Annotated in this window: 193 protein-coding genes, 1 pseudogene and 1 riboswitch (2 of these 195 running past the window's edge); of the genes and pseudogenes, 96 read left to right on the top strand and 98 right to left on the bottom strand. The window is 72.7% G+C overall.

Annotation, left to right across the window (positions count from 1 at the left end):
• Positions 1-109, top strand: partial view of a BTAD domain-containing putative transcriptional regulator gene (locus ACF06X_RS12810; protein WP_392287271.1) — the 3' portion only. It extends 1,727 nt beyond the left edge of the window; 109 of the gene's 1,836 nt are visible here — the last part of the coding sequence; its start codon lies off the left edge, out of view; its stop codon occupies positions 107-109.
• 56 nt (positions 110-165) lie between these two features.
• Here ACF06X_RS12810 and ACF06X_RS12815 read toward each other — a convergent pair whose 3' ends face one another.
• The 6 genes from ACF06X_RS12815 to ACF06X_RS12840 are packed head-to-tail and all read right to left on the bottom strand — an operon-like array spanning position 166 to position 8,400.
• A complete protein-coding gene (locus tag ACF06X_RS12815; RefSeq protein ID WP_392287272.1) occupies positions 166-2,397 on the bottom strand; it encodes a prolyl oligopeptidase family protein in 2,232 nt (743 codons plus the stop codon).
• Complete coding sequence (locus tag ACF06X_RS12820) at positions 2,394-3,845, bottom strand: MFS transporter (protein ID WP_392287273.1); 1,452 nt, start codon at positions 3,843-3,845, stop codon at positions 2,394-2,396. Before ACF06X_RS12820 ends, ACF06X_RS12815 begins: the two co-directional genes overlap by 4 nt.
• Entirely contained in the window at positions 3,842-4,858 is a 1,017-nt protein-coding gene (locus ACF06X_RS12825) for a DUF6895 family protein (RefSeq protein ID WP_392287274.1), read from the bottom strand. Before ACF06X_RS12825 ends, ACF06X_RS12820 begins: the two co-directional genes overlap by 4 nt.
• A 2-nt stretch (positions 4,859-4,860) precedes the next feature.
• Positions 4,861-6,180 (bottom strand): radical SAM protein, encoded by a 1,320-nt coding sequence (locus tag ACF06X_RS12830; RefSeq protein ID WP_392287275.1) that lies wholly within the window; start codon positions 6,178-6,180, stop codon positions 4,861-4,863.
• Complete coding sequence (locus ACF06X_RS12835) at positions 6,177-7,142, bottom strand: DUF6895 family protein (protein WP_392287276.1); 966 nt, start codon at positions 7,140-7,142, stop codon at positions 6,177-6,179. The genes ACF06X_RS12830 and ACF06X_RS12835 overlap by 4 nt, the downstream gene beginning before the upstream one ends.
• On the bottom strand, positions 7,114-8,400 hold the full coding sequence (locus ACF06X_RS12840) for a glycosyltransferase (protein WP_392287277.1): 1,287 nt from the start codon (positions 8,398-8,400) through the stop codon (positions 7,114-7,116). Before ACF06X_RS12840 ends, ACF06X_RS12835 begins: the two co-directional genes overlap by 29 nt.
• Before the next feature lie 539 nt (positions 8,401-8,939).
• Here ACF06X_RS12840 and ACF06X_RS12845 point away from each other — a divergent pair.
• The 6 genes and pseudogenes from ACF06X_RS12845 (at position 8,940) to ACF06X_RS12870 (ending at position 15,764) form a co-directional block, all read left to right on the top strand.
• The gene (locus tag ACF06X_RS12845) at positions 8,940-10,079 is read left to right on the top strand and encodes a radical SAM protein (protein WP_392287278.1); all 1,140 of its coding nucleotides are present in this window, start codon (positions 8,940-8,942) and stop codon (positions 10,077-10,079) included.
• Positions 10,076-10,738, top strand: coding sequence for a hypothetical protein (locus ACF06X_RS12850; protein WP_392287279.1), 663 nt, complete (start codon positions 10,076-10,078; stop codon positions 10,736-10,738). The genes ACF06X_RS12845 and ACF06X_RS12850 overlap by 4 nt, the downstream gene beginning before the upstream one ends.
• A gap of 95 nt (positions 10,739-10,833) precedes the next feature.
• Positions 10,834-11,013, top strand: coding sequence for an aroma-sacti cluster domain-containing protein (locus ACF06X_RS12855; RefSeq protein WP_392287693.1), 180 nt, complete (start codon positions 10,834-10,836; stop codon positions 11,011-11,013).
• Between the two features lie 39 nt (positions 11,014-11,052).
• Positions 11,053-12,228: pseudogene (locus ACF06X_RS12860) on the top strand (adenylate/guanylate cyclase domain-containing protein); the annotation flags it as partial.
• A 2,089-nt stretch (positions 12,229-14,317) separates the two neighbouring features.
• Entirely contained in the window at positions 14,318-15,151 is an 834-nt protein-coding gene (locus ACF06X_RS12865) for a S8 family serine peptidase (protein ID WP_392287280.1), read from the top strand.
• Positions 15,152-15,176: 25 nt separating this feature from the next.
• Positions 15,177-15,764: a GAF domain-containing protein gene (locus ACF06X_RS12870; protein WP_392287281.1), complete on the top strand. Its 588-nt coding sequence runs from the start codon at positions 15,177-15,179 to the stop codon at positions 15,762-15,764.
• 12 nt (positions 15,765-15,776) lie between these two features.
• Here ACF06X_RS12870 and ACF06X_RS12875 read toward each other — a convergent pair whose 3' ends face one another.
• The 5 genes from ACF06X_RS12875 to ACF06X_RS12895 all read right to left on the bottom strand — a co-directional run bounded on the left by ACF06X_RS12875 (position 15,777) and on the right by ACF06X_RS12895 (position 21,121).
• Entirely contained in the window at positions 15,777-18,023 is a 2,247-nt protein-coding gene (locus ACF06X_RS12875; protein ID WP_392287282.1) for an MMPL family transporter, read from the bottom strand.
• Positions 18,024-18,139: 116 nt separating this feature from the next.
• The gene (locus ACF06X_RS12880) at positions 18,140-18,355 is read right to left on the bottom strand and encodes a ferredoxin (RefSeq protein WP_392287283.1); all 216 of its coding nucleotides are present in this window, start codon (positions 18,353-18,355) and stop codon (positions 18,140-18,142) included.
• 4 nt (positions 18,356-18,359) lie between these two features.
• A complete protein-coding gene (locus ACF06X_RS12885) occupies positions 18,360-19,595 on the bottom strand; it encodes a cytochrome P450 (RefSeq protein WP_392287284.1) in 1,236 nt (411 codons plus the stop codon).
• A 113-nt stretch (positions 19,596-19,708) separates the two neighbouring features.
• The gene (locus ACF06X_RS12890) at positions 19,709-20,152 is read right to left on the bottom strand and encodes a hypothetical protein (RefSeq protein WP_392287285.1); all 444 of its coding nucleotides are present in this window, start codon (positions 20,150-20,152) and stop codon (positions 19,709-19,711) included.
• 63 nt (positions 20,153-20,215) lie between these two features.
• The gene (locus tag ACF06X_RS12895) at positions 20,216-21,121 is read right to left on the bottom strand and encodes a glycosyltransferase family 2 protein (protein ID WP_392287694.1); all 906 of its coding nucleotides are present in this window, start codon (positions 21,119-21,121) and stop codon (positions 20,216-20,218) included.
• A 235-nt stretch (positions 21,122-21,356) separates the two neighbouring features.
• Here ACF06X_RS12895 and ACF06X_RS12900 point away from each other — a divergent pair, with 235 nt between their 5' ends.
• Entirely contained in the window at positions 21,357-22,088 is a 732-nt protein-coding gene (locus ACF06X_RS12900) for a Rho termination factor N-terminal domain-containing protein (RefSeq protein WP_392287286.1), read from the top strand.
• A gap of 77 nt (positions 22,089-22,165) precedes the next feature.
• On the opposite strand, the gene ACF06X_RS12905 is transcribed toward ACF06X_RS12900, so the two are convergent.
• Positions 22,166-22,471: a hypothetical protein gene (locus ACF06X_RS12905; protein ID WP_392287287.1), complete on the bottom strand. Its 306-nt coding sequence runs from the start codon at positions 22,469-22,471 to the stop codon at positions 22,166-22,168.
• A 374-nt stretch (positions 22,472-22,845) separates the two neighbouring features.
• Between ACF06X_RS12905 and ACF06X_RS12910 the strand changes: the two genes are divergently transcribed.
• Complete coding sequence (locus ACF06X_RS12910) at positions 22,846-24,042, top strand: S8 family peptidase (protein ID WP_392287288.1); 1,197 nt, start codon at positions 22,846-22,848, stop codon at positions 24,040-24,042.
• Positions 24,043-24,078: 36 nt separating this feature from the next.
• Here the strand turns inward: ACF06X_RS12910 and ACF06X_RS12915 are convergent, their stop codons facing one another.
• From ACF06X_RS12915 to ACF06X_RS12940, 6 genes are read right to left on the bottom strand one after another with little or no spacing between them, the layout of a single operon-like run.
• Positions 24,079-25,047, bottom strand: a complete 969-nt coding sequence (locus ACF06X_RS12915; RefSeq protein ID WP_392287289.1) for a fumarylacetoacetate hydrolase family protein — start codon at positions 25,045-25,047, stop codon at positions 24,079-24,081.
• 42 nt (positions 25,048-25,089) lie between these two features.
• Positions 25,090-26,022 carry a VOC family protein gene (locus ACF06X_RS12920; RefSeq protein WP_392287290.1) on the bottom strand — a complete coding sequence of 311 codons (933 nt, stop codon included), beginning with the start codon at positions 26,020-26,022 and terminating at the stop codon, positions 25,090-25,092.
• A gap of 4 nt (positions 26,023-26,026) precedes the next feature.
• Positions 26,027-27,025 (bottom strand): amidohydrolase family protein, encoded by a 999-nt coding sequence (locus ACF06X_RS12925; protein ID WP_392287291.1) that lies wholly within the window; start codon positions 27,023-27,025, stop codon positions 26,027-26,029.
• Positions 27,022-28,152: an FAD-dependent oxidoreductase gene (locus tag ACF06X_RS12930; RefSeq protein ID WP_392287292.1), complete on the bottom strand. Its 1,131-nt coding sequence runs from the start codon at positions 28,150-28,152 to the stop codon at positions 27,022-27,024. The genes ACF06X_RS12925 and ACF06X_RS12930 overlap by 4 nt, the downstream gene beginning before the upstream one ends.
• A gap of 23 nt (positions 28,153-28,175) precedes the next feature.
• Positions 28,176-29,138 (bottom strand): cyclase family protein, encoded by a 963-nt coding sequence (locus ACF06X_RS12935; RefSeq protein ID WP_392287293.1) that lies wholly within the window; start codon positions 29,136-29,138, stop codon positions 28,176-28,178.
• Positions 29,135-30,148 (bottom strand): fumarylacetoacetate hydrolase family protein, encoded by a 1,014-nt coding sequence (locus ACF06X_RS12940; protein WP_392287294.1) that lies wholly within the window; start codon positions 30,146-30,148, stop codon positions 29,135-29,137. Before ACF06X_RS12940 ends, ACF06X_RS12935 begins: the two co-directional genes overlap by 4 nt.
• 126 nt (positions 30,149-30,274) lie before the next feature.
• On the opposite strand from ACF06X_RS12940, the gene ACF06X_RS12945 reads away from it, so the two are divergent.
• On the top strand, positions 30,275-31,192 hold the full coding sequence (locus tag ACF06X_RS12945; RefSeq protein ID WP_392287295.1) for a LysR family transcriptional regulator: 918 nt from the start codon (positions 30,275-30,277) through the stop codon (positions 31,190-31,192).
• Positions 31,193-31,238: 46 nt separating this feature from the next.
• On the opposite strand, the gene katG is transcribed toward ACF06X_RS12945, so the two are convergent.
• The 4 genes from katG to ACF06X_RS12965 all read right to left on the bottom strand — a co-directional run bounded on the left by katG (position 31,239) and on the right by ACF06X_RS12965 (position 40,408).
• On the bottom strand, positions 31,239-33,428 hold the full coding sequence (gene katG, locus ACF06X_RS12950; RefSeq protein WP_392287296.1) for a catalase/peroxidase HPI: 2,190 nt from the start codon (positions 33,426-33,428) through the stop codon (positions 31,239-31,241).
• A 168-nt stretch (positions 33,429-33,596) separates the two neighbouring features.
• A complete protein-coding gene (locus tag ACF06X_RS12955) occupies positions 33,597-36,314 on the bottom strand; it encodes a S8 family serine peptidase (protein ID WP_392287297.1) in 2,718 nt (905 codons plus the stop codon).
• 249 nt (positions 36,315-36,563) lie between these two features.
• The gene (locus tag ACF06X_RS12960) at positions 36,564-38,156 is read right to left on the bottom strand and encodes a DUF4139 domain-containing protein (RefSeq protein ID WP_392287298.1); all 1,593 of its coding nucleotides are present in this window, start codon (positions 38,154-38,156) and stop codon (positions 36,564-36,566) included.
• Between the two features lie 8 nt (positions 38,157-38,164).
• Entirely contained in the window at positions 38,165-40,408 is a 2,244-nt protein-coding gene (locus tag ACF06X_RS12965) for a DUF4139 domain-containing protein (protein ID WP_392287299.1), read from the bottom strand.
• A gap of 112 nt (positions 40,409-40,520) precedes the next feature.
• On the opposite strand from ACF06X_RS12965, the gene ACF06X_RS12970 reads away from it, so the two are divergent.
• From ACF06X_RS12970 to ACF06X_RS12980, 3 genes are all read left to right on the top strand, one after another.
• Complete coding sequence (locus tag ACF06X_RS12970; RefSeq protein ID WP_392287300.1) at positions 40,521-40,874, top strand: MmcQ/YjbR family DNA-binding protein; 354 nt, start codon at positions 40,521-40,523, stop codon at positions 40,872-40,874.
• 101 nt (positions 40,875-40,975) lie between these two features.
• Positions 40,976-42,454 (top strand): glutamate--cysteine ligase, encoded by a 1,479-nt coding sequence (locus ACF06X_RS12975; protein WP_392287301.1) that lies wholly within the window; start codon positions 40,976-40,978, stop codon positions 42,452-42,454.
• A 174-nt stretch (positions 42,455-42,628) separates the two neighbouring features.
• Entirely contained in the window at positions 42,629-43,726 is a 1,098-nt protein-coding gene (locus ACF06X_RS12980) for a glutamate--cysteine ligase (protein WP_392287302.1), read from the top strand.
• On the opposite strand, the gene ACF06X_RS12985 is transcribed toward ACF06X_RS12980, so the two are convergent.
• The gene (locus ACF06X_RS12985) at positions 43,701-44,417 is read right to left on the bottom strand and encodes a class F sortase (protein ID WP_392287303.1); all 717 of its coding nucleotides are present in this window, start codon (positions 44,415-44,417) and stop codon (positions 43,701-43,703) included. The genes ACF06X_RS12980 and ACF06X_RS12985 overlap by 26 nt on opposite strands.
• Complete coding sequence (locus ACF06X_RS12990; protein ID WP_392287304.1) at positions 44,414-45,067, bottom strand: DUF4142 domain-containing protein; 654 nt, start codon at positions 45,065-45,067, stop codon at positions 44,414-44,416. The genes ACF06X_RS12985 and ACF06X_RS12990 overlap by 4 nt, the downstream gene beginning before the upstream one ends.
• A gap of 337 nt (positions 45,068-45,404) precedes the next feature.
• On the opposite strand from ACF06X_RS12990, the gene ACF06X_RS12995 reads away from it, so the two are divergent.
• Positions 45,405-45,800: a hypothetical protein gene (locus ACF06X_RS12995; protein ID WP_392287305.1), complete on the top strand. Its 396-nt coding sequence runs from the start codon at positions 45,405-45,407 to the stop codon at positions 45,798-45,800.
• 10 nt (positions 45,801-45,810) lie between these two features.
• On the opposite strand, the gene ACF06X_RS13000 is transcribed toward ACF06X_RS12995, so the two are convergent.
• Positions 45,811-45,984 (bottom strand): CsbD family protein, encoded by a 174-nt coding sequence (locus ACF06X_RS13000; protein WP_392287306.1) that lies wholly within the window; start codon positions 45,982-45,984, stop codon positions 45,811-45,813.
• Between the two features lie 204 nt (positions 45,985-46,188).
• Between ACF06X_RS13000 and ACF06X_RS13005 the strand changes: the two genes are divergently transcribed.
• A complete protein-coding gene (locus ACF06X_RS13005) occupies positions 46,189-46,350 on the top strand; it encodes a DUF5670 family protein (RefSeq protein ID WP_158984609.1) in 162 nt (53 codons plus the stop codon).
• Positions 46,351-46,571: 221 nt separating this feature from the next.
• Complete coding sequence (locus ACF06X_RS13010; protein WP_392287307.1) at positions 46,572-47,006, top strand: ATP-binding protein; 435 nt, start codon at positions 46,572-46,574, stop codon at positions 47,004-47,006.
• A 72-nt stretch (positions 47,007-47,078) separates the two neighbouring features.
• Here the strand turns inward: ACF06X_RS13010 and ACF06X_RS13015 are convergent, their stop codons facing one another.
• The 4 genes from ACF06X_RS13015 to ACF06X_RS13030 form a co-directional block, all read right to left on the bottom strand.
• Complete coding sequence (locus ACF06X_RS13015; RefSeq protein WP_392287308.1) at positions 47,079-47,480, bottom strand: ChaB family protein; 402 nt, start codon at positions 47,478-47,480, stop codon at positions 47,079-47,081.
• Between the two features lie 3 nt (positions 47,481-47,483).
• On the bottom strand, positions 47,484-48,173 hold the full coding sequence (locus tag ACF06X_RS13020) for a phosphoribosyltransferase (RefSeq protein ID WP_392287309.1): 690 nt from the start codon (positions 48,171-48,173) through the stop codon (positions 47,484-47,486).
• A gap of 53 nt (positions 48,174-48,226) precedes the next feature.
• Positions 48,227-48,898 carry a dienelactone hydrolase family protein gene (locus ACF06X_RS13025; protein WP_392287695.1) on the bottom strand — a complete coding sequence of 224 codons (672 nt, stop codon included), beginning with the start codon at positions 48,896-48,898 and terminating at the stop codon, positions 48,227-48,229.
• A gap of 278 nt (positions 48,899-49,176) precedes the next feature.
• Positions 49,177-50,622 carry a glyceraldehyde-3-phosphate dehydrogenase gene (locus tag ACF06X_RS13030; RefSeq protein WP_392287310.1) on the bottom strand — a complete coding sequence of 482 codons (1,446 nt, stop codon included), beginning with the start codon at positions 50,620-50,622 and terminating at the stop codon, positions 49,177-49,179.
• A 631-nt stretch (positions 50,623-51,253) separates the two neighbouring features.
• Here ACF06X_RS13030 and ACF06X_RS13035 point away from each other — a divergent pair.
• The 4 genes from ACF06X_RS13035 (at position 51,254) to ACF06X_RS13050 (ending at position 55,672) form a co-directional block, all read left to right on the top strand.
• Positions 51,254-52,813, top strand: coding sequence for a globin domain-containing protein (locus tag ACF06X_RS13035; RefSeq protein ID WP_392287311.1), 1,560 nt, complete (start codon positions 51,254-51,256; stop codon positions 52,811-52,813).
• A gap of 50 nt (positions 52,814-52,863) precedes the next feature.
• Positions 52,864-53,628, top strand: coding sequence for a pyridoxamine 5'-phosphate oxidase family protein (locus ACF06X_RS13040; RefSeq protein WP_392287312.1), 765 nt, complete (start codon positions 52,864-52,866; stop codon positions 53,626-53,628).
• Positions 53,629-53,937: 309 nt separating this feature from the next.
• Complete coding sequence (locus tag ACF06X_RS13045) at positions 53,938-54,141, top strand: cold-shock protein (protein ID WP_142215547.1); 204 nt, start codon at positions 53,938-53,940, stop codon at positions 54,139-54,141.
• Between the two features lie 91 nt (positions 54,142-54,232).
• Positions 54,233-55,672, top strand: a complete 1,440-nt coding sequence (locus tag ACF06X_RS13050) for a DEAD/DEAH box helicase (RefSeq protein ID WP_392287313.1) — start codon at positions 54,233-54,235, stop codon at positions 55,670-55,672.
• A 33-nt stretch (positions 55,673-55,705) separates the two neighbouring features.
• On the opposite strand, the gene ACF06X_RS13055 is transcribed toward ACF06X_RS13050, so the two are convergent.
• From ACF06X_RS13055 to ACF06X_RS13065, 3 genes are all read right to left on the bottom strand, one after another.
• Entirely contained in the window at positions 55,706-56,326 is a 621-nt protein-coding gene (locus ACF06X_RS13055; RefSeq protein WP_392287314.1) for a hypothetical protein, read from the bottom strand.
• Positions 56,323-57,984 (bottom strand): serine/threonine-protein kinase, encoded by a 1,662-nt coding sequence (locus ACF06X_RS13060; RefSeq protein WP_392287315.1) that lies wholly within the window; start codon positions 57,982-57,984, stop codon positions 56,323-56,325. Before ACF06X_RS13060 ends, ACF06X_RS13055 begins: the two co-directional genes overlap by 4 nt.
• 140 nt (positions 57,985-58,124) lie before the next feature.
• Positions 58,125-59,210 (bottom strand): N-acetylmuramoyl-L-alanine amidase, encoded by a 1,086-nt coding sequence (locus ACF06X_RS13065; protein WP_392287316.1) that lies wholly within the window; start codon positions 59,208-59,210, stop codon positions 58,125-58,127.
• A gap of 452 nt (positions 59,211-59,662) precedes the next feature.
• On the opposite strand from ACF06X_RS13065, the gene ACF06X_RS13070 reads away from it, so the two are divergent.
• Positions 59,663-61,726, top strand: coding sequence for a phosphocholine-specific phospholipase C (locus ACF06X_RS13070; RefSeq protein ID WP_392287317.1), 2,064 nt, complete (start codon positions 59,663-59,665; stop codon positions 61,724-61,726).
• Positions 61,727-61,888: 162 nt separating this feature from the next.
• Here the strand turns inward: ACF06X_RS13070 and ACF06X_RS13075 are convergent, their stop codons facing one another.
• The gene (locus ACF06X_RS13075) at positions 61,889-62,692 is read right to left on the bottom strand and encodes a DeoR/GlpR family DNA-binding transcription regulator (protein ID WP_392287318.1); all 804 of its coding nucleotides are present in this window, start codon (positions 62,690-62,692) and stop codon (positions 61,889-61,891) included.
• 153 nt (positions 62,693-62,845) lie between these two features.
• Between ACF06X_RS13075 and ACF06X_RS13080 the strand changes: the two genes are divergently transcribed.
• Complete coding sequence (locus ACF06X_RS13080) at positions 62,846-63,814, top strand: SIS domain-containing protein (protein ID WP_392287319.1); 969 nt, start codon at positions 62,846-62,848, stop codon at positions 63,812-63,814.
• The gene (locus ACF06X_RS13085; RefSeq protein WP_392287320.1) at positions 63,814-64,668 is read left to right on the top strand and encodes a ketose-bisphosphate aldolase; all 855 of its coding nucleotides are present in this window, start codon (positions 63,814-63,816) and stop codon (positions 64,666-64,668) included. Before ACF06X_RS13080 ends, ACF06X_RS13085 begins: the two co-directional genes overlap by 1 nt.
• On the opposite strand, the gene ACF06X_RS13090 is transcribed toward ACF06X_RS13085, so the two are convergent.
• From ACF06X_RS13090 to ACF06X_RS13110, 5 genes are all read right to left on the bottom strand, one after another.
• On the bottom strand, positions 64,655-66,409 hold the full coding sequence (locus tag ACF06X_RS13090) for a VanW family protein (protein ID WP_392287321.1): 1,755 nt from the start codon (positions 66,407-66,409) through the stop codon (positions 64,655-64,657). The two genes, ACF06X_RS13085 and ACF06X_RS13090, sit on opposite strands and share 14 nt — an antisense overlap.
• A gap of 154 nt (positions 66,410-66,563) precedes the next feature.
• Positions 66,564-68,006, bottom strand: a complete 1,443-nt coding sequence (locus tag ACF06X_RS13095; RefSeq protein WP_392287322.1) for a GH1 family beta-glucosidase — start codon at positions 68,004-68,006, stop codon at positions 66,564-66,566.
• A 71-nt stretch (positions 68,007-68,077) separates the two neighbouring features.
• On the bottom strand, positions 68,078-68,992 hold the full coding sequence (locus ACF06X_RS13100; RefSeq protein WP_392287323.1) for a carbohydrate ABC transporter permease: 915 nt from the start codon (positions 68,990-68,992) through the stop codon (positions 68,078-68,080).
• A 4-nt stretch (positions 68,993-68,996) separates the two neighbouring features.
• Positions 68,997-69,998 carry a carbohydrate ABC transporter permease gene (locus ACF06X_RS13105; RefSeq protein WP_392287324.1) on the bottom strand — a complete coding sequence of 334 codons (1,002 nt, stop codon included), beginning with the start codon at positions 69,996-69,998 and terminating at the stop codon, positions 68,997-68,999.
• A gap of 178 nt (positions 69,999-70,176) precedes the next feature.
• Positions 70,177-71,523 (bottom strand): ABC transporter substrate-binding protein, encoded by a 1,347-nt coding sequence (locus ACF06X_RS13110; RefSeq protein WP_392287325.1) that lies wholly within the window; start codon positions 71,521-71,523, stop codon positions 70,177-70,179.
• Positions 71,524-71,729: 206 nt separating this feature from the next.
• On the opposite strand from ACF06X_RS13110, the gene ACF06X_RS13115 reads away from it, so the two are divergent.
• The 5 genes from ACF06X_RS13115 (at position 71,730) to ACF06X_RS13135 (ending at position 78,676) form a co-directional block, all read left to right on the top strand.
• Positions 71,730-72,758, top strand: coding sequence for a LacI family DNA-binding transcriptional regulator (locus ACF06X_RS13115; RefSeq protein ID WP_392287326.1), 1,029 nt, complete (start codon positions 71,730-71,732; stop codon positions 72,756-72,758).
• Between the two features lie 457 nt (positions 72,759-73,215).
• Positions 73,216-74,259 carry a phosphatase PAP2 family protein gene (locus tag ACF06X_RS13120; RefSeq protein ID WP_392287327.1) on the top strand — a complete coding sequence of 348 codons (1,044 nt, stop codon included), beginning with the start codon at positions 73,216-73,218 and terminating at the stop codon, positions 74,257-74,259.
• 45 nt (positions 74,260-74,304) lie between these two features.
• Complete coding sequence (locus tag ACF06X_RS13125) at positions 74,305-76,524, top strand: NADP-dependent isocitrate dehydrogenase (protein WP_392287328.1); 2,220 nt, start codon at positions 74,305-74,307, stop codon at positions 76,522-76,524.
• A gap of 121 nt (positions 76,525-76,645) precedes the next feature.
• Positions 76,646-76,966: a hypothetical protein gene (locus ACF06X_RS13130; RefSeq protein WP_392287329.1), complete on the top strand. Its 321-nt coding sequence runs from the start codon at positions 76,646-76,648 to the stop codon at positions 76,964-76,966.
• A 261-nt stretch (positions 76,967-77,227) separates the two neighbouring features.
• The gene (locus ACF06X_RS13135) at positions 77,228-78,676 is read left to right on the top strand and encodes a CAP domain-containing protein (RefSeq protein ID WP_392287330.1); all 1,449 of its coding nucleotides are present in this window, start codon (positions 77,228-77,230) and stop codon (positions 78,674-78,676) included.
• A gap of 27 nt (positions 78,677-78,703) precedes the next feature.
• On the opposite strand, the gene ACF06X_RS13140 is transcribed toward ACF06X_RS13135, so the two are convergent.
• From ACF06X_RS13140 to ACF06X_RS13165, 6 genes are all read right to left on the bottom strand, one after another.
• The gene (locus ACF06X_RS13140; protein WP_392287331.1) at positions 78,704-79,624 is read right to left on the bottom strand and encodes a CAP domain-containing protein; all 921 of its coding nucleotides are present in this window, start codon (positions 79,622-79,624) and stop codon (positions 78,704-78,706) included.
• A gap of 193 nt (positions 79,625-79,817) precedes the next feature.
• Positions 79,818-80,792, bottom strand: coding sequence for a universal stress protein (locus ACF06X_RS13145; RefSeq protein WP_392287332.1), 975 nt, complete (start codon positions 80,790-80,792; stop codon positions 79,818-79,820).
• A gap of 125 nt (positions 80,793-80,917) precedes the next feature.
• Entirely contained in the window at positions 80,918-82,231 is a 1,314-nt protein-coding gene (locus ACF06X_RS13150) for an acyl-CoA dehydrogenase family protein (protein ID WP_392287333.1), read from the bottom strand.
• 125 nt (positions 82,232-82,356) lie between these two features.
• Complete coding sequence (locus ACF06X_RS13155) at positions 82,357-82,815, bottom strand: RrF2 family transcriptional regulator (protein WP_392287334.1); 459 nt, start codon at positions 82,813-82,815, stop codon at positions 82,357-82,359.
• A 7-nt stretch (positions 82,816-82,822) separates the two neighbouring features.
• On the bottom strand, positions 82,823-83,308 hold the full coding sequence (locus ACF06X_RS13160) for a hypothetical protein (RefSeq protein ID WP_392287335.1): 486 nt from the start codon (positions 83,306-83,308) through the stop codon (positions 82,823-82,825).
• Between the two features lie 112 nt (positions 83,309-83,420).
• Entirely contained in the window at positions 83,421-84,458 is a 1,038-nt protein-coding gene (locus tag ACF06X_RS13165; protein ID WP_392287336.1) for an NAD-dependent epimerase/dehydratase family protein, read from the bottom strand.
• A 139-nt stretch (positions 84,459-84,597) separates the two neighbouring features.
• On the opposite strand from ACF06X_RS13165, the gene ACF06X_RS13170 reads away from it, so the two are divergent.
• The 3 genes from ACF06X_RS13170 to ACF06X_RS13180 all read left to right on the top strand — a co-directional run bounded on the left by ACF06X_RS13170 (position 84,598) and on the right by ACF06X_RS13180 (position 86,092).
• On the top strand, positions 84,598-85,032 hold the full coding sequence (locus ACF06X_RS13170) for a DUF5133 domain-containing protein (protein ID WP_392287337.1): 435 nt from the start codon (positions 84,598-84,600) through the stop codon (positions 85,030-85,032).
• Between the two features lie 186 nt (positions 85,033-85,218).
• A complete protein-coding gene (locus tag ACF06X_RS13175; RefSeq protein ID WP_392287338.1) occupies positions 85,219-85,614 on the top strand; it encodes an STAS domain-containing protein in 396 nt (131 codons plus the stop codon).
• A 22-nt stretch (positions 85,615-85,636) separates the two neighbouring features.
• Complete coding sequence (locus ACF06X_RS13180) at positions 85,637-86,092, top strand: ATP-binding protein (RefSeq protein WP_392287339.1); 456 nt, start codon at positions 85,637-85,639, stop codon at positions 86,090-86,092.
• Positions 86,093-86,211: 119 nt separating this feature from the next.
• On the opposite strand, the gene ACF06X_RS13185 is transcribed toward ACF06X_RS13180, so the two are convergent.
• Positions 86,212-87,123 carry a SigB/SigF/SigG family RNA polymerase sigma factor gene (locus ACF06X_RS13185; RefSeq protein WP_392287340.1) on the bottom strand — a complete coding sequence of 304 codons (912 nt, stop codon included), beginning with the start codon at positions 87,121-87,123 and terminating at the stop codon, positions 86,212-86,214.
• Positions 87,124-87,254: 131 nt separating this feature from the next.
• Here ACF06X_RS13185 and ACF06X_RS13190 point away from each other — a divergent pair, with 131 nt between their 5' ends.
• Both ACF06X_RS13190 and ACF06X_RS13195 read left to right on the top strand, forming a co-directional pair.
• The gene (locus ACF06X_RS13190; RefSeq protein WP_392287341.1) at positions 87,255-87,731 is read left to right on the top strand and encodes an ATP-binding protein; all 477 of its coding nucleotides are present in this window, start codon (positions 87,255-87,257) and stop codon (positions 87,729-87,731) included.
• A gap of 218 nt (positions 87,732-87,949) precedes the next feature.
• On the top strand, positions 87,950-90,931 hold the full coding sequence (locus ACF06X_RS13195) for a HAMP domain-containing protein (protein WP_392287342.1): 2,982 nt from the start codon (positions 87,950-87,952) through the stop codon (positions 90,929-90,931).
• Positions 90,932-90,964: 33 nt separating this feature from the next.
• Here ACF06X_RS13195 and ACF06X_RS13200 read toward each other — a convergent pair whose 3' ends face one another.
• The gene (locus tag ACF06X_RS13200; RefSeq protein ID WP_392287343.1) at positions 90,965-93,445 is read right to left on the bottom strand and encodes a SpoIIE family protein phosphatase; all 2,481 of its coding nucleotides are present in this window, start codon (positions 93,443-93,445) and stop codon (positions 90,965-90,967) included.
• A gap of 188 nt (positions 93,446-93,633) precedes the next feature.
• Between ACF06X_RS13200 and ACF06X_RS13205 the strand changes: the two genes are divergently transcribed.
• Positions 93,634-94,032: a DUF3040 domain-containing protein gene (locus tag ACF06X_RS13205; protein ID WP_392287344.1), complete on the top strand. Its 399-nt coding sequence runs from the start codon at positions 93,634-93,636 to the stop codon at positions 94,030-94,032.
• A gap of 28 nt (positions 94,033-94,060) precedes the next feature.
• Entirely contained in the window at positions 94,061-96,211 is a 2,151-nt protein-coding gene (gene ligA, locus ACF06X_RS13210; protein WP_392287345.1) for an NAD-dependent DNA ligase LigA, read from the top strand.
• Positions 96,212-96,233: 22 nt separating this feature from the next.
• Here ligA and ACF06X_RS13215 read toward each other — a convergent pair whose 3' ends face one another.
• Positions 96,234-97,535, bottom strand: coding sequence for a D-alanyl-D-alanine carboxypeptidase family protein (locus ACF06X_RS13215; protein WP_392287346.1), 1,302 nt, complete (start codon positions 97,533-97,535; stop codon positions 96,234-96,236).
• A gap of 530 nt (positions 97,536-98,065) precedes the next feature.
• On the opposite strand from ACF06X_RS13215, the gene ACF06X_RS13220 reads away from it, so the two are divergent.
• Positions 98,066-99,943, top strand: a complete 1,878-nt coding sequence (locus tag ACF06X_RS13220; RefSeq protein WP_392287696.1) for an NAD-binding protein — start codon at positions 98,066-98,068, stop codon at positions 99,941-99,943.
• Positions 99,944-100,149: 206 nt separating this feature from the next.
• Here ACF06X_RS13220 and ACF06X_RS13225 read toward each other — a convergent pair whose 3' ends face one another.
• The 6 genes from ACF06X_RS13225 to ACF06X_RS13250 all read right to left on the bottom strand — a co-directional run bounded on the left by ACF06X_RS13225 (position 100,150) and on the right by ACF06X_RS13250 (position 106,188).
• Entirely contained in the window at positions 100,150-100,395 is a 246-nt protein-coding gene (locus ACF06X_RS13225) for a hypothetical protein (RefSeq protein WP_392287347.1), read from the bottom strand.
• 124 nt (positions 100,396-100,519) lie between these two features.
• Positions 100,520-100,999: an NUDIX domain-containing protein gene (locus ACF06X_RS13230; protein WP_392287348.1), complete on the bottom strand. Its 480-nt coding sequence runs from the start codon at positions 100,997-100,999 to the stop codon at positions 100,520-100,522.
• Between the two features lie 23 nt (positions 101,000-101,022).
• On the bottom strand, positions 101,023-101,757 hold the full coding sequence (locus ACF06X_RS13235) for a D-Ala-D-Ala carboxypeptidase family metallohydrolase (protein ID WP_392287349.1): 735 nt from the start codon (positions 101,755-101,757) through the stop codon (positions 101,023-101,025).
• 146 nt (positions 101,758-101,903) lie between these two features.
• Positions 101,904-103,136, bottom strand: a complete 1,233-nt coding sequence (locus ACF06X_RS13240; protein ID WP_392287697.1) for an FAD-dependent oxidoreductase — start codon at positions 103,134-103,136, stop codon at positions 101,904-101,906.
• Between the two features lie 119 nt (positions 103,137-103,255).
• Entirely contained in the window at positions 103,256-104,740 is a 1,485-nt protein-coding gene (locus tag ACF06X_RS13245) for an FAD-dependent oxidoreductase (RefSeq protein WP_392287350.1), read from the bottom strand.
• Positions 104,737-106,188, bottom strand: coding sequence for an FGGY family carbohydrate kinase (locus ACF06X_RS13250; RefSeq protein ID WP_392287351.1), 1,452 nt, complete (start codon positions 106,186-106,188; stop codon positions 104,737-104,739). The genes ACF06X_RS13245 and ACF06X_RS13250 overlap by 4 nt, the downstream gene beginning before the upstream one ends.
• A 338-nt stretch (positions 106,189-106,526) precedes the next feature.
• Between ACF06X_RS13250 and ACF06X_RS13255 the strand changes: the two genes are divergently transcribed.
• Together ACF06X_RS13255 and ACF06X_RS13260 are read left to right on the top strand one after the other, a co-directional pair.
• On the top strand, positions 106,527-107,516 hold the full coding sequence (locus ACF06X_RS13255) for a hypothetical protein (protein WP_392287352.1): 990 nt from the start codon (positions 106,527-106,529) through the stop codon (positions 107,514-107,516).
• Positions 107,517-107,535: 19 nt separating this feature from the next.
• Complete coding sequence (locus tag ACF06X_RS13260; RefSeq protein WP_392287353.1) at positions 107,536-109,065, top strand: amino acid permease; 1,530 nt, start codon at positions 107,536-107,538, stop codon at positions 109,063-109,065.
• Positions 109,066-109,156: 91 nt separating this feature from the next.
• Here the strand turns inward: ACF06X_RS13260 and ACF06X_RS13265 are convergent, their stop codons facing one another.
• Positions 109,157-109,924 carry a GntR family transcriptional regulator gene (locus ACF06X_RS13265; RefSeq protein WP_392287354.1) on the bottom strand — a complete coding sequence of 256 codons (768 nt, stop codon included), beginning with the start codon at positions 109,922-109,924 and terminating at the stop codon, positions 109,157-109,159.
• A gap of 196 nt (positions 109,925-110,120) precedes the next feature.
• On the opposite strand from ACF06X_RS13265, the gene ACF06X_RS13270 reads away from it, so the two are divergent.
• Positions 110,121-111,461, top strand: coding sequence for a DUF2252 domain-containing protein (locus ACF06X_RS13270; protein WP_392287355.1), 1,341 nt, complete (start codon positions 110,121-110,123; stop codon positions 111,459-111,461).
• A gap of 134 nt (positions 111,462-111,595) precedes the next feature.
• Here ACF06X_RS13270 and ACF06X_RS13275 read toward each other — a convergent pair whose 3' ends face one another.
• Together ACF06X_RS13275 and ACF06X_RS13280 are read right to left on the bottom strand one after the other, a co-directional pair.
• Positions 111,596-113,035 carry an FAD-dependent oxidoreductase gene (locus ACF06X_RS13275; RefSeq protein ID WP_392287356.1) on the bottom strand — a complete coding sequence of 480 codons (1,440 nt, stop codon included), beginning with the start codon at positions 113,033-113,035 and terminating at the stop codon, positions 111,596-111,598.
• Between the two features lie 24 nt (positions 113,036-113,059).
• Positions 113,060-113,437: an ArsR/SmtB family transcription factor gene (locus ACF06X_RS13280; protein WP_392287357.1), complete on the bottom strand. Its 378-nt coding sequence runs from the start codon at positions 113,435-113,437 to the stop codon at positions 113,060-113,062.
• Positions 113,438-113,548: 111 nt separating this feature from the next.
• On the opposite strand from ACF06X_RS13280, the gene ACF06X_RS13285 reads away from it, so the two are divergent.
• Positions 113,549-115,444 carry a heavy metal translocating P-type ATPase gene (locus ACF06X_RS13285; RefSeq protein ID WP_392287358.1) on the top strand — a complete coding sequence of 632 codons (1,896 nt, stop codon included), beginning with the start codon at positions 113,549-113,551 and terminating at the stop codon, positions 115,442-115,444.
• A 105-nt stretch (positions 115,445-115,549) separates the two neighbouring features.
• Positions 115,550-116,011, top strand: a complete 462-nt coding sequence (locus ACF06X_RS13290) for an excalibur calcium-binding protein (protein WP_392287359.1) — start codon at positions 115,550-115,552, stop codon at positions 116,009-116,011.
• A 92-nt stretch (positions 116,012-116,103) separates the two neighbouring features.
• Here ACF06X_RS13290 and ACF06X_RS13295 read toward each other — a convergent pair whose 3' ends face one another.
• The 11 genes from ACF06X_RS13295 to ACF06X_RS13345 form a co-directional block, all read right to left on the bottom strand.
• On the bottom strand, positions 116,104-116,637 hold the full coding sequence (locus tag ACF06X_RS13295; RefSeq protein ID WP_392287360.1) for a PadR family transcriptional regulator: 534 nt from the start codon (positions 116,635-116,637) through the stop codon (positions 116,104-116,106).
• Positions 116,638-116,677: 40 nt separating this feature from the next.
• Positions 116,678-118,693, bottom strand: a complete 2,016-nt coding sequence (locus ACF06X_RS13300) for an FAD-dependent oxidoreductase (RefSeq protein ID WP_392287361.1) — start codon at positions 118,691-118,693, stop codon at positions 116,678-116,680.
• A gap of 98 nt (positions 118,694-118,791) precedes the next feature.
• The gene (locus ACF06X_RS13305; RefSeq protein ID WP_392287362.1) at positions 118,792-119,706 is read right to left on the bottom strand and encodes an ATP-binding cassette domain-containing protein; all 915 of its coding nucleotides are present in this window, start codon (positions 119,704-119,706) and stop codon (positions 118,792-118,794) included.
• Positions 119,703-120,452: a cobalt ECF transporter T component CbiQ gene (cbiQ, locus tag ACF06X_RS13310; RefSeq protein ID WP_392287363.1), complete on the bottom strand. Its 750-nt coding sequence runs from the start codon at positions 120,450-120,452 to the stop codon at positions 119,703-119,705. Before cbiQ ends, ACF06X_RS13305 begins: the two co-directional genes overlap by 4 nt.
• Before the next feature lie 6 nt (positions 120,453-120,458).
• The gene (locus tag ACF06X_RS13315) at positions 120,459-120,851 is read right to left on the bottom strand and encodes an energy-coupling factor ABC transporter substrate-binding protein (RefSeq protein ID WP_392287364.1); all 393 of its coding nucleotides are present in this window, start codon (positions 120,849-120,851) and stop codon (positions 120,459-120,461) included.
• Entirely contained in the window at positions 120,851-121,585 is a 735-nt protein-coding gene (locus ACF06X_RS13320; RefSeq protein WP_392287365.1) for an energy-coupling factor ABC transporter permease, read from the bottom strand. The genes ACF06X_RS13315 and ACF06X_RS13320 overlap by 1 nt, the downstream gene beginning before the upstream one ends.
• A gap of 28 nt (positions 121,586-121,613) precedes the next feature.
• A riboswitch (cobalamin riboswitch) is annotated at positions 121,614-121,838 on the bottom strand.
• 47 nt (positions 121,839-121,885) lie between these two features.
• Entirely contained in the window at positions 121,886-122,290 is a 405-nt protein-coding gene (gene dhaM, locus ACF06X_RS13325; RefSeq protein WP_392287366.1) for a dihydroxyacetone kinase phosphoryl donor subunit DhaM, read from the bottom strand.
• Positions 122,287-122,919 (bottom strand): dihydroxyacetone kinase subunit DhaL, encoded by a 633-nt coding sequence (dhaL, locus tag ACF06X_RS13330; RefSeq protein ID WP_392287367.1) that lies wholly within the window; start codon positions 122,917-122,919, stop codon positions 122,287-122,289. Before dhaL ends, dhaM begins: the two co-directional genes overlap by 4 nt.
• A gap of 16 nt (positions 122,920-122,935) precedes the next feature.
• On the bottom strand, positions 122,936-123,928 hold the full coding sequence (gene dhaK / locus ACF06X_RS13335; protein WP_392287368.1) for a dihydroxyacetone kinase subunit DhaK: 993 nt from the start codon (positions 123,926-123,928) through the stop codon (positions 122,936-122,938).
• A gap of 125 nt (positions 123,929-124,053) precedes the next feature.
• Positions 124,054-127,284 (bottom strand): fused isobutyryl-CoA mutase/GTPase IcmF, encoded by a 3,231-nt coding sequence (gene icmF, locus ACF06X_RS13340; RefSeq protein ID WP_392287369.1) that lies wholly within the window; start codon positions 127,282-127,284, stop codon positions 124,054-124,056.
• Positions 127,285-127,425: 141 nt separating this feature from the next.
• On the bottom strand, positions 127,426-128,190 hold the full coding sequence (locus ACF06X_RS13345) for a helical backbone metal receptor (RefSeq protein WP_392287370.1): 765 nt from the start codon (positions 128,188-128,190) through the stop codon (positions 127,426-127,428).
• Positions 128,191-128,335: 145 nt separating this feature from the next.
• Between ACF06X_RS13345 and ACF06X_RS13350 the strand changes: the two genes are divergently transcribed.
• The 7 genes from ACF06X_RS13350 to ACF06X_RS13380 all read left to right on the top strand — a co-directional run bounded on the left by ACF06X_RS13350 (position 128,336) and on the right by ACF06X_RS13380 (position 134,575).
• A complete protein-coding gene (locus ACF06X_RS13350; RefSeq protein WP_392287371.1) occupies positions 128,336-129,070 on the top strand; it encodes a 4'-phosphopantetheinyl transferase family protein in 735 nt (244 codons plus the stop codon).
• Positions 129,071-129,364: 294 nt separating this feature from the next.
• On the top strand, positions 129,365-130,537 hold the full coding sequence (locus ACF06X_RS13355) for an ATP-binding protein (protein ID WP_392287372.1): 1,173 nt from the start codon (positions 129,365-129,367) through the stop codon (positions 130,535-130,537).
• Positions 130,534-130,944, top strand: a complete 411-nt coding sequence (locus ACF06X_RS13360; RefSeq protein ID WP_158984454.1) for a roadblock/LC7 domain-containing protein — start codon at positions 130,534-130,536, stop codon at positions 130,942-130,944. The genes ACF06X_RS13355 and ACF06X_RS13360 overlap by 4 nt, the downstream gene beginning before the upstream one ends.
• Entirely contained in the window at positions 130,941-131,318 is a 378-nt protein-coding gene (locus tag ACF06X_RS13365) for a DUF742 domain-containing protein (protein ID WP_392287373.1), read from the top strand. Before ACF06X_RS13360 ends, ACF06X_RS13365 begins: the two co-directional genes overlap by 4 nt.
• Positions 131,293-131,886 (top strand): ATP/GTP-binding protein, encoded by a 594-nt coding sequence (locus tag ACF06X_RS13370; protein ID WP_392287374.1) that lies wholly within the window; start codon positions 131,293-131,295, stop codon positions 131,884-131,886. Before ACF06X_RS13365 ends, ACF06X_RS13370 begins: the two co-directional genes overlap by 26 nt.
• Positions 131,887-131,894: 8 nt before the next feature.
• A complete protein-coding gene (locus tag ACF06X_RS13375; RefSeq protein ID WP_392287375.1) occupies positions 131,895-133,247 on the top strand; it encodes a cytochrome P450 in 1,353 nt (450 codons plus the stop codon).
• A 104-nt stretch (positions 133,248-133,351) separates the two neighbouring features.
• Positions 133,352-134,575, top strand: a complete 1,224-nt coding sequence (locus tag ACF06X_RS13380) for a tryptophan dimethylallyltransferase family protein (RefSeq protein WP_392287376.1) — start codon at positions 133,352-133,354, stop codon at positions 134,573-134,575.
• A 19-nt stretch (positions 134,576-134,594) separates the two neighbouring features.
• On the opposite strand, the gene ACF06X_RS13385 is transcribed toward ACF06X_RS13380, so the two are convergent.
• Positions 134,595-135,932: a flavin-containing monooxygenase gene (locus ACF06X_RS13385; protein ID WP_392287377.1), complete on the bottom strand. Its 1,338-nt coding sequence runs from the start codon at positions 135,930-135,932 to the stop codon at positions 134,595-134,597.
• A gap of 207 nt (positions 135,933-136,139) precedes the next feature.
• Here ACF06X_RS13385 and ACF06X_RS13390 point away from each other — a divergent pair, with 207 nt between their 5' ends.
• On the top strand, positions 136,140-137,159 hold the full coding sequence (locus tag ACF06X_RS13390) for an alpha/beta hydrolase (protein ID WP_392287378.1): 1,020 nt from the start codon (positions 136,140-136,142) through the stop codon (positions 137,157-137,159).
• Positions 137,160-137,267: 108 nt separating this feature from the next.
• Here the strand turns inward: ACF06X_RS13390 and ACF06X_RS13395 are convergent, their stop codons facing one another.
• Positions 137,268-138,380, bottom strand: coding sequence for an ABC transporter substrate-binding protein (locus ACF06X_RS13395; protein WP_392287379.1), 1,113 nt, complete (start codon positions 138,378-138,380; stop codon positions 137,268-137,270).
• Between the two features lie 430 nt (positions 138,381-138,810).
• On the opposite strand from ACF06X_RS13395, the gene ACF06X_RS13400 reads away from it, so the two are divergent.
• Positions 138,811-141,156 (top strand): catalase, encoded by a 2,346-nt coding sequence (locus ACF06X_RS13400; protein WP_392287380.1) that lies wholly within the window; start codon positions 138,811-138,813, stop codon positions 141,154-141,156.
• Here the strand turns inward: ACF06X_RS13400 and ACF06X_RS13405 are convergent.
• The gene (locus tag ACF06X_RS13405; protein WP_392287381.1) at positions 141,153-141,833 is read right to left on the bottom strand and encodes a methyltransferase domain-containing protein; all 681 of its coding nucleotides are present in this window, start codon (positions 141,831-141,833) and stop codon (positions 141,153-141,155) included. The genes ACF06X_RS13400 and ACF06X_RS13405 overlap by 4 nt on opposite strands.
• Positions 141,834-142,102: 269 nt before the next feature.
• Between ACF06X_RS13405 and ACF06X_RS13410 the strand changes: the two genes are divergently transcribed.
• The 5 genes from ACF06X_RS13410 to ACF06X_RS13430 all read left to right on the top strand — a co-directional run bounded on the left by ACF06X_RS13410 (position 142,103) and on the right by ACF06X_RS13430 (position 145,402).
• Entirely contained in the window at positions 142,103-143,842 is a 1,740-nt protein-coding gene (locus tag ACF06X_RS13410; protein WP_392287382.1) for a PP2C family protein-serine/threonine phosphatase, read from the top strand.
• Between the two features lie 75 nt (positions 143,843-143,917).
• On the top strand, positions 143,918-144,325 hold the full coding sequence (locus ACF06X_RS13415; protein WP_392287383.1) for a PadR family transcriptional regulator: 408 nt from the start codon (positions 143,918-143,920) through the stop codon (positions 144,323-144,325).
• Positions 144,322-144,873, top strand: coding sequence for a hypothetical protein (locus ACF06X_RS13420; protein ID WP_392287384.1), 552 nt, complete (start codon positions 144,322-144,324; stop codon positions 144,871-144,873). Before ACF06X_RS13415 ends, ACF06X_RS13420 begins: the two co-directional genes overlap by 4 nt.
• Before the next feature lie 8 nt (positions 144,874-144,881).
• Positions 144,882-145,052, top strand: coding sequence for a hypothetical protein (locus ACF06X_RS13425; protein ID WP_392287385.1), 171 nt, complete (start codon positions 144,882-144,884; stop codon positions 145,050-145,052).
• Positions 145,053-145,102: 50 nt separating this feature from the next.
• Complete coding sequence (locus tag ACF06X_RS13430) at positions 145,103-145,402, top strand: DUF1876 domain-containing protein (RefSeq protein ID WP_392287386.1); 300 nt, start codon at positions 145,103-145,105, stop codon at positions 145,400-145,402.
• A gap of 85 nt (positions 145,403-145,487) precedes the next feature.
• On the opposite strand, the gene ACF06X_RS13435 is transcribed toward ACF06X_RS13430, so the two are convergent.
• Positions 145,488-146,135, bottom strand: coding sequence for a CBS domain-containing protein (locus ACF06X_RS13435; protein ID WP_392287387.1), 648 nt, complete (start codon positions 146,133-146,135; stop codon positions 145,488-145,490).
• A 70-nt stretch (positions 146,136-146,205) separates the two neighbouring features.
• A complete protein-coding gene (locus ACF06X_RS13440; RefSeq protein WP_392287388.1) occupies positions 146,206-147,420 on the bottom strand; it encodes a glycoside hydrolase family 64 protein in 1,215 nt (404 codons plus the stop codon).
• 138 nt (positions 147,421-147,558) lie between these two features.
• Here ACF06X_RS13440 and ACF06X_RS13445 point away from each other — a divergent pair, with 138 nt between their 5' ends.
• A complete protein-coding gene (locus ACF06X_RS13445; protein WP_392287389.1) occupies positions 147,559-148,491 on the top strand; it encodes a hypothetical protein in 933 nt (310 codons plus the stop codon).
• A gap of 164 nt (positions 148,492-148,655) precedes the next feature.
• Here ACF06X_RS13445 and ACF06X_RS13450 read toward each other — a convergent pair whose 3' ends face one another.
• The 4 genes from ACF06X_RS13450 to ACF06X_RS13465 all read right to left on the bottom strand — a co-directional run bounded on the left by ACF06X_RS13450 (position 148,656) and on the right by ACF06X_RS13465 (position 153,482).
• Positions 148,656-149,573 carry a S1 family peptidase gene (locus ACF06X_RS13450; protein WP_392287390.1) on the bottom strand — a complete coding sequence of 306 codons (918 nt, stop codon included), beginning with the start codon at positions 149,571-149,573 and terminating at the stop codon, positions 148,656-148,658.
• Between the two features lie 667 nt (positions 149,574-150,240).
• On the bottom strand, positions 150,241-151,425 hold the full coding sequence (locus ACF06X_RS13455; protein ID WP_392287391.1) for a serine hydrolase domain-containing protein: 1,185 nt from the start codon (positions 151,423-151,425) through the stop codon (positions 150,241-150,243).
• Between the two features lie 116 nt (positions 151,426-151,541).
• Complete coding sequence (locus ACF06X_RS13460; RefSeq protein WP_392287392.1) at positions 151,542-152,207, bottom strand: GntR family transcriptional regulator; 666 nt, start codon at positions 152,205-152,207, stop codon at positions 151,542-151,544.
• Between the two features lie 99 nt (positions 152,208-152,306).
• Positions 152,307-153,482: a CaiB/BaiF CoA transferase family protein gene (locus tag ACF06X_RS13465; RefSeq protein ID WP_392287393.1), complete on the bottom strand. Its 1,176-nt coding sequence runs from the start codon at positions 153,480-153,482 to the stop codon at positions 152,307-152,309.
• A gap of 138 nt (positions 153,483-153,620) precedes the next feature.
• Between ACF06X_RS13465 and ACF06X_RS13470 the strand changes: the two genes are divergently transcribed.
• Positions 153,621-154,856: an acyl-CoA dehydrogenase family protein gene (locus ACF06X_RS13470; protein ID WP_392287698.1), complete on the top strand. Its 1,236-nt coding sequence runs from the start codon at positions 153,621-153,623 to the stop codon at positions 154,854-154,856.
• Between the two features lie 6 nt (positions 154,857-154,862).
• Here ACF06X_RS13470 and ACF06X_RS13475 read toward each other — a convergent pair whose 3' ends face one another.
• On the bottom strand, positions 154,863-155,366 hold the full coding sequence (locus ACF06X_RS13475; protein WP_392287394.1) for an FBP domain-containing protein: 504 nt from the start codon (positions 155,364-155,366) through the stop codon (positions 154,863-154,865).
• A 69-nt stretch (positions 155,367-155,435) separates the two neighbouring features.
• Positions 155,436-156,707, bottom strand: coding sequence for a DUF6777 domain-containing protein (locus tag ACF06X_RS13480; protein ID WP_392287395.1), 1,272 nt, complete (start codon positions 156,705-156,707; stop codon positions 155,436-155,438).
• A gap of 93 nt (positions 156,708-156,800) precedes the next feature.
• Between ACF06X_RS13480 and ACF06X_RS13485 the strand changes: the two genes are divergently transcribed.
• Positions 156,801-158,108: a streptophobe family protein gene (locus tag ACF06X_RS13485; protein ID WP_392287396.1), complete on the top strand. Its 1,308-nt coding sequence runs from the start codon at positions 156,801-156,803 to the stop codon at positions 158,106-158,108.
• Positions 158,109-158,176: 68 nt separating this feature from the next.
• Here the strand turns inward: ACF06X_RS13485 and ACF06X_RS13490 are convergent, their stop codons facing one another.
• The 3 genes from ACF06X_RS13490 to ACF06X_RS13500 are packed head-to-tail and all read right to left on the bottom strand — an operon-like array spanning position 158,177 to position 162,510.
• Entirely contained in the window at positions 158,177-159,166 is a 990-nt protein-coding gene (locus tag ACF06X_RS13490; protein ID WP_392287397.1) for a serine/threonine-protein kinase, read from the bottom strand.
• Positions 159,166-159,900: a hypothetical protein gene (locus ACF06X_RS13495; protein WP_392287398.1), complete on the bottom strand. Its 735-nt coding sequence runs from the start codon at positions 159,898-159,900 to the stop codon at positions 159,166-159,168. The genes ACF06X_RS13490 and ACF06X_RS13495 overlap by 1 nt, the downstream gene beginning before the upstream one ends.
• Before the next feature lie 36 nt (positions 159,901-159,936).
• On the bottom strand, positions 159,937-162,510 hold the full coding sequence (locus ACF06X_RS13500) for an FHA domain-containing protein (RefSeq protein ID WP_392287399.1): 2,574 nt from the start codon (positions 162,508-162,510) through the stop codon (positions 159,937-159,939).
• 144 nt (positions 162,511-162,654) lie between these two features.
• On the opposite strand from ACF06X_RS13500, the gene ACF06X_RS13505 reads away from it, so the two are divergent.
• Complete coding sequence (locus ACF06X_RS13505) at positions 162,655-163,314, top strand: TetR/AcrR family transcriptional regulator (RefSeq protein ID WP_392287400.1); 660 nt, start codon at positions 162,655-162,657, stop codon at positions 163,312-163,314.
• Positions 163,315-163,321: 7 nt separating this feature from the next.
• Here the strand turns inward: ACF06X_RS13505 and ACF06X_RS13510 are convergent, their stop codons facing one another.
• Complete coding sequence (locus ACF06X_RS13510; protein ID WP_392287401.1) at positions 163,322-164,128, bottom strand: class II aldolase/adducin family protein; 807 nt, start codon at positions 164,126-164,128, stop codon at positions 163,322-163,324.
• A gap of 147 nt (positions 164,129-164,275) precedes the next feature.
• On the opposite strand from ACF06X_RS13510, the gene ACF06X_RS13515 reads away from it, so the two are divergent.
• Positions 164,276-164,977 (top strand): ThuA domain-containing protein, encoded by a 702-nt coding sequence (locus ACF06X_RS13515; RefSeq protein ID WP_392287402.1) that lies wholly within the window; start codon positions 164,276-164,278, stop codon positions 164,975-164,977.
• 102 nt (positions 164,978-165,079) lie between these two features.
• A complete protein-coding gene (locus ACF06X_RS13520; RefSeq protein WP_392287403.1) occupies positions 165,080-166,471 on the top strand; it encodes an NADP-dependent succinic semialdehyde dehydrogenase in 1,392 nt (463 codons plus the stop codon).
• Positions 166,472-166,577: 106 nt separating this feature from the next.
• Here the strand turns inward: ACF06X_RS13520 and ACF06X_RS13525 are convergent, their stop codons facing one another.
• The gene (locus ACF06X_RS13525; protein WP_392287404.1) at positions 166,578-167,597 is read right to left on the bottom strand and encodes a PHP domain-containing protein; all 1,020 of its coding nucleotides are present in this window, start codon (positions 167,595-167,597) and stop codon (positions 166,578-166,580) included.
• Positions 167,575-169,710, bottom strand: coding sequence for a SpoIIE family protein phosphatase (locus ACF06X_RS13530; protein ID WP_392287405.1), 2,136 nt, complete (start codon positions 169,708-169,710; stop codon positions 167,575-167,577). Before ACF06X_RS13530 ends, ACF06X_RS13525 begins: the two co-directional genes overlap by 23 nt.
• Before the next feature lie 184 nt (positions 169,711-169,894).
• On the opposite strand from ACF06X_RS13530, the gene ACF06X_RS13535 reads away from it, so the two are divergent.
• From ACF06X_RS13535 to ACF06X_RS13580, 10 genes are all read left to right on the top strand, one after another.
• Positions 169,895-170,095 carry a hypothetical protein gene (locus tag ACF06X_RS13535; RefSeq protein ID WP_158984396.1) on the top strand — a complete coding sequence of 67 codons (201 nt, stop codon included), beginning with the start codon at positions 169,895-169,897 and terminating at the stop codon, positions 170,093-170,095.
• Positions 170,096-170,357: 262 nt separating this feature from the next.
• Complete coding sequence (locus ACF06X_RS13540; protein ID WP_392287406.1) at positions 170,358-171,548, top strand: acyl-CoA dehydrogenase family protein; 1,191 nt, start codon at positions 170,358-170,360, stop codon at positions 171,546-171,548.
• Positions 171,549-171,668: 120 nt separating this feature from the next.
• Positions 171,669-172,628 (top strand): GNAT family N-acetyltransferase, encoded by a 960-nt coding sequence (locus tag ACF06X_RS13545; protein ID WP_392287407.1) that lies wholly within the window; start codon positions 171,669-171,671, stop codon positions 172,626-172,628.
• A 152-nt stretch (positions 172,629-172,780) separates the two neighbouring features.
• A complete protein-coding gene (locus ACF06X_RS13550; RefSeq protein WP_392287408.1) occupies positions 172,781-174,055 on the top strand; it encodes a hypothetical protein in 1,275 nt (424 codons plus the stop codon).
• An 80-nt stretch (positions 174,056-174,135) separates the two neighbouring features.
• Positions 174,136-174,588 (top strand): hypothetical protein, encoded by a 453-nt coding sequence (locus tag ACF06X_RS13555; RefSeq protein WP_392287409.1) that lies wholly within the window; start codon positions 174,136-174,138, stop codon positions 174,586-174,588.
• 223 nt (positions 174,589-174,811) lie between these two features.
• Positions 174,812-177,091, top strand: a complete 2,280-nt coding sequence (locus tag ACF06X_RS13560) for a tetratricopeptide repeat protein (protein WP_392287410.1) — start codon at positions 174,812-174,814, stop codon at positions 177,089-177,091.
• Positions 177,092-177,181: 90 nt separating this feature from the next.
• Entirely contained in the window at positions 177,182-178,720 is a 1,539-nt protein-coding gene (locus ACF06X_RS13565; RefSeq protein ID WP_392287411.1) for a phytoene desaturase family protein, read from the top strand.
• A gap of 178 nt (positions 178,721-178,898) precedes the next feature.
• Complete coding sequence (gene tdh / locus ACF06X_RS13570; protein WP_392287699.1) at positions 178,899-179,927, top strand: L-threonine 3-dehydrogenase; 1,029 nt, start codon at positions 178,899-178,901, stop codon at positions 179,925-179,927.
• A gap of 74 nt (positions 179,928-180,001) precedes the next feature.
• Positions 180,002-181,201, top strand: a complete 1,200-nt coding sequence (locus tag ACF06X_RS13575; protein ID WP_392287412.1) for a glycine C-acetyltransferase — start codon at positions 180,002-180,004, stop codon at positions 181,199-181,201.
• A 4-nt stretch (positions 181,202-181,205) separates the two neighbouring features.
• On the top strand, positions 181,206-182,114 hold the full coding sequence (locus ACF06X_RS13580) for a LysR family transcriptional regulator (protein ID WP_392287413.1): 909 nt from the start codon (positions 181,206-181,208) through the stop codon (positions 182,112-182,114).
• Between the two features lie 53 nt (positions 182,115-182,167).
• Here the strand turns inward: ACF06X_RS13580 and ACF06X_RS13585 are convergent, their stop codons facing one another.
• Together ACF06X_RS13585 and ACF06X_RS13590 are read right to left on the bottom strand one after the other, a co-directional pair.
• The gene (locus tag ACF06X_RS13585; protein ID WP_392287414.1) at positions 182,168-184,144 is read right to left on the bottom strand and encodes an exo-alpha-sialidase; all 1,977 of its coding nucleotides are present in this window, start codon (positions 184,142-184,144) and stop codon (positions 182,168-182,170) included.
• Between the two features lie 222 nt (positions 184,145-184,366).
• A complete protein-coding gene (locus ACF06X_RS13590; RefSeq protein ID WP_392287415.1) occupies positions 184,367-186,154 on the bottom strand; it encodes a serine hydrolase in 1,788 nt (595 codons plus the stop codon).
• Positions 186,155-186,324: 170 nt separating this feature from the next.
• On the opposite strand from ACF06X_RS13590, the gene ACF06X_RS13595 reads away from it, so the two are divergent.
• From ACF06X_RS13595 to ACF06X_RS13610, 4 genes are all read left to right on the top strand, one after another.
• Positions 186,325-187,434, top strand: a complete 1,110-nt coding sequence (locus ACF06X_RS13595) for an NAD(P)H-dependent flavin oxidoreductase (protein WP_392287416.1) — start codon at positions 186,325-186,327, stop codon at positions 187,432-187,434.
• Positions 187,431-188,987 (top strand): acyl-CoA synthetase, encoded by a 1,557-nt coding sequence (locus ACF06X_RS13600; RefSeq protein ID WP_392287417.1) that lies wholly within the window; start codon positions 187,431-187,433, stop codon positions 188,985-188,987. The genes ACF06X_RS13595 and ACF06X_RS13600 overlap by 4 nt, the downstream gene beginning before the upstream one ends.
• Positions 188,988-189,205: 218 nt before the next feature.
• Positions 189,206-190,051 carry a class I SAM-dependent methyltransferase gene (locus tag ACF06X_RS13605; protein ID WP_392287418.1) on the top strand — a complete coding sequence of 282 codons (846 nt, stop codon included), beginning with the start codon at positions 189,206-189,208 and terminating at the stop codon, positions 190,049-190,051.
• Between the two features lie 78 nt (positions 190,052-190,129).
• Entirely contained in the window at positions 190,130-191,236 is a 1,107-nt protein-coding gene (locus ACF06X_RS13610) for a calcium:proton antiporter (protein ID WP_392287419.1), read from the top strand.
• On the opposite strand, the gene ACF06X_RS13615 is transcribed toward ACF06X_RS13610, so the two are convergent.
• A complete protein-coding gene (locus ACF06X_RS13615) occupies positions 191,237-193,627 on the bottom strand; it encodes a penicillin acylase family protein (RefSeq protein WP_392287700.1) in 2,391 nt (796 codons plus the stop codon).
• Between the two features lie 167 nt (positions 193,628-193,794).
• Here ACF06X_RS13615 and ACF06X_RS13620 point away from each other — a divergent pair, with 167 nt between their 5' ends.
• Positions 193,795-195,300 (top strand): fatty acyl-CoA synthetase, encoded by a 1,506-nt coding sequence (locus tag ACF06X_RS13620; RefSeq protein WP_392287420.1) that lies wholly within the window; start codon positions 193,795-193,797, stop codon positions 195,298-195,300.
• Positions 195,301-195,326: 26 nt separating this feature from the next.
• On the opposite strand, the gene ACF06X_RS13625 is transcribed toward ACF06X_RS13620, so the two are convergent.
• Positions 195,327-195,704: a VOC family protein gene (locus ACF06X_RS13625; protein WP_392287701.1), complete on the bottom strand. Its 378-nt coding sequence runs from the start codon at positions 195,702-195,704 to the stop codon at positions 195,327-195,329.
• Between the two features lie 31 nt (positions 195,705-195,735).
• Positions 195,736-197,052, bottom strand: a complete 1,317-nt coding sequence (gene paaK, locus ACF06X_RS13630) for a phenylacetate--CoA ligase PaaK (RefSeq protein ID WP_392287421.1) — start codon at positions 197,050-197,052, stop codon at positions 195,736-195,738.
• Between the two features lie 289 nt (positions 197,053-197,341).
• Between paaK and ACF06X_RS13635 the strand changes: the two genes are divergently transcribed.
• The 6 genes from ACF06X_RS13635 (at position 197,342) to ACF06X_RS13660 (ending at position 203,967) form a co-directional block, all read left to right on the top strand.
• Positions 197,342-198,775, top strand: coding sequence for a family 2B encapsulin nanocompartment shell protein (locus ACF06X_RS13635; protein WP_392287422.1), 1,434 nt, complete (start codon positions 197,342-197,344; stop codon positions 198,773-198,775).
• Positions 198,776-198,821: 46 nt separating this feature from the next.
• On the top strand, positions 198,822-200,171 hold the full coding sequence (locus ACF06X_RS13640; RefSeq protein ID WP_392287423.1) for a family 2 encapsulin nanocompartment cargo protein terpene cyclase: 1,350 nt from the start codon (positions 198,822-198,824) through the stop codon (positions 200,169-200,171).
• 61 nt (positions 200,172-200,232) lie between these two features.
• On the top strand, positions 200,233-201,090 hold the full coding sequence (locus tag ACF06X_RS13645) for a geranyl diphosphate 2-C-methyltransferase (RefSeq protein ID WP_392287424.1): 858 nt from the start codon (positions 200,233-200,235) through the stop codon (positions 201,088-201,090).
• Between the two features lie 238 nt (positions 201,091-201,328).
• On the top strand, positions 201,329-202,552 hold the full coding sequence (locus ACF06X_RS13650) for a cytochrome P450 (protein WP_392287425.1): 1,224 nt from the start codon (positions 201,329-201,331) through the stop codon (positions 202,550-202,552).
• Between the two features lie 33 nt (positions 202,553-202,585).
• Complete coding sequence (locus ACF06X_RS13655; protein WP_392287426.1) at positions 202,586-203,128, top strand: cupin domain-containing protein; 543 nt, start codon at positions 202,586-202,588, stop codon at positions 203,126-203,128.
• A 53-nt stretch (positions 203,129-203,181) separates the two neighbouring features.
• Positions 203,182-203,967 (top strand): GNAT family N-acetyltransferase, encoded by a 786-nt coding sequence (locus ACF06X_RS13660; RefSeq protein ID WP_392287427.1) that lies wholly within the window; start codon positions 203,182-203,184, stop codon positions 203,965-203,967.
• 3 nt (positions 203,968-203,970) lie between these two features.
• On the opposite strand, the gene ACF06X_RS13665 is transcribed toward ACF06X_RS13660, so the two are convergent.
• On the bottom strand, positions 203,971-205,059 hold the full coding sequence (locus ACF06X_RS13665; protein ID WP_392287428.1) for an amidinotransferase: 1,089 nt from the start codon (positions 205,057-205,059) through the stop codon (positions 203,971-203,973).
• 130 nt (positions 205,060-205,189) lie between these two features.
• Between ACF06X_RS13665 and ACF06X_RS13670 the strand changes: the two genes are divergently transcribed.
• Genes ACF06X_RS13670 through ACF06X_RS13680 form a run of 3 tightly spaced genes read left to right on the top strand, consistent with a single transcriptional unit; the run spans position 205,190 to position 208,486 of the window.
• Complete coding sequence (locus ACF06X_RS13670) at positions 205,190-205,609, top strand: helix-turn-helix domain-containing protein (protein WP_392287429.1); 420 nt, start codon at positions 205,190-205,192, stop codon at positions 205,607-205,609.
• A gap of 10 nt (positions 205,610-205,619) precedes the next feature.
• Positions 205,620-206,036 carry a VOC family protein gene (locus ACF06X_RS13675; protein WP_392287430.1) on the top strand — a complete coding sequence of 139 codons (417 nt, stop codon included), beginning with the start codon at positions 205,620-205,622 and terminating at the stop codon, positions 206,034-206,036.
• A 56-nt stretch (positions 206,037-206,092) separates the two neighbouring features.
• Positions 206,093-208,486: an ATP-binding cassette domain-containing protein gene (locus tag ACF06X_RS13680; RefSeq protein ID WP_392287431.1), complete on the top strand. Its 2,394-nt coding sequence runs from the start codon at positions 206,093-206,095 to the stop codon at positions 208,484-208,486.
• Here the strand turns inward: ACF06X_RS13680 and ACF06X_RS13685 are convergent.
• The gene (locus tag ACF06X_RS13685) at positions 208,483-209,292 is read right to left on the bottom strand and encodes a pentapeptide repeat-containing protein (protein WP_392287432.1); all 810 of its coding nucleotides are present in this window, start codon (positions 209,290-209,292) and stop codon (positions 208,483-208,485) included. The two genes, ACF06X_RS13680 and ACF06X_RS13685, sit on opposite strands and share 4 nt — an antisense overlap.
• A 102-nt stretch (positions 209,293-209,394) precedes the next feature.
• On the opposite strand from ACF06X_RS13685, the gene ACF06X_RS13690 reads away from it, so the two are divergent.
• Positions 209,395-210,915, top strand: coding sequence for an alpha/beta fold hydrolase (locus tag ACF06X_RS13690; RefSeq protein ID WP_392287433.1), 1,521 nt, complete (start codon positions 209,395-209,397; stop codon positions 210,913-210,915).
• 5 nt (positions 210,916-210,920) lie between these two features.
• On the opposite strand, the gene ACF06X_RS13695 is transcribed toward ACF06X_RS13690, so the two are convergent.
• Entirely contained in the window at positions 210,921-212,573 is a 1,653-nt protein-coding gene (locus ACF06X_RS13695) for an acyl-CoA synthetase (RefSeq protein ID WP_392287434.1), read from the bottom strand.
• A 178-nt stretch (positions 212,574-212,751) separates the two neighbouring features.
• Between ACF06X_RS13695 and ACF06X_RS13700 the strand changes: the two genes are divergently transcribed.
• From ACF06X_RS13700 to ACF06X_RS13730, 7 genes are all read left to right on the top strand, one after another.
• Complete coding sequence (locus tag ACF06X_RS13700) at positions 212,752-213,552, top strand: crotonase/enoyl-CoA hydratase family protein (protein WP_392287435.1); 801 nt, start codon at positions 212,752-212,754, stop codon at positions 213,550-213,552.
• A gap of 70 nt (positions 213,553-213,622) precedes the next feature.
• Complete coding sequence (locus tag ACF06X_RS13705; RefSeq protein ID WP_392287436.1) at positions 213,623-214,582, top strand: Zn-ribbon domain-containing OB-fold protein; 960 nt, start codon at positions 213,623-213,625, stop codon at positions 214,580-214,582.
• Positions 214,579-215,655 (top strand): thiolase domain-containing protein, encoded by a 1,077-nt coding sequence (locus ACF06X_RS13710; protein WP_392287437.1) that lies wholly within the window; start codon positions 214,579-214,581, stop codon positions 215,653-215,655. The genes ACF06X_RS13705 and ACF06X_RS13710 overlap by 4 nt, the downstream gene beginning before the upstream one ends.
• Positions 215,645-216,811, top strand: coding sequence for a thiolase domain-containing protein (locus tag ACF06X_RS13715; protein ID WP_392287438.1), 1,167 nt, complete (start codon positions 215,645-215,647; stop codon positions 216,809-216,811). The genes ACF06X_RS13710 and ACF06X_RS13715 overlap by 11 nt, the downstream gene beginning before the upstream one ends.
• 85 nt (positions 216,812-216,896) lie before the next feature.
• Positions 216,897-217,142, top strand: coding sequence for a DUF397 domain-containing protein (locus ACF06X_RS13720; protein ID WP_229818795.1), 246 nt, complete (start codon positions 216,897-216,899; stop codon positions 217,140-217,142).
• Between the two features lie 487 nt (positions 217,143-217,629).
• Positions 217,630-218,130, top strand: coding sequence for a hypothetical protein (locus ACF06X_RS13725; RefSeq protein ID WP_030688984.1), 501 nt, complete (start codon positions 217,630-217,632; stop codon positions 218,128-218,130).
• Between the two features lie 18 nt (positions 218,131-218,148).
• On the top strand, positions 218,149-218,517 hold the full coding sequence (locus ACF06X_RS13730) for an RNA-binding S4 domain-containing protein (protein ID WP_392287439.1): 369 nt from the start codon (positions 218,149-218,151) through the stop codon (positions 218,515-218,517).
• Positions 218,518-218,573: 56 nt separating this feature from the next.
• Here ACF06X_RS13730 and ACF06X_RS13735 read toward each other — a convergent pair whose 3' ends face one another.
• The 3 genes from ACF06X_RS13735 to ACF06X_RS13745 form a co-directional block, all read right to left on the bottom strand.
• Positions 218,574-220,763 carry a germacradienol/geosmin synthase gene (locus tag ACF06X_RS13735; protein WP_392287440.1) on the bottom strand — a complete coding sequence of 730 codons (2,190 nt, stop codon included), beginning with the start codon at positions 220,761-220,763 and terminating at the stop codon, positions 218,574-218,576.
• A gap of 165 nt (positions 220,764-220,928) precedes the next feature.
• On the bottom strand, positions 220,929-222,851 hold the full coding sequence (locus ACF06X_RS13740) for an N-acetylmuramoyl-L-alanine amidase (RefSeq protein ID WP_392287702.1): 1,923 nt from the start codon (positions 222,849-222,851) through the stop codon (positions 220,929-220,931).
• Between the two features lie 339 nt (positions 222,852-223,190).
• On the bottom strand, positions 223,191-224,318 hold the full coding sequence (locus tag ACF06X_RS13745; RefSeq protein WP_392287441.1) for an aminoglycoside phosphotransferase family protein: 1,128 nt from the start codon (positions 224,316-224,318) through the stop codon (positions 223,191-223,193).
• A 234-nt stretch (positions 224,319-224,552) separates the two neighbouring features.
• Here ACF06X_RS13745 and ACF06X_RS13750 point away from each other — a divergent pair, with 234 nt between their 5' ends.
• Positions 224,553-226,043, top strand: a complete 1,491-nt coding sequence (locus tag ACF06X_RS13750) for a hypothetical protein (RefSeq protein WP_392287442.1) — start codon at positions 224,553-224,555, stop codon at positions 226,041-226,043.
• Positions 226,044-226,151: 108 nt separating this feature from the next.
• Here the strand turns inward: ACF06X_RS13750 and ACF06X_RS13755 are convergent, their stop codons facing one another.
• On the bottom strand, positions 226,152-227,624 hold the full coding sequence (locus ACF06X_RS13755; RefSeq protein ID WP_392287443.1) for a PP2C family protein-serine/threonine phosphatase: 1,473 nt from the start codon (positions 227,622-227,624) through the stop codon (positions 226,152-226,154).
• A gap of 203 nt (positions 227,625-227,827) precedes the next feature.
• Here ACF06X_RS13755 and ACF06X_RS13760 point away from each other — a divergent pair, with 203 nt between their 5' ends.
• Both ACF06X_RS13760 and ACF06X_RS13765 read left to right on the top strand, forming a co-directional pair.
• On the top strand, positions 227,828-229,297 hold the full coding sequence (locus ACF06X_RS13760; protein WP_392287444.1) for a hypothetical protein: 1,470 nt from the start codon (positions 227,828-227,830) through the stop codon (positions 229,295-229,297).
• Between the two features lie 138 nt (positions 229,298-229,435).
• On the top strand, positions 229,436-229,948 hold the full coding sequence (locus ACF06X_RS13765) for a GNAT family N-acetyltransferase (protein ID WP_392287445.1): 513 nt from the start codon (positions 229,436-229,438) through the stop codon (positions 229,946-229,948).
• A 58-nt stretch (positions 229,949-230,006) separates the two neighbouring features.
• Here ACF06X_RS13765 and ACF06X_RS13770 read toward each other — a convergent pair whose 3' ends face one another.
• Both ACF06X_RS13770 and ACF06X_RS13775 read right to left on the bottom strand, forming a co-directional pair.
• A complete protein-coding gene (locus ACF06X_RS13770) occupies positions 230,007-230,585 on the bottom strand; it encodes a YdeI family protein (protein ID WP_392287446.1) in 579 nt (192 codons plus the stop codon).
• A 70-nt stretch (positions 230,586-230,655) separates the two neighbouring features.
• A protein-coding gene (locus ACF06X_RS13775; protein ID WP_392287447.1) for an ATP-binding protein crosses the window boundary here: on the bottom strand, positions 230,656-230,686 show its end. Its footprint extends 1,262 nt past the window's final position; 31 of the gene's 1,293 nt are visible here — the last part of the coding sequence; the start codon falls outside the window, past its right edge — the gene reads right to left on this strand; it ends in the stop codon at positions 230,656-230,658.

The following is a 230,686-nucleotide window of genomic DNA, read 5'->3' on the forward strand; positions in this document are numbered from 1 at the left end:
GCCCTGCGGCGAGGTCACCGCACACGCGGCGCAGTACGAACTCCCGCACCTGGTACGGCTGTACGCGCGTGGCACCCGGCACGGCACCCCGGTGCCGGCCTCGGGCTGAGCCCCGCTCAGGGACCGGGTCCGGCCACCCCCCGTCGGGCGGCCGGACCCGGAGTTTCAAGGGGAAGGCGGAGACGGCGGAGCGGGGCGCTCCGGGGCCGGGAGGCCGACGTGGTGCGCCAGGAAGGCGAGGCACTCGGCCTGGAGCGCCACCGCGCGGGAGGCGGCGCGGTCGGCGTGGCCGACGCCGTGCTCCAGGCGCAGCAGGACCGGTCCGGCGCCGGACGAGGCGTGCTGGAGCGCGGCGCACATCTTGCGGGCGTGCAGCGGGTCGGTCCTGGTGTCGCCGTCCGCCGCCGTCAGCAGCACCGCCGGGTACGCGGTCCCGGGCGTGACGCGGTGATAGGGCGAGTAGCCGAGCAGCGTCGGCAGCCGGGCCGGGTCCTGGGCACTGCCGTACTCGGGTGTCCAGCTGGGCCCGAGGCCCGACAACTCGTAGCGGACCATGTCCAGGAGCGGGGCCATGCACACCACGGCGGCGTACTTCTCCGGCTCTTGGGTGAGGGCCGCGCCGACCAGCAGCCCGCCGTTCGAGCCGCCCATGATCGCGAGGCGGCCCGGCTCGGTCCAGCCCGCCGAGATCAGCCGGTCGGCGGCTGCGGCGAAGTCGTCGAAGGTGTTCTGCTTGTGCGCCCCGCTGCCGGCCCGGTGCCAGGCCTCACCCTCCTCGCCGCCGCCGCGCAGACCCGCCCAGGCGAACACCCCGCCCGCCCTGACCCAGGCCAGGACCTGGGCGCGGTACCGGGGCGACATCGTGCGGCCGAAGCCGCCGTACCCGGTGAGCAGCGCCGGGCGCGGCACGTCCGGGCGCCCGGAGGGGGAGATCACGAACATCCGTACCGTCGTACCGTCCCGCGACGGGAAGGCGACCTGCCGGGTGACCGCCCCACCGTCCGCCGCGCCGCCGACCGCCGCGCCGCCGACCGCCGCTCGGCCGACCGCCGCAGCGTCCAAGGCGTCCGGGCCGTCCGGGCCGTCCCGGGCATCGCGCTCCCAGCGCGTCACGCCGCCCGTCCGCGCGTCGAAGCGGAGCACCCGCGGCGGCGTGACGAAGTCGGTGTACGCGAACCAGGCCTCGTGGCTCCCCGGCGGTCCGGCCGAGAAGTCGCCGACCGCGCCGGTGCCGGGCAGCGGGAGCGTGGCCACCCGCCGGCCTTCGACCAGGTCGTGCACGGTCACCTCGGCCACCGTGTCGCGGGTCCAGGCGGCCAGGCCGAGCGGGTGCTCCAGCTCCGGTCCTGACAGGACGACGAGGTGCGTCAGCACCGCGTCCGGCCGTTCGGGGATCACCTCGCGCCAGGCGTCGGGGCCCCGGTGGAGGTCGGCCGGCCGGCACGCGACGACGCGACCGCGAGGGGCGTCGCGGTCGGTGCGCAGCCACACCGGGTCCCGTGGACCGGTGCCGGGCGCGACGTGCAGGCGGGTGGCCGCCTCCCTGCCCTCCTGGACCGGCCGCAGCAGCGGGCGGTCGAGCGGGCCCGCGGACAGGTCGGCCAGGTAGAGGTCGGTGCCGCGGCCGGTGCCGAGCGTGGCCGTCACGCCGAGCCAGCGGCCGTCGGCGGTCACGGAGACGCTGTAGAACTGGGTCTTGTCCCGCCCTTCGCCGAAGACCAGGACGTCCGCGTCCGGTGCCGTCCCGACCCGGTGCAGGTAGACCCGGCGGTGGTAGCGCTCCTCGCCGGGGTTCAGCCGAGGGTCCAGACGCCGGACGTAGTAGAACGCCTCACCCCCCGGCAGCCAGCCGATCGACGACTTCCGGACCCGGTCCACCGGCCCGTCGACGACCTTCCCGGTGGCCACGTCGATCACCTGGAGCAGCGAGTCCTCCGTGCCGTCCCGGGACACCTGACAGGCCAGCAGGTCCCCCTCCACGGACGGCTCCCACGCGTCGAGCACGGTACGTCCGGACGGGTCGAGAGCCATCGGGTCCAGCAGCACCCGTTCCGTCGTCTCCGCCCCGGCCTCCGCCGTCACGAGCACCGGATGCTCCTGCCCGGCGTCCTGCCGCAGCCAGAAGACCCTGCCGCCCCGGAGCTTGGGCGACCTGACGCGATCGACGGCGTCGAGCGCCGCCACCTCCGCCTCCCACCGCTCCAGACCGGGCCAGGCCGCCCGCTCAGTCTCGTAGAGGCTCTTCTGCTCCGCGCTCCAGCGGCGCGTCGAAGGGGAATCGGGGTCCTCCAGCCAGCGGTACGGGTCGGGGACGCGCAGCCCGTGGAGTTCCTCGACGACGTCCTGCCGCTCCGCGTGCGGGTACGGGCGCCGTGTCGGTCGCACGTCGTGGGTCACTCGATGCTCCCTCGTTGGTGGTGGGGCGGACGACGGGTGGTCGGCGCGGCCGTTCCGACACCGGCCTCATCGGCGGACTGGTCAGCGGCCTCATCGGCGGTTTCCTCGGAGGCCGTCGCGGCGGTGCTCCCCTCTGCCGTCTCCGTGTCGGGCAGGGCGATCCAGGCGAAGACGCCGGACAGCACCACGATCAGGCCGGAGGCCGCGAAGATCGTGTCGATCGGGCCGAAGCGGATGCCGCCGACCGAGCCCGCGACATCCAGCAGTACGGAGCCGGCGAGCCAGCCGGACAGGACCGCGGAGAGCATCGACGCCAGCTTCGTCACCGGGTAGAACACGGCCATCACCCGGCCCCGGTACTCCGCCGGCGCCGCCGCGAGCAGCAGCGGTGCCATCGCCGTGTTCAGCACGGTGAGCGGAACGGTGAAGACGAAGAGCAGGGCGACGCCACCGAGGAAACCGGTCTGCCGGGAGTAGGCGACCAGCAGAACGCCGCTCACCAGCAGGCTGATCCATGTGCTGCGCCGCGCCCCGAGCCACTGCACCACCCGGCCCCCGCAGAGCGCGCCGGTGATGCCGCCGACCCCCATCGCCATGCCGATGTATCCGTAGAGGTGGGCGTCCGCGTGGAGGTTGTCCGTGGTGAAGAAGACGTTGAGGGTGCTCAGCGCGCCGATGCCGAACTGGCCGATCACGGCCAGCAGAAGCAGCGCGACGAGGAACCTGCTGCGTGCGAAGAAGCGCAGACCGTCCGCGAACTCACGCCGCAGGCTCGCCGGTCGCTCTCCGCCTGGCTTCCGTGGGGTGCCCGGCCCGGCCGTGCCCGCTGTCCGGGGACGTACACCGATGGAGCGGATCGCGACGTACGACACCGCGTAGGACAGCGCGTTGAAGAGCAGCGCCCATTGCAGACCGGCGGTGAACAGCAGCGGCGCGGCGAGCGGCGGCCCGATGATCCAGGCCGTCTCACCGGTCGCCTGACCGATGCCGGCCGCCCGGGCACGGTCGGCCTCACCGGTCACGAGATCCGCGAGGATCGCGAAGCGCGCCGGGGAGAAGAACTGGCCGGCCGCGTGGAGCAGGAGCACGGTCGCGTAGACGAGGGCGAGCCAGGCACCCGCCGGGAGGGCGTCGGCCGGCAGGAAGGAGACGGCGGTCAACACGGCCACGAGCCCGCCGCGCACCACTTCGGTACGGAGCATGAGGGCGCGTTTGTCCCAGCGGTCGACGAACACGCCCGCGAGCGGTCCGATGACGAGCACGGCGGCGCTCGACGCCATCAGGACACCGCTGACCGCCATCGGTGCCCACGTCTCGTCCTTCGCCAGGACGGTGGCCACCCACAGCACGAGTGTGGTGCTGAAGACGGCGTCGCCGACGGACGAGACGGCCTGACCGAACCACAGCCGGGTGTAGTCGCGGTTGATCAGCGTCAGACGCGGGGTCACGACGGCCTCGGCGAGGAGACGGTCAGCGCCATGAGGGCGGTCACCAGGGTCGTGTGGTACGCCTTCCCGAAGAATTCCCCGGCCGTCGCCGACGGGGACGCCGTGAGCGCCGCCGACCGCCCCGGGATCGCGCCGTCGGGCCGCTGGGCCCGCAGCAGGCACTCCACGGCCGCCGCTCCCGAGGGCGTGTGCAGCGGCTCGTCCCCGAGGATGAACTGGGTGAGGACGAGTTCGGCGGCCAGGTCCCACCGGTCGTGCTCGACGCAGTGGCGCAGCATTCGGTCGACCAGGTCGCGGGCGTGCGCCAAGGCGCCACCGGCCAGTCCGGGGGCCGTCCGGCCGAAGTCGCCGAGATAGAAGCCGGTGTGGGTCAGGGCGTACGCCTCCGAGGTGGCGAGCGGCGCCGCCCCGTTCCGTGGCGTCGGGTTCTCCGCTGCCCCGTCCCGCGACGCCCCGTCCTCCGCCGCCCTGTCCCGCGACGGTGGGTCCTCGGGCCCGGCGGCGCGGAGTGCGAGGAGCGGGCTCCTCGGGAGGAGTTCGGCGTACGGCTCGATGCCGTGGCGGACGCCTGCCTTGTCCGCGTAGTAGCGGATCTCGATGCGCCGGTACGGCGACTTCCCGTGCGGCGAGAGGAAGTCGGGGGCCAGCCGTGCGACCGTGGCCCGGCACTGGGTGTCGTCGATCCCGTCGGGGGCCAGCGCGGCGTAGATCAGCCCGTACGTGGCGGCGTACCTCGGGACCTCGTCGAAGAGCCGGGGAAACTCCGGATCCTGCCAGAGCTTGTGGACGAGGGCCGTCGCCCCGGTCAGCTCCTCCGGGGCGGTCAGCCCCTCCGGTGCGGCGCCGCCCTCCGTGCGCGCCGCGCAGTGGCAGAGCAGCGCCAGTTCCAGTGCGGCCTTCGCCTTCGTGTGCGTCGCCGACCGGGCGCTCGCCGAGAACGGGTCGAAGTGGTCCAGGTTCCTGCCCAGCCAGCCGAGCGCGCCGGCCACGAGCTGCTCCAGCGGTGACGGCATGGCTACAGGCGCCCCGTCTCGTCCAAGTGGTCGAGCAGGGCCGTGTCGACGGTGTCACGGAACCGCGCGAGCGTCCGTGCGTTCTCGTCGTACCGGTAGAGGTCCTGGCAGGCGATCCAGCGGTCACCGGTGTCCTTGGCGGGCAGGTAGCCGTCGGCGACCGTACCGACCTCCCAGTCGGGTTTGCCCGCGGTCTCCCAGCAGCTGGCGAGGGTCCCGTCGGCGCTCACCACCGCGCCGTAGCGGCCGTCGGCGTGACCGCAGGTGACGCAGGTCTTCCGGGCGCCGGGGCGGTTCACGGTGAAGCCGAGGTCGAGCGCCCGGCGCTGCCACCGGGTGAAGGCGGCCGAGAGCTCGCCCGTGTGCAGCAGGCTGTTGGTGTATCCGACGCCCACGTCGCCGATCCGGGCGAAGTACAGGGTGCACCGGGCGGGGTCGAGCGAGGCCGCGAGCCGGTCGATCAGCTTGTCGACCCCGTGGAAGGTCTCCTGGGAGACGTTCACCCGCAGCGTCCACTGGAGCGGCGAGACCTCGGAGGCCTTCACGATGTTGCGGACGATCTTGTCGAAGGTGCCGCTGCCGTCCGCCCTGCCGACCCGGATCCGGTCGTGGTCGGCGCGGTCGCCGTCGAAGGTGACCTGGACGGACGTCAGCCCGCGGTCGGCGAGCCGGCGCGCCAGGGACGGGGTGAGCAGCGTCGCGTTGGAGATCATCCAGGCCGAGGTCGGCGCGATGTCCGCGGCCCGCTCAAGGAGTTCGAGACAGCCGCGCGGGTTGAGCAGGGGCTCACCGCCGAAGAGGAGGATCCTGAGCTTCTCCAGGCCGACGGCGGCCATCTGCCGCTCGGTGAAGCCGAGGACCGAGGTGATCGTCTCCGAGGTGAGGCGGGTGCGGGCGATCCGGGGCGGCCGGCTGCCGCCCGCCTCGTCCTGCGCGGTGTTCTGGAAGCAGTAACCGCAGCCCAGGTTGCAGTGGGTGCTGGTGAGGACGGTCAGCGCGTAGGCGCGGACCCGGGCGGGGGTGAACATGCCGCTCTCGCGCAGCCGTCGCTCCGCCTCGGGGCGCAGGGATCCGTCGGCGGTGACGTGCCGGCCGCCGAGGCGGGCCACGCCGCCGGGGCCGAGGAACCACCAGTTCCGCTCGCCCTTGAGGAGGCGCGCCCCGGAGGAGAGGAGATCGGCCTGATCGGAGCCCGCGGTTTGTCCGGGGCTCACCGCTTGTCCGGAGGCCGCCGCTTCTCCGGGGCTCACCGCTTGTCCGGAGGCCGCCGCTTGTCCCGGGCTCAATGCCTGGGCGGCGTTCACCGCTTGGTCGATGCTCATCGCGTCGCCTCCCGCACCGCGGATGTTCCCGCCGCGGAAAGCCCGCCGGCCCGGCCGCTTGTGATGATCAGGGTCGCCAGCGCCGTGACGAGGGTCGCCTGGTACGACTTCCGGAAGAACTCCACGGGCGTCGCGTCCGCCGCGGCCCGCCTGACGACCGACCGTCCGGGGATCGCGCCGTCGGCCGACTGGACCTCGGCGAGCATCCGGATGCCGGCCGCCCCCGAGGGGGTGCCGAGCGGATCCGCACCCAGGCAGTACTGGGCGAGTACGAGCTTCCCGACGAGGTCCCATTCGCCCAGTCCCACGCAGTGGTCCGTGAGCCGTTCCACCACGCGGAGCGCCTGCGCCCGGTCGTCCTCGGTCAGGCCGGGATCACGCAGGCCGAAGTCGCTGAGGTAGAAGACGGTGTGCGTGACCACGCACACGTCCAGGTCGGCCACGGGCAGCGTGCCGGCCCGGGCCGGCAGGCTCGCCGCGTACAGCTCCTCGTAGGAGGCGAACCGGTGGTCGGCGCCCGCCAGATCGGCGTAGAACCTGGCTTCCAGATGGACGTACGGCGACTTCCGGCGCGGCGCCAGGTAGCCGTCGGCCGTCAGCCGGGTCAGTACGGCACGGGGTGCGTCGGTGACGATCCCGGCCGGTGCCAGCGCCGCGTACATCAGCTCGAACGCCCGCGCGTACCTCGGGTCGAGGGTGAGCAGGCGCGGGAAGTCGGGCTGCTGCCAGGTCCGTTCGACCACCGTGGTCAGCTCGCCCAGGACGATGTCCTCGGGGGCGGTCCTGCCCCAGTAGCGGCAGAGCAGAGCCAGCTGCAGGAGGGCCTTGACGCGCGGGGTCACCGGCAGTTCGGCGCGGCCGGCCGGGGAGTCGAGATAGGCCGCGTGCCGTCCTATCCAGTGCCGCGCACCCGCGGACAGACTCGTCACGGCCTCATCGAGGCCGGCTGATCGCGTACTCATGGTCCTCCTTCGGGGTTGCGGCGGCGGATGTCCGGGCCACCCGCTCGACGATGTCGGCCGCGCGCGCCGCGCTGTCCAGCGCGGCCAGCCGGCCGCCGAGCGCACGGGCGCGGCTCCGCAGACCGTCGTCGCGCCACGCCGACTCCAGCAGTGCCGACGGGTCTGGGTCCGTCGTGTCGGTGGTGTCCGTGGTGTCGGCGGTGTCCGTGCGGTGGGCTGTCCTCGTGGGGTTCAGGGTGCTTGGGTGGTTCGTGGGTTTCGGGAGGCGTACGGCCACGCCGGCCCGTACGCAGGCGCCGGTGAGGAGTGGCTGCTCGGAGCCGTTGGGCGAGAGGGCGAGGGGCCGGCCGCGCAGGAGAGCCGCGAGGACCGGAGCGGAGGTTCCGTTGGCCAGTACCATCCCGGCCAGGTCGACGAGCGGGCCCATCCACGGCTTGCGGACCAGCAGGATGTCGGCGCCGGGAGCGGGCCGCGGGTCGGTGGACCTGCCCTGCTCCACGACGGCTTGGAACCGGCCACCGGTGAACGCCTCGTTCAGCCATGGCCACAGACTGCCGCCCCCGAAGAAGCGGCCGAGGTGGACATAGACGACGGGTTTGCCGGACCGCGCCAGGTGATCCCGGACCGCCGCGACCTCCGCCGGGTCGGGTGTCGGTTCCCAGGCCAGCGGGCCCACGTGCCGTACCCGCTCCGGGAGTTCCGCGCCCGGGTACTCCAGTGCCGGATCCCCGCGCAGCAGCAGGGCGTCACCCAGCAGCGGGCTGTCGCCCCACCGGGAGGCACGCCCGGCCAGGCCGGCCTCCTCCCGCACGGCGGCGTGGATCTGTCGCGAGTCGAGGGTCCGGCTCGCCCGGGTCCTGCCCAGGGGCGGCTCGTCGTCGCCGCCCGTCCGGTAGTTCCACAGATGGACCGAGAGCCCGACCACCACCACCGGAATGTCCAGTGTCTCGGCGGCGAGCAGGGCGCCGTTGCACAGGACGGAGGTGACGAGCAGATCGGCCCCCGTGTCCTCGGCCGCGCGCAGGGTCGCCCGGTACTGCGCCAGGCCGGTCTGCCCCCACCACGTGGCGGAGAACGCCCGTCGACCGCCGAAGTCCTCGGCCGTCGCCATCGGCAGTCCGGCCTCGGCCACGACGGGCGCGGCGGTCGACCGGGCCAGCACGCCGACGTGGTGGCCGCGGCGCCGCAGTTCGCGCCCGGCCGCGATCGCCGGGTAGAGGTAGCCGCCGTCGCTGAGCGGGCAGAGCAGAATCTTCACGACGTGCGCGCTCCCTCGGGTGATGGCGGGTGACGGCGGCCGCGGGCCCCCCGGCTCTTGGCACGATCTGCCGAGAACCGGGTGGCCCGCGCGGTGCTCAGAACCACTGACCTCGCGTCAGGAGAGGTCGCTGGAGTTGTTGACGACGCAGCCGGCCTCGGCCTCCTCGTCCTCGCTGTGCGCCACGACCTCGATGTCCTCGTCCTCGGTCGACTGCGGGTTCGTGTTCTCGGACATGTGAGTCCTCCTTGGTTGGCGGCGTCGCTGCGCCGGCTGAGAAGAAACGTACGGACGCCCGGTATGGGAACGCCTGGTCGCCGGTTCGACGCCGGTATACGGCGACCACACGGACGCGGCACGCCCCCGGAACCCGGCCGCGTGACCTGCCACGCCTCTGCATCGCGCCTTGCAGGGAGCGTCCGTACCCGCCCCGACCTGCGGATCTACCGATCTCCAGGCGTTCGTGAACCGGAAGTCTGCCGCTTCAGGGCACGATCCGAGCCACGCTCTGCGCGCGGCACGAGCACCGAGGAGGAGCCATGGACCTGGCCGAGCTGATCAGCCTGCGGCCCGTGCCCTGCGGCGGCCTCCTGGTGGCGCTCACCCGCCGCTGCCCCATGAGCTGCGCACACTGCTCCACCGGGTCCTCGATGGCGGTCTCCGAACGGCCCGACCCGGAGCATCTGCTGCGCTTCATCGGATCGTTCGGTTCGACCGGCGCGGAGGACCGCACGGAGGACCGCATGAAGGACCGCCCGCAGGACCGCACGAAGGCGCGCCCGGAGGTGGTCATGTTGACCGGCGGCGAACCGCTGCTCCTCCCCGAACTCGCCGCCCGCCTCGCCGGTCTCGCGCGCGCCGCGGGTTCCCGCGTGGCGCTGCTGAGCGGGATGTTCTTCGCCCGCGACGGGCGCGTCCCCGACCGGATCATGCGCGCGATCACGGCCCTCGACCACTTCTCGGCGAGCATGGACGTCCACCACGAGCGCGAGGTCCCCCGCGCGCACATGCTGCGCGCGCTCGGGACCGTACTCGACGCCGGGATCCCCGCCAGCATCCACCTCACCGGGAGCGGCCCCGACGACCCGTATCTCGCGGACGCCGTCGCCGACGTGCGCCGGGTCTTCGCCGACCGTGTCCCCATGCTGGTCAACGAGGTCCGGCCGCTCGGCCGCGCCGCGGGGATCGTCCGGGCGACACCGCCCGGACCGGACGGCGCCCAGGCGGCGCCCTGCGCCCTCGCGGCCTGGCCGGTGGTCGCCTTCGACGGGACCGTGGCGGCCTGCTGCAACCAGTGGACGGTGGACCGGCGCCCCGTCCCCCCGCACCTCCGGCTCGGACACATCGCCGACGACGACTGGCCGGACATCCGCGCGCGCTCCCTCGGCTCCCCGGTGCTGCGGATGCTGCGCGCCGTCGGCCCCCAACGGCTGCACACCCGTTACGCGACCTCACCGGCCCCGGCCGGCTACTGCGGGAGCTGTCACGCACTCGCCGACCGCCCGGACGTCCTCGCGGGCGCGGCACACGACGCCGGCGGCCGGGTCGGCGAACTCCTCGACCAGCTCAGCGCGGAGCAGCAGCTCGCCGCCGGACCCGCCGCCCTGGTACGCCGCATGGGCTGCGCCCGCTACGCCCACCTGGTCGAGTCGCCCGCAGAGGACAGGAGCCGCCGATGACCACCACCGCGTCCCTCGCGCTCAGGACCAAACTCACGCCCACCACTCCCGTCCTGAGGGCCGCGACCGCGGCCCTGTGGCGACCGGAGGGACTTCGGTGGAGGTACGTGCGCTATCTGGCCGCCATGCACCCGCTCGTACGGGCCTCGGTGCCGCTCCTGGAACGGGCCGCCGAGCGGTGCGCCGAACGGGACGACCCGGGCGCGCGGCGCCTCGCGGCGTACTACACCCGCCACGCCGAGGAAGAGCGCGACCACGACACCTGGCTGCTCGACGACCTGGCCGCGGCCGGTGCCGGGCCGGCCGCCGTGCCGCATCCCGTCGTCGTCGAACTCGCCGGGGCGCAGTACTACCGGATCGAGCACGAGCACCCGGTCACCCTGCTCGGCTACATCGCGGTCCTGGAGGGCAACGCCCCCGGGCCCCGGCTCGCAGACCGCCTCACCGAGGCCACCGGTCTCCCCGGCGGCGCGTTCCGCACCCTCCGGGAACACGCGGAGCTGGACGGCGGCCACCTCGACGACCTGCACCGGGTGCTCGACGACCTCGCGCTGACGCCGGCCCGGCAGACCGCCGTCTCCGTCAGCGCGCTGCACACGGCCAACCTGCTCACCCGGCTCTTCCTCGCCCTCGCCGCCGACCCCGGAGGACCCACGTGACCGACGACACCACTCCGTACGACACGACTGCGCACCACACCACTCCCTACGGCACCACTTCGCCGCCGCCGGGCACGCCCGCCTCCGGGCCCACCCTGGAGGCGCTCGCCGCCGCCGGGTTCGACGTCGACGCGCTCAGCGAAGAGCAGCACGAGGTGCTGCGCGCGCTCACCCGGGAGGAACTGGCCCTCCTCGTCGACATCAGGGGACGGCTCGACGCGGCGGCCCCCGAGGTGCAGGCCCATGCCGACGTGGCGGGCGGCGCCCTCTTCTGACCCCGGCCGCCCCGCCGTCCCGCGCCCCCGGAGGAACCCATGCCCTGCGCCTCGTGCCGGAGCGCACTGCCGCCCGACGCCCGGTTCTGCCCGTCCTGCGGCAGCCCCTGCGCCCCCGGGCCGGTCACGGCCAAGCCGACCGGCCGCAAGGTGGTGACCGTCCTCTTCTGCGACCTGGTGGGCTCCACCGCACTCTCCGGAGCACTCGACGCGGAGACCCTGCGCTCGGTCACCCTCCGCTGGTTCGACCTGATGCGGCTGCGGATCGAGGAGCAGGGCGGCACCGTGGAGAAGTTCATCGGAGACGCGGTGATGGCCGTCTTCGGCGTGCCGACCGTGCGGGAGGACGACGCCCGCCGGGCGATCGCCGCCGCCCTGGCCATGCGGGAGGCGCTCGCCGGGCTCAACGCCCGGCTCGAGGAGGCCGTCGGCGTACGGCTGGAGACACGCATCGGCATCAACACCGGCCAGGCCGTGACGGGTTCGGCCACCCTCCGGCAGGCGATGGTCTCCGGCGAAGTCGTCAACGTCGCCGCACGCCTGGAACAGAACGCCGCCGCCGGGGAGATCCTCATCGGACCCGACACCCTGGCGGCCGCCGGGCCGGGCATCCTGACGGCGGAGACCGGCCCGCTGCTGCTCAAGGGCAAGAGCGACCGGGTCGCCGCCCACCGTCTGCTCGGCCTGGACGAGGAGGGCGGCCCGGAGGCGCTGCGCCGCTTCGACCTCCGATTCGTCGGCCGTACGCGCGAACTCGGCCTACTCGACCAGGCGTTGGCCCGTGTGGTGCGGACCCGCGGCGCCGATCGCCTGGTGGTCGGCGGGGAGGCGGGCCAAGGCAAGACCAGGCTGGTACGCGAGTGGCTCCACCGCGCCACGACCGCGACCCCGGCGACGGTCGAGGGCCGCCCGCGCCATGGCGTCGGACGCTGCCTGGCCCGTGGCGAGCAGCCCAGCCTCGGGCCGCTCGCCGACGCCGTGGCCGACCTCCTGAACACCGGCGGCACGCCCGTAACCTCTCCGTCGCTGCCCCCGTCGCCGTCGCCGTCCCCGTCGCCTGAACTCGACCTGCTCCACCGGGGTCTGCTCCTGGACGGCACGCCCAATCCGTCGCCGGCGGACACGTGCGCCGCGCTCGCCAAGGTCCTCGCCGAGCTGTCCGAGACGCGGCCCGTCGTGCTGGTGATCGACGACTGCCACTGGGCCGCGCAGCCGCTCTTCGACCTCCTCGACCGGCTGCTGCGCGTACTCACCGACGCCGCCGTCCTGATCGTCCTGCTCACCAGGCCCCAGCTGTTCGACGTACGGCCCGGACTGGCCCTGGACGCCGTGCCGTTGGGCGGGCTCTCCGACGCCGAGGCGCAGCTCCTCGCGGCCGAGCTGACCAGGGGGACAGGAGCGCACGGCGAGCCGCTCGGCCCTCACGTCCTGGCCAGGGTGGGGGGAAACCCGCTGCACCTGGAGCAGTTGCTGCTCGCGGGCGAACCCGTCGACACGGACAGCGTCCCGCTGCCGCTCCAAGCCCTGATCGGAGCCCGGATCGACGCGCTCGACCCGCCCGAACAGCGGGCCCTGGGCCTGGCGTCCGTCCTGGGCGGCGACTTCACCGCCGACGAACTGACGGAACTCGCCGGACCCACGGCAGGGGTGGGGACCGGTTCCGAGCTGCGTTCCACGCTGCACCGGCTGGTCCGGCACCGTCTGATCAGGCCGGCGGGCGGCGCGTTCCGCTTCGCCGGAGGGCTGATCCAGGAGGTCGTCCACGCCAGCCAGTCCAAGCAGGACCGGGCCGACCGGCACGAACGGGCGGCACGAATGGAATCGGTCCGCCAGCGGGGCAGCGCGGCGGTCGGGGCCCACCTGGAACAGGCGTACCGCTACCGCGTCGAGCTGGGCGCCCAGGACGCGCACACCGACGCGCTGCGCCGGCGCGCCGCCGACGCGCTCGCCGAGGCCGGGCGGCTCGCACTGGCCCACGCCGACCCGGTGTGGGCCGCCGACCTGCTCGCCAGAGCCGTGGCGCGGTATGTGCCGGGCGAGCCGGGGAGCATGACGACACGTCGGCGGCTCGGCCAGACGCTGCTGGACCTGGGGCGCGGTACGGAAGGCAGGGCACTGCTCGAAGAGGTACTGGCCGAGGCCCCGGCCGACGACGGGGCCGTGGTGGAGGCCGCGCACGCCCGCCTCGCCCTGGCCTCCGTCGGCCGGCCCGCGGGTGTCCCGTCCTCCGGAGCGGCCGAGTCACCCGCCGAGGCCGCCGGCGCCACCCTGCCGGTCTTCGCGGCGGCCGGCGACGACCTCGGCCAGGCCAGGGCCTGCCTGCGGCTCGCCCAGGGCGCCCAGGAACAGGGCCGGCACCGGGCGGCGGAGCGGCTGCTCGCCCGCGCGCTGGACCACGCGGTACGCGCCGACGCCGAGCCGGAACGGGCCGCGGCCCTCGGCGCGATGGGGGTCTCGCTCTGGCGCGGCCCCCAGCCGGTCGCGGATGCCGTGGCCCGCTGCCGCGAACTCCTCGCCGACCAGGGTGCCGGCCGGCGGGCCGTCCGGTTGACGCTCAACTGCCCGCTGGCGGTGCTGCTGGCCCTCCACGACGACCGCGACGGGGCCCTGGCCTGCCTCGCGGAGGCGGAGCACCTCGCGAAGAGACTCGGCTACGCCGAGGCCGACGCCTTCCTGCCGATCTTCACGGCGACCGTGGCCGACCTGGCCGGTCGCCGGGAGGAGGCGCTCCTGAGCCTGGAGCGGGCCGCCGCCGCCGCGCGGGACCTCGGCGCCACGGCGCTGCTGCGCAGCGCCCTGCTGGACGCCGCCCGCATCCGGCTGGACCTCGGCGACGTACGTACCGCTCGGCGCACGCTCGCGGAACTGGACGGGGAGCGGGCGGAACCGGCCCGGGCGCGCGCCGAGTCGGCCGACCTCGACGGACTGCGCGCCCGGATGGCCGCGGCGCGCGGACAGGCCGCGACCGCCACGCGGCTGGCCGCCCGGGCCGTCGACACCGCCGCCGGCACCGACTCGCCCATCGTGCGGGGCCTCGCCGCGCTCGACCTGGCCCGCACGGCCCTCGCGTTGGGGCGCCCGGCCGACGCGACCGAGGCGGCGACGCGCGCACGCCGGTGCTTCGCGGCCAAGGGGGCGAAGGGCCATCTCCCCGCCGTACGCCAGGCAGAGGCGGCAGCCGCCGCCGCAACCGCGACCGCTCGCCCCCACACCCTGCCGCCCGGCCACGGCGGCGCAGTCGGACACATCACCGGCACCGGCACCGGCACCGGCCCCGGCCCCGGCCCGGAGAGGAGGCACCGCGATGACCACCGCGCCGCGACCGGCGCCCGGGCTCACCTGGGGTCTGCGAGGGCGGGGCCCCTCGGACGTACCCGTGGAGGCCGACGGGCCGCCGGACCCGCCCGAGGGGGGTCTCCTCGGCGGTACCGGGCGCGGGATACGCGTCTGCGTGGTCGACTCGGGAGTCGAACCGAACCACCCCATGGTGGGCCCCCTCGACCGCTCGTGGCGCGTCGTCAAGGACGACGACGGGGTCCGCGTCGAGGAGACGGACGAGGGGGACGCCTGCGGCCACGGCACCGCCTGCGCCGGGATCATCCGGCGCACCGCCCCGGAGTGTGAACTGTCCAGCGTCCGGGTGCTCGGCGAGCGGTTCTCCGGCAGTGGGGACATCCTGCTCGAAGGGATCCGGTGGGCCGTGCGCCAGCGGTTCGACGTGGTGAACCTGAGCCTGTCCACCAGCCACGACCGCTTCGTGGAGGAGCTGCGCCGGCTGGCCGACGAGGCGTACTTCCAGCGGACCGTGATCGTCGCCTCGGCGCACAACACGCACGTGGAGAGCTTCCCCTGGCGCTTCTCCTCGGTGGTCTCGGTCGGCAGCCACCAGGAGGACGACCCGGACCTCCACCTCTACAACCCCGAGCCCCCGGTGGAGTTCTTCGCCCCGGGCCAGAGAGTCCAGGTGGCGTGGCTCGGCGGCACGTCGATCCGCAGCTCCGGCAACAGCTTCGCCACCCCGTTCATCGCGGGGCTCTGCGCCCGGATCCTGTCGAGCCACCCCCGGCTGACGCCGTTCCAGCTGAAGAACGCCCTGTACCTGTCCGCAGCCAACGTCCGTGTCCACGGACGCCGGTAACGACCGGCGCCGGAAGGGAACCCCCATGGCTCAGACGACCGCCCCCGCCGTGTCCGCAGCGCCCCGGCCGGATCCGGCCCTGGCAGAGCTCCTGCAGTCGGTGGTGGACACCGCGCGCGCCATCTTCGGCGCCCAGGCGAGCTCCATCCTGCTCCTGGAGACCGCGGCGGACGAGCTCGTCTTCGAGGCGGTCTCCGGGCAGGGGCAGGAGTTCCTCGTGGGCCGGCGCTTCCCGGCGGGCCGGGGGATCGCCGGGTGGGTCGCCGCCTCGGGGGAGCCGATGGTCGTCGACGACCTGCACGACAGCGCTTCCTTCGACCGGGACATCGCCGAGTCCACCGGCTACGTCCCGAACGCGCTGATGGCGGCCCCTCTTCTCCACGGGGGCCGGGTCCTCGGCGTCCTGGAGGTGCTCGACCCGTCCCCGCAGGCCCGCTCCGGCCTGCCGGAGCTCGATCTGCTGAGCCTCTTCGCCCGCCAGGCCGCCGTCGCCCTGCACGTCCTCATCACCCACACGCCACTCCGGCCGGCCCCGGACGCCACCCCCGACGACCCGTCGCGCGCCGAACTCCTCCGGCTCCTCTCGGAGGCCCGCCGCCTCCTCGAACAGTGAGGCAGCCTTTTCTCAGTCCACGAGGTGCGGCTCACGCTCCGACTGCCCCCGCGCCGCCGAGCCGGACAGGGCCGGAGCGGGCTTCTCGCCCTCGACGTCGATGTTCGGCAGGAGCCGGTCGAGCCACCTGGGCAGCCACCAGGCGGACCTGCCGAGCAGGGCGAACAGGGCGGGCACGATCGCCATGCGGACGACGAAGGCGTCGAAGAGGACGGCGGTCGCGAGGCCGAAGCCGATCATCTTGACGAAGTCGTTGTCCTCCATGATGAAGCCGGAGAAGACGCTGGCCATGATGATTGCGGCAGCGCCGACCACCCGTCCGCCGTGGCGGAATCCGGTGACGACCGCCTCGCCGGGCCGCGCCCCGTGGACGTACGCCTCCCGCATCCGGCTCACCAGGAAGACCTCGTAGTCCATCGCCAGGCCGAACACGACACCGATCATGAAGATGGGCATGGTGCTCATCACGGGCCCCGGCTGATCGACGCCGATGATGTCCGCGAGCCAGCCCCACTGGAAGACGGCGACGACGGCGCCGAGGGCGGCGGTCACCGAGAGCAGGAAGCCGAGCGCCGCCTTGAGGGGCACGAGTACGGAGCGGAAGACCACCATCAGGAGCAGGAACGCCAGGCCGACGACCAGCCCCAGGTACGGCAGCAGCGCGTCGTCCAGGGTCTGTGAGAAGTCGATGAACATCGCGGTCTGACCGGCGACCAGGATCTCGGACGCGCCCGTCCGGGATTCGAGCCCGCCCGCCATGCCGCGCAGCGCGCGCACCAGGTCCTCGGTCCTCGTGTCGGCCGGACCGGTGTCGGGGATGACGTTGACGAGGGCGGTGTCCCCCGGCGGGTTGGCGGTGGCGGGAGAGACGGTGTCGACTCCGGGGACTCCCTCCAGAGCCGTACGGACCCGCTCCGCCGCCTTCTTCGCGTCCCCAGCCTCGACGATGACCGTCAGTGGCCCGTTGAAACCGGGTCCGAAGGAGTCCGACAGCATGTCGTACGCCTTGCGCTGGGTGGTCTGCGGAGCCATGGTGCCCTCGCCGGGCAGGCCCAGTTCGAGACCGGCCGCGGGCACGGCGACGGTGCCCAGGCTCACGACGCCGAGCAGCAGGACGGCGACGGGGTGGCGCAGCACCAGACCGGCCCAGCGGGCACCGAGGTTGGGCTTGCGGCGGGCCTCGCGCTTGGCGGCCCGGCGCTGCTGACGCTTCGACAGCGGCTTGCCGGTGTACCGCTTGCGGTCCCCGCGGGCGAGCACCCTGACGGGCGCGAAGCCGAGGAGTGCGGGCACGAACGTGATCGCGACGAGTACGGCGACGGCGACCGTGCCGGCCGCGGTCAGGCCCATCTTGGTGAGCATCGGGACGTCCACCACCGCGAGTCCCGCCAGGGCGATGATCACGGTGAGCCCGGCGAAGACGACGGCCGAACCCGCGGTGCCCACGGCCCGGGAGGCGGCCTCCGCGCGCTCCCGCCCCTCGGCGATCTCGGCGCGGTAGCGGGAGACGATGAACAGGGCGTAGTCGATGCCGACGGCGAGGCCGATCATCATCGCGAGCGTCGAGGTGGTGGACGACAGGCCGAAGGTGCTGCCGAGGGCGGTGATGCCGCTGATGCCGATGCCGACGCCGATCAAGGCCGTCAGCAGGGGCATGCCGGCGGCCACCAGGGAGCCGAAGGTGAGGAGCAGGACGACGGCGGATATCAGGATGCCGAGCTGTTCACCCGTACCGCCCATCGTCTGCTCGATCCTGACGGCGTCGCCGCCCGCCTCGACGGCGAGGCCGGTGCTCCGGGCCCGCTCCATCGCCTCGGTGAGACCGTCGTGCGCCGCGTCGGTCAGCTCGGTGGCCCGCGCCTCGTACGTGACGTAGGCGTACGTCGTCGTACCGTCGGCGCTCACGGCGTTCGCCTTGAACGGATCCGCCACGCCCGCGACTTGAGCCGTCGTGGCCAGCTCGGAGACGAGCCGCTCGACCTGCGCCCTGCGGGCGGGGGAGGTGATCTTCTCGGCGCCGGGGGCGCGGATGACGACGCGGGCGGCGGCGCCGTCCGCGCGGGCGTCCGGGAACTTCTTCTGGAGGAGGTCGAACGCCTTCTGCGACTCCGTGCCCGGCATCGAGAAGGTGTCGGCGGGCGGGGCGGCGGCGGTGGACGCGGCGAAGCCCGCGCCGACGAGGGCCAGGAGCCACAGGAGGACGACCAGGCCCCGCCGTCGGAAGGCGAAGCGGCCCAGTGAGGAGAGGAACGTAGCCACGGTGGTGGAGGTCCTGTCGGTGAGGAGGAAACGGATGGTGGGGCGAGGTGAGGTGGGGTGCGGTGAGACGAGGTGAGGTGCGGTGCGGTGGGGCGGGTGGGGCTGTGGCGGGTCCGTTACGAGGCGGTGGAGGAACCGCGCTCCGTGACGGTGATGACCGCCGCCGGGCACACGCCGGCGGCGACGCGGACTGCCGCGTGCCGCTCCTGCGGGGGCCGGGCGTTCAACAGGACGACCAGGCCCTCGTCCTCGTCCTGGTCGAAGACCGCCGGGGCGGTCAGGGCGCACATCCCGGCACCCAGGCACCGGTCGCGGTCGACGCGGATCTCCATGGGGTCAGTCCTCGTCCCAGGTGACCGGCAGCCGGTGCACGCCGTAGATGCTCATGTCCGTGCGCAGCGGCACCTCTTCGGCCGGCACGTCGAGCCGCAGGGTGGGGAACCGCCTGAGCAGCGCGGGCAGGGCCACCGTCATCTCGACGCGGGCCAGCTGCTGGCCGAGGCACTGGTGGATGCCGTGTCCGAAGCCCAAATGTCCGGTGGCGGTGCGGCGCACGTCGAGGACGTCGGGGTCGGGGAACCTCTCCGGGTCCCGGTTGGCCGCCTCCAGCGAGAGGGTGACGCTCTCGCCCGCCCTGATGAGCTGCCCCTCCACTTCGACGTCCTCAAGCGCGGACCTCACGGTGGTGTGGGCGATGGTCAGATAGCGCATCAGCTCCTCGACGGCCTGGGGAGCGAGGTCCGGGTCGGCGCGCAGGGCCTCGGCCTGGGCCGGGTTGCCGAGCAGCGCGAACGTACCGTGGGCGATCATGTTCGCGGTGGTGTCGAGCCCGGCCGCGAGCAGGAAACCGCCGAGGCCGACGAGTTCCTCGTCGGTGAGGTCGGAGTCCTGGGCGAGGTCGCCGAGCAGGTCGTCGGAGGGTGCGGCGCGCTTGGCGGCGACCAACTCGGCCATGTACTCCTCGAGTCCGACGAAGGCGGCGTACCGGTCCTCGGGTGCCACATCCTGGGACATGATCGTGTGGGCGTGGTTCTGGAAGCGCTCACGGTCGTCGTACGGCACACCGAGCAGCTCGCAGATCATCAGCGCGGGGAGCGGCCGGGCGAACGCCTCGACCAGGTCGGCGCCGGGGCCGCGGCGCTCCATGGCGTCCAGGTGCTCGGCGGTGATCTCGGCGACGCGCTCGGAGAGCCGGCGCATCCGGCGGACGGTGAACTTGCCCATGAGCAGCCGCCGGAAGCGGGTGTGCTCGGGTGCGTCCATCCCGGTCATGTCACCGACGGGGGCGGGCGGCAGCGGGCCCTCCGGGCCGCCGGGGAGGGGGTGGTGCATCAGCTCGTACCGCGAACTGAAGCGGGGGTCGCCCAGGATCGAGCGGACGGCGGAGTATCCGGTGGCCAGCCGGCCGACGTGCCCGTCGGGGTACGTCATCCGGGTCAGCGGCCTGTTCTCGCGCAGCTCCGCCAGGCCGGCGGGCGGGTCGAAGGGGCATCCGGCGGCACGTCGGGTGGGGAGCGTGACGGGCTCGGTCGTTCCGTCGGTCTCGGGTCGGGTCGACGGTTCGTGTCGCATGGTCTCCTCCGTGGAGAGTGCTGAGGGAAGTACTGAGGGAAGGTGCTGAGGGAAGGTCGGGCGTCGCGAGGACGTGAGAAGGCATGGCTGTGCCGTCCTCCTGGCTGTCGTGTCTAGTGGAGCGACCCCGCACCGCTCTGCCCGGCGAGCACCGCCCGCAGGAGCCAGGCGTTGACGGACAGACCCTCCCGCCCGGCCGCCTCCTCCATACGGGCCTTGAGGTGCGCCGGGAGTCGGAAGTTGATGCGAGCCGTACCGCCTTCGTCGCCGTCGCCGTCCGCCGCAGGTGACGCCACTGGCGCCACTGGTGCCATAGGTGGTGCCATCACCACGAACTCGGGGTCGAGCCCCCGCAGCCGTACGTCCACCGCGCCCGGTGCCAGCGCGCGGCTGATCTCGTCCGATGCCGCGGACAGCGCGTCCAGAAGGGCCAACCGGGCGGCCGACTCCAAGGAAGCCGTCAGCCGCTCGGCCAGGACACGTGCTTCGTCGCCGCCCACGTCCGCGGCGGCCGCGAGCTGATGGCGGAGCCGATCGACGTAGGGGGTCAGGTCCATGGCCTTATAGTGGCACCACTATGGCGCCATCCGCAAGCCCTTGTGGTGCCAAGCGGCGCCATCTCACGCCGGCGCGGCGTGTGCGTCCAGCCGGCGGGCCGCCGCCTCCACGGTCGCGGGGAGCGGTCGGCGCTCCCGTAGGGCTGCCGGGAGTCGCCTGAACATCTCGCGCAGCGCGGTACGGGCCTCCGGGTCGCGCCGGGCCTTCCCGGCGAGCTCTCGCGTGTGCCGGAGCGCCACGGGCAGAGGGCGGCGCAGCCAGGACGTCAGGGCGGCGTTGCGGAGCTGGACAGCCGGGCGGCCCGGCCGCACCCCGCCGGTCGGGCAGTGGACGGCGACCACGTCGGGGCAGTGGCACACGCCCCAGCCGCGGGCCGCCATGTCGTACGCGAGGAGTGTCTCCTCCCCGCCCAGGAAGAGGATCGGGTGGTATCCGCCCGCCGCGAGGAAGGCCTCCCTGCGGGCCACGGCGGCGCAGGCCAGGAACCCGAGGACCTGCGGCCCCGGGAGGTCGGCGGCGAGACCGAGAGGGGAGGCGGCGAGCGTGTCGTTCAGCGGATCGGACCCGCCGGTCGGGCCGACGTGGATCCGTGCCGCGATCAGTCCGAGTCGCTCGTGCCGGTCCAGGAGGTCCGCCGCCCGGCTGAGCGCGCCCGGTTCCCACCAGGAGTCGTCGTCGCTGAAGGCCACGTACGGAGTGCGGGCGCGGCGCACGCCCAGTGTGCGGCCCGGCGCCCCGAGATTGCGGCCCGGCGTGAGCACGGTGGCCTGAGGGTGGTGGGCGGCCACGGCTTCCGGGGTGCCGTCGGTCGACGCGTTGTCCACGACGACGACCGGTGGTTCCTCGGGGAGCGCGGCGAGCCGGTCGAGCGTCCGCAGCAGCTGTTCGCGGCGGTTGTGGGTGATCACGACGACGGTGGTACGGGCGTCAGCGCTCACGGGCGGGGCCTCCTGGGCGTCGTACGGCATCGTCGCGACCACACCGAACGCGGGACATCGCGCCAGCATAAGGAGGAGGGGAGGATGCGGCTTCGACCGCTTTCGCGTGGCGTGTTGAGCACGGGCCGGTTCCGGGTGTGTCACCCGACATCTGGCGGGTACCGCCAGCGGAGACGAGCCGGGGCGTCGAGGACGACGGCCCGCCCTGACCACCTCAGACCCACCCCCACCCCCACATCCGTACACATGAAGCCCGGGAGGCGTCATGTCATCCCTCACCAAGAAGGTCCTCGATGCCTACCCGGCGGAAGCCGGTCTTCCGCCCACCCTGCTGGCCGAAGGTGTCGACAAGCTCTACGAGTGCGCCGGCGTCTGCCTGGCGTGCGCCGACTCCGCCGCGGGCGAGAGCGACTCCGAGAAGATCGCCCACTCGGTGAAGTGCATGCGGGCCAACAACGACACGGCCGACCTGTGCACCGTCACCGCCCGGGTCCTGGCCCGCCAGACGGGCTACGACTCGCCCACGACGAAGAACCTCGTGGAGGCCACCCGCTCGGCCCTGATCGCCAGCGCGGACGCCTGCCAGGAGTTCCAGGAGACCGACTACTTCGCTCTCGCGGCCCGCGCCTGCAGGGAGACCGAGGAGATGCTCGCCGACTTGCTGCGGCAGATGGAGGAGGGCTCTTCGGCCGACTACGCGAAGGAACCCCCGAGCGCCACGACGCCGGCCGGCCGAGCGCGCACCACCAAGGGCGGCGGCGGAAGCCGGGCCGGTTCGAAGTCGACCAAGGGCTCCGCGTCCAGCAAGGCATCCGCGTCCACGAAGGGCTCCGCGTCCACCAAGGCCTCCGCGAAGACCTCGAAGTCGCCGAAGCGATCGCAGGACGACCTGAGAGCGATGCGCGTCGGCGAGCTGCGGGAGCTCGCCAAGGACCAGGGCGTCAGGGGCGCCAGCGGTCTCCGTAAGGACGAACTGCTGGAGGCGCTCCTCACCTGACAAGGCTCGTATCTACGTCTCTACGTCACCTCTGCCCCGCCCCCCGTGGGAGCGGGGCAGAGGGGCGCATCGGCGCGTCAGGGTCGCGGGTCGATCCGCTTCCAGCGCGGGCGGGCGTCGGGGCCGCGGCGGCCGGCGACCGAGGCGCAGCGCGGACAGACGCGGCGGACGCGGTCCGCGGCGGCGCCCGACTCCGGGAACGTGTCGGCCCAGGTGATGTGGGGGAACCGTCGGAGCTGCGACCGGCTGAGGGACAGCCCGCACACGGTCTGGTTCAGACCTCGCTCCCAGGCGTGCACCTCTCCGGCCGGCAGGCGACGGCCGTCCTCCTCGTCGGTCCACTGTCCGGAGGCGGCCACGGCGTACCGCTGGGGAGCCGGCACCGGTCAGCGTCCTCTCCGGCGGGAGGAGAGCCCGCCGCCGACCACGTCGAACAGGCCCTGGGCGCGGGCGGCCGTCCGCGGATCCCCGTGTGGAAGCCCGGTTCCGACACGACGCACGGGGCACCTCCCGGAGCGGCTCTGCCCTCTTCCCGCTGCCCACTTCCCACTGCCGTCGTGGGCAAACGACGTCTCGCGCGACCGAGGACTACCTACGGGTGAACCGCGGCGGAAAGCTGGGCCGGGTGGCCGCTGCGATCTTGAGGGGACGGTGGGGTCGTGCCGAAGGAACAAGGGGTTGTCGGCGGACGTGCCCGTCGCGCTCCCGGCTCCCGCCCTCGTCCGAACGCACCGACTCACCCATGGAGCAAAGTCCCATGCGCATGCCCGCGCGTATCGCCGCAGCCGCCGTCCCGATGGTCCTCGCCTCCCTCCTGGCCGCGCCCGGCGTCTCCGCCCACCAGGAGGCCTCGGCGGAGCCGGTCCCGGTCCCGGTCACCCGCACCTCCGGCGTGCCGATCCCGAACAGCTACATCGTGATGCTGAAGGAGGGCACGGACGCGTCGGCGTTCGTGTCGAGGATCCCGATGCTGGAGAAAGCCCGGTTCACGTACGGAAGCGTGCTCTCCGGGTTCGCGGCGACGCTGACCGACGCTCAGCTCGCCGTCGTACGGAAATCGCCGTCGGTGGCCGCGGTCGAGCAGAACGCGCAGGTCGCGGTCTCCGACGGCGCCCCCCGCGCCCTGGGCGCGACCGACCTGTGGGGCCTGGACCGGATCGACCAGCGGGCGCTGCCGCTCGACAAGCGGTTCACGACCGCGGGCAACGGCGCCGGCGTGAAGGCGTACGTCCTGGACACCGGCATCGACTACAAGCACAAGGAGTTCGGCGGGCGCGCCTCCTTCGGTTTCGACGCGATCGGCGACGGCCGCGACGGCGTCGACTGCCAGGGCCACGGCACCCACGTGGCGGGCACCATCGGCGGCACCACCTACGGCGTCGCCCGCAAGGCGTCCCTGGTCGGCGTCCGCGTGCTCGGCTGCGACGGCAACGGCGACTGGGCCGGGGTCATCGCCGGCCTCGACTGGATCGCCAAGAACGCCGTGAAGCCCGCCGTGATGAACTCCTCCCTCGGCGGCGAGACGTCGCCGGCCGTCGACGCGGCCGTCGACGCCCTGTACGAGACGGGCGTCCTGCCCGTCGTCGCCGCGGGCAACAGCGCCGTCGACGCCTGCGACATCTCCCCGGCCCGGGCGGCCGGAGCCCTCACCGTCGGCGCCACGAACCAGGAGGACGAGGAGACGTACTTCTCCAACTGGGGCCCCTGCCTGTCCCTCTACGCCCCCGGCCAGAACATCCTCTCCGCCAAGCTCGGCGGCGGCAGCGTCGCGCTCGACGGTACGTCGATGGCCGCCCCGCACGTCGCCGGCGCGGCCGCCCTCTACCTCGGCACGAACCCGAAGGCCTCCAGCGAAGACGTGGCCGCCTGGATCCGCAACCACTCCACCAAGGACACGATCGCCTCCATCAGCCAGTCCTCCCCGAACCGGCTGCTCCACATCGGCACCCTCTGATCCCGCCCCTTCCCCCCGGCCGGCCGCGCGGGGCGCTCACGGCCGTTCCCGGCGGCGGCGGCCGGTCGGGAGCGGGACGGGCTCCGCGCCGGGAACGACGGTGCTGGTCAGCGTGCCGATGCCCTCGACCGTGAGGGAGACGGTGTCGCCCGGCTTCAGGGGCGGCGGGCTCTGCTCGCCGCGCCGGCCCCACAGTTCGGCGAGGCACCCGCCGTTGCCGCAGGTGCCGGAGCCGAGGACGTCGCCGGGCACGACGCGGGTGCCCCGGGACGCGTAGGCGGTCATCTCCTCGAAGGTCCAGCTCATGTGGGACAGCAGGTCGTCGCCGACCCTCTCACCGTTGATCTCGGCCGCCAGGGCGAGGCGGAGAAAGCCGTCGGCGTCGCGGTACGGCTCCAGCTCGTCGGCGGTCACGAGCAAGGGGCCGAGGGTGGTGGCGGTGTCCTTGCCCTTGCAGGGGCCGAGGCCCACCTTCATCTCGGCCGACTGCAGGTCGCGCGCGGACCAGTCGTTGAGGACGGTGTAGCCGACGATGTGGTCGCGGGCCTGTTCCGGGGTGAGGTCGCGGCCCTCGCGGCCGATGACGGCGGCCACCTCGAGCTCGAAGTCGAGCGTCGTCGAACCCGGAGGCATCGGCACGTCGTCCTGGGGGCCGTAGATCGCGTGGGGGTTGGTGAAGTAGAAGGTCGGCGCCGCGTACCACTGTTCCGGGACGCCGGCGACGCCGTCGACGGAGCGGCGGACGCCCTCGACGTGCTGCTCGAAGGTCACGAAGTCCCGTACGGACGCCGGCTGAAGCGGTGGCAGGAGCCGCACCTGGGAGAGGTGGGGCCCGGGCGGGACGTCCAGCGCCGCCGCCCCGGCGGCGAGCAGGGCGGGCAGCCCGTCCGTCTCCTGGAGCAGGGTGGTGAGCGAGGTGACACCGGGCAGCGGGAAGAGCGTGCCGTCGTCCTCGACGACGGCCACCCGGCGGCGGTGCCGGTGCTCGAAGGCGGCGAAGCGCATGGTGCGGCTCCTGACATGGGGAGGAAGAGGGGGCGGCCGGTCCTAGACCGGCGGGGCGACGAAGCAGCCCCGGTCCGGGTCGTTGAAGGACTCTTTGGCGACCAGCTCGTTCATGGGGTTCGCCGTGCCCCACTGGTCGGTGACCTCGGGCTGGGAGAAGTCGTAGACGTGCGGGTGCCAGGTGTCCTCGTCGAGCTCCTCCAGCTCGGTCGTGTACTCGACGGTGTTGCCGTGCGGGTCGAGGAAGTACGTGAAGGTGTTGTCGCCCGCCATGTGCCGTCCCGGGCCCCACACCTTGCGGAACCCGGCCCGCATCACGCGCCCCGAGCCGCGCATGTACTCGTCGAGGCCGCGCATCTCGAAGGAGATGTGATGCAGGGCGGTGTGCGGGCCCTTGGCGAGGGCCATGGAGTGGTGCTGGTTGCTGATCCGCATGAAGTGCATGACCTCGCCCATGTGGGGCGAGCTGAGCGTGTCGGAGAGCCGGAAGCCGAGGTGCCGCTCGTACCAGGCGCGGGTGCGGGCCAGATCGGGCGAGTTGAGGACGACGTGCGACAGCTTGACCGGGATGGCCTCCTTCTCCTCGATCTTGCGGTGCCGGCGGACCTCGACGTCGGCGGAGACCTCGATGGTGCGGCCGTCGACGTCGAAGAAGCGGAAGCCGTAGCCGCCGCCGGGGGTGTCGACCGTACCCGGCCGGGAGATCAACTCGACGCCGCCCGCGAGGAGTTCCTCGGCGAGCGTGTCGACGTCGGTACGGTTCGCGGCGCCGTACGAGACCAGGTCGAGGCGCTTCTCCGCCGCCTTGCGCAGCCGGACGACGTACTGCTCCGGGCTGCCCTCGGCCGCGAGGAAGGAGATGCCCGAGTCCTCGGCGACCTTGGTCAGGCCCCAGACGCCGGCGTAGAAGTCGAGCTGCTTGTCGTAGTCGGGCACGGCGAGGTCGACGTGCCGCAGGTGGGTGAGCAGACGCATGAGATCACTCCTTGAAGAGCAGGGCGGAGGCGTTGCCGCCGCGTACGGCGTGGAAGTCGGCGTCGGGCAGCCCCGCCGCGCGCAGGGCTCCCACCGGGTCCTCGGTGCCCATGTCGAAGGGGAAGTCGGAGCCGAGCAGCACCCGGTCCGCCCCGGCCACGCGCACCAGCTCCCGCAGGACGGCCGGGTCGTGGACGAGGGAGTCGAAGTACAGGCGTCGGAGGTAGCTGCTGGGCGGGTGGGCGCAGCTCGCCGCCGAGTCGGTGCGGGTCCGCCAGGCGTGGTCGGAGCGGCCGATGTGGGTCGGCAGATAGCCGCCCCCGTGGGCCGCGATCAGCTTGAGGCCGGGGTGACGGTCCAGCACTCCGGAGAAGATGAGGTGCGACAGCGCGACGGCGTTCTCGGTGGGCTGGCCGACGGTGTTGGAGAGATACCAGCGGTCGAGGCGCTCGTCGAGCGTGCACCCGAACGGGTGCAGGAAGACGATCGCGCCCGTCTCCTCGGCCCGGGCCCAGAACGGCTCGTACGCCGGGTCGGAGAGTTCCCGCCCGGAGGCGTGGCTGGAGACCTCCACGCCGGACAGGCCCTGCTCCAGGGCGTGGTCGAGAGCCCCGGCGCACACCGCCGGATGCTGGAGGGGTACGAGTCCCAGTCCGCGCAGCCGGTCCGGGGCGGCCGCGCAGTGGGCGGCCGTCGCCTCGTCGGCGAGCCGGTACACCTTCTCGGCCGTCTCCTCGTCGGCCCACGAGTGGTAGTGCGAGGGGGAGGGGCTGACCAGCTGGACGTCCACGCCCTGGGCGTCCATCGCCGCCAGGCGTACGGCCGGATCGGTCAGCCTCGGCATCCGTTCGCGCACCATGGCGCCGCTGACGGCGAGGGCGGCGGGGCCGTTGCGGCGGGCGTCCAGCTCCCGCGCCCGGGCGAGTCCCGGCAGGTCCGCCACCAGCGCGTCGACCTCGGGCAGCAGGACGTGCGCGTGCACGTCCACGGTCGGGGGCGTCACGGCAGCTCCCTGAGCATCGTCATGGTGCGGGCCATCAGACCGGGCACGTCGGCGTCGCGGACACCGTCGAGCTGCCATCGGCCGATCCGCACGGACGCCTCCACGACCGGACGGACGCGGGCGATACGCCGCTCGTAGTACGCCTGGAACAGCCCGTCGCCCCACTCCTCCTCGCCGGTGAGCATCTGGGCGAGCACCCAGGCGTCCTCCAGGGACAGGGCCGCGCCCTGCGCGAGGGTCGGCGGACAGCAGTGCGCGGCGTCGCCGACGAGCACCACCCGTCCCCGGTGCCAGGACCCTTCGACCAGCATCCGGTCGAACCAGGTGTAGTTGACCTGCGCCGGGTCGGTGATGTGCGCGGTGATCTCCGGCCAGTACCCGCCGTACCCGGAGGCCAGGCGCCGCATCTCCTCGGCGTACGTCTCCGGCGGGATGGCGGCGCGGTCGCGGTTGGCCTCGACGACGTACGCGTACAGGGTGGTGTCGCTGGTGGGGCAGTAACCGGCGATGAAGGCCGGGCCGCCGTACGCGAGGTCGGTGCGGGTCACCCCGGCCGGGCGGGGGGCGGCGACCCGCCAGATGGCCATGCCGGTGGGTTCGGGCCTGGCGGTGATGCCGATGGCCGCGCGGGTGGTGGAGCCCAGACCGTCGGCGGCGATCACCAGGTCGTAGCGGCTTCGGGTGCCGTCGCTGAACCGGACGGTCACGCCGTCGGCGTCCTGCTCCAGCGACTCGGCCGTGGTGCCCAGACGCACAGTGGCACCCGACGCGCGGACGGCGTCGATGAGGATCCGCTGGAGCTGGGGGCGCCGCATGCCGACGGTGGCGGGCAGGTCGTCGCCGCCGGTGCGGATGTCGCTCTGTTCGTGCAGGACGGTGCCGTCGGGGGCCGTGATGCCCACCGACCCGAAGCCGAAACCGGACTCCTTCACGCGGTCCCACACGCCGAGCTCACGCAGGACGCGCAGGGCGTTGCCCTGGAGGGTGATGCCGGAGCCGGCGGTGGCGTTCCAGTCGTCCCTGGCCTCGATCAGGTCCACGACGACGCCGGCCCCGCGCAGCAGGACCGTCACGGCGTTGCCGGCCGCGCCTCCGCCGATCACCAGGACCGTACGGGGTGTGCTCATGGGGAACTCCTTCGTCCCGCTGGTTACTTGACGGCGATGGGGTTGACCGGGGAGCCGACGGCGCCGGTGATGGGCAGCGGCGCGGCGGTGAGCCAGAACTCGTGGACGCCGTCATCGGCGCAGTCGTCCGCCAGCGCCTCCAGGTCCCACATCTCGCCGATCAGCAGGCCGATGTGGGGGATGACGACCTGGTGCAGCGGCTGGAAGGCGTGGTCGAACTCGTTGGGCCGCACCTCGAAGCCCCAGGTGTCCGTGGCGATCGCGGCGATCTCGGTGCCGTGCAGCCAGCCGGCCGTGGTGAACGAAAGTCCGGGCGCGGGGCCGCCCGCGTACTCGCCCCAGCCCTCCCGGCGGGCCCGGGTGAGCGCTCCCGTGCGCACCAGCACGATGTCGCCCCGTCCCACGGTCACCCCGTGCGTCGCGGCGGTCCGCTCCAGGTGTTCCGCGGTGATCGCGAAACCGTCGGGCAGCTCGCCGTCGTCGCCGATCACCCGGCCCACGTCGAGCAGGACCCCACGCCCGGCGACGTACGGAGCCATGTGCTCGATCCCCGTCACCAGGTCGCCCTCGGAGGTGACGACCTTCTCCGCGGCCCGCCCGTTCCACGCCTTGCCGTGGTCGAAGATGTGGCCGAGGCCGTCCCACTGCGTGGAGCACTGCAACGGCATGGCGATCACGTCGTCGGCGCCGCCGATGCCGTGGGGAAAACCCTGGTTGCCGAGGGCCGCGTCCACCCCGGTGTCGAGCATGGTGTGGACCGGGTTGGTCCGCCGCCGCCAGCCTTTCTGCGGGCCGTTCATGTCGAAACGCTGCGACAGGGAGAAGCTCGCACCGCGCCGGACGAGCCCGGCACCCTCCAGGCGCTTGGCCTCGTCGAGGAAGTTCAGCGTGCCGAGCACGTCCTCCTCGCCCCAGCGCCCCCAGTTGGAGCACGCGCGGGCGGCCTCGGCTATCTCGCCCTCGGGGTCCGTGCGGTCCGGGCTCACGACCCCTCCGCCACACAGTCCGCCACACAGCGGGTGCGCTGCGCACCGAGACCCGTGATGGAGCCGTCCATGACGTCGCCGTCCCGCAGCAGCCGGCCCCAGTGCATGCCGTTGCCGGCCGGTGAGCCGGTCAGCAGCAGGTCGCCGGGGAGGAGACGGGCGGTCCCCGAGACGTACGACACCATGCACGCCACGTCGAAGATCATGTCCTTGGTGGACTCGTCCTGCATGACCTCGCCGTTGAGCCGCAAGGTCAGCCGCAGGTCGCCGGTGTCCCCGAGCGATTCCGCCGGCACGATCCACGGACCGAGCGGGGTGAAGCCGGGCGCGTTCTTGCCGCGCAGCCAGTCGGTCCCGATCTGCGGCATGTCCCGGCGGAAGACGGTGGACCGGTCGGTGAGGTCGTTGGCGATCGTGTATCCGGCGACGTACGACAGGGCTTCCTCGACGGACACCCGGTACGCGGGCCGGCCGATCACGGCCGCCAGCTCCAGCTCCCAGTCCGGCTTCTCGGCCCAGGCGGGGAGCACCACGTCGTCGTACGGGCCGGTGATCGCGCTCGGCAGGCCGATGAAGACGTACGGGAGGTCCTGCGCCGCCCGCCGGTCCATGATCTCGGCGGCCTCGGCGCGGGCCTCCTCCTCGGAGCGGCCGTCGGCCGGGTCCCGGTGGGCGACGTGGAGATCGATGACGTGCTGCCGGTAGTTGGCCCCCGACTGGAAGACCTGCCGCGGCTCGACGGGCGCGTGGACGCGGAAGTCCGACAGCGGCCCACGACGCTGCGGCCCGGGCTCGGCGGCCAGGGCCCGGAGTCGGGGCAGGGCCGACTCCCACCGGTCCAGCAGCCTCCGTACCGTCAGCGACTCCTCGTCCAGGGCGACTCGCAGGTCCAGGACCCGGGAGTCGGGGGTGACGAGGGCGGGAAAGGCGGGCCCGCCGGGGGCCGAGAGAGTGGCGAGAGCGAAGGGTCCGGCGAAGAGCGCGGACGCGGGTTCAGGTTCCACGGACATGTCCTCCTGATGGCGATGGGTCTAATCTGGACCCGCCCGGCGCGATCAGGGAAATCGATTCTTTGGATGGGAACCATCCACCGCACTTATGTAACCGGACTGTCTGCCGTCTCGGAAAGGGATCCCGTGAATCTGGCCGCCCTCGACCTCAACCTCGTCGTCGCCCTGCGGGCGCTCCTGGAGGAGCGCAACGTCACGCGCGCCGGACAGCGGGTCGGACTCAGCCAGCCCGCGATGAGCGCCGCCCTGGCTCGGCTGCGCCGGCACTTCGACGACGAACTGCTCTCCCGGGTCGGCAGCCAGTACGAGCTCACGGCCCTCGGCCAGGTCCTCCTCGACCGCACGGCCACCGCCTACGACGTGCTGGAACGCCTCTTCGCCAGTCAGGCCGACTTCGACCCCGCCAAGGAGACCCGCGAGTTCCGCATCATGGCCTCCGACTACGCGGTCGCCGTCTTCGGCGTCGAACTCACCCGCGTCGTCCACGCGGAGGCACCGGGGATCCGCCTGCGCTTCACGCAGACCCCGAACACGGTGGTCGACGACACGGCGACCCTGCTCAGCGCCACCGACGGCCTGCTCATGCCGCACGGCGTCATCAGCGACTTCCCCGCCACCGAGCTGTACGACGACCGCTGGGTCTTCGTCGTCGCCGACGACCACCCGAGCGTCGGCGACCGGCTCACCCGGCAGGATCTGGCCCGCCTGCCGTGGGTCACCTACCAGCGCACCTACGACTCACCGGCGGTACGGCAGCTCGGCATGCTCGGGATCGAGCCGCGCGTGGAGGTCTCCGTCGACAGCTTCCAGCTGCTGCCCCGCCTGGTCGCCGGCACCCGGCGGATCGCGCTCGTCCAGGCCCGCCTCGCCGGACTCCTCGCCCCGTCCGCCGCGGTGCGCGTCATGGAGCCCCCGTACGAAGCGGTGCCGCTGCGCGAGGCGCTGTGGTGGCATCCGGTGCACACCCACGACGCCGCGCACATCTGGTTGCGCGAGACGGCGGCGCGGGTCGGCAGGCGCCTCGCACCGCCTGACGCCGTGTGAGCGGGGGGACCGGTCGGCCGCCGGCGCGGCCGACCGGTCGCCGGGCTCAGCGGAGGTCGAACCGGTCGAGGTTCATGACCTTGTCCCACGCCCTCACGAAGTCACGCACGAACTTCTCGCCCGCGTCCTGGGACGCGTACACCTCCGAGATGGCCCGGAGCTGGGAGTTGGAACCGAAGACGAGGTCGACGGCGGTGGCCGTCCAGGTGACCTCGCCCGTCGCGCGGTTCCGGCCCTCGAACACGTTCTCGGCCGAGGGGGACGCCTTCCACTCCGTACCCATGTCGAGGAGGTTGACGAAGAAGTCGTTGGTCAGCGCCTCGGGCCGGTGGGTGAAGACACCGTGGGAGGAACCCCGGAAGCCGGTGTTCAACGCCCGCATGCCGCCGACCAGCACCGTCATCTCCGGCGCGGTCAGGGTCAACAGGTTGGCGCGGTCCAGCAGGAGGGTCTCCGGCGACAGCTTCTCGCCCGCCCGCAGGTAGTTGCGGAACCCGTCCGCCTTCGGCTCCAGCACGGCGAACGTGTCCGCGTCGGTCTGCTCCTGCGAGGCGTCCGTCCGCCCCGGCGCGAAGGGGACCGTGATGACGTGCCCGGCGTTCTTCGCCGCCTGCTCGACGGCCGCGCAGCCGCCCAGGACGATCAGATCGGCGAGGGAGATCTTCGTCCCGCCGGCCTGCGAGCCGTTGAAGTCCTGCTGGATCCGCTCGAGGGTCCGTACCGTCTCGGTCACCTCGGGCAGGTTGTTGATCTCCCAGTCCTTCTGCGGCGCCAGCCGGATCCGCGCCCCGTTGGCACCGCCGCGCTTGTCCGTGCCCCGGAAGCTCGCCGCCGCCGCCCACGCGGTGGTGACCAGCTGCGGGACGGAGAGCCCGGAGTCGAGGATCCTGCTCTTGAGGGCGGCGACGTCCTGATCGGTGACGAGGTCGTGATCGACCTCGGGGACGGGGTCCTGCCACAGCTGCGGCTCGGGAACCCACGGGCCGAGGTAGCGCGAGAGGGGCCCCATGTCACGATGGAGCAGCTTGTACCACGCCTTGGCGAACGCGAGCGCGAGCTGGTCCGGGTTCTCGTGGAACCTCTTCGTGATCGGCCCGTAGATCGGGTCCACCCTCAGCGCGAGGTCCGTCGTCAGCATCATGGGGGCGTGCCGCTTCGACGGATCGTGGGCGTCGGGCACGGTGTTCTTCGCCGCCGGATCCGTGGGAGTCCACTGCTTCGCCCCGGCGGGGCTCGTCGTCAGCTCCCACTCGTACCGGTACAGGTTGTCGAGGTAGCCGTTGTCCCACTTCGTCGGCTCAGTGGTCCACGCCCCTTCGAGCCCACTGGTGAGCGCGTCGGCGCCCTTGCCGGTGCCGTAGGTGTTCCGCCAGCCGAGGCCCTGCTGCTCGATGGGGGCGGCCTCGGGCTCCGGACCGATGTACGAGGGATCGACCGCGCCGTGACACTTTCCGAAGGTGTGGCCGCCGACGATGAGCGCGACCGTCTCCTCGTCGTTCATCGCCATCCGCCCGAACGTCTCGCGGATGTCCCGGGCCGCGGCCAACGGATCCGGATTGCCGTTGGGGCCTTCCGGGTTGACGTAGATCAGACCCATCTGCACGGCGCCGAAAGGACCGGCGAGTTCCCTTTCGCCGCTGTAGCGCTCGTCTCCGAGCCAGGTGTCCTCGGGACCCCAGAAGATCTCCTCGGGCTCCCAGATGTCCTCACGCCCGAAGCCGAACCCGAACGTCTTGAACCCCATCGACTCCATGGCGCAGTTGCCGGCGAAGACCAGGAGGTCGGCCCAGGAGATCTTCCGGCCGTACTTCTGCTTGACCGGCCAGAGCAGGCGGCGCGCCTTGTCGAGGCTGGCGTTGTCCGGCCAGCTGTTGAGGGGGGCGAAGCGCTGGGCACCGGACCCCCCGCCGCCCCGGCCGTCGGCGATGCGGTACGTTCCCGCGGCGTGCCAGCTCATGCGGATGAAGAGCGGCCCGTAATGGCCGTAGTCGGCGGGCCACCAGTCCTGGGACGCCGTCATCACCTCGAAGACGTCCCGTTTCAGCGCGTCGAGGTCGAGGGTGGCGAACTCCTTGGCGTAGTCGAAGTCCTCGCCCATCGGATTGGCCTGGGGCGAGTGCTGGTGGAGAACCTGAAGGTCCAGCTGGTTCGGCCACCAGTCCCGATTCGTCCTGGGGCGAGTCGGCGTCGGGGTCGGGGAGGGGATTGCCGGGTTCTCGCTTTCGCTGCCGGACACGTCCGTCCTTCTTCCTGTCTCGGTGATTCCGTGTGCTCGCTGCTGCATGGTCGCGCACCGAGGAGCGCGCCGCTACGAGACACACGCAGAACGGGCGAGGCCCTGGAGGAAGATCCTCCAGGGCCTCGCCTGTCACCCGCGTCCGGTCAGGGCCGGTTCGCCGGCGGGTCAGCCGATGGACCAGCCGAAACCGCCGCCCGCGGCCGGAAGACCGTTCTGGCCCGGCTGGTGCGTGGTCACCGTGCCGGTCGTGCCGGTGCGGCCCCCGGTGGCGTTGCTCCACGGCAGGTCGTACGCGGCGCCGTACGGAGCGCTGCCCGGCACACCGACGTACAGCCTGGTGGCCGTGGCGCCCAGGTGGTTGCCGACGGCGTGGCCGGCGGTCGGGGTGCCGCCGAGGCCGGAGGCGTTGCCGGCCTCGATCCAGTAGTCGTTGTCGCCGGGCAGGCCGAACGGGTAGAAGGTCTGCACCGAGCCCGCGTCCGCGGTGGTGCCGACGTCCTCACCCGGGATGCCGACCGCGAGGACGAGGGTGGTGGCGGCGCCGGGAGCGCGCGGGGCCAGGTTGGCGAGGACGACCTTCTGGCCGAACCTGTCGCCGGTCTCGGCCGCGCCCTGCACGTTCTCGACCTCGGCGTTGAGGTTGGCGGCCTGGGTCACCGCACCGGCTCCGGTGACGCGGAAGCTCTGGACGGCGCCGGCCTGCGTCACGGTGGTGGTGCCGACCGCGAGGGCCTCACCGGGGGAGCCCACCGCGAAGACGGTGTCGGTCGCGGCGGACGTGGCGGACGGACGGTACGCGACGGCCGCCACGGAGGCGCCGAACTGGTCGCCCGCCTCGGACGCGCCGGACACGAAGTCGTCGTCCTGGCTGATGCCGAGGACCGGGGCCGGGATGCCGTCGGCGCTCAGGTCGTGCTTGAGGATCTGCACACCGCCCGCGTTGGCCAGGGTGCCGATCGCCTCACCCGGCGAGCCGACGACGATGTGGTTCGCCGAGGCCGCCAGGGAGGAACCGAACTTGTCGCCCGCCTCGGCGGTACCCGACATGCCCGCCTTGTCCTGGTGGATGGCGATGTTGACGCTTCCGCGCAGGTAGTGGGCGCTGCCGGCGTCGCTGACGGTGCCCAGGTCCTCGCCGGACACGCCGATCACCAGGTACGGCTCACCGGCGGTGGTGTGACCGGCCGCGACGGCGTTGCCGAAGCGGTCGCCCGCCTCGGGGGCCGAGGCCAGGATCGAGCCCGCGCCGGTGCCCTGGACGAGGTTGAGGGGCGCCTTGCCGGTGGACAGGCCGCCGGCCGCGCCGTAGAAGATCTGGGCGGAACCGGCGTCCGTCGTGGTGCCGACGTCCTCGGCCGGGACGCCCACCAGGAGGTCGGTGTAGCCGTCCCTGTCGTGGTCGAGGGTCGCGAGGTTCTCACCGAACCGGTCGCCCGGCTCGGCGCCTTCCGACACGGCGGGGAGGTCCTGGCTGATCTCCGCGGTGCCCTTGCCGCCGCCGTGGATCACGCGGACGACACCGGCGTCGGTGTCACCGCCCACGGTCGCCTTCGGATCGCCGACGACCGTGTCCTCCACGCCGTCGCCGTTGAAGTCCGTGATCCGCGGCGCCAGGTCGAGCTGGATGCGCGGGGTGGTGGCACCCGTGTAGCCGATGCTCTTGCCGCCGGTCTCCAGGAGCTTTTCGAGCTCGGAGACGCTCGCCCTCGGGTACGCCTGCTTGAGCACCGCGAAGGCGCCCGCGACGTGGGGAGCGGCCATGGACGTGCCGTTGTACGACGCGTAACCGTTGCCGGGAATCGAGGAGATGATGTCGCTGCCGGGGGCGAACACGTCCAGCAGCGGGCCTCGGTTGGTGAAGGAGGACAGCGCGTCGGTGTCGGTGGTGCTGCCCACCGTGATGGCCGAGGATACGCAGCCGGGGGAGCCCACCGCATCGGTGTACGCGTTGTTTCCGGCGGAGATCACCGTGGCGACACCGGCGGCGCGCAGGTTGTCGACGGCCACCTTTCGGGCGTCCCCGTCGCAGGCCGTCGTGTGCTGGCCACCGCCCAGGCTCATGTTGGCCGCGACGACCGGCGTCCCGGACTGCCGCATCCGCAGCACCAAGTCCAGGGCCGCGAGCTGGGCGCTGCTGAAGGTCAGCACACACGGCGCCGCCCTGGGCGAGCAGCGCTCCGCGGAGTTGACCTTGCTGAACACCTGTATGGCGATGATGCCGGCACCGGGGGCGACACCGGACTTGGGGGCTCCGGTCACACCCTTCCCGCTGCCTGCGGCGATACCCGCCACGTGGGTTCCGTGGTCACAGACGGTGCCCATCGTCGCGCAGGGCCCGCTGTCCACGTCGGCCGAGCCGGGTCCCTCCTGCTGCTCGGTGCCGTTGGCGCACAGGCTGGTGGCGGGGTAGTCGGGGATCTCGGTGGAGAAACACGCCTCGGCGATCACCCGGTTGCCCAGGAACGGATGCTTGACGGCGACTCCGGTGTCCAGGATGGCCACCGCCGTACCCGCGCCGGTGTTGCCCGCGGCGACGGTCTTGTCCGCGCCGATCACGGACAGGCTCGAATCCAGCGCCGGGGGTACGGCCACGTCCTCGGTGACGCTGACCACACCTGGCTGCCCGGCCAGTTTCTCCAGGCCCGCCTTGTCCACGTTGAGGGTGGTGACGGGCAGTTTGGACAGAGTCCGCAGGGCCTTTCCGGCGCGGGCCGCGGCGGGCAGGTCCGCGCGGTTCCGGGTGACGACGTTGACTCTGACCGTGCCACCGTCGGAGACCTGGTCCTCAAGTGCCGGGTCGATGGGGTCGGCTGCCGCCGGGGGCGCCTTCTCGGGGCTCACCGCAGCGGCGTGGGCGGGTATCGCGCCGAGAGAAACGGCCATCACCGCCGTGATGACCGTGGACCATAGAGGCCTTTTCATTTCACTCCAACTGAAAGCGGGCACAGGGGGATGCCCGCGGGGGACTGCGGGGAAGATCGCGTCACGGTATCGAACGCCACGCCGAGGATGGGGGGTTACCCCCCTCCGACGATCACGCCCGGGCGGGGCCGGGTGACGCGCGGCGGGGTGCGGCGTGGTGCGGTACGGCGAGGGCCGGGCGGCGCGATGGAGCCGCCCCGCCCGGCGCGTTCAGAGACCGGCGACCTTGGCGCTCGCCGACAGCTCGTAGACCAGGGTCACCGTGCGGCGGCCGCCCGGCGGCAGGGCGACGTCCCAGCGGGCGATGCCTTCGGCGTCGACCACGTCGGGCGCCGGGGAGCAGGCCTCCTCGCGCAGGCGTACCTCGACCGCCGAGACCTCGGAGACCGGGATCCGCTCCCGCAGGACGATCACCCGGTCGCCGTGCTCCCCAGGGGCGGAGAACCGGGACAGGTGCAGCCGGACCGTGCGGGTGACCACGGTCCGCTGCGTGATTCCGGTGGTGTCACGGGACTCCTCGGTGTCGCGGACCACCCGATGGTCGTCGCGACTGCCGAAGGCCAGCTCGACGGGGGCGCCGGGAGCGGTGAAGTCCAGCGTGCCGCGGCCGGTGAACCCGCTGTCCCGGATGAGGTCCACGGGCCCGGCGAGCAGTGCGTGGCCGGACAGGTTGTCGAACCGGACCACCTGGGTGACCAGCGGGGACAACTCGGGTGAGCAGGCGTACTCACTGCTCGCGGCGGTGGTGAAGACGGAGAGCGGCACCCGGTGGGCGCGGCCGTCCGCGGGGACGGATACCGCCGCGGGGGAGTGGAGCACCCGGGCCTCGCCGCCGTCGTCCACCCCCGGCAGGCCGAGCACGGGAGCGGGGCCCAGATCCGCGATCTCCTCCTCGCGCAGCTCGACGTCGACCGTGCGCCGCTCCGCGGCGGAACGGTCCGTGAGCGTCAGCCGGTCCTCGGTGAGGTGTGGGGGCTCGGTGGCCCGCGCCGACCGTGCCGTCGACAACGTCAGCCGTACGTCCGACCAGTCCTCGCCGGTGCGCTGCCAGACCATCGCGTCGGTCTCCAGCGTGAGCGTGTCCCCGTCGAGCACGGCGCGGTAGGCGGGCCGCCACAGGGCACAGGGGGTGAGGTGACTCAGGCGCAGGGCGACCGGCCCGGCGACCGCGGCCTCCACCGTCAGCTCGATGTGGCCGACCAGCGCGGCGGGCTCCTCCTCGGCGAGCTCCATGGCCCGCTCGGTGTCCGCGAGTTCGGCACCGAGGGCGGCAAGGCGGGCCTCGACCGTACGGAGTTCCTCGCCGTACGTGTCACGTTCGCCGTCCACCCGGTCCAGTTCGCGGGCCCAGCGGGGCCCTTCGTACTCGCCGTGGCCGACGCCTTCGCCGATCTCCCGCAGCAGATCGGTGGCGAGGCGGCCGAGCAGGTCGAGGCGGGCGTGCAGCCGATCGCGTCGCCGTTCCAGGACGAGCCGCTCCTCTTCGAGGGTGCGCACACGGCGGCGCAGAGCGGAGTCGTCGTCGATGGCCGGCAGCGACCCGCGCGGCGTCCACTCACGGACGATCCGCACATCGAGCACCGTCGCCGGATGGGGATGCGGATGCGGATGCTGAGGCTGAGGCTCGGAGGTCAGCTCGGCATGGAGGGTGCGGTCGACGGCCAGCGCGCTGACCGGACCGAGACGCAGCCGCTGGACGCCGGCCTCCAGGTCGAGCACGACGGAGCGCTCGACGTGGGCGCGGTCCTCCAGGCAGGTGACGGCGGTGACGGGGAGGGGGATCGGCTTCAGGGCCGTGGACATGGCGGGTCTCAGCTCCTGCGGGCGCCGCCGACCAGCGCTTTGCCGGCCGGGATACGGATCTCGTAACCGCCGTCGAGTGCGGCGGTGCCCCCCGCGGGCAGCTCCACCCGCCAGACGCGGGTGCCGGGGGTGAGGCGCTCGGGCCCGGCACCGTCCGGGGGTGCCGTCCAGTCGGCCCGCTCCTCGATCCGTACGCCCGGTTCGGAGGTGACCGGAACCCGCTCCCGTACCTCGACGGTGGCGGGCCTCGCGAGCCGGTTGGCCAGCTCCACGTGGACGCGGTGGTCGAGCACGGTGGTGTTGTTGCGCAGGCCCGACATCGACTCCTTGAGATGCGTACGGCGGGTGACCCGGATGCCCTCGGCGGGCCCGAGCCCCACCCGGCGGACACCACCGGGTGCGAGCGTGGGCAGCGCGGCGGTCAGCAGGAAGTCGTCGTCGACGGTGACCTCCACCGGTCCTGCCGGCAGGGCCTGGTCGGTGGCGTTGGAGAGCACCAGCGTGGCGTACACGGTCTGCTCCACGGACGGCACGCAGAGGTACTCGGTGCGCAGGCCGACCGGGATCTCGCCGATGGTGACGGTGTGCCAGGTGCCGTCCGACGGAATGTCGGCGCGGGCGGCGGCGTCGAAGCGGTGGTCGAAGGATCCCGCCGACTCCCGGGGACGCACCGCGTGCCCGGGCAGCGGCAGCGAGGCCACCGCTTCCGCGCGGCGGCGGTACTCGGCCGTCACCGGGTCGACGGAGGAGTCGGGGAACAGCCGGCCTCTGCGACCGCCGGGCTCCTCCGGCCCGCACAGGACGAGGGCGGCGTAGTCCAGCTCGGCGCCGCTCGGCCGCGGCGGACCGGCCATGGGGGCAGCGGTTGCCGCAGGCGGCGTCGGCGCGGCCGCACCAGGAGCCCCGGGCGCGGCGGGTGCCAGGCCGGCGGGCGCCCCGGCGAAGGGTGCGCCGCCGGTACGCGGCCTGCGGGCCGATCGCGAGGGGCCGTCCCCCGCGAGGCCGGGCGTACCGCTGCCGAAGGCCTCTCCGGAAGCGTCGTGTACGCCGTCGGGCACGGAGAACGCAGGGGGCGGCGCGCCGTAGGCCTGCGGGGCCGGTGGCGGTGCCGGAACGGAGACTGGCACGGAGAACGCAGGGGGCGGCGTGCCGTAGGCCTGCGGGGCCGGTGGGGGAGGCGGTGGTGGAACGGGGCCCGGCGCGGCTCCGCCGACGGCCCCGACGGCCGAGGGTGCGGCGGGCGTGGCCGGGCGAGGGCCGGCCGAGTCGTACCCGGCGAACAGATCGGCGAGCCCCGCCGGAGGCTCGCGCCAGCCGGAAGCCGCGGCGGCGGGCTGACGGCGTCCGATCCGCATCGAGCGGAGCCTCGGCAGGTCGGTGCGGCGCCGCAGGTCCGCGGTGGCCAGGGCGATGCGCACGCCGGTCCAGTCCTCGCCGGTGCGCTGGGCGACCGAGGCGCGCAGCACCAGACGGCCGCCGCCGTCGCCCTGACGGTGGGTGAGACGGTAGGCCGGCACCCAGACGGCGCCCGGCACCCCGTACTCCAGCTCCAACTCCAGCTCCTCGCCCGGGTCATCGGGGCCGTCGAGGCTCAGTACCGCGCAGACCGTCGTCTCCACGTGCGCCGCCGGCGCGTCGGTGGAGGCGCGGCCGAGCCGGTCGGAGGCGACGTCGAGCTCGTGCTCGACGCTGAGCAGTGCCTCCTCCAGCTCGGCGAGGCGGGTGTGGAGTGCGGTCAGCCGCTCCTCGACGAAGTCGGCCAGCTCCAGCCACGCGTCGACCGGGGCGCGGCGGTGCGGGTCCTCGCGCCGGCGGGGCGGCGGCACCGGGCGCAGATCCCGGACCTCCTCGATCAGGCTCAGTTGCCGGTCCCGGCGTCCCCGCGCCGCCGCGTACGCGTCGCGCAGCCGCTCGACCTCGCGCCGCAGGTCGTCGCGGACACCTGTGCCGGTCCCGGTGCCCGTGCGGACACCTGTGCCCGTGCCCGTGCCGGTGCCTGTGCCTGTGCCCGTGCCGAGTGGCAGCGGTTCGGCCTCGACCTCCACCCGGGCCTCGATGACGCGCACCCGTGGGGCGCCGAGGACACGGGCCCGCAGCGAGCCCGGGTCAAGCGAGCGGGGCAGTCCTGTCACCCGCAGCCTGCCGTCCGGCGGCATCGTGCCCCGGGCGAGGCGGCGGCAGAGCGCGCCCTGCGAATACACCACGACCGCATCGAGGGTCGACCCCCACCGCTGTGCCGGCTCCGCCGTCATGTGCCCCCGCCCCCCGCCGTGTCCATGCCGGTCGAAGCCTACGCCCGGGCCTGCCGCGCGTCCCCGCCGAGTGCCGACTCCCGATGTCAGTGGCCCGTCGTACGGTCGGGACATGAGCACCTCCGCCGAAGTCCGCGCCCTCGCCCTCTCCTTGCCGGAGACGACCGAGAAGGAGGCGTGGTCCATGCCCACCTTCCGGGTCGCCGGGAAGATGTTCCTCACCCTGCCCGACGACGAGACGTCGATGGCCGTCCGCTGCCCCAAGGAGGAGCGCGACGAGCTGGTCCTCGCCGAGCCCGAGAAGTTCTGGGTCGCGGACCACGAGGCGTCCTTCGCGTGGGTACGGGTGCGGCTGGCCGCCCTCGACGACGCGGAGGAGCTCCGCGCGATCGTCGTCGACTCCTGGCGCCAGGCCGCTCCCCCCACCCTGCTCAGCTCCCACGCCGACCTCGTGCCCCCGGTTTAGGAGGGTCCGGGCGGTCCAGCGGCGCCTTCGGTGGTTGGGCCGCCCGTGGAGTGGGACGCTGAAGGGGAAGGTCCGTGCCGACGAGAGTTCGGGAGGGACGTATGGGACGCGACGTCCCGGCGCTGGTGTTCACCCGTGACGACCGTCGCCAGTTCCGGAACAAGATGCACACGTGCCTCGACGTGTTCGCGCGGATGCTGCGGGAGTCACGGTTCGACTTCGAGCGCCCCCAGGTCGGCCTGGAGATCGAACTGAATCTCGTGGACGACGACGCCGAGCCCGCCATGCGCGGCTCGGACGTTCTGGAGGCGATCGCGGATCCCTCCTGGTCGAGCGAGCTGGGCCGGTTCAACCTGGAGATCGACATCGGGCCGCGCCCGCTCGTCGCCGGGCGCCCCGACTCCTGGGAGCAGGAGATCCGGGACGCGCTCAACCACGCCGAGGCGCAGGCGGCCGCGATCGGCGCGCACCTGCTCATGATCGGGATACTGCCGACCCTCGAGCTGAAGGACGTCGGTCTGGCGGCGCTCTCCGAGAACCCGCGCTACCACCTGCTGAACGAGCAGATCTTCTCCGCCCGCGGGGAGGACCTGCTGATCTCGATCGACGGGGTGGAGCGGCTGCGGACCTACGCCGACACGATCACACCGGAGGCCGCCTGCACCAGCACCCAGTTCCACCTGCAGGTCGCGCCGCACGACTTCGCGGACCACTGGAACGCCGCTCAGGCCGTCGCGGGCGTGCAGGTGGCCCTTGCGGCGAACTCGCCGTTCCTCTTCGCCAAGGAGCTGTGGCGCGAGACCCGTATTCCGCTCTTCGAGCAGGCCACCGACACCCGACCGGACGAGATCAAGGTGCAGGGAGTACGGCCCCGGGTGTGGTTCGGCGAGCGGTGGATCACCTCCGTCTTCGACCTCTTCGAGGAGAACGTGCGGTACTTCCCGCCGCTTCTTCCGCTGTGCGACGACGAGGACCCGCAGCGGACGCTGGAGGACGGCGGCATCCCCGCACTGGCCGAGCTCACCCTCCACAACGGGACGATCTACCGCTGGAACCGCCCGGTCTACGCCGTCGTCGGCGGCGTACCGCATCTGCGGGTGGAGAACCGGGTGCTGCCCGCCGGGCCCACGGTGGCCGACGTGCTGTCGAACGGCGCCTTCTACTACGGACTGGTCCGCGCCCTCGTCGACGAGGACCGGCCCGTCTGGACCCGGATGTCGTTCTCGGCCGCGGAGGACAATCTGCACGCCGCCGCCCGCCACGGAATCGACGCCCAGCTGTACTGGCCCGGGATGGGCGAGGTCCCGGCGACCGAGCTGGTACTGCGGCGCCTGCTGCCGCTGGCCGACCGCGGCCTCGAACGGCTGGGCATGGACGCGGCGCGGCGGGAGCCGCTCCTCGGCATCATCGAGCAGCGGTGCGTCAGCGGCCGCAACGGCGCGGTGTGGCAGTCGGAGATGTTCCACCACATCCACGACATCGATCACGCGGACCGGCACCAGGCGCTGCGGCGGATGACCCAGCAGTACATGGACTACATGCACATGAACGCCCCGGTGCACACCTGGCCGGTCGAGTGAGCCCGGCGGCCGCCGCCCGGCACCCGGCACCCGCTGCCCGGCACCGGGCAACCGGCCGCCGCCCGGCGCGGGGGTGCCGAATGGACCAGCGTGCCGGTCCCCGCGCACCCCTTTCAGGCGAACGGCCTGTGTCCACGCTCCCCTCCCATGATCCGCACCCGGAGACTCGGCACCATGGAGCCGGTCACTGTCGGGGTGGAAGAGGAGTACCTGCTGCTCGACGCGGACACGCTGCCGGTGCCGCTGGCGGAACAGGTGCGCGCGGCCGCGGGTCTGGGACCGACCGTCGAGGAGCATGAGCTGCAGGCGGAGCTGCTGCAGGTGCAGCTGGAGGTCGCGACCCCGGTCTGCGGTGAGCTGGACGAGGTCGGCGGCCACCTTCTGCGGCTGCGGCACGCCCTCGGCGCCGCCGCCGAGGCGCACGGCTGCCGGCTCGCGGCCTGCGGGGCGCCACCGCGCAGGAGCGCGGTCACGGCGCCGGTGACTGAGAAGGCGCGCTACCGGGCGATGCGGGAGCAGGCCCCGCAACTGGTGGCCGAGCAGCTGGTGTGCGGGATGCACGTCCACACGGCCGTGCCGTCCCCGGAGGTCGGGGTGGCCGTCCTGAACCGGCTGAGGGGATGGCTGCCGGTCCTGACCGCCATAGCGGCGAACTCGCCCTTCTGGGACGGGCAGGACACCGGCTTCGCCAGCTGGCGCACCGTCGTCTTCGGGCGCTGGCCGGTGAGCGGCCCTCCTCCCGCGTTCCGGGATCTCGACGATCACCGGCGACGCGTGGCGACGCTGCTGAGCAGCGGCGTCATCTCCGACACGGGACAGCTGTACTGGCAGGCCCGCCTCTCCGAGCGCTTCCCCACGGTCGAGGTGCGCTGCACCGATGTGCAGCTCCGCGCGGACGAAGCCGTCATGTTCGCCGGCATCGTGCGCGCGCTGGTCACCACGGCGGTCCGCGACGACGAGCTGGGCACGCCGGTCCCGGACGTACCGCCCGAGTTGGCACAGGCGGCGAACTGGCAGGCGGCCAGGCACGGCCTGAACGGACATCTGATCGCTCCGACCGGTGAGCGGCGCAGCGCCGGCGACCTCGTCGCCCGCATGATGGAGCACATCACGCCCGCCCTCGACGCGGCCGGTGACACCCGCGAGGTGGCCTCGCTCGTCCACCGACTTCTCCGGGAGGGCACGCCGGCCGATCGGCAGCGTCAGGCGATGGCCGAGGGCGGCCTCACGGCGGTCGTCGACTTCGTCACCGCCGAGACCACGGCACCATGACCGACGTCGGGGTGGGGCGCGGCCGGGCGGGCGTGGCGAAGAGCACGAGGTTGCCGTCGTAGGCCGCCGCCTCGGGGTCGAACGTGCCCGTGCAGGTGACAAGAGCCAGCCGATGGGGTCCGGTCCGCGTGAAAAGGTCGCGGGGGAGGGCCTGTTGGCTGTACGTGCGGCGGGCCGCGATCACGTACCGGTACGTCCTGCCGTTCGCCGCGCGTACCTCCACCGGTGATCCCAGGGGCAGTTCGTGGAGCGTGGCGAACGCGCCGAGGCCCGACCGGCGGGTGTCGACGTGCCCGGCGAGCAGGGTCGTGCCCTCGGCGGCGCCCGCGGGCGCCCCGAGAGCCCACCAGCCGCCCGCGCGCGGGTCGTCGGGGAGGTCCAGGACGCCGTCCCTGCCGGCGCCGACGGGTACGAGGCTCGCGCGCAGGCCGTGCGGGCCGCGCAGCTCGCTCGGCGGCGAGGCGTCGGCCGCGCCGACGGCCCCACGGATGGCGGGGTGCGCCGCGGCCGGTACGACTCCGGCGTCCCCGGCGGTCGTCCGCCGGGCCGGAGCGCCGCCCATGAGCAGCGCTCCGGCCGCGAGCAGCGTGGCGCCGAAGACGACCGCCGTGCCGCCGCCGATCCGCCTCGCCGTGCTCGTACGGGTACGGCCGCGGGTACGGGTACGGGTACGGGTACGGGTACGGGTCAACGGTCCTGGTTCGTCTGGCGTCGGCCACGGATCAGCCACGCGGCGCCGAGGACCGCGAGGAGCCCGCCCCCTGCCAGGCTGGCCATGCCGGCCGCCGTGAGGGTGTCGGTGCCCTCGGCCGCGAGGTGCCCGCCGCTGCCCGCCCGTACGACGCCCGCGTCCTTGGCGGCGTGACAGACACCGCCCCGGACCATGTCCAGGTGCATGGCCACGACAGGGCGCGCGGCCTTCGCCGCGGCCTTGACCTCGGCGTTCTGGCCGGTCTTGAGCTCGGTGTCGATCAGGGCGAGCGTCTTGGTGTGCGCGGCGTCCTGGCTCTTCAGCCACGCCGTGTCGTACGCGGGTGTGCCGGCCTTGGCCCGGACCGCGGCGAGCTCCGCCTCCTGCTCGGCGGTCGGAGTGGCGGGCAGGGCGATGTCCAGCTTCGCCGCCAGCGCCTTCACGTCGGCGTCGAGCTTGCCGTGGTCGCGGACGAGAACCCCGCCCGCCTCCTTCACACAGGCGCTCGTGGCGTGCTTCTGCGCGTCCTGGCCCGCGGCGATCTCGGCCAGGTTCCCCCGGTGCGCGGACCTCACGAACACCGTGTCCTGATCACTGACCGGCGCCGCGGCCGCGTACGGCGCCGTCGACGCGGCTATCGCGATGACCATTGCGGCGACCGTTGTCAGCCGGGTAACCCTCACGACGTGCTCCCTTCCTCTCCGCCGGCCGTCCGGCCGTGCGGAACACCGAGGCGCTCCCATAGCACCTCGAAAGGGATGAATCCCCCACGCCACGCCGGACCCGCGCCGGATGGGCCGCCATTCACCCGGAAGGTGAAGGTCACTCCATGTGACATTTTCGGCGAAATCCGGATGCGGACCGTGAGGACCGCAGCGAAGCCCTTCACGGGCGGTAGGCCGTTCGGCCGCTGCCGGCCGCCGTGACGGGGCAGGTGTTCCCGCTCGGGGAAGACCAAGGAGTGCGAGTGCGAGCACAGGAGTCAGCATGACGACGAACCCCGCGACCGTCGCCCGGTTGCACGGATGGTTCCACGTGGTGACCGGGGTCTGGCCCCTGATCCACCGGCGCAGCTTCGAGCGGATCACCGGTCCAAAGGCCGATGTCTGGCTGCTGCAGACCGTCTCCGGTCTCCTCGTCGTCATCGGCGGGACCCAGATCCGTGCCGCCCGAACCGAAACGGGAACGGCGCTCGCCCGGACCCTGGGCACCGGTGCGGCCGTCACCCTCTTCCTCATCGACGTCTCGTACGCCACACCGGGTCGGATCCGCCGCGTCTACCTCCTCGACGCCGTCTTCCAGGCGCTCTGGCTGACCGCCTGGCAGCGCGCGGAACAGACCACAGAAGGGGCGGCTCCGGAATTCCGGAGCCGCCCCTTCTGATCGGGTGACCTCAGTGCTTGAAGGCGTCCTTGGCCTTCTCCTTGGCATCCCGCGCATCACCCTTGGTCTGCTCGGCCCGGCCCTCGGCCTCAAGACGCTCGTTGCCCGTCGCCCGGCCGGCGGCTTCCTTGAGCTTGCCCTTGGCCTGCTCGCCCTTGGCCGTCATCTTCTGCTCGCTCGACACGGCTGATCACTCCCTGTGCGATGGATCATTGCTGACGTGCTGACACCAGAACGCCTGACCTCGAATCGCCCTCCTAAACCGAAAGAATTGAGCATCCGAAAAACGGGGTCCCCTGTTTCCCGTGACGACGGAACGGAAAACCCGTCAATTCGAGGGAATGGGAGGGGAGGTGCGGGGTACGCGGCAGTCCGGAGGTTGATAGCAATGGTTCCCCTTCTGTTGGTTCTTCTGCTCGCGCTGATTCTCTTCGGTGCCGGTTTCGCGGTGAAGGCGCTCTGGTGGATCGCCGTGATCGTGCTCGTCCTGTGGCTGCTGGGCTTCGTGGCCCGGCCGAAGGGCGGCACAGGCCGGTGGTATCGCTGGTGACCGCCGCCTTGTCGCCGCGTGATCCGCCGACGTGGTCGCCGACGTGAGAACACGGAACGCGGGGTGTTCCCCCTCCCGAGGGGGAACACCCCGCGTTCCGTGGGTGCGTGTACGCGATGTCGTGCGGGCTGCGCGGAGCCGGGGCGGTATGGAATGTGAGAAGTGGGGAAAATTCGTAGGACGAGGCGGGACGGGGGAAGCCCCGTGAGGAAGGAGGGGCGATGACGAATGTGATCGCCAGGGACAGCGGAACGCGACGGCCCGCGCTGTCCGCGCGGGTCGACTTCGAGGGCGGGGTCGGCATGATCGCGGCCTCCCGCGACTTCACCGCGGACTTCCTCACCGCCGCACCGACAGCGAGCCGAGAGCCGCTGAGAGAGGACCGCGTCGATGTCGCCCGCCTGGTGGTCAGTGAGTTGGTGACCAATGTCGTACGACACGCTCCCGGCCCCTGTCGTCTCGAACTCGCCCTGCATCCGGACGTCCTGGAGATCCGCGTCCACGACACGCGACCGGTCCCACCCGTGGCCGGGCCCCGGGACCCGAACAGGATCGGGCAGCACGGCATGGAGATCGTGCTCGCGCTCTGCACCCGCGTCGACGTCGAGGCGACACCTCACGGCAAACGGATACGGGCGAGACTCCCCCTGTCCTGACCGGTGTCCTGACTGGCGACATGAAGGACGCGCGGCGCACGCGCCGCGCGTCCCCGTGAGGGTGAGGGCGTCTCAGGAACGGGCCTTGCGGGTCCGTGAACGGTTCTCCTTGCGGATCGCCTCCAGCAGCTCCGACCTGCTCATACGCGACCGGCCGTCGATCTCCAGCCGCTGAGCCAGGTCGTACAGATGCCGTTTGGTGGCCTGCTCGTCCACTCCCTCGCCGCTCGGAGCCGGCTGCTCCCGGGGCGTCGCGGCGCGCGCGTCCGACGGCCCCTTGCGGCCGTGTTCCTTGCGCTCCCAGTGATCGGCCACCTTCTCGTACTTGTGCTTGAGCGCGCTGAAGGCCACTCGATGCGCGCGTTCGCCCTCGCCGTACTGATCCACGGCGGAGTCGTGGGCCTTGATCCAGGTGCGCTGCGCGTCCTTGGGTGAGCGCTCCAGCGTCGAAGGAAGCTCTTCGCGTCCTGGCATGGTTCACCTCCGATCGGATGTGGGTCCGGTTCCCGGGCCGCTCCCGACGAAACCGGGGCGGCGCAGTGTGGCGATCACCTCGTTGTCGGAGACCTGGGCGAATTCCTCGTACCACTCACCCACCGACCGGAAGGAATCCGGCTGGAAGAGGCAGACGATGTCGTCGGCCTCGCGCCTCATCGTCTCCACCGCGTCGGGGGCGCTGACCGGCACGGCCAGGATCAGGCGGGCCGGGCGGCGGGAGCGCAGGTGGCGCAGGGCGGCACGCGCCGTGACACCGGTGGCGAGCCCGTCGTCGACGAGGATCACCGTCCGGCCCTCGACGTCGGGCGGTGGGCGTCCCCCGCGGTAGAGGTCTTCGCGGCGGTGCAGCTCGGCCCGCTCCCGGGCCACGTCGGAGGCGAGCTCGTCCTCGGCCAGCCCGAGCATCTGCAGGGCACGGCTGTCGAAGACCGGGGGGTCCTCGCCCGCGATCGCCCCGATCCCGAACTCCGGATGGCCCGGCGCGCCGATCTTGCGGGCCACGAGCACGTCGAGCGGCACCCCGAGGGCGCGGGCGACCTCCGCGGCGACGGGCACGCCGCCGCGCGGCAGTGCCAGCACGACCGCGTCGGTGAGGTCGGCGTCGGCCGCCCACGCGAGGAGCCGGCGGGCGAGTTCCTCACCCGCCTGCCGATGGTCGTAGAAGCGCATCAGGGGTCCTCCTTGGCAACGGACGTACGGACCGTACGGACGGACCGATGGGGTTACGGACCCGGGGGCGGCGGCTCCTCGGGGGCTCCCGGCCGCAGGAACCAGTCACGGGCCGCCGCGGCGACCGCCTCCAGGGCTCCGGGCTCCTCGAACAGGTGCGTCGCTCCCGGAACGACGTGCAACCGGTACGGGGCGGTCAGCTGTGCGGCCGCCTCACGGTTCATCTCCAGGACCTGCCTGTCCTCGCCCCCCACGATCAGGAGGACCGGCGCGCGGACCCGGCTCAGCGCGCCGGTGGCCAGATCGGGCCGGCCGCCGCGGGACACGACGGACCGGACAGCCCCCGGCCGATCGGCCGCCGCCACCAGAGCGGCGGCGGCTCCGGTGCTCGCGCCGAAGAGGCCCACGGGAAGCCGCGCCGTGGCCGGCTGTGCGCCGAGCCAGTCGATCGCCGACACCAGCCGCCGTCCGAGCAGTCCGATGTCGAAGCGGTGCTGGGCCGTCACCACGTCCACCTGCTCCTCCGACGCGGTCAGCAGATCCATCAGCAGGGTGCCGAGCCCCGCGTCCTGGAGGGCCGCGGCCACCGCTCTGTTGCGCGGGCTGTGCCGCGAGCTGCCGCTGCCGTGGGCGAAGAGCACCACTTCTCCGGCCTCCGGGGGAAGCACCAGGTCACCGGCGATCGCCGATCCGTCGGCAGGTATGGAAACCGCTTGCGAGGTCACCACCGTCATCCTCTCCTTCCCGGCAAGGCGCGGCGCGCGCGGCACGGGCGCCGGAGCGGGCAGGGCCGAGGCGTCCATCGCAGTGCGGGTATCCCTCAGGCGGCCCGGTATGCACACGAAAACGGCGGGTGGCGGGGGCGGTGACCGGATGCCTCTCGGCATCGGTCACCGCCCACCGCCACCCGCCGGACGTGGTGGACCGTCGGTCGCGATCAGACCTTGATCAGACCTTGATCAGACCTTGATCAGAGCTGGATCAGGGCTTGATCAGACGCTGATCAGACCGTCGGGACCGGGAACGTCGGGTACTCGACACCCGAGACGTGCTGGACCACGCGGATGACCTGGCAGGAGTAGCCGAACTCGTTGTCGTACCACAGGTACAGGATCGCGTTGTCGCCGTCGACCTTGGTCGCGCCGGCGTCGACGATGGACGCGTGGCGCGAGCCGACGAAGTCCATGGAGACGGCGTCGGGGGCGGTGGTGAAGTCGATCTGGCGCTTCAGCGGCGAGTGCAGCGAGACGTCGCGGAGGTGGTCGAGGACCTCCTCGCGGGTGGTCTCGCGGCCCAGGCGCAGGCTGAGGATCGCGATCGAGACGTCCGGGACGGGGACGCGGATCGAGCTGCCGGTGATCGGCGCCTTCAGGTCGGGCAGCGCCTTGGCGACGGCGGAGGCCGCACCGGTCTCCGTGATGACCATGTTGAGCGGCGCGGAGCGGCCGCGGCGGTCGGCCTTGTGGTAGTTGTCCAGCAGGTTCTGGTCGTTGGTGAACGAGTGGACGGTCTCCACGTGGCCGCGCAGCACGCCGTACTCGTCGTCCATGGCCTTCAGCGGCGGGACGATCGCGTTGGTGGTGCAGGAGGCGCAGGACAGGATCTGCTCGTCCGGCTTGATCGTGTCGTGGTTGACACCGTGCACGATGTTCGGGACGTCGCCCTTGCCCGGGGCCGTCAGGACGACCTTGTCGATGCCGGGGCGCAGGTGCTTCGAAAGCCCCTCGCGGTCACGCCACTTGCCCGTGTTGTCGATGAGGATGGCGTCCTTGATGCCGTACGCCGTGTAGTCGACCTCGGACGGGTCGTTCGCGTAGATCACCTTGATGGTGTTGCCGTTGGCGACGATCGTGCTCGTCGCCTCGTCCACGGTGATCGTGCCCTGGAACTGGCCGTGGATCGAGTCGCGGCGCAGCAGGGAGGCGCGCTTGACCAGGTCCGCCTCGCCGCCGCCGCGCACGACGATGGCGCGCAGCCGCAGTCCGTTGCCGGATCCGGCCTTCTCGATGAGGAGGCGGGCGACGAGCCGGCCGATGCGGCCGAAGCCGTAGAGGACGACGTCGCGTCCCTCACGGCGCTCGATCTTGTTGGCGCCCGTGGCGCCGGCGACGGCCTCGGCGGTGAACTCGGCGACGGACAGACCGCGGTCGTCGGTCTTGTACGTCGCGGCGAGCATGCCGATGTCGATCTGGGAGGGGCCGAGATCCAGCGTGGTCAGAGCCTGCAGGAAGGGCAGCGTCTCGGTGACCGACAGCTCTTCACCGGCTATCTGCCGGGCGAATCGGTGGGTCTTGAGGATGCTGACCACCGATTTGTTCACCAGGGAGCGGCTGTGGAGCAGCACGGTGACGTCGCGCTCCCGGTGCAGCTTCCCGACGATCGGGATCATCGACTCCGCGATCTCCTCGCGGGTCTTCCAGTTCGTGAACGAGTCCTCATTGACAGTCACAAGTTTATCTTTCGAGCTAGGCGGCGCTCATATGCTAACCCCACGCCGGAACGGTCCTTCAAAGGGCCTCCGGCATCGCGTCCAGCCCCGCCCGGCGGCGGCGTCGCCGGACCGTGGGTGCGCCGAGCGGGACGTCCGGCGGTGTGACGCTCGTCACGCTCTGCGACGCCAGTGAAAAGAGAACGTGAAGATGACGGACGAAACCTGTGAGGGGACGGGGGCGGCAGGCGGGGGTGAGCGGCTTTTTCTTCGGCCGAATCCGCACACATGGGTCTCGGGTGCTTTGTGGCATCCCTTGAACCCATCGGTAACTTCGTTCGCCGTCCTGGCCGCTGAGGTGCATAGAAGTCCGAATACCGGGAAAACGGCCGGGGCCGACCGCCCGGGGCATCCCGCTCGGAGTTCAGGCGAGGGGGGTATGGTCGAGCCCGTTCGTACCCCTGTACGCCTGTCAAATGTCCACGCCCCCAGGGTGGCAGGGGTGGCGGCGCGCCAAGTGCCGCGCATACCACGTGCTTTGGGGAGATGGGTGTGAGTTCCGAGGAATTCTGAAAGAGGAAGGCAAATAGGGGCACAGTCGGACTTCGCAGTGCGAAGGGCGACGGAAAGACGTTCGAGGCGAGGCAAACCCATGGATGCTCCGACCAGCACGTCGGCCGGCAAGAGCGGCTCCGGCGGCAGCAAGGCGAATGGGGGCTGGTTCGGTCCGAGTCCGAAAGCCGGTCCGAGTGCGAGTCCCGGCTCCGCTCCGAGCCCCGGTCCCAGTGCGCGTCCGAGCCCCGCTTCGGGCGGGAGACCCGGCCGGCCGGGCCAGGAGGACGGCCGAGCGGCGGAGGACCGGATACCCAGCCGCCCCGTGACCCCGATACGCCCGGTGGGCACCGGCGCCGACCGAGGCCGTACGGCACCCCCGTCGCCCCCGGCACCGCCGTCGTCCCCGGCGTCCGCACCCACGGCCGCGCCTGGACCCACGGCCGCGCCCGGACCCACGGCGGCGCCCGCACCCGCGGCGGCGCCCGGACCCGCGCCGGCCCCCACGCCCACGTTCGGGCCCGCACCCGAGGACACCTCCGACGCCGCGCTCATCCGCCGCACCATGGACGAGATCGAGCCCATCGCGGACAAGGTCACCTCGCACTTCTACGCGCTGCTCTTCCTCCAGCACCCCGACCTGCGCGCCCTCTTCCCGGCGGCCATGGACACCCAGCGCGACCGCCTCTTCAAGGCGCTGCTCACCGCCGCCACCCACGTGGACGACCCGGCCACCCTCACCACGTACCTCTCCCACCTCGGGCGCGGACACCGGAAGTACGGCACCCGGCCCGAGCACTATCCGGCCGTCGGCGAATGCCTCCTGGGCGCCCTCGCCCGCTACGCCCCGAAGACCTGGAGTTCTCGGACGCAGGCGGCCTGGGTCGGCGCCTACACCGCGATCTCCCAGATCATGATCGACGCCGCCGCCGAGGACGAGCTGCGCGCGCCCGCCTGGTGGGAGGCGGAGGTGGTCGCCCACGAGATGCGTACCGCCGACATCGCGGTCGTCACCGTACGGCCCGACCAGCCCTACCCCTTCCTCGCCGGCCAGTACGCCGCCCTGGAGACGCCCTGGTGGCCGCGCGTGTGGCGGAACTACTCCTTCGCCTCCGCCTCCCGCTCCGACGGACTGCTCTCCTTCCACGTCAAGGCCGTCCCGGCGGGCTGGGTCTCCAACGCGCTCGTGCACCGGGCCCGCCCGGGGGACGTGATCCGGCTCGGTCCCCCCACCGGTTCCATGACGGTGGACCACAGCACCGACAACGGGCTGCTCTGCCTGGGCGGCGGAACCGGCATCGCCCCCATCAAGGCCCTGGTCGAGGACGTGGCCCGGCACGGCCGCCGCCGGCCCGTCCAGGTCTTCTACGGCGCCCGCCGCGACCACGACCTGTACGACATCGACACCATGCTCCGCATGCAGCAGTCGCACCCCTGGCTCTCGGTGCGCCCGGTCGTCGACGAGGGCCCGGCGGGCGATCTGTGCGGGCAACTTCCCGAGGCCGTCTGCCAGTACGGCCCGTGGCACTCCTACGATGCCTACCTGTCCGGACCCGCGGCCATGATCCGCTGCGGCGTGGACACCCTGAGGGGCATCGGCATCCCCTCCCACCGCATACGGCACGACTCCATCGAAGAACTGGTCGGGGCACGGAATTGAGCACATTCGAACAAGTTGGGCACGAGCCGAAGCGGACGGAGGACCGGCCCATGCCGCCGGTACGCACCACCCGCCCCGGCAGTGACGGCGAACACCTCGTCCAGCAGCGCATGGGCACCACCGAGCGCGCCGACCGGTTCTACGCGGACCAGGTCCTCGACCGGCTCAACCCCCGGATGCGGGAGTTCGTCGCACGGCAGGAGATGTTCTTCCTCGCGACGGCCGACCGGCACGGCGAGTGCGACAACACCTTCCGGGCCGGCCCGCCCGGCTTCCTCCAGGTGCTCGACGACCTCACCCTCGCCTACCCGGAGTACCGGGGCAACGGCGTGCTCGCGAGCCTCGGCAACATCGAGGAGAACCCCCATGTCGGCATCCTGATGGTCGACTTCCTCCGGGACCGCATCGGACTGCATGTCAACGGCCGGGCGCGGGTGGTGCCCGACGACGAGATGCGCCGCGCCCACGCGGGACTGCCGGTGGATCCGGTGCCCGGCCGCCGGGCCCTGCTCTGGGTCGAGGTCACCGTCGAGGAGGCGTACATCCACTGCGCCAAGCACATCCCGCACCTCCAGAGGGTTCCCGTGGGGGAGCGGGGCCGGGCGTGGGGCACGGACGACGTCAAGCGCAAGGGCGGCGACTTCTTCGGCGCCGCGGCCGAAGCGGCCGAGCGGGGCCCGTTCGTCCCCTCGGCGCGCGCGGACGCCGCGGCGTGGCGCGAGGAGGCCGCGAGGGTGCTGGCCAAGGCCGAGGAGCCGGCGGCGGCCGAGGACCAGGCCTTCACCGGCTGGTTCCGCAGAAACGTCCCCGCCTGACCGGCGAGGTGACCACGACGTGACGGCCGCATGACGGCCGGGCATCGGCCGCGGTGCACCGCGGCGGCGAAAATTCACCACGCCGCGGTGCACACGAAAGTCGATTTCCGTGCGCGGACGCCCACGCCGTGCTACAGTCGAGATCAGTTGCAGTTGTGGTTCCCAATAAACTTCAAGTGCCTTCGACGATTCGACATCGTCGGGCACTTTTTTGTTTTCAGTACGGTTTTCCGGACGGGGCAATCATCGCGGCGACGCCGGAATTCACACAGTGTGAATTCTGGGGCACTGCCCCGAAGGAGATTTGACATGGCTACTGGCACCGTGAAGTGGTTCAACGCGGAAAAGGGCTTCGGCTTCATCGAGCAGGAGGGTGGCGGCCCGGACGTGTTCGCCCACTACTCCAACATCGCCACCTCCGGCTTCCGTGAGCTCCAGGAAGGCCAGAAGGTGAACTTCGACGTCACGCAGGGCCAGAAGGGCCCGCAGGCGGAGAACATCGTTCCCGCCTGACGCTGACGCGTCTTGACGCAGCTGGGGCCCTCACCCGTGTGGTGGGGGCCCCGGCTCGTTGCATTTGCCCGGCATTTTCGGAAGGTCCCCATTGAACAGCTCAGCCCGTACGAACAGCACCCGGCGGCGCGGCCCCGCGCCGAGGGACGAATTCGCGACGCCGGTCAGCCACACCCCGGCCCTGCCCCCGGCCGCGAGCTTCGCCGAGCTGGGCCTGCCGTCCACGGTGCTGGAGCTGCTCACCCGCCTCGGCGTCGACCAGCCCTTCCCGATCCAGGCGGCCACCCTGCCGAACGCCCTGGCGGGACGAGACATCCTGGGACGCGGCCGGACCGGATCCGGCAAGACACTCGCCTTTGGGCTCCCGCTGCTCCTGCGCACCGCCGGGCGGCGCGCCGAGGCACGCAAGCCGCTGGCCCTCGTCCTCGTCCCCACCCGCGAACTGGCCCAGCAGGTCACCGACGCGCTCACGCCGTACGCCGGGGCGCTGAAGCTGCGCCTGGCCACCGTGGTCGGCGGGATGTCGATCGGCAGGCAGGCCGCCGCGCTGCGCGACGGGGCCGAGGTCGTGATCGCGACACCGGGCCGGCTCATGGATCTCGTCGAGCGCAAGGACTGCCGCCTGGAGCGGGTGGCCGTCACCGTCCTGGACGAGGCCGACCAGATGGCCGACATGGGCTTCATGCCGCAGGTCACCGCGCTGCTCGACCAGGTGCACCACGAGGGCCAGCGGATGCTGTTCTCCGCCACCCTCGACCGGAACGTCGACCTCCTGGTCGAGCGCTACCTCCACGACCCGGCGGTCCACTCCGTCGACCCCTCGGCCGCCGCCGTCGCCACGATGGACCACCACGTGCTGCAGGTGCACGGCGCCGACAAGTTCGCCACCGCCACGGAGATCGCCGCCCGCGACGGGCGCGTGATCATGTTCCTCGACACCAAGCACGCCGTCGACCGCTTCACCAAGCACCTGCTGGGCAGCGGCGTACGGGCGGCGGCCCTGCACGGCGGCAAGTCACAGCCCCTGCGCACCCGCACCCTGGACCGCTTCAAGTCCGGCGAGGTCACCGTCCTGGTGGCCACCAACGTCGCGGCCCGCGGCATCCACGTCGACGACCTCGACCTCGTCGTCAACGTCGACCCGCCCGCCGACCACAAGGACTACCTGCACCGCGGCGGCCGCACCGCCCGCGCCGGCGAGTCCGGCAGCGTCGTCACCCTGGTCCTGCCCGACCAGCGCCGCGACGTCGTCCGGCTCATGGCGGACGCCGGCATCCACGCCCAGGTCACCCAGGTCCGCTCCGGCGAGGCCGAACTGACCCGGATCACCGGCGCCCGTACCCCCTCCGGTGTTCCCGTCGACGGCAGCGCGCCGACCACCGAACGCCCCCCGCGCGGCGGCGCCCCCTTCCGGGGCATCGGGACCGTCCCCGGCCGGCCCGGACGAGCGAAGAACGAGTCGCGCCGGTCCGCCGAGGCCCGCAAGACGGCCGAGGCCCGCCAGGCCGCCCGGATCCGCCGCGGCGCGTGAGCGCCCCCGCGCTGCGCCGTGGCGCCGCGGGGCTCAGCCGCACCGGTAGGTGAACGCCGCCGAGGCGGTGTGCGGGCTCGGCGAGACGATCACCAGCCGGGCCGTCGCCCGGTGCTCGCCCCGGCCGTGGAAGGTCCAGAGCAGCCGCGGCCGCGCCTGCTCCTGATGGCGGGCCACTCTTTCCCGCAGCAGCCCCGACGAGGTGCCGTCGCTGCGTTCCCAGCGGTACGTCACCGTGCCGGGGCGCCCGTCCGTGTCCACCACGCCCACGACCTCCGCCGTGGCGTCGCAGCCCACCGTCCCTCCCGGGGCGACGACCGCGACCCGGCGGACGGACACCTCGGGGCCGAGGCGCTGCCAGGCGAGGAACGCCAGGACGGCGAGGAGCACCAGACAGGCCAGGGCGTACCGGCGCAGTCGCCGGGGGCGAGGCGGGGGCGGCGTGCCGCCGCCGTGGCCGGGCAGGGTCCCGTGCCAGATCCGGGCCGTCGTGAGCCCGTCGGCGGGGCGGGCGAGCGCGGCCGCCGTCACCCCCGGACCGAAGCGCAGGATCTCGCCCTCCACACGGTCCGGAGCCGCGTCGTGGGCCGGGCGTTCGAACCAGTGGCTGCCGAGGACGGTGGCGCTGTACTCGTCGGGGTCGAATCCGCTCATGAGACCGTGCACCGCCTGGTGAGGATCTGCTGCGTGGAACCGCCGTTCGCGGCCGAGGGGCTCGTGGTCGCCCGCACACCCCAGTAGCACCCCCGGCCCTGGAAGGCGTGGGTGAGCGTGACCGTGTACCGCGTCGCACCGCTCCGCTCATGGCTCTCCGAGCCGTCGGGTGCGCCGAGCTCGCCCTTGGTGTCGCCGGTGAACCAGGTGAGGGACAGGGTCACCGGTCCGGGGCCGTCGGTGACGACCTCGAACGTGGCCTCGGCCTCTCCCGGGCCGGTCTGACGGAGCCCGGTGACCGTCACCTCCTTCACGGCGACGGGCCGGGCACTCGGCGGCGCCGACCCGGGCTCCGTGCGGGGAGGCGGGGAGGGCGGGGGTGGCGGGGGAGTGGTCGGCGTGGTGGTGGTCGGCGCGCTCGACGGTGGACCGCTCGGGGGCGCCGCCGTGGGCGGAGTGGAGGACGGAGCCCAGGACGGGAGAGCCGCCGTCGGTGAGGGAGCCGGAGAGGAAGGAGCCGGGGACGACGGTGCCGGGGACGACGGTGCGGGATCGGTCGGTGCCGGATCGCTCGGCGAGGGGCTCGGGAGCGTACGGGCGGTGGCGAAGGCCTGCGCCGTCGTACGGCCCGGTCCCTCATCGCCCGCCCGCGCGGCGACGGCGGCCAGAACGCCGAGGATCAGCGCCGCCACGGCGGCCGGCCACACCCCCGGCCGGCCTCTCGGAATCCGGGGGCGCGGCGGCGGCACGGTGGTCGTGGCGACCGAGGTCGTCCCCGTGGCCGGCCCGCCCGAGGAGGGGAAGAGCAGCGGCAGAAGGGCGGCGAGCGCGGCGAGCTTCCGCTGACCGCGCTCCTCCCAGTCGGGCCCGTACGCGGCCGTGGCGACGGCTTCCAGCTCCGCGACGAACACCGCCGCGTCCACGGGCCGTTCACGCGGGACCTTCGCCAGACCGCGCCGGATCAGGGGACGCAGCTGTTCGGGCGCGTCCGCGTCCGGCACGGGCGCCTCGATGTGCCGCAGCGCCAGCTCGGCGAGGTTCTCGCCCACGAACGGCTTACGGCCGGTCAGACACTCGAAGAACGTCGCCGTCGCCGCGTAGACGTCCGCGGCCGGCGAGGCGGGCTCGCCGTTCCACTGCTCCGGAGCCATGTACGCGGGAGTGCCGGCGACCCCGGGCGTGCTGCCGTGGTCCGTGGCGATCCCGAAGTCCACGAGCTTGGACGAGCCGTCGGCCGCGACCAGGACGTTCTCGGGTTTGTAGTCGCGGTGCACCACGCCCGCCCGGTGCGCGGCGGCCAGCCCGAGCAGCGACCCCTTGAGGACGACAAGGGCCGCTTCGGGGCCGGTGGCTCCCTCCCGGGACAGCAGCGCCCGCAGGGCGACCCCGTCGACCAGCTCCATGACGATCGCGGCGCCCCGAGGGGCCTCCACGTACTCGTAGAACCGCACGACATGGGGCGTGTCCAGGCCGCCGAGCAGCCGGGCCTCCGCGCGGAAACCCCGCACGAAGGCGGCGTCGGCCCGCATGCGCTCGGCGAGGTACTTCACCGCCACCGGCACGCCGGTCGCGTCATGGACGGAGAGGACGACGCGCCCGCTGCCACCCGAACCCAACTCCCGGTACTCGGTGTACCCGGGGACCGTCCACGCGTCCATCCCGCCCCCTCGGTGGCGGCCGCGCCCCCGCGCCCGCCGTGCGATGGTTCACTCGCCTTCCTCAGAGGGGACAGATTCCGGCCACGACCGGTTCCCGACCGCTCGGAAGACGCGGCCGCCAGAGCCATGGACGGAGGGAGTCAGCCGAGGAGCCGGCCCCAGGTGCGGGCGTCGGCGACACCGTCGGCCGGCAGCCCCCGGGAGTTCTGGAAGGCGGTCACCGCGCTCCGGGTGCCGGAGCCGAACATGCCGTCCACCGCGGTGGCCGCGCCCTTCGACGCCAGGAGCGTCTGGACGGCCCTCACCGTCGCGCCGCTCTCGCCCCGCTCGACGGGCACCACCAGCTGGTGCCAGACCTGATGTGCGGCCACCCCGTCGACGGTCGCGTGCCGGCCGGTCTGGACGTCCCGTACGGCCGTCTCGGTGTCCGCCCCGAACGAGCCGTCGACCGTGAGGGATCTGCCGTTCCCCACCAGCAGATGCTGGAGGGCGCGGACCCGGGAGCCCGAGTCACCGCGGCGGACGACCGGCCACGTGGGCGCGGTCGGATCGCCGCCGACCACGGCGGCGACGTCCCGGCGCAGCCGCGGCAGCAGGGCGTACAGCCGGTCGCCGGGACAGTCGGTGGCGTTGAAGTCGCGGTGACCGTAGATCTGGTAGGGGCGGAGCCCGTACCGCCGGCAGATGTGGGCGCACAGGTCGACCAGCGCGGCGTACTGGACGTGGCGGGGCTCGGTGGACGTGTAGTCGCCCTCGTTCTCGATGCCGACGGCCACGGAGTTCTGCCCGTGGCAGTGCGCCGACTCGACCTGCCGGCTGCCTTCCCGGAGGGCGGCCAGACTCTGGTGGCGGCCCTCCAGGATGTGGGCGCCGCGACTGATGGTGAAGTGCTGGCCGGTGTCGGCCCAGCCACGCCGGTCCATGTGGTCGCGCTGCATGCCGCGGGCCAGCGAACGGGCCCGCGCCGCCGAGTAGTCGCTCGTGTTCGGTGTGGCCGTGTGATGCACGATGATCTTCTGCGGCGGCGTGCTCAGCACCGTGACGGGGCTGCTCGGCGGGCGCGCGTCCCAGGCGGCGCAGTCGGCGATCACCGGGCCCGCCGCGCCGGCCGCCCGCGCGGGGGCCGCCGCGCCGAGCGGGATCAGGACACCGGCGGTGAGGGCGAACGCCCCGGTGAGAACCGAGCGGCGGCCCGGCGCGGCAGGGTGGGGATCGGTGAACGGCACGAGCGCTCCTTCTGCTGACGACGGGGAAGGCCGGGGCGGCGGGTCCGCGTTCGCTACGGCCGCGGCCCCACCCCGACGACGCTAGGCGCCGCTGACGGCGACTCAGCAGATCCGGCGCCCCGGGGCGGGCCGTGTCGCGGGCCCTGTCGCGTCCCGGGGCGGGCCGGGGCGCACCCGGGCGCCTCGGGGCGTGATCCGTGTCGCGCGACGACGCCGGGCATGGACTTCTCGTGCGAGTCCATGGACTCTTCGCCTCGCGGGCGCGGGCGTGGTGGACCGACCGTGGGCCGCCCCCTACGGTGAACCCGGCCGTGGGGACGTCCGCTCTCTCCCGCGTTCACGTCCTCTACCGCGCCCCCACGCGTCGACGACACGCCCCCGTCCTCCCACCGACTGATCTTGGGCTCGCTCACCACACCGTCCCCCGGAATCCATCAGAGGTGCTCAGACACATGACCGAACTCAATCGGCGCCGGTTCCTCCAGATCGCCGGTGCCACCGCCGGCTTCGCCGCTCTCCAGAGCAGCATCGCGCGGGCCGCCGCCATCCCCGCCGCCCGCACCACCGGGAGCCTCGCCGACGTCGAGCACATCGTCGTGCTGATGCAGGAGAACCGCTCCTTCGACCACTACTTCGGCAAACTGAACGGTGTCCGGGGGTTCGGCGATCCCCGCCCGGTCACCCTGCCGAGCGGCAAGCCGGTGTGGTACCAGCGCGACGGCGGCAAGGAGGTCCTGCCGTACCACCCGACCGCCGAGGACCTCGGCATGCAGTTCATCGCGGGCCTCAACCACGACTGGGCCGGCGGCCACAAGGCCTTCAACAACGGCAAGTACGACCAGTGGATCCCCGCGAAGTCGGCCGGCACGATGGCGTACCTGACCCGCGAGGACATCCCGTTCCACTACGCGCTCGCCGACGCGTTCACCGTCTGCGACGCGTACCACTGCTCCTTCATCGGGGCCACCGACCCCAACCGGTACTACATGTGGACCGGTTACACCGGCAACGACCGCACCGGCGGCGGGCCGGTCCTCGGCAACGAGGAGCTGGGGTACGGCTGGACGACGTACCCCGAGCGTCTGGAACAGGCCGGGATCTCCTGGAAGATCTACCAGGACATCGGCGACGGCCTGGACGCGGCAGGCCACTGGGGCTGGATCGACGACGCCTACCGGGGCAACTACGGGGACAACTCCCTCCTCTACTTCAACTCCTACCGCAACGCCCAGCCCGGCAGTCCGCTGTACGACAAGGCCCGCACCGGCACGAACGTCAAGAACGGCGACGGGCTCTTCGACGTCCTGCGGGCCGACGCCGCCGCCGGCCGGCTGCCGCGGATCTCCTGGATCACCGCGCCCGAGGCGTTCTCCGAGCACCCCAACTGGCCCGCGAACTACGGCGCCTGGTACATCGCGCAGGTCCTCGACGCGCTGACCTCCAACCCCGAGGTGTGGAGCAGGACCGCGCTGTTCATCACGTACGACGAGAACGACGGCTACTTCGACCACGTCGTCCCGCCCTACCCGCCGGCCTCGGCCGCCCAGGGCCTCTCGACCGTCGACACCACCCTCGACCACTTCCCGGGCGACTCGCGGTACGCCGCCGGCCACTACGGCCTCGGCCAGCGCGTCCCGATGCTCGTCGTCTCCCCCTGGAGCAAGGGCGGTTACGTCTGCTCCGAGGTCTTCGACCACACCTCGATCATCCGGTTCATGGAGCGCCGCTTCGGAGTCACCGAACCACACATATCCCCCTGGCGCCGGGCCATCTGCGGCGACCTGACCTCGGCCTTCGACTTCGGCCTCGAGGACACCGCGCCGGCGGCCCTGCCGGACACCGCGGGCTACCGGCCGCCGGACGGCGACCGTCACCCCAGCTACGTGCCGAAGCCGCCCGCCAAGCCGGTCCTGCCCGCCCAGGAGCCCGGCGCTCGCCCGACCAGGGCGCTGCCCTACGAGCTGTACGTGGACGGCGCCTCCACCCCCTCGACCGGCCGCTACACCCTCACCTTCGGCGCCGGCGCCAAGGCCGGCGCCTTCTTCCATGTCACCGCCCTCGGCCGCACCGACGGCCCGTGGACCTACACGGCGGGCCCCGGCAAGAGCCTCGCCGACACGTGGAACACCGCGTACTCCGCCGGGGTCTACGACCTGACGGTGACCGGCCCCAACGGCTTCCTGCGCGCCTTCAAGGGGCCGGGCAAGACCGCGGGACCGGAGGTGACGGCACGCCATGACACCGTCAGCGGCAACCTGGTGCTGACCATGACCAACCCGGGCGCGGTCGATGTCCACCTCAAGGTCACCCGGGCCGCCGCCTACGGGGGTGGCACACAGACCTTCAAGGTGGTCAGGGGCGCCACGGTGACGCACACCATGGATCTGCGCGGGAGCCGGCGCTGGTACGACGTGTCGGTCGTCTCCGACGCGAACGCCACGTTCCTGCGGCGCTTCGCCGGCCATGTCGAGACCGGCGCGCCGGGCGTCAGCGACCCGGGCATCGTCACGGCCTGAGACACGGCCTGAGACACGGCCTGAGACACGGCCTGAGACACGGCCTGAGACACGGCCTGAGGCACGGCCTGAGACACGGCCCGAGGCAGTGGCCCGAGGCGCGGGCTGAGCCGCGGAGCCGGTCCCGGGCCGGCCCCGGTGGAGCGCGGTGCGGACCGGCGGTCAGACGGGGAGGACCTCCACCCCGGCGTCCGTGAGCCGCCGCACCGTCTCCGCCGGGATCGCCGCGTCCGTCACCAGGACGTCCACGCGGTCGAGCCCGCAGATCCTGGCGAAGGCGCGCCGGCCCAGCTTGGAGGAGTCCGTGACCACGACGACCCGGCTGGCGCGCTCGGCGAGGAGCCGGCTGATGCCCGCCTCGTCCTCGTGGTGCGCCATGATCCCCAGCTCGGGGTCGATGCCGTCGACACCGAGGACGACGACGTCGAGCACGACCTCGTTCAGTACGCCGGCCGCCAGCGGGCCCACCAGTTCGTACGTCTGCGGGCGGGCCACGCCCCCCGAGACCACGATCTTGATCTGGGGCCGTACCGCCAGCTCGCCGGCGATGTTCAGCGCGTTGGTGACCACTGTCAGAGCGGGGGAGCGCGGGGACGCGGGGGACTCGGGCCCGCCGCCGCCGGCGAAGCGGAGCGCCAGCGACCGGGCCACCTCCGTCGTCGTCGTACCGCCGTTGAGCCCCACCACCTCGCCCTCGTGGACCAGTTCGGCGACGGCCGCCGCGATGCGCTGCTTCTCGGAGGCGTGCCGGGAGGACTTGTAGCGGAGCGGAAGTTCGTACGAGACGCCCTGCGGGACGGCCCCGCCGCGCGTGCGGAGGAGGAGGCGCTGCTCGGCGAGCTCGTCCAGGTCCCGGCGGATCGTCGCGGGGGAGACGCCGAGGGTGGCCGCGGCCTCCTCGACCTCCAGCCTGCCGGTGGCCGCGAGCAGTTCGAGGAGCGTGTTCCACCGCTCGTGCTTGGACATGAGCGGGATCCTATCGCCGACGCGAGGGGGACTTCCCTGGACCGGAGGCCTCGGGTGATGGATACTTCGCAGCATCGGATGCTCGAAGTTGCTTGAAACTGCCCCTCCAGGAGCAGGAGTGAGCAGAAATTGTCTTTTGTGAAGGAGTCGCACGTGCCCACCTCGGGTCCCTCCCGCACCGCCGTCGAGATCGCCTCCCAGCCCGCCTGCTGGCGCAAGGCAGCCGAGACCCTGCCCCAGCACCGCACGGCGCTCCCCTCCCGGGGCGAGCGCGTCGCCGTGGTCGGCTGCGGCACGTCCTGGTTCATCGCCCAGGCCTACGCCCAGCTGCGCGAGAGCGGCGGCCACGGCGAGACCGACGCGTTCCCCGCCTCGGAGTTCCCGCGCGGGCGCCGCTACGACCGGGTCCTGGCGATCACCCGCTCGGGCACCACGACCGAGGTCCTCGACCTCCTCGGCGAGCTCGCGGGATCGGTACCCACCGGCGCGCTCACCGCCGACCCGGCGACTCCCGTCATGCGCGCGGCCGACGCCGTCGCCGTCCTCGATTTCGCCGACGAGGAGTCGGTGGTACAGACCCGCTTCGCCACCACCGCCCTCGCCCTGCTCCGCGCCCACCTGGAGGCCGAGGACGCCCTCCCGGCCGGGATCCGCACGGTGGAGGAGGCGGCCGGGGACGCCGAACGGGCCGTCTCCGCACCCCTCGCGGCCGACATCACCGACGCCGAGCAGTTCACCTTCCTCGGCACCGGCTGGACCTACGGCCTCGCCCTCGAAGCCGGCCTCAAGATGCGCGAGGCCGCCGGCGCCTGGACGGAGGCCTACCCGGCGATGGAGTACCGCCACGGCCCGATCAGCATCACCGCCCCCGGCCGCGTGGCCTGGGCCTTCGGCGCCGTCCCCGCCGGTCTCGCCGACGACGTCGCCCGCGTCGGCGGCACCCTCGTCGCCGAGTCGGGCACCGGCGCGGACCAGCTCGACCCGATGGCCGACCTCATCCGCGCCCAGCGCCTCGCGGTCCTGCTCGCCGAGGCGCAGGGCCAGGACCCGGACCGCCCCCGCAACCTCACCCGCTCCGTCGTCCTCACCGCCACCCCCGTCACTGTCGGGGAGAACGACTGATGCCGCTCACCACCACCGACGAGATCGTCCTCGGCGCGCGCGAGCGGAACGCCGGCGCCGGCGCGTTCAACGTCGTCCAGATCGAGCACGCCCAGGCCATCGTCGCCGGGGCCGAGGCCGCCGGTCTCCCCGTGATCCTTCAGATCAGCGAGAACACCGCCCGCTACCACGGCTCCCTCGAACCGATCGGGCTCGCCACCCTCGCGATCGCCCGCCGGGCCGCCGTCCCCGTCTCCGTCCACCTGGACCACGCCGAGTCCACCGAGCTCGTACGGGAGGCGGTCGCCCTCGGCTTCCGCTCCGTCATGTTCGACGCCTCGAAACTCCCGTACGAGGAGAACCTGGCCGCCACCCGCGAGACGACGGACTACTGCCACCGCCACGACGTCTGGGTGGAGGCCGAACTGGGCGAGGTCGGAGGCAAGGACGGCGCCCACGCCCCCGGCGCGCGCACCGACCCCGACGAGGCGCGCGCCTTCGTCAAGGCCACCGCCGTCGACTCCCTCGCCGTCGCCGTCGGCAGCTCCCACGCGATGGTGACCCGCGACGCCGTCCTCGACTTCGAACTGATCGCCCGGCTCCGGGAGGCCGTCGGCGTGCCCCTCGTCCTGCACGGCTCGTCCGGTGTCGGCGACGTCGACCTCGCCTGGGCCGTCAGCGCGGGGATGACGAAGGTGAACGTCGCCACCCACCTCAACAAGGCGTTCACCCGGGCGGTACGGAGCCACCTGGAGGAGCAGCCGGCGACCGTCGACCCGCGCCGCTATCTGGGCCCCGCCCGCGACGCCGTGGCGCACGAGGTCACCCACCTGCTCCAGGTCCTCGCCGCCGACGTCGAACTCAGTCGCACGTGACGCGGTCGCGCGGGGTGTAGTGGGTACGGAAGGTCTCCCGGCCGACCTCCTCCCCGTCGTCCCGGAAGACCCGGTCCACCGTGATGTCGAAGCCCTCCAGCGGGGTCTGCGGCTCGCACTTGGGGCCGGTGCCCTTCCGCTCGCCGGGCTCGGTCAGGTTGGTGCGGGGACCCTCCACCGCCTCCACGGAGTCGTACTTCTTCGTGCCGTAGAAGCTGACGGTCACCGACGAGTCCGTGGAACTCGCCTCGATGTAGATCGCGTTGCCCGAGTCGTTGCGGAACTTCAGGTCCAGCGTCCCCCACGCGACGGTCGCCTCGCGGCCCGCCGGATAGCGCTCGATGTAGAACGAGTGCGCGCCGTACTCCACCGGCTTGACCCCGGCGAAGAAGATCGCGTTGAAGACGGTGGTGGCCACGGCGGAGACACCGCCGCCCGGCGCCGAGTGGTACTGCCCGTCCAGGATCATCGTGCCGTCCACGAAGCCGTTGGCCTTGGTGCGTTCGCCGACGGTCCGGTTGAAGCTCCAGACCTCCCCCGGCCGCACCAGCGAGCCGTTGATCAGCTCGACCGCCCGGCCGATGTTGATCGTCCGGTAGGGCGCCTTGGGGAAGTGGACCGTGAAGGTGGACATCTGCTCCCGGATGCCGAGCTTCGCCACCGACTCCCGGGTCAGCTCCGGCTGGATCAGCTCGGTGGCCAGGGGCCCGGTCCTGGCGGCGGCGCCCGTCTTCGGGAGCAGCGGCCGGACGGCGTCGCCCAGCGCCTTCGCCGACACCTCGTGCCCGGGCCGGCCGTCGGACTCCACCACCACCTTGCCGTTCCGTACGCCGAGTTCGGCCTCGACCGGCCCTGTGGCGATCGCTTCGAGCGGGCGTGCCACGTCCGGGTCCTTCCGCAGCCCCTGCGCGTCGAGGGAGGCGGTGAGACGGCCCTTGTCGTCCGCGGCCACCTTCAGATGGTCGGAGAGCGTCGCCGGCGCGATCCGCAGGCGCGCGCCGTCGGTGGTGAGCGTCAGCGGGCCCGACATGGCGGGGGTGCCGAACTCCCTCATGAAGCGCGCGACCTCCGCCGCGCCCACCTTGGGGCGGGTGACCGTGGCCGGCAGGACGACGGGGCGCGGGCCGATGCCCGGATAGGCCGCGCGCAAGGTGTCGACGGCGCCGTCGACGTCCAGCTTCACCCCGTCACGGGGCTGCACCGCCACGGCGTTGCCGTCCTTGAAGGAGACCGCGCCCTCGACCGTCGTTCGGTCGAACATCTCCGCCGTCCGGGCCATTCGCGCCCGCGCCTTGCTCTCGTCGAACGCCACGACGGGCTCGATGTCACGGTCCTGGGAGGAGAACAGCCGGCCGATCACCGTGACCGGGTCGCGGGAGGGATCCGCGGCCCGCTCGGCGGTCTTCGCCGCGTCGACCGTGAGACCCGCGGCGGCCGGCTCGACGGTTCCGGTGCTCTCACCGACCCGTACGGCCATCGGCTCGGTCCACGAGGCGGGCGGTGCGTCGATGAGCTTGCGCCGGGCCTCGTCGCGGCTCATGCCGCCTATGTCGACCCCGTCCACCCGGGTGCCGCTGGATATGTCGTCACCGGTGGCCACGAGCCCCCCGACATACAGGCCCCCGAAGGCCACGAGGACCGCCCCCGCCGCCGTCACCGCGACCCGGGTCCGCCGGCCGCGGCGGGACGAGCGGGACGAGCGGGACGGATACGAAGCGTCGCCGTGCCTGGAGCCGCGCACACAGCCTCCCGGGTGCGGTCGGGGACCCGCGATACACCCGCGACGTTACGCCGAGCGGGTGCCCGACGCATGTCGGAAGCCGCTGACCTGGCCTTACGCACGGCAGGCGGGGCGCCACCCGTACGCTGGACGGGTGGCGCCCCCCGGGGCCTGGTCAACCCTCCTCGGGCGCGACGAGCTCCCCCGACCGCGCCACCCGTCCGTACCACTGCGCGCTCGACTTCGGCGTACGGGCCAGGGTCGTGTAGTCGACGTGGACCGCGCCGAACCGCTTCGCGTAGCCGTAGGCCCACTCGAAGTTGTCCATCAGCGACCAGAGGAAGTAGCCGCGCACGTCCACCCCCTCCTCCATCGCCCGGTGCACGGCGTCCAGGTGCGCGTGGACATAGGCGGCGCGCTCCGGGTCGTGGACGGTGCCGTCCGCGCCCACCTCGTCCTCGTACGCGGCGCCGTTCTCGCTGATCACCAGCGGCAGGCCGGGGTAGCGGGCGGAGACCCGGGTCAGCAGGTCGTACAGAGCGCTCGGGTCGACGGCCCAGCCCATCGCCGTCAGCTCGCCGGGCGCCCGGTGGAAGGCGACCGAGTCCGCGCCGGGCCAGGGAGAGTGCGCGCTGTTGCCGTGGCCGTCGTCCTGCGGCTTCTCCTCGCCCTCCGCGACGTGCGAGACGACCGTCGGCGTGTAGTAGTTGATCGCGAGCAGGTCCAGCGGCTGGTTGATCGCGGCCGTGTCACCGTCCCGTACGAAGGACCAGTCGGTGACGGACGCGGTGTCCGCGAACAGGTCCTCCGGGTAGGCGCCCTCCAGCATCGGGCCGAGCCAGACCCGGTTGCCGACGGCGTCGATCCGGCGGGCCGCGTCCAGGTCCTCGGCCGATCCGGTCAGCGGGCGGACCTCGTGCAGGTTGAGGGAGACGGCGAGCTGCCGGTCCGCCGGCAGCGCGGCCCGCAGCGCCTGGACGGCGAGGCCGTGACCGAGGTTGAGGTGGTGGGCGGCGCGCAGGGCGGCGACCGGCTCGGTCCGGCCCGGGGCGTGGACCCCGGAGCCGTAGCCGAGGAAGGCGCTGCACCAGGGCTCGTTGAGCGTCGTCCAGCGGGTCACCCGGTCGCCGAGGGCCCCGGCGACGATCCCCGCGTACTGGGCGAACCGCTCCGCGGTCGCCCGCTCCGGCCAGCCGCCCGCGTCCTCGAGATCCTGGGGAAGGTCCCAGTGGTAGAGGGTGAGGGCCGGTTCGATGCCGGCGGCGAGCAGCTCGTCGACGAGCCGGCGGTAGAAGTCCAGGCCCTTCTGGACGGCGGGGCCGCGTCCGGTGGGCTGGACACGGGACCAGGACACGGAGAACCGGTAGGCGTTCAGGCCGAGGTCCGCCATCATCCGGACATCGTCACGGAAGCGGTGGTAGTGGTCGACGGCCACATCACCGGTGTGCCCCTCGAACACCTTCCCCGGTGTGTGCGAGAACGTGTCCCAGATCGAAGGGGTACGGCCGTCCTCCGCCGCGGCGCCTTCGATCTGGTACGCGGCGGTGGCGGCGCCCCACAGGAATCCGGCCGGGAACCGGCGGGTCGTCGTGTGGGGGCGGGGATCTGTCGCGGTCATGCGGAAGTGCTCCCGAGTGAGAGGAGTGTACGTACGGAAGGGGGCGGCGGCCCGGAGACGTGGCGGCCCGGTCAGCTCTTGACGGCGCCCGAGGTGATGCCGCCGACGATGTGCTTGCCGAGCACGGCGAAGACCAGCAGCAGCGGCAGCGTGGAGATCAGCGCGCCGGTCAGCACGATCGCCTGGTCGACGGTGTGGTTGCCCGAGCCGAGGCCGGCCAGGGCGACCTGAAGGGTCGGGTTCCCGTCCGGGGTCAGGGCGATGAACGGCCAGAAGAAGTCGTTCCAGGCCTGGACGAAGACCAGCATCCCGAGCACCGCCATCGCGGGCCTGGCCACCGGGAACACCACGTGCCAGATGATCCGCAGACTGTGCGCGCCGTCCATGCGGGCCGCCTCGACCAGCTCGACCGGCAGCGCCTCGATCAGGTACTGCCGCATGAAGAACACGCCGAACGCGGCGACCAGGGACGGCAGGACGACCGACTGGAGCTGGTCGACCCAGCCCAGGTCGGTGATGATCCGGTAGAGCGGTATGACGCTGAGCTGCGGCGGGATCGTCATCGTCGCCACCACGAGCGCGAGCATGGCGTTGCGGCCCTTGAAGGGCAGCTTGGCGAAGGCGAAGCCGGCCAGGGTGGAGAAGAGGACCGTGGACACCGCGACCAGGCCCGCGACGACGGTCGTGTTGATCAGCGCCTCGCCCATGTCGACCTGGTTCCAGGCGAAGGTGAGGTTGTCGAAGAGGCGGGGACCGGGCAGCAGCGGGGCCGGAGCCTCCACCACGCGCTCGCCCGAGTGCGAGGCGGCGACCAGGTTCCAGTACAGCGGGAAGAGCGAGACCAGGGCGGCCAGGCCCAGCAGGACGTAGGTCAGCGGGCCCGCGTGGTGCTGCCGGCCGGCGGACGGGCGCCCGAAGCGCCGCTTCACCTTGACGGGCGGGGGTGTCTCGACGCCGGCCGGCGGCGCGAGGGTGGTGTGGGTCATGAGGTCAGGCCCCCAGCTTCTTGCGGTTCACCCGGGAGAAGAGCATCCGGACCGCCCCGATCAGCAGCAGGAGCAGCAGCATCACCCAGGCGATGGCGGACGCCTGCCCCAGCGCGCCGGTCACCCAGCCCTTCTCGTACATCAGCAGGCTCAGCGTCTGGAACTGGTTGCCGCTGCCGCCGCTCACGCCGAGGCTGCCGCCGAAGATCATCGGCTCGCCGAAGAGCTGCGTGGCGCCGATCGTGGACACGATGATCGTGAAGAGGATCGTGGGGCGGATCGACGGAATGGTGACACTGAGGAACTGCCGCCACCGGGAGGCCCCGTCGAGCGCCGCCGCCTCGTACAGGTCCTGCGGCACCGCCTGCATCGCGGCCAGGTAGATCAGCGCGTTGTAGCCGGTCCAGCGCCAGGTCACGATCGTCGAAATGGCGATCTGCGAAGGCCACTTGGAGGACTCCCAGTCCACCGGGTCGAAACCGACCCAGCCCAGCACGGTGTTGATCAGGCCGTAGTCGGTGTTGAAGAGCTGCGCGAAGACGAGCGTCGCCGCCGCGATCGAGGTGGCGTACGGGGCGAGCACCGCGACCCGGAAGAAACCGCGGGCGCGCAGCTTGTAGTTGAGCAGATGGGCCAGGCCCAGGGCCATCAGCAGCTGGGGGACGGTCGAGACCACCCCGATGGTGAACGTGTTGGCCAGGGCGTTCCAGAAGAACTCGCTGTCCGCGAGGTGGGCGTAGTTGTCCAGGCCCCGCCACTCCGCGTCGCCGCCGAGCTCGACCCGGTGGAGCGAGAGCCAGCCGGTGTAGAGCAGCGGGAAGAGCCCGAAGGCCGCGAAGGTGAGGAAGAAGGGGGCGACGAAGGCGTACGGGCTCAGCCGCAGGTCCCACCGGTAGAGCCGGCTGCGCCGACCGCTGTGCGGGGGAGGCGTGCCGCGGCGGGAGGGAGAGGAGGGCGGGGCCGGCGGCGGAGTGCCGTCGGCCGCGGCCCGGAGGGAGGTGGCCACGAGGGGCGTCCCTTCGGTGTGGGTGCGCGTGCGGTGCGTGCGGTGCGTGCGGTGCGTGCGGTGCGTGCGGTGCGTGCGGTGCGTGCGGTGCGTGCGGTGCGTGCGAAGAAGGAGGCGGTACGGCGGTACAGCCGGACGGCCGCCCGGCGGGGGAGCGCCGGGCGGCTCGTGGGCGCCGCTACTGCTCGATCTTGTCCTGGATGAGCTTCTTGACGTTGTCCCACGCCTTCGCGGGGTCGGTGCCGCGCTGCTCGATGTCGAGGATGCCGTTGTCGGTGATGAAGGTCTTCACCTGGCCGTCCCAGCGGCTGATGGGCGCGGGTGTGATGCCGGCCGCCGCGTCGGAGTAGATCTTGCCGACCGGGGTGTCGCCGAAGTACGGCAGCTTGGCGTCCTGCACGACCGCGGAGGTGAGGGTGTGCTTGGTGGAGGGGATGTTGCCGTTCACGCCGAAGACCTTGGCGTGCTGGGCCGGCGCGGTGAGCCAGGCGGCCAGCTCGGCGGCCTCCTTGGCGTGCTTGCCGGACTTCGGCACGGCGAGGAAGGAGCCGCCCCAGTTGCCGGCCACCGGCGGCGCGGCGATGTCCCACTTGCCCTGGTTGGCCGCGCCCGCCTGGTCCTTGATGATGCCCGTCATCCAGCTCGGGCAGGCGACCGTGGCGAACCTGGAGTTCTTGAAGGCCGCGTTCCAGGTGCCCTTCTCGTCGAACTGGCGCAGCTTGGCGGTGACCCCGCTCGTCGCCGCCTCGACGGCGGTGTTCCAGGCGAGCTTCACACCGGGGCTGTTCTCGTAGTCCAGTTCGCCCTTGGTGTTGGCGTACTGCACCGGCTGGCTGGAGATGACGGCGTTGAAGAGTCCGCTCGCGGAGTCGTGGAAGGCGGTTCCGGCCGGGGCGTTCTTCTGGTAGTTCTTGCCCGTCGCCAGGAACTTCGACCAGTCGCCCTGCCACAGCTTGGCGACCTCGGTGCGGTCGGTCGGCAGCTTGGCCTTGGCGAAGAGGTCCTTGTTGTAGCAGATGGCCATCGGGCCGATGTCGGTGCCGAGGCCGATGACCTTGCCGTCGGGGGTGGTGGCCTGATTGACCTTCCAGTCGAGGAACGCGTCGAGATCGGCGCCGCCGGTCTTGCCGAGGTCCACCCACTTGTCGGCCATGGCGGGGCCGGTGGCCTCCGCGACGTACCCGACCTCCAGGGCCTGGATGTCGGCGAGACCGCTGTTGCGCGAGAGACGCAGCTTCAGTGTGTCCCAGTACTTCTGGCCGTCGGCGACGTTCGACTCGACGATCTTGATGTTGGGGTGGGACTTCTCGTACTCGGCGTAGAGCTTGGCGCCCGTCTTGTCGTCGTAGCCGAAGGAGCCGAAGGTCCCGATGCGCAGGGTGATCTTTCCGTCGCCGGCCTCGCCGGAACCACCGTCGGCGCCGCAACCGGTGATCAGGGCGGTGCAGGCCGCGAGGCCCGCGACCGCGGCGATCGCGGTGCCGCGGCGCCTCTGTCTGCTGCGGCTCGTGCTGGAAGTGCGCATACGACTCTCCTCGTCCGGGATGGAGCGCCCACGTGGTCTCTGGTGCGGCCTCACGTGGGAGCGCTCCCACTGCGTCTCGCCGGAAGGTTGCTGCCTCGCCGGTACGGGTGTCAAGAGGTACGCGAGGTTCCGTTACCCAGGGCGGTGGGAGCGCTCCCACTGTTGATAGGGTCACAGCAACGCAGTGACACGAGGGGAGACGGCAGATGGTGGTGAGCGGGCGCCAGACCGGCAGGCCCACCCTGGAGGAGGTCGCGGCCAGGGCCGGGGTCGGCCGCGGCACGGTCTCGCGGGTGATCAACGGCTCCCCGCGGGTGAGCGAGCAGGCCAAGGCCGCCGTCGACCGGGCCGTCGCCGAACTCGGCTACGTACCGAACCGGGCGGCGCGGGCGCTGGCCGGCAGCCGCACGGACGCCGTCGCCCTGGTGATCCCGGAGACCGAGGCCCGGCTCTTCGCCGAACCGTACTTCCTCGACATCATCCGCGGGGTCAGCGCCGAACTCGCCGACGCCGACAAGCAGTTGCTGCTCACGCTCATCCGCAGCGAGAAGGAGCGGCAGCGGTTCGAGCAGTACCTCGCCGCCCAGCGGGTGGACGGCGTGCTCCTGGTGTCGGTCCACGCCGACGACCCGCTGCCGGACCAGGTGCGGGCGCTCGGACTGCCGGCCGTGCTCAACGGCCGCCGCTCCGCGGCCGAACCCGTGGCCTACGTCGACTCCGACAACGTCGGCGCCGGACGCTCCGCCGTCGCCCATCTCGCGGGGCGCGGCCGCCGGCGTATCTCGACCGTCACCGGCCCCCTCGACATGTACGTCGCCCGCTGCCGCCTCGACGGCTACCGCCAGGGCCTCGCCGAGGCGGGGCTCGCCGCCGACGACGCTCTGGTGGCCACCGGCGACTTCACGGAGGAGGGCGGCCGGCGCGCCATGCGGGAGTTGCTCGCCCGCACCCCGGACCTGGACGCGGTCTTCGCCGCCTCCGACGTCATGGCGGCCGGCGCGCGCGGGGTGCTGCGCGAGGCGGGGCGCCGGGTCCCCGAGGACGTGGCCCTGGTCGGGGTCGACGACTCGGCGGTGGCCCGGCACATGGACCCGCCGCTCACCAGCGTGCGCCAGCCGATCGAGGAGATGGGCCGCACGATGGCCCGGCTCCTGCTCCAGGAGATCGCCACCGCCTCCGAGGAACAGCCCCGCCGCGTCCTCCCGACGGAACTGGTGGTCCGCGACTCCTCCTGAGTCCGGTGCGCGGGCATCGACCGGCCGTGAGGGGCGAGGCATGAGGGGCGACTGCGGGGCCTGTGACGGCACACCGCGCCCAGCGACGGCGGACCTGCGGGACCGCGTGGCCGTGCGCCGCGCCCGCCGGCGGCGGGCCTGCGGGACCGCGTGGCTGTGCGCCGCGCCCGCCGGCGGCGGGCCTGCGGGCCCGTGGGCCTCGTGACGGTGCGCCGCGCCGACTGTGCGCCTTGCGGCGGGGCCTGCCTCGCGACGGCGGACCTGCGGGACCGGGTGGCCGCGCGCCGCGCCCCGTGACGGCGGGGCCGTGCCGGGCCGACCGGCCGCCGTGGTCGTCTCCGCCCGACGCGCCGGGGCCGGCGGTGGCTCCCTGGCGTGGGGCCCCTACCGCCCCCGGGTGGATTCGTTCGGGTGCGTCCAGCGGGCGGGGGAGGGTCCGGCGGGTTCGAATCGGGACATGGCCCCCTACGACAGGCTCCGTACGGACGGCGGGACACCGCGGCTGGAGAGCGCCACGTGGTGGTACGCCGCCGTCGCCGGGGAAGCGCCCGGCTCCTTCAGTGCCCGGATACGCAAGCGGATGCGAGGCGCCTGCCTCGCATCCGTCCTGCTCCTCGCGATCGTCTACGCCGGCCTCGTCCTGACCGCGACCGGCCAGCGCTGGGAGAACGCCGTCCTCGCCGGCCGGCTGGCCGACGAGACGCTGGCCGCCGCCCACGCGGCGAACCGCACCCTGCAGCACATCACCCTCTCCTCGCTCGCCGCCGCCCTGCTGACGCTGACCGTCATCGGCCTCCTGCGGCGGCGTTTCCTGCTCACACTCGCGGCGCTCGGCACGGTCACCGTCTCCCTCTGCCTCGCCGAGCTGCTCAAACGCCACCTCCTGGCCCGCCCGGACCTGGCCGACGCGCCCCCGCACCTGACGCCCAACAGCTTCCCGAGCGGGCACACCACCATCGCCATGAGCGTGATGTTCGGCCTCGTCCTGGTGGTCCCGTACCGCAGGCGCGGCCTCGCGGTGGGCCTGTGCGCCCTGTGGGCGACGGCCGTCGGCGCGTACACCGTGGCCGCCGGATGGCACCGGCCCAGCGACGCCATCGGCGCCGACCTGCTCGTCCTCGCCGTCGCCTGCGGGCTCCTCGCCCTGCTCGCCCGCCGCGGCCAGCTCGGACCCGCGCGCAGACGCCGCTTCCCGCTCCGCGCGCTCTTCGTGACCCTCCCGCTGTGCGCCGCCGCCCTGGGCGGCCTCGGCTTCGGGATCGCCCTCCTCGTCGACTCGATGTTCGTCCTCGCGCCCGGCGACCCCGACGTTCCCCGCCTCGCCTACCGGGCAGGTCACGCCCTCGCCGCCGGGGCGGGCGCCGCCGCCACGCTCCTGCTGCTCGCCCTGCTGCGCCACGTGGACCTCGACGCCAGACCCGTTCCGTACCGCCTCACGGGATCCGTCACACCCGAGGAGCCAGGGCCCTTTCCCCCGGACCCCGATCACGAGATATCTTGATGTCGAGCAATCTCGCAGACGCAGACGTGGAGCGGAGCACACCCGGTGACTGACTCGACCATCATCTACACGCACACTGACGAGGCGCCCGCCCTGGCGACGTACTCGTTCCTGCCCGTGATCCAGGCCTACGCCTCGACCGCCGGGATCAATGTCGAGACCCGTGACATCTCCCTGGCCGGCCGCATCATCGCCAGCTTCCCCGAGCGTCTCGAAGAGGGGCAGCGCATCGACGACGCCCTCGCCGAGCTCGGCGCGCTGGCCAAGACGCCCGAGGCCAACATCATCAAGCTGCCGAACATCTCGGCGTCCATCCCGCAGCTCAAGGCCGCGATCGCCGAGCTCCAGGCGCAGGGCTACGCCCTCCCCGACTACCCGGACGACCCGCAGACCGACGAGGACAAGGACGTCCGCGCCCGGTACGACAAGGTCAAGGGCAGCGCCGTCAACCCGGTCCTGCGCGAGGGCAACTCCGACCGCCGCGCCCCCGCCTCGGTCAAGAACTACGCCAAGACCCACCCGCACCGCATGGGCGCCTGGACCTCGGACTCGAAGACCAACGTCGCCACCATGGGCGAGAACGACTTCCGCTCCACCGAGAAGTCCACCGTCGTCTCCGCGGACGACACGCTGCGCATCGAGCACGTCGCCGCCGACGGCACCACCACCGTCCTGCGCGAGTCGGTCCCGGTCCTCGCCGGTGAGGTCGTCGACGCCTCCGTCATGCACGTCGCCGCCCTGCGCACCTTCCTCGGCGAGCAGATCGCCCGAGCCAAGGCCGAGGACGTGCTCTTCTCCGTCCACCTCAAGGCCACGATGATGAAGGTCTCCGACCCGATCATCTTCGGCCACGTCGTGCGCGCCTTCTTCCCGAAGACCTTCGCCGCGCACGGCGCGGCGCTCGCCGCCGCCGGTCTCTCCCCGAACGACGGCCTCGGCGGAATCCTCAACGGCCTGGCCGCCCTCCCGAACGGCGCCGAGATCAAGGCGTCCTTCGAGGCGGAGATCGCCGAGGGCCCGGCCCTCGCCATGGTCGACTCCGACAAGGGCATCACCAACCTGCACGTGCCGTCCGACGTCATCGTCGACGCCTCCATGCCGGCCATGATCCGCACCTCCGGCCACATGTGGGGCCCGGACGGCCAGGAGCACGACACCCTCGCCGTCCTCCCGGACAGCAGCTACTCCGGCGTCTACCAGGCCGTCGTCGACGACTGCCGCGCCCACGGCGCCTTCGACCCGTCGACCATGGGCTCCGTCCCGAACGTCGGTCTGATGGCGCAGAAGGCCGAGGAGTACGGCTCCCACGACAAGACCTTCGAGATCGCCGCGGCCGGCACCGTCCGCCTCGTCGACACCGCCGGCAACGTCGTCCTGGAGCAGGAGGTCGCCGAGGGCGACATCTTCCGCGCCTGCCAGACCAAGGACCTGCCGATCCAGGACTGGGTCAAGCTCGCCGTCACCCGCGCCCGCGCCACCGGCTCCCCGGCCGTCTTCTGGCTGGACGAGACCCGCGCGCACGACGCCCAGCTGATCGCCAAGGTGAAGCAGTACCTCCCGCAGCACGACACCGAGGGCCTGGACATCAAGATCCTCTCCCCGGTCGAGGCCACGAAGTTCTCCCTGGAGCGCATCCGCCGCGGCGAGGACACCATCTCCGTCACCGGCAACGTGCTCCGCGACTACCTGACCGACCTCTTCCCGATCCTGGAGCTCGGCACCAGCGCCAAGATGCTCTCGGTCGTCCCGCTGATGAACGGCGGCGGTCTGTTCGAGACGGGCGCCGGCGGCTCCGCCCCCAAGCACGTCCAGCAGCTCGTCAAGGAGAACTACCTCCGCTGGGACTCGCTGGGCGAGTTCCTCGCGCTCGCGGTCTCCTTCGAGCACATGGCCACCAGCACGGGCAACGCCCGCGCCCAGGTCCTCGCCGACACCCTGGACCGCGCCACCGGCACCTTCCTCAACGAGGACAAGTCGCCGAGCCGTCGCCTCGGTGGTATCGACAACCGCGGCAGCCACTTCTACCTGGCCATGTACTGGGCCCAGGAGCTGGCCAGGCAGACCGACGACGCGCAGCTCGCGGAGGCCTTCTCCGGTCTGGCCAAGACCCTGACCGAGCAGGAGGAGACCATCGTCTCCGAGCTGATCGCCGTCCAGGGCTCCCCGGCCGACATCGGCGGCTACTACCGCCCCGACGCCGCCAAGGCCTCGGCCGTGATGCGCCCCTCCGCCACCTTCAACGAGGCCATCGCGTCCCTCGCCTGATCGCGGCCGACCGCGCCCGCTCGCGGTGCGACGACAGCCGGGGCCGCCCCGGCCGGACCTCCGTCCGGCCGGGGCGGCCCCGTCGGTGGCGCATGTGGCATCCGGGTGTGAGTCTGGATGGATGAGCTGGGCATCATGGACGACCGCCGGGGTCTACACCGGGCGTGGTGGGGTGCTCACCGACGAAGTCGGTGCGGTGACGGGCGACCTGACCGTGCACACCACCTGGGCAGAAGACGAGGCACGTGTGGCCGTGCAGTACAGCGGCGCGTCCGACTGGTTCACGATGTCGGGCAGTCCGGTTCCGTGCGCCTCCGAGAGGGAGAGCCGAGACCTCCACGACGCGGTCGTCGAGGCCGTACGGGCGGGGAACGCGGCCACCGTGCCGCGCACCACCCCGGCGCCGGCGCGGACCCGCCCCGTACAGGATCCGTCGGCCTGAACCGGTGACCCCAAGCGGGGAAATCCGGCGGCGAAAAACTGTTATCCCACCCGCTCCCAGGGTTCTCCTCACGACGGGCACGGAAGACCCACGGCGAGGGAGCGGGAACATGCACAGCGACGAGCGCGCCACGGCGGCACTGGTCGACGCGGCCGTGGCGGGAGACGCCCGCGCCCGGGACCGGCTGGTCCGCGCGTACCTCCCGCTCGTCCACAACATCGTCGCCGCGCACTCGACGGCCACGCCGATGTCGACGACGTCGTGCAGGAGACGATGGTCCGCGCCCTCGACGGGCTGCCCGCCCTGCGCGACCCCGCCCGTTTCAGGTCCTGGCTCGTGGCGATCGCGATGAACCAGATCCGCCGGCGGTGGCGCGAGCGCCAGGCCGGTCCGCTGCCCGGGCTCGACCGGGCGGCCGAGCTCCCCGACCCCGGCGGCGACTTCGTCGACCTCACGATCCTGCGCCTGGGGCTCTCCGGGCAGCGCCGGGAGGTCGCCGAGGCGACCCGCTGGCTCGACGAGAGCGACCGCGAACTCCTCGCCCTGTGGTGGCTGGAGGCGAGCGGTGAGCTGACCCGCGCGGAACTGGCCGACGCGCTGGCCGTGCCGCCCGCGCACGCGGCGGTCCGCGTGCAGCGGATGAAGGAACGCCTCGAGACCGCTCGGGCGGTGGTCCGGGCCCTCGCCGCCCGGCGACCCTGCGCCGGGCTCGCCCGGGTGACCACCGGGTGGGACGGCCGCCCGACACCCCTGTGGCGCCGGCGCGTCGCCCGCCATCTGAACGACTGCGGAAGCTGCGACCGCGCCCGCTCGGGCCTCGCCCCCGCCGAGGGACTCCTGGCCGGGCTCGGCCTGGTGGCACCCCTCGCGGGCTGGGGCATGTCCGGCGACGGCGGCGGGGGCGGCGCGACGTACCCGGACGTCGATCCGGTCGCCTGGACGGGGACGGGTACGGGGATGGGGACGGAGCCCGGGGCTTCCGGGCCCGCCGTGGGGACCCCGACCCTCGTGCCGCCCGGCGGACCGGGCGGGCACGGCGGTGCGGGCGGGCACGGCGGTGCGGGCGGTCGGGGCGGTGCGGGCGGTCGGGGCGGCCCGGGCGGGAGTTCCCTCCGGCGCGCCTGTGTGGCCGGGGTGGTGGCCCTCGGCGTACTGGGCGGCCTGACTCTGCTCGTACCGTCGGAGCCCGAGGCCCGGCCGCTCGCCCCCCGCACGCCCGCGGCCACGGCGCCGCCCTCGTCGACGACGCCCACCCCGCGACCGCGTCCGACGACGCCCACGCCCGCCCCGACAGCCTCCCGCTCCGCCGCGCCGGACCCGACTCCGGCCGTCGAGGAGACGGTCACCGCGCTGGTCAACCGCCGCCGCGCTGAGGCCGGTTGCCCGCCGCTCCGCACGGATCCACGGCTCGCGGCCGCCGCCCGCGCCTACGCCCGGGACATGGTCCGGCGGGGCTACTACGACCACCGGAGCCCCGAGGGCCGGTACGCGGACGCGCGGATCTCGGCGGCGGGCTACGCCTGGAGCGGCTGGGCCGAGAACCTGGCACGGGGCGCGGACGGTCCGGAAGCCGTCGTCGCGGGCTGGATGGACGGTGCCCTGCACGAGGAGAACATGCTCAACTGCCGCTATCGCGACACCGGAGTCGCCGCCGTGCCCGGGCCCCAGGGCACGGTGTGGGTGCAGAAGCTGGCGACGCCCGCCTCCTGACGGGCACCGCCGGGCGGGCGGGCCCGGTCAGCGCGCGGCGCCGAAGTTCTGTACCCACCACGGGCCGTCGGGGGTGAGCGTCACTCCGACGCCGATGTCCTCGAACGCGCAGTTGAGGACGTTGCGCCGGTGGCCCTCGCTCTTCATCCAGTCCTCCATCGCCTCCGCCGGGGTCTTGGGCCCACGGTGGATGTTCTCCGCCCAGGCCGACCAGGAGTACCCGGCCGCCCTGATCCGGTCGCCCGCGTCCCGACCCTCCGGGGTCTCGTGCGCGTAGAAGTCGCGGTCGGCCATGTCGTCCGCGTGCTCCTGCGCCGACTTGCGCAGTCTTCTGTCGGAGCGCAGCGGGCCGCACCCCGCCTTCTCCCGCTCGGCGTTGGCGAGCGTGACGATCTCCTCGACGAACCGGACGGCCTTCGGGACGTTGGGTGCGGCGTTCCGCGGCTCCGGCACCGTACCGGCGGAGCCGGACGCGGACGCCGACGCGGACGCCGAGGGGGCGGCGGGCGGTGTGACGGCGGCGCTTGGAGTGGCCGTGGGCGACGCGGTGGTGGGCGGGGTGGCCGGACTCGGGGAGGGCGCGAGCTGTCCGGCGGTGGTCCGCCGGGGCGTGGGGGCGGGGCTGGGCGAGGTCCCCAGGGAGAGCGGTGGCACGTTCGCCCGGGCGGCCACCGTCGTCCGGTCCGTCACGTTCGTCCGTTCGCCGACCGTCGTCCGGCCGGTCGTGTACGGGTGGTTGCCCGCGCCTGCCGTGCCACCGCTGCTCAGAGCCGCCACGTAGGCCCCGGTGGCCACGGTGAGGACGGCCGCCGTCGTGCCCGCCACGATCACGGCGGTACGGAAGGACGGCACCCGGCGCGCGTGCCGGCCCCCACCCCCTCCTCTGCGGTGCCGGCCGCCGCCGTGGAACCGCCTGTCGTAGGGGATGGGCTCGTCGTGGTGCTGCATGGACTCCGCTCTCTTCTCCGAGGCCGCCGGACGGTCCGGCGGGGGGAGAGCCGCCGGGGCGACGGACGTAACCCTTTCCGGACCGGACGACTTCGACACACTCCGTCAACCCGCCGCGTCAACAGGCCGTACGGCGCAGGTGTTCGAAAGCCCGTGTGTGCGCCGCCCCCCAGGCGCCGTGCCCGCCGTGACGTCAGTCCTGCGGCACCACGGCGACCGGGCACGGCGCCAGGTGGAGCGCCGCGTGCGCCACCGAGCCGATCCGTGGCCCGAACGCCCCGCGCCGTGCCCGCCGCCCGACCACCAGGAGCCGCGCGCGGCCGGAGGCGGAGAGCAGCACCTGCCCCGCGCTCCCCATCTCGACGTGCTCGTCGACCCGCACCTGGGGAAACCGCTCCCGCCAGGGGGACAGCGCCTCGCGCAGCGCCTTCTCCTCGTACGGGACGAGCCCGCCGGCCTCGTCGACCGGGGCCATCGACGCCGGGCCGTAGGCGTACAGGGGCGGCAGGCTCCAGGCCCGTACCGCCCGGACGGACGCGCCCCGCGCCGCCGCCGTCTCGAAGGCGAAGCGCAGCGCGGGCTCGCTGTCCTCCGGCCCGCCCAACTGCCCCACGACGATCTCACCGCCCTCGGGAACCGGCCCGCGCTCGTCGCCTCCGTTTCCGTTTCCGTCTCCGGCGCTGTTCCGCGAACGCGAACGCACCGCCACCACCGGCCGGCCCGCGGCCGCGATGATCTGCTGTCCGTACGAGCCGAGAAGGAAGCCGGCCACCGCGCCGTACCCGCGCGAGCCGATGACGAGCATCTCCGCCCGCTCCTCGGTGCTCACCAGCGCGGCGACCGGCGCGTCGGTCAGCACCTCCCCGGTGAGCGTCAGGCCGGGGTACCGCTCGGCGAGCACCGACGCGGCCTCGCGCAGCACCTCGTCCGCCCTGTGTCGCAGGCTCTCCCGGCCCTGTGCCGGCGGGAGTGCCGGCGGCTCCCCGTGCCAGGCGTGCACGAGTCGCAAGGGCAGTCGCCGGTACCGCGCCTCGCGGGCGGCCCAGTCGGCCGCGGCGAGACTCTCCGGGGAACCGTCGACTCCAGCGACGATCTCCCGGTGGTCCTGGCTGCCCTGACCGTCCTCACCGTCCTGGCTGTCCCGGCGGTCCCGGTTCTCACGGCTCATCCGTCTGCCTCCGTCACCTCTGCGTCGGGCCCGCCCGTCGGCCGGCCCCCTCCACCCTCCAGCCTGCCCCCATCGGCCGCCTGTCGAGAGCCGCCTCCAGGGTGCGGCGGGAACGAGTCCTCGGCTCAGGCGAGCACGGTGAGCCGTGGACGGGTTCCGTTGAGGTAGTGGTCGCCTATGTCACGCAGCCGGTGGTCCGAGGACGACTGGGCCGTCAGCGCGCGGGCGTTGCGCCAGAAGCGGTCGAGGCCCGGCCCTCCGCCCGGTGCGTCGGACTCCCGCGCGGTGTCGACCAGTTCGAGGATCCGGGTGGTGATCCGGACCGCGGACCGGCTCGTCACGGCCTCGGCGGCGGCGACCAGTACGGCGATGTCCGCGCGTTCCTCGACGTCGAGCGCCCGCCCGGCGAGCAGACCGCGCGCCAGGGCGTCCGTCGCCCGCTCGACGACCGCCGCGGCGGCGTGCGCCGCCGTGGCCAACTCCCCGTACGCCAGCAGGAGGTACGGATCCTCCCCGCCGCCGACGGCGAGCGGTGCGGCCTGGGTCGCGCGGCTGATGTCCCGGGCCTCCGAGAGCGCCCCCTCGGCGATGCCGAGGCCGACATGGACGAGGACCAGCCGCAGGGCGAGCGGCGCCAGCCCGGTGAAGGGAGCCACGGTGTGTTCGTCGCGGGGGAGGGTGCCGAGGACGTCCCGGGCGTCCACCGGCACGGCGTCGAAGGTCACGGTCCCGGCGCCCGCGAGGCGCTGCCCGACCCGGTCCGTCCCGGTCTCCGTGAACACGGCCGGGTCCGCGGGGTCGACGAGCACCACCCGTACGTCCCCCGTCGCGCCGCAGCGCGCGCCGACGACCAGCCGGTCGGCGACCGCGACACCGGAGGCGAAGGATCGGCGCCCGGCCAGGACGTACCCCTGGCCGGAAGGGGTGAGCGTGAGGCCCGGTGCTCCGTCGGCGGTCGGGGGCGGCGGATCCACGGCCCCGGCGAGCAGCCACCCCTCCCGGGCGGTGCGGTCCTCAAGCGTCGCGCCGCCCGAACCGGAGGCCGCGTCACGCGCCGGGTCACGCGCCGGGTCACGCGCCGGGTCACGCGCCGCGTCGTCGGCGAAGAACCGGCCGCTGAAGGAGAGTACGTAGTGGTGGGCGAGGAGTTCGCCGATCGAGCCGTCCGCCGCGGAGATCTCCCGGAGCACCGCGCAGGCCGCCCGCCAGTCGGCGCCGCGGCCGCTCGGTCCTGGTGGGGTGAGCAGCGCGGGCAGCCCCGCTTCCTTGAGCCGTGCCACCTCGTCGAAGGGGGCCTTGCCCGCCCGGTCCCTGGCCGGTGCGTCGACCGCGAGGTCGTCGGCGAGTTCCCGGGTGACACGGGGCCAGATCTCGTCGTCGGCCGGGCGTTCGGGCTGTCCGGAGGTGGGGCGTTTCGCTGACTTCTCGGGCGTTCTCACGTCACCTCACATGATGCCGGGTTTTCCCACTGGAACAGTAGGGATACTGGCAGAGCCGCGCCACGGCCCCAAGGGGCGTTCGCATCATGGACAGTTGGATCCCGTCGACCGAGACGAGACGTCGGTCAGGGGTTGGCCCAGGCGTCCGGGTCGTCCGCGAGATCGGAGATCCGCGCCGGCAGCCTCGCGGCGGCCACATCCGCGAGCGACACACCGTCGAGCACCTGGCGCACGCCGGCGCGCAGTGCGATCCACAGCGGCAGAAGGGACTCCGCCGGTCCCGTGTACGAGAGCTCCGGCGGACGCACCCCGCGCACCGAGACCAGCGGGCCGTCCACGCACCGGATCACATCCGCGACGGAGATCGTCTCCGCCGGCCTGGCCAGCCAGTACCCGCCGTTCCCGCCCCGCTGGCTCAACACCAGGCCGCCCCGGCGCATGTCGCCGAGGATGCCTTCCAGGAACTTGTGCGAGATTCCCTCGCAGTCGGCGATCGCCTCGGCCTTCAGCGGCCCCGTGTCCTGGGCGGCGGCGAGCCGAAGCGCGGCCCGTACCGCGTAGTCGGCTCTGGCTGAGATGCGCATCCTCGCATTATCCCGCACCGCCGCGGACGGGCTTGTCCCAGTCCCTCTTGACCTCGAAGCGGTAGTCGTGCCGGTCGAGCACCCGGCCCTCCGCGTCGATCAACGCGGCGTACACGTCGTAGAGCCCCCGGGCGCGCGGACCGCTCGGGACGCGCTCGGGCGGAAGCGCCAGTTCGTAGGGGCCGCCCCGGCGGAAGTCCCCGAGCAGCACCTCACGGCCGCCGAGCTCCACCCCCGACATGCTCCGCGCGTCGATGACCTTCAATCCGGTCACGGACGGGCCGTCGACCCGGAAGCGCACCACGGCACGGCACTCCGTGCCCTCCTTCAGGGTGAAGGGAGCGGGGGTCACACCCTTGGGGGGTACGGGTACGAAGATGTCCTCGCGGCCCGGGAACTGGAGCGCCAGCCCGAGCAGGCGAACGGTGCGCCCCTCCTGTGTCGGTACGGCCGTGGCCGCGTCGGCCATGGACGCCACGGAGTGCTCGCTCATGACATCGCCTCTCCGGGACAGCGGCCTCTTCCGCGAGGCCGGCGGTGCGATGCCCCTCTGCTACCCGATTCGACCCCGGCCATGCGGACGCCGCCACGGGCGGGCCCGGGCATCAGCCGATACGGCGCCCGGAGAGCGGGGCCGTGTCGTCCCCGCGTCCCGCGCGCACACCGCGCAGGAAGGCGCCGAGCGCCTCCGTCGAGGTCATGGACGGCTCCCACTCCAGCTCGCTCCTGGCCCGGTCGGTGGACAGGATCGGCAGGCGCAGCACCGCGTCGAAGAGGTCGGGCGAGGCGGGCACCGCCCGCATCTTCCAGGCGGCCGCGAGCACGCTCCGTACCGCGGTGGTCGGCACCTTCACCGGCCGGGCGTCGAGCAGCGAGGCCAGCGTCTCCGTGTCGATCACCGGATCCGCCGCCAGGTTGAAGGCGCCCCGGACATCACGGAGCACCGCCCGGCGGTAGGCGTCGGCCGCGTCCTCGGTGTGCAGAGCCTGGAACCGCAGCCCCTTCAACTCGGGGATCAACGGCAGCAGTTCGGGGCGCATCAGGGCGCCGGGGAAGAAGCGGCCCGCGAAGATCCGGCGCTGCTCGCTCGCCGACTCCTCCTTGAAGAGGAAGGCGGGACGCATCCGTACCACCCGGGTCTGCGGGTGGTCGCGCTCGAAGGTGTCCAGGACCCGTTCGAGGTACGCCTTCTCCCGGGTGTACGCGGCGCCCGGCCAGCCATGGGTCGGCCAGGCCTCGGAGACCGGCGCGCCGCCCTCGGGGCCCGGCGAGTACGCGCCCACCGAGGAGGCGTGCACGAGCACCGGCACCCGCGCCTCCGCCACCGCCTCGAAGACCCGCAGCGAGCCCAGGACGTTGGCCCGCCAGGTCTCCGCGGGGTCGTGGGTGGGCTGGAACCGCCAGGCCAGGTGGACGACCGCGTCGGCGTCCTCGATGAGCCGGCCGAGGCGTGGCTCGTCGCCCTCCAGCGACAGATCCACCTCCTCCCACTCCGTCCGGGGCAGGTCGAGGTCGGGCCTGCGGCGGGCGAGACCGAGCACGGAGGCGACGCGCGGTTCGTGCGCCAGCGCCCGTACCAGGCTCGTGCCGACGTTGCCCGTGGCCCCCGTGACGACCACTCTCAATCCTTCGCTCGGGTTCATGTCATCGACGATCCGGCATCGGTGGCGCCCTCGCATGCCGGGCCCATGGCTGTGACGGAACGTGTTCGTGTGGGTCGCGCAGATGGCCCCGCGCCGTGAATATGAAGCGATGGAGGGAAGGGGGGCGTGTCAGGAGGACATGATGTTGCTGCCAGACAGAAACACGATCGACCGACTGCTGCGGCACTACCGGGCCCAGGAACGGGTGGTCCTGGCCAGGCCGTGCGACCTGTCGATCCGAAGGCGGTTCGAGGACACGGCGTACACGCTGTGCGTGCTGATGGGGGAGCGGACGGCGCGCGAGGCGGTACACGCCGCCGAGCGCTACGTCGGCAAGGCGAGCCCCACCGGGAAACCGAGCCCCGTGGACAAGGCGAGCACCCTGGGCGACGTGCGGGACGTGAGTCCCGTGGGCATGGCGAGCGCCATGGGTGACGTGAGTCCCGTGGGCGCGGGGAACGCCATGGGTGACGTGAATCCTGTGGGTGCGGCGAGTGCCATGGGGACTGCGAGTCCCCTGGGCGAGGCGAGCTCCGTGCGCCGGGAGGCGCTGGAGGGGCTCACGGGCGTCTGACCCCGTCGCCCGTCGCCCGTCGCCCGTCACCCGTCCGTCAGTCCGCCCGCCCGTCGGGCTTCCTCGTCGCCCACCGCCCCGTTCCGTACTCCAGAGCTCTCCACCGGTTGTGTCCCCGCCGGTGGCGGGCGAAGGCCGAGTACCGAGGCCTGAGCCGGGTACCCGCGCACCAGCGGAGCGAGTCCCGTGCGGGAGCGGAGGGAGGCGGGCGATCCCATGGAGCCGGAGCCGGAACGGTTCGCCGTCACATCGGCGCCCGGGCCGAGGCCGGGTGTCGTGGTCCTGTCCCTGACGGGAGAGCTGGACCACGACACCGCGGACACGCTCAGGAGCGCGCTGCGGGAGTGGTCACGGGCGGAGCGGATCCTGGTCGACTGCCAGGGTCTGGGGTTCTGCGACTCGACCGGTCTCAACGTGCTGCTACAGGCTCGCCTGCACGCTCTTGAGACCGGCGGTCGCCTGGAGCTCGCGGGGCTGCGGCCGCCCGTGGCCCGGATGTTCGAGATCACCGGAGCGCGGACCGTCTTCCGGGTCCACGACAACGTGGCCGACGCGCTCACGGATCAGCGGGCGGGCGGCTAGACCGGCGATGGCGGTGGGTCCGGTGGGTGAGAGCGCTGCGCACGGGAGCCAGATCCGGCGGCTCGTGCTCCACGGGACGAAAGGCATGGTCACCCGCTGCCGCGACTTCACCGCGCGGGCACTGGCCGACTGGGGCTGGACACCGGCGGAGAACGACGAGGCGCAGGAACGGGTCGACGACGTGCTCCTGCTGGTCTCCGAGGTGGTCACCAACGCCTGTCTGCACGCCGGCGGCCCGGAAGAACTCGTCCTGCGCCACCGGGACGGCCATCTGCGGGTCGAGGTCTCCGACGCGAACCCCGAGCATCCCGTGCGGCGCAGGCCCCGAGCCGCCTCGCTGCCGGGCGGCCACGGGCTGATGGTCCTGGACCGGCTGGCCGGCGAATGGGGCTCGGAGTCCCGCCGAGGGGGAAAAGTGGTCTGGCTGGAGATCAGCCGCCCCTCCCACCCTCCCTGGCGCCGCCCCGCCACGCCCTGACCACGACCGGCGCCCTGACCACGACCGGCCGCGCTGGCGACGACCGGCCGCCCCTCGGCCCGCTGCCGCGCGGGGCGAAGGGCGGCACGCTGTCGACCGGACGCGGGCCGGGCGGCCCACTACTCCCGGGCCGCGGGGTGGTGCGGGTCGTCGTCCCGGTCCTCCAGGAGGCCGGTCCTCAGCTCGCCCAGGACGCGGGCGAGCAGCCGGGATATGTGCATCTGCGAGAGGCCGAGCCGCTCGCCGATCTGCGACTGGGTCAGCTCCTCGCCGAAGCGCAGCGAGAGGATCTGGCGGTCCCGGGCGTCGAGCCCGGCGATCAGCGGCTTGAGCGACTCCAGCGCGTCGATCAGCTCGAAGGCGCGCTCCTCCTCGCCGAGGCGCCGGGCGCCCGCGGTGACGGCCGACTCGTCGTCGCCGGAAGGGGTGTCCAGCGAACGGGCGACATAGCCGTTCGAGGCCTGCTCCCCCTCGGCGACGCTCTCCTCGCTGACGTGGAGGTGTGCGGCCAGTTCGGCCCTTGTGGGGCGCCTGCCCAGCCGCTGCTCCAGGGTGTCGACGGCCTTGGCCAGGTCGATCCGCAGCTCCTGGAGCCGGCGCGGCACCTGAACGGCCCAGCTGGTGTCGCGGAAGAATCGCTTCATCTCGCCGACGATCGTGGGCAGCGCGAAGGCGGAGAACTCCACGTCGCGGCTTGTCTCGAACCGGTCGATCGCCTTGATCAGGCCGATCGTGCCGACCTGGATGATGTCCTCCGTCGGCTCGGCCCGGTTCCTGAAGCGGCGGGCCGCGAACTTCACCAGGCTGAGATTCAGCTCCACCAGGGTGTTGCGTACGTACGCGTGCTCCGGCGTGCCCTCCTCCAGCGTCTCCAGCCGGGCGAAGAGCGCGGTGGACAGGGTCTGGGCGTCGGCGGTGCTCACCTCGGTGGGCCGGTCGATCTCGGGGAGACCGTCCAGGGCCTGGTGGCGTACGGCGGCCGGGCCCGCCGTTCCTTTGGTGGCGGTGCTGTGTGTGCGGGGGGTGGACATGAAGGCTCCCTCGACGGTGGCAGGGCCTGCGCCGCCGGGTGCGGCGACGTGGTCCGTCGTCCGAGCGTTCCGAAGAAGAACATTCCCATTGGACGCGATTTGAACCCGTTTGTCCCGGGCAGCCGTGCGCTATGACGGCTGGGCAACAGCACCGAGCGACGGCGTACGCCCGTCGGTACCGCCTCGGCGGCGGGCCGGGCGTGGTGGGGGAGTGCCGCGATCTCACCCGCCAGGCGCTGCGTGACTGGTTCGGCCCGGCCGGAGAAGTGGACAACCCGGCGGTCCAGGACGTCCTGCTCCTGGTCTCGGAGGTGGCCACCAACGCGTACCGGCATGGTGGCGCTCCGTACGAACTCGGCCTCGACCATACGGGTGGGCGGCTGTGGGTCCAGGTCAGCGACTCCAGCCCGGTACATCCCCACCCGCACGGCCCGCACCGCGCGAACCGCGCCTCCGGCCACGGGCTGTATCTCCTCGAACGGCTCTCGGCGGGCTGGGGGTCCGTCCCGCACGGCAGCGGGAAGGCGGTCTGGTTCCAGGTCGACGTGGTGCCCGCCGACGCCGACGCCGATGCGCCCGACACTGCCGCCCGCCCCCGCCGTGCCTAGAGTGGAGAAGCGGGCGGAGTCGGCCGGTCCCACGACCGTCACCACCGGCTTCGTACCGTGACCGACCCGCCGACCCGCCGACCCACCGACCCGACCAACCCGACCGGCCCAACCGGACCGGAGCAACCGACCGGCCCCACCGGACCGGAGCAACCGACCGGATCCGGACGGAGAACCGGATCGCATCCGACCGTTTCCGCGCCCGCCCGAGGTCCGCGATGGAAAGCACCCCCCGATCGGCCGAGCCCGGGCCGAACGTCTCACCGGAGCAGTTGGGCGAGGACGGGCTGGACCAGCTGTTGGCCGGGCTCACCGCCGTCCGCGACGGCGATCTCTCCGTACGCCTCCCTTACGCCCACGGGGGCATCCTCGGCGACATCGCGACCGTCTACAACGACATGGTCGACCAGCTCTCCCTGGTCACCTCCGAGGTCACCCGGGTGGCCCGCGAGGTCGGCGGGCAGGGCCTGCTCGGCGGCCGGGCCCGCGAGCCGCGGGTGAGCGGGGTGTGGCGCGAGCTGACCTCCGGCGTCAACACGATGGCCGACAACCTGACCTCGCAGGTGCGCTCCATCGCCCAGGTCGCCACGGCCGTCGCCGGCGGCGACCTCACCCGGAAGATCCGCGTCGACGCGCGCGGCGAGATCCTGGAGCTGAAGGAGACCATCAACACGATGGTCGACCGGCTCTCCTCCTTCGCCGAGGAGGTCACCCGCGTGGCCCGCGAGGTCGGTACGGAGGGCAAACTCGGCGGCCAGGCGACCGTCCGAGGCGTCTCCGGCACCTGGAAGGACCTCACCGACAACGTCAACTCCATGGCCGACAACCTCACCAACCAGGTGCGGAACATCGCCCAGGTGACCACCGCCGTCGCCCAGGGCGACCTCACCAGCCGCATCGACGTGTCGGCGCGCGGCGAGATCCTCGAACTCAAGACGACCATCAACACGATGGTCGACCAGCTCTCCTCCTTCGCCGCCGAGGTCACCCGCGTCGCCCGCGAGGTCGGTACGGAGGGCCAACTCGGCGGCCAGGCCGAGGTCGAGGGCGTCTCCGGCACCTGGAAGCGGCTCACCGAGAACGTCAACGAGCTGGCCGGCAACCTGACCCGGCAGGTCCGCGCCATCGCCGAGGTCACCAGCGCCGTCGCCGAGGGCGACCTCACCCGCTCCATCACCGTCGACGCCCCCGGCGAGGTCGGCGACCTGCGCGACAACATCAACGCCATGGTCGAGTCGCTGCGCGCCACCACCCGGGCCAACGAGGAGAAGGACTGGCTCAAGACCAACATCGCCCGGATCGCCGGCCTCATGCAGGGCGCCCGGACCCTGCCCGAGGTCGCCGAGCTGATCATGACCGAGGTGCCGCCGCTCGTCTCCGCGCAGTACGGCGCCTTCTTCCTCGCCCGGCACGACGAGCAGGGCACCGAACTCGTCCTGACCGCCGCCTACGCGAGCCCGGACGGACCCGACGCGCCGCCCCGCCGCTTCCGCCTCGGCCAGTCGCTGGTCGGCCAGGCCGCCCGCGACCGGCGCGTCCTCGTTGTGGACCGGGTGCCCGCCGAGTACGCCACCATCGCCTCCGCGGCGGGCTCCGCCGAACCGGGCATGCTGATCATCCTGCCGATCGTGGTGGAGGACCAGGTGCTCGGCGCCGTGGAACTCGCCTCGCTGCAGTCCTTCACCGCGATCCACCGCGACTTCCTGGAACAGTTCGTGGACACCGCCGGAGCCGTCGTCCGCTCACTCGTCGCCAACCTCCGCACCGACGAACTGCTCGGCCAGTCCCGCCGCCTCACCGACGAACTGCGCTCCCGCTCCCAGGAGTTGCAGGCCAGGCAGCAGGAGCTCCAGCGCTCCAACGCCGAACTGAAGGAGAAGGCGGCGCTGCTCGCCGAACGCAACAAGGACATCGAGTCCAAGAACCTGGTCATCGAGCAGGCCCGTCAGGAGCTGGAGGCGCGTGCCCAGCAGCTCTCCCGTACCTCCATGTACAAGTCCGAGTTCCTCGCCAACATGAGCCACGAACTGCGGACCCCGCTCAACAGCCTGCTGATCCTGGCCCGGCTGCTCGCCCAGAACCCCGAGGGCAACCTGACAGAGAAGCAGGTCGACTACGCGGAGGTCATCCACTCCGCGGGATCCGACCTGCTCCAGCTGATCAACGACATCCTCGACCTCTCCAAGGTCGAGGCGGGCAAGATGGACATCCGGCCCGAACAGTTCCCCCTCCACCAGCTCCTGGAGTACCTGGAGGCGACCTTCGGACCCGTCGCGGACGAGCGAGGACTCGACTTCTCGGTCACCGTCTCGTCGGACGTGCCCGAGGAACTGAACACCGACGAGTCGCGCCTGCGCCAGATCCTGCGCAATCTGCTCTCCAACGCCCTCAAGTTCACCGAGAAGGGCTGGGTCGAGCTGACCATCGAGTACGCCGAGACCGAAGAAGTCCCGCCGGCGTTGCGCGGACGCGGCCCGGTGCTGGCCTTCCGCGTCGGCGACAGCGGCGTCGGCATCCCCGCCGAACGCCTGGAAGGGATCTTCGGCGCCTTCCAGCAGGGTGACGGGACCACCGCCCGGCACTACGGCGGAACCGGACTCGGCCTCTCCATCAGCCGCGAGGTGGCCGGGCTCCTCGGCGGCGCCATCGACGTGCGCTCCACCCCCGGCCGGGGCAGCAGGTTCACCTTCTACCTCCCCGCCCCCCGCGCCGCACAGGCCGGGGCACCGGCCGTCGGAACGGGCGCGGCCACGGACGCCGGTGCCGCCGTGGGCGGTGACGACACGGCCCGTAAAGCGCGAGCCCTCGGCCGCCACGACCCCGACATCGCGGGGCGCACGGTCCTCGTGGTCGACGACGACGTACGCAACGTCTACGCGATCACCGAGGCGCTGGAGGGCCGAGGCGTCCGCGTGCTCCAGGCCGACAGCGGGCAGGCCGGTCTCGACCTCCTCGACTCCCACGACGAGATCGAGCTCGTCCTCATGGACGTCATGATGGCGGGCATGGACGGCTACGCCGCCACCGAGGCGATCCGGGCCCTCCCCGGCCGCTCGGAGCTCCCCGTCATCGCCGTCACCGCCAAGGCCATGCCGGGCGACCGGGCCCGGGCCCTGGCCGCCGGGGCCAGCGACTACGTGGCCAAACCGGTCGGCGCGGACGAGTTGGTGGCGAAGGTCCGCGAGTGGCTGGTCTCCTGACGCGTCCTGAGGAAGGCCGCTCCATGGGCGCCGTCACCGTACCTGCACGGCGACGATGCTCGTGTCGTCGTCGGTGTCTCCCGTCGCCGCGCCGAGCAGCAGGTCCACCTGCTCGTCGGGCGGATAGCCGCTGACCCCCTCCAACGCCGCTGCGAGCTGGGCCAGCCCCTCGTCGAGCCCGTCGTGGCGCCGCTCGACCAGCCCGTCGGTGTACAGCAACAGGGTGTCGCCCGGCCGCAGCTCCGTCCTGCGCTCCTGGTACGCGTACGAGGGCACCGCGCCGAGCAGGATGTCCTGCGGCGGTTCGATCAGCCGCGCCACACCGTCGCGGAGCAGCAGCAAGGGCAGGTGCCCCGCGCTCGACCACACGAGACCGCGGTCCTCCGGGTCGTACAGCGCGCACACCGCCGTCGCGGTCGGGTGGCCGCTGGTGCGCAGCGTCGCCTCGTTGAGCCACTCCATCAGCCGACGCGGCGAGTCGCCGGTGCACGCGAGGCCCCGCTGGGCGTTGCGCAGCGCCACCATGCCGGTGACCGAGTCGATCCCGTGCCCCGCGACGTCGCCGACGGCCACCAGGACCTTGCCGCTGGGCAGCGGCTGGACGTCGTACCAGTCGCCGCCCACCCGGTACTCCTCGGCGGCGGGACGGTAACGGGCCGCCACGAGCAGGCCCGGCAGCTGCTGCACATCGGGGACCTCGGGCACGATCGCCTGCTGCAACTGCAGCGCCACCTGGTGCCTGAGCTCGGCCCGGGTCCGTACGGCGGTGAGCTGGTCGAACGTCGCGGTCAGCGCGGCCTCGGTGCGGCGGCTCTCCGACACGTCCTGGTAGACCCCGGCGATACCGGTGACCGTCCCCCCGTCCAGCAGCGGCTCCGCCGCCACCCGTACATGCCGCACGGTCCGCCGGTCGCCCAGGACGATCCGCAGCACCGTCTGCGCCCCGGTGCGGCGCTCCGTGAGCGTCCTGAGCAGTTCGGTCAGCGCCTCCCCGTCGTCCGGGTGCACAAGACCGCGCAGCCCGAGCAGCGGCACGGGCGGTTCGTCCCGTCCCCTGCCGAAGATCCCGTACGCCTGCTCCGACCACACCGTGTCGCCACCCGTCAGGCTGTCCTGGAACAGGCCCACGCTCTGGATCCTGGCCACGGCCCGCTCGGAGGCGAGTCCGGGGTCGGTGACGGTGTGCCAGAGCACCACCACCACCTCGGCGCCGGCCGGCAGCACCCGCACGTCAAGGAGCGGGGCCGGGTCACGTTCGCCGGACGCCGTCGACAGCGGCAGCCGGGGTACGCGCTGGGCGCGGCCGGTCCGGCGGGCGCGCCGGGCGAGATGGGCGAGGTCCGCGTGGACATGGGGCAGGGCGAGGGGGAGGGAACGCTCCTCGGGGAAGGAGGCGCCGCCGAGGGCCGCGACGGCGTACTCGTTGAGGTGTTCCACCGTCGGCGCCGAGGTGGAAGGGGCGAGGCGCAGCAGCATCGCCGGATGCACGAGCGCGTCCAGGACGTCCACCAGCACCGGCGTCGTCGACGGGGACGAGTCCGCCGCGTCGAGGACCGTGCCCGCCACCTCCATCAAGCCGACCAGAGCCCGCATCAGGGGCGCCTCGAAGGTGAGCGGACCGGGCCAGGCGACGAGCGCCAGGCCCACCGTTACGCCGCGCCGGCGCACCGGAAGGAGCGCCCGCGCCGCGTGGGGCGCGGGTCCCGGCAGGACCTCGCCCTCGTCGGGGCCGGTCTCCAGCCAGACGGGCGAGCCCTCGGAGAGGACGGAGCGGAACGCGGGCGGGGCCGCCGGGGGGATCCACTGCCAGGCGGCGGCCTCGGCGGCGCCCACCCCGGCGTGTCCGGCGAGGCACAGACATCCGCCCGCGTCCCGCCGCCAGAGCCAGAGGCTCTCCGCGCCGAGCGGGGCCAGGCCGCCCTCCAGGAGCGCCCGCGCCGCCTCGCCGACGGTGTCCTTCGTCTCGGCCGCGGCGGCCGCGCGCCGGGCGCGCCGCGCGTCGGCGACGGACCGCGCGTCGGCGACGGACCGCGCGTTGGCTGCGGGCCGGGTGTCGACGGCGGGCCGGGTGTCGGCCGGGTGGGTGTCGGCGGGGGGTGCGACGGGCGGGCCGGTGACGCTCGGGGCGGAGGAGTGCGGGGCGGAGGAGTTCGGGTCCGGATCCGGGGCCAGAGGGTCCGAGACGAGGCGTGTGTCCGCGCGCCCGAGGGTCGCCGGCCCGGGGCCCACGACCTCCGGCGACCCGGCGGCCGGCCTGCCGGCGACGGCGTTGACGATGTCCGCGGCGAGATCCTCGACCCCGAGGCCCGTCGCGTGGGAAAGGGAGTCGAGGTGTTCGGCGGCGTCGGCGGGCGACGCGCTGAGCTGGGCGGCGAGCACCCCGGTCGCCAGATCGAGGAGATGCCGACGGGTGATCTCGGCGCGCAGCCGTCCCACCTCGGCAGCCAGCCCCGCCGTGTCCTGCCCCGCCCGTGTGCCCCCGGCGCCCGGGCGCCCCTCCGCTGACGTCGTCACGAGTCTCCCGTCCTTCCACCGCGTGGTTGTCCGGAATGATCGCATCCGCTCAGGATTCTACCCGTCTGTTCCGCCCGGATCGTCGGCGTCGCCGGATCGTGTACGTGTGTCTGAAACCCGCTCGGCCGGGTACTCGCGAGGCGGAACGGAGAGGAACGGATCCGGCGTCCGGGTGGGAGGTGTCAGCGATGGACGAGTCCCCTCTGTCGCAGCACGAGCGTCGCGTCCTGGCCGAGATCGAGGACGCGTTGCGCGAGGACGCGTCGCTGGAGCGCCGACTCCGCACGATGCGAGGGGGCGGCCTCGGGCACGCGGTGCGCAAGGGGCCGGGGCACGGGCCGGGGGACGGGCCGGGACAGGCACCGAGGAACGGATCGGGACACGGGCTGCGCCGGCATCTCCTGGCCCTCGCCGGCGCCCTGTTGGGCGCGCTGACCCTCGCCCTGCTCGTCCTCGCCGTCGCCACCGGGGAGCCGGCCCTCACGTGGGCGTTCGCGGCAGCCTGGGTGCTGACCTTGACCTGCCTGCTGCGGCTGGTCATCCGCTGGTCGCGACGGCTCGCGTCGCGGTCGTCCCGGTCCCCGTGAGAACCGATTGTCAGTGGTGCCCGGCACGATGGGCCTCATGACAACGACTCCGGTTCTTGCCGATGCCGCCGCGTACGCGCGGGCGGTCGAGGAAGCCAAGCAGGCCGCCGCCGCTTACTACGCGGGTGGTACGTCCGCGCTGGACGACGACGACTATGACAGTCTCGGCCGGGCCATAGAGGCATGGGAGTCCGCCCACCCCGGGCAGGTCAGCGACGACTCGCCGACCGGCAAGGTCGCCGGGGGCGCGGCCGGCGGCGACGTCCCGCACTCCCGGCCGATGCTCTCCCTCGACAACGTCTTCTCCGCCGAGCAGTTCACGACCTGGGCCGCCTCGCTGGAGCGGCGGATCGGCCGGCCCGTCGAGCGGTGGAGCGTCGAGCCGAAGCTCGACGGGCTGGCGGTGGCGGCGCGTTACGAGCACGGGCGGCCGGTCCGGCTCATCACCCGCGGCGACGGCACCGCAGGCGAGGACGTGTCGCACGCGATCGGCACGATCGCCGGCCTGCCGGAACGGCTCGCCGAGCCCGTCACGGTCGAGATACGCGGTGAAGTGCTCATGACCACCGAGCAGTTCGAGGTGGCCAACACGCTCCGGGTCGCCCACGGCGGCGAGCCGTTCGCCAATCCGCGCAACGCGGCGGCCGGCACGCTCCGCGCCAAGGACCGCCCGTACACGGTCGAGATGACCTTCTTCGCCTACGACGTGCCGGCGCCGTCCGGCGACCTGTCCCGTGACCCGTCCCGCGACCTGTCCGGTGACTCCGGCGCCGCCGCCTCCGGGGCCCTGGCCGGGCTCGACGACCTCGCCCACAGCGAACTCATCGCGCGGGCCAGCGCCCTCGGCCTCCACACCTCGGGGGCCACCGCCGTGCCCGGCCGCACGGCGACCGGGACCGACGAGGTCCTGGACCGGGTGGCCGAGATAGCGGCCCTGCGGGCGGAACTGCCGTTCGGCATCGACGGGATCGTCGTCAAGGCCGACCTCGCCGCGGACCGGCGGGACGCCGGTGCCGGCTCCCGCGCCCCGCGCTGGGCCGTGGCCTACAAACTCCCCGCCGTGGAAAAGGTCACCAAGCTGCTCGGGGTCGAGTGGAACGTGGGACGGACGGGCGTCATCGCACCGCGCGCGGTCCTGGAGCCGGTGGAGATCGACGGCAGCACCGTCACGTACGCCACCCTGCACAACCCCTCCGACATCACCCGCCGCGACCTGCGCCTGGGCGACCACGTCATGGTCTACAAGGCGGGCGACATCATCCCCCGGATCGAGGCACCGGTCGCCCACCTGCGGACCGGGGCGGAGCAGCCGATCGCCTTCCCGGAGAGCTGCCCGCAGTGCGGCTCGGAGATCGACCGCGGCGAACAGCGCTGGCGGTGCGTCAGAGGCCGTGACTGTCACCTCGTCGCCGCGCTCTCGTACGCCGTCGGCCGGGACCAGCTCGACATCGAGGGGCTCGGCGCCGGCCGGATCGTCCAGCTCGTGGACGCGGCCCTGGTGACGGACGTCGCCGATCTGTTCACCCTCACCCGCGAGCAGCTGCTGGGCCTGGAGCGGATGGGTCAGACCAGCACGGACAACCTCCTCGCCGCGATCGACACCGCCCGCACCCGCCCGCTCAGCCGCGTCCTGTGCGCCCTGGGCGTCCGCGGCACCGGCCGCTCCATGTCCCGCCGTATCGCCCGCCACTTCGCCACCATGGACGCGGTCCGGGCGGCCGACCCCGAGGCGATGCAGCGGGTCGAGGGGATCGGCGCGGAGAAGGCGCCGGTCATCGTCGCCGAGCTGGCCGAGCTGGGCGCGGTCGTCGACAAGCTGGTCGCCGCCGGGGTCAACATGACGGAGCCCGGAGCCACCCCGCCGCCCCCGCCCGGGGCGACGGGGACCGACGCCTCCGCCGACGCCTCCGCCGACGCGCAGGCCGGCCCGCTCGCGGGCCTCGCGGTGGTCGTCACCGGCGCCATGACCGGCCCGCTCGAAGCCCTGAGCCGCAATCAGATGAACGAACTCATCGAGCGCGCCGGCGGCAGATCCTCCTCCAGCGTCTCCAGGCGCACCGGCCTGGTCGTCGCGGGCGAGAAGGCAGGCTCCAAGCGGACCAAGGCCGAAGAGCTGGGCATCCGCCTCGTCGACCCGTCCGAGTTCGCCACCCTGCTCGGCGACTACCTCCCGGCCTGACCGGGCACGTTCATCCACACGTTCACCCGTCGTCGCGCCCCGCCGAGCGGCGGCGCCACATCCACAGCGAGAGCGCGGCGCCGAGCGCCGAGCCGACCAGGGCCAGCGGGAGCCCAGCCCAGGGCTGTGGGGGCAGCTCCTCGTGGGGGACGGACTTGCCCGGGCCGGCGAGGGGGACCGCCCCGGCGAGCGCGTCCGCCGCCGCTTCCGTGGTCCGGCTCGGGCGAGCCGGACCAGCCTGCGCCCGCGTCTGTCCCGGTGCCGCCGGCGGCGCCCCGGCCTTCGGGGGCGCGCTCGCCTCCCGGGAGCTCGGCCCCGCCGCGGCCTTCGCCCTGAGCCGTACCGGTGCGAGCGTGCCCACCGGCTCCACCCGGCCCGCCGCCGCGAACCCCCAGTCGAGCAGCGTGCGCGCCTCCTCGTACACGGCGCGCCCGCCGCCCGACTGCGGGTTCATCACCGACACGACCAGCGTGCGCGAGCCCCGCTTCGCGGCGGCGATCAGTGTGTTGCCCGCGCCGCTCGTGTAGCCGTTCTTCACCCCGATGATCCCCGGGTAGCGGGCCACGCCGTCCGCCCCGGTCACCAGCCTGTTGGTGTTGCGGATGCCGTACGACCAGCCCCCGGCCGGGAAGTCGGCGTACCTGGTGGAGCAGTACCGGACGAAGGCCGGATCCTGGAGACCGGCCCGGCCGAAGATCGCCAGATCGTACGCCGACGACACCTGGCCCGGCGCGTCGTACCCGTCGGGCGACACCACGCGCGTGTCGCGCGCCCCCAGCGACCTGGCCTTCTCCTGCATCTGACGGGACATGGACTCCCAGCCGCCGTTCATCGCCGCCAGCACCCGGACCGCGTCGTTGCCGGAGCTGAGGAAGACCCCGTTCCACAGGTCCGACACCTTGTACGTGTATCCGGCCCGCACCCCGACCATGCTGCTGCCCTGGCCGATCCCCTCCAGCTCCCACTCGGCGACGGTGTGCAGCCGCTCCGGGGACAAGCGGGGCAGCGCGGTGACCGCGAAGAGCGTCTTGAGCGTGCTGGCCGGAGGCAGCCGCCGATGGGCGTTGCGAGCCGCCAGGACCTCGCCCGTGGCGGCGTCCGCCACCAGCCAGGACAGCGCCGAGACGGAGGACGGCGCGCTCGGACCTCCGGGCAGCGGCTGGACCTGGGTTCCGGTGCGGTGGAGGCGACTGGGATCGACGAAGCGTTCCACGGGAGGCGTGGGTTCGGTGACGGAGGATGCCGTGGCCGCCGGGACGGGCAGTACGAGCAGCAGCGCCGCGGTAACCGCTGCAACGTGACGGACAGCTGACGTGACGATCATTCAGCCACCGTAGGAAGTGACGGCGGTACCCGCAGATCGGAGTGCGCCGACCGGCGTACGGCGCGTGGCGTACGGGCGGCGCGTTCGCCGTGCGCGGCGCGCCCGCGAGCACGCCTCGCGAGCGCGGCCGGGGGCGGCCCCCGTTCCCGGCGTTCCCGGCGTTCCCGGCGTTCCCGGCAGGCCCGGCAGGCCCGGGCGGCCCCGGGGGTCCCGGCAGGCTCCGTCGGCCCCCCGGGGCCCGGCGTCCCCGGCAGGCCCCGGCAGGCCCGGCAGGTCCGGCAGGTCCGGCGGCCCTGGGGGCCCGGCGTCCCTGGCAGGCTCCGTCGGCCCCCCGGGGCTCCGGCAGGCCCGGGAGCCGTGGTGTCAGTGGGGCAGGGCATGCTGGTGACGTGTCATCACTCCCGTACCAGAGCACGCCTGTTCCACCCGACCCGGTGGAGCGGCCGCCCGCCGCCGAGCCCGCCGGGGCGCCCTTCGGCGCGCCCCTGTTCCGGGGGGAACGGCCGGGCCGGCCCACCCCGGTCGGCCACATGATCGTCTCCGGGGACGACGTGCTCGCCCACCGGCTCGCGACCGAGCTCCACGAGGTCTACGGGGAGCGGGTCACCCTCCTCGTACCCGCTCCCGGCGACGCGCCGCGGCCGCCCGTGGGCCGTCCGGGCCGGGCGTCCTCCCTCTTCGGCCGGGTGACGGCGGCCCTGACCCGCGGCACCGTCGGCGAGCAGCGCGGCGCGCCCGCCGCCCGGTCCGTCAGGGTCGTCGAGACGGCCGAGGTCGACGAGACGGTGCTCGTCGACGCGGGGGTGGAGCAGGCGGCCGCGCTCGCCCTCGTCCATGACGACGACGAGACCAACATCAGAGCCGCTCTCGCCGCCCGTCGGCTCAATCCCCGCCTGCGCCTGGTCATCCGGCTCTACAACCGCAAGCTCGGGCAGCACCTGGAGACCCTCCTCGACCAGGCCGCCGCCGTCGCCGAGCCCTGTCTCGACCCCAAGCTCCTCGACGCCTCGACGACCGTGCTCTCCGACGCGGACACGGCGGCCCCCGCGCTTGCCGCCACCGCCGTCGCCGGCACCAGCAAGGTCGTCCAGGCCGGGGGTCTGCTCCTGCACGCCGTGGAGCGGAGCCCGTCCGCCCGGGGCGAGAACGCCGACCCGGGCCTGTGCACCCTCGCCCTGCTGTCGGCGACCACCAACGACCCGGCCGGCTGCGAAGGCTCCGAGCGGAGCGGCGACCAGGGCCCGCTGCTGCTGCCCGACGACCGGGCCGTCGCGGCCGCCCCGGGCCGGGGCACGGTCGCCCTCGAGGCGATCACGTACGCCGGTCCGACCCTGTCCTCGAACCGGTTCGGCGCCTCCGCCCTCCCCGTCGCCTCGCTCTTCTCCCCGCGGCTGCGCTGGTCGCTGGCGGGCGTGGTGGCCGCCGTCGGCGGGATCACCCTCGCCTCCTGGCTCACCACCGGGGACCACCCGCTGCACGCCGCCTATCTGACACTCCTCGACATCTTCGCGATCGGCGACCCCGCCGTGGAGGAACCGACCAGCCGCCAGGTGCTGCAGATCCTCGCCGGCTTCGTCGGTCTCCTGCTGCTGCCGGTCCTGGTCGCGGCGCTCCTGGAAGGGCTCGGCACCTTCCGGACGGCGACCTCACTGCGCCGCCCGCCGCGCGGACTGTCCGGCCATGTCGTCCTGCTGGGCCTCGGCAAGGTCGGTACGCGTGTCCTCGCCCGGCTGCGCAGGCTGAACATCCCCGTGGTCTGCGTCGAGTCCGATCCGGAGGCGCGCGGCATCGCGCTGGCCCGCCGGCTGCGGGTGCCGACCGTCATCGGGGATGTCACGGAGGAGGGCGTCCTGGAGGCCGCCCGAGTCCACCGCGCCCACGCTCTGCTCGCCCTCACCAGCGTCGACATCACCAATCTGGAGGCCGCGCTCTCCGCCCGGTCGGTCAAGCCCGACCTGCGGGTCGCGCTGCGGCTGTACGACGACGACTTCGCCACCGCCGTCTACCGCACCCTGCGGGCGGCCCACCCCGACGCCCTCACCCGCAGCCGCAGCGTCTCCCACCTGGCGGCGCCCGCCTTCGCGGGCGCCATGATGGGCCGCCAGATCCTCGGGGCCATCCCGGTGGAGCGCCGTGTGCTGCTGTTCGCGGCCGTGGAGGTCGCCGGCAACCCGCTCCTCCAGGACCGCACGGTGGCCCAGGCGTTCCACCCGAGCGCGTGGCGGGTGATCGCGCTGGCGACCGGTTCGGCGCCCCTCGGGCACCCGGGAGCGGGCCTCGTCTGGAGGCTGGAACCGGACCGTGTGCTGGCGGCCGGAGACCGTGTGGTGCTGGCCGCCACCCGCCGGGGCCTGGCCGAACTCCTCGGCCGCCACCCGCGCGAGCCGTCCCCGGAGCCGCCGGTGTGACGACAGGGCCCCGCGCGGCCGGGCGGGCGGCCGGCCGACACGGCTCCCGCACGGCTCCCGCACGGCTCCCGCACGGCTCCCGCGTGGCTTCGCACGGTTCTCGCGGGTCCCTTCGCAGCCCCGCGCTGAGAGACCCGCCCCGGCCCCGTCACGCGAGCTTCGCGCGCGGACCCTGCCCGTACGGCTGGCGCCGCGGCACCGGCGACCTACCGCGCCCGGCCGCGGTCGCCCGCCGGTGACGTCCGCAGGGCCGCGACCAGATGCAGGAGATGGGCCTCGTTCCCCGACAGGCCCGCGTCCCGCAGGGCCTCGTCGGCCTCCGCCATGGGGTGCGTGAGCATCGCCCCGGCGTACGGCGCGAGGTGCGGATCGGTCAGCACCGCCTGGGTCGATTCCAGGAGACGGAGGTACGCCTGGGCAGCGGCGCGCTCACGGGCGGTGATCGTGGTCATGTCGGGCTCCCTCTCGACGGGTTGGAGCCTTCCACCCTCTCGTAAGGGTCTGACAATCGGGCTCCGCCCCGCCCGGGCCCGCCGCCCCCCGGCCCCGTACGCCGTACCCCCGGTCGGTGGCCGGTCAGTCCGTCCGCCCGTCCACCCACGCCGCGAGCCGGTCGAGGAACACCCGCTGCCCGGCCACCAGAAGGGGAGCCGCCGCCTCGGGGGCGAACCAGCCGACCCGGTCGATCTCCGGGAACTCCCGCCGGACGCCTGAACCGCGCGGCCACTCCATGGTGAACGTGCCCGGCACGACCGTCGTCGGATCGAGGTCGCCCTCCACGGCCCAGACCGTGACGGTCTTTCCGTTCGCCTGGCGCGCCTCCCCGAGCGCGATCCGCTCGCCATCGGGCGCCGGCAGGCCGAGCTCCTCCTCGAACTCGCGGCGGGCGGCCGCCTCCGCCGTCTCCCCGGGGTCGTACTCACCCTTGGGGATCGACCAGGCCGCGACATCTCTCGACGACCAGAACGGCCCGCCCATATGGCCGATGAGGACCTCGAAGCCACCGTCCGTCGTCCTGCGGAAGAGGAGGAGCCCAGCGCTGCGCTTGTCCGGCATACGCTCAAGTCTGGCCGAACGCGTCAGATCCCGCAGCTGCTCGCCGACCAGTAGCGGGACGCCCGGGTGTCCACGTGCGCGTGGTCGCCGTGCCCCGGGTAGCCCGGGCCCAGGATGCCGTTGAAGCCGTGGTAGCGCGCCTGCTTGGCGAGGGTGCACAGGGACGGCGACCCCGTCAGGTCGATGCCGTCGCCGTAGAGATGCCGGCTGTCCGACGCCCCGCCGACCGCCGAATTGCACGCGTACGAGCGGAAGCCGCTGCTCACCGAGATCGGTACGCCGCCCAGGGCGTGCCGCATCGCCTCCAGCTTCCACATCGCGCGCAGGGCGTTGGACTTGGCGGTCGCGGCGCTGACCGCACCGCCGGACCAGTCGCTGTTGCACTTGTTCAGCTCGGCGTAGGTGAAGTGGACGGGCGTGCAGTCCGCGTCCTGGAGCGCGTACAGCTTGGAGAAGGTCGAGGGGCCCGCGACGCCGTCCGCCGCGAGACCGTACGCCTGCTGGAAGCGGGTCACGGCGGCCTTCGTGGCCGGTCCGTAGTCGCCGTCGACGGCGAGCACGCCGCCGTAGCCGGGATATCCGGCGACCCGGATCTGGAGCTGGGTCACGTCCGCCCCGGACATTCCGGAGGACAGGGTGCGCCCCCAGGTGTAGCACTCGTCGGCGTGCGCCGTACCCGAAGTGGCGACCGTGCCCGCGAGGGCGGCGACCACCAGCAGGACCATGCCGAGCAGGGATCTGACCGTACGCCGGACCATGACACCTCCGTGGCGAAGAAACGGAATTCCTGTCATGAGCATGAAGGGGCGTGCGAGGGGCGGTCAACGGCGCGGACACCCGCCACAGGACCAGGCCATTGTCGGCGCGTCAGGAGTCGCGGCCGGCCCAGGTCGTGGCGCTCTCCTCAGGAAATGACGCGGGCGCTCACCGTCACCGGACCGCCCGCCGGATCCACCTCCCGCACCCACTCCGCCGTCCACCGGAGCGAACGGTGCGGCCAGGCCGTGCCCTCCGCCCGTCCGTGGTGGAGCATCCGGCCGCCCTGCGTCACGGAGACGACGGGACGCACCAGTGGAACCCGCGCCCGGAGCAGAACGGGACGGGTGCCGGTCCCGTCAGTGACCCGGTTCGGCGCCACCCATCGCAACGGGCCCTCCACCACCACCGGCACCCCCGGACCGGGCCAGGGGGCGCCCGCCAGGTGGCGCAGGACCGCATCCGCCGCGGCGCGCCCCTCGGCCGCCGCCGCGCCCGCCGATTCGACTCCGCGCAGCGCGTTGCCCACGGCGAAGACCCCTGTGGACGCGGTGCGGTACGCGCCGTCGACCGCGGGTCCCTTCGTCCCGCCGTCCAGCACGACCCCTCCGGAGCGGGGGAGTTCGTTCTCCGGGATCCAGTCCCCGGTGAAGACGGCCGTGTCGCAGTGGAGGGTGTGGGTACGTCCGTCACGGCCGCTCACGACGACGCCCGCCAGCCGGCCCCGGCCGAGGATCTCGGTCACCCTGGCCCCGGTGAGCAGCGGAGGGGGCGGTACGGCGCCGAACCGGCGCGGGCCGCGCGGCTGTTCCGTGACCATGGCGACCACGTCCACCCCGGCCCGGCGCAGCGCCCCCACCGCGTGGTGGGACACCGGCTCGGCCCCGATCACGACGGCTCGCCGGCCGAGCCGCTCACCCCGTACGCCGTACAGATGGACGGACTGCTGCAGCTCGCCGGTCGTCAGCACTCCGGCCGGGCGGGTACCCGGCACCAGGCGGGCGCTGCGCGGCCGCTCGCGGGCACCGGTGGCCAGGACCACCACCCGGGCGGTGAGCCTCTCGAGCCCGGTGGGTGCGGTCACCTCCAGAGTGAGAGGCCCCGCCCAGCCGGTGGCGGCGACGCCGGTACGGACGGTGGCCCCGGCCTTCACCGCCTCCCGTACCGACCGGCGCGCGAAACCCGGCCCGTCCAGCGGCCGGCCGCGGCCGGCCGGGCCGAAGCCCCCGTGGGCGCAGTGGCGCGGCACACCACCGGCCTCCCGCTCGCGCTCCAGAACCTCGACCCGGTACCGGCCGCCGGCCGCCGAGGCGAGACGCGCGGCGGCGGCGAGACCGGCGGGTCCGGCGCCGACGACGAGCACGTCCACGGCACGGTCCACCACCCCGTCCACCACGCGATCGACCAAGCGGTCCACCACCAGGTCCACGGAGCGGTCCACCGAGCGGTCCACCGAACGGTCCCTCACGCGGTCCTCGACACCGTCCACCGCAGAGCCCCTCACCCGCGCGTCCACCGCTCCACCGCCTCCTCGAACATCGCCCGGACCGCGGCCCCGCAGGAGAACCCCTGACACCGGCCGGCCCGGGCCCGAGTCCGCCGGCGCAGCCCGTCGAGGGAGTCCGGCGGAATCGTCGAGGCGAGCGCGTCCCGGATCTCTCCCCGGGTGACCCGCTCGCAGTGGCAGACGATCGTGCCGAACTCCGGGTCTTGGACGATGAGTCCGGCATCGCGGTACGGGCGGGGGAAGGCCTCGCCCAGGTTCGGCATCCGGACCGGGGTGAGCGGCCGCTCGGCCCCGAGGGCGAGGCCGCTGTCCGCGAGCAGCTCGACGACGTGTGCGGCGATCCCCAGGGAGGCGGTCAGCCCGGTGGACCGGATGCCGCCCACCGTCACGTACCGGAGGGCGGGGTGAGCGCGTACCTGGTAGTCGTCGGACTCGGTGGCGGCCCGCAGGCCGGCGTAGACCGCCGTGACCTCCTCGTCGAGCAGGGCGGGCAGGATCCGGCGCCCCTGGGCGCGCAGGGCCGCGAGTCCCTCCGCCGTCGATCCGGTGGCCGTCTTGTCGTCCAGGTCTTCGGCCGTCGGGCCGAGCATCACGTTCCCGTACACGGTCGGGGCGACCAGGACGCCCTTGCCGAGCGCGGTCGGTACGGGAAGGAGGATGTGCCGGACCAGACCGCGCGCGAACGTGTCGAAGACGATCAGCTGACCGCGGCGCGGTGTCACCGTGAAGTCCCGTCGGCCGAACAGCGCGTCGAACGTGTCCGCGTACAGCCCGCAGGCGTTGACGACGTACCGGGCGCGCACCGTGCCCCGCGAGGTGACCAGCCGGTGCGGGGAACCCGGATCGGCCCCTTCCACACGGCAGTTGAGGTGCAGGTCGACTCCGGAGGCCACGGCCTGGGTGGCGTACGCGAGCGTCGTCGTCCAGGGGCAGATGATCGACTCTCCCGGCACGTCGAGGGCGGCGAGCGCCCCCGGCCCCAGGTGCGGTTCCCGGGCCCGGAGCTCGTCGGGTCCCAGGATCCGGGTCGTGCGATGGCCGTTGCGGACCGCCTTGTCCGCGAGGCGGGGGAGGGCGGCCGACTGCTCCGCGTCCCAGGCGACGAGGAGCGCGCCGAGCGGCTCGACCGGAATCCCCGCCTCCCGCGCGTACGCGGCGAGCCGGCGCTGCCCGTCCCGTACGAGCCGGGACTCCAGCGATCCGGGTACGGCGTCGAAACCGGTGTGCAGGATCGCCGTGTTGGCCTTGGACGTGCCGTCGCCGACATCGCCCGAGGCCTCGACGAGCGCCACGCGCGGCGAGTGGCGGGCGAGCTCCCGGGCGACGGCGCAGCCCACCACCCCGGCGCCCACCACCACGACGTCGTACTCCGCGCCCGGCGCGGAGGTGTCCGGCAGCGCCCCCGCGCGAGTGACCGCCCCGGCCGCCCGCCCCTCCGTACCTCCCCGGCCTTCCGTACCGCCCCGGCCCTTCCTCATCCGTGTACTCCTCCCGGAGCGCCGTCGACGAGCGCCTTCACGGCGGTACGGAACCGGTCCAGGCGCTCGCCCGCCTCCCCGGCGCCGATGGACGGCTCGTGCACGGCGGACGGCTTCCACTCCGGTACGGCCTCGTCGACGGTGAGCCCGGGATCCAGGCCGAGCCGCGCCACCGCCGCCACCCCCAGTGCGGTCGCGTCGGGCAACGCCGAGACCTCGACCGGGAGTTGGAGCAGATCCGCCTGCGTCTGCATGAGCAGGGCGGAGCGGGTGAGCCCGCCGTCCACGCGCAGGGAGGTCAAAGGTGTGCCGAGGTCGCCGGCCACCGCGCCCGCCAGCTCCACCACCTGCGCGGCGATCCCCTCGCACAGCGCCCGGACCAGGTGCCCGCCGCTCGTGTCCAGGCCCAGACCGTGCAGGGAGCCCCGCACGTCGCCGCGCCACCACGGCGCGGCGAGACCCGCCAGCGCCGGTACGAAGGTGACGCCGCCGGAGTCCGGCACGCTGCCGCCCACGGCGTCGAGGTCCTCGGCGCCCGTCAGCACCCCGAGGTCGGTCAGCCAGCGGACGGCGGAGGCCGCGGTGTAGACCTGCCCGTCGAGGCAGTAGCTCGTCCGTCCCGCCAGCCGCCAGGCCACACAGCTCACCAGGCCCGAGTCGCTCCGGCGGGGGAGCGGGCCGGTCTGCGCGAGGAGGAACGCCCCGGTGCCGTAGGTGCACTTGGCCGTGCCGGGCTCGGTGACGCTCTGCGCGAGGAGAGCCGCCTGCTGGTCCACGAGCAGACCGGTGAGCGGGAGGGCGGGCCCGAACGCGGTCGTGGTGCCCACCCGGGTGTCGGAGTCGACCACGCGCGGGAGAGGCTCACCGCTCAGGCCGTAGACGTCGAGGGCCGGCGCGGACCAGGCCGTCGAGTCCAGGTCGAGGAGACCGGTCCGGCCCGCGGTCGCGGTGTCGGTGACGAACGCGCCCGTGAGACGGTGCACCAGCCACGAGTCGCTGGTGGTGACGGTGCCCGCTCCCGTGAGGTGGCGTCGGATCCAGGCCATCTTGGGAGCGGCGAAATAGGGGTCGAGCGGCAGACCGGTCCACTCCCTCAACTCCTCCGCCCGGGCCGAGAGTTCCTCGCAGAGGCCCGCCGCCCTGCGGTCCTGCCAGACGAGCGCGTCGGTGAGCGGCTCTCCGGTCACGGGGTCCCAGGCGAGGACGGTCTCGCCCTGATTGGCCAGACCGACCGCCGCGACCGGGGTGTCCGCCTCGGCCAGCGCCGCCCGGCCGGCGGCGACGACGGAGTCGTACAGCTCGGCCGGATCGACCTCGACCAGGCCGCCCGGCAGGTAGCGGGGCCGTACGGGCGCGGAGCCGGTGCCGACGACCCCCCGCTCCGGGCAGACGACGAGCGCCTTCGTCCCCGATGTGCCCTGATCGACGGCGAGTACCGGGCCCGTCATCGTCGTACTCCGTTCTCGAAGCGCGTGGAAGGCTTCGCTCGGTCATACCTCGGTCGCACTCTGGTTCACCTTGATCGCCGAAACGGAAAGACTTGTGCAAGCCGAAGGCCGCGTCAAGCGGTTCCCGACGCGGCCGTCGGCTGCTCCTGACCGACTGATCAGTAATCACATTCGGTCCATGGCCGGATACTTACGGTCAGAAATGAAAGTGGACCGCAGGCGTCCAGCGGCCTCTATAGTGATCGCCGATCAACGGCCGGGTTGCCCATCGGGGGCTGACCATCCCCTCCACCCCACCGAGGACCAGGACCCATGTCTCCCATCGCACCGACCGCTCCGTGAGGGCGGGGCACGGCTTCCGGCCCGTCTACCATCCGGCCGGCCATGACCACGCCCTGCGCCACGCCGTCCAGGACGTGCGGACCGGCCGCTGGGTGTCGATGGCCCGATTACTCGACGAGACACCCCACTGGGACGCCTGGACCCGGCGCACGCAGGTCCTCGCCGCCGTCGCCGCCGGCACCGACGTCGTCCAGGCCTGGCGGACCGAGCAGCCGGACAGCCTCCCCGCCACCGTGATGCACACCCGGGTCGCCGTGGAACGGGCCGTACGCGCGCACCGGGCGGGGCACCCCCGCACCCGCGAGCTGTGGCAGGAAGCCTGGTCCGCCTGCCGCGACGCCGCCGAACAGGCACCCGACGACCCCGTGCCGTGGGTCTGCCTCCTCGCCCTCGCCGGGCTCGACGAACACCAGCGCATGGAGGAGCACCGGCACCGCCCACCCGCGCCCATGCTGCCGCCCGGCCCCTGGGGCCTGCTCGCCGAGGCGGAGAAGCGCGACCCGTACAACCGCGAGGCGCACCACCGGATGCTGCAGTTCTTCTCCTCGCGCCGCTCCGGACCGAGCCCCGGTCCGCTCTCGGAAGCCGTCAACTACGCGCAGTGGGCCGCCGGTACGGCCCCGACCGGATCCGCCCTGCACGCGCTTCCGCTCTACGTCCGGGTCGAGCGCTACCGGCGCGAGCGCGGCCATGAACGCGCCCTCGACCTGCACTGGGTCGCCGAGGACGCCCTCCGCGAAGCCCAGCGCGCCCTGGACACCTGGTTCCTCTTCTGCGCCACGGACGAGGCCTCCCTCCTCGACCTCAACCATCTCGCGCACGCCCTCTTCGGCGCCCTGCGCTTCGCCGACGCCGCCCGGGTCTTCGAGGCCCTCGGCCCCTACTACACCGCGCTGCCCTGGGCGTACCGCACGGGCCGGCCGGACGACCGGGCCCTCGCCGAAGACGTCTTCCTGCGCGCCCGCAGCCGCTGTCTCGACCACTGATCACCCCGGAGGTTCCGGCATGTCCCGCACCGTCCCCGTCGACGAGATACGCAGGCCCCCGGTGGCCCAGGACGAGGAGGCCCGGCTCAGGGAGCTGGGCTACCAACCCGTCCTCGCCCGCCGTATGGGCGGCTTCGGCAACTTCGCCATCAGCTTCTCCGTCATCTCCGTCCTGTCCGGGTGCATGACGCTCTACGGATTCGGTCTGGGCACCGGCGGTCCGGCCGTCATGATGTGGGGCTGGGCGGGCGTCGGCCTCTTCGTGCTCTGCGTCGGCCTGGCGCTCGCCGAGGTCACCAGCGCCTATCCCACCTCCGGCGCGCTCTACTACATGGCCGACCGGCTCGGCGGCCGGCGCTGGGGCTGGTACACCGGCTGGCTGAACCTGCTCGGTCTGCTCGGCGCGATCGCCGGCATCGACTACGGCGCCGCCCTGTTCACCGGAGCCTTCCTCAACCTCCAGTGGGGCATCGTGCCCACGGCCGGCTCGACCTTCCTGATCTTCCTCGCGATCCTGCTGCTGCACGCCGTGCTCAACCTGTTCGGCGTCCGCCTGGTCAGCGTGCTCAACTCGATCAGCGTCTGGTGGCACCTGGCCGGCGTGGCCCTGATCGTCGGCGCCCTCACGATCGTCCCCGACCGCCACCAGTCCGTCGAGTTCGTCTTCACCGAGTTCGTCAACGACACCGGCTGGGCCAACCCCTTCTACGTCGCCGCCGTGGGTCTGCTCCTCGCCCAGTACACCTTCTCCGGCTACGACGCCTCCGCCCACCTGTCGGAGGAGACCTCCAACGCCTCAGTCAGCGCGGCCAAGGGGATCGTCCGGGCGATCTGGGTCTCCTGGATCGCCGGCTTCGCGCTGCTGGCCGGACTGACCTTCGCCATCCAGGACTACGCCGGCACGCGGAACAGCGCCACCGGCGTCCCGCCCGCCCAGATCCTGCTGGACGCGCTCGGCTCCGGCGGCGCCGCCGCCCTGCTGCTCGTGGTGATCGTGGCCCAGCTCTTCTGCGGCAACGCCGAGGTGGCCGCGGCCAGCCGGATGGTCTTCGCCTTCAGCCGCGACAACGCCCTGCCCGGCTCGGCGCTCTGGCGCAAGGTCAGCAGCCGTACGCAGACCCCCGTGCCCGCGGTCTGGCTCGCGGTCGGCGTGGCCGCCCTGCTCGCCGTACCCTCGCTCTACTCCGCCACCGCCTACGGCGCCGTCACCGCCATCAACGTCATCGGCATCACCCCCGCCTACGCCATCCCGATCTACCTCCGGCTGCGGGCGGGCGACCGGTTCACACCGGGACCGTGGAGCCTGGGCCGCTGGAGCCGGCCGATCGGCTGGACCGCCGTGATCTGGGTGGCCGTCGTCACGGTGCTCTTCTGCCTGCCGCAGAAGTCCCCGGTGACCGTCGACTCCATGAACTACGCGGTCATCGCGCTCGCCGTCGTGCTCGTGCTCGCCAGCGTCTGGTGGTACGTGGCGCGCCGCTCCTACGGCACGCCACGCGCGTACGGCACCGCCCGCGAGGAGGCGGAGATCGCCGAGGGCATCGTCTGAGGGATGACGGGCCCTGGGCCCGGGGTCCGGGGCCCGGTCCGGGGCCCTGATCTCGCCTCCCGGGCCCGGGCCCTGATCCCGTACGCCTTCGTCAGCCGCTGAACTCGTAGGTCCAGGCCGCGCCCTGGGCCGCGAAGTCGATGTCCGTGATCTCCAGCGCGCGCCCGTGCTGGTCGCTCACCACCCGGTGTACGACCAGGCGGGCCGCGCCACCCCCCGCCGCGGTGGCGGGGCCGGGCGGCACGCCGATCGACTCGCGGCGGGTGAGGCGGAGCCCGGCCTGGTGCATCCAGTGGTAGAGCAGCCGCAGATCGGGCTGGAGCGTGGCGCCGTTACGACCGGCTCCCTTGCCGCGCCGGTACCGGCCGAGCTGAGGGATCTCCGCGAGCGCGGGCCGGGAGAACCACGACACCGACCGTTGCAGGGCGGCGCCGCCGGGGGACAGGACGACATGCCGGTGGACGAGCGTCGGCTCGCCGGGGACGAGCGCGAGCCGCCCGGTCAGCGCGGCCGGGGGCGCCTCCCAGGCCAGGGAGGCGCGGACCAGCGCGTCGGCCGCCTCCGCCCCGCCGGGAAAGACCTGCCGACGGGGCGTCAGGGCGGGCGTCCGCGGCTCGTGTTCGGGACCGGCCGCGAAGGTGCCACGGCGGTCGGTGACCACGAGCCGCTCCTCCCGCAGCAGTTGGAGCGCACTGCGGACGGTCGCCCGGTTGACGTGATAGCGGTGCGCGAGGGAGCGCTCGGACGGGAGCCGGCTTCCGGGGGCGAGGCGCCGGTCGGTGAGGTCGCCGCGCAGGGCGGTGGCGACCTTGAGGTAGAGCGGGACCACCGCCGCCTGCTCGGGTTCGGGCTCAGCCATGTTCAACCCTCTCTTTGCTCAGCGTGACCACGCGGGTCGTGTGGGTGAGCAATTCCTATCATTGGTCTAAACCATTGGGGAAGGGGGGTCGGCGGGAGTGGCCGAAACCGGAACGTTCCCGGGGTGCGGGCGACAACGGCTGACCTTGTAATGAATCTCGACCGGTAGCGGCGGTGGAAGAGGCGGGTGAGGCCGGATGACGACACCGTCGGAGCGGGCCGAGGTCGGCCGAGCGGCCCGCAAGATCGTGCCCCGCTCCTCGCACGGACGCTGGATACCCTCCTCGCAGCGCCCCGACCCGCTGACCGTTCTGGAGCTCCAGGCCGTCGACCGGGTGCCCGAACTGGTCCCCCTCCGCTACGGCAGGATGGCCGCCTCGCCCTTCGGCTTCCTGCGCGGCGGCGCCGCCGTCATGGCCGCCGACCTCGCCGCCCAGCCTCGCACCGGACTCACCGTCCAGCTCTGCGGGGACGCCCACCTGCTCAACTTCGGCGTCTACGCTTCACCCGAACGGACGCTTTTCTTCGACGTGGACGACTTCGACGAGACCCTGCCCGGACCCTTCGAGTGGGACGTCAAACGGCTCGCCGCGAGCGTCGCCGTCGCCGCGCTGGAGAACGGCGCCACCCAGGCCAAGGCCCACCGCGCCGCCCTCGTCGCCACCGCGTCGTACCGCACCGCCATGCACCGCCTCGCCGGCCTCGGCGAACTCGCCGTCTGGTACGGGCGGATCGACGCGGGCGACCTGGTCTCCCTGGTACGCCCGGACCGGCGCGCCCGGGTCGAGAACCGCCTCGCCCGCGCCCGTCGCCGCACCAGCCTCCAGGCGCTCGCCGCGCTCACCCACCGGGACGAGCACGGCGGCCGGCGCTTCGTCGACGACCCGCCGCTCCTCCAGCGCACCACGGACATGGACCGGATCGCCCTCGGCAAGATCTTCAGCGACTACCGCAGCTCTCTCTCCGGGGAGCGCCGCCTCCTCCTGGACCGCCACCGCTTCGTCGACGCGGCCCGCGAGGTCGTCGGCGTCGGCGGCGTCGGCACCCGCTGCTTCGTCCTCCTCCTCGAAGGCCGGGACGCCGAGGATCCGCTGTTCCTCCAGGTCAAGGAAGCCGGCCGCTCGGTCCTTGAGCCGTACCTGCCGCCCAGCGTGTACGCCCATCAAGGGCAGCGGGTCGTCTGCGGGCAGCGTCTCGTCCAGGCCGCGAGCGACATCTTCCTCGGCTGGATGACCGGGCCCGAGCGACGGCACTTCCACTGGCGTCAACTGCGCGACAGGAAGGGCCCGGCGGAGGTGGAGAGCATGTCGCCGGCGATGCTGCGCGAGTACGCGGCGCTCTGCGGCCGCGCCCTGGCCCGCGCCCACGCCCGCTCCGGCGACCGGATCGCGATCGCCGGCTACCTCGGTTCCTCGGACGTCTTCGACCGGGCCGTCGCCGACTTCGCGATCCGGTACGCCGCCCAGAACGCCGACGACTACGCGGCGCTCGGCGCGGCCATCGCGGCGGGCGTGATCCCGGCGGCGCCGGGCGCGTGAGGCCCCCGGTTGCCAGCGGCCTGACGGGGCCTCACAGGCCGTACAGTCCCGGGGCGTGGCGAGGGTTCGCGACGGAGGGCCGGTCCGCGCGAACCCTGGACGGACCGCCCCGCCGCCGTCTTCCTTCCCGCGTCCTACGCCTCGCGCCGCAACGGCGGCTCGGACGGCGTCTGCGGGATCGCGCCGAACAGCACCGCACGGGCCACCGCCGGGGCGAACAACGCGGTCATCGGAGCCGTCAGGGTCAGGACCGAGCGGAAGGCCGCGCCGACCACCGGATCCCCGGCGTACCGCTCCTGGAGGCGGCGCAGGTACCAGCCCACCGGCTTGTCCGCCGGGCCCGCGCCCACGGCGTTGCCGATCGCGCCAGGCATCTTCCTGTCCGCTCCGGCCGAGATGTCCCACGCCGGCTTCGACGCGTCGAGCAGCGCCTTCTGGACCGTGCGCGTGGTCGCCGTCCGTCGGGGGTCCGTCAGCGCCCGGCGCAGGGCGACCGCGCTGATCGCGGCGACCGCCATGCCCTGTCCGTAGATGGGGTTGAAGGCGCACAGCGCGTCGCCGATGGCGAGGAAGCCGGCCGGGCGACGCCCCGGACGGTCGTACCTGCGGCGCACGTTGGCGGTCTTGCGGAAGCCGAAGACCGAGGACTCCGGCTCCGCCCTCGCCAGCCACTCGCTGACCAGGGGGTGCGGGAGCCGCTTCGCGAACTCTTCAAAACCGGCCTCGTCGGTCGGGGGCAGGTCGTCGCGCAGCCCGGACAGCGTCACGAGATGCCGGCCGCCCCCGACGGGGACGACGACCCCGCCGTACACCTGGCGGGGGTTGGGCACGATGTTGAAGCCGAGGGCGTCCGTCGAGCCGTCGACGGGACCCCGGTAGACGCGCGTCGAGTAGGCGAGGCCCGTGTCGATCACCTCTTCGTGGGGTGCCTCGGCGCCGATCGCGGCGAGCCAGTCGGGAGCGTGCGAGCCGCGGCCCGACGCGTCCACCACCAGATCGGCCGCCAGCGTGCGAGCCTCCCCGCCGGAGCCTGTCCCTGTCCCGGTCCCGCCTGTCCCTGTCCCGGCCGCCGTTTTCCTGCCGGCGCCGCGCTCCCGCAGCAGCACCCCGCGCACCCGTGCGGAGTCGCCGGTCAGGCCGACCGTCTCGACCCCCTCGACGACCTCGATCCGCGGGTCGGCGAGCACCCGTCGGCGCACCAGCCATTCGAGCTGCGCGCGCGGGCCCGTGTGGATGGACGTGGTCGCGGCCGTGCGGCGGAACCACTGGCCGTTCTGCCACTGGATCATGTCGCTGGGCATGCCCACCAGGGGCGCACCGAGCTCCGTGAGCTCGTCCGTGAAGCCCGGCAGCAGCTCGTCGAGCGCCTTCTGGCCCCCTTCGATCAGCACATGGGTGTGCCGGCCCTGCGGTACGCCCGGCCGGGCGTCCGGCCCCTCGGGGAGGCGGTCGCGTTCGACGACCGTCACTCTCTCGGCGTGCTCGCTGAGCACCCGCGCGGCCAGCAGGCCCGCGAGACTTCCCCCGATGACCACCGCGTGACGTGCTCCGAGGTGCCCCAAGTCGTCGGCCATCCCCGCCCTTTCGACGTCGTGGATCTACGACTGTCCAGTATCCACGGTCTCTTGGGGCGCGTCGCGGGTGCCGAGACGCAGGTGCTCGATGTGGTAGACGGCCTCGTCGAGGAGTTGGGCCACGTGGTTGTCGTAGAGGCTGTACTCGATCCGGCGCCCCTGCCGGACCCCCGTGACCAGGCCGAGGGCGCGCAGCAGGCGCAACTGGTGGGAGACGGCGGACTGCTCCATGTCGACGGAGTCGGCGAGCTCGGTCACGCCGCAGGGACCCTGGCGCAGCTTGGTGAGGATCATCAGCCGCGACGGGGTGGCCAGAGCCTGGAGGGTGGCGGCGATGGTGGCCGCGGACTCCGCGTCCAGGTGGGTCGCCCGCGTCGCTCCGCCGTTCACTCCGTGTCCCATGCGCTCATCGTAGCGGCGCCTCCATAGGTACAGATGAAGACCTCTTCATGTGTTCCGCTATGGTGGTCTCCTCGTTTCCTCGCTCCCCCGAGACCCAGAGGTGTTTCCTCCATGGCTTCCCCGGTGCTCGACACCCAGGCCGCCCCGCCCCGGACGGCGCCCGCGCCCTCCCGTGGGACCCGCGTGTCCGCCCTGCCCGAGGTCCGGTGGGCGGCGCTGTCCGCCCTCGCCTTCCTCCTCGCCCTCCCCCTGGACCTGTCCGGCGCCCCCGCCTGGACCTGGGGCCCGCTCTACGCCGTCTGTTACGCGGCCGGAGGCTGGGAGCCCGGCTGGGCGGGGCTCCAGGCGCTGCGCGAGAAGTCCCTCGACGTGGACCTGCTGATGGTGGTCGCCGCGATCGGCGCCGCGGCGATCGGCCAGTACCTCGACGGCGGCCTGCTGATCGTCATCTTCGCCGTCTCCGGCGCGCTGGAGGCCCTCGCGACCCGGCGCACCGCCGACTCCGTACGCGGACTGCTCGACCTCGCGCCCGCGCGGGCGGTACGCCTCACCGGCGCCGACGGCGGGGAGGAGGCGGTGGACGTGGCGGACCTCAGGGTCGGCGACACCGTCCTCGTACGGCCGGGGGAGCGGCTGCCCGCCGACGGCACCGTGCTCCACGGCGCGAGCGACGTCGACCAGGCCACCATCACCGGCGAGTCGCTGCCTGCCGCCAAGGCCCCCGGCGACGAGGTGTTCGCCGGCACCCTCAACGGCACCGGAGCGCTGCGCGTCCGCGTCGACAAGGACGCCGGCGACTCCGTCATCGCCCGGATCGTCGCCCTCGTGGAGGAGGCCAGCGCCACCAAGGCGCCCACCCAGCTCTTCATCGAGAAGATCGAACAGCGCTACTCCGTCGGCGTCGTCGTCGCCACCCTCGCCCTCTTCGGCGTGCCGCTCGCCCTCGGTGCCGACTTCACGAGCACGCTGCTCCGCGCCATGACCTTCATGATCGTGGCCTCGCCCTGCGCGGTCGTCCTCGCCACCATGCCGCCGCTCCTGTCGGCGATCGCCACCGCCGGACGCCACGGCGTCCTGGTCAAGTCCGCCGTGGTGATGGAGCGCCTGGGCACGGTCGACAGGGTCGCGCTCGACAAGACCGGCACCCTGACCGAGGGCGCGCCGCGCGTGACTCAGGTACGGGGCGACGAGGAGGCGCTCGCCCTCGCGGCGGCGGCCGAGCTGCCGAGCGAACACCCCTTGGCCCGGGCCGTGGTGGCCGCGGCGCGTGCCCGGGGACTGAGCGTCCCGGAGGCGAGCGACTTCTCGTCCGTGGCCGGCGAGGGTGTACGGGCGGTCGTCGAAGGACGCGAGGTGCGGGTGCGCCGGGCCGAGGGCGAGCACGCCGACACGGCGGTCGAGGTCGTCGTCGACGGCGCCCGCGTCGCCGTCCTGGAGTTCGCCGACCGGCTCCGCGACGGCGCCCCGGAGGCGGTCGCCGCCCTGACCCGGCTCACCGGCACCACCCCCACCCTGCTGACCGGCGACAACGCGGCCGCGGCCGGCCGGATCGCCGAGCGGACCGGTATCACCGACGTCCGGGCGGGGCTGCTGCCGCAGGACAAGGTCGCGGCGGTACGGGAGTGGGAGCGGGCCGGCGCACGGGTCCTGGTGGTCGGCGACGGCGTCAACGACGCCCCCGCCCTGGCCGCCGCCCACAGCTCCATCGCCATGGGCCGGGCCGGCTCGGACCTGGCACTGGAGACCGCCGACGCGGTCGTCGTACGGGACGAACTGGCCACCGTCCCGGCGGTCGTGGCGCTCTCCCGGCGCGCCCGCCGCCTGGTGGTCCAGAACCTGGTGATCGCGGGTTTCTGCATCGGGGCTCTGGTGATCTGGGACCTGGTGGGTCACCTTCCGCTGCCGCTGGGCGTGGCCGGCCACGAGGGCTCGACGGTCCTGGTGGGCCTGAACGGCCTGCGGCTGCTGCGCGACGCGGCATGGCGGAAGGCGGCCGCCGGGCGGTGAGTCTGCCCGGGTGGGGCGAGCGCACGTTCGGTCTAGCGTCCCGCGCCGCTCGCACCACCTGCTCGTAGCGTCGAAGCGACAGCCGCACGAGCGTCGGGAGGCACGATGAACTGCCGCACTGCCCTGGCCGCGATGACCCTGGCATGCGCGTCCCTGATCCCTTTGGCCGGGACCGCGCAGGCACAGGACCTCGACTGTGAGCACTTCGTCTTCCAGGAGGACGCGCAGGCGGAGTTCGAGAGGGATCGCAGCGATCCGCACGGGCTCGACGAGGATCCGGGCCCCGACGACCACATCGCCTGCGAGCATCTTCCCCGAAGGAACGGCGCGGCCACGCCGGCGCCCGTGATTCCACCCCCGCTGCCCGTGACCCCGACCGTGCCGCCCCGGACTCCCACCGCGGTGACCATGAGCCCCACCGTGATGCCCTCGCGCGGAGCCCAGGGCGGGACCGGCGGATCGTATGACCCCACGGGACTCGAGGTCGGCATCGGCCTGGGTCTCGCCGCCGTCGCCACGGCGGCCGGTGGTTACACGCTGCTGCGCCGCCGCCGTTCCCGCACCTGACGGCCGGTCCGGCCACATCGGCGCCGGCGCGTGCCCGGGGGCTCAGCCCTCCGGGCGGGGCAGACCGCGCTCGTACGCCTTGGCCGCCCGAGCTACCGCTCCAGCTCGCTCAGCGCCCGGGTGAGCCACTCCACCCAGAACCGCTCCAGATCGATCCCGCCGCGCAGGACCAGGTGGCGCAGCCGGTCCGGCTCGCTCTCCCGGCGCGCCGGCGGGAAGTCCCGTACCTCGATCGCCAGGTATTCCTCCAACTGGCGCTGGTGCAGGTCGAGATGGCGCCGCAGCTCCTCCCGCATGCCGGGCGCGCCGACGACCGCCGCCGCCCGCATGCGCAGCAGCAGCGCCGAGCGCAGGGGCTTGGGGTCCTCGCTCCGCGCCACCCACTCGGTCAGCTCGGCGCGGCCCGCGGGCAGGACTTCGTACTCCTTCTTCTGCCCCCGGGCCGGTGTCGCCGCGGGCAGGGCACGGATGTGCCCCGCCTGCTCCAGCTTCCCCAGCTCGCGATAGATCTGCTGATGCGTGGCCGACCAGAAGTAGCCGATCGACCGGTCGAAACGGCGCGTCAGCTCGAGGCCGGAGGACGGCTTCTCGAGCAGCGCGGTCAGGATCGCGTGCGGGAGGGACATGCCCGCATCCTAGATTCGTTCCGCGCGCCCCCGGCCGGGATCACAGAGCCGCCGCGAGCCGGGTGCCCTGGTCGATGGCGCGCTTGGCGTCGAGCTCGGCGGCCACGTCGGCGCCGCCGATCAGGTGCGCCGTACGGCCCGCGGCGATCAGCTCCTCGTACAGGCCGCGGCGCGGCTCCTGGCCCGTGCACAGGACGATCGTGTCGACCGGCAGGATCTGCCGCTCGCCGTCGAGGACGATGTGCAGACCCTCGTCGTCGATCCGCTCGTAGGAGACGCCCGCGACCATGGCGACGCCGCGGTGCTTCATCTCCGCGCGGTGGATCCAGCCCGTCGTCTTGCCGAGGCCCGCGCCGACCTTGGAGGTCTTGCGCTGGAGCAGGTGGACCTGGCGCGGGGGCCGGGGCCGCTCGGGCGCGCGCAGTCCGCCGCGCGTCTCGTAGGAGGTGTCCACGCCCCACTGCCGGAAGTACGTCTCGGGGTCCTGGCTCGCGCCCTCGCCGCCGTCGGTGAGGTACTCGGCGACGTCGAATCCGATGCCGCCCGCGCCGAGGATCGCGACGCGCTCGCCGACCGGGGCGCCGTCGCGCAGCACGTCGAGGTAGCTGACGACGCTGGGGTGGTCGATGCCCTCGATCTCCGGGGTGCGGGGGGTGACGCCGGTGGCGACGACGACCTCGTCGTACTCCGCGAGCAGCTCGGTGGTGGCGGTGGTGTTCAGCCGGACGTCCACGCCCCGGGCGTCGAGCTGGGTGCGGAAGTAGCGCAGCGTCTCGTCGAACTCCTCCTTGCCCGGCACCCGCTTCGCGATGTTCAGCTGGCCGCCGATCTCGCCCGCGGCGTCGAACAGGGTGACGGAGTGGCCGCGTTCGGCGGCGGAGACGGAGAAGGCGAGTCCGGCCGGGCCCGCGCCGACCACGGCGATCCGCTTGGCGAGCCGGGTGGGGGAGAGGACCAGCTCGGTCTCGTGGCAGGCGCGCGGGTTCACCAGGCAGGAAGTGATCTTCAGGCTGAAGGTGTGGTCCAGGCAGGCCTGGTTGCAGCCGATGCAGGTGTTGATGGTGTCGGCGCGGTCGGCGGCGGCCTTGGCGACGAACTCCGGGTCGGCGAGGAAGGGGCGGGCCATGGAGACGATGTCGGCACGGCCCTCGGCGAGGATCTGCTCGGCGACCTCGGGGGTGTTGATGCGGTTGCTGGTGACCAGCGGCACGGAGACCGCGCCCATGAGCTTCTTGGTCACCCAGGTGTAGGCGCCGCGCGGCACGGAGGTCGCGATGGTGGGGATGCGGGCCTCGTGCCAGCCGATGCCGGTGTTGATGATGGTGGCGCCGGCGGCCTCGATCTCCTTGGCGAGCGAGACGACCTCGTCCAGGGTCGAACCGCCGGGCACCAGGTCCAGCATCGAGAGGCGGTAGATGAGGATGAAGTCCTCGCCGACCCGCTCGCGGATGCGGCGGACGATCTCCAGCGGGAAGCGGACCCGGTTCTCGTAGTCGCCGCCCCAGCGGTCGGTGCGCCGGTTGGTGGCGGCCGCGATGAACTCGTTGATCAGATAGCCCTCGGAGCCCATCACCTCGACGCCGTCGTACCCGGCGGCCTTGGCGAGCTCGGCGCAGCGGGCGTAGTCCTCGACGGTCTGCTCGACCTCGGCGTCGGTCAGCTCGTTCGGTACGAAGGGGCTGATCGGCGCCTGGATCGGGCTCGGCGCGACGAGGGCCGGGTGGTAGGCGTACCGGCCGAAGTGGAGGATCTGCATCGCGATCCGCCCGCCCGCCTCATGCACGGCGTCGGTGATGAGGCGGTGCTCGGCCGCCTCCTCCTCGGTGGTCAGCTTGGCGCCGCCGTCCCAGGGCCGGCCGGCCTCGTTCGGGGCGATGCCGCCGGTGACGATGAGGCCGACGCCGCCCCGGGCGCGCTCGGCGTAGAAGGCGGCCATCCGCTCGAAGCCGTTCTCGGTCTCTTCGAGGCCGACGTGCATCGAGCCCATGAGCACCCGGTTGGGCAGGGTGGTGAACCCGAGGTCGAGCGGGCTCAGCAGGTGCGGGTACGGGGTCATGGTGGGGCGCCTCCTCGCGCGGGAACGTCACCACCAGTTCTAAGGGACCCCGCCCCGCTTTTGCAACTAGTTGCAGAACACTCGGGACGTGACCTGTACTACTCGGTAACCGCCGCCGCCGGATCCCGCCGCCCCTCCGGCGCCTCCTTCCGCCACTCCTCCCTCGCCGCTGTCCACGCGTCCAGCTCCTCCGCCGTGCGCGGGCCCTCGGCGTCGCCGGCGAGGAGGCCGTGCGCACGCAGCAGGCGGGTCACCGCCATGCCCCACGGCCGGCGCAGCCGGGCCGCCGCCAGCAGGGCGTCGTCGGCGAGAAGCTCCACGACCGGACCCGTCCGAAGGCCCTCGGGCGAGAGCACGGCGGCCTCGTCCGCCCACCGCAGCGCCAGATCGACATCATGGGTCGCCATCACCACCGTCGTGCCCGCCTCGCGAAGCCGCCCGAGCGCCTCGAGGAGCCGCTCCTGCCCGTGCGGATCGAGGCCCGCCGTCGGCTCGTCCATGATGAGCACCCGGGGCCGCATCGCCACGGCGCCCGCGATCGCCGCCCGCTTCCGCTGCCCGTACGAGAGCAGATGGGTCGGCCGGTCCTCCAGGGCCACGATGTCCAGCGCCTCCAGGGCGTCGCGCACCCGGAGCCGTACCTCCTCCTCCGGCAGCCCGAGGTTCATCGGACCGAACGACACGTCCTGGCCGACCGAGGCCGCGAACAGCTGGTCGTCCGGATCCTGGACGACCAGCTGCACGGTCGTCCGCAGCCGGGTCAGCCCTTTCCGGTCGTACGACACCTCCTCGCCGTTCAGACGGAGCGCGCCGCTGCCGCAGCGCAGCCCCCCGCTCAGCAGCCGCAGCAGCGTCGTCTTGCCGCTGCCGTTGCGGCCGAGAAGGGCCAGCGCCCGTCCCTCCGGCACGGCGAAATCGATGCCGTCGAGGACGGCGGGGCCGTCCTCGTAGGCGAACCCGGCCTTCACCAGCTCCACGACGGGCGACCTCAGGACAGGCGACGCGACACTCACGGCAGGGACCTTTCCAGTACGAGGGTGAGGGCGACGAGACCGGCGAGGAGGCCGGCCGTCGCGGCGAGGAACCGGCCCGAGACCGCCGCCTCGGGCACCAGGACCCGCAGGGTCCCGTCGTAACCCCGCCCGGCGAGCCCCGCCTGCAGGCGCTGCGCCCGGTCGAAGGCGCGCACGAACGCCGTCGCGCCGAGCCCGGCGAGCGAGCGCCAGGCCGCCGCCCGGGAGGTCAGCCCGAGCCGGGCCGCCTGCGCCTGCCGGATCTTGGACATCGCGTCCAGGAGAAGGAAGCTGATCCGGTACATCACCAGGGCGACGTCCACGACCGGCGCCGGCACCCCCGCCCGCACCAGTCGCGGCAGCACGTCCGAGACGGGTGTGGTGAACGCGAACAGCAGCACCCCCAGGGAGGCGGCCGACGTCCGCAGCAGCAACTCGCCCGCGTGCACCGGCCCGTCCGGTGCGAGCGCGACGAGCCCGCGGGCCCCGCCCACCTCGAACAGCAGCGGAACCGCGCCCGTCACGCAGAACCCCAGCGGGATGCGGAACGCGCGCCACAGCTGACGCCCCGGCACACCGGCCGGGCCCAGGAGCACCACGAGGGTGGCCGCCGCGACGAGCACGGCACCGGGCCACGGCGGCAGACAGACCGCCGACAGGGTCAGACCGAAGCCGAGGACGGCCTTCTCGCACGGGTGACGGCGGCGCCAGCGACTGCTGTGCGCCGCCGCGTCGATCGGCAGCACCGGCGGTTACTCGTCGCCCGTGGCGGCGCGTGTCACCTTCGGGGCGTCCGTGGCGACCGTGGTGTCCGTGCCGACCGGTGTGGCCGCCGCGGCCAGCGCGCGCTCCTCGCCCTGCCGACGGCCGCGCCGCAGGCCGAAGTAGTACGCGAGCACCCCGGCCCCCAGCGCCGCCTGGAGCGAGAACAGCGCCGACTCGACCTCGCCGGACGGCGGCTCGTACAGCGGGCTGAACCACGGCTCGTAGTCGGGGTCGATCTCGGTGATGGCCGTCTCCGCCTCGGCGTCGGCCCCGGCGAACGGCTCCTCCTTGTGGTCCCCCAGACCCAGCAGGAGAGGGAGCACCGCGAGCGCCGCGACGACGAGCAGCAGAGCTGTGTTGATCTTCGCGTTCCGGCTCATCAGGCACTCGCCTCCGCCGTCTTGGTCCCGGTCCCGGTCCCGGTCTCGGTCGGGGTCCCGGTCTTGCGGGTGCCGGGGAGCAGGATCCCCAGGCGGGTCAGCTCCCCCTTGCTGGACTGCGTGAGCAGGCGCATCACGAGCACCGTGAGCAGGCCCTCGCTGACGGCGAGCGGCAGCTGCGTGACGGCGAAGATCCCGCCGAACTTGGCCAGCGCGCCGATGACACCGCTGCCCGGATCGGGGAAGGCCAGCGCGAGCTGCACGCTGGTCACGCAGTACGTGGACAGATCGGCGACGAACGCGCCGAAGAACACGCTCACCATGAGCGGCACGCCGGAGCGGCGCAGCAGCCAGTACGTTCCGTACCCCGCCCACGGTCCGACGATCGCCATCGAGAAGACGTTGGCGCCGAGCGTGGTCAGCCCGCCGTGCGCCAGCAGCAGCGCCTGGAAGAGCAGGGTGATGGTGCCCAGGACCGCCATCACCGGGGGCCGGAACAGAATCGCCCCCAGGCCCGTGCCGGTGGGGTGGGAACAACTCCCCGTGACGGACGGAATCTTGAGCGCGGACAGGACGAAGGTGAACGCACCGGACGCACCGAGCAACAGGGTCGACTCGGGATTGGACCTGACCTCGCGGGTCAGCGCGCGGACGCCGTGGACGACGAACGGAGCGGACGCGACGCCCCAGGCGGCGGCGTGCACAGGGGGCAGATACCCCTCGGCTATATGCATGGTTGGGAGACCCTCTCCAGCACCTCGTGGATGGACAACGCACCTTGGCCGGTCTCCTGGCTGACGGGTCATGCCGCCGCGACTCCGCCTTCCCACACCGCAACGGTCTCCCGCGGCGGTGCAGTGGCTTCCCCGGGGGGATGGAGCCGGACTTCCCGATCACAGTGGCGAGGGCCGCACCGGTACCGCACCGGTTTCCCGTACACCAAGGCCCTGCGACATTAGTGGGTTGACCAGGTACATCACAACACGGGTGCGGTCCGAGGCGCTCTGTGACGAGCGCCTCGCGACCTGTTCCGCTCATTCCTTCCGGTAGCCGTACGCCTCCGAGGCCGCCGCCACCACCGCGTCCAGGTCCCCGCCGGCCGAGGCCGTGACGAGGGCCGCGACGGCGCCCTCGACGAACGGGGCGTCCACGAGCCGGGACCCCTCGGGCAGCTCGTCCTCCTCCGCCAGGAGCGCCTTGACGGTCAGTACGGCGCTGCCCAGATCGACGAGCAGGGCCACTCCGGCGCCCCGGTCGACCGCCTCCGCCGCCTCGACGATCAGCTCCGAGCTGGTCCCGAGGCCGCCGTCCGGGGTGCCGCCCGCCGGGGCGATCGGCGCGGTCGCCCCGCCGCCCGCGAGCCCCTGGGCCAGTTCGGCGACGGCGTGGGCCACGGCCGCGCTGTGCGAGACGAGCACGATCCCCACCGGCCCGCTCATCCGGTCGCCACCTCCGCGAGGGCGGCGATCAGCAGCGCCGACGAGGTCGCGCCCGGGTCCTGGTGCCCGATCGACCGCTCGCCCAGATAGCTGGCTCTGCCCTTGCGCGCCTGGAGCGGCACGGTCGCGAGGGCGCCCCGCTCGGCCGCGTCCCGGGCCGCGTCGAAGGACTCGCCCAGCGCCTCGGCGGCCGGGAAGAGCGCGTCCAGCATCGTCTTGTCACCGGCCTGAGCCCCGCCGAGCCGGCTCACGGCGGCGACCCCGGCGCTCAGCGCGGCCGCCAGCTCCTCCCTGGTCACGGTCGCGGATTCGCCGAGCTCCTTGCCGGTCCGGCGCAGCAACGTCCCGTACAGCGGCCCGGAGGCGCCGCCGACGGTGGAGATCAACTGCCGTCCGGCGGTGATGAGTACGGCCCCCGGCGTCGGGGGCGGCTCCTTGTCCAGTACGTCCCGTACGGCGGCGAAGCCGCGCTTGAGGTTGGCGCCGTGGTCGGCGTCGCCGATCGCCGAGTCGAGCTCGGTCAGGCGGTCGGCCTCGCGGTCGACGGCCGCCGCGGCGGCGGTGAGCCAGCGAGTGAAGAAGGCGGCGTCGAGCGCGCCCCCGCTTTCCGGCCCGTTCATGTCGCTCATGTCCGTCATCCCCTCGTCACCGGCCCCAGCGCAGGGCGGGCGTCCGCACGGGCGCGTCCCACAGGCGCAGGATCTCCTCGTCGGCCTCGCACAGCGTCACCGAGCAGCCGGCCATGTCCAGCGAGGTCACGTAGTTCCCCACCAGGGCCCGGGCGACCGGCACCCCGCGTTCGTTCAGCACCCGCTGCACCTCGGCATGGAAGCCGTACAGTTCGAGCAGCGGTGTGGCGCCCATCCCGTTCACCAGGGCGAGAACCGGCCCGGACGGCCGCAGGTCCTCCAGTACGGCATCGACGGCGACGTCCGCGATCTCGCCCGAGGTCATCATCGGCCGCCGCTCGCGCCCCGGCTCGCCGTGGATCCCGATCCCCAACTCCAGCTCGCCCGGGGGCAGGTCGAAGGTGGGACCGCCCTTGGCGGGTGTGGTGCAGGCGCTCAGCGCCACCCCGAAGGAGCGCGAGCGTTCGTTCACCCGCCGCGCGATCGCCTCGACCCGCTCCAGCGGCGCGCCCTCCTCCGCCGCGGCGCCGGCGATCTTCTCCACGAAGAGGGTCGCCCCGGTCCCGCGCCGCCCGGCCGTGTACAGACTGTCGGTGACCGCCACGTCGTCGTTCACCAGCACCTTGGCGATCTGGATGCCCTCGTCCTCGGCGAGCTCGGCGGCCATCTCGAAGTTGAGCACGTCCCCGGTGTAGTTCTTGACGACGAACAGCACCCCGGCCCCGGAGTCGACGGCCGCGGCGGCCCGCACCATCTGATCGGGCACGGGCGAGGTGAACACCTCCCCGGGACACGCCGCCGCCAGCATCCCGGGCCCCACGAACCCGCCGTGCATCGGCTCGTGCCCGGACCCGCCGCCCGACACCAGCGCCACCCGGCCGGCGACGGGAGCGTCCCGCCGCATGACCACGCGGTGCTCGACATCGACGGTGAGCTCGGGATGCGCGGCGGCCATGCCCCGTAGCGCGTCGGCGACCACGGTCTCGGGAACGTTGATCAGCATCCTCACGGAGTACCTCCTGATGGGATGAGCAGGAGCCCTCAGTCTGCCCATATGCCCGGCCCGGACGCCGCACCGTCCGGGCGCGTGTACGTGAGGAGCGCGCACGGAGGTGCGTGTACGTGAGGAGGCGGTCAGACGTTGCGCCGGTACTGGCCGCCGATCTCGAAGAACGCCTCGGTGATCTGCTGGAGGGAGCAGACGCGGGCGGCGTCCATGAGGACGGCGAAGACGTTCCGGCCGCTCACCGCCGCCTCCTTGAGGGCGGCCAGGGCGTCGTGCGCCTGGTCGCGGTGGCGGTCCTGGAAGTCCCGTACGCGCTGCAGCTGGGACTGCTTCTCCTCCTCGGTCGCGCGGGCCAGCTCGATGACACCGGGCTCGGCCGTCTCCGCGTGCGGGTTGCGGAAGGTGTTGACGCCGATGATGGGCAGCGTGCCGTCGTGCTTGCGCTGCTCGTAGAGCATCGACTCGTCCTGGATGCGGCCGCGCTGGTAGCCGGTCTCCATCGCGCCGAGGACGCCGCCGCGCTCGCTGATCCGCTCGAACTCGGCCAGGACGGCCTCCTCGACCAGGTCGGTGAGTTCGTCGATGACGAACGAGCCCTGGAGCGGGTTCTCGTTCATCGCCAGGCCCCACTCCCGGTTGATGATCAGCTGGATGGCCAGGGCCCGGCGGACCGACTCCTCGGTGGGGGTGGTGACGGCCTCGTCGTAGGCGTTGGTGTGCAGGCTGTTGCAGTTGTCGTAGATGGCGATGAGCCCCTGCAGGGTGGTGCGGATGTCGTTGAAGTCCATCTCCTGGGCGTGCAGGGAGCGCCCGGACGTCTGGACGTGGTACTTCAGCTTCTGCGAGCGCTCGTTGGCGCCGTACTTCCGCTTCATCGCGACCGCCCAGATGCGGCGGGCGACGCGGCCCAGTACGGAGTACTCCGGGTCCATGCCGTTGGAGAAGAAGAACGACAGGTTCGGGGCGAAGTCGTCGATGTGCATGCCCCGGGCCAGATAGGCCTCGACGTACGTGAAGCCGTTGGCCAGGGTGAAGGCCAGCTGGCTGATGGGGTTGGCCCCCGCCTCGGCGATGTGGTAGCCGGAGATGGACACCGAGTAGAAGTTGCGGACCTTGTTCTCGATGAACCACTCCTGGATGTCGGCCATCATCCGCAGGGAGAACTCGGTGGAGAACAGGCAGGTGTTCTGGCCCTGGTCCTCCTTCAGGATGTCGGCCTGCACCGTGCCGCGCACGTTCGCCAAGGCGTGCGCCCGCAGCTCGGCCTCCTCCTCGGGCGACGGGTCGCGGCCCTCGGCGGCGCGGAACGCTTCGATCCGCTGGTCCATGGCGGTGTTGAGGAAGAACGCGAGGACGGTGGGGGCCGGACCGTTGATCGTCATCGACACCGAGGTCGTCGGCGCGACCAGGTCGAAGCCGTCGTACAGCGCCTTCATGTCCTCCAGGGTCGCGACCGAGACGCCGGAGGTGCCGACCTTGCCGTAGATGTCGGGGCGCTCGCCCGGGTCACGGCCGTAGAGCGTCACCGAGTCGAAGGCGGTGGACAGGCGGGTGGCCGGCTGGCCCTCGGACAGCAGCTTGAACCGGCGGTTGGTACGGAACGGGTCGCCCTCGCCGGCGAACATCCGGGCCGGGTCCTCGCCGTCGCGCTTGAACGGGAACACCCCGGCGGTGAACGGGAAGTAGCCGGGCAGGTTCTCCCGGCGCCAGAACCGCACCAGCTCCCCGTGGTCGTTGAACCGGGGCAGCGCCACGCGGGGGACCTTGTTGCCCGACAGGGACTCGCGGGTCAGCTTGGTGCGCAGCTCCTTGTCCCGGACCTTCACGACCTGCTCGTCGCCGGAGTAGGACGCCACGACGGCGGGCCAGCGTTCGATCTGCTCCGCGATCTCGTGCGGGAGCCGCCTGCGGGCGTCGTCGAGCAGCGAGGCCACGCCGTCGGCGTCGGAGCCGGCCTCGACGAGTTCGCCCTTCACCAGGTCGAGGCGCTGCACCCGCCGGGCCGCCTCGGCCAGCTGCTCGGTCTCGGCGTGGTAGGCGCGGATGGTCTCGGTGATCTCGGCGAGGTAGCGCACCTGTTCCGCGGGGACCACCTGCCGGATGCCGGAGGAGTGGCGTACGTCCACCCGCGGCAGCGTGCCCTCGGCCAGCGGCAGCCCCTTCTCGGCGAGAGCGGGCGTCAGGTGCTGGTAGAGCGCGGTGACACCGTCGTCGTTGAACGTCGCCGCCGAGGTGCCGAACACCGGCATGTCCTCGGGCTTCTTGCCGAAGGCCTCGCGGTTACGGATGAGCTGGCGGCTCACGTCGCGCAGCGCGTCCTTGGCGCCGCGCCGCTCGAACTTGTTGATCGCCACCACGTCGGCGAAGTCGAGCATGTCGATCTTCTCCAGCTGCGAGGCGGCGCCGAACTCCGGCGTCATCACGTACATCGAGGTGTCGACGTACGGCACGATCGCCGCGTCGCCCTGGCCGATGCCCGGCGTCTCGACGATCACCAGGTCGAACCCGGCGGCCTTCACCACGTCGATCACATCGGAGAGGTGCTCGGGCAGCTCGTGGCTGCCGCGGGTGGCCAGGGACCGGAAGAAGACCCGGCCCCCTTCCAGGGAGTTCATCCGGATCCGGTCACCGAGCAGCGCGCCACCGCCACGGCGGCGGGTCGGGTCCACCGCGATCACCGCGATCCGCAGCTTGTCCTGCTGGTCGACGCGGAACCGGCGTACCAGCTCGTCGGTCAGGGACGACTTGCCCGAGCCGCCGGTGCCGGTGATGCCGAGCACCGGCGTGACCCGTGCCGCCGCGGCGGCACGCAGCTGTTCCAGGAGGTCTGTGGGCAGCTTGCCCAGTTCGGCGCCGGTGATGGCGCGGGCGACCGCGAAGCGGTCACCGGCGAGGACGGCGGCGGCGTCGGCCGGCTTGCCGTCCCAGAGGTCGAAGTCGCAGTCCCGGATCACCGAGTTGACCATCCCGGCGAGGCCGAGCCGCTGGCCGTCCTCGGGGGAGAAGATGGTCACTCCGCTCCCGCGCAGCCGGGCGATCTCCTCCGGCACGATCACGCCGCCCCCGCCGCCCACGACGCGGATGTGGTCCGCGCCCCGCTCGCGCAGCGACTCGACCAGGTACTCGAAGTACTCCACATGCCCGCCCTGGTAGGACGAGACGGCCACGCCGTGCGCGTCCTCCTCGAGCGCCGCGTCCACGACCTCGAGCACCGACCGGTTGTGTCCGAGGTGGATGACCTCGGCGCCCTGGGACTGGAAGATCCGCCGCATGATGTTGATCGACGCGTCGTGCCCGTCGAACAGGGCTGACGCTGTGACCAGGCGGACGGGATGCACGGGGCGGTGCAGATCGCTCATGGGGGCCTTCCCAGATGGGCCAGGAGAACGCTGACGAACAAGATACTAGGACGTCCTAGTAAATTCTCGGGGTGAGGGTGGTGTGACGACGAGCACAGGGATCGGTCGGCGACCGGCCGGAGCCCGCCCTTCCGGCACGGCTCACAGCGTGGCGACGAGCCACTTCAGCGCGGTGTGCGCCTCCAGGAGCGAAGGGCCGTACCAGGTGATCAGTCTGCCGCTGACCAGGCGGGTCGGCGCGCGACGGAACGCCTCGGGGCCATCCGTACCGGTGAACACGTAGGGCTCGTCGGGCAGCAGGACGACGTCCACGTCAGGCCGGTCGATCTCCTCCAGGGCCGCGTGCGGATAGCGGTCCTGGAGCTCGGCGAACACATTGGCGACACCCGCCCGGCGCAGCAGGTCGCCGGTGAAGGTGGACCTCCCGACCACCATCCAGGGGTCCCGCCAGATCGGGATCGCGGCGGTGGCGGCGACGTCGGGGAGCGGGCCCGTCCAGAGCTCCCGCGCGGTGGTGAGCCAGTCGGGGACGGGCGCGTCGAGCGCCTCGACGAACAGCCGCTCCAGCGAGTCCAGGGCCTGCGGAACGGTCTCGACGACGGTCACCCACACCGGTACGCCCGCGGCGCGCAATCGGGTGACGTCGAGCTCCCGGTTCTCCTCCTTGTTCGCGATCACGAGATCCGGGCGCAGCCGCGCGATCGCCCCGCGGTCCGGGTTCTTGGTGCCGCGCACCCGCGTCACGTCGAGTCCGGCGGGGTGGGTGCACCACTCGGTCGCCCCCACCAGGACGTCGGGAAGGCTGGTGGCGATCGCCTCCGTCAGCGACGGCACCAGCGACACCACCCGTCGCGGCGGACCGGCCAGGTTCATGGCGGTGCCCATGTCGTCGTACAGCGGCGGCATTGCCGGCTCCCTCGGTTGTGACCGGTCGGTGGGGGTGAGGCGATCGTAGGACGTCCGGCGACACGGCTCCGCTTGATGGTGACGGGTTGATGGTGACGGGTCCCGCGCCGTAGCCTCACCGGCGACGAGCACGGGGGGCCTGAGGATGAAGGACGTGACGCCGGCCGCCGGGTCGCCGGTGGTGCTGGCGACCACCGAGGAGGTCCTGGCGCATCCCGAGGCGGACGAAGGGCTGCTGAATCAGGCGGAGCGCGAGCGGGCGGGCCGGTTCCGGCACGACCGCGACCGGCGCGACTTCGTCGCCGCCCACCTGCTGGTCCGGCTCTGTGCCGCACGGCTGCTGAGGGTCGGACCCGCCGACGTGGCGTTTGCCCAGCACTGCCCGGGCTGCGACCGTCCCGGGCACGGACGCCCGCTGCTCGTCGACCGGCCCGACGTACACCTTAGCCTGTCGCACTCGGCCGGCGTGGTCGCCGCGGCCGCCGGTCTCGCGCCGATCGGAGTGGACGTCGAGCGCCTGGACAAGGCGTCGGACGCCCTGACCGAGGAGCGGGTACTGGCCCCCGCCGAGCTGGAGCTCGTCCGGAGTCACGCCGACCCGAAGGCGGCCTTTCTGCGGCTCTGGGTGCGCAAGGAGGCGCTGATCAAGGTCGGCCGCGCGGAGCTGGACACCTTGGGGCGGCTCGACCTCTCCGCGCTGCCCCTCGGCCCTCCCGGCCCCGCCCCGGCGGTCCACCGCTTCGAGGACTTCCAGCTGCTCGACTTCACCGACCCGGGCCGGCGCGCCCTGCTCGCGGTGGCGTCGGGCGCGCCCGCGCTGCTCGGCTCGGCCGCGACCCCGCCGACCGGTCTTCCGCGGACCGAGCCTGTTCCCTCGTAGTCCGAAGTCCGAAGTCCGTAGCCCGTGGCCCGTAGCTGTAGCGCCCCGAATCGCACCTGACAGACTCGGCTTCCGACGGGGCCAATGACCCACACTCGCCCCCATATTGACGCTCAGTCATGTGTTCGGTGCTCGGTGATACGATCATCGCGCTTACGGAGCGGCGGATGGATGCAATGTGGCATCTCCGGCCACGGGGGACATTCGGGCGTCATACCGGGTACGGAAAGTCCGCCGGTCCGCCCGCAATTGACGGAATCGGCAGCGGGCCGTCGGTCGCCTGAAGAGAGTCTTATGACCCGTTACATACAGAATCCAGTGCTCTGGGCCCTCCTTGTCGCCGTCCTTGGCGCAGTCGTCGTCATCGTCCGCCAGCGCCGGGCGGCGCGGGCTCTGCGGCGGGAGATCGAAGGGCTCAAGACCCATTATTCCGAGCTGGAGACCAGTTACTCGCAATCTGTCGAGGCGGAGAAGGAGCGGGCCCAGGACGCGACGAAATCCGTCCTCAAGTCCGCGATGCGGACGCTTCAGGGCCTCGCCGCCGAACAGCAGCTGATCATCTCCAAGTTGCAGAACAAGTACGGCGAGTCGGTCATTCTCCAGGACCTCCTGGAGATCGACCACACGAACTCCCAGTTCGGCCGGCGGGCGCAGTCCATCGCCGTGCTCTGTGACGGCTGGCTGGGCCGCCAGCGCGACGTCGCCTCGGTGTACGACGTGGTCCGCAGCGCGCAGGGCAGGATCCGCCACTACCGACGGGTGGAAATCCTCTCCCAGGTCGACTTCGGCATCACCAGCCGCGCCGTCGAACCGGTGGCGCTGGCTCTCGCCGAGCTGCTCGACAACGCCACCAGCTATTCCAGCCCGGACACGGTCGTCGAGATCAATATCCGTACCGTCCCCAAGGGCGTGTGCATCGTCGTCGACGACGCCGGTGTCGGCATGAACGACGAGGAGCGGGCCAAGGCCGCCAAGCTCCTCTCCAGCGAGCGGGTCACCGGCGTCTCCGGCCTCGGCAGCCCGCCGCAGTTCGGTTTCGCGGTGATCGGCGTGCTCTGCGAGCGCTACGGCTTCGAGGTGTCGGTCGACTCCGACTCCCCGTACGGCGGCGTCCGTTCGGTCCTTCTCCTGCCGCACGACCTGCTCACCGGCATGCCCGACAAGAAGGCCCCGGCGCCGGCCGTCCCCGCCGCCTCCGCGACGGACCCGCACGGCCCCGAACCGGCGCTGACCGCGTCCTCGACCGACGACGGTCTCCCGAGGCGCCGCCGCAAGCGGCCGATGGCCATCGTGCCCGGCACCACCGCGGCCACGACACCCACGTCGGCGCGCTCCGGTGCGGAGACCGCGGCGATCATGGGGGCGTTCCAGCGCGGCACCCAGTCCGGACGGGCCACGGGCCCGGACACGGCGGACCAGACGAGCAGCACACGTGATGCGAGCAGCGAAGGGCATGAGGTCTCGTGAACGACGATCTGTCATGGATGCTTGACAGCGCCTTGGAGATACCCGGGGCGCTGCACGCGGTCCTGATATCCGCCGACGGCCTGCTGATGGCCCGGACGAAGGACTTCGACCGGGACAACGCGGACACGGTCGCCGCCGCGATGAGCGGCGTGCAGTCACTCAGCCGCTCGCTCGGGTTCTTCGTCGAGGGCGGCCACGGCGGCCAGCTCCGGTGGCGGCAGACGCTCGTCGAGTTCGACGGCGGCTGGGTCTTCCTGATCTCCGCCGGGGAGGGCGCCTACCTCGGCGTCTCGGCCTCGCCGGACGTCGACATGCAGGACATCACCTTCCGGATGCAGCAGCTCGTCGGCCAGCTGGGCAAGGTCCTGACGACGCCGCCGCGCGAGAACCTCGGCGCCCGCTCATGACCGGCTTCGACGAACGGGAGCCCGAGGCCGCCGAGTTAGTACGCCCGTACGTCATCACCAAGGGGCGCGGTCTGCCGGACGAGGAGCAGCTGTCCCTGATCACCCTGGTCACCGCGGCGAGCGACGACCGGCAGCGTCCGACCCGGCTCTCTCCCGAGGAGCAGAGCCTGCTGGAGCTGTGCACCGCCGGCTATCTCTCCGTCGCCGAGATCGCGGGACACACACGGCTGCCCATGGGCGTCGTGAAGATCCTCCTCTCCGCCCTCACCGAGGGCGGCTACCTCATCACCCGGCCTCCCGTGCAGCGTGCCCGGCTGGCCGACCGGCAGATCCTCGAGGAGGTGCTGAATGGACTCCGCACCAAGTTTGGATGAGCAGGCGTACGTCCGCGGCGGGGCGACCCAGACCGCCGTGAAGATCCTCGTCGTCGGTCACTTCGCGGTCGGCAAGACCACCTTCATCGGCGCGATATCGGAGATCCCTCCGCTGTCCACCGAGGAGACGATGACCCGCGCCGGCGAGTCGTTCGACGACCTCAAGGGCGTCCGGAGCAAGACCACCACCACGGTGGCCATGGACTTCGGCCGTCTGACCATCAGCGACCGCGTCGTGCTCTACCTGTTCGGAACGCCGGGCCAGCAGCGGTTCGTACAGATGTGGGAGGACATGGCGCGCGGCGCGCTCGGTGCGCTGGTCCTGGTCGACCCCGAGCGTCTCGCCGACTCCTTCGCCGTGATCGACCTGATCGAGCAGTACGGCCTCGACTACGCGATCGCCGTCAACCGCTTCGACGGCACGCCGGACCGCGAGCACCGGGCGCTGCGCGAGGCGCTGGACCTGCTCGACGACACCCCGGTCGTCACCTGCGACGCGCGCGACGAGAAGTCGTCCGCCGACGCGCTGATCACACTCGTCCGCTACTTGCTGGACCGCGCTCACTAGGAGCAGACATGGACGCTCAACCCACCACCCCCGCGCCCCCGCCCGGATGCCCGGCCCACCAGGACGGCGGCCGGGTGCCGCTGTACGGACCGGAGTTCGCGGCCGATCCCCAGGCGTACTACTCCTATCTGCGCCACTTCGGTCCGACCGCGCCCGTCGAGCTCGCTCCGGGGGTGGAGGCCACCCTCGTCACCGACTACGCCACGGCGCTGCAACTGCTCCAGGACTCCGGCTCCTTCCGCAAGGACGCCCGCCGCTGGCGGGACCTCAACGAAGGTCTGGTGAGCCCGGACAGCCCGGTCGTGCCCGCGCTGGCGTACCGGCCCAACAGCATGTTCAGCGACGGGGCCGAGCACCTGCGGCTGCGCCAGGCGATCACGGACAGCATGGCCCGCGTCGACGCGCGCAAGCTGACCCGGACCACCGAGCAGGTCTCCGAGTACCTCATCTCGCAGTTCGGCGCGCGCGGCTCCGCCGACCTGCTCGGCGACTACGCCAGGCAGCTGCCGCTCTTCGTCTTCAACGAACTCTTCGGCTGTCCCGCCGACATCGGGGACCGGGTGCTGTTCGGCATCACCGGCATGTTCGACGGCGTCAACGCCGAGCGAGCCGTCGAGGTCCTGTTCGGCGCCGTCGGCGAACTGGTCGCGCTCAAGCGCGCCAGGCCGGGCGAGGACGTCACCTCCTGGCTGATGCAGCATCAGGCGAGGCTGACCGACGAGGAGATGGTCCATCAGGTCGCCCTGCTCCTCGGCGCGGGCACCGACCCGCTGGGCAACCTCATCGGCAACACCCTGCACCGGCTGCTCACCGACGACCGGTACGCCGACGGCGGCGGCCTGATCGACGAGGCCCTCGAAGACACCCTGTGGGACAACCCGCCCATGTCCAACTACGCGGCGCACTACCCGGCCGCCGACATGGAGTTCGCGGGGCAGAAGTTCCAGGCGGGCGATCTCGTGCTGGTCAGCTTCGCGGCCGCCAACACGGGACCGAAGCTGTCCGCCGCACGCCAGGCCGGCAGCAACCGCTCCCACCTGGCGTGGAGCGCGGGCCCGCACGCCTGCCCGTCGAAGGAGCCCGCCAGGCAGATCACCGTCACCGCCATCGAGAACCTGCTCAACCAGCTCCCCGACGTCGAACCGTCCGTGCCGGAGGACAGCCTCGTCTGGCGCCCGGGCCCCTTCAACCGGGGTCTCGTCACCCTGCCCGCCCGGTTCACCCCGGTCACGACCGTGCGCCGGACCGGCAGCACGCAGGCACGTCCCGATACCGCCACACGCCCGCAGGCGGGCGAGGCGGGCCGCAGGCGCGAACGCGGCGGAATGTGGAGCCAGTTCCTCAACTGGCTGGCGAAGTGACGGACACAACTCCCCTTGGCTGCCCGGCCCTCGCATGAACGATCCGTCAGTCGGGTAGTGAGCACCGCGTTGTTCCGGAGTGCTTACGAGGCGAAGGAGGTGTCGTGGAGCGCATATCCACCGACGCCGGTTTCATGCAAGGTCACAGCGAGTTCGGCCCCCTCGATACCCGCCCAACCGGGCGGGTATCTTCTTGGGCGCTCAGGCGCAGTACGGAAACGCTCGGCGGTCACGCGGCGAGACAGGTCCTGCGGCTGAGCGAGGCCGTGGGGTTGACCGGGGCCGACTCCGTGGCGTACGCGCAGACGCTGCTGACCGCGCTGGGCCCCGTCGCCGAGCGGCCGCTCGCTCTGCCGCCGGAGCGGTCCTTCCTCTCGGACGACCACACGCCGGTGGAGTTCTCGCTCGCCTTCGTCCCGGACGGCGACCCGACACTGCGCGTGCTGCTGGAGCCCGGCTACGGCGCCGGCGGCCTGGCGGAGAACGGCCGGACCGGACTGCGGGTCGTCCGCGCGATGGCGCGCGACTGGGGGTTCAGCACGAAGCGGCTGGACGAATTGGAGGACCTCTTCTTCCCGCCGAACCCCCAAGGCCCACTGGCGCTCTGGTGCGCGCTGGAGCTGCTCCCCGGCGGGGTGCCCAGGGTCAAGGTGTATCTGAACCCCGCGGCGTCCGGGCAGGAACGTTCCGCCGATACGGTACGGGAGGCCCTGCGCCGGCTCGGCCACCGCCGGGCGTTCGCGGCGCTGCCGGAGGGCGACCGCCACCTCTTCTTCGCCCTGGACCTGGGCGACTGGCAGGAACCCCGGGTGAAGGTCTACCTCGCGCACCACGACCTGTCGGCGGCGGGAGCGGCCGGCCTCTCCCGCCTGGACGGCGGCCCGGGGCGGGCGGAGATCCAGCGGTTCTTCCGTACCGCGGCCGGCCAGGACGTCGACGCCGACGGCTTCGGGCACCCGGACGTACCGCTCGACCGCCGGCCCGGCCTGAGCTGCCACGCCTTCACCGAGAGCCGGACCGGCCTGCCCAGCGGGTTCACCCTGCACATCCCGGTCCGCGACTACGCCCGCCACGACGGCGAGGCCCTCGACCGGGCGGTGGCCGTCCTCCGCCGCCACGGCATGGACCCCGCCCCGCTCGTCCGGGCCCTCGCCGCCGTCACCTCGCGCCGGCTCCAGGACGGCGTGGGCCTCATCGCGTACCTGGGACTCGCCTACCAGCAGGGCCGGCCGCCGCGGATGAACGCGTACATCTCCTCGGAGGCGTACGAGGTCAGGCCACCGGTCACCGCCGCCGCACGGACACCTCGGCCGGAAGCCGTCCACTGAGGCTCCCGGCCGCCCGCGGCTACGCGTCCTGCAACTCGCGCAACTCCCGCAGGTAGGAGCCGACGTCCACCTGGATGGAGGCGCCCTCGGTCAGACCGTAGCGCTCCTCTATACCGCTCAGGTACGTGCCGATCTCCTCGCGCATGTCCCGCGTGGACGGCAGGCCGATGTCGCCGCCGACGATCCGCGCCACCCACCGCGCCTGGGCCTCCACGAGCCGGGTGATCGAGCCCACGGGGCGGATCAGGCCGACGAAGTACAGCCCGGGCCGGTGGGGTGCGACGACGCGCTTGTACAGCTCGACCGCACCCTGCCGGGGACCCGCCGGGCAGCCGTCGGGGAGGAAGGGGAACGCCATGCGGAAACCGGTGCAGTAGACGATCGCGTCCGCCTCCTCCGAGCTTCCGTCGGTGAAGGAGACCGTACTGCCCGCCAGGGAGGCGATCGCGGGCCTCGGCGTCACCGCGCCGTGCCGTATCCGGCTGAGGATCTCGTCCGAGATGGTCACGGCCGAGGAGAAGATCGGGTGGTCGGGCTCGGGCAGTCCGTACTCCGCCAGCCTGCCCCGCGCCACGAGCAGCGCCTGCTCGACGAAGCGCCGCTGCTCGGGGAAGGACATGCTGCTCCACCACGGCGCGTCGGCGATCAGGTCCACGGACATGCCGAAGAGCTGCTTGGGCACGATGTGCAGCCCCCGGCGGACGGAGAGCACGGTGCGCGCGGCGTGCCGGGAGAGATCCGAGGCGATGTCCACCGCCGACGCCCCCAGCCCCACCACGACGACGCGCTGCCCGGCGAAGTCGCGCCCGTCGTGGAAGTCCATCGAGTGGAGAATCGTTCCGCCGAAGGATTCGGAGCCCGGCGGCAGCGGATCCGGCAGCGCCGCCTCCGTGTTGTGGCCCGAGGCGACGATCACCTGCTCGAAACGCCGCTCCGTCGTCTCTCCTCGCGCGTCCCGGCTGACGACCGTCCAGACGCCGTCGAGGCCCTGCCGTACGGAGAGCACTTCGGTACGCAGCTCGATACGGGGCAGCAGGCCGGCCCACTCGGCGAAGGACCGCAGATAGGCGGCCACATCGCTGTGCCGGGGGTAGAGCGGCAGCTCGGACGGCATCGGGAAGTCGGCGTAACCGGTCAGCTGCTTGGCGGTGTTGAGATGCAGGGACGCATAGGCCGGACCCCGCTCGCCCGCCCCCGGCCGGCGCCAGATCCCTCCGACGTCGGGAGCCTTCTCCAGGCAGACGAAGTCGATGCCCCTGCTCGCGAGAGCGTGTGCGGTCGCCAGCCCTGACAACCCGGCACCGATGACGCACACGGTCGCCGCGGTGGCGTTGTCGACAGCACGTGATCCGTCCAAGGATCCCCCTCCAGAGAACATCATCCGTCCTTGCACCGGGCGTTGACTGCCCAGCCGACCCCCGCCTCACACCGCCGACCCCCGCCTCACACCAGCGATGTGGATCACAGCGGGGATCTGGTCGGCGCGGGACCCCGGTCGCCTCACGATACCGATCGCCGGTCCAGGACCCCTGTGCCGCCGGCCACGGTGTGATGGGATACCCGTATGGGTACGAGCGGCCGCGGCGCGGCGTCGGAGTCCGGAAGCGTCCCGGCACCGAGGGCGGTTCCCCCCTTCGATCCGGAACTCACGGCCGTACTGGAGGGCTTGAGCGCGGGGGCGAGGGAGCCGGTCACCCCCGAGAACCTGGCGGCCCGGCAGCGGCGGGACGCCGCGTCCCGGCCCAGGCCGACGGTCGAGGACCTGCGCGTCGGCGGCCGTTTCGAGGTCACGGAGTGCACGGTGCCCGGACCGCCGGACGGGCCGGAGGTCACGGTCGTGAGCGCGCGCCCGGCCGGGCTCACGGGGCCGCTGCCCCTCCTGTACTACCTGCACGGCGGCGCGATGATCATGGGCAACGCGTGGTCCGTGCTCCCGAGGATCCTCCGCGAATGGGCCGCTCCGCTGGAACTGGCCGTCGTCTCGGTCGAGTACCGGCTGGCGCCGGGGACGCGGTACCCCGGCCCCCTGGAGGACTGTTACGCCGGACTGGTCTGGGCGGCCCGGCACGCGACCGAACTCGGCATCGACGCGGACCGCATCGTCATCGGAGGCAAGAGCGCCGGCGGCGGACTCGCCGCCGCCCTCGCCCTGCTGACCCGCGACCGCGGCGGTCCCACCCCCGTGGGCCAACTGCTGCTGTCCCCGATGCTCGACGACCGCGACACTTTCTCCAGGCACCAGATGACGGGCCTCGACATCTGGGACCTCACCTCCCACACGACCGTCTGGAAGGCGCTGTTGGGCGACCGCTACGGCGCCGCGGACCTGCCGCCCTACGCGGCCCCCTCCCGCGCCACGGACCTCTCCGGTCTTCCCCCGGCGTACGTCGACGTCGGATCGGCCGAGATGTTCCGGGACGAGGGCGTGGCGTACGCGAACGCCATCTGGCGGGCCGGCGGCCGGGCCGAACTGCACGTGTGGCCCGGGGCCTGCCACGGCTTCGACAGCGTGGCGCCGCGGGCGGCCGTCAGCCAGGACGCCCGCGACGCCCGCACGCGCTGGCTCCGGCGCCTCCTCGCGTAACCGACCTCGCGCTCCGGCGAATGGCGTAACGGTCACTGAGACATGCTCACCATGATCAATAACCTGACGCCGGGCGCGTGACCGCGCGCCGGTGGCATTTCCGGGCTCTCAGCCCGTGTGGAGGGTACGGAAGCGGAACGGTTCCGCCGGGTCGCGATCGACGACCTGGATCGGTGCCCACGCCCATTGCCACACGCCGATGCCCGGCGTGCGGGAGAACCGGATGGCCCCGCGGGTCCCCTCGACCGCCACGCGCGGCCAGGACTCGGCGACGGCCGCCCGGTCCGTGCCGTGGGAACGCAGCGCCTCGGCGAGGACGGTGACGGTGTCCCAGCCCTCGAAGGCGACGAAGGAGGGCGCTTCGCCCAGCCGCTCGCGGAGCTCCTTCCCGACACGTTCGCCGAGCGCACCGAGGCGCTCGGGCAGGTAGCGCAGGAACGGGATCCCGGCGCCGTCCTCACCCAGCGCCGCCGCCCACCCGGCGAACTCCGGCTGCCCGGCCGGAGCGCCGATCAGGATCTCCGCGAGCCGCCGGTCGCCCCGGACGGCCCTGACGATCGGCACGGCCGGTTCCGGATGGCCGACCAGCAGGAGGAGCGCCGTCGCGCCGTGGTCGACGAGGGCGTCGCACAGGGCCTCCGGGGTGAGCGCGTTCGCGTCGAGCTCGACGACGGTGCCGCCGCGGGGAGCGAGGTGGTCCCGCAGGACGCGGGCCCCGGACGCCCAGTAGACGCTCGGCTGGGTCGCCACGGCGATCCGACGCCGGCCCGCTGCGAGGAGGAAGTCCCCGTAGATCCGCCAGCCGCGGGACTGCGCCGGGGCCAGGCGCGCGACCCACTCCGTCGGCTCGTCGGTGAGCGCGTCGAGCACTCCGGACGAGCAGAGGAACGGCACACCGAGGGCGTCCGCCCGGGCGGCGGCGGCGCGGGCGACGACGCTGTGGTACTCGCCCACCACGGCGGCCACGCCCAGGCCGGCCAGTTCCTCCACGGCCGCCGCGGCCCGCTCCGGATCGGCCGCGGTGTCCCGGACCACCAGCTCCAGTGGTCTGCCGCCGATCCCGCCTGCGTCGTTGACCTCGCGAACGGCCAGGTCGAGCCCTGCGAGCAGGTGTCGGCCCGCCTCGGCCCAGCCGGGCCGCGTCAGCGGGGCGAGAGCGCCCAGGCGGACGGACGACCTGTCCGTCCCATCAGCTCCGGACGGCGATGGTGGCGTGTTCATGGGGTGGTGTCTCCCTGGGACGATGCGATCCGGGTGATCATGCCGGTCATTGGATCCACCGCCATCGTCGGCAGGCAAGCGAAATTCCGGCTCCGGTCACGCTCTCCTCCGCGGTGGCCGAGGCGGCGATCGTGACGGGAGGGCCCCTGCGGGGACGGCACCGGCCGGGCGCCGTGCGGAACGTTTCATGCGAAATTGGACGAAGTCGGCCGGATCGGCACGTTCAGGCGGCACACAACCGGGCACGCGTGGGAGACGAGCTCAGGACGAGCGTCGCCCGGAGCGGCCGCCCGGAGCGCCGCCCGGCCGGAGCGACGCGGTCCCGCACAGCGGCGGCCCCCGGGGTGCGTCACCCCTCCCACCCCGGGGGCCGTCCGCGAGCACCGGGCCGTGACACGGCGACACCGCGACACCGCGACAGGAGAGCCACATGACGGACAGCCCCGCACCGGAAGAGCAGGTCGACGCAGCGCGGAACAGGGCCGCGCGGGGACAAGGGCAGAGCCCAGGACATGGGCGGGAGCAGGGACAGGGGCAGGCGCAGGGCCCCGCCGCCGGGCGCGGCGTACCGGAGGAATCCCTCCCCGGGCGCCCCGGCACCAAGCCGGCCTCCCTCCAGGAGCCCACCGACCCGCACGGCCCGCCCCCGCCCAAGCCGGACCAGAGCGGTCCCGAGACGGTCGGCCCCACCGGCCAGGCGACGGGGGAGGACCCCGCACGCTCGGCACAGAGTGGCGCGTACCTGACCACCGCGCAGGGCGCCCGCCTCTACGAGAGCGACCACTCGCTCAAGGCCGGTGCCCGCGGCCCCGTACTCCTCCAGGACCACCACCTGCGCGAGAAGATCACGCACTTCGACCACGAGCGCATCCCGGAACGGGTGGTCCACGCGCGCGGAGCCGCGGCGCACGGCGTCTTCCAGAGCTACGGCACCGCCGCCAGGGTGACCAAGGCGGCCTTCCTCGCCGAGGAGGTCGAGACGCCCGTCTTTGTGCGGTTCTCCACCGTGCTCGGATCGCGCGGCTCGGCCGACACGGTCCGCGACACGCGGGGCTTCGCGACCAAGTTCTATACGGAGGAGGGCACCTTCGACCTGGTCGGCAACAACATCCCGGTCTTCTTCATCCAGGACGCGGTGAAGTTCCCGGACATCATCCACGCCGGCAAGCCGCACCCCGACCGCGAGATCCCGCAGGCGCAGAGCGCCCACGACACCTTCTGGGACTTCGTCACCCTGCACACCGAAGCCACCCACCACACCCTCTGGAACATGTCCGACCGGGGCATCCCCCGCTCCTTCCGGATGATGGAGGGCTTCGGCGTCCACACCTTCCGGCTCGTCGACGCCGAGGGCGGTACGACCCTGGTCAAGTTCCACTGGAAGCCAAAGCTCGGCGTGCACTCGCTGGTCTGGGAAGAGGCGCAGCTCATCAACGGCATGGACCCCGACTTCCACCGGCGCGACCTCTTCGACGCCATCGAGGCGGGCGCCTTCCCCCAGTGGGAGCTCGGCATCCAGACGTTCCCCGACACCCCGGAACAGACCTTCGAGGGCATCGACCTGCTCGACCCCACGAAGATCGTGCCCGAGGAACTCGCCCCGGTTCAGCCCGTCGGGCTGCTCACCCTGAACGCCAACACCAAGAACTTCTTCGCCGAGACGGAGCAGGTCGCCTTCCACCCCGGCCACCTCGTGCCCGGTATCGACATCACCGACGACCCGCTCCTCGCCGGCCGGCTCTTCTCGTACCTCGACACCCAGATCAGCCGGCTCGGCGGCCCGAACTTCGCCCAGCTGCCGATCAACCGACCGCACGCCCCCGTCAACGACATGCTGCGCGACGGCATGCACCAGACGGCCGTGCACACCGGCGTGGCCCCCTACCGGCCCAACTCGCTCGACGGCGGCTGCCCGTTCCTGGCCGGCGCCGACACCGGCGCGTACATCGAGACACCGGTGCAGGTCCCGGCCTCCACCAAGCGGCGGGAGGCACCGGAGTCGTTCTCGGACCACTTCAGCCAGCCCCGGCTCTTCTGGCTGAGCATGACCCCCACGGAGCGCGAGCACATCATCGCCGCCTACACCTTCGAGCTGAACAAATGCTACGAACAGGCCGTCAAGGAACGGGCGTTGACCGTCCTGGCCAACATCGACCCCGTGCTGTGCGAGGGGGTCGCGGCAGGCCTCGGCCTGCCCGTGCCGCCGGCCACCGTGAAGCTCGCGGCGGCCGAACCGAGCCCCGCGCTCTCCCAGCTCGGACAGAGCTGGCCGCCGGACGGGCGCGTCATCGGGATCGTCGCCGACGAGGACGGGGCCATGGACGCCGTACGGTCGGTCCGCGAAGCCGCCCTCGGCGCCGGAATGGTGCCCCTGGTCGTCGCCCCGGCGGGCGGCACGCTGGGCGCCGACGGCGAGCGGATCTCCGTCCAGCGCACCTACGCCACGGCCCGCTCCACCGAGTTCGACGCCCTGTTCGTGGCCGGAGCACCCGGGCCGGGACTCGACGCGCAGGGGGTGCGGGACGCGAAGGCGGGCCACATCGCCACCGACTCCGCGACCGTCGACCCCCGGGTGCTGCTGATGCTGGAGGAGGCGTACCGGCACGGCAAGGCCATCGGCGGAACGCCGGACGCCGCGACCGCCCTCAAGGCCGCCCGGCTGCCCGTCGACGCACCCGGGATCGTCCTCGGCGACGGCGCGGACGACGTCTTCCCCCGGCTCGTGGAGCTGCTCGGCCGGCACCGCGTCTGGCAGCGGCACCCCGCGTCGATCTAGGAACCGCCGAGTCCGCCCGGGGACGTCTGGGTGACGCGCCACAGGCGGCGGGGGAGTGCGCCCTCCTCGAACGCGTGGACCTCGTCCAGCCGCCATCCTTCGGCGAGCAGGTCCACGAGGTGGCGCGGGAAGAAGTGCACGGCGAACCCGCCGTGTTCGTAGATGTCGTCACCGTGCGCGACGCCGGCGCCGTAGTGGGCGTCCCCGGTGTGGCGCACGGTGTAGACGAACGTGCCGCCGGGCCGCAGGACGCGGCGGACCTCGGCGACCGCCGAGCGGATCTCCGCCGTGGAGAGCGCCATGCACAGCAGCATGTGGGCGAAGACGGCGTCGACGGAGGCGTCCGGCAGCGGGAGCGGCGTGCGGACGTCATGCTCCGTGGTGGTGATCCGCGCGGCGACCCCCTGCCGCCGCGCCGCCGCCCGCAGCTGCTCGAGGCCGGCGGGGCTGAAGTCGGTGGCCCGTACGGTGAAGCCCCGGCGGGCGAAGTACAGCGCGTCGCGGCCGTGGCCGGCGCCGAGCTCCAGCACCTGCGTCGCCCCCGCCGTACGGAACACTCCGGCGGCGTGGACGGCGGGGTCGGACGGCTCGGCGCCGTACATCCCCGGGTGCGTGCCGTAGGTGCTCTGCCAGTGCTCCCGCTGGGCCTCGGCAAGGCGCGGGTGGTCCTCCGCCACGGTCGTTCCGCCTTCCGATTCCCTCTGCGGTTCCGTCGGCCGGTTCCGCCGTCGGTTCCGTCTGCCGATTCCGTCTGTGGGGCCAGCCTAGGCGGGCCCGCTGTAAGGCCCGCAGGACGGGACGCGAATGAAGCGCTGCCGGGCGGGCAGGCGCGCCGTGGCCGAAAATCGTCCCAACCGGGACGAATGAGGAGGGAGCACGCCCGGATGCGCACGACCGGAACCGCCCACACGCCGACACAAGGGCCCCGCGGCCCCAGAGGTATGTCATGAATCTTCCTCTGCCCGACGATGTGACCGAGCTCAAGGCGGTGATCGGGCGCGAGATCTCGGCCCTGCGTGCCGACGTACGCCGTAAGGCCGCGGCGCGTCAGCCCACACCGAGGACCACGGACCGCGCGTCACCCGTACAGAGCACGGCGAGCACCGCGACCCTCCCCCGCAGGCACGACGGCGTCCTCGGCGCCCCCTGCATGTGCGGCACGGGCGAGGTGGAGACCCGCGACCCCTTGTCCTGCGTCTGCGCCGCCCTGCCGGCCGTCCCCGTGTCGGCGGCGCTGCTCACCCCGCTGCGGGACGACAACAACGAGGTCGTCGACTTCGTGATCCGGGCAGGCAACCACATTCGCTCGGTCGAGTGGCTGGAAGCACCGGGCCACCAGGTGGGCCAGCGGTTCATGGAGGCGCGGCCCGGCGCGGCCGCCAGCGGGCTGGTCGCGGCGCTCGCCGACGTCCTGGCGACCGGGCGGCCCATGGACGGCCTGGTCGTCGACTACACCGAGGAGCGGCTCGGCCGGCTCCACCGCGCCCAGCTGCTGTACTACGCGGCCTCCTGCGGCGGCGAGCTCGTGGTCACCTGGCGCCCCGTCCGCAGCCAGGCGGAGATGCTGACCGTGGACGCCCAGCACCTCGCCTCCATGGGCTGGGGGCACTGGGACCTGCTGTCGGGGAAGGTGACCTGGTCGGAGGGGCTGAGCCGGATCTTCCGTACGGAACTGAACATGCCCTGGTCGCTGCAGGAGCTGTGCGACGCGCTGCTGCCGGCCGACACGACGGCGTTCGCCGAGTTCATCACGGCGGTGCTGGCGGGGGAGGAGCCGGCCTGGACCAGGATCCGGTTCCTGGTGCTCGGCGAGGTGCGGACGCTCGACCTGCTCGGGCGGCCCGTCGCCGGAACCGACGGCCGCCCCTGGGCCGTGCACCTCGTCGCCCGCGACCTGACGCCCCAGATGCGCAGCCGACGCCGACTGGTGGAGACCGAGCGCGAGACGGAGCGGCTGCGGCAGCAGGCCGACGCGGAACGCCGCGTCGCCGCCTCGCTGCGCGAGGCGCTGCTGCCCACCCACTCCGAGGAGCTCGCCGCCGTGGGTCTGACGGTGGCGGCCGCGTATCTGGCGTCCGAACCCGACTCGGCGGTCGGGGGCGACTGGTACAAGTGCCGTCTGCTGGCGGACGGACGGGTGCTGGTCGCGATGGGCGACGCCTGCGGCCACGGGCTCGACGCGGTCGCCCGGATGGCGCAGCAGCGTCACGCGCTGGCAGGGCTGGCGCAGACGGGAGCATCGGCGGGCGAGATCATGACCTGGCTGAACGAACTCGTCTGCAGCGACCCCTCGGGCGAGACGGCCACCGTGATCGCCGGTCACATCGACAAGGACCGGGTTCTCCACTGGGCCGACGCCGGGCACCCCGCGCCGCTGGTACGGCGCGAGGGACGGGCCTTCGCGCTCACCGCCGAGCAGCGCGGCCCGCTGCTCGGGGCGTTGCCGGGGTACGCGTACGAGACGTCGGCGTACCAGCTGCTCAAGGGCGACCTGTTGGTCCTCTACACCGACGGCATGGTGGAGCGGCGGGGCGAGGACATCACCCAGGGCATCGAGCGGCTCGAGCGCGCGGTGGGCGACGCGGCGGGTCTGACCCCGCAGCAGACGATCGACCGGCTGGTGGAGGAACACGTCCGCGAGGAGCACGACGACGACGCGTGCCTGCTGGCGATCCGGGTCGACTGACGGACAGACCAGTCGACCACGGCGGGCGCCGCACTACCTTGCGGCGCATGACAGCGCGCGACTACCATGCACCGCATGACAATGGAGCTGCCGGGCGCCGGTGACCAACGGCGCAGTCAGCTGCTGCGCGGAGTGCTCGACCTCTGCCTGCTCTCCCTGATCGCCGAACGGCCGCGGTACGGCTACGAGTTCGTCGAGGCGCTCACGGAGAGCGGACTGGAGCTGGTGAGCGAGGGGAGCATCTACCCGCTCCTGGCCCGGATGGAGCGGGCCGGGCTCGTCGCGTCCTACCGCGCCCCGTCGTCCAGTGGCGGGGCGCCGCGCAAGTACTACCGGCTGACCGAGGCGGGCCGCGCGGAACTGGACCACGGACGGACGGTGTGGCGGGAGTTCGCCACCCAGGCAGCCCGCATCCTCACCGACACCACCGACACCACCGAATCCATCGCACCGGCCGAACCCACGGGGGGAACGACATCATGACCATCGAGCGCGTACTGGCGGTCTGCCGCAGCAACTGGGAGTACCGGGGCATCGACGACGCCTCCGTCCGGGAGATGCTCGACGAGCTCACCGCCCACCTGGAGGACGCCGCGGCGGCCGGACGTTCGCCCCAGGACGTCGTCGGCGAGGACGTCCCGGCCTTCGCCGCCTCCTGGGCCAGGGCGCGCGTACCGCTGCGCCGGCGCCTGCTGAGAATGGCGGCCATGATCGCCTTCCTGGCGGGCGTGCTGCTGCTCCTCTCGCACCTCACCCGGTGGACGACCGGCGTGGACGTCACCCCCGGGCGGCTGGCCTTCTGGCTCGGCATCGCGGTCGTCACCGTCGCCCTGGAACTGCGGCGCGGGTCCCTCGGCCTCGGCAAGGGCTGGCTCGTGGCGCTCGTCGTCGGCCTGCCGGCCGCGCTGGCCACCGAGAGACTGCTCGGCGACGAACCGCTGTTCCACATGCCGCTGTGGGCCACGCTCCTGCTCACCCTGCCGGGCCTCGCGTACGCCCGCGCCGAACGACGGGCCTCGCGCGACACGTAGCAGAACCGTTGCGCCCCGCGCCGGAGGACGCCCGCGAGATCGAGAAGGCGGCGCTCGACGCGGAGGCGCTGCGCGAGCGGATCGTGGTGGCCCGGCGCGCGCTCGACGACGTCGAATCGGCGCCCTCCGCGCTGCCGTCGCCTCGCGTCCGCGCGCGCGTGGAGAGATCCTGGGAGTAGAAGGGAGGCGCGTCGGTGCCGCGCGCCCCCGCAGCGCGAGGAGGCAGACCATGACACGGACCCTCGAGTGGAAGGTCGGCCTGGAACTGGTCGAGGAGGACGGCAGGACCAAGGCCGTGGCGCATCTGGACACCGGCACGTCGACCCTCACCGGCCGCGGCAGCGCGCGGTGCAACCCCGCGGACGTGGACGTTCCGGTCATCGGCGACGAGCTCGCCGCCGGCCGGGCCATGAAGGACCTGGCCGCCCAGTTGATGCGAGAGGCCAACCGGGAGATGGAGGCGGTGGGCGCGGGGACGGTACCCCAGCACACCGGTCCCGGATACGGCTGGCCGGAGGCGGTCTCCTAGCCGGACCGACCGCCCCCGGACCGAGGCCCAGGATCGAGGCCCGTCGGCTCGCCGCCGACGGGCCCCGGCCGTTCGCGTCTCACCGTCAGGGCAGCGGGACCCCGCCGTCGCGGCCGCCGTCGTGGGCGTCGGCGGCCGGCCCGTCGTCGTCCGCGTACGAGAGCCGGTCCACGACCTCCACGACACCGTCCACGCTCTCGCAGAGCCGTACGAAGACGGGCGCGAGGCTCCTTCGCTCCAGCGTGCCCGTGAGGGTCACCCGGCCCTCCTCGACGTCGATGTGCAGGGAGGCGGGGGAGAGGCCCAGGATGCGGGTGGCCACGTCCTCCAGGATCTCCTCCTGGATGGCGCGGTCCCGCCGCAGGAACAGCTGCAGCAGATCGCTCCGGCTCAGCACGCCGATGAGCTGCCCGCCCGAGTCCACCACGGGAAGCCGCTTCACCCGGTGCCGCTCCATGAGCCGCGCCGCCTCGACCGCCGTCCACGAGGGACGGGCCACCACGACGGGGCTGGTCATCATGGCCTCGGCGGTGCTGGGACCGTCCTTGGCGGTGTGGCGCCTCAGCAGGTCCGCCTCCGAGACCACGCCGACCGGCCGGTTGTCCTCGTCGACCACCGGAACCGCCGTGATCCCGTACTCGTCGAGCAGCCGCGCGATCTCCTTGAACGACGTCCCCGGCTGCACGGCCACCGCGGTCGGCGTCATCAGGTCGGCGACACTGCGGTTCCGCATGTCGGTCCCGTCCCTTCTCCGCTCCTGCGCCCATGATCCCTCACGCGGAGCCTCCGGGGACGACGCCCGGCTAGTCGAACGGGTCGAGCGTGACGTACGCCTGCCGCGGATCGCCGTCGTGGACCAGCGACTCGTGGGCGCCGACGTCGTCGAAGGCGAAGCCGTAGGCCTTGCCGTCCGCCATCTGGGCGTGGATCTTGCGGGCGTAGTGGTTGGTCACCGCGTCCTGGTAGAAGCCGGCCGACGAGGTGTCGGGCTGCTGGGGGTTGGTCAGCAGCGTGGAGCGGTTGTAGCCCGCGCAGAGGGTACGGGAGATCGGGCCGCGTACCTGGTCGTTCGGCGCGTCGAGCAGCTTGTAGCAGCCGAAGACACTGTCCGAGTCGGGCTTCTGGAAGGAGGTGACCACCGTCCCCGCGCTGTTCGTGAAGTTCATGACGTTGCCCGAGACGCGGCCGTGGTACTTCACCGACGGCTGGTTCGCGAAGGGCGTCACGGTCAGCGTCGAGGTGGCGTACCTGGTCCAGACGCGGTCGATGTAGTCGTTCATGACGCTCGCGGGCAGCGCGCCCGCCTCGATGCCGTGGCCCGGCGCGAGGGCGCGCAGCACCGTGCCGTCGGCCCGCGTCTGGACGAGGCGCGCCCAGCCGCCGGGCTGGCCGCGGAGCGCGTCGAAGAAGCCGCGGTAGCCGCCGGGCTTGAGGCGGCCGGTGGTGGCGACGCTGCCGTCCGGACGCTTGACGCCCACCGCGTACGGCGCCGAGACCATGTCGACCTGGGTGCTGTTGAGCCAGAGACCCGAGTCGTTGAGCGTGTACTCCGACCAGTTGAAGAGGATGTCGCGGTTGGGATCGCTCGGGTTCTGCACGGCCGGCTGCACCAAACCGCCCGTCGCGAGCTTGAACACCAGCTTCTTGCCGTAGCTGAAGTAGATCCGCCCCGAGAACTTCGGCAGACGGATCGTCATGGACTGGCCCTGGGGCGGGCCGGCGATGGAGGCGTCGGGGGCGGGCACGGGGACGGATCCGCCGGCGGGCCAGGGGTGGAAGGTGCCGTTCGCGTCGGCCCAGCCCTGGCGGCCGGTCGAGAGCTCGGTGCCGAGGTTGTAGACGTACACCTGATCGGCGCGGCCCGAGTTGTTCTTGAACGTGAGCGGAATGGTGGCGGGGACGGCCGCCTGGACCGTGGGAGAAGGTCCGGCGACGGTGAGGGCGGTGCCGATCAGGGCGGCCGCGGCGAGGGGCGCGAGCAGGGGCAGGCCGCGCCGATGGCGGGAGGGAGAAGGCACGTGGGGGCTCCTCTGGGTGGGGGGCGGGGAGCGTGCGTGAGAGCGCTCTCAGAATGGTGAGATTGTGATGGCCCTGTCAATGCTTGCGACGTCCCGGTCCGCGTGCCGACCGGTCGCGTACGGCGGAGAGTGGAGGGCGTGGATGTCGAGCGGATCATCGAGGAGCTGTACCGGCTGAACCCGGGCGACTTCGTGGCGGCCCGGGACGCGTACGTCGCCGAGGCGCGGAAGGCCGGGGACACCTCCGCGGCGAAGGCGATCGCGGCGCTGCGCCGGCCGACGCGGGCCACCTGGGCGGCCAACCTGCTCGCCCACGAGCGCCCGGACGAAGCCGGGCAGTTGGTGGAGCTCGGCCGGACCCTGCGGGAGGCCCACCGCACGCTCGACGCGCCGCAGCTGCGGGCGGCCGGTCATCAGCGGCACCAACTGGTCGCGGCGCTCGCCCGGGAGGCCGCCGGGCTGGCCCGCTCGGCGGGGCTGCCCATCGGCGACACCGTCGTGCACGAGGTCGAGCAGATCCTGCACACGGTCCTCGCCGACCCCGAGGTCGCCGAGCAGTGGTCGCGCGGCCGCCTCACCGCCGTCCCCGACGCGGTCGTCGGCTTCATGGGCGTCCCGGCCCCCGCCGTCCCGCCTCCGTCGCCGCCACGAACGCCCCCACCACAGGCACCCGCGCGCACGCCTCCACCCGCACCCGCTCCGTCCCGCTCGGCCCGGCGGCCGGAATCCGACCGGGCGGCGCTGGAGCGGCGGCGGGAGCGGTTGGAGCGGGCCCGGGCGGCGGCCGCCGAGGCCGACGCCGAAGCGCGGCGGCGCGAGGAGGGCCTCCGCGAGGCGCGCGAAGAGGAGCGGGCGGCCGAGGCGGCGGCCACCGAGGCCGCCGAGCGGGTGCGCGCCCTGGAACGTGAGCTGCAGGGCGCCCACCGCGCCGAACGCGCGTCCCGCGCGGCTCTCACCGAGGCCGCGTCGGCGGTGAAGGAGGCCGAGCGCGCCACCCGGGAAGCCCGCCGCGCCGCGGAACGAGCCGCACGCTCGCTGGAGCGTGTCGAGGGCCGGGAGGAGGAGTCGTAGAGCGTCGTAACCGTCCGTATGTCGAGCCGCTGCCCGCTCGAACCGGCGGGCCACGCGCCCGAGGGCCGACGATCCCCGGAGGGATCGCCGGCCCGTGGAGCCCGCGAGGTGCGCCTGTCGGATCCGCCGGATCAGCCGATCTACGGATCTACCAAGCTACGGATCTAGAAGACGCTCACGCCGTACGCGCTGAGCGCCTCGGTCACCGGCTGGAAGAACGTGGTGCCGCCGCTGGAGCAGTTGCCGCTGCCGCCCGAGGTGAGGCCGAGCGCGGTGCTTCCGGAGAACAGCGCGCCGCCGCTGTCGCCCGGCTCCGCGCACACGTTGGTCTGGATCATGCCGTAGACGATGTCGCCGTTACCGTAGTTGACGGTCGCGTTCAGGCCGGTGACCGTCCCGCCGCGCAGGCCCGTGGTGCTGCCGCTGCGCTGGACCGACTGCCCCACGTAGGCGTTGCCCGCGGCGGTGATGTCGCGGTAGCTGCCGTTGTAGAGGTAGACCCGGCCGTCCGCCGCCGAGGCGTTGGAGTGGCGGATGATTCCGTAGTCGTTGGTCGGGAAGCTGGACCCGGTGCGGGTGCCGAGCAGGGTGGTGTTGGCCGAGTTGGTGTACCACGTGCTGCCGATGTTGGTGCAGTGACCGGCCGTCAGGGCGTAGTACGTCGAGCCGCTGCGGACGTTGAAGCCGAGCGAGCAGCGCCCGCCGCCCGCGTAGATGGCCTGGCCGCCCGCGATGAGCTTGTTGAACGTGCCCGGGGTGCGCTTGATCTCCAGTGCGGAGGCTCGGTCGCCGGCCGCCTTCTTGATCGTGGCGATCTCGGCGGCGGAGACGGTGGAGTCCGCGGTGACGACCAGCTTCCCGGTCGCCTGGTCGGTGTACCACGCGGTGCCGGGGATGTCGGCCCCGAGGACGGCCGCGTCGGCGGCGGCGAGTTGGGCGGTGGTGGCCCGCCCGTCGTCGGCCGTCGCCGCGGACGAGGTGGGTGCGGCAAGCGCTGAGGCGGCCAGGAGCGCGGAGGCGACGGCGATCAGCCGTGCGCCCTTCGCGACGCCGCCGAGGGGGGACAGACGCTTGAGGTTCACTACATCCTCCGGTGGGGGAAGGGGGGCCCGCTGGGTGGGCGGGCCCGTGAGACGGGATCGACGCGCCGGGACGGAGGGTGCTCCGCCATGGACCTGTCAATCTCGCGAGTGGAATCCTCGAAGCCGGGCGGTGTTCACGGCAAGAACGCCTTTCGGCCGATCTACGCGCGTTCAGATGGTCCCCCGGGGCGGGGGTGAGAGGCGCGAGCCGCCGGACGTCCGCGCGGGGCGCCGTGGACGCCCTGGACGCGGGCTCGCAAACGCTTGCGGAAGTTTGCTGACGGCCTTTCAGGTCACTGTGAGGTGGCCGGGACTGGAGTGTCGGCGGCGCGCGGCGGAAGCGGAGGGGGTTCTCTCGTTTGTCCAGTTCACATCGCCGCGTCGACGGATCCGGCACCCCATGTGTACGGCGCCCGGTCGCCGTCCCAGCCTGGCTGCCGTACACGCTTCGAGGGGTAGCGGTCGCACAGATCCGCACAGATCCGAACGGAAGGCGGCAGGCGCGGTCGTGGCGCCGGCGGGCGGCAGCGCCCCGGGAGGGGGCCGCCCCCGCGCCAGTGGTACAGGTGCCGGCGCTGCCGCAATGCCTCGATCGGTCCGCTTCGCCCGTCCGGCGGCGTGTCCTGTTCCGGTCGCCCAGCCCCGCCCGCCGCCTCTCCGCGTCGGTTCAGAGCGACGCGTACACCGCCTCGATCAGGGCCATCTTGCGAGGATCGTCCGCGATCCGCCCGCCCATCCGGTTCATCACGTAGCCCAGGGAGATTCCCGACTCGGGGTCCGCCAGGCCGCAGGAGCCGCCGAGACCGTCATGGCCGAAGGCGCGGGGATTGGGGCCGTAGGAGGCGTTGGGACCGCTCAGCCAGAGGCCGAGCGCGCACTCCGTCTCGTGGGCGAAGCCCGCGCCGAGAACCAGGTCCCGGCAGGCGCCCTGGCCCTCGCGGGCGCGTTCGACGGCCTGCTCGGAGAGGAGCCGGCGCTCGCCGGCCCGGCCCCGCTCGGCGAAGACGCCGTACAGCGCGGCGACCGCGCGGGCCGTGCCGTGGCCGTTCGCCGCCGGAATCTCGGCGGCGCGCCACTCCGGGCTGTTGGCCTGCGTGACACCGACGAGCGGGTTGGCCAGGGCCGCCTGGGCCGCGGGCGCCAACTGGGCGAAGACGGCCGCCTGTTCACCGGACGCGGCGGCCGACGGGCGCACAAGTTCGGCCGCGCGGTCCGCCTCCTTCTCCGGCAGGCCGATGGTGAAGTCGATGTCGAGCGGCCCGGTGATCTCCTCGCGCAGGAAGTCGCCCGGCCGCCGCCCCGTGATGCGCCGGATCACCTCGCCCACCAGGAAGCCGTACGTCAGGGCGTGGTAGCCGGACCGGGTGCCGGGCTCCCACCACGGCTCCGTCGCCGCGAGGCGGGCGGTCGTCACCTCCCAGTCGTAGAACTCCGCGAGGCTGAGCGGCTCGCGCAGCCCGGCCAACCCCGCCCGGTGCGAGAGGAGATGGCGCACGGGAAGCTTCTCCTTGCCCGCCGCCGCGAACTCGGGCCAGTACGCGGCGACCGGCGCGTCCAGGTCGAGCAGGCCGCGGTCCGCCAGCAGGTGGGCGCAGAGCGCCGTCACCCCCTTCGTCGTGGACCAGACGTTCACCACGGTGTCGCGTTCCCAGCGGCGCGTGCGGGCGGCGTCCGCCCAGCCGCCCCACAGGTCGACCACGGTCCGGCCGTGGACCTGGACCGTGACCGCCGCGCCGAGCTCGTCGCGCCGCCGGAAGTTCTCCTCGAAGGCCTCCCGTACGGCGTCGAAGCGGGCGTCGTGGTCGCCTTCGATCGCGGGGGCGGATGAACGGTGCGGGCCGGACTCGGGCATGGCTGTCCTCCAGGTCGGTCGGTGCGCCTCACCGCAACATACCGACTGGTCGGATAGGGAGGAAGAGGCCGGGCGCGGCGGGTCACTCCAGGCCGCGGGCCACTCCAGGCCCCGGGTCACTCCAGGTCGAGGATCTCCCGCAGCGCCGCGACCGCGTGGGCGCGGTGCTCGGTCAGCCACTGGACGGCGGCGGCCGTGTCGCCGTGCCGGACCGCCGAGATGACGGCTCGGTGCTCGCGTACGGCCAGCTCCCGGTGCGGGTGCTCGGTGTAGTAGAGCGAGCGGTAGGCGTCCGTGGCGTCCCAGAGGGTGCCGATGAGGCGCACGAGCCGCGGCATGCCGGACGCCTCGATCAGCGTGAAGTGGAAGCGGCGGTTGGCCGCGGCCATCTCCGTCACGTCCCCGGCGTCCGCCGCCCGCTCCACCTCGCGCTGGATCCTCTCGAGCCTGGCGGTCAGGCCGTCCTCGGCGCGGGCGACCGCCACCCGGACCGCCTCCGTCTCGAGGAGCTCCCGGATGCGGTAGACCTCCTCCAGGTCCGCGAGGGACAGTTCGGCGACGAAGTAGCCCCGGTGGACGTGGTGCACCACAAGACCTTCGCCCTCCAGGATCTTCAGGGCCTCGCGCAGCGGAACCCGGCTGACGTCGAGCCGGGCCGCGAGCGCGTCCTGGCGGATCTGGTCGCCGGGGCGCAGCTCTCCGCCGGTGATCGCGCGCCGCAGCTCCTCGAGGACGAACTGCTGGGCGGTGGGCGGCCGCCGCTTCTGCACCGCGCTGCTCATCGCCTGTGACCTTCCTTCGGTTCGGTGGCCGGGCCGGCTGTGCCGCCGGAACCGGCGCCTGCGCCGGTCCGGGCGTCCGGTCCGGATCCGTACATCTTCCTACGGGGCGGGAGGGAGGCATCCCAGCTCGGCGAGCAGGGCCTCGGTGTGCTCGCCCAGACGCGGGGGCGCGCAGCGGTAGACGGGTGGGGTGACGTCGAGGGCGATCGGGTTGGCGACCTGGGCCGCGCCGGCCGCCCCGGCGGGGACCCGTGGCTCGAGTCCGAGACGGTCGGCCAGGTCGAAGGCGGCGGCGAGGTCGTTGATCGGCCCGCAGGGCACACCGACGGCCGTCAGCTCCTCGAACCAGCTGTCGGCCGTCCGCTCGGCGAGCGGACCGGAGAGCAGCGCGGCCAGTTCCTCGCGGTGGGCGACGCGGGAGGTGTTGGTGGCGAAACGGACGTCCTCGGCGAGGGCCGCGAGGCCGAGCCGCTCGCAGAGCGTCCGGAACTGCCGGTCGTTCCCCACGGCGAGGGCGAGCGGCCGGTCCTTCGCCTCGAACACCTCGTACGGGGCGATGCTCGGGTGCCGGTTCCCCATCGCCCGGGGGACCACGCCGGCGCCGAGGTAGGCCGCCGACTGGTTGGTGAGCGCGGACAGCAGCGAGGTGAGCAGCGAGACCTCGACCCGCTGGCCCTCGCCCGTGCGCTCCCGGTGGCGCAGGGCGGCGAGGACGCCGAGGCCCGCGTGGAGGCCGGTGATCACGTCGACGAGCGCCACGCCCGCCTTCGTCCCCCGGCCGCCGGGGTCGCCGGTCACGCTCATCAGGCCGCCCACGGCCTGCACCAGCAGGTCGTAGCCCGGCAGCCGGGCGCCCTCGGCGGCGCCGAAGCCGGTCACCGAGCAGTAGACGAGTCCGGGGTTGGACGCCCGTACCGTCTCGTGTCCGAGGCCGAGCCGCTCCATCGTGCCGGGCCGGAAGTTCTCGACCAGGACGTCGGCGCGGTCGACGATCGCCCGGGCGGTCGCCAGGTCGGCCGGGTCGGTGAGATCGAGGGCGATGGAGCGCTTGTTCCGGTTCACTCCGAGGAAGTACGTGGCCTCGCCGTCGGCGAAGGGCGGGCCCCAGGCGCGGGTGTCGTCGCCGGAGCCGGGGCGCTCGATCTTGATGACGTCGGCGCCCAGGTCGGCGAGGAGCATCGTCATGTACGGCCCGGCGAGCACCCGGCCGAAGTCGGCGACGACGATCCCGGACAGCGCGCCCGGGCCCGGCATCCCCTGCTCGTCTGCGTGCATCCCGCTCTCCTTCGCCGGCGATCGGATCCAACGGGAACGTACGCATCGGAGATCGGATTTTCAATACTGGATCCAAAATCCGATCTCCCGCTACGCTACGCACGCCGTGTTCCCGCAGCCGCCTGGAGGCCCTCCGTGATGTCGCCGAATCCGCCGCAGTCGCCGAACCCGCCGAAGACCTCGCAGCGCCCGCAGCCCTCGAAGTCGTCCCCCGTCCACCCCTTCGATCTCCTCGCCGTCGACGGGCTGCTGACCGACGAGGAACGCGAGATCCGCCGCACCGTGCGGACCATGGCCGACCGCGAGCTGCGCCCCCACGTCGCCGACTGGTTCGAGCGGGGCGCCGTCCCCGCCCGCGAACTCGCCCGCCGACTGGGCTCCGTCGGCGTGCTCGGCATGCACCTGGAGGGCTACGGCTGCGCGGGCACCAACGCGGTCGCGTACGGCCTGGCCTGCCTGGAGCTGGAGGCCGTCGACTCGGGCCTGCGCAGCCTGGTCTCCGTCCAGGGCTCGCTCGCCATGTACGCGATCTGGAAGTACGGCTCCGAGGAGCAGAAGCGTCAGTGGCTGCCGGGCATGGCGGCCGGCGAGTACATCGGATGCTTCGGCCTCACCGAGCCGGACGCGGGATCGGATCCCGGATCCATGCGCACCCACGCCAAGCGTGACGGCGGTGACTGGGTGCTCAACGGCACCAAGATGTGGATCACCAACGGCTCGGTCGCCGACGTCTCCGTCGTCTGGGCCCGCACCGACGACGGCGTCCGCGGCTTCCTGGTGCCCGCCGGCACCCCCGGCTTCAGCGCCCCGGAGATCAAGCAGAAGCTGTCGCTGCGGGCGAGCGTCACCAGCGAACTGGTCCTGGAGGACGTCCGGCTGCCGGCCGACGCGATGCTCGCCGAGGCCCGCGGCCTGTCCGGCCCGCTCGGCTGCCTCAACGAGGCCCGTTTCGGCATCGTGTTCGGCGCACTCGGCGCCGCCCGCGACTGCCTGGAGACGGCCCTCGCGTACGCCGGCGACCGGATCGTCTTCGAGCGGTCCCTCGCCTCCTACCAGCTCACCCAGCAGAAGCTCGCCGACATGTCCCTGGAACTCGGCAAGGGCATGCTGCTCGCCCTCCACCTGGGACGGCTCAAGGACGCCGGAAACCTCTCGCCCGAGCAGGTCAGCGTGGGCAAGCTGAACAACGTACGGGAGGCGATCGCCATCGCGCGCGAGTGCCGCACGATCCTGGGCGCCAACGGCATCACCCTGGAATACCCGGTGATGCGCCATGCCAACAACCTGGAGTCGGTCCTCACCTACGAGGGCACCAGCGAGGTGCACTCCCTGGTCATCGGCAAGGCGCTCACGGGCGAATCCGCCTTCCGCTGACCGTGCTCAGACCGCCGTCACCTTCGCCACGAAGGCGTGCAGGTTGGTCATCATCCGCGCGATCCGCTCGTCGAGGCCGAGGGACTCCTCCTGGCGGCCGGCCCGCAGCTTCGGCTGCCGCTTGCCGCGGATGTACAGGGAACACGCCAGGTCGGCGCAGACGTAGATGCCGACCGTGTTCCCCTCGCGCCCGCGGGCGCCGGCGAGCGGCGCCGCGAGGAGGGTCACGCCCGAGGAGGCGTGGGCCGTCAGGCAGACCTGGCACAGGCTGGACTTGACCGCGCTGGTCCGGCTCAGCGCCGGCACGCGCAGCGTGATCCCGAGCGGGCCGTCCTCGGCGGGGAGGACGACATGGGCGCGCAGCGGCGCGCCCGGGTCCACCCAGCCGAGGAAGTCGAGTTCCTGCCAGGGGAGTTCGGCGAAGTCGAGCGGCAGCCGGAGCCTGCTCGCCTCGCCTTTCGTGCAGTTCACGAAGGACGAGCGGATCTGTTTGTCGGTGAGAGGTTCCACTCGGTGGACCATACACAGACCCGCTCGACCCGGACATCTCTTTTACGGCGGTCCGCTACGCGCGGTCCGTTACGGGCGGTCCGCCGGCCCGCTGGTCGTGCCGTCCGGTGTCGTGCCGTCGGGCGTCGTGCCGTCGGGCGTCGTCCCGTTGGTCGTGCCGTCGGGCGTCGTTCCGTCGGGTGTCGTCGGGCCCGTCTCCGTTCCGTCCGTCGCGGGCTCCGACGGCGGGCTCTTCGGGCTCTGCGGCTCGGACGTCTCCGTGGCGGGCGAGGACGGAGGGGAGGGCGGGGACGGGGAGTCCGGCGACGGCGAATCGGTCACCGTCTCCGTCGCGGTCGGCGTGGGGGAGACCGTCGGCGGGAACGTCTCCTTGTCCTTCTTCCCGGTGTCGCCCGGCTCGCGCGCGAACCAGCCGTTGTCCTCGGGGTCGTAGACGACGAAGACCTTCACCGGGGTCACGGCGGGAGTCACGACGACGACCTGGGAGGGCTGATAGCCCGGCCAGGCGGTGCCGGTCGTCTTCGGCGACTTCTGGGCCACCGGGGGCGTCAGCGGGTTCCCGCAGGCGCAGCGCACCCGCGGCACCCCGTGCTCGTCGACGAGCACGGCCGTGCCCGCCTGGAGCACCGCCTGGTACGAGGTGGGGGCGCCGCCCCTGAAGCCGTGGTTGGTCACGCGGGTGTCGACACGGAGCTGGAGCGGGGTCAGGCCGCGGAGATATCCGGGGACTTCCTCGGCCCGCAGCCCGAGGACCGAGGCGAAGGCCGCGTTCTTGGCGGGCTCGTCGGCCAGGAAGCGCACCTGCCGCTCGATGTCGCAGCTGGCCGTTCGCCGCGTACCGCCGTACAGACCGGCCGCCGAACCGGTGACACTGCGTGTGGCGTTGGGGTCCACCGACCCGCTCGGGCTGGGGAGCGGGGCGGGGGACTCGGCGGCGTCGGGGGCGCGCGCCGTCGACTTGGTGAACGGGTTGGGGCCCGTGGCGGAGGCGTTCTGCAGGAACACCTCGCCGCCGGCGGAGCCGCCTCCGCCGCCGTTCCCGCCCGGGCGGGTGAGCACCACGATCAGGACGATCGCCGCGACCAGGGCGGCGGTGATCGCCGCGACCCTGGGGGCCGAGCGCCACCAGGGGCCGCCGCCACCGCCCTTGCCCGCGCCGCCCCCACCCCCGCTCGTGCCGCCGGGCCCGCCGGAACCGCCCCCGGACCCGCCGTAGGGCGGTCCCGGGGGTGGCGGCGGACCGGCCGTCTGCCCGGGGCGGGCGCCGGGGCCCGACAGGGGACCCGAAGGCGGACCGGTGGGCGGTACCGAAGGACGGTCGGACGGGGGGTGGGAAGTCACGTTTTTCCCTTTCTTCCGTTCCGCGCCCATTGTGTGCTCCCAACCGGTCCCGCCCGCAAGCGGACAGCACCTGCCGGTATTAGCGTGGGCCGGGTGACCAGTCACCTCGTCCGCCAAGGGGGCGAAGCCCTCGCCGCCGTCGTCGCCGGGTTCCTGGCGATGGCCGCCACCGCCGCACTCGGTCTCTGGGCCGCCGGCGCGGCCGACCTGCCCGGCGGCTTCCCGAACGTCGTCGCCGCGGTCGTCGTCATCGCCGCCGGCGGACAGGTCGACCTCTCCGGCGACGCGGGCGCCCTCGCCGGCACGAACGCCGAACTCACCGCCATGCCGCTCACCGTCACCCTGGTGGGCGCACTGGTCACCGGCTTCTGCTTCCTGCGCCCGCTGCGCCACCACGCCGTCGCCCGCACCGGCGAACTGGGCGCCCGGCTCGCCTGGACCGTCGTCCTCTGGCTGGCCGGGCTCGCCGCGCTCTCCGCCCTCGCCCGCCACGACTTCCGCGTCTCCCTCGGCGGCGGCCAAGAACAGGACCCCCTCTCCGACCTCTTCGGCGAGCTGCTCGACGCGGTGAACCCCACGGTCGGCTTCCGCACCGACGTCGGCCCCACCCTCTTCTACGGCCTCCTGTGGATCCTCGGCGTGCTCCTCATCGCCCTCCTCGTCTCCCGCGGCACCCCGCTGCCGCCCCGGCTCGTCCGCTACCAGGAAGCGGTCCGACCGGCCGCCTTCGCGATGCTGCTCCTGCTGCTCGCGTACGTCCTGATCGGGCTGGTCGTCGGCGTGGTCGTGGCGGCCACCAAGGGCCACGCGGCCGAGACCCTCGCCGTCGTCCTGCTCGGCCTGCCCAACGTCAGCTGGCTCGCCCTCGGCGTCGGCATCGGCGGCTCCTGGGAGGGCAGGGCCGAGGGGCCGTTCGGGCTGCCCATGCCACAGATCCTCGACTCCGTACTGCGCAGCCCCGGCTCCTCAGGACTGTCCACCGTGGACCTGTCCTCCCTCGTCTCCCAGGACTCCCGGGCCTGGTGGCTGCTGCCGGTGGCGGCCGTCCTGGTCCTGGCGGTTGCCTTCGTGGCGGCCGTCCGCTCGCCGGCCCGGATCCGGCTCTGGCAGCACGCCCTGCACCTGGGCATCGCCTTCGCCCTGACCATCCTGGTCGTCGCCCCGCTCACGCTGGTCGACGCGCGCATGGGGCTGTCCATCCTCGGCATCGGTGAACTCGAATCCCTCGGCGGCGAGGTCCTGCTCCGCCCCCACGTCTGGAAGACGGCGGGCCTGGCCCTGCTGTGGGGCCTCGTCGCCGGACTCGTCGGCGGTCTGCTCGCCTCCCGCGTCCACCGCCGCGGCGAGATCGAACCCCGCCCCGCCCAGGACGAGGCCGGCCCCCTGCCTCCGCGTTCCTGATGCCCCCTCCTGAGTCCTGAGGTCCTACGGCCGAGTCCTGAGGTCCCACGGCTCTACGGCTCCAGGCTCTACGGCTCGCGGAAGACCGGAAGCGCCCACTTCGGCGGCCTCGGCGGCGCGGTCGGCGGCTCGGGCCCCTCCGTGCCCTCCCGTCGTTCCGGCCCGGGACCGCCCCGCTCCAGGGCCGCCCGCAACGCGGCGACGAACTCCAGACACGTCCCGTACCGCTCCTCCGGGGCCTTCGCCAAGGCCTTCGCGAGCACGGCGTCGGCCGCGTCCGGCAGTCCCGGCCGCTCGGACGAGAGCGGCGGCGGCGGATCGTACTGGTGCGCCCAGAGCAGCGCCATGTCGTCGTCGCGCCGGAACGGCGGCACCCCGGTGAGCGTCTCGAAGACCACGCACGCCAGGCTGTACACGTCGCACCGGCCGTCCACCGGCCTCCCCGAGATCTGCTCCGGCGCCACATAGTCGAGCGTCCCCACGAACTGCCCCACCGTCGTGAGGCCGGTCAGGGACAGCGACTTCTTCGTCAGCCCGAAGTCCGTCAGGTAGACGTGCTCCGGATGGTCGCGGTCGGTGCCCTCGGCCACCAGGATGTTGCCCGGCTTCACATCCCGGTGGACCAGGTCGTGCGCGTGCGCCGCGTCCAGGGCCGAGGCCACCTGGACGGCGATCCGCCCCGCCTTCACCGGGGCCAGCGCGCCCTCCCGGTCAAGCAGCGCCCGCAGGTCCTGCCCGGGGACGTACCGCATCGCGATGTACAGCACCCCCTCGGTCTCGCCCGCCTCGAAGACCGGGACGATGTGCGGATGGTCGATCGCGGCCGCCACCCGCGACTCGTGCGCGAACCGCTTGCGGAAGGTGTCGTTGCGGGCCAGTTCGGGCGCGAGCAGCTTCAAGGCCACCGTCCGGTCCAGCCGTACGTCCCGCGCCCGGTACACGACCGCCATCCCGCCGCGCCCGATCTCGGCCTGCACGACATAGCCGGCGATCTGCTTGCCGACCAGGCCGGACTCCCGGCCGGCGGGCAGATCCGTGTCGCGGGTCGCGCCGGCCATCAGTCCTCACCCGGCAGCCGCGCCCGGTCCACCACCTGCGTGGGCGGCGGCCCCTCCACCACCTGCGTCGGCGGCGGACCGGCGGGCCTCACGCCCCGCCCGTCGCCCGACCCCTCGCCCGATCCGTCGCCGGCGCTCTCGATCCGTCCCTCGACCTGCGCCACCACCTGGGTCGGCTCATGCCCGGCGGGCGCGCCGACCGGCACCGCCGCGCCCGCCGACGGCCCGGCCGAGGCGGCGTACGTACTGAGACCGATCCCGTCGCAGTACACCCAGCGCTCGTGCTCGGCGTCGTACAGCCACAGCGACTCGCCGTCCACCACCATCCCGACCCGCAGTCCCCGCGTACGCCTGCGGAACGTGTCCCCGTCCGTCCGCCCCGCCGCCAGCTCCTCCGCGGCGCGCCGGTAGCGGCCGAGCGACTCCTCGACGCGTGCGAGCAACGGCCGCGGATCGGCGGTCCTGGCGAGCGGCTTGCGAGCCTCGGGCGGATCCACGGGCACGGAGACGAGGAGCCGGGCGTCGACCCAGGCCGACCAGCCGTTGGAGCACACGACCTGCCCCCAGTCGCCGACCCGCTCCACGAGCTGCACCGGCAGGAACGCGTCGAGCGGCACGGTGGGCAGCCCCGGGTCGGGCGCCTCCCACGCGGGCAGGCCGTCGCGCGGCACGACGTGCGTGGGCCGGAATTCCGGAACGTACGCCGGTACGGACGGAGTGACCGGGATGCCCATGGGCCGCCTGCCTTCCCTCGTACTTCCTCGTGCTTCCTACTTCCGCATGATCACCGGCTCGTGGCGGCGCAGCAGCCGCGCGACGGCGAAGCCCAGGAGGAGACTGAGCACCACCAGCATCCCCATGTCGAACAGCCAGGCCTCCAGGGTGTGGTGCAGGAGCGGATCGTCCGTCTTCTCGCTCGGTGCGATCTTGCCGATGTCGATGGTCGCCCCCATCGCGGCGAACGCCCACCGCGCCGGCACGAGCCATGCCAGCTGCTCCAGGACCGGCGAGCCGTGGACCGTCAGGAGCGCACCGCAGAAGACCACCTGGACGATCGCGAGGAGGACGAGCAGCGGCATCGTCACCTCCTCCTTGCGCACCAGGGCGGAGACGAACAGACCGAGCATCATCGCTGTGAAGGACAGCAGGGCGACCGCGAGTGTGAGCTCCACCAGGGGCGGCAGGAGCACGCCCTTGCCGCCCGGCACGTTCAGCGGCACACCGATGAGCGCGACGAGGGTCAGGACGACCGCCTGGACGACCGTGATCAGGCCCAGGACGACGACCTTGGACATCAGATACGCGGAACGGGACAGGCCGACGGCTCTCTCCCGCCGGTAGATCGTGCGCTCCTTGACCAGCTCGCGCACCGCGTTGGCCGCACCGGTCAGGACGCCGCCGACGCAGAGGATGAGCAGCACGTTCATCGTCGACTCCGGCCCCAGGCTGCCCTCCGACAGCGCCCGCGCCATCGCGCCCATCACGAACGGCAGGGCGACCATGATGGCGAGGAAGGTCCGGTCGGCGGAGAGGGCGGCGGCGTAGCGGCGTACGAGCGTACGGAGCTGGGCGCCCCAGCTCTGCGCCTTGGGCGGCGGCCCGGGCTCCGGAACCGTCCCCGAGGCGGCGACGGGCGGCCGGCTCATCGCCTCGGCGATGTACCGGCGGTGGAGGCGCGAGGCGCGGTACTGCCCCGCCCAGTCACGGTCGCGGTCGTTCTCGAAGGCCTCGAACGCCTCCGGCCACTGGTCGAAGCCGAAGAACTCCAGCGTCTCGTCCGGCGGTCCGAAGTACGCCACCCGTCCGCCCGGCGCGAGGACGAGCAGCCGGTCGCAGACGTCCAGGCTCAGCACGCTGTGCGTCACGACGATGACGGTGCGGCCGTCGTCGGCGAGGCCGCGCAGCATGTGCATCACCGAGCGGTCCATGCCGGGGTCGAGACCGGAGGTCGGCTCGTCGAGGAAGAGCAGCGACGGCTTGGTGAGGAGCTCCAGGGCCACGCTGACGCGCTTGCGCTGGCCGCCGGAGAGACTGTGGATGGGCTGGTCCGCGCGCTCGGCGAGACCGAGTTCGTCGATCACCTCGTCGACCCTGGCCCGGCGTTCGGCCGCCGCGGTGTCCTCGGGGAAGCGCAGCTCGGCCGCGTAGCCGAGGGCCCGCCGGACGGTGAGCTGAAGGTGCAGGATGTCGTCCTGCGGGACGAGGCCGATGCGCTGGCGCAGCTCCGCGTAGTCCCGGTAGAGATCCCGGCCGTCGTACAGCACGGTGCCGCGGTCGGCGGGGCGCTGACCGGTCAGCGCGCCCAGAAGGGTCGACTTGCCCGAGCCGGACGGCCCCACCACGGCGAGCAGCGACTTCTGGCCGACGGGAAAGGAGACGTCCTCAAGCAGGGTCTTGCGCGCGCGGCCGTGTCCACCGCGCCCGCCGCCCCCGCCCCCGCCTCGGCCGCCCTGCCGCACGGTGACCGAGAGGTCCTGCACGTCGAGGGAGACCTCGCCGGTGTCGGTGAACTCGACGAGCTGGTTTCCGATGAGGCAGAACGCGGAGTGCCCGATGCCGACGATGTCGTCCGGCGTCACGCGCGCGTGGACCACGGGACGGCCGTTGAGGTACGTGCCGTTGTGACTGCCGAGATCCTGGATCCAGTAGGTGCCGTCGGGGTGGGCGAGCAGTTCGGCGTGGCGCCGGGAGACCACCAGATCGTCGACGACCAGGTCGTTGTCCGGGGCCCGGCCGATGCGCACGGTCCGGGCGGGCAGCGGCCGCACGGAGGTGGGCTGCCGGAAGGTGCCGGTGGCGGCGGGATGGGCGACGGAGGAGGGGCGGGGCGGGGTCCGCGGCGGCGCGGGAGCCGGCGGGCCGGGGGACGGTACGGGGGGTGGCGGCCCGGGCGGCGGGGGTGAGGGCTCCCGTGGCGGCGAGGGCTCCCGCCGGCGATCGCGTACGGACTGGGGTTCGCGTACGGGTTCGTGTACGGAAGGGGGCGGTGTCACCTGCTCGGACACCGGCGGGGAGACGGGCGCGGGGCCTGGGGACAGGACGGCTCGCGGGCCGTCTCCGGGGTGCCCGAACCGTATGACCGTGCCGGGACCGACCTCGCCGAGGGCGATACGGCGGCTGTCCGCGAAGGTGCCGTTCGTACTGCCCTCGTCCTCCAGGGTCCAGTGGTCGCCGACGGCGCGCAGGACCGCGTGGTGCCAGGACGCACGGGCGTCCGCGAGCACGATGTCGCTGGTGGGGTCGCGCCCGATGCGGTAGACCCGGCTCGGACTCATCAGGGTCGTGTCCCCGTCGATCTCGAGGACGAGCTCGGGAGCGGTGGGCGCGACGGGCCGTTCTCCCATGGGTGAAATTTTATCCGCCAGGGCTGATCCGTGCCCCCGGGGCAGCGCCCGGCCCGTCCGGGGCCCGCCGGTATCGTGGGCGCCTCGATCGTGGAGGACGGAACGACGGACGACGGACGTCGTGGACGTGAGGAGGCCCCACCCGTGCCGAAAGGTGTCACCAAGCGCCGGCCCCGGACCCGGGCGGCCCTGCTGCGCGCCGCGCTTGCGGCCTTCGCCGAGCACGGTTTCCACGCGACCTCGATCGAGCAGATCTGCGAGCGCGCCGGCTACACCCGCGGCGCCTACTACTCGAACTTCGCCAGCAAGGAAGAGCTCTTCCTCGCCCTCTTCGACGAGCACAGCGAACGGACCGTGCGGCGGCTCGCGGAGGCGATCGACGGGCTCGCCGCCGAGGAGTACACCCTGGAGCGGATCGCCGCGCTCGCCTCCCGGGTCGAGCCGGACGAACGGGACTGGTACCTGGTCACCACCGAGTTCACGCTGCACGCCATCCGCGACCCCCAGGCGGCGTGGGTGCTCGCCCGGCACGACGCCCGGCTGCGGGCCGAGATCGCGCGCGGGCTGACGACCGTACTGCGCCGGGCCGGACGTGAACTGACGGTGGACGCCGACCGGTTCGCGAGGCTGCTGATCGCCCTGCGCGAGGGCGGCCTCGCGCAGAGCTACGTGGAGCCGGAGGAGCTTCCGCCGGGCAGCCTCGAACGCGACTTCCTCGCACCGCTCCTCGAGGCGTCGACGCGGGAGGCCGCCCAGGAGGGGGCGGCCGGGGCCGACCGGACGGACACGGGGGAACGGGGCTGACGTCCGGTCAGTCGAAGAGATCCGGGTCCGACGCCGTGATCTGATCCCACAGCGGGCGGGCCTGGAACCAGCCCGCCAGGTGCGTACCGACCTGGCCCCGGGTGATCAGCGCCGTCTCGCGGTCGATGAGCTGCGGCGTACCGGCGGCCATCGCCAACAGCTGGGCCTGGCACGAGCGTTCCATGGTGACGAACCACCAGACGGCCTCGGCGACCGAGTGCCCGACCGTGAGCAGCCCGTGGTTCTTGAGGATGACCGCCTTGTGCTCGCCGAGTGCCTTCGCGACCCGGTCGCCCTCGTCCAGCTCGTTGACGACGCCACGGTAGTCGTCGTAGATGCCGTGGTCCTCGAAGAAGGCGCACGCGTCCTGGGTGATCGGGTCCAGGGGGACGCCGAGGCTGGAGAACGCCTTGCCGTGCAGCGAGTGCGAGTGCGCGGCGGCCACGGCGTCGGGGCGGGCCGCGTGGACCCGGGAGTGGATGACGAACGCGGCGCGGTTCACGGGGCGGTCGCCGGAGAGCAGGGTGCCCTGGTGGTCGACGAGGACGAGGTCGGAGGCCTTGATCTGGCTGAAACTCATCCCGAAGGGGTTGACCCAGAAGGCGTCCGGGTTCTCGGGGTCGCGGACGGTGATGTGCCCGGCGACGCCCTCGGAGAAGCCGAACCGCCCGAAGATCCGGAAGCCGGCGGCGAGCTGCTCCTTGCGGTACCGCCGCTCCTCCTCGACCGAACCGAAGGTGGGAGGCAGGGGGAGGGTGACGCCCTCGGGCACGGGCCCGACGGCTGCGGCGAGTGCGGGCGGAAGGGTGCTCATGGGGCTCCTCGGGAGGGCGCTCGGGCGTGGCACGCGCCGAAAAGATACAGCGGTGTATCCGTTGGGGCAATGGATCGGCCTTGCGGTCGTCGGGACACGGTGGCTACGGTCGGGCGGAAAGCGCTTACTGAACCGAGGGGCCGGCCCGTGCCGCAGAGGAACGTCCTGATCTACACCCGCACCGCCGGGTACCGGCACGACTCGATCCCGGCCGGTGCGGCCGCCCTCGCCGAACTGGCGGAGGCGGCCGGTCTCACCGCCGAGGCGACGGAGGACCCCGATGTCTTCACGACCGGGCGGCTGGCCGGGTGCGCGGCGGTCGTGTTCCTGTCGACGACGGGCACGGTCCTGACGCCGGAGGGCCGTACGGCCTTCGAGGCGTACCTCCGTGGCGGCGGAGGCTTCCTCGCCATCCACGCGGCGGCCAACGCGGAACCGGACTGGCCCTTCTACGGCGACCTCCTCGGCACCCGCTTCGACGGCCACCCCGAGATCCAGCCGGGCGTGGTCCGCGTGGAGGCGCACGACCACCCGTCGACGGCGCCGCTGCCGGACCGGTGGTCGTGGACGGACGAGTGGTACAACTTCACGTCGAACCCCCGGGGGGCGGGCGTACGGGTGCTGGCCCGCGCGGACGAGTCGACCTACCGGGGCGGAACCCTGGGCGCGGACCACCCCCTGGTGTGGTGCCGCGAGCTGGGCCGGGGCCGTGAGCTGGGCCGGGGCCGGGTCTTCTTCACGGCGCTCGGCCACGCGGCGGAGGCCTACGAGGACGAGACGTTCCGCGCCCACCTCTCGGGCGCGCTCCACTGGGTGTCCGTCTCCCCATCGCCCCTCTGGCCCCTCTGACCCGTCACGCCTCTGACCCGTCACCCCCGCGTACCGCCCCCGATTGCGCCGGGGCCGCGGGCGCGGGAGGGTTCCCCGTGGGGAGACGGCAGGAGGAGAGACATGGCCATCGCCACCGTGAATCCCGCGACCGGCGAGACACTGCGGACGTACGACGCCCACGGGGAGGAGGAGGTCGAGCGGCGCGTCGCCGCCGCGCACGACGCCTTCCGCCGGTACCGCACCACCTCCTTCGCCGAGCGCGCCCGCCTCATGCGCCGCGCCGCCGATCTCCTCGACGAGGACGCCGAGGACATCGCGCGCACGATGACCGTCGAGATGGGCAAGCCGATCACGGCCGCCCGCGCCGAGGCCGCCAAGTGCGCCAAGGCGATGCGCTGGTACGCCGACCACGCCGAGGAACTCCTCGCCGACGAGTACCCCGCGCAGGCCGACGTCCGCGACTCCGGCGCCGACACCGCCCGCGTCCTCTACCGCCCTCTCGGCCCGATCCTCGCCGTCATGCCCTGGAACTTCCCCCTCTGGCAGGTCGTCCGGTTCGCCGCGCCCGCCCTCATGGCGGGCAACACCGGCCTCCTCAAGCACGCCTCCAACGTCCCCAGGACCGCCCTCTACCTCGGTGACCTCTTCCGCCGCGCCGGATTCCCCGAGGGCTGCTTCCAGACGCTCCTCATCGGCTCCGGCGCCGTCGAGGCCGTCCTGCGCGACCGCCGGATCGCCGCCGCCACCCTGACCGGCAGCGAGCCGGCCGGCCGCTCCGTCGCCGCGGTCGCCGGCGACGAGGTCAAGAAGACCGTCCTGGAGCTCGGCGGCAGCGACCCGTACATCGTCATGCCATCCGCCGACCTCCCCCGGGCCGTCAAGACCGCCGTCACCGCGCGCGTGCAGAACAACGGCCAGTCCTGCATCGCCGCCAAGCGGTTCATCGTCCACACCGACGTCTACGACGACTTCGCCGAACGTTTCACCGCCGCCATGAACGCCCTGACCGTCGGCGACCCCCTCGACGAGTCCACCGACGTCGGCCCCCTCGCCACCGAGCAGGGCCGTGACGACCTCGAAGAACTCGTCGACGACGCCGTACGCGAGGGCGCCACCGTCCTGTGCGGCGGAGGCCGTCCCGAGGACCGGCCGCACGGCTGGTACTACCGCCCCACCGTGCTCACCGGCATCACCCCCGGCATGCGCATCCACCGGGAGGAGACCTTCGGCCCGGTCGCGACCCTCTATCCGGTGAGCGACATCAGGGAGGCCGTGGCCGTCGCCAACGACTCGCCGTTCGGGCTGAGTTCCAACGTCTGGACCCGGGACCACGCCGACGTCGACCTCTTCGTACGGGACCTGGAGGCCGGCGGCGTCTTCGTCAACGGCATGACCGCCTCCCACCCGGCGCTCCCCTTCGGCGGGGTGAAGCGCTCCGGCTACGGGCGCGAACTCTCCGGCCACGGCATCCGCGAGTTCTGCAACGCCACCACGGTCTGGCAGCGCACCTGACACGCCGCTCCCGGCCCGCCCCCTCCCGAACCGTCCTCGCCGCCCCTGGCCCGCCCCCGTCCCGCGCGGTCACCCGCCCTTACGGTCCCTTGCGGTCCTTAGGGCCTTACGGTCCCTCACCCCGCGCCCACGCCAGCAGCTCCTCCGCCGGCCACGTGTTGACCACCCGCTCCGCCGGCACCCCGCACTCCTCCGCCCGCGCGCAGCCGAAGATCTGCCACTCCAGCTGCCCCGGCGCGTGCGCGTCCGTGTCCACCGCGAACCAGACCCCCGCCGCCACCGCCTGCCGCAACAGCCGACGCGGCGGATCGAGCCGCTCCGGACGGCTGTTGATCTCCAGCGCCGTCCCCGTCTCCGCGCACGCGGCGAACACCCGCTCCGCGTCGAACACCGACTCCGGCCGCGACCGCCCCCCGCTCACCAGACGCCCCGTGCAGTGCCCGAGGATGTCCATCAGCGGATTGCGCACCGCCTTCACCATCCTGCGCGTCATGGCCGGCGCGTCCATCCGCAGCTTCGAGTGCACCGAGCCGACCACCACGTCCAACCGGTCGAGCAGCTCCGGCTCCTGGTCCAGCGAGCCGTCCTCCAGGATGTCGCACTCGATGCCGGTCAGCAGCCGGAACGGCGCCCACTCCTCGTTCAGCCGCGCCACCACGTCCAGTTGCTCGCGCAACCGCTCCGGCGACAGACCGCGCGCGACCGTGAGGCGCGGCGAGTGGTCGGTCAGTACGGCCCACTCGTGGCCGATCATCGCCGCCGTACGGCCCATCTCCTCGATGCTGCTGCCGCCGTCGGACCAGTCGGAGTGCAGATGGCAGTCACCGCGCAGCGCCGCCCGCAGGCTCTCGCCGCCCGCGACCGGCGGGACGTCGATCTCCTCCTCGAGCCGCGCCAGATAGGCGGGGACCCGCCCGGCCAGCGCCTCCGCGATCACCGCCGCCGTCTTCGGCCCGATGCCCTTGACCGACTCCAGCGTCCCGGCGGCGGCGCGGCGCTCCGCCTCACCCTCCGGCATCGCCTCGACGGCCGCCGCGGCGGTACGGAACGCCCGCACCCGGTACGTCGGGGCCTGCGCGCGCTCCAGCAGGAAGGCGATCCGGTCAAGCGCCGCCACGGGATCCACCGCGTGCTCCTCCGTCCGCTCGGGCCGCCCCCGCCGCGACTCCGGTGGCCGCCACCGTCCTCTCGACGGGGCCGATCTCGCACCACACCGCCTTGCCCTCGCCGCGCGGCTCCACCCCCCACCGCGACGCCAGCGCGTCGAGCAGCATCAGCCCCCGTCCCGAGGTCGCCGCCTCGCCCGGCGTACGGCGCCGGGGCCACGCGCTCGAACGGTCCTGCACCGAGAGCCGTACCCGCCGCACCGGTTCGGGCAGCACCTCCAGCGTGAGCACCGCTCCACCCTCGGTGTGCAGCAACACGTTCACCAGCAACTCGCCGGTCAACAGCTCGGCGTCATCGGCCATTTCGGACATGCCCCAGTCCCGCAGCGCCTGTCCCACCGCCGCCCGCGCGTCCGAGAGCCCCTGCGGATCCGCCTGGTGGACGTACTGGTGGATGCGGGGCGCCCGCGGAGTGCCCGGGTCCGGGCTGCGCCGCAGGACGAGGAGCGCCACGTCGTCGCCCGCCCCCCACCGCTCCCACAGCCGCTCGGAGAGATGGTCCGCGAGGGCCTCCGCCTGCGGCGGGCCGCTGCTCATCGCGGCCGACAGCTCCGCCATCCCGGACTCGATGTCCGACCCCGGCTGCTCGACCAGCCCGTCCGTGTAGAGCACCAGCGTCTCGCCGGGTACGAGGTCGAGCCGGGTCTCCGGAAACTCCTCGTCGCCGAACACGGTCGCGAGACCGAGCGGCAACCCGCCCCTGAGCTTGGGCTGCCCGACGCGACCGTCCGTGTGCCGGATCAGCGGTCCGAGATGCCCGGCGCGGACCGCGCGCACGGTCCCGGTGCCCAGGTCCACCTGGGCGTAGGTGCAGGTGGCGAAGCGGTTGGTGTCGAGCTCGGCGAGAAAGCGCGAGGCCCGGGCCAGCACGGTCGAGGGAGCGTGGCCCTCACCCGCGTACGCCCGCAGCGCGATCCTCAACTGGCCCATGATGGCGGCCGCGTGGGTGTCGTGGCCCTGGACGTCGCCGACCACGATCCCGACCCGGCTGCGGGGGAGCGAGATCACGTCGTACCAGTCGCCGCCGACCTGCCGTCCGCTCCACGCCGCGTGGTAGCGGACCGCGATCTCGCCGCCCGTGATCGCCGGGATGCGGCGGGGCAGCATCGTCTCCTGGAGCCCGGTGGCCAGCTCCCGCTCCTCGTCGAAGAGGAGGGCCCGCTGGAGCGACTGGGCGACGATCGCGGCGAGGCCGAGGGCGAGGTTGCGCTCGTCGGCGCTGAAGGCGGCGCGGCCCCGGTAGAACAGCGCCATGCCGCCGAGCGAGCGGGCCTGCGCGACCAGCGGCAGATAGCAGGCCGCCTTGAACTTCAGCCGGCCGAGATACGGGGCGAGTTCGGGAAACTCCCGCCCCAGGGTCTGGAAGGAGGACACGAACCGCGGCCGCCCGCTCAGCACGGCCTCGGCCAGCGGCAGCCCCCTGTCCAGGCGGCGGCTGCGGAAGTCGTTCAGAGCGTCCAGGGACTCCCCGCTGAGCGCGATGACGTTGAGCGAGCCGTTCTCGACCAGACCGAGCGCGAGGCCGTCGGCGCCGAGCCGGGCGAGGCCCCCCGGACCGGTGAGGGCCGCCGTCACGTCGTCGACGGTCACCGCGCGCGACAGCGCCTGCGTGGTCCGCTCGACGATGTTCGTCTGCACCTCGCGGCGCTTCTCCAGCTCCAGGACGAAGGCGGAGTGGGTGACCTCGGCGGTGGTGTCCCGGACGATCCCCACGATCCGGTGGGCCCGCCCGTCCGGCGTGCGCAGAATCCGCGCCTGGACATGCGTCCACTGGGGTGTTCCCTCTTCCCCCTCGATCCTGAAGTGCGCGGTGTAGGACGATTCGCCGCTGGTGATCGCACGGCGGATCACCGCCTCGAGCCGGGCGCGCTCCTCCGGCTCCAGGCTGCCGACGAGCGAGGCCGGCCGCCCGTCGAAGCCTTCCGGGTCCAGCCCGAACACCAGCAGCCCCGCCTCGTCGACGTCGATGGTGCCCGTGTCGAGGTCCCAGTCGAAGCTGCCGGTCCGATTCATGGCGAGCCGCTCGTTGGGCCCGATCTCGCCACTGCGCGTGCGCCGCTCGTCCTCGGTCATCCCCCCTATTGTCGAACCCGCGCCCCGCCGACGCCATGGCGAGGACACGGCGTGCCGGAGTTTTCCCCGTTCCCGGCCCGCCCCCTCCCGCCCCGCCCCGTCGGCCGCTCCGTCGGCCCGGAATGCGGGAGTGGGGGGAGGCCAGGAGAATGGCCAGTGCCGGAATGAACCAGTAGGAGGCGGCATGAACGCTGAGTCCGATATGACATCTCCGGGGGAGAGCCCGACGCCCGATCGCCTCTTGCACGCCGGGTCCGAGGGCGAGTACACGGCGGAGGACCTGGTCCTGGCCTCCGGGCGTGACGTGAACCCGAAGAACCTCGCGTGGGCGGAGCGCCGTATGGCGGAGAAGGGGCGGGCCTCCCTCGACGAGCTCCTGCCCTGAAACGACCCGGTAACAGCGCTCGCCGGCCCCTCGACCCGGACCCCGCCGGGCCGAGGGGCCGGAGCCGTACAGTCGCGAGCTCCCGCCGACGCGAGCTCCCGCCGTCGCGAGCGGCGACCGCCCGGCTACCGACAGGCGCCGTTCCCGCCGATGGCGCCCGGCCCTCCCCGTACCGCCGCGGGCCTTCCCCATTTATGGAACACGTTCTACCGTGGCCGCCGTCGCGCGCACACCACCCAGGACGCCGCCACGGGAGGGCCCCATGCACCTCGAGTACACGCCCGAGCAGCACCGCCTGCGCGCGGAGCTGCGCGCGTACTTCGCCGCGCTCGTCCCGGACGACGTCCGCGCCCGCTACACCCATCCCGCCGCCCAGAAGCGGTTCTACCGGGAAACCGTGCGCCGGCTCGGCGGTGACGGCTGGCTCGGCGTCGGGTGGCCCACCGAGTACGGCGGGCGCGGACTGACCCCGATGGAGCAGTTCATCTTCTTCGACGAGGCGGCCCAGGCCGGCGTCCCGCTGCCGCTGATGGCCCTCAACACCGTCGGACCGACGATCATGCGGTTCGGCACCGACGAGCAGAAGGCGTTCTTCCTGCCGAAGATCCTCTCCGGGGAGATCGACTTCGCCATCGGCTACAGCGAGCCCGACGCCGGCACCGACCTCGCCGCCCTCAAAACCAGCGCCGTCCGGGAGGGCGACGAGACCACCGGTCACTACACGGTCAACGGGCAGAAGATCTGGACGACCAACGGCGACACCGCCGACTGGATCTGGCTCGCCGTCCGCACCGACCCGGACGCCCCACCGCACAAGGGCATCACCATGCTCCTCGTGCCGACCAGCGACCCCGGCTACTCCTGCACCCTCATCAACACCCTCGCCTCGCACGACACCACCGCCAGCTACTACGACAACGTCCGCGTCCCCGCCTCCCACCGCGTCGGCGAGGAGAACAAGGGCTGGCGGCTGATCACCAATCAGCTCAACCACGAGCGCGTGACCCTCGCCGCCCACGGCACGATGGCGATCCGCGCCCTCCACGACGTCCAGCGCTGGGCCGCCGACACCAAGCTCGCCGACGGCCGCCGGGTGATCGACCTCGGCTGGGTGCGCCGGAGCCTGGCCCGCACCCACACCCGGCTCGACGCGATGAAGCTCCTCAACTGGCAGATGGTCAACGCCGTCCAGGACGGCACGCTCACCCCCCAGGACGCCTCCGCCGTCAAGGTCTACGGCTCCGAGGCGCGCCGCGACGCCTACGCCTGGCTCATGGAGGTCGTCGGCGCGGCCGGCGCACTGAAGGAAGGCTCCGCCGGGGCGGTCCTCCACGGCGAACTCGAACGCGGCTACCGCTCGGCCGTCATCTTCACCTTCGGCGGCGGCAACAACGAGATCCAGCGCGAGATCATCTCCTGGATCGGCCTGGGAATGCCCCGCGTTCGGCGCTAGCCGCCCATCGATCCGGCAAGGGGTGAGTCGGGCGGGGGTGATCCCGGCGGGGCGACCCGGCCGGGGCCGGTCGGGCGCGTCGGGGCAGACTGTGCGGACACCTGAGCGAACGGAGAACCGATGGTGAACCCGCCGGCAGCCCCGATGGACACCGCCCCCGTGCACCCGGAGTACCCGGTACGGACGAAGCGGCTGCGCCTGAGACCCGTACGCACCGACGACCTGGAAGCCGTCCACGCGCACCGCTCGCTGCCCGAGGTCGCCCTCTACCTGCCGCACGAGCCGCACACCCGGGAGGTGACCGAGCAGACCCTGCGGCGCCTGATCGGCGGGGAGTCGCTCGCCACCCCGGGGGACTGGCTGGGCCTCGCCGTCGAGACCGAGCGGGGCCGCGTCGTCGGCGAGGTCCTCCTCCGGCGGGACGACCGCGAACCGGCGACCGGAGAGGTCGGTTTCGCCTTCCACCCGGACGTGTGGGCCACCGGCATCGCCACCGAGGCGGTCACGGCCGCCCTCGACATCGCCTTCGACAGCTTCGGCTGGCACCGGGTGTACGGCGTCTGCGACGTGCGGAACGTCGCCTCCGCGGCCCTCATGCGGCGCATCGGGATGCGCCACGAGGCCGTCATGCGGCGGAACTCGTACCTGAAGAACGACTGGTGCAACGACTCCATGTTCGCAGTCCTCGCCACCGAGTGGCGCAGGACCCGGCCACGCTCGGCCGACGAGCGCGCCGTCGACGCGGCGGCCGCCACGTTCTTCTCCTCGTTCACGCGCGCCGGCGGAGAGCCGGTGAACCCGGACGCGGCCCGTTCCGTCCTCGCCCCCGACGCCGTCGTCGAGCGGGTCGGCTCGTCGCCGGGCGGCGGAGAACCGGCCGACTTCGACGTGTTCGAGGTGTCCTGGACGACCGTGGTCACGGCCGGACGGGCCCTGCGCGCCTCACTCCTGTTCAGGCACGGCGTCCGCGACGGCGTCCCGTTCACGGGATGGGGCCGCGCGGCCCTCCAACTGTGCTCCGGCACCGGCGCCTGGCTCGTCGAGTCCCTCACCTGGACCGATGAACCGGACACCCCCTAGAGTCCGGCGGGCGATCAGGACACCCTCGTGGTCACGGCGGGTGGGTTCCTTTGGCACACTGTCGCCGGTCCGACCTCGACGTACGAGAAGTACGAGAAATACCAGCACGAAGTTCGAAGTACGAGCATGAAGAACGACAAGGAGCCGCGGCGTTGAGCGTCAGCGTTGAAGGACAGATAGACCTCGCGGGGCCGGTGGGCAAGCTGCTCCACCGGCGCCCGCTGAAGAACTCCACGGTGATGCAGTCGTTCGGCATCGACCCGGTCACCGGCGAGATCTTCGTACTCCAGGTCGTGCAGGGCGGCCTGACCCTCAGTGGCGAGTCCGGACCGGTCAGCGGGGCCGACCGGGTCGCCAACGGCGACCTGTGCGTCACCCGCCTCTCCCAGACCGGCGCCATCACCGGCTTCATGTACCTGCGTGGTTTCGGACACGGCGTCTCGATGGGCGTCGAGAACCGGGCCGGCGTCTCCTACCTGTGGACCGAGACCGCGTCCAAGCCCAACAGCAAGAACGAGGGCTACGGAACGGCCATCACCCACTTCGAGTTCCGCAGCAACACGGTCCTCGACCACGGCTCCTCGCTGCACGCGAAGCCGTACACGCCCGCCGTCGGCGCCACCGGTGTCACCTGCACCATCGACCCCACCACCAACCGGCTCGTGGTCCGCTTCAACCTCAGCGGCATGAAGTACGAGTCGTACGACCTGGCCAAGGCCGCGGCCGGCGTGTGGGAGCCGATCGCCCGCATCGCCCAGCCGGACCCGAACGGCGTCTTCCAGGGGTACGCCTCCCTCGGCGGCGTGCTGTACATGCTCGCCGGCCAGGCCATCGCCGCCGACAACCCGGCCAACCCGTTCCCGGGCAACACCTATCTGACCGCCGTCGACTGGGCCACCGGCGCCGTCCTGGACCAGCAGCACGTCCTGGCCGCTCCCGGTCTGGAGTACCGCGAGCCCGAGGGCATGGCCGTCTCCGTACGCGGTGGTGTCCCGCACCTCCACTTCGGCTTCGCCTGTGAGGACCCCGGCCCGCGCACCTGCACCATCCTGTCCCTCTCCGGCGCGCCGGAGATCGACGGCGTCAAGGTGCTCACCGACTGGCAGCCCATCAGCCTCGCCGCCGGTGCCCTCGTCGACCAGAACGCCCCCAAGGGGCGGCTCATCAGCATCGCCGGCACCACGACGCTCCAGCTCAGCGGCGGCGTCAAGGGCACCTTCGACGCGGACGCCGTCATCGGCACGCTGCCCGACGCGCTCACGCCGAGCATGGTCGCCCGCGCGAACGTGCCCCGGAACAACAGCGCCGGCTACTCCGTCGCGCGCGTCGAGGCCGACTCGGACCGGCAGCTCCGGCTCTACGGCGGCCGCTCCACCAACGCCATCACCTGGGCCCAGCTGGACACCTTCAGCGCCGTCTGGCGCTGACCTCCCCGGCCGCGCCTCAGGCGTTCCCTTCTTTCCTTACTTTCCTTTCCTTCCACGGCTCGTCTAGGAGACGATCGACCATGTCCCAGAACCGCCGCAGCATCCTCGGTGCCGCTCTCGCCCTGCCCGCCGCCCTCACCGCCGGCAGCCTGATGACCGCCGCGCCGGCGGCCGCCGCCACCGGTGGCGTCGAGGCCGGCGAGTGGGCCGACCTCATCCTCGAGCCCGGCGTCACCGCCCAGGTCGGCGCGACCCCGCAGGTCCGCATCGTCACGATCGCCGGCACCACCTTCCTCCAGGCGCGGGGCGCGATCACCTGCAACCTCACCGCCGACGCCAAGATAGCCACGCTGCCCGCCACCCTGCGGCCCACCTGGTACACGCGCGCCACGGCGCCGCGCAACAACAGCCAGGGCATCAACGCCTGCCGCTTCGAGGTCAACACCGCCGGCTCGGTGAGCATCTACGGCGCCAACACCGGCAACCCGATCACCTGGGTCCAGTTCGACTCGGTCCAGACGATCTGGCGCTGACACCCCGCCCCGGGGCGGGCGTCCCGCGTAGGACGCCCGCCCCGGACTCTTCGGCCCGAACGCCACCACCGAAGCCGCCGAGACCGCCGCCAGGTCACAGCGTGAAAACGATGGCGCGCCGCGCCCCGCCGTGCGCCCCCGCCCCGTACAAACTCCGCAGCCAGGCGGCCATACTGGACGGGCCGGGGAGGGCGCAGCGAATCGACGGGGGCGACAGCACGCGATGGCGGAGACCAGGCTGATCCAGGGCCGCTACCGGCTGCACGACGTGATCGGGCGCGGCGGCATGGGCGAGGTGTGGCGGGCCACCGACGAGTCGCTCGGCCGCCGGGTCGCGGTCAAGTGCCTCAAGCCGCTGGGACCGCAGCAGGACGCGAACTTCATGAAGGTGCTGCGCGAGCGGTTCCGGCGCGAGGCGCGCGTCGCCGCCTCGCTCCAGCACCGCGGGGTGACGGTCGTCCACGACTTCGGCGAGTCCGACGGCGTGCTCTTCCTCGTCATGGAGCTCCTGGAGGGCCACAACCTCAGCCAGCTCCTCGACGAGAACAAGCAGCACCCGCTGCCGGTGCAGGACGTCGTGGACATCGCCGAACAGGTCGCCGACGCCCTCGCGTACACCCACCGCCAGGGGATCGTGCACCGCGACCTCAAGCCCGCCAACATCATGCGGCTCGGCGACGGCGCGGTGAAGATCTGCGACTTCGGGATAGCGCGCCTCGGCGCCGACATCGGCTTCACCTCGCGCCTCACCGGCACGGGCATCGCCATGGGCACCCCGCACTACATGTCGCCGGAGCAGATCAGCGGGGGAGAGGTCGACCACCGCAGCGATCTGTACTCGCTGGGCTGCGTGCTGTACGAGATCGCCACCGGCGCCCCGCCCTTCGACCTCGACGACGCCTGGGCCGTCCTCGTCGGCCACCGCGACACGCCGCCCGAACCGCTCCGCACCCGCCGGGCCGAACTGCCCGACTATCTGGACCGGATCGTCCTCGACCTGCTCGCCAAGACGCCGGAGGGCCGGCCCACCGACGCGACCGACCTGCGCCGCCGGATCGTCTCGGCCCGCTCCGTATCGGTCTCCGTTCCCGTGCCGGTCCCGGTGTTCGCGCCCCTGCTCCGCGTGCCGGAGGTCTCCGAACCCGCGCCCCGGCTCCCGTCCTGGGCGCGCGGGATGACCACCGGTCACAAGGCGACCGGGGGTTCCCTCGCACTCGCCGCGCGGGGGTACGACCCGGCGGCCGGGCTGACGGGGGAGTGGACGACCGGCTCGGGCGTGGCACGCACCCCGGAAGCCCCCGCTCCGCCCAGCCCGACGTCCGAGGTGCGGGCCGACGCGCGGGCCGACGCGCGGGCCGAGCTGCCCGCCGTGCTCGCCGCCCGGCACCGGGCGGGGCTCGGCCTCGGCCGGCTCGGCCGCTGGGACGAGGCCGAGGCCGTCCACCGCTCCGTCGTCGAGGACCGGGAGCGGGTGCTCGGACCCGACCACCCCGACACCCTCACCAGCCGGTACGAATGGGGCTTCGCGCTCGGACGGCTCGACCGGCCGACCGACGCGCTGCGCGAGTTCCACCGGGTCACCGAGGCCAGGGAGCGCGTGCTCGGCGCCGACCACCCCGACACCCTGGCCGCGCGGCAGGAGACGGCGTACGTCCTCGGCCGCCTCGGCCGACACTTCGAGGCGCACGAGGTGTACGCGGCGGTGCTGGCCTCGCGCGAGCGCACCATGGGCCAGGACCATCCCGACACCCTGCGCTGCCGCCACAACCTGGCGTTCAACCTGGGCAGGCTGGGACGCCTGGAGGAGTCGTACCGGATGGCGCGCGAGGTGGCGGAGGCGCGCGGCCGGCTCCTCGGGGCGGATCACCCCGACACGCTGGTGACGCGGTACGAAGTGGCGTACACGCTCGGACAGTCGGGGCGCTGGAAGGAGGCGCTCGACGGCTACCGCGAGGTCGCGGCGGCCCGTGCCACCGTCCTCGGCGCCGACCACCCCGACACCCTCGCCGCCCGCTACGAGGTCGGCATCTGTCTGGGCCGGCTCGGCCGGGGCGCCGAGGCCCTGGACCTCTACCGCGACCTGGCCGAGGCCCGCACCCGGGTGCACGGCCCCGAGCACCCCGAGACGCTCCGGGCCCGCCACGGCGTCGGCGTCAACCTCGGCCGCCTCTCCCGCTGGGAGGAGGCCGTGGCGGAAGCCCGTGCGGTGTGCGCCCTCCGCGAACGGGTCCTCGGCGCGGACCACCCCGACACCTTGATCAGCCGCCGCGAGGTCGCCGTCGGCCTCGGCTGGCTCTCCCGCTGGGACGAGGCCCTGACGGCCTACCACCAGGTCACCGAGGCCCGCACCCGCACCCTCGGCCCCGACCACCCCGACACCCTGACCGCCCGCGAGGACGAGGCCCACTGCCTCGAACAACTCGGCCGCCCCACCGAAGCGTCCCGCCTCCACCACCCCACGCCACCCCCACCCCACACCAACGGCCGACAGACCGCCCCGTAGATCAGCCGCCATGCCGGTGGCTCTCCCGCCCCTCGGTTCCTTCGGTGGGTCGGGGGTTCCCGGGGCGATCTTCGCGTGTTAGCAAGAGACATGACCGCACAGCGCTCGTACGACGCCGTCATCGTCGGCGGTGGACACAACGGACTCGTCGCCGCCGCCTACCTGGCCCGTGCCGGGCGGAGCGTCCTCGTCCTGGAACGACTCGGGGCCACCGGGGGCGCCGCCGTCTCCACGCGGCCGTTCGAGGGGGTCGACGCCCGGCTCTCGCGGTACTCCTACCTGGTCTCCCTCCTGCCCGGGAAGATCGTGCGCGAGCTGGGGCTCCGGTTCTCGTTGCGGAAACGGTCCATCTCCTCGTACACCCCGAAGGACGACCGCGGGCTGCTCGTCGGCGGCGGCCCCGACCGGACCCGCGCCTCCTTCGCCGCGCTCACCGGCTCCGACCGCGAGTACGAGGCCTGGCAGGCGTTCTACGGCCGCACCGCCCAGGTGGCCCAGCGGGTCTTCCCCACCCTCACCGAGCCGCTCCCCACCCGCGACGAACTACGCGCCCGCGTCGACGACGAGACCGCCTGGCGGATGCTCTTCGAGGAGCCCATCGGCGTCGCCGTCGAGGAGACCTTCGCCGACGACCTCGTCCGCGGCGTCGTCCTCACCGACGCCCTCATCGGCACCTTCGCCGACGCCCACGACCCCACCCTGCTCCAGAACCGCTGCTTCCTCTACCACGTCATCGGCGGCGGTACGGGCGACTGGGACGTCCCCGTCGGCGGCATGGGCGCCCTCACCGACGCCCTCGCGGACGCGGCCCGCACCGCCGGCGCCGAGATCCGCACCGGCCACGAGGCCACCCGGATCGAGACCGACGGCACCCGCGCCGAGGTCACCTACCGCACCGCCGACGGCGAGAGCACCGTCGCCGCCGCCCACGTCCTCGTCAACGCCTCCCCCCAAGCCCTGGCCGCCCTCCTCGGCGAGACACCCCCACCGCCCGCCGAAGGCGCCCAGCTCAAGGTCAACATGCTGCTCACCCGGCTGCCCCGGCTCCGCGACCGCTCGGTCGACCCCCGCGAGGCCTTCGCCGGCACCTTCCACATCGCCGAGGGGTACGAGCAGCTCGCCACCGCCTACGCCGAGGCCGCCGCCGGACGGCTGCCCAGCACACCGCCCTCCGAGATCTACTGCCACTCCCTGACCGACCCCAGCATCCTCGGCCCCGAGCTCGCCGAGCGCGGCCACCAGACCCTCACCCTCTTCGGACTCCACGCCCCCGCGCGCCTGTTCACCGCCGACAACGACACCGCCCGCCGCGAACTCCTCGAGGCGACCCTCGCCACCCTCGACACCGTCCTCGACGAGCCGCTCACCGACTGCCTCGCCCTCGACGCCGACGGCAGGCCCTGCATCGAGGCCAAGACCCCGCTCGACCTCGAACGCGAACTACGCCTGCCCGGCGGCCACATCTTCCACCGCGACCTCTCCTTCCCCTACGGGGAAGAGGGCACCGGCCGCTGGGGCGTCGAAACCTCCCATCCCAACGTCCTGCTGTGCGGCGCCGGCGCCGTCCGCGGCGGCGGAGTGAGCGGCATCCCCGGTCACAACGCGGCGATGGCGGCGCTCGGACGTTGACGCCCGGCGACACCCGCGGCGCTCCCACCACGGGCGTGAAGCTGACCTGCGACCGCGCTTAAGAAAACCTCGATGGACCGCGAGCCCGACATACGGAAGATTCCTTTCAGGGATCATGGGCGCACCACCGCGCCCGGACCCCGCACGTCACAGGACACACACGTCGGGAGCCATGGCATTGAAGGCACTGGTCAAGCAGAAGGCGGAGCCGGGACTCTGGCTCACGGACGTACCGGAGCCCGAGACCGGCACCGGGGACGTACTGATCAAGGTCAAGCGGACCGGCATCTGCGGCACCGACCTCCACATCCGCTCCTGGGACGGCTGGGCGCAGCGGACCATCACCACACCGCTGACCCTCGGCCACGAATTCGTCGGCGAGGTCGTGGACACCGGCCGTGACGTCGCCGAGATCAAGGTCGGCGACCTCGTCAGCGGCGAGGGCCACCTGGTCTGCGGCAAGTGCCGCAACTGCCTGGCCGGCCGCCGCCACCTCTGCCGCGCCACCATCGGCCTCGGCGTCGGCCGCGACGGCGCCTTCGCCGAGTACGTCGCCCTGCCCGCCTCCAACGTCTGGGTGCACCGGGTCCCCGTCGACCTCGACGTCGCCGCGATCTTCGACCCCTTCGGCAACGCCGTGCACACCGCCCTCTCCTTCCCGCTCGTCGGCGAGGACGTGCTGGTCACCGGCGCCGGCCCGATCGGCATCATGGCCGCCGCCGTCGCCAAGCACGCGGGCGCCCGCCACGTCATGATCACCGACGTCAGCGAGGAGCGCCTGGACCTGGCCCGCAAGGCCGGCGTCTCGCTCGCGCTGAACGTCGCGCAGCAGACCATCGCCGACGGCCAGCGCACCCTCGGCCTCAAGGAGGGCTTCGACGTCGGCCTGGAGATGTCCGGCAACCCGCGCGCGATGCGCGACATGGTCGCCAACATGACCCACGGCGGCAAGATCGCCATGCTCGGCCTGCCCGCCGAGGACTTCGCCGTCGACTGGGCGAAGATCGTCACCTCGATGATCACCATCAAGGGGATCTACGGACGCGAGATGTTCGAGACCTGGTACGCCATGTCCGTGCTCCTGGAGGGCGGACTCGACCTCGCCCCCGTGATCACCGGCCGCTACGACTACCGCGACTTCGAGGCCGCCTTCGACGACGCCGCGTCCGGCAAGGGCGGCAAGATCATCCTCGACTGGACCGTCTGATCCTCTGATCCGTCCGATCGGGCTGATCCGCGATCGATCCGTCCGACCGTCAGATCCCCTCTAAGGAACCCACGATGTTCGACTCCGTACGCGACGACCTCCGTACCACCCTCGACGAGATCCGTGCCGCCGGTCTGCACAAGCCCGAGCGCGTCATCGGCACCCCCCAGTCCGCCACCGTCGCCGTCACCGCCGGCGGGCGGCCCGGCGAGGTGCTCAACTTCTGCGCCAACAACTACCTCGGCCTCGCCGACCACCCCGAGGTGGTCGCCGCCGCCCACCAGGCGCTCGACCGCTGGGGCTACGGCATGGCCTCCGTCCGCTTCATCTGCGGTACCCAGGAGGTGCACAAGGAGCTGGAGGCGCGGCTGTCCTCCTTCCTCGGCCAGGAGGACACGATCCTCTACTCCTCCTGCTTCGACGCCAACGGCGGTGTCTTCGAGACGCTCCTCGGCCCCGAGGACGCCGTCATCTCCGACGCCCTCAACCACGCCTCCATCATCGACGGCATCCGCCTCTCCAAGGCCCGCCGCTTCCGTTACGCCAACCGCGACATGGCCGACCTGGAGCAGCAGCTCAAGGAGGCGGCCGACGGCGGAGCCCGCCGCAAGCTGATCGTCACCGACGGCGTCTTCTCGATGGACGGCTACGTCGCCCCGCTCGACGAGATCTGCGACCTGGCCGAGCGCCACGACGCCATGGTGATGGTCGACGACTCGCACGCCGTCGGCTTCGTCGGCCCCGGCGGTCGCGGCACCCCCGAGCTGCACGGCGTGATGGACCGCGTCGACATCATCACCGGCACCCTGGGCAAGGCACTCGGCGGCGCCTCCGGCGGTTACGTCGCCGCCCGCGCCGAGATCGTCGCCCTGCTGCGCCAGCGCTCCCGCCCGTACCTCTTCTCCAACACCCTCGCCCCGGTGATCGCCGCCGCCTCCCTGAAGGTCCTCGACCTTCTGGAGTCGGCCGGCGACCTGCGCGACCGGCTGCGCGCCAACACCGCGCTGTTCCGCTCCCGCATGACCGACGAGGGCTTCGACATCCTCCCCGGCGACCACGCCATCGCCCCCGTCATGATCGGCGACGCGTCCGAGGCCGGGCGGATGGCGGAGCTGCTCCTGGAGCGCGGCGTGTACGTCATCGGATTCTCGTACCCGGTCGTTCCGCAGGGCCAGGCGCGCATCCGCGTCCAGCTGTCGGCGGCGCACTCCACCGAGGACGTCAACCGCGCGGTCGACGCGTTCGTCGCCGCCCGCGCCGCCCTGCGAGACTAGGGGCATGATCGAAGCGCGGCGGCTGCACATCCTCCGTGCGGTGGCCGACCACCGCACGGTCACGGCCGCTGCCGCCGCGCTCTACCTCACCCCCTCGGCGGTCTCCCAGCAGCTCGCCGCGCTGGAGCAGGAGACCGGCCACCGGCTGGTCGAGCGCAGCGCCCGGGGCGCGCGGCTCACCCCGGCCGGCGAGATCCTGCTCAGCCACGCCAACGCCGTCCTCGCCCAGCTGGAGCGGGCCGAGTCCGAACTCGCGGCCTACGGGTCGGGCGAGGCCGGCACGGTCACCGTGGCCGCGTTCGCCACCGGCATCGGCCTCGTCGTCGCCCCCGCCATCACCCAGCTCGCCCGGACGGCGCCCGGCATCCGGGTACGGGTGCGGGACGCCGAGGGGGACGAGAGCCTGCTGATGGTCCTGGACCGGCAGGTCGACGTGGCGGTGGCGGTCGAGTACCGGGGCGCGCCCGGCGAGGACGACGCCCGGCTCACCCGCGTACCGCTGTACGCCGAGCCCTTCGACGCCGTCCTGCCGCTCGGGCACCGGCTCGCCGACGACGAGCGGGTCGCACTCGCCGACCTGGCCAAGGACGCCTGGATCGGGCAGTCGGCGGGCAACCCCTGTCATGACGTGACCGTCCTGGCCTGCGAGTACGCGGGCTTCGCGCCCCGCCTCGAACACTCCTCCGACGACTTCCGCGCCGTCGTCGCGCTCGCGTCGGCGGGCGCGGGAGTGGCGCTCGTGCCGCGCTCGGCGCTGCGCGGGATGGAGCTCGACGACGTGCTGATCCGCCCGGTGGACGGCGTGGCCCCGACCCGCCGCGTCTTCGCGGCGGTACGGCGCGGAGCCGAGGACCATCCGCTGATCAGCCCCGTGCTCACCGCCCTGCGCACGGCGGCGGAGCCCGGCGCCTGACCGACCCCGAACCGAGCCCGCTTCGGGCCGGCCGGCTCGGCGGCCCTCGGCCGCTACCAGATCGTGGTGAATCCGAGCCGGACCCGCTCCTGGTCGACCGCCACGTCGAGGGCGCCGTTCTTCACCCGGCCCGCCTCGGCGGCCGACAGAGCGCGCCCGAAGACGCGGAGGTCGTCCAGACCGCCGTGGAAGAGTCGCGTGACCCCGACCGGCTGGTCGGGGAAGTCCGGCCGGGCACCGATGTGGACGTTGAACTGGCCGGCCGGGGTGATGTCGCCACGGGGCGCGGGCGCGGTGGACTCCGTACCGCCGTCGACCGCGAGAACGAGCCGATCACCCGTGCGCTTGAACACGACGTGGTGCCACTTGTCGTCGTTGTACGAGGAGGGGACCGTCACCTCGCCCGACTCGGTGTCCGTGCCGATGGTCGCGCGCAGGACGCCCCGCTCCGGTTCGGCCCGCAGCGAGAAGTGCCGGATCGTGGGGTCCGTGCCCGGCGCGCCGTAGGCCCACACGAGGGGCCGTACACCGGTGGTGGCGGAGTGTCGGAACCAGGCCGTGACGGTGAAGTCCCCGGCGCGCACCCGCAGGGAGTCCGAGCAGCCGAGCAGCCGCAGGTAGTCGTCCCGGCCGTCGAAGTCCATGGCCTTGCCGGAGCCGCGCGTGCCGAGCCGCGCCCCGCCGTGGACGACGGCGTGGTTGCCGTACTCACCGGGCGGCGGCGCGGAGGTGTCGGTGGTGCGGGGGCGGCGCAGCTCGGTCCTCGCCGCGTCCATGGCGGTCTCGGAGAAGGAGGTGAAGACGACGCTGCCGTGCGGGATGTTCCCGCCGGTCTCGTACAGGACACCGACCGACCCGTCGGGCAGCAGGGTCAGGTCCGAGTAGCCGGTGCGGGCGGAAGAGACGAGGGTGCCGGCGGTCTGCCAGCTCTTCCCCTCGTCGGTGGAGGAGCGGATGGCCAGCTCGCGCCGGTCCTCCAGCGGGTTGGGCCCCAGCCGGGCGGGCCCCGAGAACAGCAGCCGGTCGGGCTTGCCGTCGAGGTCCCGCGCGTGCAGCCGCAGCAGAGAGCCGGAGACCGGTGTGGTGTCCAGCTTGGGCACCGGGGCGAAGGGGGCGGTGAAGGTGGCGCCGCCGTCGGCGCTGGTGGCCGCCAGCCGGTGCTCCTGGGTGGTGCACGGGACGGGCCGGGAGGAGCGGGCGTTGACGTACACGCCCCCGCCGGCGGTCTCGGCGACCGCCGGCTCGACGGGGAACGCACCGGTCTGGTCCGCCTCGGAGGTGGCGCCCAGCTCCCAGCTGAGTCCGCCGTCGTCGCTGTAGTACAGCTGGCCGCCGGCGACCGTGTCGCTCTTGGCGGTGTGGTCGCCGGGCACGATCAGTCGTCCCTCGTGCTTGCCGCGACTGAGCTGGATGCCGTGGCCGGGGCCGGTGGACACCCACCCCCAGCCGGTGGGTTTGAGCTGCGGCAGCGCGACGCCCGGCGACCAGGTCACGCCTCCGTCCATGCTGTGCTTCGCGTGCACGGTACGGGGAAAGCCGCCGCGACTCGGTGCGGAGGCGTCACGGTTCCAGTCGCTGCTGGAGTACAGCAGGGTGATCCGGCCGGTCACCGCGTCCACGACCGGCGCCGGGTTGCCGTGCGCGAGCTGGTCGCCCTCCCCGACCACGCGCTCCAGCGGACTCCAGGTCCGGCCGCCGTCGGTGGACCGCTTCAGCACGAGGTCGTTGTCGCCGACGTCGTGGCAGCCTGCCCTCTCCTCCCGTACGCGGCCCTCGGCGAAGGCGAGCAGGGCTCCGGAGCGGGTGGTGACGAGCGCCGGGATCCGCGTGCAGTGGTAGTCCTCACCCGCCTTGAACGGCATCGACACCTGGGCCGGAACCAGGGCCCGGGTGACCGAGGCGGGCGCGGGCGACGACGACGCGACCACGAGGACGAGCGCGGCCGGCACGGCCGGGGCGAGCACGCGGAGCCACGCGGACAGGGCGGAGCGGCGCGCGCCCGGTGGGCGGCGCTCGGACAGGGGGAGCATGCGGGGGCACCTCAAGGGGACGGCGGACGCGAAGGACGGTCGTGCGGCGCGGCGCGGAACGGTGATGCCGTGCGCGAGCGAGCCGACCGCGGCGGCCCCCCGCGAGCGCGAAGGCCACCGGGAACGGGCGAGCGACAGCGGTTCGGTGGCCTTCTCGCCGGACGGTACCTCGATCGATCATCCGTTCGCGGCCGCGCCACGCCAGTGGACCGGGTGTACCGCTCAGTCGGCCGACCTGGTCCAGCCCACCGCCTCGATCCGCACGCCGTCCGAGGGGCGCGTCTCGTCGAACACCGGGCGCCCGACCGGATCGAGGATCCGCAGCCCGTCGACGTACACCCCGCGCCCGACGTAGCGCTGGTCCGTCGTGTACCGCCAGCGCACCCGGAGTTCCCGTCCCTCCCCGGTCGGCAGCTCCGCCGTCGCCTGGTGCCAGACCCGGCCCGACCAGCCGCTCACCGACCCGGCCGGGTGCGGTCGCGCCGGCCCGTCGCCGCGTACGGTGGCGAACGGCACCGGCTCCCAGCTCGCACCGCCGTCCCGCGACGCCTCCAGGAAGGCCGCGTCCGAACCCGGCTCGGTGTCCCACCACAGGGCGCACTCCAGCCGCGTGGAAGCCGCGAGCGGCGGCAGCGTGAGGGTGGCGGTCGTGGCGCTCGCCGTCCCGGAGAACCAGGCGGTCCGGCCGCGCGCCGGGCGGACCGGCACGGCGCGGGCCAGGTTGTTCGCGGCGGCGACCCGGGGCGCGGAGCCGGAACGCCAGGTGCGCACCGGGTGGACGGAGTTGCCCAGCACGACGAGGAAGGCGTCGGTGGTCGGGTCCAGGACCAGGCTGGTGCCGGTGAAGCCGGTGTGTCCGGCCGTGCGCGGCGTGGCCATCGCGCCCATGTACCAGTGCTGGTACAGCTCGAAGCCGAGGCCGTGCTCGTCGCCGGGGAACGCCGTGTTGAAGTCGGTGAACATCAGCTCGACGGACGCGGGGGAGAGGATGCGGGCGCGGCCGTACGCTCCGCCGTTGAGGAGGGTACGGGCCAGCACGGCGAGGTCCCAGGCGCAGGAGAAGACCCCCGCGTGCCCGGCGACGCCGCCGAGGCTGTAAGCGTTCTCGTCGTGGACCTCGCCCCACACCATGCCCCGGTCGAGGCCCGACCACGGACGCCGGGCGTCCTCCGTCGCCGCGATCTTCGGCCGCCACGAGAGCGGGGGATTGAACCGCGTGCGGTGCATCCCGAGCGGAGCGGTGATCTCGTCGTGGAGCAGTGCGTCCAGCGGGTGACCGGTGATCTCCTCCAGGATCAGCTGGAGTGCGATCAGGTTCAGGTCGGAGTACAGATACCTCGTGCCGGGGGGCCCGGCCAGGGTCTCGTTCCACAGCAGCCGCAGCTTCCCCTCCCGCGTCGGCTCCTTGTAGAGCGGGATCCAGGCCCGGAACCCCGAGGTGTGGGTGAGGAGCTGACGGACCGTGACGTCCTGCTTGCCGCCACCGCCGAACTCCGGCAGATACGCCGTGACCTTCGCCTCCAGCTCCAGAGCGCCCCGCTCGATCTGCTGGACCGCCAGGATCGAGGTGAACAGCTTCGAGACGGACGCCAGATCGAAGACGGTGTCCTCGGCCATCGGGATCTGCCGCTCCGCCGGCAGCTCGATCCCGCTGTCCGTCTTCTCGTCGTACCCCGCGTACCGTACGGCCGTGCCGATCGGCCGGTGCAGCGCCACCGTGCCGCCCCGCCCGGCGAGCAGCACCGCGCCCGCGTACCACGGATGCTTGGGGGAGGGCCCGAGGAACGCCTCGGCGTCGGCGACCAGCCGGTCCAGATGCCCGGGCAGCAGCCCGGCACGCTCGGCGGAGCCGTGCCGCAGCGTCGTCCGTCCGCCCCGCGGTACGGAGGCCTCGGCGGCCCCCGGAATCGAGCCGACCACCAGCGCACCTCCCAGGGCGAGAACCCCGCCGCCGAACGCGCGGCGGCTCATTCCCCGGCCCGTCGAACCCTCTGCCGTCTCCTCCGTCATACCCACCCTCTCCCACCCGGCTGAAAGAATCCTTCGGCCACACCCGTATCGACTGAAACTTTCTTACCGGGGTGAGGGCGGGTCAAGGAAGCGGGCGGCAGGGCAAAGAATCTGACGCTGCATCAGAAAATCTCTTCCCTCGTCCGGTCCCTTGCGGCATCCTGCCGCCCATGAAGACGGAGCTGAGCCAAAAACTGGGGATCGAGCACGCCATCTTCGGCTTCACGCCCTTCCCCGCGGTGGCCGCCGCCCTCACCAGAGCCGGCGGATTCGGCGTTCTCGGCGCGGTGCGCTACACCGCCCCCGGCGACCTCGCCCGTGACCTCGACTGGATGCAGGACCACACCGACGGGCTGCCCTACGGCCTCGACGTCGTCATGCCGGCGAAGAAGGTCGAGGGGGTGAGCGAGACCGATGTGGAGGCGATGATCCCCGAGGGGCACCGCGAGTTCGTCCGCGCGACCCTCGCCAAGCACGGTGTCCCCGAACTCGCCGAGGGCGAGGCCTCCGGCTGGCGCATCACCGGCTGGATGGAGCAGGTCGCCCGCGGCCAGCTCGACATCGCCTTCGACTACCCCATCAAGCTCCTCGCCAACGCGCTCGGCTCCCCGCCCGCCGACGTCGTCGCCCGCGCCCACGACCACGACGTCCTCGTCGCGGCCCTCGCCGGAAGCGCCCGGCACGCCCGCCGCCACGCCGAGGCCGGCATCGACATCGTCGTCGCGCAGGGCTACGAGGCCGGCGGCCACACCGGCGAGATCGCCTCCATGGTCCTCACCCCCGAGGTCGTCGACGCCGTCTCCCCGCTGCCCGTCCTCGCCGCGGGCGGCATCGGCAGCGGGGAACAGATCGCCGCGGGCCTCGCGCTCGGCGCCCAGGGCGTCTGGCTCGGCTCGATCTGGCTCACCACCACCGAGGCCGACCTGCACTCCCGCGCGCTGACCGCCAAACTCCTCGCCGCCGGTTCCGGCGACACCGTCCGCTCCCGCGCCCTGACCGGCAAACCCGCCCGCCAGCTCCGCACCCTGTGGACCGACGCCTGGGACGACCCGGACGGGCCCGGCACCCTCCCCATGCCCCTGCAGGGACTGCTCGTCGCCGAGGCCGTCTCCCGTATCCAGAAGTACGAGGTGGAGCCGCTGCTCGGCACCCCGGTCGGACAGATCGTCGGACGGATGAACTCCGAACGCAGCGTCCAACAGGTCTTCGACGACCTCACCCGCGGCTTCGAGCGGGCTGTCGACCGCATCAACCGCATCGCCGGACGGAGCGCACCGTGAGCGAACGCAGCGAACTCAACGGCTTCTGGGCCCAGGCCACCGCCGACCCGGCCCGTACGGTCCTGATCGCACCGGACGGCGAGGAGTGGACCGCCGGGCGCCTCCACGCCGACGCCAACCGCCTGGTCCACGGGCTGCGCGCGGCCGGCCTTGAGCGAGGGGACGCCTTCGCCGTCGTCCTGCCCAACGGCGTCGAGTTCCTCACCGCCCATCTCGCCGCCTCCCAGGCCGGGTTCTACCTCGTCCCCGTCAACCACCACCTGGTCGGGCCCGAGATCGCCTGGATCGTCGCCGACTCCGGCGCCAAGGTCCTCATCGCCCACGAGCGCTTCGCCGCCGCCGCGACGGCCGCCGCCGACGAGGCGGCCCTGCCCGCCGCCCGCCGGCACGCCGTCGGGACGATCCCCGGCTTCCGGCCGTACGCCGAACTCCTCGACGGGCGACCGCGGACCCCGCCCGAGGACCGCACCCTCGGCTGGGTCATGAACTACACCTCCGGCACCACAGGACGCCCGCGCGGCATCCGCCGTCCGCTGCCCGGCAAGCTCCCCGAGGAGACGTACCTCGGCGGATTCCTCGGCATCTTCGGCATCCGGCCCTTCGACGGCAACGTCCACCTCGTCTGCTCACCGCTCTACCACACGGCCGTGCTGCAGTTCGCGGCCGCCGCCCTGCACATCGGGCACCCGCTCGTCCTCATGGACAAGTGGACGCCCGAGGAGATGCTGCGGCTCATCGACACGTACGACTGCACCCACACCCACATGGTCCCGACGCAGTTCCACCGCCTCCTCGCCCTCCCGGAGGAGGTACGGAGCCGGTACGACGTCTCCTCGATGCGCCACGCCATCCACGGTGCAGCCCCCTGCCCCGACCACGTCAAGCGGGCGATGATCGACTGGTGGGGCACCTGCGTCGAGGAGTACTACGCGGCGAGCGAGGGCGGCGGCGCCTTCGCCACCGCCGAGGACTGGCTGAAGAAGCCGGGAACAGTCGGCAAGGCCTGGCCCATCAGCGAACTCGCCGTCTTCGACGACGAGGGAAAGCGGCTTCCACCGGGTGAACTCGGCACCGTCTACATGAAGATGAGCACCGGCGGCTTCGCCTACCACAAGGACGAGGCCAAGACGGCGTCGAGCCGTATCGGCGACTTCTTCACCGTGGGCGACCTGGGCTTCCTCGACGAGGACGGCTACCTCTTCCTCCGCGACCGCAAGATCGACATGATCATCTCGGGCGGGGTCAACATCTACCCCGCCGAGATCGAGGCCGCCCTCCTCAGCCACCCCGCCGTCGCCGACGCCGCCGCGTTCGGCATCCCGCACATGGACTGGGGCGAGGAGGTCAAGGCCGTCGTCGAACCGGCCGAGGGCCACGAGCCGGGCGAGGCCCTCGCGGCCGACCTGCTCGCCCACTGCGCGCGCCACCTGGCCGGCTACAAACGCCCCAAGTCGGTCGACTTCATCGCGTCCATGCCCCGCGACCCCAACGGCAAGCTCTACAAGCGACGGCTGCGCGCACCGTACTGGGAGGGCCACGACCGCCCGCTCTAGGGCGTTCACCCCGCCACTGGGCAATTTCGCACAGGATCGGCCCCATCCTGGGTGGCGGATCGCTGCGGGGGCGCGTGCCGTCCCGGCGTCCGGACCGCGCGCAGGCGGCAGCAGTGACCTGCCGCGCCGGTCCTCGTTCCCCAGGTGATGACGTACGGTGGGGCGCTTTGAGGAGGTGCGGCACAGTGTCAGGCGGTGCTCAGCGGGCTCGCCCCGCCATGCGACCCGTGGTGCAGGAGACGTACGGTCCGGCCGATCTGAGCGGCCATCGAGTCTTCGCCGGGGGATTCATCAACTTCGGGTACTGGCGGGCAGTGGACCTGGGCCTGCCGCTCAGCGAGGTGGAGCGGGTCCGTAGCCAGGAGGATCTCTACCGTCATGTCCTGGACGCCGCCGGGCTACCGCGAGGGCCGAAGGTGCTGGAAGTCGGCTGCGGGCTTGGCATGGGATGCGTGGTGACGTTGCGGGAGTTCCGCCGCACCACGGTGACCGGCATGGACATTCATCCGGAGCAGCTGCGGCGGGCGCGCAGCGCGCATGCCGACCTGCTTCGGGAGGAGCCGGCACGGCTGCGGTTCGTCCAGGGGGCCGCGGAGAGCATGCCGTTGGAGGACGGTGAGTTCGACGCTGTCATCAGCGTGGAGGCCGCTCAGCACTTCCCGGATCTCGGCGCCTTCGCGGCAGAGACGTGGAGGGTGCTGCGACCGGGTGGCCGGGTGGCTGTCGCCAGCTTCTTCACCGTGGACGACGCGCCCGGCCGGCCGGAGGAACTCGCGCGGCTGCTGGATACGTACGCCAGCGGCCTGGACATCGCACGGCCGGTGAAGGCGCTCGCTGACGCGTTGACAGAGGCCGGGTTCACGAGCGTGCGCGTCGAGTCGATCGGGCCGCATGTCTGGCCGGGATGGGACCTGTGGCTCAGCCGGTGGTGGGCCCCGGGGACCTGGCCGCGGAACTTTCTGCGTGTCTACGAGCAAGGGATCCTTGACTACTACGTCGTCACGGCGGGTCGGCCTGGGCAGAACGCCGGCGCGGAGACAGCCGCTGCGGCGTCGGGTTCGTGACGGCGGTGCTTGTGCCGGGACGCCGGGCGGAGCAACCGGCCGGCCGCCGGATGCGGCTTTTGTGGCAGTATGCTGATCATGAGTTCGAGTACGGCGCGGCTGACCCGGCAGTGGACGACGTGGGGACCGGTCGTGGCGGCCGTCGCCCTCGGGCTCGCGTGGGGGCGCGATCTGCCCGGATTCGCCGTCGTGCTCATCGCCCTCTGCCTGATCGCCGCCGTGCTCGCGGCCGTCCACCACGCCGAGGTCGTCGCCCACCGCGTCGGCGAACCCTTCGGCTCGCTCGTCCTCGCCGTCGCCGTCACGGTCATCGAGGTCGGACTGATCGTCACCCTGATGGCGGGCGGCGGCGACAAGACCTCCACCTACGCCCGTGACACGGTCTTCGCCGCCGTCATGATCACCTGCAACGGCATCGTCGGTCTCTCCCTCCTCGTCGGAGCCCTGCGCAACCGGGTCGCCGTCTTCAACGCCGAGGGATCGGGCGGCGCGCTCGCCACCGTCTGCACGCTGGCGACGATGACGCTGGTCCTGCCCTCGTTCACGACGAGCCGGCCGGGACCCGAGTTCTCCGGCGCCCAGCTGGCCTTCGCCGCCGTCGCCTCCCTCTGCCTGTACGGGGTGTTCGTCACCGTCCAGACCTACCGGCACCGCGACTACTTCCTGCCGGTCGCGCGCGAGAACCGAGGGGTACCGGAGTCGGAGGACGAGCACGCCCCGCCGCCCACCGACCGGGAGACCTGGGCCGGCCTCGGCCTGCTCCTGCTCGCGCTGGTCGCCGTCGTCGGCAACGCCAAGCTCGTCTCGCCCACCATCGAGGACGGCGTCCAGTCGGCCGGACTCCCCACGGCCGTCGTCGGCGTGGTCATCGCCCTGATGGTGCTGCTGCCCGAGACGCTCGCCGCCGTCCGCGCGGCCCGCCGCGACCGGATGCAGACCAGCCTCAACCTCGCCTACGGCTCCGCGATCGCCAGCATCGGCCTGACGATTCCGGCGATCGCGCTCGCCTCGATCTGGCTGTCCGGGCCCCTGGTCCTCGGCCTGGGACCCGTGCACATGGTGCTGCTCGTCCTCACCGCCGTGGTGAGCGCGCTGACCGTGGTGCCCGGACGGGCCACTCTCCTCCAGGGCGGCGTCCACCTCTCGATCTTCGCCGCCTTCGTCTTCCTGTCGCTCAGCCCCTGATCAGTCGCGCACCCGCACCACCCTCAGCTGCGGCGACCTGAGGATGTCCTTCTCGCAGAACCGCGAGGTCACCCAACGCTCCCGCGCGTACAGCTCCGTCTGGTCGCTGAAGTGCGCCGAGTTCGGATCGGAGGACTGGGAGTACGTCAGGAGGGTGCGGGCCACCGGGCAGCGGGACCCGTCCCAGCCGACCGCCTGGACATGGCTCGTACCGTGCGCCACCTCCGTGTAGCCGCCGCCGGCCGCGTTCCACACCGGCTCGGTCTTGTTCCAGATCCCCAGCGACTCCGTGCCGCCGCTCACCGGGATGCGCTTGCCGTTCCGTACCACGAACTGGTGCGCGCCCAGCGGCGCGTCCAGCGGGATGCCGGCCGCCCGCAGCTCCGCGACCGCGTCCCCGAGCGCCTTGGTGAAGGCGGGCGATGCGGTGTTCAGCGTGTGCGGCGTCCGGACCGGGTCGGTGGCCGAGAACGGCACCTTCCACTGCTCGCCGCTGGGCACCGTACGCGTGAACGCGCGCCAGAAGCGGTCGAAGAGCAGCGCGCCCCTGCTGTCCGTGTTCACCGTACGGTCCCAGGCCCCGATCACCCGGCAGGCCTCCGGGTCGCCGGGCAGCACGGTCGCGCACGCCTTCGCCGCGTCGGCGGCGGCCAGATCACCGGCCGGGGCCCGGTTGGCGAACTGCTGCTTCTGGAGGTCCGCCACGGTCAGACCGCCCTCGGCGGCCATCGCCGCCATGTCCTCGATCCCGCCGCGGGTACGGAGCGAGCGCGGGGTGGCGATCGTGCCGAAGACCCGCTCGTAACCGGTCAGCGGCCGGTCCGCGTTGGACAGCCACGCGCTGTCGTTGGAGTTCCCGACGTACGGAGCGTTGCGCAGCACCGGCATCTTCGACGGTCCGAAGACACCGGGCTGGATCGCGTCCGGGTCCGAGCCGAGCGCGCAGTCGGTCCGCGAGCCGTCCAGGACCGCCACGCCAGAGGCGGGGTACGTCGCCCGGCCCAGCGGGGTGGAGCAGCGCCGGGCGAGGTCGTCGGTGATCCGGGGGAGCACCTGCGACTGGGTGAAGAGGGAGTTCCCGGCCGCGTCGGCGGCGATGGTGTTCACCCAGGGCAGCCCCTGGACGCGGCGAAGGGTGTCGAGGATGTCCGCCGTCGAGCGGGACTTGGCGAAGCCGAGCGCGGTGTCGGAGCCGCGCATGTTGGCGGCGTTCGGGTCGTTGAGCGCGTACGCCGTCGTGGCCGTCCACGGCAGCGGCAGCTGCGCCCCGAGCCCGGTGACGACCGGGCCGTACCGCGTCCACCACTGCGTACGGGTGACGGGCGGGCCGTCCTTCACCGGCACGGTCACCGTGCGCCGGGTCATCCGCTCGGGCTTCCCGTCGACCAGATAGGCGGTCGGGTCGGCCGGGTCCAGGGTGAGCTGGTGCAGATTGAGGGTGACGCCGGTCGCGACGGTGTGGCTCCACGCCACCTTGTCGTTGAAGCCGATGTTGACCACGGTCGTGCCGAGCAGCGAGGCCCCGGAGACGTTGAGCTCGCCGGGGATGGTCTGCTGCGACTGCCAGAACCGGCGGCCGCCCTGCCACGGATAGTGCGGATTGCCGAGCAGCAGTCCGCGTCCGTTCGCCGTCGTACTGCCGTGGAACGCCACGGCGTTGGAGCCCATGTCGGCGCCCGACGCGGCGAACAGCTCGCGGGCCGCCTCGGCCGTACGGGCGGGGTCCGGGGACGTGGCGGTGCTCGCCGACGCCGGGGAGGCGGGCGGCCGCGCGGCCGTGATGCCGTCGATCCCGCGGCCCTGCCCGCCGAGCACGGAGACCGCGAACCCGCGGCGCGCCACGTCGAGTTGGGTCACCGGCCGCACCCAGGGCGCGCCCGCGCAGGCGGGGTCCGTGACGCGGTTCTGCTTCAGCCACGCGTTGTAGCCGGCCGCCCAGCCCCGCATCAGCTCCTTGAGCCGGGTGCTGGGGCCGGCTGGGGCGGGCTGGGCGAGGAGGCCCTCGACCGTGCCAGCCTCCCGTACGCCGCGGAAGTACAGATCGCTGGAGAGATTCCTCGTCGCCGAGGAGAGCGAACCGTCCGGCGTCCCGTCGGGGCCGAACCAGCGGGAGCGTTCGCCGTTCACGGTCACGAAGCCGTCGGCGAGCGTGCATATCTGGTCGGCGGCCTGGGCCCAGCCGGTGCCGAAGCCGAGGTTCGCGTAGTCCTTGGCGACGATGTGCGGGATGCCGTACTCGGTGTAGCGGATGACGGCCGACAGGCCCCGTTCCGACGGGCGGTCGTGCCGCTCACCGGAGTCGGCCACCGCCGCGGCGGGCAGCGAGGCGGTGACGGTCGCGAGCGCGGCGCCGGCGAGCGCCAGCTGTTTCAGGCGGGTGCGGAGGTGCAACGTGCCTCCCAACAGAGGGACCGTGTATGCGGGTTGGACCATGCACGCAGCTGAGCGCTTGCTTTGTCAACATCCCGTTCGGTATCCGAGGTCCGGAGCCATATCGGAGCCATGCCGTGGCTTCGCGGTACTTGACCGGCCCCTCGGCGCCCACCGAGGATCCAGCCATGGAACGACTCCTGAGCCGCACCGTCGACGGCGTCCTGCGGATGAGCGCGCAGCGCGTCCCCGAGCGGATCGCCGTACGGTACGCGGACCGGTCCTGGACCTACGCGGAGCTGGACGCGGCCGTGACCACCGCCGCCGCCGTACTGCGCGAGCGGTACGGGCTCCAGGAGCGCGCCCGGGTCGCGACCTACGGCCACAACTCCGACGCGTATCTGATCGCCTTCCTCGCCTGCTCCCGGGCGGACCTGATCCACGTCCCGGTCAACCACCACCTCACCGGCGAGGACCTGGCGTACATCCTGCGCCAGTCCGGCAGTTCGCTCGTGCTCGCCGATCCCGCGCTCATGGACCGTGTCCCCGCCGGCCTCGCCGTGCGGCCGCTGCGCGACACCGACGACTCGTTCCTCGCGGCCCTCGCCGAGCCGGACACGTACGACACCGACCGTGACGCCCGCGAGTACGTCCAGCTGCTCTACACCTCGGGAACGACGGCCCTGCCCAAGGGCGCCCGGATGACCCACCGCGCCCTGGTCCACGAGTACGACAGCGCCATCGACGCGCTCGACCTGCGCGAGGACGACAGGCCGGTCCACTCACTGCCGCTCTACCACTCCGCGCAGATGCACGTCTTCCTGCTGCCGTATCTCGCGGTGGGCGCCGAGAACACCATCGTCGACGGCCCCGATCCGGCCGTCCTCTTCGATCTGATCGAGGCGGGCCGCGCGGACAGCCTCTTCGCGCCGCCGACCGTGTGGATCGGCCTGTCGAACCACCCCGAGTTCGCGAGCCGTGATCTGTCGGCCCTGCGCAAGGCGTACTACGGCGCCTCGATCATGCCCGTACCCGTCCTGGAGCGGCTGCGCGACCGGCTGCCGGGGCTGCGGTTCTACAACTGCTTCGGGCAGTCCGAGATCGGCCCGCTGGCCACGGTCCTCGGCCCCGACGAGCACGAGGGCCGGATGGACTCCTGCGGCCGGCCCGTCCGGCACGTCGAGGCCAAGGTCGTCGACGAGGACGGCCAAGAGGTCCCGGACGGCACCCCCGGCGAAGTCGTCTACCGCTCACCGCAGTTGTGCGACGGCTACTGGGACAAGCCGCGGGAGAGCAGGGAGGCCTTCCGCGACGGCTGGTTCCGCTCCGGCGACCTCGCCGTGCGCGACGCCGACGGCTACTACACCGTCGTGGACCGCGTGAAGGACGTCATCAACTCCGGGGGAGTGCTGGTCGCCTCCCGCCAGGTCGAGGACGCCCTCTACACCCACCCGGCCGTCGCCGAGGTCGCCGTCGTCGGCCTGCCCGACGAGCGCTGGATCGAGGCGGTCACCGCCGTGGTCGTCCCCCACGAGCCGGGCACGGTCACCGAGGCCGAACTCCTCGACCACGCACGGGAGAAGCTCGCCCACTTCAAGGCGCCGAAGAAGGTGCTCTTCGTGGACGAGCTGCCCCGTAACGCCAGCGGGAAGATCCTCAAACGCGAACTGCGCGACCGCTTCACCGCTTCCTGAACGGTTCCCGCCTCACGGGTGACCGCTCAGCGGTCCTCGGTCAGGCAGAGGATGTTCCCCTCGCTGTCCTTGAACCAGGCGCCCCGCATGGTCTCCGTCTCGGCGACGCCGTCGACCGTCTTGATCCCGGGCAGGTCGTACTCCTCGAACGTCACACCCTTGGACCGCAGTTGCGACATCTCGGCGTCGAGGTCGTCCACCTTCCAACTCGCCAGGGTGTGCTCGGCCTTGCCGCCGTAGGGCGTCTCGTAGAGACCGATGGCCGTGCCGGCACCGCTCTCCAGCCTGGTGTCCTCGGGCGACTCCTTCGTCAGGGTGAGTCCGAGGGTCTCGGTGTAGAAGCGCTTCGCGCGGGCCATGTCGTTCACCGGAACGATCGCGACCACGGACGAGTCCGCCAGCATCTCCACCACCTCCTCCTTCCTCCCTTCCAGGCTACGCGTCCCCCCGGAGCGGGGCTCGGAGACCGCCTCGCAGGTCCACGATCCGCTTGATCTTCCCGACCGAGCGTTCGAGTGTCTCGGGGTCCACCACCTCGACGCCGACCGAGACCCCGATCCCGTCCTTGCAGGCCGCCGCGATGGCCCGGGCCGCCTCGGCGCGCTGCTCGGGTGTCGCCCCCTGCCGCGCCTCGGCCCGTACCGTCAGCGCGTCCAGCCGCCCCTCACGGGTCAGCCGCAGCTGGAAGTGGGGAGCCACCCCCGCCGTCCGCAGCACGATCTCCTCGATCTGGGTGGGGAAGAGGTTCACCCCGCGCAGGATCACCATGTCGTCGCTGCGGCCGGTCACCTTCTCCATCCGCCGGAACACCCGGGCCGAGCCCGGCAGGAGCCGGGTGAGGTCCCGCGTGCGGTAGCGGATCACCGGCATGGCCTCCTTGGTGAGCGAGGTGAAGACCAGCTCGCCCCGCTCGCCGTCCGGCAGCACCTCGCCGGTGAACGGATCCACCACTTCTGGATAGAAGTGGTCCTCCCAGATGTGGAGCCCGTCCTTGGTCTCCACGCACTCCTGGGCGACGCCGGGACCGATCACCTCCGACAGGCCGTAGATGTCGACGGCGTCGATCGCGAACCGTTCCTCGATCTCCCGGCGCATCGCCTCGGTCCACGGCTCGGCGCCGAAGACGCCGACCTTGAGCGAGGTGGACCGCGGATCGACGCCCTGGCGTTCGAACTCGTCGAGCAGCGTCAGCATGTACGAGGGCGTCACCATGATGATCTCGGGCCGGAAGTCCTGGATCAGCCGCACTTGACGCGCCGTCATGCCCCCGGACGCGGGGATGACCGTGCAGCCGAGCCGCTCCGCGCCGTAGTGCGCGCCGAGGCCGCCGGTGAAGAGACCGTAGCCGTAGGCCACATGGACCGTGTGCCCGGGCCTGGCGCCGGCCGCCCGCAGGGAGCGCGCGACCACGTCGGCCCAGGTGTCCAGGTCGCGGTCGGTGTAGCCGACGACGGTCGGCCGCCCGGTGGTGCCGCTGGAGGCGTGGATCCGCCGGACCCGCGACCGGTCGACGGCGAACATGCCGAAGGGGTAGTTCTCGCGCAGATCGTCCTTGGTGGTGAAGGGGAAGGCGGCGAGGTCCGCGAGCGAGCGGCAGTCGTCGGGGGTGAGCCCCGCCGCGTCGAAGGCCTTCCGGTAGAAGTCCACGTTCTCGTAGGCGTGGCGCAGCGTGGCCCGCAGCCGTTCCAGCTGGAGGCTCTCGAGCTCCGCCCGCCCGAGGCGCTCGCCCTCGTCCAGCAGCTCCGTCGTCATGCGCCCACCACTCCCGTCCCGTCGGCCCTACGTACGAAGGTCACCTACCGATCATTCGGTAGATCCCGAAGTCAGTAAATCCGCACGCACCCTGTTCTTGGCAAGAGTGCGGGTCCGTCTTTCCGGTCGCCCGGACGGCGGAGCGCGCAGGGCGCTTGCGGGGGCGCTCCACGGGCACGGAGTGCTCCCGCTGCGGCCGCGCCACACGCATATGACAAAGGCAACCATGCGTTACACCTGGACGCGGAGAGTGACCTACGACATTGAGTCCCAGGAACGGAGTCAGCCCATGTCGGTCGACGCAGAGCCGGCGGCCCCCGCGCCCGCCCCCGCCCCCACCGCCGAGGTGCGCCAGGTGCAGCTCAGCCTCAGCACGGCGGCGGCGCGCAACCTCGCGACCACCACCAAGTCCGAACCCCAGATGCAGGGCATCAGCTCCCGCTGGCTGCTGCGCAAGCTGCCCTGGGTGCACACCCCCGGCGGCACCTACCGGGTCAACCGACGGCTGTCCTACGTGGTCGGCGACGGCCGCGTCACCTTCGTGAAGAGCGGTTCCAAGGTCCAGGTCATCCCCGCCGAACTGGCCGAACTGCCCCTGTTGCGCGGATTCGACGACCCGACCGCGCTGGGCGCGCTCGCCGACCGGTTCGTGCAGAAGGAGTACGAACCCGGCCAGGTGATCGTGCACGCCGGCAAGAAGGCCGACCACGTCTACCTCATCGCCCACGGCAAGGTCGAGAAGATCGGCACCGGCAAGTACGGTGACGAGACCCTCCTCGGCCGGCTCGGCGACGGCGACACCTTCGGCGGCCAGATCCTCGCCGGTGACGGGAAGTGGGAGTTCTCGGCCAAGGCGGTGACCGCGGTCACGATCCTGGCCCTGCCCCAGACCGCGTACAAGGCCGTCGCCGACCAGTACGACAACCTGCGCGCCCACGTCCAGAACCTCGGCTCCAACGGACACCGCCGGCCCACCAACAAGGCGGGCGAGGCGGCGATCGAGCTCAGCGCCGGACACCGCGGCGAGACCGTGCTGCCCGGTGCCTTCGCGGACTACGAACTCAAGCCCCGCGAGTACGAGCTGAGCGTCGCCCAGACCGTGCTCAAGGTCCACAGCCGCGTCGCCGACCTCTACAACCAGCCGATGAACCAGACGCAGCAGCAGTTGCGCCTGACCATCCAGGAGCTCCGGGAGCGCCAGGAGTTCGAACTGGTGAACAACCCGGAGTTCGGCCTCCTCAACAACACCGACTACGACCAGCGCATCCAGACCCAGTCGGGACCGCCCACGCCGGACGACCTCGACGACCTGCTGAGCATGCGCCGCGGCACCCAGTACTTCTTCGCCCACCCCCGCGCCATCGCCGCCTTCGGCAAGGAGTGCAACAAGCGGGGGCTCATGCTCCGCTCCGTCGAGGTGGACGGCCACGCCATCCCCGCCTGGCGCGGAGTCCCGATCCTGCCCTGCGGCAAGATCCCGGTCAGCGAGCACCAGATCTCCTCGATCATCGCCGTCCGTACCGGCGAGAACAACGAAGGGGTCATCGGCCTCTACCAGACCGGACTTCCCGACGAGATCGAGCCCGGCCTCAACTGCCGGTTCATGGGGATCGACGAGAAGGCGATCATCTCCTACCTCGTCTCCACCTACTACTCGGCCGCCGTTCTCGTCCCGGACGCGATCGGCATCCTGGAGAACGTCGAGGTGCGTCCGCGTGCCTGACCCTCACCTCCCGACGAGCCCGGCGAGCGGGAACGGGGGCTGAGCCGTGTCCGTGCTCTCCCGCATGGCCGCCGCCGCGGGCTCCCACGACGTGGCGGCGCTGATCGACGCGGTGCTCTCCGATCCCGTACGGCCGGGGCGGCCCGACCTGTTCGGGGCGACGCCGTCGCCGACGGCCGTGGGAACCCTCTCGCCGGGGCCCACCGGCCTCGGCACCTCGGCCGCGCGGTTCCTGATCCCGCAGCCGTCCCCCTCCGCCGCGCCCCCGGCCGCCCTCCGCCCCGCCGCTCCCGCAACCGCCGGAGCTGTTCCGGGAGGGCCGACCGGGCTCGGCACCTCCGCCGCCCGGATCGCCACCCGGATCACCGAGCGGCCGCGGGCCGGCACGGCGGCCGCGGGAGCCGCGGGAGCCGCGGGGCCGGCCACGGGGACGCCGCCGCCCAAGGGCGTACCCACGCTCTACTGCCCGCCCGCCGTCCGCGACGACCCCGCCCTCGGCGAGTTCGTCAACGAGCGCCTCGTGCTGTGGGCGGAGGAGGTCGGCATCTACCCCGGCCACCTCGACAAGGTCCGCTCGGCCAACTTCGGCCGGCTGATGATGCTCGCCCACCCCGAGTCCGACGACCCCGAAAGGCTCCTCGCGGCGGCCAAGTGCGGACTGTCGGAATGGGCGGTGGACGATCACATCGTCGACTGCGAGGTCGAGGAACCCCGGCACGACGTCCTCGGCCAACGCCTCGCCATCTGCCACTCGGTGATCGACCAGGCACAGCTTCCGCTGCGCTACGCGCCGCAGTTGGAGGAGGCCGTCCGCAAGGACCCGGTGGCGATGGCCCTGCGGTCCGCCCTGGACAACCTCGCCCAGTACGTCTCGACGACCCAGGTGCGCCGGCTCCGCCACGAACTGGCCATCATGTTCGTCGCGTACAACCAGGAAGGCGTCTGGCACACCACCGGGCAGCGCCCGCCCGTCTGGGAGTACCTCACCCACCGGCACGAGAACAGCTTCATCCCGTGCATGGTCCTCGTCGACGCCATCGCCGGCTACGAGGTGCCGATGGCCGAGTTCTCCGACCCCCGGGTGCGCCGCGCGTTCAATCTGGCCGGCACGGCGACCGTCCTCATGAACGACCTCTACTCGATGGGCAAGGAAGACCCCACGGACTTCAGCCTGCCCATGCTGATCGCGGCCGAGGAGGAGTGCTCGATGGAGGAGGCCGTCGAGCAGAGCGTCCTCATCCACGACGAGCTGATGCACACCTTCGAGGCCGAGGCGGCCGTCCTCGCCCGCAGCGGCTCCCCGCAGCTGGCCCGCTTCCTGGCCGGAACCTGGGCCTGGGTGGGCGGCAACCGTGAATGGCACGCCGGCAGCGCCCGGTACCGCACCACGGAGTGACGCCACACCCCACGCTCCGCCCCCCTCTGTCCCCCACCACACCAGGTAAGGAACCCCACGCATGACCACGTCCACCCCATCCGCCGTGCTGCGTACGCCCTATCAGGAGTCAGTGGCCCGCTACTGGAACACCAACCAGCACGACCCGGTGAACCTGAAGCTCGGCGAGATCGACGGGCTCTACCACCACCACTACGGCATCGGCGACTACGACCCCTCCGTCCTCGCCGGACCGCAGGACACCCGGGACGCCCGGATCATCCAGGAGCTGCACCGCCTGGAGACCGCCCAGGCGGAGCTGCTGCTCGACCATCTGGGTGAGCGCACGCCGAACGACCGGCTCCTGGACGCGGGCTCGGGCCGCGGCGGCACCAGCATCATGGCCGAGCAGCGCTTCGGCTGCCACGTGGACGGCGTCTCGATCTCCGAGTACCAGGTCGACTTCGCCAACGCGCAGGCCGAGAAGCGCGGGGTCGCCGACCGGGTCAAGTTCCACTTCAGGAACATGCTCGACACCGGCTTCGCCACCGGCTCGCGCCAGGCCATCTGGACCAACGAGACCACGATGTACGTCGACCTCTTCGAGCTCTACGAGGAGTTCTCCCGGCTCCTGGAGCACGGCGGCCGCTACGTCTGCATCACCGGCTGCTCCAACGACGTGACCGGCCTGCGCTCCAAGGCCGTCAGCCGGATCGACGAGCACTACACCTGCAACATCCACCCGCGCAGCGCCTACTTCCGCGCGCTCGCCGAGAACAACCTCGTGCCCATCCAGGTCGTCGACCTGACGGCGGCGACGATCCCGTACTGGGAGCTGCGGGCCAAGTGTTCGGTGGCCACCGGCATCGAGGACCCGTTCCTCACCGCGTACAAGGAAGGCAGCTTCCACTACCTGATGATCGTGGCCGACCGGGTCTGACCCTTCCGGCCCGCGCGGAGCCCCGGGTGGACCCCCGGGGCTCCGGCGCGTCGGGCCCGCGCCTGTCGCCCGTCCCGCACGCCGTCGCTCACGCGATCGAGTGTGTTTGTCCGTCCCGGCGCGGATTCTCCGTGCGCGAGGGGAACGTGGAGAGAAACCGGAGGACGCAGGGGACCTCCATGCCGGTCCGTCCCCGTCACCGGTGCCGTCATGTCCCACGCCCTCGCGAAAGCCGCCCATGACCACCACCGCCACCCCCGAATCCTCCGACGCCCCCAAGGTCCACTTCTGGGCCGTGCCCGACCTCACCGGCCTCGAATTCGACCCGCTGCTCGCCAAGCTGCTCCACGAGGACCCGGTCACCCGGATCCGCCTTCCCAACGGCGAGGGCCACGCCTGGCTGGTGACCCGCTACGAAGACGTCAAGTTCGTCTCCGTCGATCCCCGTTTCAGCCGGCAGGCCGTCTGGGGACGCCAGGTCACCCGCCTCGCCCCGCACTTCATCCCCATGGACGGAGCCGTCGGTTTCGCCGACCCGCCCGACCACACCCGGATGCGGCGGGTGGTGGCCCGGGCCTTCAGCGCCCGCGCCCTGCGCTCCCTGCGCGACCACGCGCAGGCCACCATGGACCGTCTGCTCGACGCCATGGCGGAGCACGGCTCCCCCGCCGACCTGATGGCGATGGTGAACCGGCCCTTCCCGCTCGCCATGGTCAGCGAACTCATGGGCGTACCGGAGGACGACCAGCCGCTGATGGCACAGTGGTCCGACACGATCATCTCGTCGGGTGCGGGCCGCGAGGCCAGCGAGCGCGCCAAGGCCGACATGGGGCAGTACTTCACCGACCTCATCGGCCGCAGCCACGGCACGGAGAAGGAGACGCTCGTCGCCGTCCTCGCCGACGCCATCGACGACGCCACCCTGGAGGAGCACGAGGCCGTCGGTCTCGCGGTCCTCATCCAGATCGGCGGCGGGCACGCCGTGCGGAACAACAGCGCCAACATGGTCTACGCGCTCCTCACCCACCCCGAGCACCTCGCCCGGCTCCGCGCCGAACCCGAGCTGCTGCCGCAGGCGGTCGACGAACTGCTCCGCTACATCCCGCACCGCAACGCGGTGGGCCTCTCCCGGATCGCCATGGAGGACGTCGAGGTGGGAGGCGTCCTCATCCCGGCCGGCGACCCGGTCTACGTCTCGTACCTGACCGCCAACCGCGACCCGGACGTCTTCCCCGACCCCGAGCGGCTCGACTTCGACCGCGGCTACAACCCGCACGTCGCCTTCGGCCACGGCCCGCACTACTGCCCCGGCTCCGCCCTGGCCCGCATCGAGTCGGAGATCCTCCTCGACTCGCTGTGGAAGCGGTTCCCCGAGCTGCGGCTCGCCGTGCCCGAGGAGGAGATCCAGTGGCAGCGCGGCGCCCTGATCAGGGGCCCCGAGACCCTGCCCGTCGCCTGGTGAGAGGAGAGAACCGGTGAGAGGACACAGAGCGCGATGACGACGATCCGGCCCGCGGACGGCCTGGTCGTGCCGCCCGGCCACGGCAAGACGCTGACGACCGCCGCCCAGCGGGTGACGTTCAAGGTCACCGGCGAGCACACCCCGACCGCCTCCACCTTCGAGGTCGAGGTCCCGCCCGGCTTCGACGTGGGCGCCCACACCCACGGCCACAGCGAGGAACTCTTCTACCTCCTCGAAGGCGAGCTGGACGTCCTCGCCTTCGAACCGCTCGTCCGCACCCCGGACCGCTGGCGCGACTGGGAGTCCGCCTCCGGCGAGCGCGTCGTACGGGCGAGACCCGGCACCCTGATCCTCGTACCGCCGGGCTGCCCCCACGCGTTCGCGAACCCGACGGGAGAGCCGGCCCGGATGCTCTTCCAGGCCTCCCCGCCGCCGGACCACGAGCGGTACTTCGAGGAGCTGATGGAGATCCTCGGCTCGGGAGGGGAGGTCGACCACGCGGCCGTCGAGGCGCTCCGCCGCCGCTACGACATCGAACAGCTCACCCCGCTGCGGCACGCCCCCGAGCAGGCGTAGACACGTCGGGAAATCGTTTGCCGCCCCGGGAGGGGCGGTGGTGGAGTGCCCGCATGGACCACACCGCGACACTCGCCCTGTTCGACCGCCAGATGCGGCGGGGCGCCCGCTCCGACACGCCCGGCAGCCGCATCGAGCGCACCGGCCCCGTCGTACGCCAGACGGGGCCGTCCCACGCCTGGAACGGCATCCTCTGGTCCGGCCTCGACGAGGCCGGCGCCGACGCGGTCATCGCGGAGCAGATCCGCCACTTCACCGCACTCGGCCGCGCCTTCGAGTGGAAGGTGTACGGACACGACGGCCCCGCGGACCTCGCGGAGCGGCTGCTCGCGGCCGGGTTCACCGCCGAGGAGCGGGAGACCCTGATGATCGCCGACGCGGCCGCGCTGCCCACGACCGTCGAACTGCCGGACGGCGTCGAACTGGTCCCCATCACCGACGCGGCCGGGGTGAAGCTGGTGACCGAGGTCCACGACCGGGCCTTCGGCGGCGACAGCTCCCACATCGGCCGCCGGCTCCTCGACCAGCTGGCGACGGCGCCGGACACCGTCGCCGCGGTGGTCGCGACGGCGGGCGGCGAACCCGTGAGCGCCGCCCGTCTCGAGCTGTACCCCGGCACCGACTTCGCCGGACTCTGGGGCGGCGGCACGGTCGAGCCATGGCGGGGCAGGGGCCTCTACCGCGCCCTGGTCGCCTACCGGACCCGGCTCGCGATCGAGCGCGGCCACCGCTTCGTCCAGGTCGACGCGGCCGACACCAGCCGCCCGATCCTCGCCCGCCTCGGCTTCGCGGCCCTCACCACGACGACGCCGTACGTCTACGCCCCCGAGGGCGTCTGAGGGTCAGGAGAAGTAGGACTCCAGGGTGCCGCGACGCCGGACGTCGAGCGTCGCGCAGTGGAACGAGCCTCCGAACGGGGCGTAGTGCAGAAGGTCGCACGGGATCGGCTCGAACCCCCATGACTCCAGCGCGCGCAGCATGGCGGTGTGGTGCCGCTCCGCGATGACGCGTTTGCCGTCGATCACGAGCACGTTCATGCTGAGCCATTTGCCGCACATCGAGGTGAGCTTGAGCAGGGGCCCCTTGATCGGGTCCGGCTGCGGTGCGATCAGCACGTCCCACGAGCTGAGGATGGAGGGCAGCCGGTCGACGTCGATATATTCGGGGTTGACCAGCACCTTGCCGGGCGCGAGCGGCAGGAAGGTCGTGTCGATGTGCATGGGCGCGCGGCAGCGGCTCTCGATCTCGTGGACGCGGTACTCGGGTCCGAGATGGCGGCGCAGCCACTCGATGCCCGAGCCGTTGGTGACATTGCTCCTCGTCACGAAGATGTCCCGGCCCGCACGTACAAAATCCGCCGCGTCGAACACCGGCTCGAATTCGGTGAGGATGTAGCGCATCGGCTCGTCGGCCCCGGGGACGGAGAAACGCTGCTGGAACAGGGCGTCGCTGAGCTCGGGCTTCGGCGCCGCCGTCCAGCGCGCACCGCGCCGGAAATAATCCTTGAGGATCGGCCGATAGGAGTGGGTCTCGAAATACCGGCACGGCCACGCCATCGGAGTCTCGATGATCTCGTCGCCGATCACCAGCATGCTGTCACGCGGACAGGTGTTGCCGAAGCCGCGCGACTTCCAGCCGGGCGTGCTGAAACGCCGCCGGTGGTCGACCGCCTCCGGCCGCCTGACCGTGACGCCGAGCGATCCGAGCAGCGTGACGAACTGGTCGAGCTCCCGCTGGGCCGGCTCGATCAGCATGCGCGGGAACCGGGACCCGGCGGCGAGCCCCTGGAAGCGCGCCGCCCACCGCGGGATGTTGCAGGACACCACCGGATGTCTGAAGGGAATCGTCGCGCCGTCGAGACGCCCGACGACGATCTCCTCCAGCGGATCCCACTCGTTGTGTGAATTGACCGGCGAGACGAGAGGTTCCATGGGGCCGTCCTTCGCGGAAGGAGGTGACTCATGACGTCCTCCACGCTACCCAAAGTGGCCGTTCCGGGCCTGGCGGGCCGACCTCCACGACGACCACTCCGGCGACTCGGCGCTGTGGGATGGTGGTGGCGTGACCTTGGAAGACCTCGTCCGGCTGCGCCGGGCCCGTGACCTGATGGACCGCGAGTACGCCGAGCCGCTCGACGTGCCGGCGCTGGCGCGCGTCGCCCTCATGTCGCCGGGCCACTTCTCCCGGAGCTTCCGCGCCGCCTTCGGCGAGACGCCGTACAGCTATCTGATGACGCGCCGGATCGAGCGGGCCAAGGCGCTGCTTCGACGCGGTGACATGACGGTCACGGAGGTCTGCTTCGCCGTCGGCTGTACGTCACTGGGATCGTTCAGCTCGCGCTTCACCGAGCTGGTCGGCGAGAGCCCGAGCGCCTACCGGGCCCGCGACCACGAAGCGGGCGCCGGCATCCCGGCCTGCGTCGCCAAGATCCACACACGACCGGTCAGGAATGGAGAAGCGAAACCCTCCCCCCGACCGTAGCGTCGTACGCATGGACATCACGCTTTCACAGTGCTTCATCGCCGTCGACGACCACGACAAGGCGCTCTCCTTCTACCGGGACGTCCTCGGCCTGGAGGTGCGCAACGACGTCGGGTTCGAGGGCATGCGCTGGGTGACGGTCGGCTCGCCGTCACAGCCCGACGTCGAGATCGTGCTGGAGCCGCCGCTCGCCGACCCGAACTCCTCGCCCGCCGACAAGGAGGCCATGGCGGAACTCCTGGCGAAGGGCCTCCTGCGCGGGGTCATCTTCCGCACCGACGACGTCGACGCCACCTTCGAACGGATCAGCGCCGCGGGCGCCGAGGTGCTGCAGGAGCCCATGGACCAGCCGTACGGCGTCCGCGACTGCGCCTTCCGCGATCCCGCCGGCAACATGCTGCGCTTCAACCAGCCCCGCGGGCACTGACTCCGGTCCCGCGCCGCCCGGGCCGCGACATCGCACAGCCGCCACAGAGGAGAGATATGAGCAGGGCCACGAGGACCGACACACGGCCGCCCGCGCCGCACGCCGCCGACAGCCACGACCTGATCCGCGTGGTCGGCGCGCGCGAGAACAATCTCAAGGACGTCAGCATCGAGATACCGAAGCGCAGGCTGACGGTCTTCACCGGGGTCTCCGGCTCGGGCAAGAGCTCGCTGGTGTTCGACACGATCGCCGCGGAGTCGCAGCGGCTGATCAACGAGACGTACAGCGCCTTCGTGCAGGGCTTCATGCCCGCCCTCGCGCGCCCCGAGGTCGACGTCCTCGACGGGCTGACCACGGTCATCAGCGTCGACCAGAGCCGGATGGGCGCCGACCCGCGCTCCACGGTCGGCACCGCCACCGACGCCCACGCCATGCTGCGCATCCTCTTCAGCCGGCTCGCCAAGCCGCACATCGGCCCGCCCAGCGCGTACTCCTTCAACACCGCCTCGGTCCGGGCGAGCGGCGCGATCACCGTCGAGCGCGGCGACAGGACCAAGGCGCAGAAGGCGACCTTCCAGCGGACCGGCGGCATGTGCACCCGCTGCGAGGGCCGGGGCACCGTCTCCGACATCGACCTCACCCAGCTCTACGACGACTCCAAGTCGCTCGCCGAGGGCGCGTTCACCATCCCCGGCTGGAAGTCGGACAGCCAGTGGACCGTGCAGGTCTACGCCCAGTCCGGCTTCGTCGACCCGGACAAGCCGATCCGGCGGTACACCAAGAAGGAGATGCACGCCTTCCTCTACGGGGAGCCGGTCAAGGTCAAGGTCAATGGCATCAACCTCACCTACGAGGGCCTGATCCCGAAGATCCAGAAGTCCTTCCTGTCCAAGGACAAGGAGGCGCTGCAGCCGCACATCCGGGCGTTCGTGGAGCGGGCGGTCACCTTCACCACCTGCCCCGAGTGCGACGGCACCCGCCTCAGCGAGGGAGCCAGGTCGTCGAAGATCAAGCGCAAGAGCATCGCCGACGTCTGCGCGATGGAGATCAGGGACCTGGCCGAGTGGGTGCGCGACCTCGACGAACCCTCGGTGGCTCCGCTGCTCGCCTCGCTGCGGCGGACCCTCGACTCGTTCGTGGAGATCGGCCTCGGCTACCTCGCCCTCGACCGGCCGGCCGGCACGCTGTCGGGCGGCGAGGCACAGCGCGTCAAGATGATCCGCCACCTCGGCTCCTCGCTCACCGACGTCACCTACGTCTTCGACGAGCCCACCGCGGGCCTGCACCCCCACGACATCCAGCGCATGAACGACCTGCTGCTGCGCCTGCGGGACAAGGGCAACACCGTCCTCGTCGTGGAGCACAAGCCGGAGATGATCGCGATCGCCGACCATGTCGTGGACCTCGGTCCCGGCGCGGGGCAGGCGGGCGGCGCCGTCTGCTTCGAGGGCACCCTGGACGGGCTGCGGGCCTCCGGCACGATCACCGGCCGGCACCTCGACGACCGGGCGGCGGTCAAGGAGACCGTACGGAAGTCCACGGGCGCCCTGGAGATCCGCGGCGCGACGGCGAACAACCTGCGGAAGGTCGACGTCGACATCCCGCTCGGGGTGCTCACCGTCATCACCGGCGTCGCCGGCTCCGGCAAGAGCTCGCTCGTGCACGGGTCGGTCCCCGCCGACGCCGGGGTGATCTCGGTCGACCAGAGTCCGATCAAGGGCTCGCGGCGCAGCAACCCGGCGACGTACACCGGACTGCTCGACCCGATCCGCAAGGCGTTCGCCAAGGCCAACGGCGTGAAGCCGGCGCTGTTCAGCGCCAACTCCGAGGGCGCCTGCCCCACCTGCAACGGCGCGGGCGTCATCTACACCGACCTCGGGATGATGGCCGGTGTCTCCACGACCTGCGAGGACTGCGAGGGCAAGCGGTTCGACGCGTCGGTGCTCGAATACCGCCTCGGCGGCCGTGACATCAGCGAGGTCCTCGCGATGCCGGTGACCGAGGCCGAGGAGTTCTTCCGCTCGGGCGAGGCGCACACCCCGGCCGCCCACAAGATCCTCGAACGGCTCGTCGACGTCGGGCTCGGCTACCTCACCATCGGCCAGCCGCTGACCACGCTCTCCGGCGGCGAGCGGCAGCGCCTGAAGCTGGCGACCCACATGGGCGACAAGGGCGGTGTCTACGTCCTCGACGAGCCGACCACCGGTCTGCACCTCGCCGACGTCGAGCAGCTGCTCCGTCTGCTCGACCGGCTCGTCGACTCCGGCAAGTCGGTCATCGTGGTCGAGCACCACCAGGCGGTCATGGCGCACGCCGACTGGATCATCGACCTCGGCCCCGGCGCGGGCCACGACGGCGGCAGGATCGTCTTCGAAGGCACCCCCGCCGACCTCGTCGCCGCCCGCTCCACCCTCACCGGTGAGCACCTCGCGGCCTACGTGGGCGCCTAGGCCGACCTCCAGTGGGACGGTCGCTCGAAGCCCTCGGGCAGGCGGGTGGCCGTGTCGCCGCGGGCCGCGTTGAGCTGGGGCTGGGTGAGGAACAGGGCGCCGGTCAGGTCCGCGCCGGAGAGATCGGCGTCGCGGAGGTCGGCGCCGATCAGGTCGGCCAGGGTCAGATCCGCGCCCGACAGGTCCGCGGCGATGAGCAGCGCCCCGCGCAGGTCCGCGCCACGCAGCTTCGCCCCGCGCAGCCGGGCGCCGATCAGATCGGCGCCCCGCCGGCTCTTGGCCCTGCCGCCCGCCGTCGCCCGTACCAAGGCGCTGGTCTTCAGCAGCAGCGGGTTGATCTCCCCCCGTACCGCCGCCACGTCCAGCTTCTCCAGGACGTCGGCCGTGCCCTCGGTGAGCTGTTCCACCCGGGCCAGCGCGCGCCACAGCTCACCGTGGAGCGAGCGGGCCGCGGGCAGCGTGAGCGATTCGGTGAGGTAGCGCAGCAGCTCGTGAAGCTGACGCATCACCGGGAACACCTCGTACATCCGGCGCGAGGTCTCCGGGGCCTCGCGCCAGGAGACACCGCCGAAGGTGACCTGCGAGACCTTCTGGCCCGCGCCGAAGCAGTCGTAGACCGTGCAGCCGGAGAAGCCGCTCGGCCGCAGCCTCGTGTGGATCGAGCAGCGGAAGTCCTCGCCGAGGTTCCGGCACGGCTCGCCGGAGGACTTGTCCACGGCGAAGTCCGCCGACCTGGCGAAGGGAAGCGCCACGCAGCAGAGCCCGAAGCAGTTCGCGCAGTCGCCTCGGAGGGTCTCGGAAGACATGGTGGTGCGGTTCCTTCGCCGGTAGGGGTGGACACACCACCGTATCGCGCCGTCGGCGAACACGGTTGCGAAGATCGTCGACGGGCGAGCAGGATCGACGCCATGCCCCACTTCGCCACGTACGACGGAACCCAACTCGCCTATCACACCAGGGGAGAAGGGGAGCCGCTGGTCTGCCTGCCCGGCGGACCGATGCGCGACTCCGCGTACCTCGGCGACCTCGGCGGACTCACCGCCCACCGGACGCTGATCGTGCTCGACCCGCGCGGCGTCGGCGCCAGTGGGACGCCCACCGACCCGCGCACGTACCGCTGTGACCGGCAGGTGGCCGACGTCGAGGCGCTCCGGGCCCACCTCGGCCTGGAGCGGATGGACCTGCTGGCGCACTCCGGCGCCGGGAACCTCGCGACCCTCTACGCGGCGGCGCACCCCGAACGGGTGCGCTCCCTGGTCCTGGTCACCGCCGGCCTGCGGGCCGTCGGCGTCGACACCACCGACGAGGAGTGGGACGAGGCCGTCGAGGTCTTCGCGGACCAGCCCTGGTACGCCGCGTCCCGGGCCGCCCTGGCGACCCTCGGCCCCGACACCTCGCTGCCCGAGGTCCTGGAGATCATCGGCCCGTTCGGCTACGGGCGTTGGGACGAGGCCGCACAGGAGCACGCCGCGGCCGCCGCCGGGCAGATCCACGCGGAGGCGATGGCCGCCTACCACGGGCCCGGCGCCTACGATCCGAAGGCGACCCGGGCCGCGCTCACCGCGCTCACCGCGCCCGTCCTGGTCCTCGCGGGGGAGTACGACGCGGCCCCGACCCCGGCGAAGGCGGCCGAGCAGGCGGTGTTCTTCCCCGCCGCCGAGCTGGTGGTGCAGCCGCGCGCCGGACACTTCCCCTGGGTGGACGACCCGGGCGCTTTCGTCCGTCCGGTCGCCGCCTTCCTCGACCCGGAGGTCCGTACGGTCGTGATCGACGGGGTCCGTCTCGCGTACCGGGTGTGGGGCGAGGAGGGCGCCCCGCCCGTCGTCCTGGTCCACGGCCGGGGCGGGAGCAGCGCCGACTGGACACGTGTCGCCGGGGAACTGGCCACGGACCGGCGGGTGTACGCCGTCGATCTGCGCGGGCACGGGCTGAGCGACCGGCCCGGCCACTACGGCTTCGACGTGTTCCGCGACGAGCTGCGCGGCTTCCTCAAGGCGCTCGGGCTGAGCGGCGCCACCGTCGTCGGCCACTCCATGGGCGGCGCGGCGGCCTGCCTGCTGGCCCAGCGGGAGCCGGACCTGATCGGCCGGCTCGTCCTGGAGGACTCCCCGGCCTTCTTCCCGCTCGACCCGCCGCGTGCCCCGGCCGACCGCCCGGACGGGCCGCTCGCACTCGACTGGGAGGTGGTCCTGGCGACCGACGCCCAGCTGAACGCGCCCGACCCGGCCTGGCAGGAGGAGCTGCCCGCCGTCACCGCCCCCACCCTCGTCCTCGGCGGCGGCGAGAGCAGCCACCTCCCGCAGGAACAGCTCGCGTGGCTGGCCGGGCGGATCCCCGGTGCCCGGCACGTCACGATCGAGGCCGGCCACCTGATCCACGCCTCCAAGCCGGACGAATACCTCGCCGCACTGCGGGACTTCGGCGTCTAGAGCGTCTAGGGAGTCCGGGGCGTCTGGGGCATCCGGGCGGCGGTGTCCTCGGCCGCCGCCACCGAACGGGCCCAGCGGTAGTCCGCCTTGCCGCTCGGGGAGCGCTGGATGCGGTCGGCGAGCACCAGCTGCCGGGGGATCTTGTAGCCGGCCAGGCGGCTGCGGCAGTGGGCCTGGACCGACTGGAGGTCCAGGGCCGGGGCGCCCTCGCGCAGCTGGACGACGGCGGCCACGTGGTTGCCCCACTTCGCGTCCGGCACGCCGGCCACCAGGGCGTCGTACACGTCCGGATGGGACTTGAGCGCCTGCTCGACCTCCTCCGGATAGACCTTCTCGCCGCCGGTGTTGATGCACTGCGAGCCGCGGCCGAGCACGGTCACGATGCCGTCCTCGTCGACCGTGGCCATGTCACCGAGCAGCACCCACCGCTCGTCGCCCCGCTGGAAGAAGGTCTCGGCCGTCTTCGCCGGGTCGTTGTAGTAGCCGAGCGGGACATGGCCGCGCTGGGCGAGCCGCCCCGGCGTCCCCACCGGGACCGGCTCGTGGGTGACCGGATCCACCACCCGCGTACGCTCGTTGACCTCCAGGCGGAAGCCTTTCTCCGGGCCCGAGTCGTCCGTCGCCTTCCCGTTGGAGCCGGACTCCGAGGACCCGAAGTTGTTCAGGAGCAGCACGTTCGGGACGAGCGCCTGGAACTGGGCCCGCACCGTCTCCGACATGATCGCCCCGGACGAGGAGACGCTGAACAGCGACGACAGGTCCGTGCCCTTGAGCGGGCCGTGGAGGGCGTCGACGAGCGGCCGGAGCATCGCGTCGCCCACCAGGGACACGCTCGAGACCTTCTCCTTCTCGATCGTGCGCAGCACCTCCTCGGGCACGTACTTGCGGTGGATGACCACCCTCTGACCGTAGTTGAAGGCGATGAACGAGGTCAGCGTCGAGGTGCCGTGCATCAGCGGGGGAGCGGGGAAGAAGGTGAGCCCGGCGCCGCGCGCGGCGACGCGCTCGGCCAGCTCCTCGGGCCGCTTCACCGGTTCGCCCGCCGGCTCGCCGCCGAAGAGCCCCGCGAAGAAGAGGTCCTCCTGGCGCCACATGACGCCCTTCGGCATGCCGGTGGTACCGCCGGTGTAGATGATGAAAAGGTCGTCGGCGGAGCGTTCCGGGAAGCCGCGCCCGGGGGAACCGGCGGCCTCGGCGGCCGCGAAGTCCACGCAGTCGAGCGCGGCCGCCCCCTCGTCCGGGGTCCCCACCCGCACGAGGTGCCGCAGCTTCTCCGTCTGTGGCAGGGCGGCCGCGACCCGTCCGGTGAACTCGGCGTCGAAGACGAGCGCGGCGAGATCGGCGTCCTTGTAGAGGTAGACCAGCTCCTCCTCCACATAGCGGTAGTTCACGTTGACCGGCACGATCCGCGCCTTGAGACAGGCGAGGACCGTCTGCAGGTACTCGACGCCGTTGTAGAGGTGCAGGCCCAGGTGTTCGCCCGGCCGGATGCCGGAGTCGATCAGATGGTGGGCGACGCGGTTGGCGGCGGCGTCGAGCTCCGCGTAGGTGAGCCGGCGCTCCGCCCCCGTGCCGGGGTGGTCGACGTACACGAGCGCCTCGCGGTCCGGGACCACGTCGACGACCGATTCGAACAGGTCGGCAAGGTTGTACTCCACCGTTCCTCCTGACGCCGCTGATCGCCCCGTGTCCGAACTGACTCGGCGGTCATTAGAGCGCCGCGGCGCGGCGGGTGGAAGGGGTCGCACAGAAGAATCTGACTGAGTGTCAGGAAACTATTGAACTGGACCCGCCACTCCTGCAACCTGTTCTAGGTCTGGAGACGGGAGAACGCCCATGGGTGGCACCGAACACCTCACCGTGCGGCGCGAAGGCGCCACGCTCGTGCTCACACTCGACCGGCCGGAGGCCAAGAACGCGCTCTCACTGCCCATGCTGGTCGGGCTCCACGACGGCTGGCTGGAGGCCGACGCGGACGACACCATCCGCTCCGTCGTCCTGACCGGCGCGGGCGGCTCCTTCTGCGCCGGGATGGACCTCAAGGCGCTGGCCGGCAAGGGAATGGAGGGCGAGCGGTACCGGGACCGGATGACGGCCGACCCCGATCTGCACTGGAAGGCGATGCTGCGCCACCACCGTCCGCGCAAACCCGTCATCGCCGCCGTCGAGGGCTACTGCGTCGCAGGCGGCACCGAGATCCTCCAGGGCACCGACATCCGGATCGCGGGCTCCTCCGCCACCTTCGGACTCTTCGAGGTCAGGCGCGGACTGTTCCCGATCGGCGGCTCGACCGTCCGGCTGCCCCGCCAGATCGCCCGCACCCACGCCCTCGAAATGCTGCTGACCGGACGCCCGTACAGCGCCGAGGAGGCCGCCCGCATCGGACTCGTCGGCCAGGTCGTCCCCGACGGCACCGCCCTGGAGCGGGCCCTCGCCGTCGCGGAGCAGATCAACGCCTGCGGCCCGCTCGCCGTGGAGGCGGTGAAGGCCTCGGTGTACGAGACCGCCGACATGACCGAGACCGAGGGCCTGGCGGCCGAACTGAAGCGCGGCTGGCCCATCTTCGCCACCGCCGACGCGAAGGAGGGCGCCCGCGCCTTCGCGGAGAAACGCGCGCCGGTGTACCGCCGGGAGTGACGGACCCCAGGTCGTGTCCGGAAAGTCTCGCCGCCCGCTCCGCACCCCGTCCACAGAATGGAGCCCGCCCATGACAGCCACCCCCGCGCCGGAGGTGCTGAGCGCGCCTCTCGTCGTGGAGTTCCCCTTCACCCGGTCCCTCGGACCCGTACAGTCCGCGTTCCTCACCGGGCTGCGCGAGCGGACCGTCCTCGGGGTGCGGGCCGCCGACGGGCGGGTGCTCGTCCCGCCCGTCGAATACGACCCCGAAACCGCCGCCGAACTCCGCGAACTCGTCGAGGTCGCCGCCACCGGGACCGTCACCACCTGGGCCTGGAACCCCGAGCCCCGCCCCGGCCAGCCGCTGACCACCCCCTTCGCCTGGGTCCTGGTACGGCTCGACGGCGCCGACACCGCCCTCCTGCACGCCCTCGACGCGCCCGGCCCCGACGCCGTCCGCACCGGCCTGCGGGTCAGGGTCCGCTGGGCCGCCGAACGGGCCGGCGCCATCACCGACATCGCCTGCTTCGAACCGTACGAGAGCGCCGAGACCCACGGCACACGCCCCCACGACGGAGCCTTCGACGACCACGTCGCCGGAATTCTCGCGCCCGCCCGGCTCGACTACACCTACAGCCCCGGCCGCGCCCAGACCGGCTACCTCCAGGCCCTGACCGAACGGAAGACGGTCGGCGAACGCTGCCCGTCCTGCGCGAAGGTGTACGTCCCGCCCCGAGGCGCCTGCCCCACCTGCGGCGTCGCCACCACCGACCGTGTGGAGGTCGGCCCCCGCGGCACCGTCACCACCTTCTGCATCGTCAACATCAAGGCGAAGAACCTCGACATCGAGGTCCCGTACGTCTACGCCCACATCGCCCTCGACGGCGCGGACCTCGCCCTCCACGGCCGGATCGGCGGCATCCCCTACGACCAGGTCCGCATGGGCCTGCGCGTCGAACCGGTGTGGACGGAAGGCAGCCGCTACCCCGACCACTACCGGCCCTGCGGAGAGCCCGACGCCGACTACGACACGTACAAGGAGCTGCTGTGACCACGGACCCACGGACGCCGGACCGTGAGGTGGCGATCGTCGCCTTCGCCCAGTCGGACCACCGGCGGCGCACCGACGAACTGTCCGAGGTCGAGATGGTGATGCCCGTCCTGCACGACGTGCTGCGGCAGACCGGATGCAAGACCTCCGACATCGGCTTCACCTGCTCCGGCTCCTCCGACTACCTCGCCGGGCGCGCCTTCTCCTTCACCATGGCCCTCGACGGGGTCGGCGCCTGGCCCCCGATCTCCGAGTCCCATGTGGAGATGGACGGCGCCTGGGCACTGTACGAGGCCTGGGTGAAACTGCTGACCGGCCAGGCCGACACCGCGCTCGTCTACTCCTACGGCAAGGCCTCGCCCGGCTCCGTACGCGATGTCCTCACCCGGCAGCTCGACCCCTACTACCTCGCCCCGCTCTGGCCCGACTCCGTCGCGCTCGCCGCGCTCCAGGCGCAAGCGCTCATCGACGCGGGACACACGGACGAACCGGCGCTGGCCGCCGTCGCCGCCCGCAGCCGCGAGGACGCGACCGCCAACCCCCACGCGCAGGTCACCGGTCGCCGCCCCCAGGGCGACTACGTCGTCGCGCCGCTGCGCACCGGCGACTGCCCGCCCGTCGGCGACGGCGCCGCCGCGGTGATCCTGGCCGCCGGGGACACGGCACGCGCCCTGTGCGCCCGGCCCGCCTGGATCCGCGGCATGGACCACCGCATCGAGGCCCACTCCCTCGGCGTGCGCGACCTCACCGACTCGCCCTCCACCCGCCTCGCCGCCGAGCGCGCCGGAGCCTTCGACCGGCCCGTCGACACGGCCGAACTCCACGCGCCCTTCAGCTCGCAGGAGGTCGTCCTGCGCCGCGCCCTCGACCTCGACGAGAGCGTGAGGGTCAACCCGTCCGGCGGGGCGCTCGCCGCCAACCCGATGATGGCCGCGGGCCTCATCCGGCTCGGCGAGGCCGCCGCCCGCATCCACCGCGGCGCCTCCGACCGGGCCCTCGCCCACGCGACCTCCGGCCCCTGTCTGCAGCAGAACCTGGTCGCCGTCCTGGAAGGGGACTCCCGTGCCCAATGAGCCCGTCGCCGTCGTCGGGATCGGCCAGACCAAGCACGTCGCCGCCCGCCGGGACGTCTCGATCGCCGGCCTCGTCCGTGAGGCCGCGCGGCGCGCCCTGGAGGACGCCGAACTGACCTGGGCGGACATCGACGCCGTCGTCATCGGCAAGGCCCCCGACTTCTTCGAGGGCGTCATGATGCCGGAGCTCTACCTTGCCGACGCCCTCGGCGCCGTCGGCAAGCCGATGCTCCGGGTCCACACGGCGGGCTCCGTCGGCGGCTCCACGGCCCTGGTCGCGGCGAACCTCGTCTCCGCCCGGGTCCACCGCACGGTCCTCACCCTCGCCTTCGAGAAACAGTCCGAATCCAACGCGATGTGGGGCCTGTCCCTGCCCGTGCCGTTCCAGCAGCCGCTGCTCGCCGGAGCGGGCGGCTTCTTCGCCCCGCACGTACGGGCCTACATGCGCCGCACCGGCGCCCCCGACACGGTCGGCTCCCTCGTCGCGTACAAGGACCGCCGCAACGCGCTGAAGAACCCCTACGCGCACCTCCACGAGCACGACATCACCCTGGAGAAGGTGCAGGCCTCTCCGATGCTCTGGGACCCGATCCGCTACTCCGAGACCTGCCCGTCCTCCGACGGGGCGTGCGCCATGGTCCTCACGGACCGGGCGGGCGCCGAGCGCTCGCCGAAGCCGCCCGCCTGGGTGCACGGCGGCGCGATGTGCAGCGAGCCGACGCTCTTCGCCGGCAAGGACTTCGTCTCCCCGCAGGCCGGCAAGGACTGCGCCGCCGACGTCTACCGGCAGGCCGGCATCACCGACCCGCGCCGGGAGATCGACGCGGTCGAGATGTACGTCCCCTTCTCCTGGTACGAGCCGATGTGGCTGGAGAACCTGGGCTTCGCCGCGGAGGGCGAGGGCTGGAAGCTCACCGAGGCCGGGGTGACGGAACTCGACGGCGACCTCCCGGTGAACCCTTCGGGCGGCGTCCTCTCGACCAACCCCATCGGCGCCTCCGGGATGATCCGTTTCGCCGAGGCCGCGCTCCAGGTGCGCGGGCAGGCGGGCGCACACCAGGTGGACGGCGCGCGTAGGGCGCTCGGGCACGCGTACGGAGGGGGCGCGCAGTTCTTCGCCATGTGGCTCGTCGGCGACCGGCCACCCGGCGCGTGAGGTCTGTCGGCGCGGGGTGCCGCTCGCTAACCTGAGCCCCGGACGGCGACGATGCGCCGGAGCGCAATGCGGGAGGAGCACGGACGTGGCGGACAGCACCACCACCACCCAGCACGCCTTCGCGGGCTGGGACAAGCCGGAACTCGACCTCAGCGAGGCGGACTGGCGGTCGAGCAGCCAGGGAGCGGGAGACGTCCAGATCGCCTTCGTCGAGGGCTTTATCGCGATGCGCAACGGAGGGCGACCGGAGGCGCCGTCCCTGATCTTCAGTCCGGCGGAGTGGCGGGCGTTCGTGGTCAACGCGCGTGAGGGCGAGTTCGACCTGACGTGACCCGACCCGACCCGCCCCCACCCCGGCGCGGGGGCGGCGCGGCCCGGACCGGGCGGTCGCCCCGCCCTGCCGGTCACGGTCCGTGAGGGCCGTCCAATCGGCGGGGCACTGGCGCGGGCGCGCTTCCGGGGAGTGACCGGAGCGGCTCGCACGGTGGCCGGCGCGGAGGTCCGCAGACCCGCTCCGGAGGGTTTCGCCGGCCCGGCCGCGGACGCCCGCGTGGTGGCCGCCGTGGAGGAGCCGGCACGCTCCGGGGGGTTTCCCCGGTCCGGCCGCGGCGGCCCGCGCGGTGGCCGCCGTGGAGGAGCCGGCACGCTCCGGGGGGTTTCCCCGGTCCGGCCGCGGCGGGTCGCGCGGTGGGTGCCGTGGAGGTCCGCAGGCCGGCTCCGGGGGCTTTCGCCTTCGGCTGGCGCGGGCGGCGCGGCGGGCGCCTGACGGAAGTGCCCCGGCGCGTCGCGGGGTGGGCCGGGGCACGTACCATGGCCGTATGTCCTTCCTCCGCCGCCGCAGCGCCGCCACACCCGCGGGCCCGGACTTCGACGTCCTGGCCATGGACCCGGGGGACTGGCCCGGCAACCTCGGCGCCGGCCTGCTGCCCGCCCCCGACGGAAGCTGCCAGGGTGTCTTCCTGCGCTACGACCTGTTCGGCGGCCGCGGCCCCGCGATGATCATCGGCAACCTGCCCGAGGGCTCCCCCGCGCGGGAGCTCGCCGACGGGCAGATCCCCTTCGAGGTCGCCCAGCTCCTCGCGGCCCTGGAGAACGACGAGCCGGTCGAGGTCCTCGACACCGAGGACATGCCGGTCATGCAGGGCGACAACCTGCTGATCGTGCGCCGCCTGAAGCTCTCCGAGAGCCGGATCTCCTGTGTGCAGTTCGACCGCAGCGACAACGTCCTCGTCACGATCGCCAGTTGGGACCGGCCGATCACCGACGACCTCTACGCGCTTCTCAAGCCGCTGCCCGCCGAGCTCTTCCAGCAGGGCTGACGGGGAGGGCGGGGGCCGATGAGCGCACGCGTCGACAGCTGGATCTGGGCGGTCCGCCTCACCAAGACCCGCTCCCAGGCCGCCGCGGCCTGCCGGGCCGGTCACGTCAAGGTCAACGGTGAGCGCGCCAAGCCCGCCCAGCCCGTGAAGCCCGGCGACGAGGTACGGCTCTTCCACGGCGGCCGCGAACGGATCGTCGAGGTGAAGCAGCTCCTCACCAAGCGGGTCGGCCCGCCCGTCGCCGCCGAGGCCTACGTCGACAACAGCCCGCCGCCGCCCCCGCGCGAGCACGTGGCCCTGGCCGGCGTCCGCGAGCGCGGGGCCGGCCGGCCGACCAAGCGCGAGCGCCGCGAACTGGATCAACTGCGCGGCATGCGCCCCTCCTGACCGCCAGGCCCCAGGGGCACCGGAACCGGAACCCGGCGCCCCCGCAGGCCCCGCGGCTATCGGGCGAGCAGCGCCGCCACCCGCGCCGCCGACGTGCCGAGCCCCGTCGGGCCCCGCCGCAGCAGCGCCGTCCCGCTGCCCGAGTGCACGTCCTGCGCTCCGTAACGGCGCACGCTGCGATGCCAGTTGAGGATGCCGGCCAGCCAGTCCTCCAGCTCCCGCACGTACGCCTCCATCGCCGCCCGCCCCCGTGCGTCCAGGCCGAAGTCCTCGTACAGGACGGGCAGTTCGTGCTCCTTGGCGTGCAGGAACTCGTCAAGGCGTCCGCGCATGAGGTTGTCGATCATCCCCACGCCGGTCGGATAGTCGATGTCGAAGAACTTCTGCACGACCAGGACACCGTTGTGGACCTCTCCCTCGACCTCGATCTCCTTCTGGTACGAGAACAGGTCGTTGAGGAGGCAGGCGTAGTTCGACGCCGATTTCTCCAGGCGGTTCACGGTCCCCGACCGGAAGATCGCCTGGGGCAGTTCGTGCGCGTGCCGGAGCCGGCAGAGCAGCATCGTCAGGTCGGAGCCGAACGTCCGATGGCGCATCTCCAGGTAGTCCACCGGATCGGGCACCCGGTGCTGGGCCTGGTTGTGCAGCTCCCACATCCAGCTGTCGAGCATCTGGACCAGGGCCTCACGCAGCTGTGCCCGCGCGTCCGGACCCATCGGGGCCACCGTACGTGCCCACAGATCGGCGAGCGAACGCTCCAGCGGCGCGACGGCGATCGCCGCCCCGGCGGCCGGATCGTCCACGGACATGCAGGACTTGAGCCGCTCGGTGCACTCCTTCGCCCCGAGCAGGTTGCGTGACCGGCCGAAGATCGCGGGGTAGTAGTCGTCCCCGTACGTTCCCCACGTCAGCCACTCCGCGCTGAGCTCCAGCTCCTCCGGCGTGGCGTCCGGGTCGAGGCCCGCCGAGCAGAGGGCCAGGTCGAACCCCTCCAGCATCGGGCGGTCCCAGACGTCCTCGAGCAGGCCCATCCGCTCCGCCCAGTCCACGGACAGCCGCTTCGCCTCCTCGTGGTGCGGGCTCAGCGTCAGCGGGAAGGGCAGGTCGAAGTCGGGCAGGATCGAGGCGCCGACCTGCTGGTGGGGGACATGGGTGAGGCTCCGCAGCCGTGCGGCGGCGGGGCGGCCGAACAGCGTCCTGATGTCGAGCGCCGAGGTGCCGAGAACGCCCGTGAACCCCGAAGGACCGGTGTCCAGGCCGTCGTTCATGTACCGGCTGGAGCGCATGTGCCACTCGTGGCCGCCGGACTGCCAGTCCTGGAGCCCCTTGGCGTAGGCGGCGATCGCCGCGCACTCGTCCGGGGTGAGCCCCTTCTCCAGGCAGAGGCCCGGCACCTCGGTGAGGGCCGTGTTCTCGAACTGCTGCAGCCGTGAGGTCAGCAGGTCGTTGACGGCGTCGGCCGCCTCCTGCGTCGTACAGCCGAGGAACCGCTCCAGGACGAGGACGCCGTTGCTGTTCTCGCCCTCGTCCTCGACCTCGCGCTGGTAGGAGAAGAGGTCGTTGCGCAGATGGACCGCGTCGGAGAAGGCGTCCCGCAGCACGCACAGCGGCCGTGAGTCCGCCACCTGCTCGGGGACCTCGGCGCCCGCCGCGTATTCGACGAGCCCGGCGGACCAGGGCGCGCCACCCACCTTGCGGCGCATCTCGATGTACTCGACCGGGTTGGCGATCCGCCCCGCGTTGATGTTGTCCAGTTCCCAGAGCGACTCGTACAGCAGATGCTCGGTCGCCTCGGCGAACCGTTTGCGCCAGGCGGAGGACATGGACGGCACCGTGCGCGTCCACAGGTCCGCGAGGCCGGCCTCGACCGGGTTGGTCGGCTCGGGCATCGCCGTCGCCGCGTCCATCGGCATGAAGAGCGGCAGCCGGTCCAGATAGGCCTTGCTGCCCGGCCGGTCCTGGGTCCGCTTGAAGACCTCGAGGAAGTGGTCGTCGAAGAAGAAGACCCAGGTGTACCAGTCGGTGACCAGTGACAGGGCCTCGGCGTCGCAGTCCGGGTGTGTGTAGGAGCACAGCAGGGCGTAGTCGTGGGAGTCGAGGTCGTGCTCCTCCCAGACGCCGGAGCCCTCCAGCATCCCCATCGACCGCGCCCATTCCCGGGTGTGCGTCCGGGCGGTCTCCACATGGGGGTTGAGCCGCGCCGGATACGGAACGTAGAAATCCGGCAGTACGAAGGGCTGAGCCATGCGTGCGGGGCCTTTCGGTGAGCGTGCGCGTGGGCAGTGTCCGGCCGAGCCCTACCCCTCGCCCGTAGGGCCCACGCCGTGCCCGTATTAGTCGTATGAACGCCGAAGGAGTGTCGCCGGTGGGGAACCCCGGCGACACCCCTCACACCCTGCCCGCCGCTCTGCTCAGGCGTGGGAAACGCGCACGTCAGCCGCCTTCACAAAGGCGACCCGGTGGCCGAACTGGATCTCGTAGTACTCCTCCTGGCCCCGCACCACCGTGTGCCCCGTGGTGTCGAACACCGGTGCGAAGTAGTACTCGCCCGGGGTGCGGTCGCCCACCACGTACCGCTGTCCGGCGAGCAGCTTGTACGGCAGGGGCGAGACCGCCTGCACCGGCACCCCGGCCGGATACGCCGAGGCCTCGGGATAGGCGCGTCCGTACACCGGGATCTGCGCCGCGCCGTCCTTCGGCGTCAGGACCAGGCCCCGCGCGTTCACCGCCGTCGGTCGCGCCTTCGGGTTGTGGAACCAGGCCTTCTGGCCGAGATACCAGATCGCCGTCCAGTCGCCCCGGCGCTCCGCCACCGCGTACTGCTGCCCCGTCGACGCCCGCGCACCGGTGTCGTTCACCCCGGTCGTCGAGGCCTGCCCGCCCGGCCGCAGGCCGACGTCCTTCACCAGCGGGGCCTCGGCGCTCGGCTCCGTGTGCAGCCGTACCGCGCCACTGCCGTGCGGGGCGCACGCCTCACCCGCCTTCGCGCAGCCCGTGTAGACCGGCTGATGCGTGGCGTAGTCCGGGCGGATCGTCACCACACCCGCGTCCGGGCCCGCGCTCGGCGTGAAGGGCCGGCCGAGCAGCTGGAAGTAGTGCGCCCAGTCCCAGTAGGGACCCGGGTCGGTGTGCATCCCGCGGATCGTCGACGCGACCGTGCCCGGCACGTTGTCGTGGCCGAGGATGTGCTGCCGGTCCAGCGGGATGTCGTACCGCTGGGCCAGATGGCGTACGAGACGCGCCGAGGTGCGGTACATCGCCTCCGTGTACCAGGAGTCCGGCGCGGTCAGAAAGCCCTCGTGCTCCAGGCCCACCGACTTGGCGTTCACGAACCAGTTGCCCGCGTGCCAGCCGACGTCCTTGAGCGGCAGGTGCTGCGCGATGTGTCCGTCGGAGGAGCGCAGCGAGTACTGCCAGGAGACGTACGTCGGGTCCTGCACCAGCTTCAGGGTGACGTCCCAGGTCGCCTCGGTGTCGTGGACGATGATGTAGTCGATGTCCTGGGAATCCGGCCGGTTCCCCTTGTCGTGGTTGCCGTAGTCCCCGTCGCCGAACTCCTCGTACGGCGCCGGGATCCACTCGCAGGCCACGGTCTTCGGGCACTCGGTCCGCCCCGCGTCCGCCGTCCGCAGCCCGAGCGACTCCACCTGCCCGGTCGCCGGCGCGATGTCCGGGTCGGCCGGGAGGGTGACCACCTGCCCGCTGTCCGTCGTCCGCGTCTCACCGGCTCGGATCACGTCGTAGACGTCGTTCGCGAAAATCGCCGCGGTCGCCCTGTCGTCGGCGCCCGAATAACGCGCCACCGCTCCGTACCAGTCGGCCGGGTCGGCACTGAGCGGCCGGCCCGACGCGCGCTGGGCGGCGGCCAGCAGCGCCGCGCCGCCCTCGATGTTCGCCGCGGTGCTCGTCCGCAGCTCCTCCGCCGGAATGCCGGACACCTCCGCCGCCCGCTCCAGCGTCTTCAGACGCGCCGGCAGCTCGCCCGCCGTCGGCGGCGCGACGTCCGGCTCCGCGACGATCCGCGGGGCCCGGGACTCGTCGCCCCGCGCGTCCTCCTCGCCGTGCGAGTGGTGCGGGGCCCGGGCGAGGGCGGTCACCGCGTCCGTCAGATGCATCGGACCGTAGCCCCCGGTCACGCTCGGCGCACCGGCGTGCGCGTCCCACCGCGACTGGAGGTACGACACCGCGAGAAGCACACTCGGCGGCACCCCCCGGCGCGCGGCCGCCTCCGCGAACTGCTCCTGGAGCGTGCCCGCCGCGACCGGCTCGGCGGTGGCGGAGGGGGCGGCGACGAGGAGCGGGAACAGCAGAGCGGCGGACGCCACGGCGCCCACCGCTCGGGGGACCCGTCTGTGCGACGCGGAACGGTGCAAGGCAGCCTCCAGGGACCGGGGGGTGATGAGGGGGCGTGCGGGGCCGAACCCGTACAGGGGTATCGGCTCCCGGACGATCCGTCAATCACCCACCCGCTGAGGAAACTTCCCATGTCAGGGGCCGGATGGCGGAGTTTCGCGGCGGCGGCGCGCGGGCCTGCGGCGCGTCAGTGGAGTGGACCAATGCCGGTGCGGGGCACCCGTCCCGGACACGACGATGCCCCGCGCCCCCGATGTGTCGGCACCGGGCGCGCGGAGCATTCCCCCGCGTCTTCGACCGACCCGCGCCCAGGTCGTGTCCTAGCGCGTGCCGACCGCGGCGCGCACGGCCCGCCGTGCCATGGCGCAGTCGTCGTGCAGCCGCCGCAGCAGCCGCCGCTGTTCCTCGCCGGGCGAGACCGCACCGGAGGGGACGGGGACCGAACCGGCGGGCGGCGCCTCCCTGATGGTGCGCTGCACCGCCGTCTCGTACGTACGGATCTCCCGGGTCAGCACGATCATCAGGTTCACCAGGAAGGCGTCCCGCGACGCCGGACCCGCCTGCTGCGCGAGCTGACTGATCTGACGCCGGGCGAGCGGCGCGTCACCGAGCACCGCCCACATCGTCGCCAGGTCGTAGCCGGGCAGGTACCAGCCCGCGTGCTCCCAGTCGACCAGGACCGGACCGGTGGGCGACAGCAGGATGTTGGAGAGCAGCGCGTCACCGTGACAGAACTGGCCCATCCCCTGACGTCCGCCGGCGTGCGCCAGACCGTGCAGCAGCTTCTGCAGATCGTCCCGGTCACGGTCGGTGAACAGACCCAGTTCGTGGTACCGCGAGATCCGCGACGCGTAGTCGAGCGGGGCGTCGAACGTCCCGGCCGGCGGACGCCAGGTTCCAAGCCGCACGATCGCGCCGAGCGCCGCCCGCAGATCCGCCCGCGGCGGAGCCTCCACGGGGTGGCGCGTCAGCGCCGCCGCCCGCCCGGGCATCCGCTCGATCACCAGCGTGCAGTTCTCCGGGTCAGCGGCGATGAGCCGCGGCGCCCGCACCGGCGGACGGTGCCGGACGAAGGAGCGATAGGCAGCTATTTCGTGCTGGAACCGCTCGACCCACGCGGGGGAGTGGTCCAGTAAACACTTGGCGACCGCCGTGGTCCGTCCGGTCGTGCCGACGATCAGGACGGAACGGCCGCTGCGCCGCAGCACCTGGACCGGGTTGAACTCCGGGCAGATCCGGTGGACGGAGGCGATCGCCATCCTCAACTGCGCGCCCTGCGGGCCCGACAGGTCGATTCTGCCGCTGGGCACCTGAGCGGTGCCGCCCGCCCAGCGCCTGGCCCGGCCCGCGGTGGGGGAGGCGGGGGCGAGATACGGTCCGCTGCCGACCGGTACGGAACGGTGCTGGGGCCGGGGCGGGGCAGACACGGAGGACGATGCTGTGTACATGGAGGAGACAGATCCCTTCGTGTGCCGACGAGTTACGTGCGTCGCCCCGCCCGACCTCCGGGCCGCACCCTGGGGAATGAGGGCCGGTTGCCGGGGCGGGGTGGCGCGTTCCTACCTGACACCCGGGCGCGGGTGGCGGAACATCGGGCGCACCCTGGCGAACCCTGGCGAATAGTCGCCAGCCCTATGACAGGGGGTTACTGTCAACTCAGCCGAGAACCTGGGGGCTTAGACGTGACCGGACAGACCAACACCCGCCTGGCAGACCTCTTCGGCCTCGCCGGCTGGTCCAAGGGAGAGCTCGCGAGACTCGTCAACCGGCAGGCGGCGGCCATGGGCCACCCCCAGCTGGCGACGGACACCTCACGGGTTCGGCGGTGGATCGACCTGGGGGAGATCCCCCGCGACCCCGTCCCCCGGGTGATGGCAGCGCTGTTCACCGAGCGACTCGGCCGTGTCGTGACCATCGAGGACCTCGGGTTCGTACGACGCGGGCGCGCCGGAAGACGGCAGAACGTCAGGAACAACGACAACCCTGACGGGCTGCCCTGGGCGCCCGAGCGTACGGCGGCGGTCCTCACCGAATTCACGGGAATGGACCTCATGCTCAACCGACGCGGCCTGGTGGGCGCGGGCGCCGCGCTCGCCGCCGGCTCCGCCCTCAGCAGCGCCATGCACGACTGGCTGCACACCGACCCCGCACGCACCGCGAACGCTCCCCGCACGCACGATCCCCTCCACGCCGACCCCGCCGGGTTCGACCGCTACGAGGCCGCCCCCATCGGGTCCGAGGAGATCGAGGCACTGGAGCGTTCGGTGGAGGTGTTCCGCGCCTGGGACGCCTCCCGGGGCGGCGGACTCCAGCGCAAGGCGGTCGTGGGCCAGCTCAACGAGGTGGGCGGCATGCTCGCCTACCACCACCCCGACCACCTCCAGCGACGCCTGTGGGGCGTCGCCGCCAACCTCGCCGTCCTGGCCGGCTGGATGTCCCACGACGTCGGCCTCGAACCCACCGCCCAGAAGTACTTCGTCATCGCCGCCCACGCGGCCCGGGAGGGCGGCGACCGGCCGCGGGCCGGTGAGGCGCTGTCCCGCGCCGCCCGTCAGATGGTCCATCTGGGCCGCCCCGACGACGCCCTCGACCTGATGACACTCGCCAAGTCCGGCGCGGGGGAGCGGGTACTGCCCAGGACCCAGGCCATGTTCCACACCATCGAGGCCTGGGCGCAGGCGTCGATGGGCCGGGGCCAGGCGATGCGCCGCACCCTCGGCGAGGCGGAGGACCTCTTCGTCTCCGACCGGGGCGAGGAGAAGCCCGGCTGGATGCAGAACTTCGACGAGGCCGACCTCCACGGCATGCAGGCGCTCGCCTACCGCACCCTGGCCGAACACGACCCGGCGGCGGCGATCCCCGCGCAGCGCCACGCCAAGCTGGCCATCCAGCTGCGCAGCGGCGGCCACGACCGCTCGAAGCTCTTCGACCACATCTCGCTCGCCTCGGCCTGCTTCATCGCCGACGACCCCGAGCAGGCCGACCGGTACGCCCGGCTCGCGCTGGTCTCCATGGGGGACACCTCCTCGCACCGCACCTGGGACCGGCTGCGGGAGATGTACCGGCTGACCGGGCAGTACGCCGGCTACACCAAGATCGAGCACCTGCGCGAGGAGATCGCGCTCGCCCTGCCCAAGCCCGCCGCCAAGCGCCCACGCACCGGCGAGATCTGAGGCGGGAACTCACGCCGCGGGCCGGCGGGAGCCGAGGCCGAGGCCGCGGGCGCGGGCGCTCGGCGGCGACCGGAAGCGCCCCTTCAGCTCCCCGAGGGCTACGGGTCCCTACTGGCCGACCCGGACCACCATCACGCAGGCGTCGTCCTCGCCCGGCGCCTCACCGAACTCCTCGACCACCGTCCGTACGCAGTCCTGCGCGTCCCGCGCCCCGGCCAGCCGTGGCGCCAACGAGAGGAGACGTCGCGTACCCGAATCGTCCATGCCCCCGCGCCGGGTCAACCCGTCCGTGTGGAGCACCAGCAGATCCCCGGGGAGCAGCCGGACCTCGGCCTCCTCGTACGCGGTCCGGGGCGTCGCTCCCAGGAGCACCCCGTCCGGCCGCGCCAGGGCGCGCCCCGTCCCGTCGCGGAACAGCAGCGGGGCGGGGTGTCCCGCCTGCGCCCAGGAGAGCCTCTGGCTCGCCGGGTCGTAGCGGCAGCACATCGCGCTGCCCAGCGCCGGCTGTCCGGAGGTCTCGAGGAGCTGGTTGAGATGGCCCATCAGGGCGCCGGGGCGGATGCCGGCCACGGCCATACCGCGCAGCGCGCCGAGCAGCATGGCCATGGAGGAGGTGGCGGACACGCCGTGCCCGGTGAGGTCGCCCACCGTCAGGAGCGCGTCCCCGTCGGGGAGCGCGAGGGCGTCGTACCAGTCACCGCCGATCAGTCCCGTCGACGCGGCCGGCAGATAGTGACCCGCCACGTCGAGCGGCGCGCCGGGACCGCCGTGGGCGAAGCGCAGCGAACCGCGCCAGGGGGGCAGGACGGCTTCCTGGAGCTCGACGGCGACCCGGCGCTCGGTGCGCTCCATGTGCCGACGGCGCTGGAGGGAGTCCCGGGACTCGCGGACCGCGCGCTCGCTGCGGCGCAGCTCGCTGACGTCCCGTAAGACGGCCCACATGGAGGCCGTGCAGCCGTCGGCGTCGAGGACCGGCTCGCCCATCATGTGCAGGGTGCGGACCCGGCCGTCGGTACGGACGATGCGGAACTCGCCGTCGATCGGCTTTCCGTCGATCAGACAGTCCGTCACCATCGCCTGCAGCAATGGCTGGTCCTCGGCGAAGACCACCGACGGGAGCTCGTCCAGCGACATCGGGCCGCTGTCCGGGGTCCGGCCGAAGATCTGGTGGAGCTCCTCGGACCAGCTGACCTCGTCGGTGAGGAGGTTCCACTCGGCGCTGCCGACGCGGCTGAGCAGCGAGCCCGTGCCCGTGGACGCGGCCGGAGCGCCGTAGGCGGCGCCGGGGGCCGTGACGGCCTCGGCCGCGCTCCCGTCCTCCGCGCCGGGCGTGGCCGGCGGCTCGTCCGGTACGCCGGCCTTGAGCTGACCCAAGTGGGCGCCGAGGTCGTCGAGTTGGTGGACGGCGAGATCGCACAGCGCGCGCTGCCAGCGCTTGCGGGGGTCGTCCTCGTCCATGACGGCGTCCCTGCGCACGGCGTCCACGTCACCGCGCAGACGGCGGGTCTGCGAGATCAACGCGTCCACCGTGCCGGGCTCGGGCGGCTGGGCGGGACGGTCCGCGAAGATATGGGACGGCATGTCGTACTCCGATACAGGCGCGGCGCGGCCAGTTGCGAACGAGGAACAAGGCCCGGTCTCGACTGTCGCACAGGCGGAGACAGGCCGTAAGGGATTTGGCAACACTCGATACGGTGGTGCTTCTGGCATATGCCAAAGGCCCGCCGATTATCGGCCATCAGGGTGGTAACGGATCGTGCCGGTGGGAAGGTTACGGTGCTGCTGTGGTGAACGACGAAGTGGACACGGTGGGTACGGCGGTGCTGCTGGCGGCGGCCCCGGCAGGGCGGGGACGGGCGGTGGACGCGACGTCCGTGCTGCCCGCCCTCGCGGCGGTGCCGCCGGGCGCGCTGACCGGCACGCCGGTGGCGACGGTGGTCGAACTGGCCGACCCGCTGGACCCGCAGACCGTCCTGACCCGGCTGCGGGCCGCGGCGGCGACGCCGGGGCCGCTGGCGGTCTACCTCGCGGGCCAGCTCCAGCTGGACCGCCGCCAGCGTCTGCCGCACCTCGCGCTGGCCCGCAGCACACCGACGACGCTGCGGTACACCGGCCTGCCCTGGCACTGGCTCGCGGCCGAACTCGCGGTGCGGCGCGCGGGGACGACGACGGTCGTGGTGGACCTCGTGGCGGATGCGGAGGTCTGGGAGCGGCTGGTGTCCGTCCCCGGACTCGTGTCCCTGGGCCCGGGACCGCTGCTTTACGGCCGTATCGCCCCGGCCGCCCGGCGCGGCGAGCCCGCGACCCCGGAGTACCTCCGGGCCTTCGCCTCGATCTGGCGCACGGGCGCCCGGCCCCCGACGACCCTCCTCCACGCGGAGGCGGCGGCGCAGGCCGGCGTCGACGGCGTGCTCCTCCTCACCCCGGACCACGGCCCGACGGCCGTCGCGCGGACCGCGCCGCCGGGGGCGGGCTCGGCGTACGGAGTGCCGACAGCGGCGGCGGGCTCGGTGGCGGCGCCCGCCGTGGCGCGGGTGGCCGACGCGCCGAACTCCCCGGTCTCCGCGCCTCCTTCGGGCCTCTCGGCTCCCCCCGTCCCCGCCATGCGGCCTACCGTGCCCGTGCCCGTGCCCGTCCCCGTGGCTGCTCCGGTGCCCGCTCCGGTCCGGGTGCCGGTGCCGGTGCCGGTGTCGGTTCCGGCGTCGGTGCCGGTGTCGGTTCCGGCGTCGGAGCCGCGACGGGGCGAGAACGGTACGGGTGACGGTGTCGCGGTACGTACGGTCGTACCGGACGCCGAGCCCGCGGCGGGTCACGGCGAGTCCCCGGCCCCCCTCCCCGAACCCGGGTACGACGACCCGCACCCCGCCATCCTCGCCGCCGCGCGCGCCGGGCGGCACGGGGAGGCCGTGACCCTGGCGGTCGCCTGGGAGCAGGAGGCGCTGCGGCGGTACGGAGCGCGTTCGCAGGAAGCGGTGCACTGGATGGAGGTACGGGCCGATCTCGCGCGCCTCGCCGGGGAGCCCGCCCGGAGCTGCGAGTTGTGGCTCACCGCCGCCCAGGCCCGCCTCGAACTGAGTCAAGGGCCGGGCGACCCGGATGTCGAGGGCGCCGTGGACCGGGCCCACCACCAGTGGGAGCAGATCAAGGACCCCGTCCGCGCCCGTGAGCTCGGTCCCGCCCTGGTCGCGCTGCGGCAGCTGGTCCCGGGCCGCCGCGCCGGAGCACTGGCCGCACTCCGGCGCCGGATGCCCTGACACCCGTACACGGCGACACCCGTACACGGCGACACCCGTACACGGCGGCACCCGTACATGGCGACACCCGTTCACGGCCGGAGGCCCGATCCGGGTGCGGCGAAGGTCCCGGTCGGGGCGGGCTGAGATGATCGGGGCATGGCTCCTTCCTCCGCCCCGGAAGCAGGGCACCGCACCGCCGCGACGGTCACCACCGAGCGGCTGCTGCTGCGGCCCGTGCGGACCGGTGACGTACCGGCCGTCACCCGGTTGTGGACCGACCCCGAGGTCCGGCTCCATCTGGGCGGACCCGTCGCCGAGCAGGTCGTGCGGATCCGGCAGCGACGGATCGTCGGAGCGACCGGCGTCCACGCCGTCGTGCGGGCGTCCGACGGGGTGCTGCTCGGTCTGGTGACGGTGGAGCCGGAGGCGCGGGAGGGCGAGGCGGAGGTCTCCTACCAGTTCCTGCCCGAGCACTGGGGGCAGGGGTACGCGCGCGAAGCGGTCGCCGCCGTCGTGGAGCGGGCGCTGGAGAGCGTCCCGAGCGTCGTCGCCGTGACCCAGCAGGCGAACGGCCGCTCACGACGGCTCCTGGAAGGACTCGGCATGGTCCACGCCGAGTCCTTCGTCGAGTTCGACGCCCACCAGGTCCTCTACCGCAAGCGCGCCTGACCCCGCCGCCCCGCCCTGTTCTGTCCGTCCCGTGCCGTGCCGTCCGGTGTCCGGGAGCTCAGCGGATCTTCTCGCCCGCCGCCAGCTTCTCCATCGTCCGACGCAGCCGCTCCGCGCGGTTCTTCGGCGTACGGGCCTGCCACAGCCGCAGGATCACCAGGTACTGATCGGTCTTCCCGAGTCCCTCGTAGAAGGTCCGCGCCCGGTCGTCGGCCGCCAGCGCCGCCGCGAGGTCGTCCGGCACGGTCGCCTCGGCCTGGGACGGGTACGCCGCCGCCCACCGGCCGTCCGCCTGCGCCGCCCGCACCTCGGCGAGCCCCGGCTCCCGCATCCGCCCGGCGGCCGTCAGCGCCTCGACCTTCCGGACGTTCACCCGCGACCAGAGGCCGCGCGGGCGCCGCGGGGTGTACTTCTGCAGGAAGTACTCCGCGTCCAGCGCGCGGCGCTGTCCGTCGATCCAGCCGAAGCAGAGCATGCAGTCCAGGATCTCCGGGACGGTCAACGACGTGGCGCCGGAGCCCTTTCTGGCGACCTTCAGCCATACCCCGGGCGCGTCGGCGTGGTGGGCCTCCAGCCAGGACTCCAGTTCGGCGACCTCCTTCACCGTCATGACCTCGAGCCCCTCGTACGACTCCATGCGCCCGCCCCTCCGTCGCCCGTCCGATGCCGTCGACACCGCCCGTGCACAGAATATGGACACCGGTCGCTCAGAAGCGGGCGTGCGTGGTGATGTCCGAC

It is taken from the genome of Streptomyces sp. NPDC015346 (genome assembly GCF_043078785.1).
Lineage (GTDB): Bacteria > Actinomycetota > Actinomycetes > Streptomycetales > Streptomycetaceae > Streptomyces.

Excerpts from the sequence above, each read along its gene's own strand:
- ACF06X_RS13435 (WP_392287387.1), bottom strand. The coding sequence starts at position 146,135 with ATGCGGAACCGCAGTGTCGCCGACCTGATGACGCCGACCGCGGTGGCC.
- dhaM (WP_392287366.1), bottom strand. The coding sequence starts at position 122,290 with ATGAGCGGGCCGGTGGGGATCGTGCTCGTCTCGCACAGCGCGGCCGTG.
- ACF06X_RS13665 (WP_392287428.1), bottom strand. The coding sequence starts at position 205,059 with ATGGAACCTCTCGTCTCGCCGGTCAATTCACACAACGAGTGGGATCCG.
- ACF06X_RS13655 (WP_392287426.1), top strand. The coding sequence starts at position 202,586 with ATGACGACGATCCGGCCCGCGGACGGCCTGGTCGTGCCGCCCGGCCAC.
- ACF06X_RS13355 (WP_392287372.1), top strand. The coding sequence starts at position 129,365 with ATGACCCGTTACATACAGAATCCAGTGCTCTGGGCCCTCCTTGTCGCC.
- ACF06X_RS13735 (WP_392287440.1), bottom strand. The coding sequence starts at position 220,763 with ATGGCTCAGCCCTTCGTACTGCCGGATTTCTACGTTCCGTATCCGGCG.
- ACF06X_RS13700 (WP_392287435.1), top strand. The coding sequence starts at position 212,752 with ATGGGTGGCACCGAACACCTCACCGTGCGGCGCGAAGGCGCCACGCTC.
- ACF06X_RS13015 (WP_392287308.1), bottom strand. The coding sequence starts at position 47,480 with ATGCCAGGACGCGAAGAGCTTCCTTCGACGCTGGAGCGCTCACCCAAG.
- ACF06X_RS13120 (WP_392287327.1), top strand. The coding sequence starts at position 73,216 with ATGGCCCCCTACGACAGGCTCCGTACGGACGGCGGGACACCGCGGCTG.
- dhaL (WP_392287367.1), bottom strand. The coding sequence starts at position 122,919 with ATGAGCGACATGAACGGGCCGGAAAGCGGGGGCGCGCTCGACGCCGCC.
- ACF06X_RS13690 (WP_392287433.1), top strand. The coding sequence starts at position 209,395 with ATGCCCCACTTCGCCACGTACGACGGAACCCAACTCGCCTATCACACC.
- ACF06X_RS13415 (WP_392287383.1), top strand. The coding sequence starts at position 143,918 with ATGACAATGGAGCTGCCGGGCGCCGGTGACCAACGGCGCAGTCAGCTG.
- ACF06X_RS13605 (WP_392287418.1), top strand. The coding sequence starts at position 189,206 with ATGCGACCCGTGGTGCAGGAGACGTACGGTCCGGCCGATCTGAGCGGC.
- ACF06X_RS13275 (WP_392287356.1), bottom strand. The coding sequence starts at position 113,035 with ATGGCCGACGACTTGGGGCACCTCGGAGCACGTCACGCGGTGGTCATC.
- ACF06X_RS13260 (WP_392287353.1), top strand. The coding sequence starts at position 107,536 with ATGTCCCGCACCGTCCCCGTCGACGAGATACGCAGGCCCCCGGTGGCC.
- ACF06X_RS13575 (WP_392287412.1), top strand. The coding sequence starts at position 180,002 with ATGTTCGACTCCGTACGCGACGACCTCCGTACCACCCTCGACGAGATC.
- ACF06X_RS13245 (WP_392287350.1), bottom strand. The coding sequence starts at position 104,740 with ATGAGGAAGGGCCGGGGCGGTACGGAAGGCCGGGGAGGTACGGAGGGG.
- ACF06X_RS13230 (WP_392287348.1), bottom strand. The coding sequence starts at position 100,999 with ATGCCGGACAAGCGCAGCGCTGGGCTCCTCCTCTTCCGCAGGACGACG.
- ACF06X_RS12980 (WP_392287302.1), top strand. The coding sequence starts at position 42,629 with ATGGAGCCGGTCACTGTCGGGGTGGAAGAGGAGTACCTGCTGCTCGAC.
- ACF06X_RS12835 (WP_392287276.1), bottom strand. The coding sequence starts at position 7,142 with ATGAGTACGCGATCAGCCGGCCTCGATGAGGCCGTGACGAGTCTGTCC.
- ACF06X_RS13070 (WP_392287317.1), top strand. The coding sequence starts at position 59,663 with ATGACCGAACTCAATCGGCGCCGGTTCCTCCAGATCGCCGGTGCCACC.
- ACF06X_RS13545 (WP_392287407.1), top strand. The coding sequence starts at position 171,669 with ATGGTGAACCCGCCGGCAGCCCCGATGGACACCGCCCCCGTGCACCCG.
- ACF06X_RS13520 (WP_392287403.1), top strand. The coding sequence starts at position 165,080 with ATGGCCATCGCCACCGTGAATCCCGCGACCGGCGAGACACTGCGGACG.
- ACF06X_RS13375 (WP_392287375.1), top strand. The coding sequence starts at position 131,895 with ATGGACGCTCAACCCACCACCCCCGCGCCCCCGCCCGGATGCCCGGCC.
- ACF06X_RS12825 (WP_392287274.1), bottom strand. The coding sequence starts at position 4,858 with ATGCCGTCACCGCTGGAGCAGCTCGTGGCCGGCGCGCTCGGCTGGCTG.
- ACF06X_RS13005 (WP_158984609.1), top strand. The coding sequence starts at position 46,189 with ATGGTTCCCCTTCTGTTGGTTCTTCTGCTCGCGCTGATTCTCTTCGGT.
- ACF06X_RS12940 (WP_392287294.1), bottom strand. The coding sequence starts at position 30,148 with ATGTCCGTGGAACCTGAACCCGCGTCCGCGCTCTTCGCCGGACCCTTC.
- ACF06X_RS13390 (WP_392287378.1), top strand. The coding sequence starts at position 136,140 with ATGGGTACGAGCGGCCGCGGCGCGGCGTCGGAGTCCGGAAGCGTCCCG.
- ACF06X_RS13290 (WP_392287359.1), top strand. The coding sequence starts at position 115,550 with ATGAACTGCCGCACTGCCCTGGCCGCGATGACCCTGGCATGCGCGTCC.
- ACF06X_RS13345 (WP_392287370.1), bottom strand. The coding sequence starts at position 128,190 with ATGCCGCCGCTGTACGACGACATGGGCACCGCCATGAACCTGGCCGGT.
- ACF06X_RS13430 (WP_392287386.1), top strand. The coding sequence starts at position 145,103 with ATGACACGGACCCTCGAGTGGAAGGTCGGCCTGGAACTGGTCGAGGAG.
- ACF06X_RS12915 (WP_392287289.1), bottom strand. The coding sequence starts at position 25,047 with ATGCGCTTCGCCGCCTTCGAGCACCGGCACCGCCGCCGGGTGGCCGTC.
- ACF06X_RS13510 (WP_392287401.1), bottom strand. The coding sequence starts at position 164,128 with ATGAGCACCCTTCCGCCCGCACTCGCCGCAGCCGTCGGGCCCGTGCCC.
- ACF06X_RS13495 (WP_392287398.1), bottom strand. The coding sequence starts at position 159,900 with ATGGGCATCCCGGTCACTCCGTCCGTACCGGCGTACGTTCCGGAATTC.
- ACF06X_RS13650 (WP_392287425.1), top strand. The coding sequence starts at position 201,329 with ATGACCACCACCGCCACCCCCGAATCCTCCGACGCCCCCAAGGTCCAC.
- ACF06X_RS13420 (WP_392287384.1), top strand. The coding sequence starts at position 144,322 with ATGACCATCGAGCGCGTACTGGCGGTCTGCCGCAGCAACTGGGAGTAC.
- ACF06X_RS13490 (WP_392287397.1), bottom strand. The coding sequence starts at position 159,166 with ATGGCCGGCGCGACCCGCGACACGGATCTGCCCGCCGGCCGGGAGTCC.
- ACF06X_RS13295 (WP_392287360.1), bottom strand. The coding sequence starts at position 116,637 with ATGTCCCTCCCGCACGCGATCCTGACCGCGCTGCTCGAGAAGCCGTCC.
- ACF06X_RS12975 (WP_392287301.1), top strand. The coding sequence starts at position 40,976 with ATGGGACGCGACGTCCCGGCGCTGGTGTTCACCCGTGACGACCGTCGC.
- ACF06X_RS13010 (WP_392287307.1), top strand. The coding sequence starts at position 46,572 with ATGACGAATGTGATCGCCAGGGACAGCGGAACGCGACGGCCCGCGCTG.
- ACF06X_RS12965 (WP_392287299.1), bottom strand. The coding sequence starts at position 40,408 with ATGACGGCGGAGCCGGCACAGCGGTGGGGGTCGACCCTCGATGCGGTC.
- ACF06X_RS13625 (WP_392287701.1), bottom strand. The coding sequence starts at position 195,704 with ATGCTGGCGGACTCGTCCGTGGTCGCGATCGTTCCGGTGAACGACATG.
- ACF06X_RS12880 (WP_392287283.1), bottom strand. The coding sequence starts at position 18,355 with ATGGAGATCCGCGTCGACCGCGACCGGTGCCTGGGTGCCGGGATGTGC.
- ACF06X_RS13725 (WP_030688984.1), top strand. The coding sequence starts at position 217,630 with ATGTCCTTCCTCCGCCGCCGCAGCGCCGCCACACCCGCGGGCCCGGAC.
- ACF06X_RS13635 (WP_392287422.1), top strand. The coding sequence starts at position 197,342 with ATGTCGGTCGACGCAGAGCCGGCGGCCCCCGCGCCCGCCCCCGCCCCC.
- ACF06X_RS13370 (WP_392287374.1), top strand. The coding sequence starts at position 131,293 with ATGGACTCCGCACCAAGTTTGGATGAGCAGGCGTACGTCCGCGGCGGG.
- ACF06X_RS13350 (WP_392287371.1), top strand. The coding sequence starts at position 128,336 with ATGAAGGACGTGACGCCGGCCGCCGGGTCGCCGGTGGTGCTGGCGACC.
- ACF06X_RS12995 (WP_392287305.1), top strand. The coding sequence starts at position 45,405 with ATGACGACGAACCCCGCGACCGTCGCCCGGTTGCACGGATGGTTCCAC.
- ACF06X_RS13455 (WP_392287391.1), bottom strand. The coding sequence starts at position 151,425 with ATGCCCGAGTCCGGCCCGCACCGTTCATCCGCCCCCGCGATCGAAGGC.
- ligA (WP_392287345.1), top strand. The coding sequence starts at position 94,061 with ATGGGCCTCATGACAACGACTCCGGTTCTTGCCGATGCCGCCGCGTAC.
- ACF06X_RS13465 (WP_392287393.1), bottom strand. The coding sequence starts at position 153,482 with ATGCACGCAGACGAGCAGGGGATGCCGGGCCCGGGCGCGCTGTCCGGG.
- ACF06X_RS13470 (WP_392287698.1), top strand. The coding sequence starts at position 153,621 with ATGTCGCCGAATCCGCCGCAGTCGCCGAACCCGCCGAAGACCTCGCAG.
- ACF06X_RS13045 (WP_142215547.1), top strand. The coding sequence starts at position 53,938 with ATGGCTACTGGCACCGTGAAGTGGTTCAACGCGGAAAAGGGCTTCGGC.
- ACF06X_RS12830 (WP_392287275.1), bottom strand. The coding sequence starts at position 6,180 with ATGAGCATCGACCAAGCGGTGAACGCCGCCCAGGCATTGAGCCCGGGA.
- ACF06X_RS13685 (WP_392287432.1), bottom strand. The coding sequence starts at position 209,292 with ATGTCTTCCGAGACCCTCCGAGGCGACTGCGCGAACTGCTTCGGGCTC.
- ACF06X_RS13300 (WP_392287361.1), bottom strand. The coding sequence starts at position 118,693 with ATGACCCCGTACCCGCACCTGCTGAGCCCGCTCGACCTCGGGTTCACC.
- ACF06X_RS13620 (WP_392287420.1), top strand. The coding sequence starts at position 193,795 with ATGGAACGACTCCTGAGCCGCACCGTCGACGGCGTCCTGCGGATGAGC.
- ACF06X_RS13140 (WP_392287331.1), bottom strand. The coding sequence starts at position 79,624 with ATGCAGCACCACGACGAGCCCATCCCCTACGACAGGCGGTTCCACGGC.
- ACF06X_RS12920 (WP_392287290.1), bottom strand. The coding sequence starts at position 26,022 with ATGCGTCTGCTCACCCACCTGCGGCACGTCGACCTCGCCGTGCCCGAC.
- ACF06X_RS13145 (WP_392287332.1), bottom strand. The coding sequence starts at position 80,792 with ATGAGCCGTGAGAACCGGGACCGCCGGGACAGCCAGGACGGTGAGGAC.
- ACF06X_RS12910 (WP_392287288.1), top strand. The coding sequence starts at position 22,846 with ATGCGCATGCCCGCGCGTATCGCCGCAGCCGCCGTCCCGATGGTCCTC.
- ACF06X_RS13095 (WP_392287322.1), bottom strand. The coding sequence starts at position 68,006 with ATGACCGCGACAGATCCCCGCCCCCACACGACGACCCGCCGGTTCCCG.
- ACF06X_RS12970 (WP_392287300.1), top strand. The coding sequence starts at position 40,521 with ATGAGCACCTCCGCCGAAGTCCGCGCCCTCGCCCTCTCCTTGCCGGAG.
- ACF06X_RS13160 (WP_392287335.1), bottom strand. The coding sequence starts at position 83,308 with ATGAGCGAGCACTCCGTGGCGTCCATGGCCGACGCGGCCACGGCCGTA.
- ACF06X_RS12955 (WP_392287297.1), bottom strand. The coding sequence starts at position 36,314 with ATGGCCGTTTCTCTCGGCGCGATACCCGCCCACGCCGCTGCGGTGAGC.
- ACF06X_RS13190 (WP_392287341.1), top strand. The coding sequence starts at position 87,255 with ATGACGGCTGGGCAACAGCACCGAGCGACGGCGTACGCCCGTCGGTAC.
- ACF06X_RS12930 (WP_392287292.1), bottom strand. The coding sequence starts at position 28,152 with ATGAGCACACCCCGTACGGTCCTGGTGATCGGCGGAGGCGCGGCCGGC.
- ACF06X_RS13395 (WP_392287379.1), bottom strand. The coding sequence starts at position 138,380 with ATGAACACGCCACCATCGCCGTCCGGAGCTGATGGGACGGACAGGTCG.
- ACF06X_RS13060 (WP_392287315.1), bottom strand. The coding sequence starts at position 57,984 with ATGGACGCGTGGACGGTCCCCGGGTACACCGAGTACCGGGAGTTGGGT.
- ACF06X_RS13130 (WP_392287329.1), top strand. The coding sequence starts at position 76,646 with ATGAGCTGGGCATCATGGACGACCGCCGGGGTCTACACCGGGCGTGGT.
- ACF06X_RS12870 (WP_392287281.1), top strand. The coding sequence starts at position 15,177 with ATGGCTCAGACGACCGCCCCCGCCGTGTCCGCAGCGCCCCGGCCGGAT.
- ACF06X_RS12990 (WP_392287304.1), bottom strand. The coding sequence starts at position 45,067 with ATGGTCATCGCGATAGCCGCGTCGACGGCGCCGTACGCGGCCGCGGCG.
- ACF06X_RS13235 (WP_392287349.1), bottom strand. The coding sequence starts at position 101,757 with ATGGTCCGGCGTACGGTCAGATCCCTGCTCGGCATGGTCCTGCTGGTG.
- ACF06X_RS13410 (WP_392287382.1), top strand. The coding sequence starts at position 142,103 with ATGAATCTTCCTCTGCCCGACGATGTGACCGAGCTCAAGGCGGTGATC.
- ACF06X_RS13195 (WP_392287342.1), top strand. The coding sequence starts at position 87,950 with ATGGAAAGCACCCCCCGATCGGCCGAGCCCGGGCCGAACGTCTCACCG.
- ACF06X_RS12900 (WP_392287286.1), top strand. The coding sequence starts at position 21,357 with ATGTCATCCCTCACCAAGAAGGTCCTCGATGCCTACCCGGCGGAAGCC.
- ACF06X_RS13595 (WP_392287416.1), top strand. The coding sequence starts at position 186,325 with ATGAAGACGGAGCTGAGCCAAAAACTGGGGATCGAGCACGCCATCTTC.
- ACF06X_RS12960 (WP_392287298.1), bottom strand. The coding sequence starts at position 38,156 with ATGTCCACGGCCCTGAAGCCGATCCCCCTCCCCGTCACCGCCGTCACC.
- ACF06X_RS13100 (WP_392287323.1), bottom strand. The coding sequence starts at position 68,992 with ATGACCCACACCACCCTCGCGCCGCCGGCCGGCGTCGAGACACCCCCG.
- ACF06X_RS13155 (WP_392287334.1), bottom strand. The coding sequence starts at position 82,815 with ATGCGCATCTCAGCCAGAGCCGACTACGCGGTACGGGCCGCGCTTCGG.
- ACF06X_RS12885 (WP_392287284.1), bottom strand. The coding sequence starts at position 19,595 with ATGCGACACGAACCGTCGACCCGACCCGAGACCGACGGAACGACCGAG.
- ACF06X_RS13215 (WP_392287346.1), bottom strand. The coding sequence starts at position 97,535 with ATGATCGTCACGTCAGCTGTCCGTCACGTTGCAGCGGTTACCGCGGCG.
- icmF (WP_392287369.1), bottom strand. The coding sequence starts at position 127,284 with ATGAGCGATCTGCACCGCCCCGTGCATCCCGTCCGCCTGGTCACAGCG.
- ACF06X_RS12890 (WP_392287285.1), bottom strand. The coding sequence starts at position 20,152 with ATGGACCTGACCCCCTACGTCGATCGGCTCCGCCATCAGCTCGCGGCC.
- ACF06X_RS13115 (WP_392287326.1), top strand. The coding sequence starts at position 71,730 with ATGGTGGTGAGCGGGCGCCAGACCGGCAGGCCCACCCTGGAGGAGGTC.
- ACF06X_RS13110 (WP_392287325.1), bottom strand. The coding sequence starts at position 71,523 with ATGCGCACTTCCAGCACGAGCCGCAGCAGACAGAGGCGCCGCGGCACC.
- ACF06X_RS13675 (WP_392287430.1), top strand. The coding sequence starts at position 205,620 with ATGGACATCACGCTTTCACAGTGCTTCATCGCCGTCGACGACCACGAC.
- ACF06X_RS13085 (WP_392287320.1), top strand. The coding sequence starts at position 63,814 with ATGCCGCTCACCACCACCGACGAGATCGTCCTCGGCGCGCGCGAGCGG.
- ACF06X_RS13540 (WP_392287406.1), top strand. The coding sequence starts at position 170,358 with ATGCACCTCGAGTACACGCCCGAGCAGCACCGCCTGCGCGCGGAGCTG.
- ACF06X_RS13365 (WP_392287373.1), top strand. The coding sequence starts at position 130,941 with ATGACCGGCTTCGACGAACGGGAGCCCGAGGCCGCCGAGTTAGTACGC.
- ACF06X_RS13225 (WP_392287347.1), bottom strand. The coding sequence starts at position 100,395 with ATGACCACGATCACCGCCCGTGAGCGCGCCGCTGCCCAGGCGTACCTC.
- ACF06X_RS12850 (WP_392287279.1), top strand. The coding sequence starts at position 10,076 with ATGACCACCACCGCGTCCCTCGCGCTCAGGACCAAACTCACGCCCACC.
- ACF06X_RS13500 (WP_392287399.1), bottom strand. The coding sequence starts at position 162,510 with ATGGGAGAACGGCCCGTCGCGCCCACCGCTCCCGAGCTCGTCCTCGAG.
- ACF06X_RS13035 (WP_392287311.1), top strand. The coding sequence starts at position 51,254 with ATGGATGCTCCGACCAGCACGTCGGCCGGCAAGAGCGGCTCCGGCGGC.
- ACF06X_RS13020 (WP_392287309.1), bottom strand. The coding sequence starts at position 48,173 with ATGCGCTTCTACGACCATCGGCAGGCGGGTGAGGAACTCGCCCGCCGG.
- ACF06X_RS13320 (WP_392287365.1), bottom strand. The coding sequence starts at position 121,585 with ATGCATATAGCCGAGGGGTATCTGCCCCCTGTGCACGCCGCCGCCTGG.
- ACF06X_RS13590 (WP_392287415.1), bottom strand. The coding sequence starts at position 186,154 with ATGACGGAGGAGACGGCAGAGGGTTCGACGGGCCGGGGAATGAGCCGC.
- ACF06X_RS13040 (WP_392287312.1), top strand. The coding sequence starts at position 52,864 with ATGCCGCCGGTACGCACCACCCGCCCCGGCAGTGACGGCGAACACCTC.
- ACF06X_RS13400 (WP_392287380.1), top strand. The coding sequence starts at position 138,811 with ATGACGGACAGCCCCGCACCGGAAGAGCAGGTCGACGCAGCGCGGAAC.
- ACF06X_RS13765 (WP_392287445.1), top strand. The coding sequence starts at position 229,436 with ATGGCTCCTTCCTCCGCCCCGGAAGCAGGGCACCGCACCGCCGCGACG.
- ACF06X_RS13285 (WP_392287358.1), top strand. The coding sequence starts at position 113,549 with ATGGCTTCCCCGGTGCTCGACACCCAGGCCGCCCCGCCCCGGACGGCG.
- ACF06X_RS13585 (WP_392287414.1), bottom strand. The coding sequence starts at position 184,144 with ATGCTCCCCCTGTCCGAGCGCCGCCCACCGGGCGCGCGCCGCTCCGCC.
- ACF06X_RS13315 (WP_392287364.1), bottom strand. The coding sequence starts at position 120,851 with ATGAGCCGGAACGCGAAGATCAACACAGCTCTGCTGCTCGTCGTCGCG.
- ACF06X_RS13165 (WP_392287336.1), bottom strand. The coding sequence starts at position 84,458 with ATGAACCCGAGCGAAGGATTGAGAGTGGTCGTCACGGGGGCCACGGGC.
- ACF06X_RS13055 (WP_392287314.1), bottom strand. The coding sequence starts at position 56,326 with ATGAGCGGATTCGACCCCGACGAGTACAGCGCCACCGTCCTCGGCAGC.
- ACF06X_RS13580 (WP_392287413.1), top strand. The coding sequence starts at position 181,206 with ATGATCGAAGCGCGGCGGCTGCACATCCTCCGTGCGGTGGCCGACCAC.
- ACF06X_RS13660 (WP_392287427.1), top strand. The coding sequence starts at position 203,182 with ATGGACCACACCGCGACACTCGCCCTGTTCGACCGCCAGATGCGGCGG.
- ACF06X_RS13555 (WP_392287409.1), top strand. The coding sequence starts at position 174,136 with ATGTCCCAGAACCGCCGCAGCATCCTCGGTGCCGCTCTCGCCCTGCCC.
- ACF06X_RS13755 (WP_392287443.1), bottom strand. The coding sequence starts at position 227,624 with ATGCCGTCCCATATCTTCGCGGACCGTCCCGCCCAGCCGCCCGAGCCC.
- ACF06X_RS13535 (WP_158984396.1), top strand. The coding sequence starts at position 169,895 with ATGAACGCTGAGTCCGATATGACATCTCCGGGGGAGAGCCCGACGCCC.
- ACF06X_RS13185 (WP_392287340.1), bottom strand. The coding sequence starts at position 87,123 with ATGTCCACCCCCCGCACACACAGCACCGCCACCAAAGGAACGGCGGGC.
- ACF06X_RS13170 (WP_392287337.1), top strand. The coding sequence starts at position 84,598 with ATGATGTTGCTGCCAGACAGAAACACGATCGACCGACTGCTGCGGCAC.
- ACF06X_RS13680 (WP_392287431.1), top strand. The coding sequence starts at position 206,093 with ATGAGCAGGGCCACGAGGACCGACACACGGCCGCCCGCGCCGCACGCC.
- ACF06X_RS12845 (WP_392287278.1), top strand. The coding sequence starts at position 8,940 with ATGGACCTGGCCGAGCTGATCAGCCTGCGGCCCGTGCCCTGCGGCGGC.
- ACF06X_RS13610 (WP_392287419.1), top strand. The coding sequence starts at position 190,130 with ATGAGTTCGAGTACGGCGCGGCTGACCCGGCAGTGGACGACGTGGGGA.
- ACF06X_RS13705 (WP_392287436.1), top strand. The coding sequence starts at position 213,623 with ATGACAGCCACCCCCGCGCCGGAGGTGCTGAGCGCGCCTCTCGTCGTG.
- ACF06X_RS13530 (WP_392287405.1), bottom strand. The coding sequence starts at position 169,710 with ATGACCGAGGACGAGCGGCGCACGCGCAGTGGCGAGATCGGGCCCAAC.
- paaK (WP_392287421.1), bottom strand. The coding sequence starts at position 197,052 with ATGACGACGGAGCTGCTGGACGAGGGCGAGCGCCTCGGGCGGGCGGAG.
- ACF06X_RS13770 (WP_392287446.1), bottom strand. The coding sequence starts at position 230,585 with ATGGAGTCGTACGAGGGGCTCGAGGTCATGACGGTGAAGGAGGTCGCC.
- ACF06X_RS13460 (WP_392287392.1), bottom strand. The coding sequence starts at position 152,207 with ATGAGCAGCGCGGTGCAGAAGCGGCGGCCGCCCACCGCCCAGCAGTTC.
- ACF06X_RS13730 (WP_392287439.1), top strand. The coding sequence starts at position 218,149 with ATGAGCGCACGCGTCGACAGCTGGATCTGGGCGGTCCGCCTCACCAAG.
- ACF06X_RS13205 (WP_392287344.1), top strand. The coding sequence starts at position 93,634 with ATGGACGAGTCCCCTCTGTCGCAGCACGAGCGTCGCGTCCTGGCCGAG.
- ACF06X_RS13280 (WP_392287357.1), bottom strand. The coding sequence starts at position 113,437 with ATGGGACACGGAGTGAACGGCGGAGCGACGCGGGCGACCCACCTGGAC.
- ACF06X_RS13220 (WP_392287696.1), top strand. The coding sequence starts at position 98,066 with ATGATCGTCTCCGGGGACGACGTGCTCGCCCACCGGCTCGCGACCGAG.
- ACF06X_RS13560 (WP_392287410.1), top strand. The coding sequence starts at position 174,812 with ATGGCGGAGACCAGGCTGATCCAGGGCCGCTACCGGCTGCACGACGTG.
- ACF06X_RS12895 (WP_392287694.1), bottom strand. The coding sequence starts at position 21,121 with ATGCCGTACGACGCCCAGGAGGCCCCGCCCGTGAGCGCTGACGCCCGT.
- ACF06X_RS13565 (WP_392287411.1), top strand. The coding sequence starts at position 177,182 with ATGACCGCACAGCGCTCGTACGACGCCGTCATCGTCGGCGGTGGACAC.
- ACF06X_RS13745 (WP_392287441.1), bottom strand. The coding sequence starts at position 224,318 with ATGTACACAGCATCGTCCTCCGTGTCTGCCCCGCCCCGGCCCCAGCAC.
- ACF06X_RS13270 (WP_392287355.1), top strand. The coding sequence starts at position 110,121 with ATGACGACACCGTCGGAGCGGGCCGAGGTCGGCCGAGCGGCCCGCAAG.
- ACF06X_RS13265 (WP_392287354.1), bottom strand. The coding sequence starts at position 109,924 with ATGGCTGAGCCCGAACCCGAGCAGGCGGCGGTGGTCCCGCTCTACCTC.
- ACF06X_RS13250 (WP_392287351.1), bottom strand. The coding sequence starts at position 106,188 with ATGACGGGCCCGGTACTCGCCGTCGATCAGGGCACATCGGGGACGAAG.
- ACF06X_RS13075 (WP_392287318.1), bottom strand. The coding sequence starts at position 62,692 with ATGTCCAAGCACGAGCGGTGGAACACGCTCCTCGAACTGCTCGCGGCC.
- ACF06X_RS12865 (WP_392287280.1), top strand. The coding sequence starts at position 14,318 with ATGACCACCGCGCCGCGACCGGCGCCCGGGCTCACCTGGGGTCTGCGA.
- ACF06X_RS13645 (WP_392287424.1), top strand. The coding sequence starts at position 200,233 with ATGACCACGTCCACCCCATCCGCCGTGCTGCGTACGCCCTATCAGGAG.